180 protein-coding genes, 3 tRNA genes, 2 pseudogenes and 2 riboswitches (2 of these 187 cut by a window edge) are annotated in these 230,686 nt (G+C 72.4%); of the genes and pseudogenes, 122 read left to right on the forward strand and 63 right to left on the reverse strand.

Translation table 11 applies throughout. The annotated features are described in order from the left end of the window. The 8 genes from shc to G9272_RS37810 form a co-directional block, all read left to right on the forward strand. Positions 1-1,620 carry the 3' portion of a squalene--hopene cyclase gene (gene shc, locus G9272_RS37775; protein ID WP_171400712.1) on the forward strand. 402 nt of this gene lie to the left of the window's left edge, so 1,620 of the gene's 2,022 nt are visible here — the last part of the coding sequence; its start codon lies off the left edge, out of view; the stop codon is at positions 1,618-1,620. Next, positions 1,620-2,261 carry a phosphorylase family protein gene (locus G9272_RS37780; protein ID WP_171400713.1) on the forward strand — a complete coding sequence of 214 codons (642 nt, stop codon included), beginning with the start codon at positions 1,620-1,622 and terminating at the stop codon, positions 2,259-2,261. Before shc ends, G9272_RS37780 begins: the two co-directional genes overlap by 1 nt. 5 nt (positions 2,262-2,266) lie before the next feature. Further along, entirely contained in the window at positions 2,267-3,289 is a 1,023-nt protein-coding gene (hpnH, locus tag G9272_RS37785) for an adenosyl-hopene transferase HpnH (protein ID WP_171400714.1), read from the forward strand. A 4-nt stretch (positions 3,290-3,293) separates the two neighbouring features. Beyond that, on the forward strand, positions 3,294-4,451 hold the full coding sequence (gene ispG / locus G9272_RS37790; RefSeq protein ID WP_171400715.1) for a flavodoxin-dependent (E)-4-hydroxy-3-methylbut-2-enyl-diphosphate synthase: 1,158 nt from the start codon (positions 3,294-3,296) through the stop codon (positions 4,449-4,451). A 26-nt stretch (positions 4,452-4,477) separates the two neighbouring features. Beyond that, complete coding sequence (dxs, locus tag G9272_RS37795; protein WP_171400716.1) at positions 4,478-6,400, forward strand: 1-deoxy-D-xylulose-5-phosphate synthase; 1,923 nt, start codon at positions 4,478-4,480, stop codon at positions 6,398-6,400. Then, positions 6,397-7,782, forward strand: a complete 1,386-nt coding sequence (locus G9272_RS37800) for an aspartate aminotransferase family protein (RefSeq protein ID WP_171400717.1) — start codon at positions 6,397-6,399, stop codon at positions 7,780-7,782. Before dxs ends, G9272_RS37800 begins: the two co-directional genes overlap by 4 nt. A 137-nt stretch (positions 7,783-7,919) precedes the next feature. Then, positions 7,920-8,552, forward strand: coding sequence for a helix-turn-helix domain-containing protein (locus G9272_RS37805; RefSeq protein ID WP_171400718.1), 633 nt, complete (start codon positions 7,920-7,922; stop codon positions 8,550-8,552). Continuing rightward, positions 8,549-8,671 carry a DUF6126 family protein gene (locus tag G9272_RS37810; protein ID WP_020129477.1) on the forward strand — a complete coding sequence of 41 codons (123 nt, stop codon included), beginning with the start codon at positions 8,549-8,551 and terminating at the stop codon, positions 8,669-8,671. The genes G9272_RS37805 and G9272_RS37810 overlap by 4 nt, the downstream gene beginning before the upstream one ends. Positions 8,672-8,692: 21 nt before the next feature. Here the strand turns inward: G9272_RS37810 and G9272_RS37815 are convergent, their stop codons facing one another. Beyond that, on the reverse strand, positions 8,693-9,490 hold the full coding sequence (locus tag G9272_RS37815; RefSeq protein WP_171400719.1) for a tyrosine-protein phosphatase: 798 nt from the start codon (positions 9,488-9,490) through the stop codon (positions 8,693-8,695). 224 nt (positions 9,491-9,714) lie between these two features. On the opposite strand from G9272_RS37815, the gene G9272_RS37820 reads away from it, so the two are divergent. The 8 genes from G9272_RS37820 (at position 9,715) to G9272_RS37855 (ending at position 21,702) form a co-directional block, all read left to right on the forward strand. Then, a complete protein-coding gene (locus G9272_RS37820) occupies positions 9,715-11,790 on the forward strand; it encodes an alpha-galactosidase (protein WP_171400720.1) in 2,076 nt (691 codons plus the stop codon). Between the two features lie 304 nt (positions 11,791-12,094). Then, positions 12,095-12,254: riboswitch (cyclic di-AMP (ydaO/yuaA leader) on the forward strand. A 4-nt stretch (positions 12,255-12,258) separates the two neighbouring features. Beyond that, positions 12,259-13,224 carry a LysM peptidoglycan-binding domain-containing M23 family metallopeptidase gene (locus G9272_RS37825; protein WP_171400721.1) on the forward strand — a complete coding sequence of 322 codons (966 nt, stop codon included), beginning with the start codon at positions 12,259-12,261 and terminating at the stop codon, positions 13,222-13,224. 267 nt (positions 13,225-13,491) lie between these two features. Continuing rightward, positions 13,492-16,224 carry a Tat pathway signal sequence domain protein gene (locus G9272_RS37830; protein ID WP_171400722.1) on the forward strand — a complete coding sequence of 911 codons (2,733 nt, stop codon included), beginning with the start codon at positions 13,492-13,494 and terminating at the stop codon, positions 16,222-16,224. After that, on the forward strand, positions 16,221-17,270 hold the full coding sequence (locus G9272_RS37835; RefSeq protein ID WP_171400723.1) for a GDSL-type esterase/lipase family protein: 1,050 nt from the start codon (positions 16,221-16,223) through the stop codon (positions 17,268-17,270). The genes G9272_RS37830 and G9272_RS37835 overlap by 4 nt, the downstream gene beginning before the upstream one ends. Beyond that, complete coding sequence (locus tag G9272_RS37840; protein WP_171400724.1) at positions 17,267-19,141, forward strand: hypothetical protein; 1,875 nt, start codon at positions 17,267-17,269, stop codon at positions 19,139-19,141. Before G9272_RS37835 ends, G9272_RS37840 begins: the two co-directional genes overlap by 4 nt. Positions 19,142-19,155: 14 nt before the next feature. Then, complete coding sequence (locus G9272_RS37845) at positions 19,156-19,863, forward strand: DUF6250 domain-containing protein (protein ID WP_171400725.1); 708 nt, start codon at positions 19,156-19,158, stop codon at positions 19,861-19,863. Between the two features lie 126 nt (positions 19,864-19,989). After that, positions 19,990-20,775: an SGNH/GDSL hydrolase family protein gene (locus tag G9272_RS37850; protein WP_171402348.1), complete on the forward strand. Its 786-nt coding sequence runs from the start codon at positions 19,990-19,992 to the stop codon at positions 20,773-20,775. A 165-nt stretch (positions 20,776-20,940) separates the two neighbouring features. After that, entirely contained in the window at positions 20,941-21,702 is a 762-nt protein-coding gene (locus G9272_RS37855; RefSeq protein WP_171400726.1) for an SIMPL domain-containing protein, read from the forward strand. Positions 21,703-22,179: 477 nt separating this feature from the next. On the opposite strand, the gene G9272_RS37860 is transcribed toward G9272_RS37855, so the two are convergent. After that, on the reverse strand, positions 22,180-22,800 hold the full coding sequence (locus G9272_RS37860) for a TetR/AcrR family transcriptional regulator (RefSeq protein ID WP_171400727.1): 621 nt from the start codon (positions 22,798-22,800) through the stop codon (positions 22,180-22,182). 58 nt (positions 22,801-22,858) lie between these two features. Then, positions 22,859-24,046 (reverse strand): glutamate dehydrogenase, encoded by a 1,188-nt coding sequence (locus G9272_RS37865; RefSeq protein WP_171400728.1) that lies wholly within the window; start codon positions 24,044-24,046, stop codon positions 22,859-22,861. A gap of 189 nt (positions 24,047-24,235) precedes the next feature. On the opposite strand from G9272_RS37865, the gene G9272_RS37870 reads away from it, so the two are divergent. The 6 genes from G9272_RS37870 (at position 24,236) to G9272_RS37895 (ending at position 30,427) form a co-directional block, all read left to right on the forward strand. Then, complete coding sequence (locus G9272_RS37870; protein WP_171400729.1) at positions 24,236-25,465, forward strand: MBL fold metallo-hydrolase; 1,230 nt, start codon at positions 24,236-24,238, stop codon at positions 25,463-25,465. A 312-nt stretch (positions 25,466-25,777) separates the two neighbouring features. Further along, positions 25,778-28,279: a sensor histidine kinase gene (locus G9272_RS37875; RefSeq protein WP_171400730.1), complete on the forward strand. Its 2,502-nt coding sequence runs from the start codon at positions 25,778-25,780 to the stop codon at positions 28,277-28,279. 68 nt (positions 28,280-28,347) lie between these two features. Next, positions 28,348-28,782, forward strand: a complete 435-nt coding sequence (locus tag G9272_RS37880; RefSeq protein ID WP_171400731.1) for a roadblock/LC7 domain-containing protein — start codon at positions 28,348-28,350, stop codon at positions 28,780-28,782. A 2-nt stretch (positions 28,783-28,784) separates the two neighbouring features. Beyond that, positions 28,785-29,156 (forward strand): DUF742 domain-containing protein, encoded by a 372-nt coding sequence (locus tag G9272_RS37885; RefSeq protein WP_020129490.1) that lies wholly within the window; start codon positions 28,785-28,787, stop codon positions 29,154-29,156. Continuing rightward, positions 29,134-29,793, forward strand: a complete 660-nt coding sequence (locus G9272_RS37890) for a GTP-binding protein (RefSeq protein ID WP_171400732.1) — start codon at positions 29,134-29,136, stop codon at positions 29,791-29,793. Before G9272_RS37885 ends, G9272_RS37890 begins: the two co-directional genes overlap by 23 nt. A 61-nt stretch (positions 29,794-29,854) precedes the next feature. Continuing rightward, positions 29,855-30,427 carry a GAF domain-containing protein gene (locus G9272_RS37895; protein WP_171400733.1) on the forward strand — a complete coding sequence of 191 codons (573 nt, stop codon included), beginning with the start codon at positions 29,855-29,857 and terminating at the stop codon, positions 30,425-30,427. Between the two features lie 10 nt (positions 30,428-30,437). Here the strand turns inward: G9272_RS37895 and G9272_RS37900 are convergent, their stop codons facing one another. After that, complete coding sequence (locus G9272_RS37900) at positions 30,438-31,043, reverse strand: GOLPH3/VPS74 family protein (protein ID WP_171400734.1); 606 nt, start codon at positions 31,041-31,043, stop codon at positions 30,438-30,440. Between the two features lie 254 nt (positions 31,044-31,297). Between G9272_RS37900 and tdh the strand changes: the two genes are divergently transcribed. The 8 genes from tdh to G9272_RS37940 all read left to right on the forward strand — a co-directional run bounded on the left by tdh (position 31,298) and on the right by G9272_RS37940 (position 37,536). Continuing rightward, complete coding sequence (gene tdh / locus G9272_RS37905) at positions 31,298-32,326, forward strand: L-threonine 3-dehydrogenase (protein WP_171400735.1); 1,029 nt, start codon at positions 31,298-31,300, stop codon at positions 32,324-32,326. A gap of 28 nt (positions 32,327-32,354) precedes the next feature. Next, positions 32,355-33,566 (forward strand): glycine C-acetyltransferase, encoded by a 1,212-nt coding sequence (locus tag G9272_RS37910; protein ID WP_171400736.1) that lies wholly within the window; start codon positions 32,355-32,357, stop codon positions 33,564-33,566. Positions 33,567-33,960: 394 nt separating this feature from the next. Beyond that, on the forward strand, positions 33,961-34,863 hold the full coding sequence (locus G9272_RS37915; RefSeq protein ID WP_171400737.1) for a LysR family transcriptional regulator: 903 nt from the start codon (positions 33,961-33,963) through the stop codon (positions 34,861-34,863). A gap of 46 nt (positions 34,864-34,909) precedes the next feature. Next, the gene (locus G9272_RS37920) at positions 34,910-35,506 is read left to right on the forward strand and encodes a helix-turn-helix domain-containing protein (protein ID WP_171400738.1); all 597 of its coding nucleotides are present in this window, start codon (positions 34,910-34,912) and stop codon (positions 35,504-35,506) included. Further along, positions 35,503-36,024 (forward strand): GNAT family N-acetyltransferase, encoded by a 522-nt coding sequence (locus G9272_RS37925; protein WP_171400739.1) that lies wholly within the window; start codon positions 35,503-35,505, stop codon positions 36,022-36,024. Before G9272_RS37920 ends, G9272_RS37925 begins: the two co-directional genes overlap by 4 nt. A gap of 30 nt (positions 36,025-36,054) precedes the next feature. Continuing rightward, on the forward strand, positions 36,055-36,414 hold the full coding sequence (locus tag G9272_RS37930) for an MmcQ/YjbR family DNA-binding protein (protein WP_171400740.1): 360 nt from the start codon (positions 36,055-36,057) through the stop codon (positions 36,412-36,414). A gap of 108 nt (positions 36,415-36,522) precedes the next feature. Then, positions 36,523-36,599, forward strand: a tRNA-Pro gene (locus G9272_RS37935). A gap of 190 nt (positions 36,600-36,789) precedes the next feature. Continuing rightward, positions 36,790-37,536, forward strand: coding sequence for a sigma-70 family RNA polymerase sigma factor (locus G9272_RS37940; RefSeq protein WP_171400741.1), 747 nt, complete (start codon positions 36,790-36,792; stop codon positions 37,534-37,536). Here G9272_RS37940 and murJ read toward each other — a convergent pair. The 6 genes from murJ to G9272_RS37970 form a co-directional block, all read right to left on the reverse strand. Further along, complete coding sequence (gene murJ, locus G9272_RS37945; protein WP_171400742.1) at positions 37,460-39,097, reverse strand: murein biosynthesis integral membrane protein MurJ; 1,638 nt, start codon at positions 39,095-39,097, stop codon at positions 37,460-37,462. The genes G9272_RS37940 and murJ overlap by 77 nt on opposite strands. A gap of 74 nt (positions 39,098-39,171) precedes the next feature. Next, a complete protein-coding gene (locus tag G9272_RS37950) occupies positions 39,172-39,597 on the reverse strand; it encodes a (2Fe-2S) ferredoxin domain-containing protein (RefSeq protein ID WP_253268064.1) in 426 nt (141 codons plus the stop codon). Between the two features lie 2 nt (positions 39,598-39,599). Further along, positions 39,600-40,139: an NUDIX hydrolase family protein gene (locus tag G9272_RS37955; protein WP_107095599.1), complete on the reverse strand. Its 540-nt coding sequence runs from the start codon at positions 40,137-40,139 to the stop codon at positions 39,600-39,602. 15 nt (positions 40,140-40,154) lie between these two features. Further along, positions 40,155-41,300: an amidohydrolase family protein gene (locus G9272_RS37960; RefSeq protein WP_171400743.1), complete on the reverse strand. Its 1,146-nt coding sequence runs from the start codon at positions 41,298-41,300 to the stop codon at positions 40,155-40,157. 1 nt (position 41,301) lies between these two features. Then, positions 41,302-42,705 (reverse strand): glutamine synthetase family protein, encoded by a 1,404-nt coding sequence (locus G9272_RS37965; RefSeq protein WP_171400744.1) that lies wholly within the window; start codon positions 42,703-42,705, stop codon positions 41,302-41,304. Positions 42,706-42,748: 43 nt separating this feature from the next. After that, positions 42,749-43,540, reverse strand: a complete 792-nt coding sequence (locus tag G9272_RS37970) for an SAM-dependent methyltransferase (RefSeq protein WP_171400745.1) — start codon at positions 43,538-43,540, stop codon at positions 42,749-42,751. Positions 43,541-43,661: 121 nt separating this feature from the next. On the opposite strand from G9272_RS37970, the gene G9272_RS37975 reads away from it, so the two are divergent. Together G9272_RS37975 and G9272_RS37980 are read left to right on the forward strand one after the other, a co-directional pair. Further along, positions 43,662-44,516 (forward strand): Cof-type HAD-IIB family hydrolase, encoded by an 855-nt coding sequence (locus tag G9272_RS37975; protein WP_171400746.1) that lies wholly within the window; start codon positions 43,662-43,664, stop codon positions 44,514-44,516. A 339-nt stretch (positions 44,517-44,855) separates the two neighbouring features. Beyond that, positions 44,856-46,100, forward strand: coding sequence for an amidohydrolase (locus G9272_RS37980; protein ID WP_171400747.1), 1,245 nt, complete (start codon positions 44,856-44,858; stop codon positions 46,098-46,100). Positions 46,101-46,122: 22 nt separating this feature from the next. Here the strand turns inward: G9272_RS37980 and G9272_RS37985 are convergent, their stop codons facing one another. The 4 genes from G9272_RS37985 to G9272_RS38000 are packed head-to-tail and all read right to left on the reverse strand — an operon-like array spanning position 46,123 to position 48,074. Continuing rightward, the gene (locus tag G9272_RS37985; protein WP_171400748.1) at positions 46,123-46,455 is read right to left on the reverse strand and encodes a DUF3140 domain-containing protein; all 333 of its coding nucleotides are present in this window, start codon (positions 46,453-46,455) and stop codon (positions 46,123-46,125) included. Positions 46,456-46,481: 26 nt separating this feature from the next. Further along, positions 46,482-46,964: a Dps family protein gene (locus G9272_RS37990; RefSeq protein WP_171400749.1), complete on the reverse strand. Its 483-nt coding sequence runs from the start codon at positions 46,962-46,964 to the stop codon at positions 46,482-46,484. Continuing rightward, positions 46,961-47,218, reverse strand: coding sequence for a WhiB family transcriptional regulator (locus G9272_RS37995; RefSeq protein ID WP_171400750.1), 258 nt, complete (start codon positions 47,216-47,218; stop codon positions 46,961-46,963). Before G9272_RS37995 ends, G9272_RS37990 begins: the two co-directional genes overlap by 4 nt. 55 nt (positions 47,219-47,273) lie before the next feature. After that, a complete protein-coding gene (locus G9272_RS38000) occupies positions 47,274-48,074 on the reverse strand; it encodes an alpha/beta hydrolase (protein WP_171400751.1) in 801 nt (266 codons plus the stop codon). A 103-nt stretch (positions 48,075-48,177) separates the two neighbouring features. Here G9272_RS38000 and G9272_RS38005 point away from each other — a divergent pair, with 103 nt between their 5' ends. Together G9272_RS38005 and G9272_RS38010 are read left to right on the forward strand one after the other, a co-directional pair. Beyond that, entirely contained in the window at positions 48,178-49,365 is a 1,188-nt protein-coding gene (locus G9272_RS38005) for a thiolase family protein (protein ID WP_171400752.1), read from the forward strand. Positions 49,366-49,470: 105 nt separating this feature from the next. Beyond that, positions 49,471-50,244, forward strand: a complete 774-nt coding sequence (locus G9272_RS38010; RefSeq protein WP_171400753.1) for a sulfite exporter TauE/SafE family protein — start codon at positions 49,471-49,473, stop codon at positions 50,242-50,244. 23 nt (positions 50,245-50,267) lie between these two features. Here G9272_RS38010 and G9272_RS38015 read toward each other — a convergent pair whose 3' ends face one another. Genes G9272_RS38015 through G9272_RS38025 form a run of 3 tightly spaced genes read right to left on the reverse strand, consistent with a single transcriptional unit; the run spans position 50,268 to position 53,762 of the window. After that, positions 50,268-52,355 carry an MDR family MFS transporter gene (locus tag G9272_RS38015; protein WP_171400754.1) on the reverse strand — a complete coding sequence of 696 codons (2,088 nt, stop codon included), beginning with the start codon at positions 52,353-52,355 and terminating at the stop codon, positions 50,268-50,270. A gap of 60 nt (positions 52,356-52,415) precedes the next feature. Next, positions 52,416-53,189: a precorrin-6A synthase (deacetylating) gene (cobF, locus tag G9272_RS38020; RefSeq protein ID WP_171400755.1), complete on the reverse strand. Its 774-nt coding sequence runs from the start codon at positions 53,187-53,189 to the stop codon at positions 52,416-52,418. Between the two features lie 42 nt (positions 53,190-53,231). Continuing rightward, entirely contained in the window at positions 53,232-53,762 is a 531-nt protein-coding gene (locus G9272_RS38025) for a DUF309 domain-containing protein (RefSeq protein WP_171400756.1), read from the reverse strand. A gap of 100 nt (positions 53,763-53,862) precedes the next feature. On the opposite strand from G9272_RS38025, the gene G9272_RS38030 reads away from it, so the two are divergent. From G9272_RS38030 to G9272_RS38050, 5 genes are all read left to right on the forward strand, one after another. Then, positions 53,863-53,939 (forward strand) — tRNA-Pro (locus tag G9272_RS38030). Between the two features lie 181 nt (positions 53,940-54,120). After that, positions 54,121-55,107, forward strand: a complete 987-nt coding sequence (locus G9272_RS38035; RefSeq protein ID WP_171400757.1) for an aldo/keto reductase — start codon at positions 54,121-54,123, stop codon at positions 55,105-55,107. Positions 55,108-55,318: 211 nt separating this feature from the next. Then, entirely contained in the window at positions 55,319-55,891 is a 573-nt protein-coding gene (locus tag G9272_RS38040) for a TetR/AcrR family transcriptional regulator (RefSeq protein WP_171400758.1), read from the forward strand. Positions 55,892-56,016: 125 nt separating this feature from the next. Next, positions 56,017-57,195 (forward strand): acyl-CoA dehydrogenase family protein, encoded by a 1,179-nt coding sequence (locus tag G9272_RS38045; RefSeq protein ID WP_171400759.1) that lies wholly within the window; start codon positions 56,017-56,019, stop codon positions 57,193-57,195. A gap of 2 nt (positions 57,196-57,197) precedes the next feature. Next, complete coding sequence (locus G9272_RS38050; protein WP_171402350.1) at positions 57,198-57,956, forward strand: SDR family NAD(P)-dependent oxidoreductase; 759 nt, start codon at positions 57,198-57,200, stop codon at positions 57,954-57,956. A 46-nt stretch (positions 57,957-58,002) separates the two neighbouring features. Here the strand turns inward: G9272_RS38050 and G9272_RS38055 are convergent, their stop codons facing one another. Both G9272_RS38055 and G9272_RS46495 read right to left on the reverse strand, forming a co-directional pair. Beyond that, positions 58,003-58,788 (reverse strand): GntR family transcriptional regulator, encoded by a 786-nt coding sequence (locus G9272_RS38055; protein ID WP_171400760.1) that lies wholly within the window; start codon positions 58,786-58,788, stop codon positions 58,003-58,005. A 63-nt stretch (positions 58,789-58,851) separates the two neighbouring features. Then, on the reverse strand, positions 58,852-59,064 hold the full coding sequence (locus G9272_RS46495; protein WP_437184341.1) for a hypothetical protein: 213 nt from the start codon (positions 59,062-59,064) through the stop codon (positions 58,852-58,854). Positions 59,065-59,371: 307 nt separating this feature from the next. On the opposite strand from G9272_RS46495, the gene G9272_RS38065 reads away from it, so the two are divergent. The 6 genes from G9272_RS38065 to G9272_RS38090 all read left to right on the forward strand — a co-directional run bounded on the left by G9272_RS38065 (position 59,372) and on the right by G9272_RS38090 (position 64,924). Then, the gene (locus G9272_RS38065) at positions 59,372-60,391 is read left to right on the forward strand and encodes a sugar ABC transporter substrate-binding protein (protein ID WP_171400761.1); all 1,020 of its coding nucleotides are present in this window, start codon (positions 59,372-59,374) and stop codon (positions 60,389-60,391) included. Next, on the forward strand, positions 60,391-61,467 hold the full coding sequence (locus G9272_RS38070) for an ABC transporter permease (RefSeq protein WP_171400762.1): 1,077 nt from the start codon (positions 60,391-60,393) through the stop codon (positions 61,465-61,467). The genes G9272_RS38065 and G9272_RS38070 overlap by 1 nt, the downstream gene beginning before the upstream one ends. Before the next feature lie 5 nt (positions 61,468-61,472). Then, on the forward strand, positions 61,473-62,387 hold the full coding sequence (locus G9272_RS38075) for an ATP-binding cassette domain-containing protein (protein ID WP_171400763.1): 915 nt from the start codon (positions 61,473-61,475) through the stop codon (positions 62,385-62,387). Between the two features lies 1 nt (position 62,388). Continuing rightward, entirely contained in the window at positions 62,389-63,291 is a 903-nt protein-coding gene (locus G9272_RS38080) for a sugar phosphate isomerase/epimerase family protein (protein WP_171400764.1), read from the forward strand. A 154-nt stretch (positions 63,292-63,445) separates the two neighbouring features. Next, positions 63,446-64,699 carry a serine hydrolase domain-containing protein gene (locus G9272_RS38085; protein ID WP_171400765.1) on the forward strand — a complete coding sequence of 418 codons (1,254 nt, stop codon included), beginning with the start codon at positions 63,446-63,448 and terminating at the stop codon, positions 64,697-64,699. 51 nt (positions 64,700-64,750) lie between these two features. Next, complete coding sequence (locus G9272_RS38090) at positions 64,751-64,924, forward strand: hypothetical protein (RefSeq protein ID WP_171400766.1); 174 nt, start codon at positions 64,751-64,753, stop codon at positions 64,922-64,924. A 70-nt stretch (positions 64,925-64,994) separates the two neighbouring features. Here G9272_RS38090 and G9272_RS38095 read toward each other — a convergent pair whose 3' ends face one another. The 3 genes from G9272_RS38095 to G9272_RS38105 all read right to left on the reverse strand — a co-directional run bounded on the left by G9272_RS38095 (position 64,995) and on the right by G9272_RS38105 (position 68,101). Continuing rightward, positions 64,995-65,999: a Gfo/Idh/MocA family protein gene (locus tag G9272_RS38095; protein ID WP_171400767.1), complete on the reverse strand. Its 1,005-nt coding sequence runs from the start codon at positions 65,997-65,999 to the stop codon at positions 64,995-64,997. Between the two features lie 143 nt (positions 66,000-66,142). Beyond that, positions 66,143-66,919 carry an SDR family oxidoreductase gene (locus tag G9272_RS38100; protein WP_171400768.1) on the reverse strand — a complete coding sequence of 259 codons (777 nt, stop codon included), beginning with the start codon at positions 66,917-66,919 and terminating at the stop codon, positions 66,143-66,145. Between the two features lie 15 nt (positions 66,920-66,934). Beyond that, entirely contained in the window at positions 66,935-68,101 is a 1,167-nt protein-coding gene (locus G9272_RS38105; protein ID WP_171400769.1) for a phytanoyl-CoA dioxygenase family protein, read from the reverse strand. Between the two features lie 118 nt (positions 68,102-68,219). Between G9272_RS38105 and G9272_RS38110 the strand changes: the two genes are divergently transcribed. After that, entirely contained in the window at positions 68,220-69,254 is a 1,035-nt protein-coding gene (locus G9272_RS38110) for a LacI family DNA-binding transcriptional regulator (RefSeq protein ID WP_171400770.1), read from the forward strand. A 62-nt stretch (positions 69,255-69,316) separates the two neighbouring features. Here the strand turns inward: G9272_RS38110 and G9272_RS38115 are convergent, their stop codons facing one another. Both G9272_RS38115 and G9272_RS38120 read right to left on the reverse strand, forming a co-directional pair. Then, positions 69,317-69,985, reverse strand: a complete 669-nt coding sequence (locus G9272_RS38115) for a hypothetical protein (protein WP_171400771.1) — start codon at positions 69,983-69,985, stop codon at positions 69,317-69,319. Positions 69,986-70,133: 148 nt separating this feature from the next. Further along, entirely contained in the window at positions 70,134-71,291 is a 1,158-nt protein-coding gene (locus G9272_RS38120; RefSeq protein WP_171400772.1) for a Gfo/Idh/MocA family protein, read from the reverse strand. Positions 71,292-71,420: 129 nt separating this feature from the next. On the opposite strand from G9272_RS38120, the gene G9272_RS38125 reads away from it, so the two are divergent. Next, positions 71,421-72,467 carry a LacI family DNA-binding transcriptional regulator gene (locus G9272_RS38125; RefSeq protein ID WP_171400773.1) on the forward strand — a complete coding sequence of 349 codons (1,047 nt, stop codon included), beginning with the start codon at positions 71,421-71,423 and terminating at the stop codon, positions 72,465-72,467. On the opposite strand, the gene G9272_RS38130 is transcribed toward G9272_RS38125, so the two are convergent. Beyond that, a complete protein-coding gene (locus tag G9272_RS38130) occupies positions 72,457-72,831 on the reverse strand; it encodes a cupin domain-containing protein (RefSeq protein WP_171400774.1) in 375 nt (124 codons plus the stop codon). The two genes, G9272_RS38125 and G9272_RS38130, sit on opposite strands and share 11 nt — an antisense overlap. Positions 72,832-72,953: 122 nt before the next feature. Between G9272_RS38130 and G9272_RS38135 the strand changes: the two genes are divergently transcribed. The 8 genes from G9272_RS38135 (at position 72,954) to G9272_RS38170 (ending at position 80,415) form a co-directional block, all read left to right on the forward strand. Continuing rightward, complete coding sequence (locus G9272_RS38135; protein ID WP_171400775.1) at positions 72,954-73,466, forward strand: hypothetical protein; 513 nt, start codon at positions 72,954-72,956, stop codon at positions 73,464-73,466. Between the two features lie 139 nt (positions 73,467-73,605). Next, positions 73,606-74,256, forward strand: a complete 651-nt coding sequence (locus tag G9272_RS38140) for a GntR family transcriptional regulator (protein WP_171400776.1) — start codon at positions 73,606-73,608, stop codon at positions 74,254-74,256. A gap of 49 nt (positions 74,257-74,305) precedes the next feature. Next, positions 74,306-75,058 (forward strand): PIG-L deacetylase family protein, encoded by a 753-nt coding sequence (locus tag G9272_RS38145; protein ID WP_171400777.1) that lies wholly within the window; start codon positions 74,306-74,308, stop codon positions 75,056-75,058. Next, a complete protein-coding gene (locus tag G9272_RS38150) occupies positions 75,055-75,759 on the forward strand; it encodes a 4-carboxy-4-hydroxy-2-oxoadipate aldolase/oxaloacetate decarboxylase (RefSeq protein WP_171400778.1) in 705 nt (234 codons plus the stop codon). The genes G9272_RS38145 and G9272_RS38150 overlap by 4 nt, the downstream gene beginning before the upstream one ends. Next, on the forward strand, positions 75,756-76,868 hold the full coding sequence (locus tag G9272_RS38155) for a 4-oxalomesaconate tautomerase (RefSeq protein ID WP_253268065.1): 1,113 nt from the start codon (positions 75,756-75,758) through the stop codon (positions 76,866-76,868). The genes G9272_RS38150 and G9272_RS38155 overlap by 4 nt, the downstream gene beginning before the upstream one ends. After that, positions 76,865-77,815: a catechol 2,3-dioxygenase gene (locus tag G9272_RS38160; protein ID WP_171400779.1), complete on the forward strand. Its 951-nt coding sequence runs from the start codon at positions 76,865-76,867 to the stop codon at positions 77,813-77,815. The genes G9272_RS38155 and G9272_RS38160 overlap by 4 nt, the downstream gene beginning before the upstream one ends. A 193-nt stretch (positions 77,816-78,008) precedes the next feature. Then, positions 78,009-79,334, forward strand: a complete 1,326-nt coding sequence (locus tag G9272_RS38165; RefSeq protein WP_171400780.1) for an MFS transporter — start codon at positions 78,009-78,011, stop codon at positions 79,332-79,334. A 292-nt stretch (positions 79,335-79,626) separates the two neighbouring features. Beyond that, positions 79,627-80,415 (forward strand): alpha/beta fold hydrolase, encoded by a 789-nt coding sequence (locus tag G9272_RS38170; protein WP_171400781.1) that lies wholly within the window; start codon positions 79,627-79,629, stop codon positions 80,413-80,415. Positions 80,416-80,464: 49 nt separating this feature from the next. On the opposite strand, the gene G9272_RS38175 is transcribed toward G9272_RS38170, so the two are convergent. Beyond that, positions 80,465-80,878 (reverse strand): cupin domain-containing protein, encoded by a 414-nt coding sequence (locus tag G9272_RS38175; RefSeq protein ID WP_171400782.1) that lies wholly within the window; start codon positions 80,876-80,878, stop codon positions 80,465-80,467. A 201-nt stretch (positions 80,879-81,079) separates the two neighbouring features. Between G9272_RS38175 and G9272_RS38180 the strand changes: the two genes are divergently transcribed. The 12 genes from G9272_RS38180 (at position 81,080) to G9272_RS38235 (ending at position 92,143) form a co-directional block, all read left to right on the forward strand. Beyond that, positions 81,080-81,637, forward strand: coding sequence for a carboxymuconolactone decarboxylase family protein (locus G9272_RS38180; RefSeq protein WP_171402352.1), 558 nt, complete (start codon positions 81,080-81,082; stop codon positions 81,635-81,637). Next, positions 81,634-83,121, forward strand: coding sequence for a sugar ABC transporter ATP-binding protein (locus tag G9272_RS38185; protein WP_171400783.1), 1,488 nt, complete (start codon positions 81,634-81,636; stop codon positions 83,119-83,121). Before G9272_RS38180 ends, G9272_RS38185 begins: the two co-directional genes overlap by 4 nt. Beyond that, on the forward strand, positions 83,118-84,140 hold the full coding sequence (locus G9272_RS38190) for an ABC transporter permease (protein WP_253268066.1): 1,023 nt from the start codon (positions 83,118-83,120) through the stop codon (positions 84,138-84,140). The genes G9272_RS38185 and G9272_RS38190 overlap by 4 nt, the downstream gene beginning before the upstream one ends. A gap of 40 nt (positions 84,141-84,180) precedes the next feature. Continuing rightward, positions 84,181-85,134: a sugar ABC transporter substrate-binding protein gene (locus G9272_RS38195; RefSeq protein WP_171400784.1), complete on the forward strand. Its 954-nt coding sequence runs from the start codon at positions 84,181-84,183 to the stop codon at positions 85,132-85,134. Between the two features lie 102 nt (positions 85,135-85,236). After that, on the forward strand, positions 85,237-86,145 hold the full coding sequence (locus tag G9272_RS38200; protein WP_171400785.1) for a LysR family transcriptional regulator: 909 nt from the start codon (positions 85,237-85,239) through the stop codon (positions 86,143-86,145). Between the two features lie 109 nt (positions 86,146-86,254). Next, positions 86,255-87,175 (forward strand): VOC family protein, encoded by a 921-nt coding sequence (locus G9272_RS38205; RefSeq protein ID WP_171400786.1) that lies wholly within the window; start codon positions 86,255-86,257, stop codon positions 87,173-87,175. Positions 87,176-87,221: 46 nt separating this feature from the next. Then, on the forward strand, positions 87,222-88,670 hold the full coding sequence (locus tag G9272_RS38210) for an NAD-dependent succinate-semialdehyde dehydrogenase (RefSeq protein WP_171400787.1): 1,449 nt from the start codon (positions 87,222-87,224) through the stop codon (positions 88,668-88,670). Next, positions 88,667-89,458 carry a fumarylacetoacetate hydrolase family protein gene (locus G9272_RS38215; protein ID WP_171400788.1) on the forward strand — a complete coding sequence of 264 codons (792 nt, stop codon included), beginning with the start codon at positions 88,667-88,669 and terminating at the stop codon, positions 89,456-89,458. Before G9272_RS38210 ends, G9272_RS38215 begins: the two co-directional genes overlap by 4 nt. Continuing rightward, entirely contained in the window at positions 89,455-89,826 is a 372-nt protein-coding gene (locus G9272_RS38220; RefSeq protein ID WP_171400789.1) for a VOC family protein, read from the forward strand. The genes G9272_RS38215 and G9272_RS38220 overlap by 4 nt, the downstream gene beginning before the upstream one ends. A gap of 26 nt (positions 89,827-89,852) precedes the next feature. Then, positions 89,853-90,638, forward strand: coding sequence for an alpha/beta fold hydrolase (locus G9272_RS38225; RefSeq protein WP_171400790.1), 786 nt, complete (start codon positions 89,853-89,855; stop codon positions 90,636-90,638). Continuing rightward, positions 90,635-91,111, forward strand: a complete 477-nt coding sequence (locus G9272_RS38230; protein ID WP_171400791.1) for a GlcG/HbpS family heme-binding protein — start codon at positions 90,635-90,637, stop codon at positions 91,109-91,111. The genes G9272_RS38225 and G9272_RS38230 overlap by 4 nt, the downstream gene beginning before the upstream one ends. Positions 91,112-91,114: 3 nt before the next feature. After that, entirely contained in the window at positions 91,115-92,143 is a 1,029-nt protein-coding gene (locus G9272_RS38235; protein WP_171400792.1) for a methionine synthase II (cobalamin-independent)-like protein, read from the forward strand. Positions 92,144-92,244: 101 nt separating this feature from the next. Here the strand turns inward: G9272_RS38235 and G9272_RS38240 are convergent, their stop codons facing one another. After that, positions 92,245-92,532 carry a putative quinol monooxygenase gene (locus G9272_RS38240; protein WP_171400793.1) on the reverse strand — a complete coding sequence of 96 codons (288 nt, stop codon included), beginning with the start codon at positions 92,530-92,532 and terminating at the stop codon, positions 92,245-92,247. A 190-nt stretch (positions 92,533-92,722) separates the two neighbouring features. Between G9272_RS38240 and G9272_RS38245 the strand changes: the two genes are divergently transcribed. The 5 genes from G9272_RS38245 to G9272_RS38265 all read left to right on the forward strand — a co-directional run bounded on the left by G9272_RS38245 (position 92,723) and on the right by G9272_RS38265 (position 99,317). Beyond that, complete coding sequence (locus G9272_RS38245) at positions 92,723-94,171, forward strand: aldehyde dehydrogenase family protein (protein ID WP_171400794.1); 1,449 nt, start codon at positions 92,723-92,725, stop codon at positions 94,169-94,171. A 37-nt stretch (positions 94,172-94,208) separates the two neighbouring features. Next, complete coding sequence (gene lhgO / locus G9272_RS38250; protein WP_171400795.1) at positions 94,209-95,426, forward strand: L-2-hydroxyglutarate oxidase; 1,218 nt, start codon at positions 94,209-94,211, stop codon at positions 95,424-95,426. 208 nt (positions 95,427-95,634) lie between these two features. Then, on the forward strand, positions 95,635-96,495 hold the full coding sequence (locus G9272_RS38255; RefSeq protein ID WP_171400796.1) for an amidohydrolase family protein: 861 nt from the start codon (positions 95,635-95,637) through the stop codon (positions 96,493-96,495). A 13-nt stretch (positions 96,496-96,508) separates the two neighbouring features. Continuing rightward, positions 96,509-98,227, forward strand: coding sequence for a thiamine pyrophosphate-dependent enzyme (locus tag G9272_RS38260; RefSeq protein WP_171400797.1), 1,719 nt, complete (start codon positions 96,509-96,511; stop codon positions 98,225-98,227). Between the two features lie 19 nt (positions 98,228-98,246). After that, complete coding sequence (locus G9272_RS38265; RefSeq protein ID WP_171400798.1) at positions 98,247-99,317, forward strand: Ldh family oxidoreductase; 1,071 nt, start codon at positions 98,247-98,249, stop codon at positions 99,315-99,317. 158 nt (positions 99,318-99,475) lie between these two features. Here the strand turns inward: G9272_RS38265 and G9272_RS38270 are convergent, their stop codons facing one another. The 9 genes from G9272_RS38270 to G9272_RS38310 all read right to left on the reverse strand — a co-directional run bounded on the left by G9272_RS38270 (position 99,476) and on the right by G9272_RS38310 (position 117,142). Further along, positions 99,476-100,429 carry an alpha/beta hydrolase gene (locus tag G9272_RS38270; RefSeq protein ID WP_171400799.1) on the reverse strand — a complete coding sequence of 318 codons (954 nt, stop codon included), beginning with the start codon at positions 100,427-100,429 and terminating at the stop codon, positions 99,476-99,478. 98 nt (positions 100,430-100,527) lie between these two features. Then, positions 100,528-101,595 (reverse strand): class I SAM-dependent methyltransferase, encoded by a 1,068-nt coding sequence (locus G9272_RS38275; protein ID WP_171400800.1) that lies wholly within the window; start codon positions 101,593-101,595, stop codon positions 100,528-100,530. Next, positions 101,592-102,767, reverse strand: coding sequence for a glycosyltransferase (locus G9272_RS38280; RefSeq protein WP_171400801.1), 1,176 nt, complete (start codon positions 102,765-102,767; stop codon positions 101,592-101,594). Before G9272_RS38280 ends, G9272_RS38275 begins: the two co-directional genes overlap by 4 nt. Next, complete coding sequence (locus G9272_RS38285) at positions 102,764-103,579, reverse strand: alpha/beta fold hydrolase (RefSeq protein ID WP_171400802.1); 816 nt, start codon at positions 103,577-103,579, stop codon at positions 102,764-102,766. The genes G9272_RS38280 and G9272_RS38285 overlap by 4 nt, the downstream gene beginning before the upstream one ends. Positions 103,580-103,582: 3 nt before the next feature. After that, positions 103,583-103,909, reverse strand: a complete 327-nt coding sequence (locus G9272_RS38290) for an acyl carrier protein (RefSeq protein WP_171400803.1) — start codon at positions 103,907-103,909, stop codon at positions 103,583-103,585. Continuing rightward, on the reverse strand, positions 103,906-108,402 hold the full coding sequence (locus tag G9272_RS38295) for a beta-ketoacyl synthase N-terminal-like domain-containing protein (RefSeq protein WP_253268271.1): 4,497 nt from the start codon (positions 108,400-108,402) through the stop codon (positions 103,906-103,908). Before G9272_RS38295 ends, G9272_RS38290 begins: the two co-directional genes overlap by 4 nt. A gap of 44 nt (positions 108,403-108,446) precedes the next feature. Further along, the gene (locus tag G9272_RS38300; protein WP_171400805.1) at positions 108,447-115,463 is read right to left on the reverse strand and encodes a type I polyketide synthase; all 7,017 of its coding nucleotides are present in this window, start codon (positions 115,461-115,463) and stop codon (positions 108,447-108,449) included. A gap of 564 nt (positions 115,464-116,027) precedes the next feature. Next, positions 116,028-116,789: an SDR family NAD(P)-dependent oxidoreductase gene (locus G9272_RS38305; RefSeq protein ID WP_171402354.1), complete on the reverse strand. Its 762-nt coding sequence runs from the start codon at positions 116,787-116,789 to the stop codon at positions 116,028-116,030. An 80-nt stretch (positions 116,790-116,869) separates the two neighbouring features. After that, positions 116,870-117,142 (reverse strand): GntR family transcriptional regulator, encoded by a 273-nt coding sequence (locus G9272_RS38310; protein WP_171400806.1) that lies wholly within the window; start codon positions 117,140-117,142, stop codon positions 116,870-116,872. Positions 117,143-117,234: 92 nt separating this feature from the next. Between G9272_RS38310 and G9272_RS38315 the strand changes: the two genes are divergently transcribed. Further along, on the forward strand, positions 117,235-118,437 hold the full coding sequence (locus tag G9272_RS38315) for a serine hydrolase domain-containing protein (RefSeq protein ID WP_171400807.1): 1,203 nt from the start codon (positions 117,235-117,237) through the stop codon (positions 118,435-118,437). A 9-nt stretch (positions 118,438-118,446) separates the two neighbouring features. Here the strand turns inward: G9272_RS38315 and G9272_RS38320 are convergent, their stop codons facing one another. Next, positions 118,447-119,025, reverse strand: coding sequence for a TetR/AcrR family transcriptional regulator (locus G9272_RS38320; protein ID WP_171400808.1), 579 nt, complete (start codon positions 119,023-119,025; stop codon positions 118,447-118,449). 120 nt (positions 119,026-119,145) lie between these two features. Here G9272_RS38320 and G9272_RS38325 point away from each other — a divergent pair, with 120 nt between their 5' ends. Both G9272_RS38325 and G9272_RS38330 read left to right on the forward strand, forming a co-directional pair. Then, positions 119,146-120,576 carry an MFS transporter gene (locus G9272_RS38325; protein ID WP_171400809.1) on the forward strand — a complete coding sequence of 477 codons (1,431 nt, stop codon included), beginning with the start codon at positions 119,146-119,148 and terminating at the stop codon, positions 120,574-120,576. A gap of 44 nt (positions 120,577-120,620) precedes the next feature. Further along, positions 120,621-120,694, forward strand: a tRNA-Pro gene (locus G9272_RS38330). 129 nt (positions 120,695-120,823) lie between these two features. On the opposite strand, the gene G9272_RS38335 is transcribed toward G9272_RS38330, so the two are convergent. Together G9272_RS38335 and G9272_RS38340 are read right to left on the reverse strand one after the other, a co-directional pair. After that, positions 120,824-122,008 carry a hydroxymethylglutaryl-CoA synthase gene (locus G9272_RS38335; protein ID WP_171400810.1) on the reverse strand — a complete coding sequence of 395 codons (1,185 nt, stop codon included), beginning with the start codon at positions 122,006-122,008 and terminating at the stop codon, positions 120,824-120,826. Between the two features lie 38 nt (positions 122,009-122,046). After that, a complete protein-coding gene (locus G9272_RS38340) occupies positions 122,047-122,820 on the reverse strand; it encodes a thioesterase II family protein (RefSeq protein ID WP_171400811.1) in 774 nt (257 codons plus the stop codon). A 268-nt stretch (positions 122,821-123,088) separates the two neighbouring features. On the opposite strand from G9272_RS38340, the gene G9272_RS38345 reads away from it, so the two are divergent. Both G9272_RS38345 and G9272_RS38350 read left to right on the forward strand, forming a co-directional pair. Continuing rightward, positions 123,089-139,168, forward strand: coding sequence for a type I polyketide synthase (locus G9272_RS38345; protein WP_171400812.1), 16,080 nt, complete (start codon positions 123,089-123,091; stop codon positions 139,166-139,168). Positions 139,169-139,221: 53 nt separating this feature from the next. Further along, positions 139,222-140,271, forward strand: coding sequence for a 3-dehydroquinate synthase family protein (locus tag G9272_RS38350; RefSeq protein ID WP_171400813.1), 1,050 nt, complete (start codon positions 139,222-139,224; stop codon positions 140,269-140,271). 72 nt (positions 140,272-140,343) lie between these two features. On the opposite strand, the gene G9272_RS38355 is transcribed toward G9272_RS38350, so the two are convergent. After that, positions 140,344-140,964 (reverse strand): NADPH-dependent FMN reductase, encoded by a 621-nt coding sequence (locus tag G9272_RS38355; protein WP_216377852.1) that lies wholly within the window; start codon positions 140,962-140,964, stop codon positions 140,344-140,346. 207 nt (positions 140,965-141,171) lie between these two features. On the opposite strand from G9272_RS38355, the gene G9272_RS38360 reads away from it, so the two are divergent. Next, complete coding sequence (locus G9272_RS38360; protein WP_171400814.1) at positions 141,172-142,173, forward strand: acetamidase/formamidase family protein; 1,002 nt, start codon at positions 141,172-141,174, stop codon at positions 142,171-142,173. 68 nt (positions 142,174-142,241) lie between these two features. Here the strand turns inward: G9272_RS38360 and G9272_RS38365 are convergent, their stop codons facing one another. After that, entirely contained in the window at positions 142,242-143,264 is a 1,023-nt protein-coding gene (locus G9272_RS38365) for an NADPH:quinone reductase (RefSeq protein WP_171400815.1), read from the reverse strand. A gap of 187 nt (positions 143,265-143,451) precedes the next feature. On the opposite strand from G9272_RS38365, the gene G9272_RS38370 reads away from it, so the two are divergent. Then, positions 143,452-144,648 carry a cytochrome P450 gene (locus G9272_RS38370; protein WP_171400816.1) on the forward strand — a complete coding sequence of 399 codons (1,197 nt, stop codon included), beginning with the start codon at positions 143,452-143,454 and terminating at the stop codon, positions 144,646-144,648. A gap of 152 nt (positions 144,649-144,800) precedes the next feature. Here G9272_RS38370 and G9272_RS38375 read toward each other — a convergent pair whose 3' ends face one another. Beyond that, a complete protein-coding gene (locus G9272_RS38375) occupies positions 144,801-146,408 on the reverse strand; it encodes a bifunctional 3-(3-hydroxy-phenyl)propionate/3-hydroxycinnamic acid hydroxylase MhpA (protein ID WP_171400817.1) in 1,608 nt (535 codons plus the stop codon). Positions 146,409-147,040: 632 nt separating this feature from the next. Here G9272_RS38375 and G9272_RS38380 point away from each other — a divergent pair. Beyond that, positions 147,041-148,318 carry a helix-turn-helix transcriptional regulator gene (locus tag G9272_RS38380; protein ID WP_171400818.1) on the forward strand — a complete coding sequence of 426 codons (1,278 nt, stop codon included), beginning with the start codon at positions 147,041-147,043 and terminating at the stop codon, positions 148,316-148,318. 35 nt (positions 148,319-148,353) lie between these two features. On the opposite strand, the gene G9272_RS38385 is transcribed toward G9272_RS38380, so the two are convergent. The 4 genes from G9272_RS38385 to G9272_RS38400 are packed head-to-tail and all read right to left on the reverse strand — an operon-like array spanning position 148,354 to position 152,229. After that, the gene (locus G9272_RS38385; RefSeq protein WP_171400819.1) at positions 148,354-149,325 is read right to left on the reverse strand and encodes an ROK family protein; all 972 of its coding nucleotides are present in this window, start codon (positions 149,323-149,325) and stop codon (positions 148,354-148,356) included. Next, positions 149,322-149,987 (reverse strand): HAD-IA family hydrolase, encoded by a 666-nt coding sequence (locus tag G9272_RS38390; protein WP_171400820.1) that lies wholly within the window; start codon positions 149,985-149,987, stop codon positions 149,322-149,324. The genes G9272_RS38385 and G9272_RS38390 overlap by 4 nt, the downstream gene beginning before the upstream one ends. After that, on the reverse strand, positions 149,984-151,072 hold the full coding sequence (locus tag G9272_RS38395; protein ID WP_171400821.1) for a Gfo/Idh/MocA family protein: 1,089 nt from the start codon (positions 151,070-151,072) through the stop codon (positions 149,984-149,986). The genes G9272_RS38390 and G9272_RS38395 overlap by 4 nt, the downstream gene beginning before the upstream one ends. Then, complete coding sequence (locus tag G9272_RS38400) at positions 151,069-152,229, reverse strand: DegT/DnrJ/EryC1/StrS family aminotransferase (protein ID WP_171400822.1); 1,161 nt, start codon at positions 152,227-152,229, stop codon at positions 151,069-151,071. The genes G9272_RS38395 and G9272_RS38400 overlap by 4 nt, the downstream gene beginning before the upstream one ends. A gap of 417 nt (positions 152,230-152,646) precedes the next feature. On the opposite strand from G9272_RS38400, the gene G9272_RS38405 reads away from it, so the two are divergent. Beyond that, positions 152,647-153,876, forward strand: a complete 1,230-nt coding sequence (locus G9272_RS38405) for a cytochrome P450 (RefSeq protein ID WP_171400823.1) — start codon at positions 152,647-152,649, stop codon at positions 153,874-153,876. A 6-nt stretch (positions 153,877-153,882) separates the two neighbouring features. Continuing rightward, on the forward strand, positions 153,883-155,118 hold the full coding sequence (locus G9272_RS38410) for a CaiB/BaiF CoA transferase family protein (protein WP_171400824.1): 1,236 nt from the start codon (positions 153,883-153,885) through the stop codon (positions 155,116-155,118). Between the two features lie 122 nt (positions 155,119-155,240). On the opposite strand, the gene G9272_RS38415 is transcribed toward G9272_RS38410, so the two are convergent. Beyond that, positions 155,241-156,656, reverse strand: coding sequence for a helix-turn-helix transcriptional regulator (locus G9272_RS38415; RefSeq protein ID WP_171400825.1), 1,416 nt, complete (start codon positions 156,654-156,656; stop codon positions 155,241-155,243). A gap of 397 nt (positions 156,657-157,053) precedes the next feature. Here G9272_RS38415 and G9272_RS38420 point away from each other — a divergent pair, with 397 nt between their 5' ends. From G9272_RS38420 to G9272_RS38480, 13 genes are all read left to right on the forward strand, one after another. Continuing rightward, complete coding sequence (locus G9272_RS38420) at positions 157,054-157,506, forward strand: type II 3-dehydroquinate dehydratase (protein WP_171400826.1); 453 nt, start codon at positions 157,054-157,056, stop codon at positions 157,504-157,506. Positions 157,507-157,631: 125 nt separating this feature from the next. Then, on the forward strand, positions 157,632-158,936 hold the full coding sequence (locus tag G9272_RS38425) for a 3-deoxy-7-phosphoheptulonate synthase (RefSeq protein ID WP_171400827.1): 1,305 nt from the start codon (positions 157,632-157,634) through the stop codon (positions 158,934-158,936). Next, positions 158,881-159,903: an LLM class flavin-dependent oxidoreductase gene (locus G9272_RS38430; RefSeq protein WP_171400828.1), complete on the forward strand. Its 1,023-nt coding sequence runs from the start codon at positions 158,881-158,883 to the stop codon at positions 159,901-159,903. The genes G9272_RS38425 and G9272_RS38430 overlap by 56 nt, the downstream gene beginning before the upstream one ends. A gap of 104 nt (positions 159,904-160,007) precedes the next feature. Then, positions 160,008-160,685 (forward strand): SDR family NAD(P)-dependent oxidoreductase, encoded by a 678-nt coding sequence (locus tag G9272_RS38435; RefSeq protein ID WP_171400829.1) that lies wholly within the window; start codon positions 160,008-160,010, stop codon positions 160,683-160,685. Between the two features lie 205 nt (positions 160,686-160,890). Continuing rightward, entirely contained in the window at positions 160,891-162,456 is a 1,566-nt protein-coding gene (locus G9272_RS38440) for a class I adenylate-forming enzyme family protein (RefSeq protein WP_171400830.1), read from the forward strand. Position 162,457: 1 nt separating this feature from the next. After that, positions 162,458-165,382, forward strand: a complete 2,925-nt coding sequence (locus G9272_RS38445) for a non-ribosomal peptide synthetase (protein WP_171400831.1) — start codon at positions 162,458-162,460, stop codon at positions 165,380-165,382. After that, a complete protein-coding gene (locus tag G9272_RS38450; protein WP_171400832.1) occupies positions 165,379-166,620 on the forward strand; it encodes a cytochrome P450 in 1,242 nt (413 codons plus the stop codon). Before G9272_RS38445 ends, G9272_RS38450 begins: the two co-directional genes overlap by 4 nt. After that, positions 166,617-166,868: an MbtH family protein gene (locus G9272_RS38455; protein ID WP_171400833.1), complete on the forward strand. Its 252-nt coding sequence runs from the start codon at positions 166,617-166,619 to the stop codon at positions 166,866-166,868. The genes G9272_RS38450 and G9272_RS38455 overlap by 4 nt, the downstream gene beginning before the upstream one ends. Then, positions 166,865-167,575 (forward strand): O-methyltransferase, encoded by a 711-nt coding sequence (locus G9272_RS38460; RefSeq protein WP_171400834.1) that lies wholly within the window; start codon positions 166,865-166,867, stop codon positions 167,573-167,575. Before G9272_RS38455 ends, G9272_RS38460 begins: the two co-directional genes overlap by 4 nt. Before the next feature lie 40 nt (positions 167,576-167,615). Further along, entirely contained in the window at positions 167,616-168,884 is a 1,269-nt protein-coding gene (locus G9272_RS38465) for a cytochrome P450 (protein ID WP_171400835.1), read from the forward strand. Between the two features lie 198 nt (positions 168,885-169,082). Further along, on the forward strand, positions 169,083-184,676 hold the full coding sequence (locus G9272_RS38470; protein WP_171400836.1) for a type I polyketide synthase: 15,594 nt from the start codon (positions 169,083-169,085) through the stop codon (positions 184,674-184,676). Between the two features lie 60 nt (positions 184,677-184,736). After that, complete coding sequence (locus G9272_RS38475; RefSeq protein ID WP_171400837.1) at positions 184,737-185,555, forward strand: arylamine N-acetyltransferase family protein; 819 nt, start codon at positions 184,737-184,739, stop codon at positions 185,553-185,555. A 123-nt stretch (positions 185,556-185,678) separates the two neighbouring features. After that, positions 185,679-186,920 (forward strand): phthiocerol/phthiodiolone dimycocerosyl transferase family protein, encoded by a 1,242-nt coding sequence (locus G9272_RS38480; RefSeq protein WP_216377853.1) that lies wholly within the window; start codon positions 185,679-185,681, stop codon positions 186,918-186,920. Between the two features lie 12 nt (positions 186,921-186,932). Here the strand turns inward: G9272_RS38480 and G9272_RS38485 are convergent, their stop codons facing one another. Continuing rightward, on the reverse strand, positions 186,933-187,724 hold the full coding sequence (locus G9272_RS38485) for a putative protein N(5)-glutamine methyltransferase (protein WP_171400839.1): 792 nt from the start codon (positions 187,722-187,724) through the stop codon (positions 186,933-186,935). A 231-nt stretch (positions 187,725-187,955) separates the two neighbouring features. Here G9272_RS38485 and G9272_RS38490 point away from each other — a divergent pair, with 231 nt between their 5' ends. The 3 genes from G9272_RS38490 to G9272_RS38500 all read left to right on the forward strand — a co-directional run bounded on the left by G9272_RS38490 (position 187,956) and on the right by G9272_RS38500 (position 192,009). After that, complete coding sequence (locus G9272_RS38490; protein ID WP_171400840.1) at positions 187,956-189,590, forward strand: acyl-CoA carboxylase subunit beta; 1,635 nt, start codon at positions 187,956-187,958, stop codon at positions 189,588-189,590. A 96-nt stretch (positions 189,591-189,686) separates the two neighbouring features. After that, positions 189,687-190,889, forward strand: coding sequence for an acyl-CoA dehydrogenase family protein (locus tag G9272_RS38495; protein WP_171400841.1), 1,203 nt, complete (start codon positions 189,687-189,689; stop codon positions 190,887-190,889). A gap of 151 nt (positions 190,890-191,040) precedes the next feature. Next, entirely contained in the window at positions 191,041-192,009 is a 969-nt protein-coding gene (locus tag G9272_RS38500; protein WP_171400842.1) for a zinc-binding dehydrogenase, read from the forward strand. 68 nt (positions 192,010-192,077) lie between these two features. On the opposite strand, the gene G9272_RS38505 is transcribed toward G9272_RS38500, so the two are convergent. Continuing rightward, positions 192,078-192,359 carry an SHOCT domain-containing protein gene (locus tag G9272_RS38505; protein ID WP_171400843.1) on the reverse strand — a complete coding sequence of 94 codons (282 nt, stop codon included), beginning with the start codon at positions 192,357-192,359 and terminating at the stop codon, positions 192,078-192,080. A 239-nt stretch (positions 192,360-192,598) separates the two neighbouring features. Between G9272_RS38505 and G9272_RS38510 the strand changes: the two genes are divergently transcribed. The 5 genes from G9272_RS38510 (at position 192,599) to G9272_RS38530 (ending at position 197,244) form a co-directional block, all read left to right on the forward strand. Next, positions 192,599-193,027 (forward strand): DUF7144 family membrane protein, encoded by a 429-nt coding sequence (locus tag G9272_RS38510; protein WP_171400844.1) that lies wholly within the window; start codon positions 192,599-192,601, stop codon positions 193,025-193,027. 271 nt (positions 193,028-193,298) lie between these two features. After that, positions 193,299-194,138, forward strand: a complete 840-nt coding sequence (locus tag G9272_RS38515) for an SDR family oxidoreductase (RefSeq protein WP_171400845.1) — start codon at positions 193,299-193,301, stop codon at positions 194,136-194,138. 45 nt (positions 194,139-194,183) lie between these two features. Continuing rightward, complete coding sequence (locus G9272_RS38520) at positions 194,184-195,638, forward strand: cytochrome ubiquinol oxidase subunit I (RefSeq protein ID WP_171400846.1); 1,455 nt, start codon at positions 194,184-194,186, stop codon at positions 195,636-195,638. Beyond that, positions 195,635-196,684, forward strand: coding sequence for a cytochrome d ubiquinol oxidase subunit II (locus G9272_RS38525; protein WP_171400847.1), 1,050 nt, complete (start codon positions 195,635-195,637; stop codon positions 196,682-196,684). The genes G9272_RS38520 and G9272_RS38525 overlap by 4 nt, the downstream gene beginning before the upstream one ends. Continuing rightward, a complete protein-coding gene (locus G9272_RS38530) occupies positions 196,681-197,244 on the forward strand; it encodes a gluconokinase (RefSeq protein WP_171400848.1) in 564 nt (187 codons plus the stop codon). The genes G9272_RS38525 and G9272_RS38530 overlap by 4 nt, the downstream gene beginning before the upstream one ends. Positions 197,245-197,248: 4 nt before the next feature. On the opposite strand, the gene G9272_RS38535 is transcribed toward G9272_RS38530, so the two are convergent. The 3 genes from G9272_RS38535 to G9272_RS38545 form a co-directional block, all read right to left on the reverse strand. After that, positions 197,249-198,997 (reverse strand): cation:proton antiporter, encoded by a 1,749-nt coding sequence (locus G9272_RS38535; RefSeq protein ID WP_171400849.1) that lies wholly within the window; start codon positions 198,995-198,997, stop codon positions 197,249-197,251. A gap of 9 nt (positions 198,998-199,006) precedes the next feature. Beyond that, positions 199,007-199,441 (reverse strand): DUF6325 family protein, encoded by a 435-nt coding sequence (locus G9272_RS38540; RefSeq protein WP_171402356.1) that lies wholly within the window; start codon positions 199,439-199,441, stop codon positions 199,007-199,009. Positions 199,442-199,581: 140 nt separating this feature from the next. Then, complete coding sequence (locus tag G9272_RS38545; protein ID WP_171400850.1) at positions 199,582-200,544, reverse strand: DUF389 domain-containing protein; 963 nt, start codon at positions 200,542-200,544, stop codon at positions 199,582-199,584. Positions 200,545-200,644: 100 nt separating this feature from the next. On the opposite strand from G9272_RS38545, the gene G9272_RS38550 reads away from it, so the two are divergent. The 3 genes and pseudogenes from G9272_RS38550 (at position 200,645) to G9272_RS38560 (ending at position 204,421) form a co-directional block, all read left to right on the forward strand. Beyond that, positions 200,645-201,577, forward strand: a complete 933-nt coding sequence (locus G9272_RS38550; RefSeq protein ID WP_171400851.1) for a cyclase family protein — start codon at positions 200,645-200,647, stop codon at positions 201,575-201,577. A gap of 171 nt (positions 201,578-201,748) precedes the next feature. Then, positions 201,749-203,344, forward strand: a complete 1,596-nt coding sequence (locus tag G9272_RS38555; protein ID WP_171400852.1) for a GMC oxidoreductase — start codon at positions 201,749-201,751, stop codon at positions 203,342-203,344. 52 nt (positions 203,345-203,396) lie between these two features. Then, positions 203,397-204,421, forward strand: a pseudogene (locus G9272_RS38560) (glycoside hydrolase family 15 protein). A 54-nt stretch (positions 204,422-204,475) separates the two neighbouring features. Here G9272_RS38560 and G9272_RS38565 read toward each other — a convergent pair. The 3 genes from G9272_RS38565 to G9272_RS38575 all read right to left on the reverse strand — a co-directional run bounded on the left by G9272_RS38565 (position 204,476) and on the right by G9272_RS38575 (position 208,464). After that, positions 204,476-204,946: a hypothetical protein gene (locus tag G9272_RS38565; protein ID WP_253268067.1), complete on the reverse strand. Its 471-nt coding sequence runs from the start codon at positions 204,944-204,946 to the stop codon at positions 204,476-204,478. A 97-nt stretch (positions 204,947-205,043) separates the two neighbouring features. Continuing rightward, positions 205,044-205,181 carry a hypothetical protein gene (locus tag G9272_RS38570; protein ID WP_171400854.1) on the reverse strand — a complete coding sequence of 46 codons (138 nt, stop codon included), beginning with the start codon at positions 205,179-205,181 and terminating at the stop codon, positions 205,044-205,046. Positions 205,182-205,278: 97 nt separating this feature from the next. Beyond that, the gene (locus tag G9272_RS38575; protein WP_171400855.1) at positions 205,279-208,464 is read right to left on the reverse strand and encodes an AfsR/SARP family transcriptional regulator; all 3,186 of its coding nucleotides are present in this window, start codon (positions 208,462-208,464) and stop codon (positions 205,279-205,281) included. A gap of 178 nt (positions 208,465-208,642) precedes the next feature. Here G9272_RS38575 and G9272_RS38580 point away from each other — a divergent pair, with 178 nt between their 5' ends. Further along, positions 208,643-210,766 carry an ATP-binding protein gene (locus G9272_RS38580; protein ID WP_171400856.1) on the forward strand — a complete coding sequence of 708 codons (2,124 nt, stop codon included), beginning with the start codon at positions 208,643-208,645 and terminating at the stop codon, positions 210,764-210,766. Positions 210,767-210,791: 25 nt separating this feature from the next. Here G9272_RS38580 and G9272_RS38585 read toward each other — a convergent pair whose 3' ends face one another. The 3 genes and pseudogenes from G9272_RS38585 to G9272_RS45585 form a co-directional block, all read right to left on the reverse strand. Next, a complete protein-coding gene (locus G9272_RS38585) occupies positions 210,792-211,307 on the reverse strand; it encodes a hypothetical protein (RefSeq protein ID WP_171400857.1) in 516 nt (171 codons plus the stop codon). Beyond that, the gene (locus G9272_RS38590; RefSeq protein WP_171400858.1) at positions 211,307-212,530 is read right to left on the reverse strand and encodes a hypothetical protein; all 1,224 of its coding nucleotides are present in this window, start codon (positions 212,528-212,530) and stop codon (positions 211,307-211,309) included. The genes G9272_RS38585 and G9272_RS38590 overlap by 1 nt, the downstream gene beginning before the upstream one ends. Positions 212,531-212,640: 110 nt before the next feature. Beyond that, positions 212,641-212,865, reverse strand: a pseudogene (locus G9272_RS45585) (hypothetical protein); the annotation flags it as partial. A 222-nt stretch (positions 212,866-213,087) separates the two neighbouring features. On the opposite strand from G9272_RS45585, the gene G9272_RS38595 reads away from it, so the two are divergent. Next, the gene (locus tag G9272_RS38595; RefSeq protein ID WP_171400859.1) at positions 213,088-213,846 is read left to right on the forward strand and encodes a GNAT family N-acetyltransferase; all 759 of its coding nucleotides are present in this window, start codon (positions 213,088-213,090) and stop codon (positions 213,844-213,846) included. Positions 213,847-213,862: 16 nt separating this feature from the next. Here the strand turns inward: G9272_RS38595 and G9272_RS38600 are convergent, their stop codons facing one another. The 5 genes from G9272_RS38600 to G9272_RS38620 all read right to left on the reverse strand — a co-directional run bounded on the left by G9272_RS38600 (position 213,863) and on the right by G9272_RS38620 (position 219,258). Next, positions 213,863-214,447 (reverse strand): DUF6262 family protein, encoded by a 585-nt coding sequence (locus G9272_RS38600; protein ID WP_171400860.1) that lies wholly within the window; start codon positions 214,445-214,447, stop codon positions 213,863-213,865. After that, positions 214,444-216,849 (reverse strand): tyrosine-type recombinase/integrase, encoded by a 2,406-nt coding sequence (locus tag G9272_RS45590; RefSeq protein WP_253268068.1) that lies wholly within the window; start codon positions 216,847-216,849, stop codon positions 214,444-214,446. Before G9272_RS45590 ends, G9272_RS38600 begins: the two co-directional genes overlap by 4 nt. A gap of 215 nt (positions 216,850-217,064) precedes the next feature. Then, the gene (locus tag G9272_RS38610) at positions 217,065-218,249 is read right to left on the reverse strand and encodes a tyrosine-type recombinase/integrase (protein WP_253268069.1); all 1,185 of its coding nucleotides are present in this window, start codon (positions 218,247-218,249) and stop codon (positions 217,065-217,067) included. Positions 218,250-218,354: 105 nt separating this feature from the next. Further along, the gene (locus tag G9272_RS38615; RefSeq protein ID WP_171394575.1) at positions 218,355-218,513 is read right to left on the reverse strand and encodes a hypothetical protein; all 159 of its coding nucleotides are present in this window, start codon (positions 218,511-218,513) and stop codon (positions 218,355-218,357) included. A 94-nt stretch (positions 218,514-218,607) separates the two neighbouring features. After that, entirely contained in the window at positions 218,608-219,258 is a 651-nt protein-coding gene (locus tag G9272_RS38620) for a TetR/AcrR family transcriptional regulator (protein ID WP_171400863.1), read from the reverse strand. 57 nt (positions 219,259-219,315) lie between these two features. Between G9272_RS38620 and G9272_RS38625 the strand changes: the two genes are divergently transcribed. The 14 genes from G9272_RS38625 to G9272_RS38685 all read left to right on the forward strand — a co-directional run. Continuing rightward, positions 219,316-220,002 (forward strand): class II aldolase/adducin family protein, encoded by a 687-nt coding sequence (locus tag G9272_RS38625; protein WP_171400864.1) that lies wholly within the window; start codon positions 219,316-219,318, stop codon positions 220,000-220,002. A gap of 31 nt (positions 220,003-220,033) precedes the next feature. Further along, positions 220,034-220,963 carry a carbohydrate kinase family protein gene (locus tag G9272_RS38630; RefSeq protein ID WP_171400865.1) on the forward strand — a complete coding sequence of 310 codons (930 nt, stop codon included), beginning with the start codon at positions 220,034-220,036 and terminating at the stop codon, positions 220,961-220,963. Positions 220,964-221,009: 46 nt separating this feature from the next. Continuing rightward, a complete protein-coding gene (locus G9272_RS38635) occupies positions 221,010-221,177 on the forward strand; it encodes a hypothetical protein (RefSeq protein WP_171400866.1) in 168 nt (55 codons plus the stop codon). Beyond that, positions 221,174-221,674, forward strand: coding sequence for a DoxX family protein (locus tag G9272_RS38640; RefSeq protein WP_253268070.1), 501 nt, complete (start codon positions 221,174-221,176; stop codon positions 221,672-221,674). The genes G9272_RS38635 and G9272_RS38640 overlap by 4 nt, the downstream gene beginning before the upstream one ends. Before the next feature lie 11 nt (positions 221,675-221,685). Beyond that, positions 221,686-222,492: an NAD(P)-dependent oxidoreductase gene (locus G9272_RS38645; RefSeq protein WP_171400868.1), complete on the forward strand. Its 807-nt coding sequence runs from the start codon at positions 221,686-221,688 to the stop codon at positions 222,490-222,492. A gap of 112 nt (positions 222,493-222,604) precedes the next feature. Then, the gene (locus G9272_RS38650) at positions 222,605-222,757 is read left to right on the forward strand and encodes a TetR family transcriptional regulator (RefSeq protein WP_171400869.1); all 153 of its coding nucleotides are present in this window, start codon (positions 222,605-222,607) and stop codon (positions 222,755-222,757) included. 467 nt (positions 222,758-223,224) lie between these two features. Further along, the gene (locus G9272_RS38655) at positions 223,225-224,121 is read left to right on the forward strand and encodes a glutathione S-transferase C-terminal domain-containing protein (RefSeq protein WP_171400870.1); all 897 of its coding nucleotides are present in this window, start codon (positions 223,225-223,227) and stop codon (positions 224,119-224,121) included. Between the two features lie 66 nt (positions 224,122-224,187). Next, positions 224,188-224,307, forward strand: a riboswitch (SAM riboswitch). Positions 224,308-224,703: 396 nt separating this feature from the next. Continuing rightward, on the forward strand, positions 224,704-225,684 hold the full coding sequence (locus tag G9272_RS38660; RefSeq protein ID WP_171400871.1) for an amino acid ABC transporter permease: 981 nt from the start codon (positions 224,704-224,706) through the stop codon (positions 225,682-225,684). Continuing rightward, positions 225,681-226,484, forward strand: coding sequence for an amino acid ABC transporter ATP-binding protein (locus tag G9272_RS38665; RefSeq protein ID WP_171400872.1), 804 nt, complete (start codon positions 225,681-225,683; stop codon positions 226,482-226,484). Before G9272_RS38660 ends, G9272_RS38665 begins: the two co-directional genes overlap by 4 nt. A 72-nt stretch (positions 226,485-226,556) precedes the next feature. Beyond that, positions 226,557-227,579 carry a transporter substrate-binding domain-containing protein gene (locus G9272_RS38670; protein WP_171400873.1) on the forward strand — a complete coding sequence of 341 codons (1,023 nt, stop codon included), beginning with the start codon at positions 226,557-226,559 and terminating at the stop codon, positions 227,577-227,579. A gap of 76 nt (positions 227,580-227,655) precedes the next feature. Next, positions 227,656-228,438, forward strand: a complete 783-nt coding sequence (locus G9272_RS38675) for a GNAT family N-acetyltransferase (protein WP_253268071.1) — start codon at positions 227,656-227,658, stop codon at positions 228,436-228,438. An 11-nt stretch (positions 228,439-228,449) separates the two neighbouring features. Beyond that, positions 228,450-228,581, forward strand: coding sequence for a putative leader peptide (locus tag G9272_RS46270; protein ID WP_367398571.1), 132 nt, complete (start codon positions 228,450-228,452; stop codon positions 228,579-228,581). A gap of 120 nt (positions 228,582-228,701) precedes the next feature. Beyond that, entirely contained in the window at positions 228,702-229,904 is a 1,203-nt protein-coding gene (locus G9272_RS38680; RefSeq protein WP_171400875.1) for an LLM class flavin-dependent oxidoreductase, read from the forward strand. Between the two features lie 19 nt (positions 229,905-229,923). After that, positions 229,924-230,686, forward strand: partial view of an NtaA/DmoA family FMN-dependent monooxygenase gene (locus tag G9272_RS38685; RefSeq protein ID WP_253268072.1) — the 5' portion only. It continues 650 nt past the right edge of the window; 763 of the gene's 1,413 nt are visible here — the first part of the coding sequence; its start codon is at positions 229,924-229,926; the stop codon falls past the right edge of the window.

Here is a 230,686-nt window from a genome sequence, read left to right on the forward strand (position 1 = left end):
ATGAGCCGGGCCTCCGGGTGGATCCGCGAGCAGGGGGGCATCGCCGCCGCCCGGGTCTTCACCCGGATCTGGCTGGCCCTGTTCGGCTGGTGGAAGTGGGAGGACCTGCCCGAACTCCCGCCGGAGCTCTTGTTCTTCCCCAAGTGGTTCCCGCTGAGCATCTACAACTTCGGCTGCTGGGCGCGGCAGACGATCGTGCCGCTCACCGTCGTGTCGGCGAAGCGCCCGGTGCGTCCGGCCCCGTTCCCGCTCGACGAGCTGCACGCCGACCCCGCGAACCCCAACCCGGCCAAGCCCCTCGCTCCGGTGAACAGTTGGGACGGGCTGTTCCAGCGGCTCGACAAGGTGGTGCGCGGCTACCGGTCGGTCGCGGTGCGCAGGCTGCGCAAGGCGGCCCTGAACTCCGCCGCCCGCTGGATCATCGAGCGGCAGGAGAACGACGGCGCCTGGGGCGGCATCCAGCCGCCCGCCGTGTACTCGGTGATCGCCCTGCACCTGCTCGGCTACGACCTCCAACACCCGGTGATGCGGGCGGGACTCGAGTCGCTGGATCGATACGCCGTGTGGCGCGAGGACGGCGCGCGGATGATCGAGGCCTGTCAGTCGCCGGTGTGGGACACCTGCCTGGCGACCATCGCGCTCGCCGACGCGGGACTTCCCGCCGACCACCCGCAACTGGTCAAGGCCGCCGACTGGATGCTCGGCGAGCAGGTCGTCCGACCGGGCGACTGGTCGGTGAGCAGGCCCCAACTTCCGCCGGGCGGATGGGCGTTCGAGTTCCACAACGACAACTACCCCGACATCGACGACACCGCGGAGGTCGTCCTCGCGCTGCGCCGGGTCAAGCACCACGACCCGGAGCGGATGGACCGGGCCATCGCGCGCGGGGTGCGCTGGAACCTCGGCATGCAGTCGAAGAACGGGGGCTGGGGCGCCTTCGACGTCGACAACACCAGCCCGTTCCCCAACCGGATGCCCTTCTGCGACTTCGGCGAGGTCATCGACCCGCCGTCCGCCGACGTCACCGCGCACGTCGTCGAGATGCTGGCGGTCGAGGGGCTCTCGCACGACCCGCGCACCCGGCGCGGCATCGAGTGGCTGCTGGCCGAACAGGAGCCGGACGGCTCGTGGTTCGGGCGCTGGGGCGTCAACTACGTCTACGGCACGGGGTCGGTGGTGCCCGCCCTCACCGCGGCGGGCCTGCCCGCGCAGCACCCTGCGATCCGTCGGGCGGTCGGCTGGCTGGAGCGGGTACAGAACGACGACGGCGGCTGGGGCGAGGACCTGCGCTCCTACCAGGACGCCACCCGCTGGAGTGCCCGGGGCGCCTCGACGGCCTCGCAGACGGCCTGGGCGCTGATGGCGCTGCTGGCGGCCGGGGAGAAGGACTCCAAGGCCGTCGAGCGGGGCGTCGCCTGGCTGGCGCAGACCCAGCGGGAGGACGGCTCCTGGGACGAGCCCTACTTCACCGGCACCGGCTTCCCCTGGGACTTCTCGATCAACTACCACCTCTACCGGCAGGTCTTCCCGCTGACCGCGCTCGGCCGGTACGTCCACGGGGAGCCGTTCAGCAAGCAGCCCGCCACGCACGCGGCTTCCACCGAGGCCAAGGGGGGCTGATGAGCACGCAGTCCGTCCCGTCGCCGCTGCTGATCGCCTGCGCCCTCGGCATCGAGCACCTCGCCCTGCGCATGGGCGACCGCGGCGGAGCCGACGGGCCGGTCACCGTCCTGCGGACGGGCATGGGGCCGAAGGCGGCGGAGCGTTCCGTCACCCGCGTCCTGGCCGACCCGGTGTTCGCCGGGGCGGCCGTGCTGGCCACGGGGTTCTGCGCGGGCCTCGCCCCCGGTATGCACCCCGGTGATCTGGTCGTCGCCGAGGAGACCCGCGACCCGCGGGGCAGTGTCCCCTGCGTCGGCACCGAGCTGCTCGTCAAGGAACTCGCCCGCACCCTGCCCGGGCGCACCGTCCACACCGGCCCCCTCACCGGCTCCGACCACGTCGTTCGCGGTCATGAGCGGGCCGATCTGCTGGCGACCGGCGCAATCGCCCTGGACATGGAGTCGGCGGCCACGCTGCTGAGCGCCGTGCGCGCGGAGCCGCGCCCGGTTGCGGCCGTCCGGGTGGTCGTGGACGCTCCTGAACATGAACTTGTCCGGATCGGCACGGTACGCGGTGGAATATCTGCCTTCCGCGTCCTTCGCTCAGTCCTGCCTGCTTTTTTCGAATGGCACCGTAATGTTCTGCTCCCCCGGAGGTGAGCCACATGGCCATGCCACTGCGCCAGTCCATCAAGGTCGCTACATACCTGGCTGAACAGAAGCTCCGCAAGCGGGAGAAGTTTCCGCTCATCGTCGAGCTGGAACCGCTCTTCGCCTGCAATCTCAAGTGCGAGGGCTGCGGCAAGATCCAGCACCCGGCGGGAGTGCTCAAGCAGCGCATGCCGGTCGCCCAGGCCGTGGGCGCGGTGCTGGAGTCGGGTGCGCCGATGGTGTCCATCGCGGGCGGTGAGCCCCTGATGCATCCTCAGATCGACGAGATCGTGCGGCAGTTGGTGGCCAAGAGGAAGTACGTCTTCCTCTGCACCAACGCCATGCTGCTGCGCAAGAAGCTGGACAAGTTCACGCCCTCTCCCTACTTCGCCTTCGCCGTGCACATCGACGGGCTGCGGGAGCGGCACGACGAGTCGGTGGCCAAGGAGGGGGTGTTCGACGAGGCCGTGGCGGCCATCAAGGAGGCCAAGCGGGCGGGCTTCCGGGTGACCACCAACTCGACCTTCTTCAACACCGACACCCCGCAGACCATCATCGAGGTGCTCAACTACCTCAACGACGACCTCAAGGTCGACGAGATGATGATCTCGCCCGCCTACGCCTACGAGAAGGCTCCCGACCAGGAGCACTTCCTCGGCGTGGAGCAGACCCGAGAGCTGTTCAAGAAGGCCTTCTCGGGCGGCAACCGGCGCCGCTGGCGGCTCAACCACTCACCCCTGTTCCTCGACTTCCTCGAGGGCAAGGCCGACTTCCCGTGCACGGCATGGGCGATCCCCAACTACTCGCTGTTCGGCTGGCAGCGGCCCTGCTACCTGATGAGCGACGGGTACGTGCCGACGTACCGCGAGCTGATCGAGGAGACGGACTGGGACAAGTACGGCCGGGGCAAGGACCCGCGCTGCGCCAACTGCATGGCGCACTGCGGCTACGAGCCGACCGCCGTCCTCGCCACCATGGGCTCGCTGAAGGAGTCCCTGCGCGCCCTGCGTGAGACCGTCAACGGAAACCGGGAGTGACGGCGTGACCGCCGTTTCCCTGGGCGTCCCCGGGATGCCGGTCCGGCCGGTGGCGTCGCGACGCGAGTCGCGGCGGATCCAGGTCGGTCCGGTGGCGGTCGGGGGCGGGGCCCCGGTGTCGGTGCAGTCGATGACGACGACGCGTACGTCGGACATCGGCGCCACCCTCCAGCAGATCGCCGAGCTCACCGCGTCCGGCTGCCAGATCGTCCGCGTCGCCTGCCCCACGCAGGACGACGCGGACGCCCTCGCGACGATCGCGCGCAAGTCGCAGATCCCGGTGATCGCGGACATCCACTTCCAGCCGAAGTACGTGTTCGCCGCGATCGAGGCGGGCTGCGCGGCGGTCCGGGTGAACCCCGGCAACATCAAGCAGTTCGACGACAAGGTCAAGGAGATCGCCAAGGCGGCGAGGGAGCACGGCACCCCGATCCGGATCGGGGTGAACGCCGGCTCGCTGGACCGGCGGCTGCTCCAGAAGTACGGCAAGGCGACTCCCGAGGCTCTCGTCGAGTCCGCCCTCTGGGAGGCGTCGCTCTTCGAGGAGCACGGCTTCCGCGACATCAAGATCTCGGTCAAGCACAACGACCCGGTGGTCATGATCGAGGCGTACCGGCAGCTCGCCGCGCAGAGCGACTATCCGCTGCACCTCGGGGTGACCGAGGCGGGTCCGGCGTTCCAGGGCACGATCAAGTCGGCGGTGGCGTTCGGCGCGCTGCTCTCGCAGGGCATCGGCGACACGATCCGGGTGTCGCTGAGCGCGCCGCCGGTCGAGGAGGTGAAGGTCGGCATCCAGATCCTGGAGTCCCTGAACCTCAAGCAGCGTCGGCTGGAGATCGTCTCCTGTCCGTCCTGCGGGCGGGCCCAGGTCGATGTGTACAAGCTGGCCGACGAGGTCACGGAGGGCCTCACGGGCATGGAGGTCCCGTTGCGCGTCGCCGTCATGGGGTGCGTCGTCAACGGCCCCGGCGAGGCGCGGGAGGCGGATCTGGGGGTCGCCTCCGGCAACGGCAAGGGGCAGATCTTCGTGAAGGGCGAGGTCATCAAGACCGTCCCCGAGTCGAAGATCGTGGAGACCCTCATCGAGGAGGCGATGAAGATCGCCGAGCAGATGGAACAGGACGGCGTCGCGGCGGGGGAGCCGGCCGTCACCGTGAGTTGAACAGCACGGACCGAAGGGGGCCCGACGTGACGATCCTGGAGAACATCCGGCAACCACGCGACCTGAAGGCGCTGTCCGAGGCGGAACTCGGTGAACTGTCAGAAGAGATCAGGGAGTTCCTGGTGCACGCGGTCGCCAGGACCGGCGGACACCTGGGGCCCAACCTGGGTGTGGTCGAACTGACCGTCGCGCTCCACCGGGTCTTCGAGTCGCCGGTCGACCGCGTCCTGTGGGACACCGGACACCAGAGCTATGTGCACAAGCTTCTGACCGGGCGTCAGGACTTCTCCAAACTGCGCGGCAAGGGCGGCCTGTCCGGCTACCCCTCCCGTGAGGAGTCCGAGCACGACGTCATCGAGAACAGCCACGCCTCCACCGTCCTCGGCTGGGCCGACGGTCTCGCCAAGGCCCGCCAGGTGCAGGGCGAGAAGGGCCATGTGGTCGCGGTCATCGGCGACGGCGCGCTCACCGGCGGCATGGCCTGGGAGGCGCTGAACAACATCGCGGCCGCCAAGGACCGGCCGCTGATCATCGTCGTCAACGACAACGAGCGCTCGTACGCGCCGACCATCGGCGGACTCGCCAACCACCTGGCGGCCCTGCGCACGACCGACGGCTACGAGAAGGTGCTGGCCTGGGGGAAGGACGTACTGCTGCGCACCCCGGTCGTCGGCCACACGGTCTACGAGTCGCTGCACGGCGCGAAGAAGGGCTTCAAGGACGCGTTCGCGCCGCAGGGCATGTTCGAGGACCTCGGCCTGAAGTACCTCGGCCCCATCGACGGGCACGACATCAAGGCCGTCGAGTCCGCGCTGCGGCGGGCCAAGCGCTTCCACGGGCCGGTGCTGGTGCACTGCCTGACCGAGAAGGGCCGCGGGTACGAGCCCGCCCTCGCGCACGAGGAGGACCACTTCCACACCGTCGGAGCGATGGACCCCCTCACCTGCGAGCCGCTCGCGCCCGCCGGCGGCCCGTCCTGGACGTCCGTCTTCGGCGACGAGATCGTGCGGATCGGCGAGGAACGCGACGACGTGGTGGCGATCACCGCGGCGATGCTGCATCCGGTGGGACTCGGCAGGTTCGCCGAGCGCTTCCCGGACCGCGTGTGGGACGTCGGCATAGCCGAACAGCACGCGGCCGTGAGCGCGGCCGGCCTGGCGACCGGTGGCCTGCACCCCGTCGTCGCCGTCTACGCCACCTTCCTCAACCGGGCCTTCGACCAGCTGCTGATGGACGTGGCCCTGCACCGCTGCGGGGTCACGTTCGTGCTGGACCGGGCCGGCGTCACCGGCGTGGACGGGGCCTCCCACAACGGCATGTGGGACATGTCCGTGCTCCAGGTCGTCCCGGGACTGCGCATCGCGGCCCCCCGCGACGCCGAGCAGCTGCGCGCGCAACTGCGGGAGGCGGTCGCGGTGGACGACGCGCCGACCCTGGTCCGCTTCCCGAAGGAGTCGGTCGGACCGGAGGTGCCGGCCGTCGGCCGGGTGGGCGGCATGGACGTGCTGCACCACGGCGACCGCGCGGAGGTGCTTCTGGTGGCCGTCGGCGTCATGGCGCCGGTGTGCCTCCAGGCCGCCGAGCTGCTGGAGGCCCGGGGCGTCGCCTGCACGGTCGTCGACCCCCGTTGGGTGAAGCCCGTCGACCCGGCCCTGCCCGGCCTCGCCGCCGAGCACCGGCTGGTGGCCGTCGTCGAGGACAACAGCCGTGCCGCCGGTGTCGGATCGGCGGTGGCGCTGGCCCTGGGCGACGCCGACGTCGACGTGCCCGTACGGCGGTTCGGGATCCCGGAGCAGTTCCTCGCGCACGCCAAGCGCGGCGAGGTGCTCGCCGACATCGGCCTCACCCCCGTCGAGGTGGCCGGCCGGATCAGCGCGAGCCTGGCGGCCAGGGATGTCCGGTCCGTCGACGCTCCGGTGACCGGCCCAGTCAAGGAGAAAGCTGAATGACCACGGAGTTCGACCTCGGCGCCCTGCTGGCCGAGCGCGGAGCCGAGCGCTACGAGCTGCACGGCAGATACCTCAACCACCAACTGCCGCGCATGCTGCACACCATCGGCTTCGACAAGGTCTACGAGCGCGGTGAGGGCGCGTACTTCTGGGACGCGGACGGGAACGACTACCTGGACATGCTGGCCGGGTTCGGGGTGATGGGGCTGGGCCGGCACCACCCCGTCGTCCGCAAGGCGCTGCACGACGTCCTCGACGCCCAGCTCGCCGACCTGACCCGCTTCGACTGCCAGCCGCTGCCCGGGCTGCTGGCCGAGAAGCTGCTCGCCCACAGTCCGCACCTGGACCGGGTGTTCTTCGGCAACAGCGGCACCGAGGCGGTGGAGACGGCGCTGAAGTTCGCCCGGTACGCCACCGGCAGGCCGAGGGTCCTGTACTGCGACCACGCCTTCCACGGGCTCACCACGGGCTCGCTGTCGGTGAACGGCGAGTCGGGATTCCGGGACGGGTTCGCGCCCCTGCTGGCCGACACGGCGGTCCCGCTCGGCGATCTCGACGCACTGGCCGGTGAGCTGAGGAAGGGAGACGTCGCCGCCCTGATCGTCGAGCCGATCCAGGGCAAGGGGGTGCACGAGGCGCCGCCCGGCTGTCTGCGGGCCGCGCAGGAGCTGCTGCACCGGCACAAGGCGCTGCTGATCGCGGACGAGGTGCAGACGGGTCTCGGCCGGACCGGCGACTTCTATGCCTACCAGCACGAGGACGGCGTCGAGCCGGACCTGGTGTGCGTGGCCAAGGCGCTGTCCGGGGGCTATGTGCCGGTCGGCGCCACGCTCGGCAAGGACTGGATCTTCAAGAAGGTCTACTCGTCGATGGACCGGGTGCTCGTGCACTCGGCGAGCTTCGGGTCCAACGCGCAGGCCATGGCGGCCGGGCTCGCGGTGCTGTCCGTGCTGGAGAACGAGCAGATCGTGGCCAACGCGCGGGCCACGGGCGACCTGCTCAGGTCCCGGCTGGCGGCGCTGGTCGACAAGTACGAGCTGCTGGCCGACGTCCGCGGCCGGGGTCTGATGATCGGTATCGAGTTCGGCAAGCCCAGGTCGCTGAAGCTGCGCAGCCGGTGGGCCATGCTCCAGGCGGCCCGCAAGGGACTCTTCGCGCAGATGGTGGTGGTACCGCTGCTCCAACGGCACCGGATCCTCACCCAGGTCTCCGGTGACCACCTGGAGGTGATCAAGCTGATCCCGCCGTTGACCGTCGGCGAGCGGGAGGTGGACCGGTTCGTCGACGCCTTCACCGCCGTGATGGACGACGCGCACAGCGGCGGCGGGCTGATGTGGGACTTCGGCAGGACGCTGGTGAAGCAGGCGGTGGCCAACCGCTGAGCGGCCCGGGAGCGCGGGTGGCCAGAAGGGCTGCCCGGGCCTCCGAAGCTAAGCTTTCGCCGCCCCGTTTTCGTCTGCCCTTTTGCCTCTGAGGCAACAAATTTGCCGCAGAGGCAATTCCGGCGTGCAATGGAGCCATGAGCTCGCCCGAGTCCGAGGACCCGGCGGAACAAGCCGGGGCTCTTCCCGCCGTCGCCCCCCAGCTGCGCGCCCTGCGCCGCCGGGCCGCCCTCACCCTGGAGGCCGCGGCCCGCGCCGCCGGGCTGTCGCCCGCCCATCTCTCCCGTCTGGAGACCGGGCAGCGCCAGCCCTCGCTGCCGATGCTGCTCGCGCTCGCCCGCATCTACGGTACGACGGTCTCGGAACTGCTCGGCGAGAGGTCCGCCGACCGGGACGCCGTCGTCCGCGCCGCCGGCATGGAGCCGACCCGCGCGGGCGGCTGGACGTACTGGCAGGCGGGCGCCTCCGGGCGCGGGATGCAGGCCCTGCGGGTCCACGTGCCGTACGGCTCCCAGGGAGACGTCGTGCGCGTGCACCCCGGGGAGGAGTGGCTGCACGTCCTGCGTGGGCGGCTGCGGCTGCGCCTCGGGGACACCACCGAGCTGCTCGGGCCCGGTGACAGCGCGCACTTCGACTCGCTGACCCCGCACCGCATCGCGGCGCAGGACGCCGACGGGGTCGAGCTGCTCTTCGTCCACACCCTGCTTCAGAGCCCCACGGCCACGCTGTGTCTGGGCCCGACCCCTTCGCACATCGGAGAGACGCCATGAAGGACATCGAGGAGAAGTTTCCCCGCACCCTATGGATCCGGCTGATCATCTACATCGCGGTGGGACACGTCTTCGCGGCGTTCCTCTGGCTGCTGTTCGAGGTGGGCGCCAACCAGTAGAGCCCTCGGCGGGCGGTGCGGTCAGTCGAGCAGTCGGTCCCGCAGCCGCTCACGGGTCTCGGGGGAGAGGCCCAGGCCCTCCTCCAGGTAGGCGTCGACGCCGCCCCAGGTCTCCTCGATGGTCTCCACGGCCGCCGCGAGGTACTCCGCGCGCGCGTCGAAGAGGGGACTGAGCAGCTCCATGACCTCGGGGGAGTAGGCCTCGGCGGAGGTGGCGCTGCGGCGCACCCGGTAGCGGCGGTGCTTGGCGTTGGACTCCAGGTAGTCGGCGAGGATCGCCTCGCGCTCCACGCCCAGGGCGAGCAGCGTCACCGCGATGGACAGGCCCGCGCGGTCCTTGCCCGCCGCGCAGTGCATCAGGGCCGGGACGCTGTCCTCGGCGAGGGAGTGCAGCACCCGCGCGTGCTCGGCCGTCCGCTCCTTGATGATCGAGCGGTAGGAGGCGATCATCCGGCCGGCGGCCTTGCCGTCGCCGAGGATCCCGCGCAGCTGGTCGATCTCGCCGTCGCGGACCATCTTCCAGAACTCGGAGCCGTCCGCCGGGTCCGACAGGGGCAGGTTCACATTGCGCACGCCCGGCAGTTCGACGTCCGGGCCCTCCAGCTTCTGGTCCGCGGCGTTGCGGAAGTCGAAGATCGTGTGCAGGCCCAGGTCGGAGAGGAACGCTGCGTCCTCGTCGGTCGCGTGCGCGAGATGGCCGCTGCGGAACAGCACGCCGTGCCGCACCCGCCGGCCGTCGACGGTCGGCAGACCGCCCACGTCCCGAAAGTTGCGCACACCGGCCAGCTCGGGCTCGGTCGACGGGATCTGCTGCGTCACGGGGGCTCCCCTCCCTGTCGGTCTCCGTCGGCGCGGCTCGTGGTGGCCGACGGGACATCTCCACGACGATACGACATGGATTCCCCGGGCAACGGGTTGTCCACAGGGCGGTGCTCCGGACGTCTGCCCAGGTGAAGAGTTGTCCACGGAAAGTTGCCCGGCAGGCCGACCGCATTCGATGATGTTGGTGCTTGATCGCACCTGTTCGAATTAGTGGGGGTTTGATGCCCGAGATCGCCGACAACGGCCGCACCTGGCTCCTTTCGGGGCCGACGAGCAGCTACGCCCTCCACCTCACCGAGGCCGACGAGCTGGTCCACCTGCACTGGGGTCCGGGCATCGCGCTCGCGGACGCCGAGGCGCTCGCCATCCTCCCGCCGTCGGAACGGGGGGCCTCCTTCGAGTCCCCGCTCGACGGCCGGGAGGAGTACCCGGTCGAGGGCGGCCCCCGCTTCGTCCGGCCCGCCCTGTCCGTGCGCACCGACGAGCGGCGCGGCACCGAGTGGTCCTTCGAGGACTTCGAGGCCGACGGCGACGAGCTGCGGCTGCGGTTCCGGGACGCCGGGCTGGCCGTCACCCTGCACTACCGGATGCGGGGCGATGTCGTAGAGCGCTGGACGACCCTGCGCAACGACGGTGAGCGGCCGCTGGAGCTGCTGCGCGCCGACTCCGCCACCTGGACCCTGCCCGAGCGCGACGACTGGCGGCTGTCGCAGCTGCACGGCCGCTGGGCCGCCGAGTCCCGGCTCACCCGGGCCCCCCTCACCTACGGCGAGAAGGTCATCGGCAGCCGCCGCGGCCACACCGGGCACCAGCACCTGCCCTGGGTCGCCCTGGACACCGACGCGACCGAGGAGCGTGGCGAGGTCTACGGCTGCGCCCTCGGCTGGTCGGGTTCCTGGCGGATCGCCGTCGCCCAACTCCCGGACGCGCGCGTGCAGATCACCGGAGGTGCCGGGTACGACGACTCGGGTCTGCTGCGGCTGGCCGCGGGGGAGTCCTTCACCACACCCGTCTTCGCCGGCCTGTGGAGCGACGCCGGCTTCGGCGGGGCGAGCCGCACCTGGCACGCCTACCAGCGCGCGTACGTCGTCCCGGACGCCGAACAGCACCGGCCGGTGCTGTTCAACTCCTGGGAGGCCACCTACTTCGACATCTCCGAGGAGCAGCAGGGCGCGCTCGCCCGGCGGGCCGCCGCGATCGGCGTGGAACTCTTCGTCGTCGACGACGGCTGGTTCGGGGCGCGCACCGGCGACCACGCCGGGCTCGGCGACTGGCGGCCCAACCCCGACCGGTTCCCCAACGGGCTGAAGCCGCTCGCCGACCAGGTGCACGCCCTCGGCATGCAGTTCGGCATCTGGGTCGAACCCGAGATGGTCAACCCGGACAGCGAGCTGTACCGGGCCCACCCCGACTGGGTGCAGTTCCAATCCGGACGAAAGCGGACGGAGTTCCGCAATCAGCTCATGTTGAACCTGGCGCGCGAGGACGTCCAGGAGTACCTCTGGGAGCAGCTCCACGGGCTCCTCTCCAGTGCGCCCGTCGACTATGTGAAGTGGGACTTCAACCGCTGCTTCACCGACGCCGGCTGGCCGGACGACCCCTACCCGCAGCGCCTCTGGGTCGACCACGTCCGGGCCCTGTACGCGCTCCTGGACCGGCTGCGGGCGGCCCACCCCGAAGTCGCCTTCGAGTCCTGCTCCGGCGGTGGCGGGCGCATCGACCTCGGGATCATGAGTCGCACCGACCAGGTGTGGACCTCCGACAACACCGATCCGCTCGACCGGCTCGACATCCAGCACGGCTTCAGCCAGATCCACCCCGCCCGGGTCATGGCGGCCTGGGTCACCGACAGTCCCAACGCCCAGCTCAACGGCCGGGTCAGCTCGCTGCGCTTCCGGTTCGTCAGTGCGATGGCCGGCGTGCTCGGCGTCGGCGGGGACCTCTCCGAGTGGAGCGAGGAGGAGCTCGCCGAGGCGCGTCGGTGGGTGGACCTCTACAAGGAGATCCGGCCCCTCGTGCAGCAGGGCGACCTCTACCGGCTGCGGCCCCCGGCGGGCGGCCTGAGCGCCGTCCAGTATGTGCGCGGTGACGAGAGCGTCGTCCTCGCCTGGCTCCAGGCGCAGCGGTTCGGCGAGCCCGTTCCGGCGCTGCGGCTGCGCGGGCTCGACCCGACAGCATCGTACGAATGCCGCGAAACGGGCGAAGTTCACCGGGGGGCGGTGCTGCTCCACCATGGACTGCGCACCGGACTGCGGGGCGACCTTGATGCGACGGTTATCCGGCTGCGTCGCATCTGAGGTTTCTGTCCGAATTGGATCCTTCGTTCCAACTCGCTCTGGAATAAAGGAACCTGGAGAGCTGTCACGTGAGCAGCGTCATATCCGTGACCGTACGTCGTCCGTCATGTTCACGTAATTCGCATGCTTTTCCAGGGTGCTTGGCGGCAAATGGGCCCCCTGTCTCACGGAGTGTGACCGGGGATTCTCACAGCGGATCAAGAGAAAGGCGTTAACAGCGCAACCTCTGCTTGTCCCTGTGCGTCCTGGTCGCTTACGTTCCACACCAATCCGGACGGACGCCGAATCCTGCCACCGCCCGGAATCCGCACACTCACCCGTATCTGGCAGGAGCGGGGGACCCACAGGTACAACCGCCTGTTCCGGTCTCCGGAACAGGCTTTGGGGTAAAGCCGCGCCTCGGCGCGGCCGGGCATCTCCAGCCCGCACCCGACAGCTCACCTCGCAGGCGCCGGAGAGGAATTCGCCATGCCCGCGAAGGGTAAGCACCGCCGTCCGAAGGCCCACCGCTTCACTCGTTCCATAGCCGTCGCCGGAACGGGCGGCGCCGCGCTCGCCCTTCCGCTCATAGGTGCCGCCGGCGCTCACGCGGCCCCCGCGCAGTCCGTCGCACAGTCGGCTTCCCAGGCCGTTCCGGAAAAGGCCGTGCAGTCCGTCCCGGTGGCGCAGAAGACGGCCACCGCCACGACGGCCAAGACGTACACCGTGCAGTCCGGCGACTACCTGTCGAAGATCGCCGACGAGCAGAACGTCAACGGCGGCTGGCAGAAGCTGTACCAGGACAACCGCCAGGCCGTCGGCAGCGACCCGTCGCTGATCCACCCCGGACTGAAGCTCTCGATCGGCAAGAAGGCCGCGACCGGCAGCACCGGTTCGTCGTTCGGTTCCTCCTCGTCCTCCTCGTCGAAGTCGAAGGCGTCCGGAGCCAAGTCGTCGTCCCCTTCGTCCTCTTCATCCTCGTCGTCCGGTTCGTCCTCCTCGAAGGCGGTCACCCAGGCCGCCGAGAGCGGCACCGGTACCTCCGGCGGTTACACGCTGCCGGTGGCGGGCGCCACCGTCGGCACCGCGTACCACACGGCCGGCAGCATGTGGTCCAGCGGCTACCACACCGGTACCGACTTCGTCGTCCCGACCGGCACCTCCCTCAAGGCCGTGGGCGCGGGCACCGTCGTCTCCGCGGGCTGGGGCGGCGCGTACGGCAACCAGGTCGTCATCAAGCTCGCCGACGGCTACTACGCCCAGTACGCCCACCTGTCCCAGCTCTCCGTCTCGGCCGGCCAGACCGTGACCGCGGGCCAGCAGCTCGGGCTCTCCGGTGCGACCGGCAATGTGACCGGCCCGCACCTGCACTTCGAGATCCGCACCACGCCGGACTACGGCTCCGACGTGGACCCGATCGCCTACCTCCGCTCGCACGGCGTCTCTGTCGGCTGACCCCCTCCGACTCCGACGACCTCCCGCCTGACACGCGGCCGAAGGCCGGACCCCGATCCCCGGGTCCGGCCTTCGGCATGTCCGGGGGGAGCCGGTGGGCCGGTGGGTCGGTGAGTACGGCGAGCCGGTGTTGGAGTTTGCGCGTTCATGATCGTTCTATTGCGTTCTTGTGGCAGCCCTTCTTGTCCCATCGACAGGCGGGACAGAGTGGGGACACAGTGATCTCCGTCAGTGAGCAAGCGCTTTCTATCGCTCCTCGGAGGTCCTGTGTCCGGCGTCGACCGACGCACCGTCATCAAGGGCGCCGCCGCCGCGGCCGCCGCCGCCCCGTTCTCCTGGGCCCTGTCCCGCACCGCCGCTGCGGCCGACGGCGCCGCCGCCGACACCGAGCTGCACTGGCTGGAAGGCGCCGCGCCCGACGTCCACGCCGGTGCCACCTGGGGCGTGCCGTGGGCGCGCGGCGCCTACCGCCCCGAGCAGAAGTTCAGGCTCGCCACGGCCGACGGCGACGACATCCCCGTCCAGAGCTGGGCCACCGCGTACTGGCCCGACGGCTCGGTGAAGTGGACCGGGCACGCCGTCGCGCCGGGCACGCCGAAGGCCGACCGGTTCGTGCTGGGCGCGGGCACGCCGGCCGCCCCCGCCCAGCGGGTGACCGTCACCCGCGGCAGCGGCGGCCGGGTCGAGGTGTCGACCGGAGCGATCACGGCGGTCTTCGCCGCCAAGGGTTCCGACACCGTCGTGCGCGCTGTCAGGCGCGGGTCGACCGAGATCGCCCGCGACGGGCGGCTGGTCGCGCTGCGCCAGGAGTCCGTGCGCGAGGGTGCGGAGGTGCAGAGCTTCGCGGGCCGGGTGGAGAAGGTCGAGGTCGAGCAGGACGGCCCCGTGCGCGCCGTGATCCGGGTCGAGGGCCGGCACCGGCACGGCGGCCGCGGCTGGCTGCCCTTCGTGCTGCGCTTCGCCTTCTTCGCCGGCGCCGAATCCTTCCGCCTGGTGCACACCTTCGTCTGGGACGGCACCCAGGAACCAGGCTCCGACCAGGGGGACTTCCTGCGCGGCCTCGGCGTCCGGTTCACCGTGCCGCTGACCGACCGGCCCTACGACCGGCATGTGCGGTTCGCCGACTCCGGCGGCGGGCTGTTCGCCGAAGCCGTGCAGGGCATCACCGGACTGCGCCGCGACCCGGGCGCCGCGGTGCGCGCCGCGCAGATCGCCGGCGAACGGCTGCCCGACACCACCACCTGGGACACCCGGGTCGCCGACCGGCTGGCGTACCTCCCGCAGTGGGGCGACTTCACCCTCACCCAGCCGACCGCCGACGGGTACCTCGTCCGCAAGCGCACCAAGGCCGGTCACGGCTGGATCCAGGCGGCGGCGGGCGGGCGCGCCGGCGGCTTCGGCTACGTCGGCGGAGCGAGCGGCGGACTCTCCTTCGGCCTCAGGGACTTCTGGCAGCGCCACCCCACCCAGCTGGACGTGCGCGGGGCCGCGACCGCCGCCGCCGAGGTCACCCTGTGGCTCTACGCGCCCGAAGCCCAGCCCCTCGACCTGCGCTTCTACCACGACGGCCTCGGCCAGGACACGTACGACAAGCAGTCCGACGGCGGCCTGGAGATCACCTACGAGGACTACGAACCCGGCTTCGGAACGCCGTACGGTATCGCCCGCACCAGCGAACTCACCTTCTGGGCCCTGGAGAAGACCCCGACGGCCGCCCGCCTGGCCGCCCAGGCCGCGGCGGTGGCCGCCCCGCCGCTGCTCACCGCGGCGCCCGAACGCCTCCACGCCGCGGGTGTCTTCGGGGACTGGGCGCCCGTCGACCGCTCGTCCAAGGCCCGCGCGGTCGTCGAGGACCGCCTCGACGACCTCTTCGCCTACTACCGCGACCAGCGCGAGGACCGCCGCTGGTACGGCTTCCTGGACTACGGCGACGTCCAGCACACCTACGACAACGACCGGCACGTCTGGCGCTACGACGTCGGCGGATACGCCTGGGACAACTCGGAGCTGGGGACCGACCTCTGGCTCTGGTACCACTTCCTGCGCACCGGCTCGGCGGAGGTCTTCCGGTTCGCGGAGGCGATGACCCGGCACACCGGCGAGGTCGACGTCTACCACCTGGGCGAGTGGGCGGGCCTCGGCACCCGCCACGGCGTGCAGCACTACGCCGACAGTGCCAAACAGGTCCGCATCTCCACGGCCGCCAACCGCCGCTTCTACTACTACCTCACCGCCGACGAGCGCACCGGCGACCTGCTGCGCGAACTCGTCGACGTGGAGCTGACGTTCCTCGAGGTGGACCCGCAGCGCAAGGTCCGCACCGACGGCTACACGCCCGGCGACCGGCACGCGCTGTCGGTCGGGTTCGGCACCGACTGGGGCGGTCTTTCGGCGGCGTGGCTCACCGAATGGGAGCGGCGGGGCCCGAACGCCGAGAAGGCCAGGGCCAAACTGGTCAACTCGCTGCGGACGATCGCGGCCCAGCCCAACGGCTTCTTCACGGGCACCGGTCTTCTCGACGCGGACACCGGCAAGTTCGCCGTCACCACCGACACGGCCGTCAGCGTCTCCCACCTCAGCGCCGTCTTCGGACTCGTCGAGTCCAACAGCGAGATCGTGTCGCTGCTCGGCGACGAAGAGCCGGAATTCCGCACCGCCTGGCTGAACTACGCGCAGTACTACAACGCCACCGACGCCCAGAAGAGGCAACTCACGGGCAGCACATGGAAGTCGGCGCTGCCCGCGGCCCACTCGCGCATCACCGCGTACGCGGCGAACCGCAAGGACGACGCCGCGCTGGCCACCCGCGCGTGGAACGAGTTCTTCACCGGCAGCGACACCTACTTCCCGTCCAACGACTGGTCCCGGGTCACGGTCAAGGCTCCCGCGGTGCTGCGCACGACCGAGGAGATCCCGTGGGTCTCCACCAACTCCTCGGCCCAGTGGGCGCTCGCGGCGATCCAGAACCTGGCCCTCGTCGGGGATCGGATCCCGTCGTGAGACGCCTCCTGGTGAGTGCGGCGGCGGCCGTGGGGCTCCTGGCCGGTGCCACTCCGCCCGCTGTCGCGTCCGCCGGCCCGGACCTCGTCCACCCCGACGACCGGCGCATCGCCTACGAGGGGCACTGGAGCCGTACGGCCGAGGCCGCCGCCACCGTCAACTCCGGTTCCCGGCTACGGTTCCGGTTCGCGGGGGACGCCGTCCACGCCCTGTTCGACGTCTCCTCGGTCATCGTGCCCGCACAGATCTACGTGTCCGTCGACGGCGGCCCGAAGCAGCTGTACGCCGTCGACCGCGGCGACCTCCTGATCACGGCGTCCGGACGGGGACCGCATACGGCCGAGCTGTCCGTGAAGGACGTCTTCTCGCGGGTGAACCGGTGGACGCCGCCGTGGGAGACGGGCGTCGTGCTCACCGGGCTCCGGGGCCGCCTGTTGAACCAACGCCCCTTGAAGGTCAAGGAGTTGGCGTTCTACGGCGACTCCATCACCCAGGGCGTCCTGGCGCTCTGCGAGGTCAACACCTCCGACTGCGCCGACGGAACGGCGGCCTACCCCACTCTCGTGGCCGACGCCCTGCACGCCTCGCTCACCCAGGTCGGTTTCGGCCGCCAGGGCGTGATCCAGACGGGGAACGGAGGAGTGCCGGCCGCCGGTGACGCGTACGGCTGGAACCACGCGGACTCCCCGGCGCGGCCGGACCGGAACGCCGCGGTGATCGTCGTCAACCAGGGCACCAACGACACCGCGTACGGTTCGGCCGAGTTCCGTACCGCCTACCGGGCCTACCTCGAACGCCTGCGGGCGGCCGCTCCGCACGCCCGCATCCTCGCCCTGCGCCCCTTCGACGGGTCGCACGCCGCCGACATCTCCGCAGTGGTCGGTGAACTCGCCGACCCACGCGCGGAGTTCGTGGACACGACCGGGTGGCTCTCGGCGGTGGACGGAGACCTCCACGGCGCCGTCCACCCGAGCGTCCAGGGTCACCGCAAGGTGGCCGACCGCCTCATCGCCCTCATCGCCGACCCTGCCGAGGAGCACCAGTGAACGCCGTCCGACGCCGAAGAACCGTCGCCGTCACCGCCGCCGCCCTGCTGGCCGGACTCGTCTCCGCGCCCGCGGGACACGCCACCGAGACCCCGCGCCGGATCGTCGAGAACCTCGACCGCGGCCTGGTCGCCACCCCGTCCGGTGAAGGGACCTTCCTCAGCTGGCGGCTGCTCGGCACCGAATACGCGAGGTACGGCGACGCCATCGCCTTCAACGTCTACAAGAACGGACGCCGGCTCAACCGGGAGCCGATACGCAGGTCGACGACCTATCAGGACAACACCCGAGGGACGGGGACGTACACCGTCCGCGCCGTCGTCGACGGGCATGTGCAGAAGCCGAGTCCGGCGGCTCTGCGCTTCACCGACGGCTACGCCGAGATCCCGCTGGCCGGCGCCGACGGCTACACCGTCCAGCACGCCTGGCCGGGTGACCTCGACGGCGACGGACGCTACGAGCTCGTCGTCAGCCGGCTGTCCGGGACCCGCGACAGGCCCGACCTGCTGGAGGCCTACACGCTCACCGGCGAGCGCCTGTGGCGGGTCGACCTCGGCCCCGGCTCCTACACCCAGGTCGGCGGGAACGGCGCCAACGACCCGGCGCCCGCCGCGATCAGCGGTTCCACGGCGATCGGCGGCTACCGCAACGACGACAACGTCACCGTCTACGACCTCGACTCCGACGGCCGCGCCGAGGTGCTGGCGCACACCGCCGCCGGGACCACCTTCGCCGACGGCGCACAGGTCACCGCCGCCTCGCCCGCGAACCAGTTCGTGTCGGTGATCGACGGAGCGACCGGCACCGAGCGGACCCGGCAGCCCGTCCCCGAAGACTTCGTGGCCGACGGCACCTCCGGCGGCCACTTCGGCATCGCCTACCTCGACGGCGAACACCCCAGCCTGGTCACCAAGTTGGTCACCAGGGCCGGAGCCAAGCGCGGCTCGTTCCGGGTCCTGTTCCAGACCTGGGACTTCAACGGCACGGACCTCACCCGCCGTTGGAAGTACGTGGTGGATCCGACGACCGGCGCGACCGGCTTCCACCAGATCCGCACCGTCGACGTCGACGGGGACGGCAGGGACGAGATCGCCGACGGCAACTACGTCGTGAACAGCGACGGCACGCTGCGCTACGTCGTCGACCGGGCCATCCACGGCGACCGCTTCGACATCGCCGACCTCGACCCCGACCGGCCCGGCCTGGAGGGCTTCGCCATCCAGCAGTCCGAGCTGGGCATCGTCTCCGCCTTCCCCTGGTACTACTACGACGCCGACACCGGCGAGCGGCTGGTGACCGGCTCGCACCCGACGAGCCCGGTGAGCGACGCCGACCTCGACACCGGCCGCGGGAACGCCGCGGACATCGACCCGGACCACCGCGGCTACGAGTACTGGACGTCCACCGCCGACGTGACCCGGCCCGGCGCGGGCGTCTTCAACGTCCGGAACGGCAAGGTCTCCACCACCACCCCCAGCGTCAACTTCCGTATCTGGTGGGACGGTGACAAGGCGTCGGAACTGCTCGACTTCACCCGCGTCGAGAAGTGGGACCCGGCGACCGAGAGCAGCGCGACGGTCTTCGACCCGGCGGGTGTCGTCTCCGGTGCCCGCAACGCCACCCCGTTCTACGGCGACCTCGTCGGCGACTGGCGCGAGGAGATCCTCGCCGAGACCGCCGACCACACCGCCCTGCGCCTCTGCACCACCACCGTGCCGACCGGCACCCGCGTCTACACCCTCGCCCAGAACCCCGCGTACCGCCTCGGCTGGACCGTACGCGGCTACCTCCAGTCCACGTACACCGACTACTACCTCGGCACCGAGACCCGCCGCGTCCCCGAGCCGCACCTCACCACCCCCGCCCACTGAAGGAGCCGACCGACATGACGACCACCCGCAGGGCATTCGGAGCCCTCGCCGCCGGCGCCGCGCTGGCCGCCCTCGCCCCGGCGACCACCGCGAGCGCCCGGCCCCGCCACCGCCGCCTGATCGCCCACGACGACTTCCGCCACGGCCTGCGCCAGTGGGCCGTCGAACTGGAGAACGGCGGGACGGTCACCGCCTCCCGCGGGACCCTGGAGGTCGACGTGCCCGCCGGGGCGACGATCTGGTTCAAGCGGCCGCTCGAAGGGCCGTACGTCCTCGAGTACGTCGCCACGCCCGTCTCCGCGGGCGGGGTCAACGACCGCGTCTCCGACCTCAACAACTTCTGGAACGCCGTCGACGTCCGCTCCCCGGAGAATCTCTTCGCCACCCCGCGCGGCGGCGCCCTCGCCGAGTACGACTACCTGAAGACGTACTACGTCGGCTACGGCGCCAACACCAACACCACGACCCGGCTGCGCCGCTATGTCGGCGAGGCGGGGGTGCGTCCGCTGATCTACGACTACACCGAGCCGCTGCTCGTCGCGAACGAGCCGAACCACGTCCGTATCGTCTCCGACGGTTCGGTCGTCCGCTGGTGGAACAACGGCCGGCTCGTCTTCGACCACACCGACCCGGAGCCCTACACGGGCGGGCACTTCGCCTTCCGCACCACGTGGAGCCATTTCCGGATCAACGACTTCCGGGCGTGGTCCCTTATTCCCTGATTGGCAAACTCTTTAAGGGTGTCTTATCTCACCGCCCGTCAACCCCTTCCTACGATCGCGTAGGTCACATTCGAAGGTGAATGATGAACTGCTGTGGCAGACGATTCGAAGAGTGACGACAGATCAGTGATCGGGTCGTACGTGGCGGTGGGGGACAGCTTCACCGAGGGCGTCGGCGACCCAGGCCCCGACGGGGCGTTCGTCGGCTGGGCGGACCGCTTCGCGGTGCTCCTCGCGGACCGGCGGCCCGAGGGCGACTTCAACTACACCAACCTCGCGGTCCGCGGAAAGCTGCTCGACCAGATCATGGAGGACCAACTCCCCAGGGCGGTGGAACTCGCCCCGGACCTGGTCTCCTTCTGTGCGGGCGGCAACGACATCCTCCGTCCCGGTACCGACCCGGACGAGGTCGCCGAGCGTTTCGAACGCGCGATCTCGGCCCTGACCGCCGCAGCCGGCACCGTCATGGTGACCACCGGCTTCGACACCCGTGGCATCCCCGTGCTCAAGCATCTGCGCGGCAAGATCGCCACCTACAACGGCCATGTGCGTGCCGTGGCCGACCGCTACGGCTGTCCGGTCCTCGACCTGTGGTCCCTGAAGTCCATTCAGGACCGCAGGGCCTGGGACGGCGACCGGCTCCACCTCTCCCCGGAGGGGCACACGCGCGTGGCGCTGCGCGGTGGGCAGGCCCTCGGCCTCGAGGTACCGGCCGACCCGGAGCAGCCGTGGCCGCTGCTCCCGCCGCGCGGCACCCTGGACGTGCGGCGCGACGACGTCCACTGGGCGCGCGAGTACCTGGTGCCGTGGATCGGGCGCCGGCTGCGCGGGGAGTCCTCCGGCGACCATGTGACCGCCAAGGGCACGCTGTCGCCGGACGACATCAGGATGCGGATAGCGGCCGTGGCCTGAACCGCCGACCGGGTGGCTCGCGGCCGGCCGCGGACGACGCACGGCCGGCCGCTCCACCAGTGAGGTGATCACACCGGAGTGGTGCCCGGGCGGGGCCGGGCACGGGTGCTGGGATGACCGCACCCGCACCTGGCACCGCCCGACACCTCCAAGGACCGGTCCCGCATGCCCTTTCCCCGTACGCCCGTCGCCGCGGCCCTCGTCTCCCTGCTCGCCCTGGGCGTCCCCGCACTCACCGGGCCCACGGCGGCCGCGCTGCCCGCCCACCCCGCCGTGGCGGCCCGTCCGCTCGCACCGGACAGCCCCGCCACCGTCACGGTGACCGGCGAGGGCAGCGCGAGCGCACCGCCCGACCTCGCGGTCGTGGGCGCCGGCGTCGAGGCCTCCGCCAAGACCTCGCAGTCCGCGCTGGACGCACAGAACAAGGCGGCCGCCGCCCTGCTGGCCGCCGTCCGCGCCCAGGGCGTCGCCGACCGGGACATCCGTACGGAGAGCATCTCCCTCGACGCCGTCTACGACCACACGGGCGGCACCGCCCGTCTGACGGGCTACCAGGCCGCGCAGTCCTTCTCCGTGAAGGTGCGTGAGGTGGCGAGGGTCGGCGCGGTCGTGCAGGCGGTCACCGACGCCGCCGGTGCCGCCGGCCGGATCGGTTTCGTGGCCTTCGACGTCTCCGACCCCGCCCCGATGCGGGCCGGTGCGCGCGAGGCCGCCCACGCCGACGCCCACGCCAAGGCCGAGCAGTACGCCCGCCTCAGCGGCCGCCACCTGGGCCGGCTCGTCTCGCTCAGCGAGGACGCGTCGAGCTCCCCGCGCCCGGCGCCGTCGTCCGCGGACACCCCCGGTGCCGGTCTCGGGGGTGTGCCCGTCGCACCCGGTGAGATCCGCGCGACGGCGACGGTGACGGCGGTGTACGAGCTGGACTGAGCCGCCGGCCGCAGCGGGTCACGGGTCGGGTCGAGGTGCCCGGCGCCGTCGTCCGCCGAGACCCTCGGCGCCGGTCTCGGGGGTGTGCCCGTCGCACCCGGTGAGATCCGCGCGACGGCGACGGTGACGGCGCTGTACGAGCTGGACTGAGCCGCCGGCCGCAGCGGGTCACGGGTCGGGTCGAGGTGCCCGGCGCCGTCGGCCGCGGACACCCCCGGTGCCGGTCTTGGGGGTGTGCCCGTCGCACCCGGTGAGATCCGCGCGACGGCGACGGTGACGGCGGTGTACGAACTGGACTGAGCCGCCGTGAACCCGGGGCCGGCCACGGGCCGGGTCGAGCGCCGGACCGCCGCGGAGGCGGCACGGGCGCAGTAGGTCTCATGTACGGCGGGGTGGCGCGGTTCCGAGGGCCTGCTCCCGGCCGCCGGCCGGGCGGCAGCTGTGGTGGCCTCCGGGTTCGCGGCGGCAGCCGGTCTCTCAGCGCTCCTGGGCGCTCAACGTCTCGGGGCCCAGCCCGAGTTCCCGGGCCAGCGCCTCGTCGACCCACTCCTGGGCCCGGGCCCGGGACACCGTGCCCGCGTAGGACGTCAGCTGTACGGCGAGTCCGTCGAGCAGGGCGGTCAGGCGCAGGGCCGTGCCGGCCGGGTCCGGGCACCGGAACTCGCCCGCGGCCACGCCCTCCGCGATCACCTCGGCGAGCGCCGCCTTCCACTCCCGGTCGAGATCCCGCGCGACCTCCCGCAGCGCGGGCTCGCGCAGCGACACCGCCCAGCCCTCGATCCACAGCCGCCAGCCCTTGGCCTGTCCCGTGGGCGCGTACCAGCGCACCGCCGACCGCAGCCGGCGCAGTGCCGTGGTACGGCGGCCGACCAGCTTGCGCAGCAGCGCCAGGTCGCCCTCGGCCGCGTAGGCGAACGCGTCGGCGACGAGCTTCTCCTTCGTCGAGAAGTGGTAGAGCACCAGGGCGTTGCTCACACCGAGGGCCGCGGCCACGTCGGCGATCCTGACCGCCGCCACGCCCCGCGCCTCGATCTGCTCGATGGCCGCCCGCAGCAGCTCCTCGCGCCGCTCGGCCACACTCAACCGGACCCTCACCACGCCGTCACCCTATTCCGTCGGCGTGCGCGACGCCGGACCGGTCCGTGGCTGCGGCCGCTCACGGACCGGGCCGGTACCGCCCGAAGCGTTCCGCGATCACCGGCAGCCGCTGCTCGGCGATCGTGTGCGCGGCGGCCCGGGGTGTCGTGCCGTCCGCCTCGGCGCGGGCCAGCACCAGTTCCACCAGGGCACGCATCGAGCGGCGCGTGTACGCGAAGGCCTCCGCCGCGTCCGCGCCGATGTCGCCGAACAGCGTCCACCACCACCAGGCGTTCGTCCCGGAGTTGACGACGACGTCCGGCAGCACGCTCACCCCGCGCGCGTGCAGCAGCTTCTCCGCTTCCGGCAGGACGGGCATGTTGGCCGCCTCGGCGATCCACCGGGCGCCGATCCGCTCCTGCTCCTCGACCCCGATGGCGTACGACACGGCGGCCGGCACCAGCACCTCCGCCTCCACCGACAGCCAGGCGTCCCCCGGCAGCTCGAGGTCGCCGGGCCGCAGTACGGCGCGGTCCACGGTGCCGTGGGCGTCCCGCGCGGCGAGCAGCGCCTCCACGTCGAGACCGGCCGGGTGGGCGATCGTGCCCTTCACGTCGGCGACGGCCACGACCGTCAGCCCCGCGCGCGTGAGAAAGCGCGCCGTGGCCCCGCCCATGGTGCCGAACCCCTGGAGGGCGACCCGCGTCCCGGCGTAGGCCACCCCGGCCCGGTCCAGGGCGGTCAGCACGGACTCGGCGACCCCGCAGCCGCCGACCAGCTCGTCCAGGCCGATGCCGTCCACCTCGACGGCGAAGGCGGCGGCGAGCCGCTCGCGCGCGGCGGACTCGTCGTCCAGCAGCGGGTAGACCGCCTGCACGGACGAGACCAGCCCCGCCTCGGCGGCCGCCCGGTCCACCAGGTCCTGGGTCAGCCCCAGGTCCTCGCCGGTGGTCCAGCAGCTCTCCACGTACGGCCGCACCGCCCGCAGATAGCGCACCAGCAGTCCGTACGCCGCCGGGTCCCGCGGATCGCAGTCGATGCCGCCCTTGGCTCCGCCCAGGGGGACGTAGCGGGCCTCGGGGTCGTAGTGCAGCGCCTCCTTGAGGCTCATGCCGCGGGCGAGCCCGGTCACCTCCTCCAGGGTGCAGCCCGCCCGCATCCGCAGCCCGCCGCTGCACACGCCGCGCACGAGCCGGTCGACGACCAGGTGGCCCTGGCGCCCGGTGACGTGGTCGGTCCAGGTGAGCGACAGGAAGGGGGCGGTCATACGGACTCCTCGACCGGCGGGCCGGTACGGCTGAGACGGCTGAAACGGCTGGTACTGAACAGTGGGTCAGTATCGGAACGCGGGGACGCCGTGTCAAAGCACGCTCGCGGTGGAATGACCGGGCTGACCCCGGCGTTGTCGGAGCGGGCGACCATAATGGAATGCCTCAGCGACTCCCCTGGAGGTACCGTGTCCGGTTTCCGTTCCCTGAGCTCCGGGCTCCGCGCTCTACAGCCCGCGGCCTTCGGCGCGGATCCGAGCGGTGAGCGCCTGGCGCGCATCCGCAGATCGCCCCACTTCAAGGACGGGGTCTTCCAGAACCCCGGCGGCCTGGCGAGTACCCGGCCCTCGGGCTCGATGCTCGAGTTCGCCAAGGTCTTCTTCGACAAGGACCAGCGTCCCCGCCGCGCGCCCGCGGGCACCGTACCGGTGCACCCCACCACCCTCGCCGACCTCGCCAAGCCGCCGGCGACAGGTCTGCGGCTGACCTGGATGGGGCACTCCAGCGTGCTCGCGGAGATCGACGGGCAGCGCGTGCTGTTCGACCCCGTCTGGGGCGAGCGCTGCTCCCCCTTCCCCTTCGCGGGGCCCAAGCGGCTGCACCCGGTCCCGCTGCCGCTGGCCGCGCTGGGCCCGGTCGACGTCGTCGTCATCTCCCACGACCACTACGACCATCTGGACCTGCCCACGATCAAGGCGCTCGCGGACACGGACACCCTGTTCGCCGTGCCGCTCGGCGTCGGCGCCCACCTCGAACACTGGGGCGTGTCCGCCGACCGGCTGCGCGAGCTGGACTGGCACGAGGCGACGAAGGTCGGCGGACTCACCCTGACCGCCACCCCGGCCCGGCACTTCTGCGGCCGCGGTCTGCGCAACACCCAGCACACCCTGTGGGCCTCCTGGGTGGTCGCGGGCGAGGAGCACCGGATCTACCACAGTGGTGACACGGGCTACTTCGAGGGCTTCAAGGACATCGGCGCCGAGCACGGCCCGTTCGACGCGACGATGATCCAGATCGGCGCCTACTCGGACTTCTGGCCCGACATCCACATGACCCCCGAGGAGGGCATGCGCGCCCACCTGGACCTCCAGAGCGGTCCCGGCGGAGTGATGCTGCCGATCCACTGGGGCACGTTCAACCTCGCCACCCACGCGTGGACCGACCCGGGGGAGGGCACCCTGGCCGCCGCGCGGGCCGTCGGGGCACGGGCCGCCCTGCCCCGGCCCGGCGAGCCCTTCGAGCCCGCCGCCGAGACCGTCCCGGGCGAGCCGTGGTGGCGGGAGGCGGCACTCGCGCCGGCCGCCGGATGGCAGCCGCTGATCGCGACGGCAATCAAGGCCAAAGCCGATACCGAGAGTGACGAAAGTCGGGACGCCGTCGAGGGTGGCGAGGCGTCGGAGGCGGTCCCGGCGGGCTGATCGGGAGCCGTGGACGTTCGACTGTGCGGGCCGGGGAGCGAAAAGCTCCCCGGCCCGCACAGTTATTTCCGGACCATCTCTGACCAGGTCTGATCGGCTCCTTTCCGAGTTGCCCCTTGGTCGGTGCGCCTTTATCGGTCTGTCGTGCGAAGCCTCATACCAGAGCGGGACGCTCGCTGGGTGACTTTGTCAACTGCCCACCGCACCTGACACGTTGCCGACTACTGTGAGTGGCCGTCGGGCGACACCGGGCCGAATTCTTGGGCTCTCCCGACCGACAGCCAGGCTCGACGGACCAGTACGAGGACACCGATGTCTCACCTCCGCGCACCCGCCACACGTGCCGACCGCCGTGAGGGCGGACGGCACGGGCGGCCGGTCGCCCGCCCCGCACCGGCGTCGGCCGAGACACACATACGGCCCCAGTTGCTGCGGCTCGCCGTGCTCCCGCCGACCGCCGTCGCCCTCAGCGCCTGCGCGGTCGTCCTGTTCACCGTGCGCTCCACCGGCGTCCGGCCCGGCGTGACCCTGTGGGCGGTCCTCGCCGGCGCGGTCGCGGTGACCGGCGTCGGCATCGTGATCGCCGCCGTGGCCGCGGACCGCGCCGCACGCTCGGTCAGCGACCGCGTCGCGGCCCTGCGCCGCGGCAGCGCGCGCGGCGAGGCCGACCTGCGTGCCGTCATCGAGGCGCTGCGCCGCGGCGAGGTCCCGCCCCGACGCACGTCGCGCGGCGGACCGCCCGGCGACGCCGACGACTTCGAGCTGCTCGCCGCCGACCTGGCCCGGGCCCACGACGGGGCCGTCACCGCCGTCGTACAGGCCGCGCAGCTGTCCAGCCAGGCCGGCAGCGAACAGAAGCTGGAGGTCTTCGTCAACCTCGCGCGGCGCCTTCAGTCCCTGGTGCACCGCGAGATCTCGATCCTCGACGAGCTGGAGAACGCGATCGAGGACCCCGACCTCCTCAAGGGCCTCTTCCACGTCGACCACCTCGCCACCCGCATCCGCCGACACGCCGAGAACCTCGCCGTCCTCGGCGGGGCCGTCTCCCGGCGGCAGTGGAGCAACCCGGTCCCCATGACCGAGGTGCTGCGCTCCGCCATCGCCGAGGTCGAGCAGTACGCGCGGGTCAAACTCGTCCCGCCCATCGACGGCGAACTGCGCGGCCACGCCGTCGCCGACGTCATCCACCTGCTCGCCGAACTCGTCGAGAACGCCACGGTGTTCTCCGCCCCGCACACCCAGGTGCTGCTGCGCGCCAACCTCGTCACCTCCGGACTCGCCGTCGAGGTCGAGGACCGCGGCCTCGGTATGCCCGTCGAGGAGCAGAGCAGGATGAACGCCCTGCTCGCCGACCCCGACCAGGTCAACGTCGGCCGTCTGCTCGCCGACGGCCGCATCGGCCTGTTCGTCGTCTCCCAGCTCGCCCGGCGGCACGGCATCCGGGTCCGTCTCCAGAACAACATCTACGGCGGCGTCCAGGCCGTCCTCGTCGTGCCGCAGGCGCTGCTGGGCTCCGCGCCGGGCGTCCCCGGGGCGGTACCGCGTGAACCGGACACCGACGGCGGCGGCCTGCCCCTCGTGCCCGCCGCACCCCCCGCCCCGGCCGACCCGGTCCGGCCGCCCCTGCCGCCCGCCCCGCAGCCCCGCGCCGCCCGGAACCCCGACCCCGCACAGCCGCACGACCCACGGCACACCCCGGACGTGGGCCGGCCGACGGGCTTCGCGCACCCGCAGGACGTACCGGGTGCGGGCGGGCCCTCTGTGCCGTCCCCGGGGCGGGACACCGACGGCGCCGGGCGGTCGTTCGGCCCGGCGCGGGCGCAGGGCGGCGCCACGGCCCCCGGCCTGTCGGCCGGGTCGCCGCAAGCGTGGGACGGCTCGGGTACGGGCGGGCCCTCTGTGTCGTCCCCGGGGCGGGACACCGACGGCGCCGGGCGGTCGTTCGGCCCGGCGCGGGTGCAGGGGGGTGTCGCGGCCTCCGGCTCGCCGGAAGCGTGGGACATGGCGGGTGCGGGTCGGACACCGGCCCCGGTCCCGGCCCCGACGCAGGACACGCCCGGGTCCGGGGTGCCCCTGGTCGCCTCGCCTCCGCAGGGGCACCCGGGTGGCTCCGGCCCGGCCCGGGTCGCGGCGCCGCCCCCGCACCTCGGCCCCGCCGTCGCCGAGCCGATCCCGCAGCGGCCGGGCGCACCCGCGCCCCTGCCCGTCCGGGGCGCCCGCGCGGCACGGCCCAACCCGGCGGAGGCCGTGCCCGGCATCCGGCGCGGCGACCGGCCCGTCGTCGAGGAGCACGCGGGCATCGCGCCCACCCCGCGCGTCGGCACGGTGCGCGGCACCATGGGCAAGCCCCAACTGCCCCGCCGCCGTGCCCAGGAGCACATCGTGCCCCAGCTGCGCGGCGGCCCGGCCCCGCGCCAGGACTCAGAGCAGCCCGTCGGCCACGACCCCAACCTGATGGCGGCCTTCCAGCGCGGCATCGGCCTGGCCGAGGCCCAGCAGAGCCTGGAGGCGAACGTCCTGGACCCGGCGCCGTTCCGCCCGCCCGCCCCCCTCGAAGTCCTGCTCGACCCGGCCGCCCACCCGGCGCCGGACCACGACCGGAGACCCGGAGGCGGCGAGGGCGCGGAAGAGGGCGGGCCTGTGCCGCTCCCCGCCGACGCCGACGTACGGCCGCCGCATCCGTCCCGCATACCGCAGGCGCGCCCCACGCCCGCCGCCGCGCCGCCCGAGGCGTACGGCGCGCGTGACGGGCTGGACCTGCCCGGTCCCGACCGATCCACCGCCCGGCACGACGGGAGCGCACCAGCCGGATGAGCACTGTCACCCCCACCCCTACCCCCAGCGCTCCCGCAGACCTTCGTACCCCAAGGAGTCGATCCACCATGGCGAGCGATGCGCCGACCGTCCATGTATCCGATCTCGACTGGCTGATGAGCGGCCTCGTGCAGCGCGTACCGCACACCACGAGCGCGGTGCTGCTCTCCTGCGACGGGCTGGTCAAGTCGGTCCACGGCCTCGACCCCGACAGCGCCGACCACATGGCCGCCCTGGCCTCCGGCCTGTACTCCCTCGGCCGTAGCGCCGGTGTCCGGTTCGGCGACGGCGGGGACGTGCGGCAGGTCGTCGTCGAACTCGACTCGACGCTGCTGTTCGTCACCACCGCCGGCTCGGGCGCGTGTCTCGCGGTGCTCGCCGGCCGGGAGGCCGACGCGGCCGTGCTCGGCTACGAGATGTCGATGCTCGTCAAGAGCGTCCGGCCGTATCTGATGACCGCGCCCCGGCAGCACGCCGTCGAACCGTCGGTGATGGGGCCTTGAACGTGGCGGCGGCCGGTGACGGGCCCTGGCTCGACGACGCGGCCGGACGGCTGGTGCGCCCGTTCACGGTCAGCGGCGGCCGGACCAAGCCCAGCGTCGCCCTCGACCTCATGTCGCAGGTGATGGCCACCGGGGCGACCCCCCTCGGCTACCTCGGTCCCGAACACGCGACCGCGCTCCACCTGACCCGCGCGCCCGTGTCGGTGGCCGAGATCGCGGCCCATCTGAAGCTGCCGGCCGCGGTCACCAAGGTGCTGCTCTCCGACCTCCTCGACTGCGGGGCGCTGACCACCAAGCCCCCCGAGTACCACCACATCCCCACCGACCGGGCCCTTCTGGAGGCAGTGCTCGATGGACTACGACGACAGCTCTGAGTACGACGAGTACGACGAGCACCGCGAGTACGGCGCCCCCGACGGCGGCGGCTCGGACCCCTTTCCCACGGCGCTGAAGATCCTGGTCGCGGGCGGTTTCGGGGTCGGCAAGACGACCTTCGTCGGCGCCGTGAGCGAGATCGCGCCGCTCAGCACCGAGGAGCTGCTCACCACGGTCAGTGCCGCGACCGACAATCTCGACGGCATCGAGAACAAGGTCGAGACGACCGTGGCCATGGACTTCGGCCGCATCACCCTCGACCCGAGCCACGTCCTCTACCTGTTCGGCACGCCCGGTCAGGAGAGGTTCTGGTTCATGTGGGACGAACTGTCCGAGGGCGCCCTCGGCGCGGTCATCCTCGCCGACACCCGCCGCCTCGAGGAGTGCTTCGCGGCCGTCGACTTCTTCGAGGAACGCGGACTCGCCTTCATCATCGCCATCAACGAGTTCGACGGCTCCCACCGCTACAACCCCGAGGAGGTGCGTGCCGCCATCGATCTCGCCCCGGACGTCCCCGTCGTGCGCTGCGACGCCCGTATCTCCGCGTCCGGTGTCCAGACCCTGCTCACCCTCGTCAAACACCTCATCGCCCACGCACCGGCCGCACCCCAGCCGAGCCGCGGCGCCCACATGTGATCCCCGCACCCAACGCCCCGGAGCCGCATATGACGTACGTCCACAGCGACGGAACCCGGCCATGAGCTACGAGCCGCCGCGCCCGGCCGGTCGTCTGCTGCTCACCCCGGAGGACAGGGAAGCTCCCGCCCGTGCCCGCAGACTGCGCCGACTCGGCCTCGGGGCGCAGCCGGAGCCCGCCCTGGACGCCTTCGCGGACCGCCTGGCCGAGGTGGCCGGAGCGCCGTACGCCATGGTCAACTTCCTCGACGAGGAACGGCAGTTCTTCGCCGGACTGCACACCCCGCAGGGCGGCCGCGCCGCGCGTGGCGGCAAGCCCGAGGTGGGCCGCCGGCTGCCCCGCGACTACGGCTACTGCCCGCATGTCGTCGTGCGGCGCAAGGCGCTGGTCCTGGAGGACGTGGGCGACTACCCGCGCTTCGCGGGCAACCCGGTCGTCGACGAGTACGGAATCCGCTCCTACCTGGGAGCCCCGCTCATCGACACGAGCGGCATGGTGCTGGGCACGGTGTGCGTCGCCGACCTCACGCCCCGGCCCTGGGGGAAGGCCGGTCTGGAGACCATCAAGTCGACGGCCGCCGAACTCGCCGGACACCTTCAGCGGCGGGAGATCGACGGGTTCCCGGCGCCGTGAGGTGCGCCGGTCAGGGTGCCCGCCAGATGTTGTCGAAGGCCGCGTCCTCGATGGACCGCCGCTGTCGCACGGCCTCGAGTTCCGCCACCGCGTCGCCGACCGATGCCAGGACCGTCACGACCGTGTCGCCGGGAAGGTCCGGGAAGCCGTCGGCGGGCTCCTCACGCAGACCCACGGCGGCGGCCAGCGCGGCGAGGACCGGCTCGTCCGCCCCCCAGCGCGCGGTGGCGTGGCGCCGGGCCGGTGAGTCGAGCGGCTCCGTCCCCGCGGACCGGAAGGGGAGCCGGCCGTGACGTGGCCGGCCGAGCAGCCCGTCCGCCTCGAGCCGGCCGGAATAGGCCGCGGCCAGGCCGCTGCCGCGCCGCCACAGCCAGTCCTCGACCGACTCGTACGGCGCCGCCCGTACGAGTGACGCCGCGGCCTCGGCCAGGAGGCGGTCGTCCGGTGCCGACGCCGGGCCGGGCACGAGAAGATCGCCGTCGAGGACGACGTCTCCGGTCTCGAGCAGATCGATCACCTCGGCGCCCGCGAGGGCGAGCGACAGTTCGCCCTGCCCGACGGGGCGCACGGGCGCCACGTCCATCGCGACGAGCAACAGATCCCGTGCTGTGGTCATCGAAGACTCCACGTCAGTCGGCCGGCCTTGTGAGGGTTGCGGTCCAGGGTGGCACGCCCCACCGTGGTGTGCGGGAAGCCGGTCCGGGCGAGCGGGGCCACCCGTGTGAAGCAGAGCTGTGGCGGCGCTTAAGAAAAGCTCGATGGACCGGGCCGGGTGAAGTGCGGCAGATTGCTGGGCGAATCCACATGTCTTCCCGGATGCGGGGCCCTTCGGGCTGCTCGCGCCCGGGCCCTCACCACAGGAGCCGTAGCGTGAAGGCGCTGGTCAAGGAGAAGGCGGAGCCCGGGCTGTGGCTCGCGGACGTCCCCGAGCCGGCCGTCGGGCCCGGCGACGTGCTGATCAGGGTGCTGCGCACCGGTATCTGCGGCACCGATCTGCACATCCGGTCCTGGGACGGCTGGGCGCAGCAGACGATCCGCACCCCGCTCGTGCTCGGGCACGAGTTCGTCGGCGAGGTCGCCGGCATCGGCCGCGATGTCGCCGACATCCAGGTGGGGGACCGGGTCAGCGGCGAGGGGCACCTCGTCTGCGGCAAGTGCCGCAACTGTCTCGCCGGGCGACGCCATCTGTGCCGGGCCACCGTGGGGCTCGGCGTCGGCCGTGACGGCGCCTTCGCGGAGTACGTCGCCCTGCCCGCAGCCAACGTGTGGGTGCACCGGGTGCCGGTGGACCTCGACGTGGCGGCGATCTTCGACCCGTTCGGCAACGCCGTGCACACCGCGCTGTCCTTCCCGCTCGTCGGCGAGGACGTCCTGATCACCGGCGCCGGACCGATCGGGCTGATGGCCGCCGCGGTCGCCCGGCACGCGGGTGCCCGCAACGTCGTCGTCACCGACGTCAGCGAGGAGCGGCTGGAGCTGGCCCGCAAGATCGGTGCGAGCCTTGCGCTGAACGTGTCGCGGGCGTCCATCGCCGACGGGCAGCGTGAGCTGGGGCTGCGCGAGGGCTTCGACATCGGTCTGGAGATGTCCGGCCGGCCCGCGGCGCTGCGCGACATGATCGCCAACATGACGCACGGCGGCCGGATCGCAATGCTGGGGCTGCCCGCCGAGGAGTTCCCCGTCGACTGGGCCCGGATCGTCACCTCGATGATCACGATCAAGGGCATCTACGGCCGCGAGATGTTCGAGACCTGGTACGCGATGTCGGTGCTGCTGGAGGGCGGCCTCGACCTCGCCCCCGTGATCACCGGCCGGTACGGCTACCGCGACTTCGAGTCGGCCTTCGCCGACGCGGCGAGCGGCCGCGGCGGCAAGGTCATCCTCGACTGGACCGCGTAAGTCACCCGCATTTCTTAGGAGCTTCCCCATGTTCGACTCCGTGCGCGACGACGTGCGCGCCACCCTCGACGAGATCCGCGCCGCCGGTCTGCACAAGCCCGAGCGGGTCATCGGCAGCCCGCAGTCGGCGACGGTCGCCGTCACCGCGGGCGGCCGGCCCGGCGAGGTCCTCAACTTCTGCGCCAACAACTACCTCGGCCTCGCCGACCACCCCGAGGTCGTCGCCGCCGCCCACGAGGCCCTCGACCGCTGGGGCTACGGCATGGCGTCGGTGCGCTTCATCTGCGGGACGCAGGAGGTGCACAAGGAGCTGGAGGCCAGGCTGTCGGCCTTCCTCGGCCAGGAGGACACGATCCTGTACTCCTCCTGCTTCGACGCCAACGGTGGGGTCTTCGAGACGCTCCTCGGCCCCGAGGACGCGGTGATCTCCGACGCTCTCAACCACGCCTCGATCATCGACGGCATCCGGCTGTCCAAGGCCCGCCGGTTCCGCTACGCCAACCGTGATCTGGCGGACCTGGAGCGGCAGTTGAAGGACGCCTCCGACGCGCGGCGCCGGCTGGTCGTCACCGACGGCGTCTTCTCGATGGACGGCTATGTGGCGCCCCTCGCCGAGATCTGCGACCTCGCCGAGCGCTACGACGCCATGGTCATGGTCGACGACTCGCACGCGGTCGGCTTCGTCGGTCCCGGCGGCCGCGGCACGCCCGAGCTGCACGGGGTGATGGACCGCGTCGACATCATCACCGGCACCCTGGGCAAGGCGCTGGGCGGCGCGTCCGGCGGCTATGTGGCGGCCCGGGCGGAGATCGTCGCCCTGCTCCGCCAGCGCTCCCGCCCGTACCTCTTCTCCAACACCCTCGCCCCGGTCATCGCCGCCGCCTCGCTGAAGGTCCTCGACCTGCTGGAGTCGGCCGACGACCTGCGGGTGCGGCTCGCCGAGAACACCGCCCTGTTCCGCCGCCGGATGACCGACGAGGGCTTCGACATCCTGCCCGGCGACCACGCCATCGCGCCCGTGATGATCGGCGACGCGGCGAAGGCGGGCCGGATGGCCGAACTGCTGCTGGAGCGCGGGGTGTACGTGATCGGTTTCTCCTACCCGGTGGTCCCGCAGGACCGGGCCCGTATCCGGGTCCAGCTGTCCGCCGCGCACTCCACGGACGACGTCCACCGCGCGGTCGACGCCTTCGTCGCGGCGCGGTCGGAACTGGAAGCGTCCGAGCCGCAGGCGGTCTGAACACAGCGGGACCGGGGCCGACGGCGGTCTCGGCCAGTGGCCGCCCGGGTCGGTGGCCGCCCGGGTCGGTGGTGGCCCGGGTCGGTGGTGGCCCGGGCCGAGTGGCCGTCCCGGTCGTCCTGGCGGTGGCCGTCCTGGCGGTGGCCGTCCTGGCCGGTGGCCGTCCTGCGTCCTGGCCGGTGGCCGTCCTGGCCGGTGGCCGTCCTGCGTCCTGGCCGGTGGCCGTCCTGGCTGGAGGCTGTCTGTGCCGGTGCCGGTGCCGGTCTCGGATGGTGGCCGTCCGGGTCGGTGGTGGCCCGAGCCGGTGGCTGTCCAACCTTGTGACGGTCTCGGACGGTGGCCGCCGGGCCGGGAGGCGGTCTGAGCGGCCCGGACATATTGCGATAATCGATCCATGATCGAAGCGCGGCGGCTCCATATCCTCCGTGCGGTGGCCGACCACCGCACGGTGACCGCGGCAGCCGCCGCGCTGTATCTCACCCCGTCCGCCGTCTCCCAGCAGCTGACGGCCCTGGAGCAGGAGACCGGCCACCGGCTGGTCGAGCGGAGCGCCAAGGGCGTACGGCTCACCCCGGCCGGCGAGATCCTGCTCGCCCACACCAACGCCGTCCTCGCCCAGCTGGAGCGGGCCGAGGCGGAACTGGCCGCCTACAGCTCCGGAGCGGCCGGCACGGTCACGGTCGCCGCCTTCGCGACGGGCATCGCCCTGGTCGTGGCGCCCGCGGTGGCCCGGCTGGCCGGTACCGCCCCGGGGATCCGGATCCGGGTCCAGGACGCCGAGGGCGACGCCAGTCTGCCGATGGTGCTCGACCGGCAGGTCGATGTCGCGGTGGCCGTCGAGTACCGCGGGGCCCCGGCCGCCGACGATCCGAGGCTCGCGCACGTCCCGCTCTACGCCGAGCCCTTCGACGCGGTCGTCCCGGTCAGCCACCGTCTCGCCGACGCCCCCGAGGTTCCGCTCGCCGAACTGGCCAAGGACCCGTGGATCGGCCCCTACCCGGGCAACCCCTGCCATGACGTGGTCGTCCTGGCCTGCGAGAACGCCGGCTTCCAGCCTCGTCTGGAGCACTCCTCGGACGACTTCCGCGCGGTCGTCGCACTGGCCTCGGCCGACGCGGGCGTGGCGCTCGTCCCGCGTTCGGCGCTGCGCGGCATGGACCTCACGGGGGTGGTCGTACGGCCCGTCGACGGGGTGGCGCCGACCCGGAGGGTCTTCGCGGCCGTCCGCCGGGGAGCGGAGGGGCATCCGCTGATCCGGCCGGTGCTGGAGGCGCTGGGCGAGGCCGCCCGGGTGTGAGCCTTCCGTAACAGCGCCGTCTCATATCCGGGATAGCGTCCCGGATATGAGACATGAGACAGGCGGAGCGGAGACGGTCGGGTCGCCGGACCCCGTCGACGTGCGGATCGCCGGCCGGCTGGCCGAGTTGCGGGCCGAACGCGGTTGGTCGCTGGGGGAGTTGGCGGAACGCAGCGGGGTGAGCCGGTCCACCCTGTCACGGGCCGAGCGGGCGGAGACCAGTCCGACCGCCGCGCTGCTCAACCGTCTCTGCCATGTCTACGGGCGGACCATGTCCCGGCTGCTGAGCGAGGTGGAGGCGGAGCCCGCGCCGCTGGTGCGCGCCGACGAGCAGTCCGTCTGGGAGGACCGGGCCTCCGGGTTCGTCCGGCGGTCCGTGTCGCCGCCGCACCCCGCGCTGCGCGGCGAACTGGTCGAGGGCCGGCTCGCCGTGGGCGCCGACCTCGCCTACGACCGGCCGCCCGTGGCGGGCCTGGAACAGCACATCTGGGTGCTGGAGGGCGCCCTCGAGGTGACGGCCGAGGGCACCGCGCATCACCTCGGTGCCGGGGACTGTCTGCGCCTGCGGGTGTGGGGGCCGACCCGGTTCCGGTGCGCGGGCGACGAGGACGTGCGGTACGTGCTCGCGGTGGTGCTGCCATGACCGTGACCCGGCTCGACGCCCCCCGACTGCGCGCCCGCGCGGCGGAGTTGGCCGACCTGCTGATCGACGCGGTGGACGACGGCGCCTCGCTCGGCTTCCTCGCCCCGCTCGACCGGACGGTGGCCGAGCACTGGTGGAAGGACCGCGCCGAGGGTGTCGCCGCCGGGCGGCTCGCGGTCTGGGCGGCGCAGGACGGGGACCGTGTCGTCGGCACCGTCGGCCTGGCCTTCCCCGACAAGCCCAACAGCCGCCACCGCGCCGAACTCGTCAAGCTGATGGTCCACCGGGACGCCCGCGGGAAGGGCCTCGGCCGCACCCTGCTGACCGCCGCCGAGGAGAGCGCCGTCGCGGCCGGTGTCACCCTGCTGCACCTGGACACCGAGACCGACAGCCCCGCCGAGCACCTGTACCGCACCGCCGGGTGGACCAGGGCCGGGGTGATCCCGGACTACGCGGCGAGCCCGGCCGGGGTTCTCCGCCCGACCACCCTGTACTACAAGCACGTCGCCGTCGGGTGACTGTCAGTGGCAGCGGCTACGGTGCGGAGCATGCCGGACGCCGAAGACGTACGCCGTATCGCCCTGTCCCTGCCGGACACCACGGAGAAGATCTCCTGGAGCATGCCCACCTTCCGGGTCGCGGGGAAGATGTTCGCCACACTGCCCGAGGAGGAGACCTCCCTCGCCGTGCGCTGCCCCAAGGAGGAGCGCGACGAACTGGTGCTCGCCGAACCCGGGAAGTTCTGGATCGCCGACCACGAGGCCCAGTTCGCCTGGGTACGGGCCCGCCTCGCCGCGCTGGAGGACGAGGACGAGCTGCGGGACATCCTCGCCGACTCATGGCGCCAGGCGGCCCCGACGCGACTGCTCGAGGCGTACCCGGAACTGGGGGCGGCCCCGGGGGACTGACGGTGCCCGACGGCCGGGGCGCGGGAAACGGGTGCGCGACCACCGACCCGAGTGCGGTATGGTTTCCATGCGTGTTCGGCCAGGGGAAACCCCAGGTCAGGCAGGCAACGGGACGTGGCGCAGCTTGGTAGCGCACTTGACTGGGGGTCAAGGGGTCGCAGGTTCAAATCCTGTCGTCCCGACCAGCTTCATCGCAGGTCGGAAGGTCGTTTCCACGAAAGTGTGGAAGCGGCCTTCGTTGTTTTCCACGCGGTGAAGCGCGGCGGGACGCGGTGACGTGTCCGCGCCGTCCCGTGCTGTGAGTCGGCCGGACTACCTGTGGATTCGCCCAACCCCGAGTGACGCCCCGCGGCCCCGCTGCCAGGATGAGGCGCCATGACCGCAGGGCACGGCAAGGCCGACAAGCACCGCAGGCTCCACGACACCGCCAAGGCCGAGAAGCACGAGAGGCACCGGACACCGCACGGCCCGGGACGCGCGAAGCGGGCCGGCAAGGCGGCACCGGCCGACGAGTCGACGACCGCGCTGGCGCTGGCCGCGCGGGCCGGGGACGCGGCGGCCGTCGAGGGGTTCGTGCGGGCCCTGCACCACGACGTGGTGCGGTACGTGGCCCATCTGAGCGCCGACCCGCAGGCGGCGGACGATCTGGCGCAGGACACGTTCCTGCGGGCGCTGAGCGGTCTGCACCGGTTCGAGGGACGCTCCTCGGCGCGGGCGTGGCTGCTGTCCATCGCGCGCCGGGCGGTGATGGACAGCTTCCGGTCCGCCGCCGTCCGGCCGCGCCTGTCGGACCAGGCCGACTGGCAGACGGCCGTCGAGCTGGCCCAGCCGCGCGGACTGCCCGGCTTCGACGACGGTGTCGTCCTGCTGGATCTGCTGGCCGCGCTGCCGGAGGACCGGCGGGAGGCGTTCGTGCTGACCCAGCTGCTGGGACTGCCCTACGCGGAGGCGGCCGAGGTGAGCGACTGCCCGGTCGGCACCGTCCGCTCGCGGGTGGCCCGCGCCCGTGCCACACTGGCCGGCCTGCTCACCGAGGCGGGCGAGCCTACCGCCGGCGCAGCCCCCGCAGCTCATCGACCTTCGTCAGCCGGGCCAGAGCGAGGTAGACCAGGACGAGGGTGAGGGAGCCGGCCGCGAGGGCGGTCGCGGTCGACAGGGTGCCGCCGCCCAGCGAGGCCGCGCACGCGGCGGCGGCCCGGCCCGCGGCGGCGGCGAGGCCCGCCGCCACCAGCAGCTTGGTGTACGTGCGCCGCAGCGCGCCGTCGTCCAGGCGACCGCCGGTCCGGCCGCGCAGCCGGCGCGCCGTGAGGGCCAGCCCCGCCAGGTAGGACAGCGTGCAGGCCCCGGCCATGCCGGTCACCGCCCAGCGGTCGGGCAGCAGCAGATGGCAGGCGGTGGCCAGCGCGATGTTCACCGCCGCGATCCACAGCGCCATGAAGAACGGCGTACGGGTGTCCTCGAACGCGTAGAAGCCACGCAGGAGGACGTACTGCGCGGAGAACGGGATCAGGCCGAGACCGAACGCCTGGAGCATGTGGCCGAGCGGCTGCGCGGAGGCCGCGTCGGCCGCGCCGTGCGCGAACAGCAGGGTGGCGATCCGCGGGCCGAGGGCCAGGAACAGGAACGCGGCCGGGACGATGACGACCCCGCTCACCCGCAGCCCGCGCGACAGATCGGCGCGCACGTCCGCGATCCGGCCCTGCGCCACGGCCCGGCTCATACGGGGCAGCAGCGCGGTCACCAGGGAGACGGTGACCACCGACTGCGGCAGCATCCAGATGGTCTGCGCGTACGTGTACGCCGTGTAGCCCGCGCCGGCGTCCGGCAGCCTCTGATCGACGGTGTTGGCGTAGTTGGTCACCACCGTCAGCGAGACGAGGTTCGTCAGGACGAGCAGCAGCGTCCACTTGGCGGCGTGCACACCGGAACCCAGGCCGGAGCCGCGCCAGTCGAACCGCGGGCGGAAGCGGAACCCGGCGGCCCGCGCGAACGGGACCAGCGCGAGGGCCTGCACCGCGATGCCGACGGTCGTCCCGACGCCCAGCAGCCGGACCTGGGCGTCGGTGATGTCCGCGACCTCCGTCGGCACGGTCATGAGGCCGAGGTAGGCGCCGAACATGCCCAGCAGGACGACGTTGTTGAGGACCGGCGTCCACATCATCGCGCCGAACCGCTCCCGGGCGTTGAGGACTTGGCCGTAGATGTTGAACAGGCCGTAGAAGAAGATCTGCGGGAGCAGGAACCGGGCGAAGACCACGGTGAGCCGGTAGGCCTCGTGGTTGTCCGGGCTGTCGCGCATGTACAGCGAGACGATCTGCGGGGCCGCCCACACCGCCAGCGCCGTCCCCACGGCGAGGACCGACACGACCAGGGTGACGAGCCGCTGCTCGTAGGCCCGCCCGCCGTCCGGGTGGGTCGCCCTCGCCCGCACCAGCTGCGGCACCAGCACGGCGTTCAGCGCGCCGCCGATCAGCAGGGTGTAGAGGCTGGTCGGCACCGTGTTCGCGGTGTTGTACGTACTGGCCAGCAGACCGGTGCCCAGGGCGGCGGCCTGGAGGACCTGGCGGATCAGCCCGGTCGCCCGGGACGCGATGGTGCCCAGCGCCATCAGCAGCGACGAACGGGCCGCCCCGCCCTTGCGGACCTCGTGTTCCTCGACCTGCCGCCGTGCCGTCGCCCCCATCCGGCCAACCTACGCCATCAAGATCCGAGAGCCCCAACCGCCTTGCTCACAGCGGCGGTTGGTCCACAGCGGAGTCAGCGGCGACTGCGCACCCGCCCCGCGCGCGGTGGGCTGATGAACTGGAGCTCCAGCGTGACCGGCGGCGCCGCGACCCCCGGGCCGCCGGCCGCCGCCCAGGTCAGGATCTCCTCCGTGCAGTCGTCGTCCATGGCGAAGCCGACCCAGGTGGCCCGGCCGCCGGCCCGGCGTCCGCCGGCCGAGGGCTGGACCACGATCACGTTGGCCTGGTCGCAGGGGCCCAGGCACTCCGTCGTACGGACCTCGAAGGCGCCGGCGGAGTCGGCGGCGGCCGCCCGCAGCCGCTCCAGCTGCCAGTCGTGGTCGTAGCCGGGGTGTTTGCCGGCGTCGCCGCAGCAGCAGCCCCTGCACACCACGAGGGTGCAGGGACGACTGCGGGCGGCGCCCACCAGGGCGCGCGGGCCGGACGGCGCGGGGATCACGCTCAGGAGGCCGAGAGGCCGACGTGGGCCAGGGCCTGCCGCAGCAGGAACCCGTGCCCGCCCGGCATCTCGCTCTGCACCGCGAGCGACGCGGCCTCCTGCGGGCTGAACCACACCAGGTCCAGCGCGTCCTGGCGGGGACGGCAGTCGCCGGTCACCGGCACGATGTAGGCCAGCGACACCGCGTGCTGACGGGGGTCGTGGTACGGGGTGACGCCCTGCGTGGGGAAGTACTCGGCCACCGTGAACGGCTGGAGCGAGGTCGGTACCCGGGGCAGCGCCACCGGACCGAGGTCCTTCTCCAGGTGGCGCAGCAGGGCGTCGCGGACGCGCTCGTGGTGCAGGACCCGGCCGGAGACCAGGGTGCGGCTGACCGTGCCCTCCGGTCCCATCCGCAGCAGCAGGCCGACGCTGGTGACTTCGCCGCTGTCGTCGACGCGCACGGGCACGGCCTCGACGTACAGGATCGGCATACGGGCGCGTGCCATCTCGAGCTCGTCGGAGCTCAGCCAACCCGGCGTGGTTTCGGTCAAGTCAGACATTGCTTGATCATACTTTCAGTGTCCGTCGGGAAGCCGGTAGACCCGGCGGGCGTTGTCGGCTCCGGCCCAGCGTGCCAGGCGCAGCGCGTCGGGCAGGCCCAGTTCGTCGGCGTCCACCCGGTCCTGGAGCAGTTCCCCCAGTCCCCTGCGGAACGCCAGCGCGCCGAGCCCGTAGAACTCCGCCACACCATAGGCGTCCGAGCTGTACAGCAGTTTGCGGAACGGTGTGATCTCCAACGCCTCCTCCAGGACCGCCCGCGCTCGTGGGGGACCCACATGATGCAGGGTGAGCCCCACATCCAGGTAGACCTGCTCGAACACCGCGGCCAGATAGGCGGCCTGCCGCTGGTACGGCCAGCAGTGCAGCAGCAGTACCGGGATGGCGCCCGCCGTCAGGTGCAGCCAGTCCGTGAGACGGCTCGGGTCCACCCGGTGCAGCCGGATGTCGTTGTCGCCGAAGCCGGTGTGCAGTTGGAGGGGGAGCCCCAGGTCGACGGCCGTCCACAGCAGGTGCCGGACCAGCACCGGGTCCGCCAGCCGGCCGCCGCCCGCCAGCCAGCGCCGGGCGGCCCGGGTGACCTCGGCGTCCGGGGGCCGGGCCGGGTCGAGGTCGAAGCCGGTCCGGTAGGCGGCCACCGACTTGACCGCCACCACCCCCGGCCGGCGTACCGCGTCCAGGGCGGCCGCCCGGAACGCGTCGGCGTACCCGTCGGCCTCGACACCCCGCGTGGCCACGGCCTCCGCGACGGACTCCAGCCGGACGACCTCGTGGGCGACCGCCGGTCCACCGGCTCCGGCCGCCCCGGCCAGCTCGGCGGGCGTGGTGATGCGCTGCGGGGCGAACCCGGTGTCGACACAGAACACGCCGGTCCGGGCGGCGGCGAGGAACCGCCGGTTCACCTCCCGCGGACCCAGTTCGGCGCGCCGGGCCAGGTAGACGTCGGCCGGGGCGTGCCGCTCCAGGTCGAGCACCGGCGCGCAGTGGCGGCGTACGGCCACCCCGGCGGGTGTGTCGAAGGCCGAGTGGCCGGGCCACCGGTCGCCCTCGGTGAGCAACGCCTCGAAGCCCGGCCGGTCCAGGGGGTCGGTGACGACGCCGTGGCAGTGGTGGTCCACCAGCTCCAGCTCGGCGAGGGCCTCGTGGACCGGTCCGCCGGTCATGTCAGTACTTCCAGCGGTAGGCCGCGGCCACCCGCTCGTCGTCGAGCCCGTCGACGGCGTCGATCTCGCCCTGTCGTACGGCGCTCACCGCGTCGGCGAGGACCGGGCCGAGCGCGGTCCGCAGCACCTCGTCCCGGCGGAACTCGGCGAGCGCCTCGGCGAGCGAGGTCGGCAGCCGGCGCACGCCCCGGGCGGCGGCCTCCCCGGCGCCGAGCCGGGCCGGATCCCCGTCCGTCTCCTCGGGCAGGACGGCGCCCGACGCGAGCCCGGCCAGCCCGGCGGCGATCAGACAGCCGAGGGCGAGGTACGGGTTGGCGGCCAGATCGACCGGCTTGACCTCCAGATTCGCCTGCTCCGCGCGCCGGCCGGCGGTACCGCGCACCAGACGCAGCGCGCACTCGCGGGTCTCCAGGCCCCAGGCGGTGAACACCCCGGCCCACTGGGACGGCTTGAGGCGCAGATGGCTCGCCGGGCTGGGCGCGGTCACCGCCGTGAGGGCCGGGAGCCGGGCCAGCACTCCGGCCGCGAACGCCTCCGCGTCGGCCGTCATGCCGTGCCGCCGCACTCCGCCCGCGTGCAGGTTCGCGCCGTCCCGCCAGGCGGAGAGATGGACGTGCCCGCCGTTGCCGACGCCTTCCGCCCCGACGGCGGGGGAGAAGGACACCCGCAGGCCGTGGCGCCGGGCCAGCGCGCGGATCGTCTGGCGGACGAGGACGCTGCGGTCGGCCGCCGCCACCGGGTCGAGCGCGCCCACGGAGATCTCGAACTGACCGGGCGCGTACTCCGGATGGATCTGGTCGACGTCCACGCCCTGCGCCGCGCACGCGGCCAGCAGCTCGGCGGTGTACTCGCTCAGCTCGATCTGCCGGGTCGCGCCGTACGCCGGTCCCGTGGCCGCCGGGACGAACTCCCCCGCGGGCGCCGAGTCCAGGCCGACCGCCCACTCGATCTCGATGGCCGCCTTGAAGACGAGACCGTGCTCGCGGGCCGCGTCCGCGACGACGCGGCGGAGGAAGGTGCGGGAGCAGCCGGGGTGCCGCTCCCCGTCCTGGGTGACGCGGTCGACCGGCGCCCAGGCCCAGCCGGGCTGCCCTGCCAGGGCCACCAGCCGGTCGAGGTCCGGGTACAGACGCAGGTCGCCGTCCGGGCCGCCCAGCACATCGGTCGCGACGATGTGGTCGTTCGCCAGGAACGTGTCGAACACCGGCGACATCCCGACCCCCCAGGCCGCCGCCGAGGCCAGCCCGGCCGTGGGGATCGTCTTCACCCGGGCGACACCCGCCGTGTCGACGTAGGCCAGGACGATCCCGTGCACGCCTCTCGCCGAGAGTTCGCCGGCGAGCGCGCCGGCCCGCTCGACCTCTCCGGGACGCCCACCGGGGACGGGATCGGCAAGGGTGGTCATACGTCCTCCACGGTCGGTACGTCCGTTGCGTGCCGTACGTCCGTCAGGGTTTCACGGCCACCGCGCCGTACTGCGGCACCACCGCGAGGGAGTCGGCCTCGCCGCGCCAGCGCGAGCAGGAGACCAGGCCCGGCTCCAGCAGGTCCAGGCCCTCGAAGAACGCGGCGATCTCCTCGCCACCGCGTGCGGTGATCGGCGGGGTGGCGTTCTCGTTCCAGAACTTCATCGCCGGGATCTGGCCCTCACCGCCCACCGCGCTGTCGTGGGTGGGGTGCGTCAGCACCAGGAAGCTGCCGGAGGGGACGTCGGCCATGACCTCGCGGACGATGTCCCGGGCCGCCTCGAAGTCCAGGACGAAGTTCAGGATGCCCAGCATCATCACCGCGACCGGGCGGGTGAAGTCCAGGGTGCCCGCCGCGCGTTCGAGGATCCCGGCCGGGTCGTGCACATCGGCGTCGATGTAGTCGGTGACGCCCTCGGCGGTGCCGGTCAGCAGCGTACGGGCGTGCGCCAGCACGATGGGGTCGTTGTCGACGTACACGATCCGCGACTCGGGCGCGACGCGCTGCGCGATCTCGTGGGTGTTGTCGGCCGTCGGCAGTCCGGTGCCGATGTCGAGGAACTGCCGCACCCCGCGCTCCTCGGCCAGGAACCGCACCGCCTGCCCCAGGAACCAGCGGTCCGCGCGCGCGATCTCCCGGATGAGCGGGAACATCCCGGCGACATGCTCGCCGACCCGCTGGTCGACCTCGTAGTTGTCCTTGCCGCCGATCCAGTAGTTCCACACCCGCGCGTTGTGCGCCACGCTGGTGTTCAGCCGTGCCGACCCGCTCACCTGACCGCTCCTTCTCGCGTCCTGCCCGCGTCACGGGCCTCCGTCCGCCATTGTGCCGCCGGATGATCACCGTTGTCCCCGGTAGGGTGAAAATCCGGTGATCCCGTACAGGAAGCAGGCCATGCCCTACTCGCACGCCCCCCGCCCGTCCGCGTCCGCGTCCCCGGCGGGTCCCGTCGACATCCGGCTGGTCGTCACCGACATGGACGGGACGCTGCTCGACGACGACAAGAAGGTGCCCGAGGGCCTCTGGGAGACGCTGGCGCTGCTGCGGGAGCGCGGGGTGCTGTTCACCCCGGCGAGCGGGCGCCAGTACGCCACCCTGGCCGCGGAGTTCGCCGAGGTCGCCGACGGGATGGTGTTCATAGCGGAGAACGGCACCTACGTGGTGCGCGACGGGGAGGAGCTGAGCTCCGATCCGCTGGCGCCGGGCGTGGTCGCGCGGGTGACGGAGGCCGTACGCCGGCTCACGTCCGACGGCGTCGACGTGGGCGCCGTCGTCTGCGGGAAGCGGTCCGCCTACGTCGAGCGGGCCGACGAGGCGTTCCTGGCCGAGGTGGGCCGGTACTACGTGCGGCACCGGGTCGTCGAGGACGTCACCGCCGTCGACGACGACATCATCAAGGTCGCCCTCTTCGACTTCGGGTCCGCCGAGAAGACCACCGCACCGGCTCTCGCGCCCTTCGCGCGGACCCACCAGGTCGTCGTCTCCGGTGAGCACTGGGTCGACGTCATGAACCGCACGGCCAACAAGGGCGCCGCACTGCGCGCCCTCCAGCGGGAGCTGGGCATCACGCCCGCCCAGACCATGGTGTTCGGCGACTACCTCAACGACCTGGAGATGCTGGACGCCGCCGACTGGTCGTTCGCCATGGCCAACGCCCACCCGGAGGTCGTCCGCCGGGCCCGCCACCTCGCGCCCTCCAACAACGACAACGGCGTACTGCGTACCGTCACGCGCCTGCTGGACCTCTGACGCTCCGGGCGGTCCCGGGCCACGGGCGGGGCCGCGCGTGCCCGTGCTGCCAGGCCCAGGCCGCGATCTCGACGCGGTTGCGCGCGCCCAGCAACCGGAAGCCGGTGCGCCGGCCACGGTCTTCAGGCCGGTCGGGCAGGACACGGAAACCTTCTTCCCCACCCACGGCAGCGGGTGGTACTTGCTCTCGATGCGGCCCGTGACGATGTTCGGGGCGCCCGCCCGGGCCCGCGCGCACCTCGGCCGAACGGCCAGGCTTCACACGCCGGTTCCTCGACCGTTCGGCCGATCGCGCCCGTCGGCTGCGGCCGGCGGGACCGCTCTCCTAGGCTGCGCGGTATGACCGAACCGGCCGTTGTCGCCCGCCTGACCCGCGAGATCACCTCGGAACTCGAACCCGGCCGGTTGGCGGGTTTCTACCAGGACCTGCACCGCCACCCCGAGCTGTCCTTCCAGGAACACCGCACCGCCGCGAAGCTGGCCCTGCGGCTGCGCGCGGCCGGGTACGAGGTGACGGAGGGGGTGGCCCGCACCGGCGTCGTCGGGGTGCTCGCGAACGGTGACGGGCCGGTGGTGTGGCTGCGCGGCGACATGGACGCGCTGCCCGTGCGGGAGGCGACCGGGCTGCCGTACGCCTCGACCGTCGACGGGCTGATGCACGCCTGTGGCCACGACCTGCACGTCACCTGGCTGGCGGCCGCCGCCGAGGCTCTCGCCGCCGCCCGCGAGGCCTGGTCCGGGACTCTGGTCGTGGTCGGGCAGCCCGCGGAGGAGGCCGGGGGTGGCGCGCGGGCGATGGTCGCGGACGGGATCCACGCCCGTTTCCCGCGCCCGGACGTGCTGTTCGGCCAGCATGCGGCGCCGGGGCTCGCCGGGTTCTACCCGCACACGCCCGGCCTGACGCTGTCGGCCTCGGACGACGTCGACGTCGTCGTGCACGGTGTCGGCGGGCACGGTTCGCGGCCCGAGTCGACGGTCGACCCGGTCGTCACGGCCTCGTACATCGTGACCAGGCTCCAGACCGTGGTCGCGCGCGAGGTGGCGGCGAGCGAGTCGGTGGTGCTGACGGTGGGGAGTTTCCACGCCGGTACGAATGCCAACATCATCCCCGCCGAGGCACGGCTCGCGCTGAACGTGCGCACCCAGGACACCCGGGTGCGCGAACGGGTCTTCGCCGCGATCCGGCGGGTCGTCGAGGGGGAGTGCGCCGCCGCGGGCTGCCCGGTCCCGCCCGAGGTCACGGTCCACCCCGGCTGCCCGAACACCGTCAACGACGCCGCGCTGGACGGGGAGATCGCCGCCGTGCACCGTGAACTCTTCGGCGAGCACACGGTGTTCGACTTCGGGCAGGCGCTGGGCAGCGAGGACTTCTCGCTGCTCGCCCCGGCGGGCGTGCCGTACGACTTCTGGTACGTGACCTCGACCCCGGCGGCCGTGTGGGAGACGGCGCCGGGGGAGGAGTTGCGGGAGAAGTTCGCGGGCGTGCCGGGAAACCACAGCCCGTTGTTCGCGCCGGACCTGTCCGTGCTGGTGCCGGGAGTGCGCACGCTGGTGTCGGCGGCGCTCTCCCGGCTCACCGGCTGAGGCGCGGGCAGCCCCGCGGGGTCTACGGCTTGAGCGGATCGTGGCCGATCGTCATCAGACGGTGGCGTCCGCGGGTGTCCTCGGCCCTGGGTTCGTTCTCCAGGTCCGCCTGCGCGGTGACCGTGTCCACGACCCTGTACATCACGCGGACGTCGTCGTCGGTCAGGTCGGTGCGCCGCTTCTGGAGGATCGCCAGCACATGCTGCCCGGTGGGCGTTCCCGCCTCCTCGGGCAGGGGCTCGGCGTTCTCGTCGGCGTCGCGCACCCGGAGCCAGGCGGCCAGCTCCTGCGAGGTCATGTTCACCACGCGGTGGAAGTCCTCCCACAGCGCGTCGAGTTCGAGTGCGTCGGTCATGACGGGTTGTTCGCTCCTTCCGTGGATCAGTGCTCGCGCGGCCAGTTCTCCGCCTCGAACATCCACCGCTGCTTCTCCAGCTCGGCGGTGATGCCGATGAGCAGGTCCTGGGTGACCGGGTCCGCCTCCGCGGTCGTGGTGATCCGCTCCCGCAGTCGTGCGATGGCCGCCCCCAGCGTCTCCGCGATCACCTGGACGACGTCCTCGTCGCGCAGCCAGCCGTCCTTCGGCGACGGCAGGGTGAACGCCGAGGCGATCGTCTCCGGGCGCCCGTCGGGCGGCAGGCCCAGCGCCGCCGCGCGCTCCGCGACCGTGTCGGCGTACGAACGGGCCGTCGAGACCACCTCGTCGAGCTGGAGGTGGATCGAACGGAACCGGGGCCCCACGATGTTCCAGTGCGCCTGCTTCCCGATCAGGGACAGGCCCAGAAGATCCACGAGGGTGGTCTGCAACGCGTCGAAGGTGACCTGGCGGGCCGGTTCGGGCAGGGGGCTCTTCACGACAGTCATACGGTGCTCCTTGTCGTCGCGTCGGGTCTGGCGGTACGGAGCAGTTCCGCGCGTTCCTCCTCGCCGGTCCCGCCCCACACGCCCGAGGTCCGTCCGATCGCGAACGCGTAGGACAGACACTCGGCACACACCGTGCAGCGGGCGCAGACGCGTTTGGCCGCCGCGGCGTCGCGCAGGGCGGGTCCGCTCGTGCCCACGGGGAAGAACAGCTCAGGGTCCTCGCCCACACAGGCGGCACTGCGCAACCACTCCATGCAGGCGCGGGTGCCCCGGTCACACCACCGCAAACAGCCGCATCTCCGTTCCGTCTCAGGGAGCGAGCACACCGTCCAGGAAGCGCGTCACGTCCGCGAACACCTCGGCGCGGTTCGTCTCGTTGAAGACCTCGTGCCGGGCTCCCGGGTAGATCCGCTCGGCCGGCGCGCCGCCGCTCAGTCGCTCGACGCCGGTCCGGCTGCCGGGCAGCGGGACCAGCCGGTCGTCGTCCCCGTGCAGCCAGAGCAGGGGCAGCGGGCCGAGGTCGCCGCCCTCGGCCACGGTCTCCAGGGTCCGTACGAACGCCTCGAGCGTCGGCCGCTTCATCGGCCCGTGCCAGACCAGCTCGTCCGCCGCGTAGGCCGCGCCCACCGCGGGGTCGCGGGAGAGGGCGGCGGGCGAGACGGGGAGGTCGGGGATCTCCTCGTGCGCCAGCAGCCGGCCGGGCAGCTCCCAGCCGCCGATCACCGGGCCGGACAGCACCAGCGCGGCGAGTGTGTCGCCGTACCGCTGGGCGTACCGGGCCGCGATCAGGCCGCCCATGGAGTGCCCGATCACGATCAAGGGGAGGTCCGGGTGCGTGGCCCGGGCGAGCCGTGCCACGGCGTGCACATCGGTGACCACGTCCTCGAAGTCCTCGATCACCACGCGCTCGCCCGCCGACCTTCCGTGCCCCATGTGGTCGGGGGCGAAGACGGCCGCGCCGTGCCCGGTCAGGACGTCCGCGAGTTCCCCGTAGCGGCCGGCGTGCTCGCCGTAGCCGTGCACCAGAAGGGCGAGCCGGCGGGGCCGCGGTGGGGACCACTCGTGTACGGCGATCGTGCCGCGGGTCCCGGTGAGGACGTGTTCGGTCATCTCTCCTCCAGCTGCGTCGGTGAAGGCTTCCGGGGATCTTCCCAGGGGGTCGGACCGGGGTCTACAGTCGAAAAACTAGCAGTGCTAATCAAGGAGTCCTGACGTGCGTCCCGTCCACTTCGCGGCCGCCCGCCGCACCCCCGTCGGCAGACTGCGCGGAGCCCTGTCCTCCGTACGGCCCGACGATCTCGCCGCGACCGTCATCCGCGGTCTGGTCGCCGAGGTGCCCGCGCTCGACCCGGCCCGTATCGACGACGTCTACTGGGGCGCCGCCAACCAGGCGGGCGAGGACAACCGCAACGTCGCCCGGATGGCCGCCCTGCTCGCCGGCCTCCCCGAGACCGTGCCCGGCGCCACGGTGAACCGGCTGTGCGCCTCCGGGCTCGAGGCCGTCACGACCGCGGCCCGCACGATCGCCGCGGGCGAGGCCGACATCGTGCTGGCCGGCGGTTCCGAGTCGATGAGCCGCGCCCCCTTCGTGCTGGCCCGCCCCGACGAGGCCCTTCCGCACCGCGTCGAGACCGTCGACACCCGGCTCGGCTGGCGCCTGGTCAACCCCGCCATGAAGGACCTGCACGGCCTGCTCGCCATGGGAGAGACCGCCGAGGAGGTCGCCACGCGGTACGGCATCACGCGCGAGCGCCAGGACGCGTTCGCCCTGCGCAGCCACCGACTGGCGGCGCTGGCCCGGGGGGACGGCCACTTCGACGACGAACTCCTGCCCGTACGGCGCCCGGACGGCGTGGTCGTCGACGCCGACGAGGGCATCCGCGAGGACACCTCGCCGGAGAAGCTCGCGCAGCTGAAGCCCGTGTTCCGCGAGGGCGGCACGGTCACCGCGGGCAATGCCTCACCCATGAACGACGGCGCCGCCGCACTCCTCCTCGTCAGCGAGGAGGCACTCGACGAACTGGGGCTGGAGTCCCTCGGCCGGTATGTCGCCGGCGCCTCCGCCGGCGTCCACCCCGACGTGATGGGCATCGGCCCGGTCCCCGCCACCCGCAAGGCGCTGGCCCGGGCCGACTGGAGCGTCGACGACGTCCAGGAGGCCGAGTTCAACGAGGCGTTCGCCGCCCAGGTGCTCGCCTGCGTCGACCAGCTCGGCATCGACCCCGGCCTGGTCAACCCCAGCGGCGGTGCGATCGCCCTCGGCCACCCGCTCGGCTGCTCGGGCGCCCGCATCCTCACCACCCTGCTGCACCGCATGCGCCGCACGGGAGCGGAGCGCGGGCTGGCCACGATGTGCGTGGGCGTCGGACAGGGCAGCGCGGTACTGGTCGAGAGGCACTGACACCGCCGGCCCGGGCCGCCGGGCAGGAGGCCACCGGGCGGGAACAACCACCAGGCGAGACGGCTTTCAGGCCCTCCGGTAGGTGTGCGTAGCATCGGTCTCCGCATGAACACGATGAACTTGTGGCACATCACGGGCTGGGAGTTCGTGGCGCTGGCCCTCGCGGCCCTGCTCGTCGGCTTCTCCAAGACGGCCGTCAGCGGGGCCAACACGGTCAGCCTCGCGATCTTCGCGGCGATCCTGCCCGCCCGCGCCTCCACGGGCGTCCTGCTGCCGATCCTGATCGCCGGCGACGTCCTCGCCGTCCTCACCTACCGGCGGCACGCCCACTGGCCCACGCTGTGGCGGCTGTTCCCGGCGGTCGCGGCCGGCGTGGTCTTCGGGACGGTGTTCCTGGTGTGGGCCGACGACGGGACGGTGCGCACCTCGATCGGCGCGATCCTGCTGCTGATGGCGGGCGTCACGCTGTGGCGGCGCCGCACGGCCGACGCGGGCGACGAACCCGACGCCGTGGTCACCCGGTCCGGCCGCGTCAAGGCCCGCTCCTACGGTGTCCTCGGCGGCTTCACCACCATGGTCGCCAACGCCGGCGGCCCGGTGATGTCGATGTACCTGCTCTCGGCCGGCTTCCGTAAACTCGGCTTCCTCGGCACCTCCGCGTTCTTCTTCCTGATCGTCAACGTCTCTAAGGTGCCGTTCAGCGCGAGCCTCGGACTCATCGACGGCGAATCGCTTCTCCTGGACGCGGCACTCGTCGCGTTCGTCGTCCCCGGAGCGCTGCTCGGCAAGTGGGCCGTGCCCCGGATCAACCAGCGGCTCTTCGAGCGACTGGTGATCGCGGCGACCGTGGTGGGCGGCCTCCAACTCCTGCTGCGCTAGCCGTACGGTCCGGCGGCCGGTCCTCAAGGCGCCGCGACGGCCGCCGGCTCCGGCTCCGGCCGGTGTCGGGGCAGGCCCTCGTTGAGATCCTCGACCAGGAGCCGCTTGGCGATGGTGTCCACCGCCGCCCGCAGATCGCCGCCCGCCGGGCGGCCGATGTCCTGCGCCACCCGCTCCTCCAGCCACTCGCCCCACGCCTGGGTGATCACCCCGGCCTCGCGCGTGCCCGCCTCCGTGTGGGACAGCAGGGAACCGTGGCGGGTCAGATAGCCCTCGTCGACCATGCGGTCGAACACCGGCAGCAGCACCTCCGGCGGCAGATGCCGACGGGCGGCGACGAGCCCGAGGCTCGTGTGGCCGACCATCCGGGTGAACAGCTCGACCTGCATCACCGCCCAGGCCCCGGCGACGTCGAGGCGGGTGTCGGAGCCCTCGACGATCCGGCGCGCGGTGTCCGCGTCGGTACCGCCGATGATCTTCGCGACGGATGCCTCCAGCACCCGCCGGGAGTCCGCGCCGGACGGCTGGCCGAACCCCTCTCCCATGTCGGTGGAGCTCATGCGCGCGCTGTCGCGCAGCTCGACCTGCTTCAGGAACAGGGCGACGACGAAACCGACGGCCGCGACCGGCACCGTCCACAGGAACACCGTCTGGATGGTGTCCGCGTAGGCGTGGACGATCGGCTCGGCGACGGCCGAGGGCAGTCGGTGCAGGCCCTCCGGGCTGGTCGCCGCCCTGGCGATGGTCGCCGTGTCGACGCTGCCCCCCGCCGCCGACGTGGCGGCCCCGATGCCGTCCTTCAGGTTCGGGGTGAGGGAGTTGGTGTACAGGGTGCCGAAGACGGCCGTGCCGAAAGAGCTGCCGAGCGTGCGGAAGAAGGTGACACCGGAGGTGGCGGTGCCCAGGTCGGCGTACTCGACGGTGTTCTGCACGGCGATCGTGAGCACCTGCATGCACAGGCCGATGCCGGTGCCGAGCACGAACATGTACAGCGATTCCAGCCACGCGCCCGTGCCGGGGCCCATGCGGGACATCAGATACAGGCCGACGCCCATCACCAGCGAGCCGATGATCGGGAAGAGGCGGTACTGCCCGGTCTTGCTGACCACGTTGCCGCTGAAGACCGACGCGATGAGCAGCCCGAGCACCATGGGCAGCGTGCGTACCCCGGAGACGGTGGCCGAGTCGCCGTCGACGTACTGGAGGTAGGTCGGCAGGTAGGTCAACGCGCCGAGCATCGCGAAGCCGACGATGAAGCTGAGGATCGAGCACACGGAGAAGACCGGGTTGCCGAACAGCCGCATGGGAAGCATGGGTTGCTGCGCCCGCGTCTCGACCAGGCAGAACAGGGCGAGCGCGACGGCACCGCCGACGAACAGGCCGATGATGACGCCCGAACCCCACGCGTACTCGTTGCCGCCCCAGCTCGTCGCCAGGATCAGCGCGCTCGCGCCGACCGCGACCAGCGCGATGCCCAGGTAGTCGATGACCGGCCGGACCGCCGACTTCACCACCGGGATGGTGCGGGCGGCCGCGAAGACGACGACGATCGCGATGGGCACGTTGACGTAGAACGCCCACCGCCAGGACAGATGGTCGGTGAACAGCCCGCCCAGCAGCGGTCCGATGACGGTGGCCACGCCGAACACGGCCCCGATCGCGCCCTGGTACTTGCCCCGCTCCCGCAGCGGGATGACGTCGGCGATCAACGCCATCGCCGTCACCATCAGGCCGCCCGCGCCGACGCCCTGCATGGCCCGCCAGGCGATCAGCAGCGACATGTTGGTCGCCAGGCCGCACAGGAACGATCCGGTGATGAACACGATCGCCGAGACCTGGAAGACCACCTTGCGACCGAACAGGTCACCGAACTTGCCGACCAGCACGGTCGCGACGGTTTCCGCGAGGAGGTACGACGTGACCACCCACGACATGTGCGCGGCCCCGCCGAGGTCCGACACGATCGTCGGCAACGCCGTGCCCACGATCGTCTGGTCCAGGGCCGCCAGCAGCATCCCCAGCACGATCGTCCCGAAGACGATGTTCCGTCGGCGCGAGTCCAGGACGGGAGGCTGGGCGGCGGCCGGAGCGATTTCCTCGGAGACGGTCACGAGGTCACGATCACACCGGCACCCCCGCCACGCACGCGGGGACGGGCCGCCCGGGGGAGGCTACTCCCGCCCCGGGTTGCGGCGCAGCAGATAGGTGTCCATGATCCAGCCCTTGCGTTCGCGTGCCTCGGCGCGCAGCCGCTCGATACGGGGGCCGGCCTCGGCGATCGGACCGGAGACGAGGATCTCGTCCGGGGTCCCTATGTAGGCGCCCCAGTAGATGTCGACGTCCTCCTCGGCGTACTGCCGGAAGGCCTGGTGGGCGTCCAGCATCACCACCACGTCGTCGACCCCCTCCGGGAAGCCCTCGGCGAGCCGCCGGCCCGTCGTGATCTGCACCGGACGCGCCACCCGGTTCAGGCCCGTGCGGTGCCGGGCGACGAGCGCCGAGACGCTGCTGATGCCGGGGACGACGTCGTACTCGAAGGTCACCGCGCCCCGGGCCAGCACCTCCTGGAGGATGGCCAGCGTGCTGTCGTAGAGCGCCGGGTCGCCCCAGACCAGGAACGCGCCGCTCTGCTCCTCGCCGAGTTCCTCGGTGATCAACCGCTCGTAGATCTCGGCGCGGGCACTGCGCCAGTCGCCGACGGCGGGGGAGTAGGCCGCGCCCCCTGCCCCGCGGTCCCGCTCCGGATCGCGGGCCTCGACCACCCGGTACGCACCGTCCGGCAGGTGCGTGTCGAGCATGTCGTGGCGCAACCGCGTCAGGTCGCTCTTCACCTCGCCCTTGTCCAGGACGAAGAACACGTCCGTGCCGCGCAGCGCCCGGACCGCCTGGAGGGTCAGCTGGTCGGGGTCGCCCGCGCCGATACCGATGACATGAATCTTTCGCACATCACGAGTCTGCCGTACGCCACCGACAGTGACCGGGCCGGGTCAGCGCAGCCGGGGCGCCCGGGTGCTCGCGTCCACGGCGGTGCCGGTCCGCTCCACGGTGTCCGCCAGCTCCCGTGCCCAGCGGGCCAGGCCGGCGAGATCCATTCCGTACGGCCGGGCCTGCCCGGCGCCGGCCGCCCACTCCTGCACCGCTCCGGCACCGCGCCGCAGCAGCCGCGCCCCGCCCGTGAGGTTCCCCCGGGCGGCGTGCGTCAGACCCACCGCGAGCTGCGCGAGCCCGCGCCACAGGGTGCGCTCCGAATCGGGGCCCGCCTTCCAGGCGTCCTCGAAGACCTCGTGCGCGTGGAAGGGCTTCCCGGCGTCCAGCAGGGTCTGCGCCTCGGTGACGGTCGCCTCCGGGGTGCGGACGACCCCCTCGGCCTGCCGCTCCACACCGGGCGTGCCGTACGGCAGGGGCCTGCCGAGTCCGTCCCGCGGCCGGGCGTTGCGCGCCCGCCCCTCGCCGTCCCGGTCCCGGGGACCGGCGGGCCGGCCGCCGCTCGTACCTCCTGCGCTGTCCAAACCGTCCATACGACGATTGTCCCGCTCCCGGGCCTGCTACGGCGCACCGCCCGGTGTGGGGTAAAGTGCTGTTCGCGCGATCACACGGCGAACACCGTGCGAAGCGCACCGGGACGTGGCGCAGCTTGGTAGCGCACTTGACTGGGGGTCAAGGGGTCGCAGGTTCAAATCCTGTCGTCCCGACCAGCTTCACGGCAGGTCGGAAGCCGCTTTCTCGTCATCGAGAAGGCGGCTTCGGTGCGTTCGGGGCAGGTTGCCGGTCCCGCCGCCTCTCCCCGGCTCGGGGAAAGCCCTTGCCCTGAAGCGCACTTCAAGCGGAAGACTCCCGTTCGAGCCGGAGGACACCGGCCGAACGGGAGGATCCAGCATGAAGTACCGCACCATAGGCACCGACCCGGCCACCCGTCGCGAGGTCAGCGTGCTCGCGCTCGGGGCGATGCTCTTCGGGTCGGTGACGGACGAGGAGACGTCCTTCGCGATTCTCGACCGGTACGTGGAGGCCGGCGGGAACTTCGTCGACACCTCCGACAACTACGCCTTCTGGGTCGACGGCGGCCAGGGCGGCCAGAGCGAGGAACTGATCGGCCGGTGGCGGCGCAGCCGGGGCGTCGGCCACGAGATCGTCGTCGCGACCAAGCTCGGCGCCCGACCGCTGGCGCCCGGCACCGGCTACACGGACAACGCGGAGGGCCTCTCCGCGAAGGTGATCCGCGAGTCCGCCGAACGCAGCCGGGAGCGGCTCGGTGTCGAGAAGCTGGACCTGCTCTACGCCCACATCGACGACCACGCCGTCCCGCAGCGCGAGACCGTCGAGGGCTTCGCGGAACTCGTCGCGGAGGGCACGGTCGGCCTGCTCGGGGTGAGCAACCAGGCCATGTGGCGGGTGGAGCGGGCCCGCGCCCTCGCCGCCGCGGCGGGACTGCCCGGCTACGAGGTGCTCCAGTACCAGCACAGTCATCTGCGCCCGCGGTTCGACGTCCCCAGCGAGCTCTTCCCCGACGGCAGCCTCGGGCACGCCGGCGCCGAACTCCTCGGCTGTCTGCGGGCCGAGCCCGACCTCACCCTGGTCGCCTACTCGCCGCTGCTCGCCGGCGCCTACGTACGGCGGGACAAGCCCCTGCCGCCGGACTACGACCACCCGGGCACCCCGGCCCGGCTCGCCGTGCTGCGCGAGGTCGCCCGGGAGACCGACGCGAGTGTCAACCAGGTCGTGCTGGCTTGGCAGTTGGGCGGGGAACTGCCGATCGTCCCGCTGGCCGGGGCGTCGTCGGTGGCGCAACTGGAGGAGAATCTCGCAGCCGTCGACCTGGAGCTGACCGTGGACCAGCGCTCCCGGCTGGACGCCGCGCACTGACGACCGGGCGCCGTCCGGGCGCCGGCGGGGCACCGACCGGGCACCGACCGGGCGCCGGCGGGGCATCGACCGGGCGCCGGCGGGGCATCGACCGGGCATCGACCGGGCACCGACCGGGCACCGACCGGGCACCGACCGGGCACCGACCGGGCGCCGGCGGGGCGCCGTCCGGGGACAACCCGGGAGCAACCGGGGAGGCTACGCTGGGATCATGCCGTCCACCCGCCGCACCGCCAGACAGGCCGACCTGCTGGAACGCCTCGTCGCGCTACTGACGGCGGAGGGGTTCTCGGACCTCACCCTGGACGACCTCGCCGAGCGGCTGCGCTGCTCCAAGACGACCCTGTACCAGCTCGCCCGCAGCAAGCAGGGGCTGGTGGTGGAGGCGGTCAAGCACTACTTCCGCGGGGCCACCGAGGCGGTCGAGAAGCGGGTGGCGCAGACCGTCGACCCCTCGGACCGCGTCCGCGCGTACCTGACCGCCGTGGCCGAACAGTTGCGCCCGCTCTCACGCCGGTTCCTCGACGACGTGGCGGACTTCCCGCCCGCCCGCGAGGTGTACGAGGCGAACACGCGGATGGCCGCGGAGCGGGTGCGCCGGCTGATCGCCGAGGGCGTCTCGGACGGCGCCTTCCGCGAGGTGCACACCGCGTTCGTCGGCGAGGTCGCCGCCGCGACCATGCGCCAGATCCAGCAGGGTGAGCTCAAGACCCGCACCGGGCTGACCGACGCGGAGGCGTACGAACAGCTCGCGTCGCTCATCGTGCACGCCGTCTCCTCCTGAAGCGGACACTTTCCGACCGCGGTCGGATGCCACGGACCGCCCCCGTGCCGTACTGTGAATGATACGTTCGTACGCACTCCAGTATCACTTCCAGTACTCACCGGTACTCCTACGTGGAGGTCACCATGCCTGCCACTCGTGCCCTGCCGACCGAGGAAGCCGTCGAGCTCATCCAGCTCACGCGCACCCTCGCCGCCAAGGAACTCGCCCCCCGGGTCGCCGACGCGGAGGCGGACGGGGCGTTCCCCCGGGACGTCTTCCGCACCCTCGGGCGCAGCGGCCTGCTCGGGCTGCCCTTCGCCGAGGAGGACGGCGGGGCGGACCAGCCGTACGAGGTCTACCTCCAGGTGCTGGAGGAGGTCGCCGCGGTCTGGTCGAGCGTCGCCGTGGGCATCTCCGTGCACGCCCTGTCCTGCTTCCCGCTGGCCCGCTTCGGTACCGAGGAGCAGCGGCGCAGGTGGCTGCCGGACATGCTGGGCGGTGAGCTGCTCGGCGCGTACTGCCTGTCGGAGCCGCACGCCGGCTCCGACCCGGCGGCCATGCTCACCAGCGCGGTCCGCGACGGCGACCACTATGTGCTCAACGGCACCAAAGCCTGGACCACGCACGGCGGATACGCGGACTTCTACACGGTCATGGCCCGCACCTCCGACGACCGCGCGCGCGGCATCTCCTGCTTCCTGATCCCGGCCGGCACCCCGGGGCTCAGTGCCGACCCGCCGGAGCGGAAGATGGGCCTGACGGGCTCGGCGACCGCGACCATGCGGCTGGAGAACGTCCGGGTGCCCGTCGAACGCCGGATCGGGCAGGAGGGGCAGGGGCTGAAGATCGCGCTCGCCTCCCTCGACTGCGGCCGGCTGGGCATCTCGGCCGTCGCCACCGGCCTCGCCCAGGGAGCCCTCGACCACGCGGTGCGCTACGCGCGGGAGCGGGAGACCTTCGGCAAGCCGATCATCGAGCACCAGGGACTGGCGTTCGTGCTCGCCGACATGGGCGCCGCGATCGAGTCGGCACGGGCCACCGCGCTGTCCGCCGCCCGGTTGAAGGATCTCGGCCTGCCCTTCACACGGGAGGCGTCGATCGCCAAACTCGTGGCCACGGACAACGCCATGAAGGTGACCACGGACGCCGTGCAGGTCCTCGGGGGGTACGGATACACCCGCGACTTCCCCGTGGAGCGCTATATGCGCGAGGCCAAGGTCATGCAGATCTTCGAAGGAACCAACCAGATCCAGCGCATGATCATCTCCCGTGCGCTGGACCGTGACGAGGGCGGTGTGCTCACCGTCCTCGGCAAGGAGTGATGATGCAGCTCGAGAACACCGCCGCCCTTGTCACCGGCGGTGCGTCCGGCCTCGGCGCGGCCACCGCGAAGGCCCTCGCCGAGGGCGGCGCCCAGGTCTTCGCCCTCGACCTCAAGGACGGCATCGACAAGGCACCCGAGGTGCCCGGTGTGACCTATGTGCCCACCGACGTCACCGACCCCGAGCAGGTCGGCGCCGCCGTCGCCACCGCGGCGGGCTCCGGTGTCCCGCTGCGCACGGTCGTCAACTGCGCCGGTATCGGCCCGTCCGCGCGGATCCTCGGCAAGAAGGGCGTCCACGACCTCGGCCTGTACGCCAAGGTGATCCAGATCAACCTGATCGGCACCTTCAACGTGCTCGCGCTCGCCTCGGAGGCCATCGCCGCGACCGAGGCCGACGAGAACGGCCAGCGGGGCGTCATCGTCAACACCGCCTCCATCGCCGCGTACGACGGGCAGATCGGCCAGGCCGCCTACGCGTCCTCCAAGGGCGGGGTAGTCGGTCTGACCCTGCCCGCCGCCCGCGACCTCGCGCAGTACGGGATCCGGGTGTGCACCATCGCCCCGGGGATCGTGGAGACGCCGATGCTGGCCACGGTGTCGGAGGAGTTCCGCGCCTCGCTCGCCGAGGGCGTGCCCTTCCCGCGCCGCCTGGCCCGGCCCGAGGAGTACGCCCGGCTGGCCCTGGCGATCGTCGACCACGACTACCTCAACGGCGAGACCATCCGCATGGACGGCGCGCTGCGGATGGCCCCGAGGTAGGTCGGAGGCAGGTCGGAGGCAGGCCACCGGGAGTTCTCGGCGGCCCTCAGGGTCTGACCAGCAGCTGGAAGTCGAACGCGTACCGGGACGCGCGGTAGATGTGCGTCCCGTACTCGACCGGCCGGCCGGTGTCGTCGTACGCCGTGCGCTGCATGGTCAGCAGGGCCGCCCCCTCCTTCTCGGCGAGGAGGTCGGCCTCCTCGGCGGTGGCGGAGCGGGCGCCGATGGTCTGGCGGGCGCTGTGCAGGGTGATGCCCGCCGAACGCAGCAGCCGGTACAGGCCCGTCGACTCCAGGCGTTCCGTGTCGAGGTCCAGGAGGGCCGGGGGCAGGTAGTTGCACAGGAACGCCACCGGCTGTCCGTGCGTGGCGCGCAGCCGCTCCAGAAGGGTGACCTCGCTGCCCTCCGGGACACCGAGCGCGGCGGCCACGTCGGCGGTCGCCGGCACGTGTTCGTTGCGTACGACATGGGTGGTGGGTCCCTGTCCGGCCGCCTCCAGGTCGTCGTAGAGGCTGCTCAGTTCCAGCGGCCGCTTCACCTGGCTGTGCACGACCTGGGTGCCGACTCCCCGCCGTCGCACCAGGAGTCCCTTGTCGACCAGGGACTGGATGGCCTGGCGGACCGTAGGGCGGGACAGCCCGAGGCGGGTCGACAGGTCGATCTCGTTGCCGAGGAGGTTGCCCGGGGCGAGCGCTCCCTGTTCGATCGCCGCCTCCAACTGCTGGGCGAGCTGGTAGTAGAGCGGCACGGGGCTGGTGCGGTCCAGGGCGAAATGCAGCAGGTCGAGCGCGGAGCCGGGCACGGCACGGGATCGGTCGCCGGTCTTCGCCATCGGGGCACCTCCTCGGGTCGATGGGGTCGGGTGGGAGAGCGGCTGGGGAGCGGGCGGACCGGATCAGCCGGATGCGAGGAGCCTCCCGGTCTCGGTTTCGGCCTCGGTTTCGGCCTCGGCCTCGTCCAGCAGGGTCAACTCCCGCCGGGCGAGGGCGACACGGTCCTTTTCGAACGTCTCCGGCCGTGTGAGGGGTACGTCCGGTCGCAAGGGGTAGAGATCGATCCCGGTACGACCCATCGTGATCACGTCCCGTGGCTGGGCCGACTCGGCCATGTGCGACGCTCCTCACGGTGATCGGGAGCCTGGCGTCTCCCAGGTGTAGGTCCCGGGGACCCGCACTGTCAAGAGTTTGTGCTTACATTCGGACCTGCTTGTGAAATGATGTCTTAACAAAGTATTGACAGTGAGCCCGTCAAGGGATTGGATCCGGTCCCAAGCAGCGCACGCCGGGTCCGAGACACCTGAACAGTCGCGGACCCGGCCCCATGGCCCCAATCTGAGTAGAAACGGGCCCCGGATCCTCGCGATCGCCTCCCCTTTTCCCGTCGTTTTCTCCGTCGCACAGTGAGGTGCAGGAAAGATGGACAGCTCTTCTCCCTTCCGCTCGAGCAGAATCGCCCCGGTCGTGGCCATGGCCGCGGCGGTGGCCCTGACCCTCGCAGGCTGCTCCAGCAGCTCCGGCGGCAAGAAGTCCGAGGAGAGCGCGGACGGCGCTTCCGCGGGCAAGGCGAGCACTCCGCAGATGACGGTCGCCCTGGTGACCCACCAGTCGCCCGGCGACACCTTCTGGGACATCGTCCGCAAGGGCGCCGAGGCCGCCGCCGCCAAGGACAACGTCAAGCTGGTCTACTCCGCCGACCCGAACGCCGGAAACCAGGCCAACCTGATCCAGAACGCGATCGACCAGAAGGTCGACGGCATCGCGGTCACCCTCGCCAAGCCGGACGCGCTGAAGGACGTCATAGCCAAGGCGAAGACCGCGAAGATACCCGTGGTCGGCCTCAACTCCGGTGTCAGCGAGTGGAAGAACCTCGGCCTGATGGAGTTCTTCGGCCAGGACGAGACCGTGGCCGGTGAGGCGCTCGGCAACAGGCTCAACTCCGAGGGCGCCAAGAAGGCCGTCTGTGTCATCCAGGAACAGGGCAACATCGGCCTCACCCAGCGCTGTGCCGGTGTGAAGAAGACGTTCTCGGGCACGACGGAGACCCTGTACGTCAACGGCACGGACATGCCGTCCGTGAAGTCGACGATCACCGCCAAGCTGAGCCAGGACAAGGCCATCGACTACGTCGTCACCCTCGGCGCCCCGTTCGCGCTGACGGCGGTGCAGTCGAAGTCCGACGCGGGCAGCAAGGCCAAGATCGCCACCTTCGACCTCAACAAGGACCTGACGAGCGCCATCGACAAGGGCACGATCGAGTTCGCCGTCGACCAGCAGCCCTACCTCCAGGGCTACCTGGCGATCGACTCGCTGTGGCTCTACAAGAACAACGGCAACTACATGGGCGGCGGCGAGCAGCCGGTGCTGACCGGTCCGGCCTTCGTGGACAAGACCAACGTCGACGCGGTCGCCTCGTTCGCCGCGAAGGGCACCCGGTGATGAGCATGACCCATCACGCCGAGCCGGCGGTGTCCACACCGCCGGCCCCCGGCCGTAAGGAGAGCGACGGCCGGACCAAGCAACGCCCCCTGGCTCTGCGGCTGTTGGCGCGTCCCGAGGTGGGTGTGTTCCTCGGCGCGGTCGCGGTGTACGTGTTCTTCCTGATCGCGGCGCCGCCGGTGCGTGACGGCAGTTCGATGGCCAACATCCTGTACCAGTCGTCGACGATCGGGATCATGGCGCTGCCGGTGGCGCTGCTGATGATCGGCGGCGAGTTCGACCTGTCGGCGGGTGTCGCCGTCATCACCTCGGCGCTCACCGCGTCCATGCTGAGCTACCAACTCACCATGAACGTGTGGCTCGGTGTGATCGTCGCCCTCCTGGTGTCCCTCGGGATCGGCTTCCTCAACGGCTGGATGGTGGTCAGGACCGGGCTGCCGAGCTTCCTGATCACCCTGGGCACGTTCCTGATCCTCCAGGGTGTCAACCTCGCGGTGACCAAGCTGGTCACCACGAACGTGGCCACCGACGACATCAGTGACATGGACGGCTTCGGCCAGGCGAAGAAGATCTTCGCCTCGTCCTTCGACGTCGGCGGCGTCCAGGTCAAGATCACTATCGTGTACTGGCTGGTCTTCGCGGCCATCGCCACCTGGGTGCTGCTGCGGACGAAGTACGGCAACTGGATCTTTGCGGTGGGCGGTAACAAGGAGAGCGCCCGGGCGGTCGGCGTGCCCGTGACGTTCACGAAGATCTCGCTGTTCATGCTGGTCGGTTTCGGTGCCTGGTTCGTCGGGATGCACCAGCTGTTCACGTTCAACACGGTGCAGTCGGGCGAGGGTGTCGGGCAGGAGCTGATCTACATCTCCGCGGCCGTCATCGGCGGCTGTCTGCTGACCGGCGGCGCCGGCTCGGCGATCGGCCCGGTCTTCGGGGCGTTCATGTTCGGGATGGTGCAGCAGGGCATCGTCTACGCGGGCTGGAACCCCGACTGGTTCAAGGCCTTCCTCGGCGTCATGCTCCTGGGCGCCGTCCTGATCAATCTGTGGGTCCAGCGCACGGCCACCCGGAGGTGACCCGAATGACCACCAACGGAACCGGCACGCACGGCGCCATCCTCGCGGACACCGCCCCCGAGAGCGGTGACAGTCCACTCGTCGAACTGCGCAACGCGGGCAAGTCCTACGGCAACATCCGTGCCCTGCACGGCGTCGACCTCGCCGTCCGTCCCGGCCAGGTGACCTGTGTCCTCGGCGACAACGGCGCCGGCAAGTCGACGCTCATCAAGATCGTCTCGGGACTGCACCAGCACACCGAGGGCGAGTTCCTCGTCGACGGCACCCCGGTGCGCTTCAGCACCCCGCGCGAGGCTCTCGACAAGGGCATCGCCACCGTCTACCAGGACCTGGCGACGGTCCCGCTGATGCCGGTGTGGCGCAACTTCTTCCTCGGCTCCGAACTCACCAAGGGCCCCTGGCCCGTGCGCCGGCTCGACATCGAGAAGATGAAGAAGACCGCCGACGAGGAACTGCGCAACATGGGCATCGTCCTCGACGACCTCGAACAGCCCATCGGCACCCTCTCCGGCGGCCAGCGCCAGTGCGTCGCCATCGCCCGCGCCGTCCACTTCGGCGCCCGCGTCCTCATCCTGGACGAGCCCACCGCCGCCCTCGGCGTCAAGCAGTCCGGCGTGGTCCTGAAGTACATCGCCGCCGCCCGCGACCGCGGCCTCGGCGTCATCTTCATCACCCACAACCCCCACCACGCCTACATGGTCGGCGACCACTTCAGCGTCCTGCGCCTGGGCACCATGGAACTCAGCGCCGAACGCAGTCAGGTCAGCCTCGAAGAACTCACCAACCACATGGCCGGCGGCACCGAACTCGCCGCCCTCAAACACGAGTTGGCCCAGGTGCGTGGCGTGGACGTCGAGGAGCTCCCGGAGGAGAAGGACCTCACCGCGCCCGTGGCGGGTCCCGGGGAGAGGACGCCCTGACATGGTGAACGCCCTCGACCGCATCCGGGTCGGCTCGGCCCCCGACTCCTGGGGCGTGTGGTTCCCGGACGACCCCGGGCAGGTGCCCTGGGAGCGGTTCCTGGACGAGGTCGCCGAGGCCGGCTACTCCTGGATCGAACTCGGTCCCTACGGCTATCTGCCGACCGACCCGGCCCGTCTCACCGACGAGGTGGCCCGGCGGGGGCTGCGGGTCTCGGCCGGGACGGTCTTCACGGGCATGCACCGCGGCCCGTCGATCTGGGAGTCCACCTGGGCGCACGTGAGCCAAGTGGCCGCGCTCACCCAGGCGATGGGCGCACGGCACCTCGTCGTCATCCCGTCCTTCTGGCGGGACGACAAGACGGCCGAGATCCTGGAGCCGCCGGAGCTGACGGGCGAACAGTGGGCCCATCTCACCAAGGGCATGGAGCGGCTGGGCCACGAGGTGAAGGAGACGTACGGCCTGGACCTCGTCGTCCATCCGCACGCCGACACGCACATCGACACCGAGGACCACGTCGAGCGCTTCCTGGACTCCACCGACGGCGAACTGGTCAACCTCTGCCTGGACACCGGTCACTACGCCTACTGCGGTGGCGACAGCGTCGAGCTGATCGAGGGCTACGGCGAACGCATCGGCTACCTCCACCTCAAGCAGGTCGACCCGGCGGTCCTCGCCGACGTGGTCAAGAACGAGGTGCCGTTCGGCCCGGCCGTGCAGCGCGGGGTGATGTGCGAACCACCTTCCGGTGTACCGGAGTTGGAGCCGATCCTGATCGCGGCGCAGCGGCTCGGCGTCGAGCTGTTCGCGATCGTGGAGCAGGACATGTACCCGTGCGAGCCGGACCGGCCGTTGCCCATCGCGGTGCGCACCCGGAAGTTCCTGCGCTCCTGCGGGGCCTGAACCGGGGACCGGGTCACCAGGCGCGTCGCGCCGTCGCCGACAGGCGGCGGCGCGCCCGCGCTCTTATGGTGGTGGTGATGGGCCGCATGCGGCCCGTGCCCCCTGGTGCGGCTGTGGCCTGCGGCGGAAAACCTCCTCATACGGGAGCGAGCCCATGACACACCCGTGTATTCGACTGCGCAGGGGGATCGTCGTCGCCGCCACGGTGGGGGCGCTGGTGGTGCCGACCGCGGGCGGGGCGGCGATGGCCATGCCGCCCTCGGCCGCCACGGCCGCGACCGGCACCGAACCACCTTCGCCGTCCTCGTCCGGGGACGGCGTCGTCGAACTCACCCCGGCCGTACGCCAGCAGGTCGACGACGCCGTACAGAAGGTCATGAAGCAGGCGAGCATCCCCGGCGTGTCCGTCGGCATCTGGACGCCCGGCAAGGGCGAGTACGTGAAGTCCTTCGGCGTCGCCGACAAGAGCACGGGCCGGGAGATGGACCCCGGCCTCTACATGCGCATCGGCAGCGAGACCAAGACGTTCACCGTCACCGCGGTCCTCCAGCTGGTCGACGAGGGGAAGATCGGCCTCGACGACACCATCGGCGAGTACATCGACGGCGTACCGAACGGCGACAAGATCACCCTGCGTCAGCTGGCCGGGATGCGCAGCGGACTGTTCAACTACTCGGCGGACGAGGACTTCTTCAAGGCGCTGACCTCCGATCCGCAGCGGCCGTTCACCCCGCAGCAGCTGCTCGACTACGCGTTCAAGCACCCCGTGCTGTTCCCGCCGGGTGAGCAGTTCTACTACTGCAACACCAACCTGATTCTGCTCGGCCTGGTCGTCGAGCAGATGAGCGGGCAGCATCTCAACGACTACATCCAGGACCACATCCTGGACCCGGCAGACCTGGACCACACCCTGTTCCCGACCGGCAACGAGTTCCCGACCCCGCACTCCCAGGGCTACACGAACCAGACCGCGACCGGGAAGGTCGAGGACTCCGCCGACTGGAACCCGTCCTGGGGCTGGGCGGCCGGCGCGATGATCTCCCAGCTGGAGGACCTGCGGGTCTGGGCACGCACCGTGGCCACGGGCGTGCTGCCCGACGGCGAGCGGATGGTCGGCCCCGCCACCCAGAAGCAGCGCCTGATCACCCCGCCGACCCCCATTCCGGGTGCCGGCTACGGTCTCGGCATCTTCAATGTGCAGGGCTGGATCGGCCACAACGGCTCGCTGCCCGGCTACGAGTCCCTGACCATCTATCTGCCGTCGGCCCGGACGACCCTCGTCGTCGTGCTCAACACCGACATCAACTACAAGAACGAGGAGCCCAGCACCCTGTTCGGCGACGCGATCACCACGATCATCTCCCCGGACCACGTCTTCAACCTGCCGGCGGAACCAGCGGCGAGGTGAGGACGTTCAGACAGGTACCAGGTGTGTGCAGTCGAGGACGGGGAGGGTGAGATGCAGGAGGAAGAGCAGGCCGGCACCGCGGAGGTCCGGCGCCAGGACCGGTTCGGCGCGCTGCCCGAGCGAGTGCGCCCGCAGGACATGGTCGAGGAGCGGCCGGCCACCCCGCGTGACCCGGACCGGGACGCCTACGACCCGGACGAGTTCGCGGTCCGCTACGGCCTGTGAGCAGGTGAGGGCGGCCGGGGAACACCTCTCCCCGGCCGCCCTCACACGCGGGACGCGTCAGGCCGCAGACTCAGGAGCCGCGGACCTCCGCGATCGTCACCGGCCGGTGCTCGTGCAGGGACAGCGTGCACGCCTCCGCGATCCAGCCCGCCTCCAGGGCGTCCTCGATCGTGCAGGGCGAGGTACGGGTGCCGGCCACGACCTCGGTGAACGCGGTGAGTTCGGCGCGGTAGGCGGCGGTGAAGCGGTCCATGAAGAAGTCGTGCGGGGTACCGGCCGGGAAGGTGACCCCGGGCTCCACCGACCGCAGCGGCAGCTTGTCCTCCAGTCCGACGGCGATGGAGTCCGTGAAGCCGTGGATCTCCATCCGGACGTCGTAACCCCGGGCGTTGTGACGGGAGTTGGAGACCACCGCGATCGTGCCGTCGTCGAGGGTGAGGATCGCGCCGGTGGTGTCGGCGTCGCCCGCCGCCTTGATGTAGTCGGCGCCCCGGTTGCCGCCCACCGCGTACACCTCCGTCACCTCGCGGCCGGTGACCCAGCGGATGATGTCGAAGTCGTGCACGGAACAGTCACGGAAGATGCCCCCGGAGGCGGCGACGTACGCGGCCGGCGGCGGGGCCGGGTCGAGCGTGGTCGAGCGGACCGTGTGCAGCTTGCCCAGCTCGCCCGCCGTCACGGCCGCCCGCGCGGCGACGAAGCCCGCGTCGAAGCGGCGGTTGTAGCCGATCTGGATGGGGACGGCACTGCCCCGGACGGCCTCGAGCACCTCGACGCCCTCGCTCATGGTCCTGGCGACGGGCTTCTCGCAGAAGACCGGGATGCCCGCCTCGACGGCGGCCAGGATCAGGCCCGGGTGGGCGTCCGTCGCCGCCGCGACCACGACACCGTCCACCCCGGCGGCCAGCACGGCCTCGGGGGAGTCCGCGACCTCGGCGCCGAACCGCTCGGCGGCGTTCTTGGCGGCCTCCGCGAACGGGTCGGCCACGACGAGCGACGCGACGGCGTCGAGTCCGGAGAGGGTTTCGGCGTGGAAGGCGCCGATGCGGCCGAGGCCGAGGATTCCGATGCGCATGCGCTCCGCTGCTTTCCTGGTGGTGGGTGGTTGCTGTCTGTCGCTGGGGCTCTGCCCCAGGCCCCGTCGCCCTTCGGGCTCGTCCTCAATCGCCGGACGGGCTCAAAACGCGGGCTCCAGATGCCTGGGTGGGGTTGATGTGTTCAGTCCAGGCCGCCCAGGACGTTCTGGTCCCAGTCGATCACTGATCCGGTGACCACGCCCGACCGCTCGGACAGCAGGAACACCACGAAGTCGGCGATCTCGTCCGGCTGGCCCAGCTTGCCCATCGGCAGTCGTGCGGCGGCCTGCTCGCGCCAGTCGTCCCCGGCGTCGTGGAAGGCCTTCTGCGTCGCGTCCTCGCCCTCCGTGGCCGTCCAGCCGATGTTGAGGCCGTTGATCCGGACCCGGTCGAAGCGGTGCGCGTGCGCCGCGTTGCGGGTCAGGCCGACCAGGCCGGCCTTCGCGGCGACGTACGGCGCGAGAAACGGCTGACCGCCGTGGGCCGAAGAGGTGATGATGTTGACGACCGTGCCGGACGCCTCGCGGGCCAGCATGTCCGCGACGGCCGCCTGCATGGCGAAGAACGGCGCCTTGAGGTTGATCGCGATGTGCTGGTCGAACAGCTCGGGCGTGGTGTCGAGCAGCGTGCCCCGGGAGGTCAGCCCCGCCGAGTTCACCAGGCAGTCGACGCGGCCGTAGGAGGCCACCGTCTCGGCCACCGCCCCCTTCGCCTGCCCGGCGTCGGAGAGGTCGGCCCGGACGAAGAGCGCCTTGCCGCCCGCGGCGGTCAGCTCCGCCACCAGCGCCTCGCCCGGCTCCGGCCGCCGCCCGGTGACGGCGACCAGGGCGCCCTCGCGGACCGCGGCCCGTGCGATGGCCGCGCCGACGCCCTGGCTTCCGCCGTTGACGAGGACGACCTTGTCGTCGAGAAGTCCCATGGAGGGGAGGTCCTTTCAGCTCGTGCGCCGCATGGCGCCGGCCCGCAGCTCGTCCCGGAGTGCCTGCGGGGTCCACTCCTCGTGCAGCGCCCGCCGTACGACGTCCGCCTGCGCGGGCGGGGCGAGGCCGTCGACGGGCGGGTCGCTGTCGAGGTTGGTGGGGAAGGGGTAGCCCTCGGCGCTCGCGGCGACGACACGCTCCAGCCACTCCTCGCCCACGCCCTGCGCCCGGCGCTTCAGCAGCACGGGGTAGACCGCGTTCGCCACCGCCTCCCGGTCCACGGTCTCCATCGCGCGCCCGAAGGCCGAGGACACCTGGAGCAGGTTGGCCGTCCGGCGGACGCCGGTGGTGCGGTTGGTGCCGGCGGCGTGGAAGACGGCCGGGTTGAAGAACGCGGCGTCGCCCTTCGCCAGCGGCAGTTGGACCCGGTGCTTCTCGAAGTACTCCTGGAACTCGGGCCGTCGCCACGCCAGGTAGCCGGGCTCGTACGTCTGCGAGTACGGCAGGTACAGCGTGGGCCCGGACTCCACGGGCATGTCGCAGTGCGCGACCGCGCCCTGGAGCGTGAGCACGGGGGAGAGCCGGTGGACGTGCGCCGGGTACGCGGCGGCCCTCTCGTCGGAGAGGAAACCGAGGTGGTAGTCGCGGTGCACGCGCTGTGCCTGGCCGCCCGGGTTGACCACGTTGACCTGGGACGTCATCTGGTAGCCCGGGCCGAGCCAGGCCCGCGAGACCAGCGCGAGGATGTCGTTGGCGTAGTAGTCGGCGAACGCCTCCGGGTCACGCAGGGCGGCCTTCTCCAGGGCGTTCCAGACGCGGTCGTTGGCGCCGGGCCTCGCGAAGTGGTCACCGGCGCTCGCGCCCGAGGCGTGCTGCTCGGCGATGAGCGCGTCGAAGACGGCGGTGGCCCGGTCGACGACCGTCGGATCGGGGAAGGCGTCCCGGAAGACGACGACTCCGGGGCCGTCGCTCAGGGCCCGCACCAGCTCGGCGCGGACCGCGCGGCCGGTTCCGGGGGCCCGCAGGCGCTCACTGTCGTAGACGAGGACGTTCCCCTGCACCGCCGAGGCGTGCGGGAAGTCGGCGAGGTCGGTGGTGCGCTCGACGAGCGGGCGGAAGGTGCCGAGGTCGCAGTCCTGCTCGGTCAGCCAGGTGTGGCCTCGCTCGGAGGTGAAGGACATCGTCGTCCCTTCGATGGCAATGGCGGCTCAGTGCTGCCATTCTTGTCATGACAAACCCGTCGAACAACCAGCAGGTGGCCATCAAAAACCCCTCAAGCAGATCCCCTGGGAGCGTTCCGTGGGCCACCCCTTCCCCATCCGGGAGATCGCACGTCAGGCGGGTCTGAGCGAGGCCACCGTCGACCGGGTGCTCAACGGCAGGGGAGGGGTGCGGGAGTCCACCGTGCAGGAGGTCCAGCGGGCCATCGCCGATCTGGACCGCCAGCGCACCCAGGTCAGGCTCGTCGGGCGCACCTTCATGGTCGACATCGTGATGCAGGCGCCGGAACGGTTCAGCACCGCCGTCCGGGCCGCCCTGGAGGCCGAGCTGCCGTCCCTGCACCCGGCCGTGCTGCGCTCCCGCTTCCACTTCCGGGAGACCGGACCGGTCCAGGAGCAGGTCGCCACCCTCGACCGGATAGCCCGGCGCGGCTCGCAGGGGGTCATCCTCAAGGCGCCGGACGTCCCCGAGATCAATGCCGCAGTCGGCCGGCTGGTCGCCGCCGGGATCCCGGTCGTCACCCTGGTCACGGATCTGCCGGCCAGCGCCCGCCTCGCCTACGTCGGTATCGACGACCGGGCCGCCGGCGCCACCGCCGCCTACCTCATGGGCCAGTGGCTCGGCGACCGCCCGGGCAATGTGCTCACCAGCCTGAGCAGCGGCTTCTTCCGCAACGAGGAGGAGCGCGAGATGGGTTTCCGCAGTGTGATGCGGGCCCGCCATCCCGAGCGCACGCTGGTCGAGATCGCCGAGGGGCAGGGGCTGGACGCCACGCAGTACGAGCTCGTCCGGGCCGCGCTGGAACGCGACCCGGACATCCACGCCGTCTACTCCATCGGCGGCGGCAACGACGCCACCCTGCGCGCCTTCGCCGACCTCGGCCGTGAGTGCGCCGTGTTCGTCGCGCACGACCTCGACCACGACAACACCCGGCTGCTGCGCGGGCACCGGCTGTCCGCCGTCCTCCACCACGACCTGCGCCACGACGTGCGCGAGGCCTGCCACACCGTGATGCGGGCGCACGGCGCGCTGCCGCCGGCCGGTCCCACGCTGCCGTCGGCGATCCAGGTGGTCACCCCGTACAACATGCCGCCCCCGCCTGCGGCCGGCTGACACCGGCCGCAGGCGGGGGCGGGGGCGGGGGCTGGGGCTGGGGCGCGGGCTTCGCGGGCCGCTCAGTGCCGCAGTGCCGGAGTCCCGGCCGCCGGGGCGAGGCGCGCCGCGCTGCGGTACGTGCAGACGCCCAGGGCCAGCAGCCAGTAGCTGAGGACGGCGCCCATCAGGGCGGTCGTTCCCCAGCCGTTCGCCGCGTAGAAGAACGCGGGGTCGTTGCCGAAGAACAGCGACGGCACGAAGGCCAGGTTGATCCCGGCCAGGACGTACGCCGAGCGGCCGGTCCAGCGCGGCAGCAGACGGGTGCGGGTGACGGCGTGGCCGAGCGCGGTCAGGAAGAGCGCCAGCATCAGACGGGAGATCGACCCGTAGAGGATGTAGGTGCCACTGACGTCGATGGTCGGGTCGATCGGGTGGTCGACGGCGATGACCGCGCCGGCCTCGAGGCCCATCGAGACCAGGGTGACCGTGGCGTAGACGAGGCCCGCGGCGAAGGCGATCGAGCCGACCCACCTGCTTTCCGGGGCGACGCGTTCGACCAGCTCCCGGAACGCCGTCACGAACACGACCAGGGAGGCGAGTGCGACGATCCCGACGAGCAGCCGGGACAGCACGTTGGCGTCCGGCGGCGGGCCCGAGTAGAGGAAGTACAGCGGCACTTGGACGATGAGGGCGAGCGCGGCGACGACGGCGGCGAGGCCGGTCAGGCGACGGGCGACGGCTTCGGACATGGGGATCCCCCGAGTTCTCCGTGTGGCGGGTTCGGTGCCGGCGGCCGCGTGCTCGTGCACGTGCTCGCCGACACCTGAAGCCTGCCGTTCCCGGGGCGCGCGGTCGCTGGGCCTGAGAACCGGATCGGGGGTGGTCCTGTCGCCACCCCTACGGGTGCACCTCCACCCAGGAGCCGCTCTCCGCGGAGCGGGTCATCGCCTCCAGCACGGTCGCGCTGTGCACCGCGTCCGCGAGTGTCGCCCCGTAGGGAGTGCCCTCGGCGACCGAGCGCAGGAAGCGGTAGGCCTCCACCACCTTCAGGTCGTCGTACCCCATGGCGTTCGCCGCGCCCGGCTGGAAGGCGGCGAACTCGCCGTCGCCCGGGCCGACGTACACCGTGCTGACGGGCTGGTCCTGATACGTGGTGCCGCGGCTGACGCCGAGCTCGTTCATCCGCCGGAAGTCCCAGAACACGGCGCCCTTGGTGCCGTGCACCTCGAAGCCGTAGTTGTTCTGCTCGCCGACGGAGACCCGGCAGGCCTCCAGCACGCCCCGGGCGCCGGAGGCGAAGCGCAGCAGGCAGTTGACGTAGTCCTCGTTCTCGACCGGGCCGAGTTCACCGCCGACGGCAAGGCTGTGGCCGGCCGTCGCTCCCGTCGGGCGGGCCCGCTCGGGGACGAAGACCGCCGTGTCGGCCGTCAGGGACGTGATGTCGCCGAGCAGGAAACGGGCCAGGTCGACGCCGTGCGAGGCCAGGTCGCCCAGCACGCCGCTGCCGCCCCGCTCCCGCTCGTACCGCCAGGTCAGGGCGCCGTCGGGGTGGGCCGCGTAGTCGCTGAAGAGGCGGATGCGGACGTGGGTGACCGTGCCGAGCTCACCCGAGGCGATCAGGTCGCGGGCGGCTTCCACGGCGGGCGCGTTGCGGTAGTTGAAGCCGACCGCGCCCTGCACGCCCGCCTTGGCCACCGCGTCCGCCACCGCCCGGGCGTCCTGGGGAGCGAGGCCCACCGGCTTCTCGATCCAGATGTGCTTGCCGGCCTCGGCCATCGCGACACCGATCTCGCGGTGCAGGAAGTTCGGCGCGGTGATGCTGACGGCCCGCACGCGCGGGTCGGCGGCCACCTCGCGCCAGTCCCGCGTGGCGGAGGCGAAGCCGAACTGCTCCGCGGCCTCGTCGGCCCGGCCGGGCACCTCCTCGGCGACGGCCACCAGCTCCGGCCGCAGGGCCAGCCGCGGGTAGTGGTGCCGTACGCGCGCGTACGCCTGGGTGTGCACCCGGCCCATCCAGCCGAACCCGACGACGGCCACTCCCAGTGCATCCACCATGGCAGTCACCACAGCCCTTCCTTGGACCGCTCCATCCACTGACCAGGCCACCCTGCGGGCCGTTTCCCCAGGGTGTCAAGGGTTTCAAGGCCCTTTGACAACCGGTGCGCCACATGGAACGGTCCAATCATGAGACCACCGACCATCCGTGACGTCGCCGACCGGGCCGGAGTGTCCAAGTCACTGGTCTCCCTGGTGCTGCGCGGCTCCGACCAGGTGCGGGCCGAGAAGCGGGAGGCCGTCCTGCGGGCCGTGCGCGAGCTGGGCTACCGGCCCAACGCGGCCGCGCGCAGCCTCAGCGAGCAGCGCACCCTGTCCGACTCCCGGCCGGGCCCGGGCGGCGGGACCCCCATGGTCGGCGTCCTGCTGCACGACCTGCGCAACCCCTGGTACGTGGACCTCCTGGACGGCCTCAACTCCCTGCTGCACGCGAGCGGACTGCACATGCTGCTGGCCGACGCCCGGCTGCACCGGCGCGTCGGCCAGGACCCGGCCGGGCCCTTCCTGGACCTGGGGGCGGACGGGCTGGTCGTGGTCGGCACGCTGCCCGACCCGGCGGCGCTCGAGACCTTCGCCGCCCGGATGCCCGTCGTCGTCGCGGCGGCCCGCGAGCCGGTGCCGGCCGGAGTGGACCTGGTGGCGAACGACGACGAGCGCGGCGCCCGCCTGGTCACCGAGCACCTCGTCGGACTCGGCCACCGCCGCATCGCCCACCTGACGGGCTACGGTGCCGTCGCCGACCTGCGCCGGCGGGGCTTCGAGGCCACCATGCGGGCGGCGGGACCGGACCATGTGGCGCTGGTCGAGGCGGGGGACATGACCGAGGAGGGCGGCTACCGGGCCACGGTGCGGCTGCTCGCCCGCGCCGACCGGCCCACGGCCGTGTTCGCCGTCAACGACATGACGGCGGTGGGGGCGCTGTCGGCGGCCGAGGAACTGGGCCTGCGCGTGCCGCGCGACCTGTCCGTGGTGGGCTACGACAACACCGGCATCTCCCGGCTGCGCCATGTGTGGCTCACGACCGTCGACGGCGCCGGCCACGAGGTCGGCCGCCGAGCCGCCCGCTGTCTGCTCGACCGCCTCGAACGGCCGGGAGGAGCGGGGCGGCTGCATCTGGCCCCGCCGGTCCTGGAGGTCCGGGGGACGACGGCGCGCCCGCCCGCGGTCACAGTGTGATCGCGTAGGCCTTCCGCAGCGTCTCGTGAACCGTCCAGGTCGTCCGGTCGCCCTCGCGCAGCACCGCCATGTCCCCGGGGCCGACCGTCAGCGTGGGGCCGCCCTCGACCTGGATGGTCGCCGACCCGCTGATCACCACGAACAGCTCGTCCGCCTCGGTGTCGGTGACGACGCCCGGGGTGATCTGCCAGATCCCCCTGACCTGCCGGCCGTCCGCCGACTCCCACACCACCTTGCCGGTCACCTCGGGGGTCCCGGCGACGATCTGCCGCGGATCGAGCGGCTCCGGCTCGAGGCCGGCGTCGGGGATGTGGACGACGAAGCTGTGGGGCGGGGGGCTGTCGGGGCTGCTGTCGGTGCTCATGGGGCGACCCTAGCGAGGCCGTACGTCCGCCGGGCGTGGACACTGTGTGGGCTGTCGGCCCAGGTGGGAGGACACTTCGTCACGACTGGCGGCCCGTGCGGGACGGGGTGATCGTGGTGCCCATGGCGGACGACACCGCGGCGGGGCGCGAGCCGCACCGGCACGACACGCGTGAGGCTCTCCTCTTCGGCGGTGTCTACGGCGCGGTACTGGCGAGTTCGATGGTCGCCGCGCTCAGCCAGTACGGGCACACCTCCCAGGACAGCCGCCGCTACGACGCCGCCTGGCTGCTGGTGACCGCGTTCGCCTCGGCGCTCGCGCACGGTTACGCCCACTACATCGCCGAGCGGGGCCCGCACAGCCGAGGGGACGCGCTGCGCACCCTGGTCGAGGAGTGGCCCCTGGTCGCGGCCGTGCTGCCCACCGTCCTGATCCTCGCGGGCGCCGGCTGGGGCTGGTGGCCGGCGAGCGGGGTGGAGTACGCCGCGTTCACCCTGAACATCGCCCTGCTGTTCGCCCTCGGCCTGGTCACGGCCCGCTGGTCGCGCCGCCCGTGGGCCGTCGCGGTGCTGATCGGCGCGGTGGACGCGCTGCTCGGCGTGATCGTGGTCGTGGCGAACGCGTTGATCAAGTAACCCGCACCGTCCCGCGCCGTACCCGTCCAGTGGGAACATGGCGCGGCGGTAGCACGCGCGCAATACGGCGGACAAAATTGTTGACAATCTTGTTTCGCTAGATTTAGGTTCGACAGGCACTCACTCAGGGAGGGCAACCATGCCGAAAGAAGCCCGTCCGAGCACCGGGGAGCAGGCCAAACAGCATGCGCTCGCGCAACTGCGGCAGGCGATCCTGCACGGCGAGATGGCACCGGCCCAGCGGCTGGTGGAGAACGAGCTCGCCGAGCAGTTCGGTGTGACGCGGGCCAGCATCCGCGCGGCACTCATCGATCTGGAGTCCCAGGGACTCGTCGAACGGATCCGCAACCGCGGTTCGCGGGTGCGGGTGGTGACCGTGGACGAAGCGGTCGCCATCACCGAGTGCCGCATGGTCCTCGAAGGACTGTGCGCGGCGAAGGCGGCCGTCGCGGCCAGCGACGACCAGCTGATCGAGCTGACCGACCTCGGCACGGCCATGACCAAGGCCGTGGCCGACGGCGAGCCGGTCACCTACTCCGACCTGAACCACGAACTGCACGTCCGCATCCGGGAGTTCTCCGGACAGCAGACCGCGCAGGAGCTGCTGGAGCGGCTCAACGCCCAACTGGTGCGCCACCGCTTCCAGTTGGCGCTGAGGCCGGGGAGGCCGCAGCAATCCCTGAACGAGCACCTGACCATGATCGAAGCGATCCGGGCCAGGGACCCCCAGGCGGCCGAGACGGCCGTCCGCGCCCACCTCACCAGCGTGATCGAGGCGCTGCGCGACTGATCACGACTGCGCGGGGCGGGCGCCCACCTGTCATCAAGGAGATCTGAGAATGACCCAGGCCAACGCGCCCGCCAGCCCACCACGATCGACCCTCGTCGTCACCGCGCACGCCGGCGACTTCGTGTGGCGGGCGGGGGGCGCCATCGCCCTGGCCGCCTCCCGCGGGGAGAAGGTCACCATCGCGTGCCTGACCTTCGGCGAGCGCGGTGAGTCCGCCAAGGCGTGGCGCGAGGGCAAGAAGCTCGACGAGATCAAGGCGATACGCAGGGACGAGGCCGAGCGCGCCGCCGCCACCCTGGGCGCCGAGGTCCGCTTCTTCGACGCCGGCGACTATCCGCTCGTGGTCACCGCCGAGCTGACCGACCGGCTCGTCGCCGTCTACCGGGACACCCAGCCGGACGTGGTGCTGACCCACCCCACCGAGGACCCGTACAACGGCGACCACCCGGCCGCCAACCGCATGGCGCTGGAGGCCAGGGTCCTCGCGCAGGCCATCGGCTACCCGGGCGAGGGCGAGATCATCGGCGCGCCGCCGGTCTTCTACTTCGAGCCGCACCAGCCGGAGATGAGCGGCTTCAGGCCCGAGGTCCTGCTCGACATCACCGAGGTGTGGGAGACCAAGCGCAAGGCCATGGAGTGCCTCGGCGCCCAGCGGCACCTGTGGGACTACTACACCGACCTCGCCGTGCGCCGGGGCGTCCAGCTCAAGCGCAACGCCGGCCCGAACCTGGGCCTGGCGCACAAGACCATGGCCGAGGCGTACATGCGTCCCTACCCGCAGATCGCGAAGGAGCTGTCATGAGCGGTGTGATCGTCACCGACCCGCCGAAGGCGGAGCTGAAGGACGTCGACGCGCTGGCCGGCTTCGGCGTGGCCACGGTCGGCGAGGCGCTGGGCCGGACCGGCCTGCTGAGCCCGGAGATCCGCCCGATCCAGCAGGGCGTACGGGTCGCCGGCACCGCCGTGACCGTACTCAGCTGGCCCGGCGACAACCTCATGATCCACGCGGCCGTCGAGCAGTGCGGCGAGGGCGACATCCTGGTCGTCACCACCACCTCCCCGTCCACCGACGGCATGTTCGGCGAGCTGTTCGCGACCGCGCTCCAGCGGCGCGGAGTGCGGGGCGTGATCACCAACGCGGGCATCCGCGACACCCAGGAGCTGCGGGACATGGGCTTCGCGGCCTGGTCGCGGGCCGTCTCCTCGCAGGGCACCGTGAAGGCAACCGGCGGCTCGGTCAATGTACCGATCGCGATCGACGGCCAGGTGATCCGTCCGGGCGATGTGATCCTCGCCGACGACGACGGTGTCGTGGTCGTCCCGCGCGAGCGTGCCCGCGCCACCGCGGAGGCGTCCGAGGCCCGCGAGGCCAAGGAGGCCCGCTCCCGCGCCGCCTTCCTCGACGGCGAACTCGGCCTGGACCGCTACGGGTTGAGGGAGACCCTGAAGCGGCTCGGCGTCGAGTACAAGACGTACGACGCGTACGCGGGGGAGTCGTCGTGAGCTCCGGGCCCGAGGAGCTGCCCTGCCTGCTGATGCGGGGCGGCACCTCCAAGGGCGCGTACTTCCTCGCCGAGGATCTCCCCGCCGAACCGGCCCTGCGCGACGAGCTGTTGCTGCGTGTCATGGGCAGTCCGGACGCACGCCAGATCGACGGCCTGGGTGGCGCGCACCCGCTCGCCAGCAAGGTGGCCGTGGTGTCGCCGTCGGCCGACCCGCACGCCGACGTCGACTACCTCTTCCTCCAAGTCGCCGTGGAACGGCCGGAGGTGAGTGATCGTCAGAACTGCGGCAACATCCTCGCCGGTGTCGGCCCGTTCGCCGTGGAGCGCGGACTCGTCGCCGCGGGGGAGGAGGAGACCGCCGTCCGTATCCGCATGGTGAACTCCGACGACTACGCGACGGCGACCTTCCCGACGCCGGGCGGTCGCGTGGACTACACCGGCGCCGCCGAGATCTCCGGGGTGCCGGGGACGGCCGCGCCCGTGGTGATCGAGTTCCCGCCGGGCACCGGCGCGCTGCTGCCCACGGGCAACGTCCGGGACGAGATCGACGGTGTGGCGGTGACCTGCGTGGACAACGGGATGCCGACGGTGCTCATCGCGGCCACCTCGCTCAAGGTCACCGGCTACGAGCTGCCCAGGGACCTGGAGGAGGACGTGGCGCTCGCCGACCGCCTCCGGACGATCCGCCTGGCGGCGGGCCGGCTGATGGGCCTCGGCGACGTCTCGGACGCCACCGTGCCCAAGCTCACGCTGCTCGCCGCGCCCCGTGGCGACGGCGCGGTCACCACCCGCACCTTCATTCCTGTGCGCTGCCACCCCTCGATCGGGGTGCTCGGCGCGGCCAGCGTCGCGGCAGGCCTTCGGATAGAAGGCAGTGTCGGGGCCGAGCTGGCGAGGATCGACGCCGACAGTGACCGAATTCGCATAGAACATCCCACCGGATTCCTGGATATCGAAAGTAGCCTCGGGTCGACCCCCGACGGTCTGCCCTCCGCCCGCCGCACCGCCGTGGTGCGCACGGCCCGAAAGATCTTCGACGGCACCGTCTTCCCCAGGTCCGCCGAGACGGCTCCCCTCTCTCCCCGCTCCCTTGGAGGTCAACGATGACTCCGCCGCTCGGCGACATCGCCCACATCGGCCATGCCCAGCTCTTCACCCCGGACCTGGACGCCAGTGTCGGCTTCTTCACGGACTACCTGGGGCTCACCGTCAACGGGCAGGACGGCGACACGGTCTACTTGCGGACCTTCGACGACTACGAGCACCACAGCCTGGTGCTCACCGCCCGCGAGCAGCCCGGTCTCGGCCGGCTGGCCCTGCGCACCTCCAGCGAGGAGGCGCTACAGCGCCGGGTCGCGGCGGTCGAGGCGGCGGGCGGCGCCGGCCACTGGGTCGAGGACGAACCCGGCCTCGGCAAGTTGTACGTCACCACCGACCCGGACGGCCACGAGCACGCCCTGTACTGGGAGAGCGAGCACTACCGGGCCCCCGACGAGCTGAAGCCGGCCCTGAAGAACCAGCCGCAGGCCAAGCCCAACCGGGGGGTGGGCGTACGGCGCCTGGACCACATCAACTTCCTCGCCGCCGACGTGCTGGCCAACTCCGAGTTCCAGCAGAACCTGCTGGGCGCCCGCCCCACCGAGCAGATCCGTCTCGACACGGGGAAGATCGCGGCGCGCTGGCTGACGTACACGAACAAGTCGTACGACGTCGTCTACACCTCGGACTGGACCGGCAGCTCCGGGCGGCTGCACCACATCGCGTTCGCGACGGACACCCGTGAGGACATCCTGCGCGCCGCCGATCTCGCGATCGACTCGGGCGTGTTCATCGAGACGGGCCCGCACAAGCACGCCATCCAGCAGACGTTCTTCCTGTACGTCTACGAGCCCGGCGGCAACCGCATCGAGCTGTGCAACCCGCTCACGCGCCTCGTCCTGGCCCCCGACTGGCCGCTCGTCACCTGGACCGAGGAAGAGCGCAAGAAGGGGCAGGCCTGGGGTCTGCGGACGATCGAGTCGTTCCACACGCACGGCACACCGCCCGTGAGCTGAGCCTGTTTTTCGGGTGCGCAGGGCGTCGGACCAGCGGATCTCTGGATTGTCGATGAGATTGTTGACAAAACTGTTGACTCTCCCCGGGCTGATCCTTAGCGTCTTGCGCACACCGGGTCAGCCGCACGAGCCGCGCCGGCCCTCTTCACTCGTCCCCTCCAGGGATTGCCTCCTGGACGAGAGGAAAACAACGATGTCCTCCTCCCCCGCGCTGTCCGCCCGCGGCAGCAGACTGGCCCTCCTGGTCGTCGGTCTGTGCTGGCTGGCCGTGCTCTTCGACGGCCTCGACATGTTCATCTACGGCTCGGTGCTGCCGCACCTGCTGGAGACGAAGACCTTCGGCCTCACCCCGGACACGGCCGGTGACCTCGGCAGCTACGCCACCTTCGGCATGCTGATCGGCGCCCTGACGGCGGGCACCGTCGCCGACCGGATCGGGCGCAAGAAGCTGATGGTCGGCTGCGTGACCCTCTTCTCGCTGGCCTCCGGCGTGTGCGCGATGGCGGGCAGCGTCGAGGTCTTCGGCCTCGGCCGGACCCTGGCGGGCGTCGGCCTCGGCGGCCTGCTGCCCACCGCGATCAGCATGGTCTCCGACTACGCCCCGCGCGGCCGCGGCGCCCTCGTCATCGGCCTGCTGATGACCGCCCACCACGCCGGCGGCATCCTCTCCGCCTACGTCGCCAAGTGGCTCATCGACCCGGTCGGCTGGCGCGCCGCGTTCTGGGTGTGCGTGCTCCCGCTGCTCTTCGCCCCGGTGCTCGCCAAGCTGCTGCCCGAGTCGCTGAGCTTCCTCGTCGCCAAGGGCCGTGCCGACGAGGCCCGCGAGCTGGCCACCCGCTACGACGTCGAGCTGCCCGCCGACAAGTCCGGCAAGCAGGGCGCGGCCGACCGCTGGAACGCGCTGAAGAACCTCTTCCGCGGCGGCGAGTGGACCCAGACGCTGCTGTACTGGCTGGCCTCCTTCGGCGGTCTCCTCCTCGTCTACGGCGTCGCCACCTGGCTGCCCACCCTGATGCGCGCCGAGGGCTACGAGCTGGGCTCGGCCCTGTCCTTCGTGGTCGTCTTCAACCTCGGCGGCATCGTGGGCATGCTGGTCGCCGGACGCGCCGCCGACCGGTTCGGCGCCCCGCGCATCTCCGCGATCTGGTTCGGGCTGACCGCCGCCGGCGTGTTCCTGCTCAGCGTCCACATGCCGATGAGCGTGACGATGATCGTCGTCTTCTTCACCGGAGTCTTCCTCAACAGCGCCCAAACGATGATCTACGCGACGGTCTCCATCCGCTCCCACGCGGACAACCGGGCCACCGCCGTCGGCTGGACCTCCGGCATGGGCCGCTTCGGCGCCGTCTTCGGCCCGTGGCTGGGCGGCCAGCTGCTCGCCTCGAACCAGGGCGACCGGGGCTTCACCGCGTTCGCGATCGCCGGCCTGTCGTCCATGGTCTTCATCGGCATCGCCGCGCTGCGCAGCTCCCGGCAGACTCCGCGCGGCGCCGACCAGGAGCTGGTGGGCGCCCACTGAGCGAGCGCACGGCGCACGGCTGACACCGGGGGCGACGCGGGCGCCGGCCACCGCACGGGGTGCGGGGGCCGGCGCCCTGCGCGTTCGGCGCCCTGCGCGTTCGGCGCCCTGCGCGTTCGGCGCCCTGCGCGTTCGGCGCCCGCCCCTGCCGGTGGCGCGGGAGTTCGTCGGCCGCGGGCGGGTGGGGGCTGGTCGCGCAGTTCCCCGCGCCCCTGGGGGTTGTGGTCACCTGTGCCTGCGGGCGCCGTTCGTCCGGGGTGCGGAGAGGGGCGTCGGGCCGCACGCTCGAGGTATGGGTGAGCGGTGGGAGGTCCGCCGGGCGGGCGCGACGAACGCCCCGCACCGGGTGCTGATGATTCCGGGCGGGCTGTGCACGACCGAGTTCTACGCGGACGTCATGGCCGAGCCGGCGGTGGCGGGGCTGGGCATGGTCGCGGCGACCCAGCCGGGCTTCGGCCGCACCGAGGCGCCCGAGGACGTGTCCATGGAGCACTACGCCCGGCTGATGGCCGACTTCGCCGCCGACGCCGGCTGCGACGCGGTCGTCGGGCACAGCCTCGGCGCGAACGTGGCGCTGGAGATGGCCGCGCAGGGCCTGTTCAAGGGCCCGTTGGTGCTGCTGTCGCCGACCTTCTCCCGGGGCGACGAGGCGAGGTTCCTGACCGTGCTGAACGCTCTGGGCCGGGTGCCCGGGATCGGTGCAGCGGCCTGGACTGCCATGATCGCGCTGCTGCCGCGGTCCGTGAAACGCGAAATGCCGCCGCACCGTGCCGAAGCGCTGGCGGCGGTCATGGGCGGCAACGATCCGGCGGTCTGTCGCCGGATCGTCCGGGGCTACTACGCGTACCTGGACCGGTATCCGTCGCTCGTACCGAGACTGTGCGGGTCCGGGGTGCCCGCCTGGGTGGTGCGCGGCGACCGTGACGGGATCGGCCTGACGGCCGAGGAGCGGCAGGGCCTCGGGGCCTGCCCGCGCGTGCGCATGGTCACCGTGCCCGACGCGGGGCACCTCCTCCTCGTCGAGCAGCCGGCCGCGGTCGCCGAGATCATCGCGGAGGCGGCCACGGCGTCGGTGCGCTGACGGCCGTCCTCGGCCGTTCTCGGTCGTTCTCGGCCGTTCTCGGTCGTCCTCAGTCGTCGGAGCCCATCTGGTCCTGTGCCGACAGGTGTTCCACCGTCCGGCCGGTCTCGGTGAACGTGCGCGTCACATGGCCCGAGGAGTACACCCACAGGATCCGCAGCGGGCGGTCGCCGATGTTGCGGAACAGGTGGGGGATCGGGGACGGCACGTACGTGGTGTCGAACCGCTCCAGCTTCGTCACCTCGCCGTCCACCCACACCTCCGCCTCGCCCTCGAGGATCGTCACGTGCTCGTCGCAGTTGTGCGAGTGCAGCGGGGCCCCGGAGCCGACGGGGTAGACGCTCATCCCGCTGGTGATCCGGTTCTCCCCGTTCGCCGCCGCGGTGGTGACGAGCGGTGTCGTCACGACCGCGCCGCCGCGGTCGAGCAGCGGGACGGACGCGGCCTTGATGATGGTGGTCATGTCGGACGACGTTAGGTCGCCGCCCGGCGAATGGGGGGCCTCCGGCGTGCAGTTTTACGTTGCGCTCCGAGGTGGGTGAGCTTCTCGGACACGGCTGTACCTTCACCTGGCACCGCACGGATTCACGACCCGTGCCCGTAATGCGCCGGAAAGAAAAGGCAGGTAACGGCCGTGAGGCTCCCCGTTCTCGACGAAGAGGAAATGGATGCGCGGCAGCAGGAGCTGGCCGCGCGGATCGCCGGCCGCCGTGGCGCGGTGCGCGGTCCCTTCCGGGTCTGGCTGCACAGCCCGGAGATGTGCGAACGGGCCGAGTCGCTCGGCGCGTTCGCCCGCTTCGACTGCTCGCTGCCGAAGCACCTGCGCGAGCTGACCCTGCTGATGGCCGCCCGCAACTGGGACGCCCAGTACTCCTGGAACGCCCATGTGCACCAGGCGATCGAGGCCGGCATTCCGGAGGCCGCCGTGAAGGCGATCGCCGAGAAGCGCGAGGCGGTCTTCGACAACGAGGCGGACCAGGTCTTCTACCGGTTCTGCCGGGAGATCCTCGACGAGCACTTCGTCACCGACGCCACCTTCGCGGCGGCACTGGCGCACTTCGGCTCCAAGGGCCTGGTGGACACCATCGGCGCGCTCGGCAACTTCACCATGCTCGGCATGTGCCTGAACACCTTCCAGGTGGACCTCCAGGCCGACAAGGAGCCCCCCTTCCCGGACATCCGCGGCTACGGACGTGTGGCCCCCGAGGGCGACCGGCCATGACCGCCGTACTGCGCGCCCGGGGCGTCACCAAGAGCTTCGGCGGGGCGGCCGCGCTGAAAGGCGTCGACCTCGACCTGTACCCCGGCGAGGTCCACGCCCTGATGGGCATGAACGGCGCCGGCAAGTCGACCCTCGTGCAGGTGCTGTCCGGCGTGCACCAGGCAGACGCCGGCACGATCGAGGTCGACGGGCAGGAGCAGCACGGGCTGAGTGTGCGCAGGGCGCGCAGGCTGGGCATCTCCTCGGTGCCGCAGCGCCGCGAGCTGGCGATGGGCCTGAGCGTCGCCGAGAACATCCTGCTCGGCGACCTGCCCACACGAGGGCGCGCCGTGCGGTGGAGGGCCGTCAGGGAAGAGGCCCGCACGGCCCTCGCCGCCCTGGGGATCGCCATCGACGTGGAACGCGCCGCCGGTTCGCTCACCGTCGCCGAGCAGACCATGGTGGAGGTGGCCCGCGAGGTCCGGCGCGGCGGCCGCGTGCTGATCCTGGACGAGCCGACCGCGTGTCTGAGCGCCAAGGACGCCCACCGGATCCGCGCCCTGGTGCGCACCCTGCGCGACGAGGGCGTCGCCGTCGTCTACATCTCGCACTACATCGACGAGGTCATGGCCGTCGCCGACCGCCTCACGGTGCTGCGGGACGGGGCCGTCGTGACGAGCGCGCCCGCCGCCGAGCTGGACGACGCGGGACTGGTGCGCGCCATGGTCGGCCGGGACGTCGTCTCCACCCGCCCCGAACGTCCCACGCCGAAGGACGAAGTCGGCCTCGCGGTAAGGGGGTTGAGTCAGGGGCGGGCCATCCGGGACTTCACCGTCGAGGTGCGCAGGGGCGAGATCGTCGCCGTCCTCGGGCCCGCCGGGGACGCCCAGTCCCGGCTGTTCGACCTGCTGTCCGGACGGCAGCGCCCGGAGAGCGGCGATCTGCATGTCGACGGCAGGGCCGTGCCCTTCGGCCGGGTCCCGGCCTCGCTCGCCAGCGGGCTGCGCTGTGTCACCGGCGACCGCCGCGCCCTGGGTCTGGTCCCGGGCATGTCGCTGGACGAGAACCTGATGCTCGCCGACGACCGGTTCGCGCGCCGGCGTCTGCACCGGCGCGGCCAACTGGCCCGCCGGGCCGCCCCGTTGCGCCACAGCTACGGAGTCAGGGCGCTGGCCGGGAACCCGCCGGTGAGCGCGCTGTCGGGCGGCAACCAGCAGAAGGTGCTGCTCGGGAAGTGGCTGGAGACCTCACCGGCCGCGTGCTTCCTGGAGGACCCCACCAACGGCGTGGACATCGCGGCCATGGCCGACATCCACACCCTCCTCGACGACCTCGCCTCCCGGGGAGTGGCCGTACTGCTCGCCTCCTCCTCCGCCGAGGAGGTCATGCGGCTGGCCGACCGGGTCGTCGTCGTGAGCGCCGGCCGCACGGTCGCCGAACACGACATCACCGCCATCACCCGCGACGAACTCGTCGCCACGGCCCTCGGAGGACAAGCGCAGTGAGCGTCAAGACACTTTCCGATGCCCCTGGTGTGTCCGTCCCGCCCGAGGCGCCCAAGTCCCGTTTCACCCTGGGCAAGGTGCGCGATGTGCCGCACGCCGGGCTGATCGCCGTGCTCGTCCTCGTCGTGGTGTTCACCGCCGCGCAGAGCGAGACGTTCGCCACCGACCGCAACATCGTCAACATCCTCAGCCAGGTGAGCGTCAACGCCGTACTCGCCGCGGGGCTCACCCTGTTGATGACCGCGGGCGGCATGGACTTCTCCATGGGCAGCAACGTCGCCGTCACGGCAGCCGTGTCGGCGAAACTGCTCGCCGACGGCCAGCCCACCGGCTACGCCGTCGTCGTCGCGCTGCTGCTCGGCACCGCCATCGGACTCGTCAACGGGCTGGTGGTGACCTTCACCAATGTGGCGCCGTTCGTCGTGACGCTGGCCTCGGCCACCCTGCTCGACGGCGTCGCGCTCCTGGTCCACGACGGCTCCACCATCTCCATCGGCACCCGGATGTCCGCCCTCGGCAACGACAAGGTGCTCGGCGTGCCGTATCTGCTGATCGTCGCCGTCCTGGTGCTGATCGTGACGGCGCTCGTCATGCGGTTCACGGTGTTCGGCCGGGACGCCTTCGCCATCGGCGGCAACGAGCACGTGGCCCGCCTCAGCGGCATCAACGTCACCGCCCGCAAGCTCACCCTGTACGGCCTCACCGGCACCCTCTCCGGACTCGCCGGCCTGATGCTGCTGTCCCGCCTCGGCTCCTCCAGCCCCGGCGGCACCGCCGGCCTCTCGCTTCAACTGGCCGTGGTCGCCGCGGTGGTGATCGGCGGCACCTCGCTGGCCGGCGGGCACGGCACCGTCATCGGCACCGCTCTCGGCCTGGTGCTGCTCGGTGTGGTGGCCAACGCGCTGAACCTCCTGGACTTCTCCAGCAACTACCAGCCGGTCTCCGTCGGCGCCGTGCTGCTCGTCGCGGCCATCGCCAACGAGATGCACAAGGCCCGCTCGGGCTCGGCGCGTCACTGACCTTCCCTCTCGTTCCTGCCTCGTCCTGAAAGGCGTCACCATGAGACTCTCCGCCCGTTCGCGCAGGGCACTGTTCGCCACCGTCACCGGCTCCACCCTGGTGCTGACCGGCTGCGGCAACGGCGACAGCGGCAGCGGCAGTGCCGACAGCGTCTCCCTCGGCTTCGTCAACGGTGGCGACACCAACTTCCACAGCTGTCTCCAGAAAGCCGTCGAGGGCCAGGCGAAGACCGCGGGAGCGAAGGTCTACACGGCCAACTCCCACCAGAACGCCGGGACCGAGCTGTCCAACATCGAGGACATGATCTCCCGCAACGTGAGCGCGCTGATCGTGCAGACGGTCAACGTCGACGCGCTCAAGGGTGACATCGCCAAGGCGAAGGCCTCGGGCATACCGATCTATCTGACCTCCGTGTCCACCGGTGACGCCGACGACATCCTCGGCGCGGCCGTCGTCGACCTCAAGAAGGTCGGCAGCCTCGACGCGGGCTGGATCGCCCAGGACGCGGGCACCGAGCAGGTGCAGGTCGGCATCGTGGCCGGGGCTCCGGGCGCGGCCTCGGACCTGCTGGTGGGCGGCTTCAAGAGCGCCCTCCCGGCCACGGCGAAGGTCGTCGCCAACCAGCCGGGCATGTTCAATCCCGCGAAGGCCCAGGACGTGGCGGAGAACATGATCCAGGCCCATCCCGACCTGGACTACGCGTTCGTCGCCAACGAGGAGATGGCCTTCGCCGTGCGCAAGGCGTTCGACGCCGCCGGCGCGAAGGACGTCAAGATCGTCACCGCGAACGGGACCGACGAGGGCCTGGCCGCCGTCAAGAACGGCGAGTTCTCGGCCACCGTCGCGAACTCGGCGAAGACGATCGGCGAGACGGCCGTGAAGAACGCCGTCGGGCTCCTGAACAAAGAAAAGGTTGACAAGATTGCCAACATTCCTCTTCTGTTGGTGACCGAGGACAACCTGAGCGAGGCACCCCAGTACTGCCCGAAGTGAGGGCCCCACCGGGAAGCGGTGCCTGCCGGCGCCCGGTTGTCCCGAGCCGCAGGAATGCTCCCGTTCTCGACGCCGCGGGCGGGAGCCGCAATCGGAGGAAACATGGACCGCTTGCTGCTGATGCACAGTTTCGTCACTGTCGCTCAGGCCGGAAGCTTCAACGGAGCCGCCAAGAAACTGGGCTCCTCCGGGTCACTGGTCTCACGGCATGTGGCCGAGCTGGAACGACAGGTGGGGGTCCGCCTGGTCAACCGCACCGCCCGCTCGGTGAGCCTCACCGAGCCGGGGCTGAGGTACGCGGAATTCGCCGCCCGCATCCTCGACGAGATCGACGCGCAGGACGCGGCACTCGCCGACTCGCACGACCGGGCCGAAGGCACCCTCAGCATCATCTGTCCGAAATGGATAGGCAGCCTGGACCTGGGCGACGCGATCGCCGCATTTTCAGCGGCCCATCCGAAGATTCAGGTCCGTTTCGAACTCGGCGGCATGTCCGACCGTACCTACGATTTCCTGGACAGTGGATTCGACGTCGCTTTCCACACCCGCGATCTCCGCGATTCCAGCGTCCGCCTGAAGAAGATCTCCTCCCTGCCGTTCGTGCTGTGCGGCTCGGCGGAATACATCGAACGCCGGGGCGGTCTCGCGCATCCCAACGACATCGCGGGCCACGACTGCCTGGTGCACGTCAACGACCCGGTCTGGCGCATCGGCCACGGCCACGCGAGCACCCTGCACAAGATCCGCAACATCGCCTTCTCGTCCAACTCCTACCTGGCCCTTCAGAAGGCCGCCGTGCACGGCCGGGGCATCGCCCTGCTCCCGCAGCGCCCGGCCTACGACGACCTCGTCTCCGGTGCCCTGAAGGTGCTGCTGCCGGAACTCGCCGTACCCGACCGTCCGCTGTACGCCATCTACGGCCCCGGACAGGACACCCCGCGCAAGATCAGCGTGTTCCTGGACTTTCTCTCCGAATGGTTCTCGCAGAACCCGATTCCCGCGATCCGGTAGCCCCAACGGCAGGCGCAACCAAGAGTTGCGCATTTGGTGGAGGCGGGGCCATTGAGACCCCGGCCACCCCAAACCTACGCTCACCAGGCGACCCGGAAACGAGGAATCCATGGGAATCCAGAGAATCGAATCGGTCACCTACGGCATCGACGACCTCGACGAATGCGTCAGGTTCTTCGAGGACTTCGGCCTGTTCCTGGTGGAGCGGACCGAAGAACACGCCGTGTTCGAGACCCTCACCGGGCAGACACTCCACCTCGACACCGCCCCGAGCCCCCTGCTGCCCCCGCCCGTGGAGGACGGACCCACCCTGCGCGAGGTCGTCTGGGGCGTCGACACCCGGGAGGAGCTGACCCGCCTGGCCGCGGCCGCCGGCCGACGGCGCACGGTGCGCGAGAGCGCCGACGGCGTCTTCCACACCGTCGACCTCAGCGGCTTCGGCGTGGGCCTCACCCTCGCCCGGCCGAAGCCGGTCACCGTCGATCCCCGTCCCGTCAACGTGACGGGCGGCGTCAACCGGTGGAACACCGCTCTGGAGCCGCTCACGCGCGCGTACCCGCTGCGCATGTGCCATGTGGCGCTGAACATCGCCAAGGCGGGCAAGGACGAGGCCGTCGCCTTCTACACCGACGTCCTCGAATTCCGGCCGACCGACATCGTGGAGCCGATGGGCGTCTTCATGCAGGCCCCGGGCGACGACGACCAGCACACCATGCTGCTGTGCCATCGCCCGGACCGGGCGGGCGTCAACCACATCGCCTACGAGGTGCCCGGCTTCGACGACGTCATCGAGGGCGGCAACCACATGATCGAGAGGGGCTGGCGGGAGGCCCGCCGGCTCGGCCGCCACACCGTCGGCTCGAACGTCTTCCGCTTCCTGCACGCCCCGTGCGGGGGCCGCGTCGAGTACGCCGCCGACATGGACCGCGTCGACGACACCTACGAGACCCGCGTCCACGAGACCACCCCGCCGCACCACATCTGGGCGCTGCGCACGAACCGCGACCAGGACGCCACCACCGCTTCCTGAGCCGTTCCCGCCTCATCGACTCTCCAGCCTGAGAGGGCACCCACCCATGACCACCGACCACGGCTACCCCGCCGTCCGCCTCCACATCGCGGGCGAGTGGTGCCAGGGCGGCACCGGACGTACCGCCCCGATCGTGAACCCGGCCACCGAGGAGGTGATCGGGGAAGTTCCCCTGGCCGCCCCCGCCGACCTGGACCGCGCGCTCGAAGCCGCCGCGGCGGGCTTCAAGGTGTGGCGCGCGACGCCCGTGGCCGAGCGCACCGACATCCTGCACACCGCCGCCGACCTGCTGACCGAGCGGGCCGCCGAGGTCGGGCGGATCATGACCCTGGAGCAGGGCAAGCCGCTCGCGGAGGCGACCGGCGAGGCCCGCCGGGTGGCCGGCACCCTGCGCTGGCACGCCGACGACGCCCGCCGCGCCTACGGCCGGATCATCCCGGCCGAGCCCGGCACGGTGCTGACCGTCCGCCGTGAGCCGATCGGCCCGGTCGCCGCCTTCGTGCCGTGGAACTTCCCGGCGGGCGGCCCGATGCGCAAGATCTCCGCCGCGCTCGCCGCCGGCTGCTCGATCGTCATCAAGGCCTCCGAGGAGACCCCGGCGACCGCCATGGAACTGGTGCGCTGCTTCACCGACGCGGGGCTCCCGGCCGGAGCGCTGAACCTCGTCTTCGGTGAGCCCGCCGAGGTCTCCGCCCACCTGATCGCCTCCCCGGTGGTCCGGCTGGTCGCCTTCACCGGCTCGGTGCCGGTCGGCAAGCTGCTGGCCGCGCAGGCGGGCCAGGTCATGAAGCCGTCGCTGATGGAACTCGGCGGCCATGCCCCGGTGATCGTCTGCGCGGACGCCGACCCGGTGCGGGCGGCCCGCAAGGCCGCCCGGGCGAAGTTCGTCAACGCCGGCCAGGTCTGCACCTCGCCGAGCCGCTTCCTCGTCCACGAGAGCCTCGTGGCGGAGTTCACCGCCGAGTTCGTGAAGGCCGCCGAGGCGGTGGTCGTCGGTGACGGTCTCGAGCCGGGCACCACCATGGGCCCGCTGGCCAACGAACGCCGGCTGAAGTCCCTGGAGCGGCTCACCGCCGACGCCGTCGCGCGCGGCGCCAAGGTCCTCACCGGCGGTGAGCGGCCCGACCGGCCCGGCTGGTTCTTCGCGCCGACCGTCCTGACCGACGTACCCGAGGACGCGGAACTGCTGCACGAGGAGCCGTTCGGGCCGATCGCGCCGATCGTGCCGTTCAGCGACCTCGACGAGGCGCTCGGAGCCGCGAACGCGCTGCCGTACGGCCTCGCCGCCTACGGGTTCACCGACTCCGCCGCGACCGCCGAGAAGCTGTCCGCCGAGCTGGAGGCCGGGATCCTCTCCCTCAACCACTGCGGCGGCTCCGTCCACGAGGCGCCCTCCGGCGGCGTCAAGGACAGCGGTTACGGCCGGGAGGGCGGGCCCGAGGCGCTGGACGCCTACCTGGTCACCAAGCGCGTCTCCCACCAGCTGGCGCCATGAGGTACGCACGGCTCTCGGTCGATGGACGGGTGCGGTGGGGCCGGGTGGGGGAGACGGACGTCGAGCTGCTGTCCGGCTCCCCCCTGGAAGGCGATCCCGAGGTCGTCGCAACCGTCCGCCGCGACACGGCCGACTGGCTGCCGCCCGTCGTCCCGCCCGTGTTCTACGCGGTCGGCCTGAACTACCCCCGGCACATCGAGCACGCCGCCCGGCTCGGCAACCCGGCCGCCGTCCTGCCGGACCGCCCGGAGGTCGGCTACCGCGCCAACAACGCGCTCACCGGTCACCGTTCGCCGATCGTGAAGCCGTTGGAGGTCGAGGGGCGGTTCGAGGCCGAGCCCGAACTGGTCGCCGTCATCGGCCGCACGATCCGGCACGCCTCCTACGAGGAGGCCCGCGAGTCGGTCTTCGGCTGGACCATCGGCAACGACGTCAGCGCCCGCACCTGGCAGCACCGGGACCGCACCTTCTGGCGCAGCAAGAACAGCGACACCTTCAAGCCGATGGGGCCCTGGATCGAGACCGACGTCGACGCCCTGGCACAGACGACCACCCTGCGGGTCAACGGCGCGGAGCGGGCCTCGTTCCCCACCGGCGACATGGTCTTCGACCCCTTCGACTTCATCGTCGAGATCACCAAGCACATCACCATGCGGCCCGGGGACGTGCTGTGGATGGGCGCCGAGTCGACCTGCCGGATCGAGCCCGGGGACACCGTGGAGATCGAGATCAGCGGCATCGGTGTGCTGTCCAACCCCGTTCACCTCGAAGGGAACCACCAGTCATGAGCGCGGAACCCCGCTACATCCACCACGTCAACTTCCCCACCACCGACCCCGACCGCACCGCCGAGTGGTACACGAAGGTCTTCGGCATGAAGCGGATCATGCCCAAGTCCAACACCCGGGTCGTGCTGATGACCCGCGGCAACTTCGACCTGCACTTCACCCCGGTCGAGGAGATGGAGCGCATGGCGCCCTATCACTTCGCCGTCGAGGTCGACGACTGGGACGACTTCCTGGCGCACCTCGGTGAGCTGGGCATCCGGCACACCCGGCCCGTCCAGCGCCCCGAGAACCAGTCGAGGTTCTGCTACATCCACGACCCCGACCACACCATGATCGAGCTCGTGTACCACGCCAAGCGCCCCAACTGATCGCCCACGCTGAGGAGTTCCCTCCCATGCCCCTCGCCGACTCCGACGGCACCTCCCTCTACTACGAACGCCACGGCAGCGGTCCGGCGATCCTGTTCGTGCACGGCAGCGGCGGCCACCACGCCGCCTGGTGGCAGCAGGTCGCCGCGCTGCGCGACGAGTTCACCGTGGTCACCCTCGACCTGCGCGGCTTCGGCAAGTCCGACTCGTCCATGGCGGAGTTCGACGGCCAGGACTTCCCCGGTGACGTCGTCGCCGTCCTCGACCAGGAGGACCTGACCGACGTCATGCTGGTCGGCCAGTCCATCGGCTCCGTCGCCGCCCTGCGCGCCGGCCTGCTGCGCCCCGAGCGCGTCTCCTCCGTGGTCCTCGGCCACTCGCTGGGCGGGATCAGCCACCCGGAGCTGACGGAGCTGGCCGCCGCCGACCGCGCCGAGGCCGTCAAACTCCCGGTCATCGACCGGCTGTTGACCAAGCCCTTCCAGCGCGAGCGCGCCGATCTCACCTTCCTGTTCCAGCAGATGGGCACCTTCAACGTCGCCAGGATGCAGGACCTGCGCAACCTCGACACCGACGGCCCCTCCCTGGAGGAGATCGATGCCTCGGGCGTCAAGGTCGCCTTCCTCGCGGGCGAGAAGGACGCCGTGCTGAGCGTCAAGACGGTGACCCGCGCCCACGAACTGCTCGCCGGATCGCACCTGGAGATCGTCCCGGGCGCCCCGCACTCCATGTACTGGGAGACGCCCCAGGCCTACAACGAGGCCGTCGCCCGTCTGCGCCGCACTCTCACCGCACCGAAGGAAGCAGCATGAGCAGCCTGACCCTGGCCGCCGCCGAGGAGATCATCGAGGCCGCCACCCAGCGGGCCCGGGCCGTGGGCAAGGCGGTGAGCGTCGCCGTCGTGGACGCCGGCGGCTTCCCCATCGCCATCCGCCGTCCGGACGGGGCCCGCCCCCTCACCCCGGACATCGCCCGCGCCAAGGCGTACACCGCGGCCGTCATGCAACGGCCCGGCAAGATGCTGAAGAAGTGGCAGGAGAGCCAGCCCGTCTTCTTCGCCCAGCTCTCCCAGCTGCCGGGCGCGGCGCTGCCGATCATGGCCGCCGAGGGCAGCGTCACCATCAAGAAGGACGGCGAGATCATCGGCGGCCTCGGCATCGCCGGCGGCACCGCGGACGAGGACCAGACCATCGCCGACGAGGTACTCGCCTCCCTCGGCTACGAGCTGGAGTTCGCCGCCTGGGGCGTCGCGGGCGGCCCGGCCGGGCCCGGAAAGGACGCGTGACCCATGGCGGACACGTTCAACTACCGCATCGACCACCACGGCAGCCTGGTCCGCCCCGCCGAGCTGGTCGCCGCCCGCGCGGCCGGCGACCCGGAGGCACGGGAGGCCGCCGAACGCAAGGCGGTCGAGGAGGCGGTCGTCCTCCAGCGCCGGCTCCGCTCGACCGTCGTCACCGACGGCGACTTCCCCCGCGAGGACTTCCGCGGCGCCGTCCTCGACGCCGTGACCGGTTTCCGTCGTACCGACGAGGTCGGCGCGGACGGTCTGGTCGGCTGGGTCGCCGAGTCCCTGCCCAAGGCGAACGGCCCGCTGCTCGCCGACCGGGTCGACCGGCTCACCGCGCTGACGGTGATCGCGCCGAAGGCCTCGCTGCCCTCTCCGGCGTACCTCGCCGCGACCACCTACCGCCCCGGCCTCGGGGTGTCCTCCGCGCGCGAACTGGGCGAGGCCCTCGCGGAGATCATCCAGGCGGAGATCGAGTTGCTGGTGGCGAAGGGCGTACGCCTGATCCAGCTCAACAATCCTTTGCTGCTGGGCCAGTTGGCGACTGACCCGGCCGACCCGGGCGCCCTGTCCTTCGAGGACGCCCTCGCCGTCGAGGCCCTCGCCGTACGCCTCGACGAGCGTCCCGAGGGCGTACGGATCGGGGTCGCCCCCGGCTTCGCCGCCCCCGGGGCCGTGGACCGGGCGCGCGCCGAGCGGCTGTACGGCGCGGTACCGGCCGACCGCTGGATCCTGCCCTTCGACCAGGGCACCGACGCCGAGCTGGACCTCGTCCGGGCGCTGCCGGAGGACCGGGACGTCTGCCTGGGCGTGGTCGACGCGACGGTGCCCGAACTCGAGGACATCGACACGGTGATGGCCCGCATCGACGCCGTCGGCGAGTTCAAGGACCTCGAGGACGCGGCCGTGTCGCCGTCCCGGGGCTTCGCCGACGTGGCGAGCCGGCCGCTGCTGACCACGGAGGAGCAGCGCAGGAAGATCGTGCTGGTGGAGACGGTCGCCCGCTACGTGTGGGGCAACGAGTTCTGACCGCGGCGGACAAGGGCCGGACAACTCACGGGAGTTGCCCGGCCCACGCCGTACGGCACCACGCCTCACGGCACGGCACCATGCCCGTACAGCGCCTTGCCCTACAGCGCCTCGGCGAAGGTGACCGTCCGGTCCGTCAGCAGCGGCCACACGGTCGTCACGATCAGCTTCCGGAAGTGCTCGGCCGCCTTGTGCGCCTCGAACCCGGCCCGGTCGGCGTACCGCTCGTACAGCAGGAAGCCGCCGGGCTGCCCCTCGACCGCGTGCACCTCGTACCCCTCGTTCGCCGGCTCGGCACGGGTGTGCTCGCGCACCTGGAGCAGCGCGGCGCGGACGGCGCTCTCGTCGGCGGGGTCGCAGCGGTAGTGGGCGACGACGGCGTAGGACATGTCCGGTTCTCCTCGGCGGGTCGGCGGAGACCGCTGTCAGGCCTCCGGCCCGCCGATTCCAGCATGGATCAGGCTCGCGCCCACCCGCGCGCGACGCAACCAATGCCTGCTGCCACGGGGCTGGCGGCACCGCCCTGACGTGGTGTGTTGTCACAGTCCGCACCCTGGCCGACAAAGGAAGTGACCCGACATGCGTACCCTGGAAACCCTCGTGGGCGGGGAGTGGGTGGCGAGCGCCGACTGGATCGACGTCCTCGACCCCGCCGACGTCCGTACCCCCGTCGCCCGCGTTCCGGCCCTCACGGCCAAGGACGTCACCCGTGCCTTCGACCACGCCGAGCGCGGGTTCGCCGTCTGGAAGCGCACCAGCCCCTTCGAGCGGGCCCGGATCTTCACCGACGCGGCCCGGCTGATCCGCGAACGGGTCGAGGAGATCGCCGCCGACGTGACGGCGGAGAACGGCAAGACCCTGACCGAGGCGACCGGCGAGACCCTCAAGGCCGCCGACTTCCTGGAGTACTACGCCGGTCTCGCCCGTCAGGGGTACGGCACCCTCCTGCACGACGTACGGCCCCACCACCGCACCCACACCCAGCGCGAGCCGATCGGCGTGATCCTGGTGATCAGCCCGTGGAACGACCCGCTGATCACGCCCGCCCGCAAGCTCGCCCCGCTGCTCGCGACCGGCAACGCGGCCGTGTTCAAGCCGGCCACCGAGACCCCGGTCTCCGGCCTGCACTTCGCCCGCGCCCTGCACGACGCCGGACTGCCCGCGGGCGTGCTGAACGTGGTGACCGGCCGGACCGCCGAGATCGAGGAGGCCCTCCTCGACGACCCGCGGATCGTCGGTATCACCTTCACCGGATCCAACGCCGTCGGTAACCGCATTCGACGCCGTCTCGCCGACCGTAACGTGCGCTTCCAGGGCGAGTTGGGCGGCAAGAACGCCTCGGTGGTGCTGAAGGACGCCGACCTGCCGGCCGCCGCGAAGGCCGTCGTGGCGGCTGCGTTCGGGCAGGCGGGCCAGCGCTGCACCGCAACCAGCCGGGTCGTCGTCGAGCGGCCGGTGTACGAGGAGTTCACCCGGCTGCTGGTCGCCGAGGTCGAGCGGCTGAAGGTCGGCCCGGGCAGCGACCCGGCGACCACGCTGTGCCCGCTGTCCAGCGCCAAGCAGCGCGACAGCGTCCTCGCCGACCTGGCCGGGGCGGTCGAGCAGGGCGCAACGGTCCTCACCGGCGGCCACGCGGACACCGAGGGCGAGCGCGCCCACGGTTGCTATGTGCAGCCGACCGTGCTCGGGGACGTCACCCCCGAGACGGCGATCTGGCGCGAGGAGGTCTTCGGGCCGGTCCTCGTCCTGCGGGCGGTCGCCGGCTTCGACGCGGCCGTCGAGGCGGTCAACGACTCCGGCTTCGGTCTCGCCGCCGCCGTCTTCACCCGCGACCTGGCCTGCGCCCACCGCTTCGTCGACGAGGCCGAGTGCGGACAGGTCGCGGTCAATTCGACCACCACCGGCTGGGACGTCCACCTGCCCTTCGGCGGGTTCCACGACTCCGGCACGGCCTACAAGGAGCAGGGCGAGGAAGTCCTGCGCTTCTCCACGCGCGTCAAGACGGTCGCCGTGCACTTCGGCGGCTGACGATCGGGAGCAGCGGACAAGAGAGAGGAGGCGTTCGATGGCTGACGAGACGATCGGCATCGTCGGCGCCGGCATCGTGGGTCTGGCCACGGCCCGCGAGATCGCCCTGAGCAGGCCAGGCACCCGGGTCGTGGTCCTCGAGAAGGAGCGCGAGGTCGCGCTCCACCAGACCGGCCACAACTCGGGTGTCGTGCACGCCGGCATCTACTACACGCCCGGCAGTCTCAAGGCCGAGCTGACGGTGCGGGGCGTGGCCCTGCTGCGTGCGTACTGCCAGGACCGCGAGTTGCCGTACCGCGAGATCGGCAAACTGGTCGTGGCGGTCCGCGAGGACGAGCTCGGCCGGATGAACGCCCTCTACGACCGGGCCAGGAACAACCATGTGCCCGACCTGCGGAAGGTCTCCCGCGAGGAGATCCGGGAGATCGAGCCGAACGCCGGGGGTGTCGCGGCCCTGTACTCCCCGCGCACCGCGATCACCGACTACCCGGCGATCGCCCGTGCCTTCGCCGACGACGTGGTCGGCTCCGGGGGAGAGGTGCGGACGGGCTTCCCGGTCACCTCCCTCACCGAGGTGCCCGGCGGCATCGAGGTGGCTTCCGGACCGCGGCGCGAGCGGGTGCGTGTGGACCGGCTGATCCTGTGCGCGGGCCTGCACTCCGACGCCGTGGCCGGCCTCGCACAGGACCGGCGGGAACCACGGATCGTCCCGTTCCGGGGCGAGTACATGCTGCTCAGGCCGGAGCGGACGGACCTGGTGCGGGGCCTGATCTACCCGGTGCCGGACCCCCGCTACCCGTTCCTCGGCGTCCACTTCACGCCCCGCGTCGACGGCTCGGTGGAGGTCGGCCCCAACGCGGTCCTGGCCCTGGCCAGGGAGGGGTACACCCGCACTCGGATCTCCCCGAAGGACCTGCTCGGCCTCGCCGCCTACCCCGGCGCCTGGAAGATGGCGGCCCAGCACTGGCGTACGGGCATCAAGGAGTACCGCGGGTCGTTCTCGGCGGCGGCCTTCATGAAGGACGCGGGTCTGTACGTCCCCGCGGTCGGTGTCCACGACGTCGTACGCGGCGGGGCGGGCGTGCGCGCCCAGGCCCTGGACCGGGACGGCACCCTCGTGGACGACTTCCGTATCCATCGGGTGGGCCGGGTCACCGCCGTCCGCAACGCGCCCTCGCCGGCCGCCACGGCCTCCATGGCGATCGCCGAGCACATCGTCGAAGCCGTTTTCGACCGCGCTTCCGGCAGCGGCTGAGAAACACGTTGCGAAGCCGGCTGCGAAAAACAGGCTCGGAAACCGCTTTCGACGACCGCTCGCGCAACCTGAAAGTGCCCTGCGAACAGCGCACTTTCACGCAACAACAGCTTGCGCTCCCAGGGGCTCCGCAAGGCCGTTGCGGCCCCCTAGCGTTCCCTCCGCAACGCCTCACCACGTGCCCTACCGAGAGAAAGAAGTACGGGACATGTTCGTCGTCGACACGCAGATCCACATCTGGCTGGAAGAGACCCCGGACCGCCCCTGGGTCCCGGGCGCCCGGGAGCGGATCCGCCTCAACGGCCACCGCGAGGACCCCTTCTCCTACGAGGAGGCCCTCGAGCTGATGGACGAGGCCGGCGTGAACCGCGCGCTGATCCTGCCGCCGTCCTGGGAGGGCGACCGCATCGACTACGCCCTGGAAGCCTGTGAGGCGCACCCGGACCGTTTCGGCATCATGGCCCGCATCCCGCAGAACAAGCCCGAAGAGGGCAAGGCCATGCTGACGGACTTCGCGCAGAACCCGCACATCAAGGGCACGCGGCTGACCTTCCACCGGCCCCAGGACCGCAACTGGATGATCGACGGCACCAACGACTGGTACTGGCCCGTCGCAGCGGAGCTCGGCATTCCCACCATGGTCCACGCCCCGATCTGGAAGCGTGAGCTCGGCGAGATCGCCGCCAAGCACCCCGAGCTGAAGATCATCATCGACCACATGGGCATCATGGCCCGCTGCGTCGACGACGCGATCGGATACTGGGTCGCGGAGACCGCGGACCTCGCGGCCCACCCGAACATCTACGTCAAGGTGTCCGCGCTGCCCGGCTACTCGACGCAGCCGTTCCCGAACAACAACATCCAGAAGTACGTGCGCGAGATGGTCGACAGGATGGGCCCGCAGCGCTGCTTCTACGGCACCGACATCACCCGCCTGCTGGGCCACGGCATCACCTACACCGACACCATCGAGCAGTTCACCAAGCACTGGGACTTCACGCCCGAGGAGCTGGAGTGGATCATGGGCCGCGGTATCTCCGAGGTCCTGAACTGGCCGATCGAGGGCTGAGGAACCACGCGAGATGACCGACACCACCAGCTCACCGGGCGCCGACGGCGGAGACGCTCTCGTCACCGCCTTCAACGCCGTCGGCGCCGACTACCTGTTCTGCTCGTCCGGGTCCGAGTGGGCCCCGGTATGGGAGTCCCTCGCCCGGCGCCACCGGGACGGACTGCCCTGCCCGCGGTACCTGGACCTGACCCACGAGACCGTCGCCGTGGGCATGGCCACCGGCTACGGCCTGGTCAGCCGCCGGCCGCAGGGCGTGCTGCTGCACGCGGCCCCCGGCCTGCTCCAGGGCTCGATGGCCGTCCACGGGGCGCTGCTCGCCGGCGTCCCGATGGTGGTCAGCTCCTCGGAGTCGACCACCTACGGCGACGGCCCCGGGCAGGATCCGGGCGGCCAGTGGTACCGGAACCTGTCCATCGTGGGCGGCCCGCACGGCGTCGCGACCCCGTTCACCAAGTGGTCCACCGAGGCCGCCAGCGTCCACACCCTGCCCACCATGGTCACGCGGGCGGCAGAGCTGGCCTGGCGGGCCCCGGCGGGCCCGGCGTACCTCAACGTCCCGCTGGAGATCCTGCTGGAGGAGTGGGACGGCCGCGAGGCCAAGCCCCTCGTGCCGCCGGGCTCCACGCACAGCTCGCCCGAGGAGGTCGACCCGGTCGCCCAGCTGATCCGCGAGGCGAGGAACCCGGTCGTCGTCACCGAGACCGCCGGCCGTGAGGCGGGCGGCTTCGAGGCCCTCGTCGCCTTCGCCGAGGCCTGGAACATCCCGGTCGTCGAGCCGGACTCCGCGGTGTGCGGCAACTTCCCGCGCACCCACCCGCTGCACGCGGGCAGCGACATCGGTCCGTGGATGGACGAGGCGGACCTCATCCTCCTCGTCAACTGCCGCGCCCCGTTCTACCCGCCGTCGCGCCGCCCCTCGAAGGCACAGGTCGTCGTCATCGACGAGGTGCCGCAGCGCCCGCACGTCGTCTACCAGGTCCTGTTCGCCGACAGGTACTTGGAAGGCAACGTCGCCAACACCCTGCGCCAGCTCGCCAAGCGGGCGAAGGATCTCGACGAGGCCGCCGTCGCCGTACGGCGCACCGCGCAGGACGAGCGGCACGCCGCCGAGCAGGCCGCCGTCGCCGACGCCGAGGCCAGGGCCAGGGCTCAGCAGCGGACCGAGGGCGTCGACCCGGTGCTGGTCGCCGCCACCCTGCGCGAGCTGCTCGACGGCGCGGACGGCATCGTCGTCGACGAGACCATCACCCACAGCCGCGTCGTCAAGCGGCACCTGCGCACGGCCGACCCCGACTCGTACTTCTACGTACAGGGTGGCCTCGGCCAGGGCATCGCGGTCGCGCTCGGCGTCAAACTCGCCGCCGGGGAACGGCCGGTGGTCCTCACCATCGGCGACGGCGCGTTCACCTACAACCCGGTCGTCCCGTCGTACGACGCGAGCAAGGCGTACGAACTCCCGCTGCTGATCGTGGTGTTCAACAACCGCGTCTACAAGTCGATGAACCTCAACCACCGCAGGTTCTATCCCGACGGAGCGGCCGCCGAGACCGGCGAATGGCTCGGCACCGACCTGCACCGTCTGCCCCGACTGGCCCAGTTCGCCGAGCCGTTCGGCATGCACACCGAGACCGTCGACACCTCACAGGCGCTCGGGCCCGCCCTCGAGCGCGCCCTCAAGGCCGTGGCGGAGGGCACCACCGCCGTCGTCGACGTCCTCGTCACCCGCTGAACCAGGAGGCACCGCCACCATGTCCACCCCACCCACGAAGATCCTGGTGCCCGCGGAGGACCTGCGCACCTTCTCCGCGGCCCTCCTCGAGAAGGGCGGCCTGAGCGCCGAACACGCCCGCACCACCGCCGACGTGTTCGTCTGGGCCGCACTGCGCGGGGTCGACTCGCACGGCATCGCCCGGGTCCCCGCCTACCTGGACCTGCTGGAGAAGGGCGTCGCCAACGCCGACGCCCGGATCACGCTCGAGTCCGGCACCCCGGCCGCGGCCGTCCTGGACGCCGACCGCGCCCCCGGCCCGGTGGCCCTCAGCGCTGCCGCCGACGAGGCCGTGACCAGGGCGAGGACGACCGGCATCGCCGCGGTGGGCGTACGCCGCACGGTGCACACCGGCGCGATCGGCTACTACGTGTCGAAGATCGCCGAGCAGGGCCTGGTCGGCATCGGCTTCGTCGCCGGGATGCCGAACATGGGCTACACCGGCGTCAGGGGAGCGGCGGTCGCCACCAGCCCGCTCGCCATCGCCGTCCCGACCGACTCCTCGTCGGCGCACGCGCCGCTGCTCCTGGACATGGCCACCGCCACCATCGCCCTCGGCAGGATCCGGCAGGCGAAGGCGAGCGGCACCCCGCTGCCCGAGGGCGCGGCCGCCACCGAGGACGGCACCCCGACCACCGACCCGGAGCAGGCGGTCATGCCGCTCCCGCTCGGCGGGGCGAAGGGCTCCGGCATGTCCCTCGCCTTCGAGCTGCTGACCAGCGTGCTCGTGGGGGCGCCGATCTTCGCGTCGTTCCACTCGGACGACCCGGCCGGTCGCAAGCACCGCCAGAACGCCCTGCTCATCGCCGTCGACCCGGCCGCCTTCGGGGGCGCGGACGCCTTCACCGAGTCCGTGGACGCCACGCTGGACACGCTCAAGGGGCTCCCGGCCGCGGACGGCGCGCAGGGCGTGTTCTACCCCGGCGAGCGCAGTGCCGCCGTGGCCGCCGGCCGCGGGGAGAAGGGCGTTCCGGTGGCGCCCAAGGTGTGGCGCGACCTGACCGAGCGCGCCGAGAAGCTGGGCGTCGCCCTGCCGGAAGCCGCTGGGTAGGGGACAGTGGCTGCCCGGGGCGACGACCGGGGGAGGGGCGGGTGGCCGGGCACGCCGGTGCGGCGGACGACGTCTGCGGGCCACCCGGGTGGCGTCCGGTGCGGCGGATGCGCCCTTCCGTCCTCGCCTCGTCCCTGCCTCGCGGCGTCCCGGTCCTCTCAAGAGGCCTGGGAAGTACCGGAGCCGGTCGCCTGCCTGAGGTGGCGGGCGATCAGGGCGTAGGTGGCACGGGCCCTCTCGTCGTCCTTGGTGTCGTAGCCGTGGTCGGCTCCGGTGACGTCGTGGTGCTCGACGAGGGCCCCGGCCGCGCTCAGCCGCTCGGCGTAGCGCGTCGCCTCGTTCCTGAGCAGGTCGTACTCGGCCGTGATGACCAGCGCCGGGGCGATGCCCGTCAGGTCGGCGGTGTCGGAGGCATGGGCGGGCGAAACGAACCGGTGGGCGCGCTCGCGCGGATCCGGCACGTACGACGTGTCGAAGATCTCGGCCATCCAGGGCCGCAGCATGGGCTTGGCGACAGCCGCCTTCTTGTCCTTCGCGCCGGTCGCGAGGTCCAGCGGCGGGTAGTGCAGCACCTGGAGGGCGATCGCGGGTCCGCCCTGTTCCAGGGCCTGGCGGGCCACGGCCGCCGTGAGTCCGCCGCCCGCGCTCTGTCCGCCCACGGTGAGCCGCCCGCCGTCCCAGCCGTGCTCCGCGCCGTGCTCGGCGACCCAGCGCACCACCTCGAAGGCCTGCGTCGGCGGGGCCGGGAACGGGTGCTGCGGGGCGACGACGTACTTCACGTTGACCACGACCACCCCCGCTTCGGCGGCCAGCCACCGGCAGAGCCCGTCGTCGAGCTCCGGCATCGACACGACGTAGCCGCCACCGTGGAAGTTGACGTGGACGGGCGCGGGCGTCGCCGTCCCGGCCGGGGGCGCGTACACCGTGACCGGCGCCGGGGCGACGGAGGTCGGCACCGTCAGCTCACGCACCGCGCGCGGGTACTCCGGGAACCGGGTCTGCCCGTCGGCGGCGGAGCCGGGGCCGCCGGAGCGGCGGCTCGCCAGCCGGGTGAGACCCTGCATCGTCTTGGCGGCGCGGGTGGCCACCGCCGGTCTGGCCAGGAGGGACATGCGGGTTCCGTTCGTCGGGCGGCACCGTCCATCGTCAGGATTCCTGATGATGGGGACAGGCGCGAAAGCTAGCACGGCGGCCCCCGCGCACGCACGCGTCAGTCGCGCCGGGCCACGATCCGGTACGCGTTGGACACGCCCAGCCGGTGCGACAGCGGACGCACCGCGAACCGGTCGAGCAGGGTGCCCACGATCAGCGCCGGAATCCCGGCGACCAGCAGCGCCCCGCGCAGCGTGCGGCGCAGCGCGCCCGGCGGCTCGGGCAGCCACGGCGCGTCGTCGCGCGGCGCCGCGTGGTCCAGCGCCAGCCATACGGCGGCCAGCAGGTCGACCGGGTCGTGCGGCTCGGCGTGCTGCTCCGCCACCACCGTGAAGCCCAGCCGGGTGAGCCGCTCCCGCAGATTGGCCACCGGCACGAAGTGGAGATGCTGCGGCTGGAGCCAGGGCAGCCACCAGCGGCCCAGCAGCCGCGCGTAGCGGCTCTCGGGGTCCGGCACCTCGACGAGGAGATGCCCGCCGGGGCGCACCGTCTCGTGCGCGGCGCGCAGTTCGCGGTCCGGGTCGGTGCTGTGCTCCAGGTAGTGGAACATGCTCACCACGTCGTAACGGGCGGCGAGTTCGGGCGCCAGCTCGGGGAACGCGCCCCGGTAGCCGTGTTCCACCCGGCCCTCCCGCTCGGCGAGTTCGACACCGTCGGTGAAGTCCAGCCCGTCGAACGTCGTCCCGGGCAGCACCTCCCGGGCGGCCGCGCAGAAGTGACCGTGCCCGGTGCCGACGTCCAGCCAGGTCTTCGGCGCGGGGTCGTGCGGCAGCATCGACCCGGCCCGCCCCCGGTACATCCTCGTCCGGCCCCCGAAGGTGTCCCCGAGCTTCTTCTCGCCCAGCCCGTCGTAGAAGTCCCGGTAGTAGAACTCCAGGCCCTCGGCGCTCAGCCGCGGGTTCTGGAAGGTGTGCCCGCAGCCCTCGCAGCGGTCCAGGACGAAGCGGCCCGGCTTGTGCTGGAGCAGGTCGGTGGTGCGCAGCCGGGTGGTCAGCGCTGCCGAGCCGCACCACGGGCAGGTGGTGCGGCGGGGCTCGAAGAAGCGGGCCAGGCCGGCGGCGATGTCCGCCCGGTAGGCGGGACGCGCCTCGGCGATCCGCTCGGCGGGCTTGCTCTCTTCGCTCATCTGAACTCCCTGGCGAGGTCTTCGAGATGGGCCGCGGCGGCGGACGGACCGCCCGCGGCGCGGAACGCCGTACGGATCCGGCCGGCGGCGGCGCGGTATCCGGGTTCGTCCAGGACGGAGTCGACCGCCGCGCCCAGCTGCCGCGCGGTGACCCGGCCGAACCGCACCCGCACCCCGGCCCCCGCGTCGGTGACCTGTCCGGACACGACCGGCTGGTCGTCGCGGATCGGGGCCACGACCAGGGGAACCCCGTGCCAGAGGGCCTCGCACACGCTGTTGTGCCCGGCATGGCAGACCACCGCGCCGGATCCCCTCTCCAACCGTTCCAGCAGGGCGAGTTGAGGCACCGACGGCAGGATCAGCACGTCCTTGTCGTCGCCCCGTGGCTCCAGCGTGCCGCCCGGATCGACGAGCACGCCCTGCACCCGGTCGGCCCGCTCCCGCAGCACATCCCGGCAGACCTCGAGGAACCGTCCGCCGACGTCGGTGTTCGCGGTGCCGAGCGTGACCAGCACGGTGGCCCGGCCGCCGTCGAGCCACTCCCAGGGGAAGTCGGCGGACGCGGGCCGGGCCGTGATCGACGGGCCCACCCAGCGGACACCCCCGTGCGCGTCGCCCGCCAACTCCGGTGTGCTGAAGGCCAGGACGAGATGCGGCGAGAAGCGGGGGTCGGCCTCGCCCGCCGGATCGCCGATCGCGGACCGCAGTCCGGCCAGCCGCCGGTCGAGCCACTCCCTGACCTTGGGCAGCCCGGCGAGGGGATCCGTGAACTCGGCCGAGGTGGTCGCCGAGGTCGCCCACGGCAGGCCCAGCCGCTCCGCGACCAGCGCGCCGGCGAAGGCCTGCTGGTCGGCGACGACGACATCCGGCCGGAACGCCTCGACGGCCGCCCGCACGCCCGGCGCCATCGCCTCGGCGAGCGGCAGCAGGTACCACTCCCACAGGAACCTCAGCGCCTCCGGACCGCGCAGGTCGGCGGGCCGCTCACCGGGCGGTGCCCCGCCGCAGGCGAACACCGCCCCGGCTTTTGGGCCCGCCAGCCGGCCGACCAGCTCCGGATCGGCGCAGGCCCACGCCACCTGGTGGCCCCGCGCGGTGAGTTCGGCGGCGACGCCGACGGCCGGGTTGAGATGCCCCACCAACGGCGGCACGACGAACAGGAACCGGCTCATCCCGCCGCCTCCGCCGCCACCCGCCCGGCCTCGTCGACGAGGGACAGGATGTGCCCGCCGACCGTCCCCGAGGCCTCCACGAGGACCGAGTGCTCATGTCCCGGGATCACCACGGTCCGGCAGTCCGGCAGCACCGCCCGGAGCCAGGGCGCGAGTTCGGCCAGATCGGAGTCGGCGCCGTACAGACCGAGCACCGGGCAACGCACCGCGGCTATCTGCTCGTCCGTCAGCACCCGGCTGGCCGGGATGTCCCGTCCGAGGGAGGTCTCCCGGGCGAGCCGGGCCGCGCCCTTGGCCAAGCGGGCGGTGTTGTGCCCGCGGTGGGCGGTGATCCAGGCGATCGCGTCGGACTCGTTGTGGGCGAGCTGGGTCACGACCCGGTCCAGGATCCCGCCGAGCTTCACCGCCCAGGCGGCGGTGGCCGGTTCGGACTCGACGAGGCTGACGCTCGCCGCCCGCTCGGGGTGCCGGGCCGCGTACCCGAAGGCGATCGTGCCGCCGTAGGAGTTGCCGACCAGGTGCACCGGTCCGGTCACCGCCAGCCGGTCGAGCAGCGCCTCCAGGTCGTCGACGTTGTCGTCCAGCGTGTAGCCCCTGGTGGGGCGCTCGCTGCGGCCGTGGCCCCGCAGGTCGTACATGACCACGTCGAGGCCCGCGGCCGCGAACGCCGGAGCGACGGTGAAGTAGTAGCTGGCCAGGCTGTCGGTGAGCAGACCGTGCACCAGCACCACGGTGGCGGTGGCCGGCCGGCCCTGCCGGGGGCCGATCCGCTGTACGTGCAACCGGACGGAGCCGGTGTCGACCATCGCCATGACTCAGCTCGCCTCCGCGGCCTTCAGACTCGTCACGACGTACTCGACGAGCCGTCCGACGGTCAGTTCGATGATCTCGTCGAACTCCATGCCGGCCAGGAACTCGGCGAAGTTGACCCGGTCGCCGTACCGCTCCTGGAGCAGGCCGGCCAGGGTGACCAGGTCGATGCTCTCCAGCTCCAGGTCACGGTTGAAGGTGGTCTGCATGTCGATCTCGATGTCGTCGAGGCCGTACTCGTCCTGGAGGAGTCGCGTGAGCATGCCGGTGAGATCGGCCAGGACGGACCTCTCGTCGGCGGTGACGGGGGTGCGGGGGGTGGGGGGTGTCATCGGGCGTCGTACTCCTTCGCGGTCGGGTGTCCCGTCGTCCAGGCCACCACGTACGAACGGTCGGGCAGCCGGGGCGGGTTGGCGGCCGGTGCGCAGTGCACGGTGTAGCTGCGTTCGAGGCGGCCGGCGACGGTCAGCCGGTCGCCGGCCGGTGTCGCGTCGAGCACCGTGAAGTCCCTTGGCCTGCCGCCGAATCCGGTGCCCTCCGCCTTGGCGACGGCCTCCTTCGCCGCCCAGAAACGGGTGAACCACAGGGCCTTGGCGCCGCCGGAGCCGGCCGACAGGCCGCGCAGCAGCCGTAGTTCGCCCTCGCCGAGGGCGGCGGCGAGGGTCTCGGGGGTGCGGTCGGTGACCTCCTCGATGTCGATCCCCGGGCCGGGGCCCGGCGTGTGCGGCCGGACGATCGCGACGCCCGCCTCCGCGCAGTGGGCCAGCGAGACGTCCAGCGGAGGCAGGACGCGCCCGTGCACGCCGGTGACATGGGGCCGGCCGGCCTCGTCGTTGCGCACCCGCAGCTCCGCCGGGAAGACCGGGCCCTCGCCCTGGTCCCACAGCCACTGGCGTACCGCGTCCTTCACCGCGATCCGGCCCAGCAGCCACTGCCGGCGCCCGCGCGGCGCGTGCTCCGCGTACTGCGAACGCTCCGCTCCACCGAGGGAGTTGCGCATGATCAGCTCGCGGGACGCCAGGTCAGGCCACCGCTCGTGCAGCAGCTGCCAGCCGCCCGGACGGGTCTCGGACAGGGTGTGGTGCTCAGGGAAGCGCTCGACGGGCCGGGTCTTCGGGTCGTTGTCGAACCGGCGGTCCTGCCAGCCGTACAGCTCGGCCCACACCGCGCCCCCGGCCGTGAGTTGCACGTCGGCCTCCAGGAAGGCGTCGGTGAGCGAGGTGATCCGCACCAGGCACCCCACCTCGGTCCCCGGCGCCGGATGCGGTCCGTAAAAGCGCATCTCCCGCATCCCGACCGGGAACACGACGGTCCGCTCGGTACGGGTCGCCATGATCCAGTAGCCGAGGATCTGGCCGACGTTGTCCAGCAGCGCGCCGGGTGCGGGCGGGGTGGTGATCACCCCGCGTACGTGGCGGTCGCCGATCGCGGTGAGTTCGGTGACGCCCTGGAACGCCGGGCCGTGGAACATCCAGCGCTCGTCGTAGAGCTGGGCGGCGGTGTGGTCCGGGGCGCGCTCGGCGCCGGGGTCGGTGGGCCAGGGGGCGGGGGGCGGTGGGTGGGCGGCGGCCAGTTCGACGGTGGCGCGGGCCCGGGGGCCGAAGGAGACGGCCAGCCGGTCGGGGCCTTCGGGTGTCACGGTCACCGGCACGTCGACGGCGGGGGTGGCGGTGAGCCACTCCTCGAACCGCGCGCCGTGCACGGCGACCGGCACCGTGCCGGGGGTCGACTCCCGGGCCGCGTCCACCGCCGCGTCCACGATGTGCTGCACGATCGTCGTCGCCGGGACGACCGGCCACCGGTCGGCGACCTCGGGCCAGCCGGGCCGCTGGGGGAAGAAGCAGTGGTCCAGCAGGTAGGGCATGGCGTCGGGGGAGACGCGGACGCTGCTGTGCCACGGGCCGGCCCGCCGTGCGGCCGCGGGAGCGGCGGCCCTCGCGGTCATGAGGGCGGCCGCCGTGTCCGCCGTCTCGTGGAGCAGGGCGGACAGTTCGGCGGCCATCGGCGAACCCTCGACCAGGGCGTCCAGCGGTGACGGACCGACGGGGCCCGCCGCACGGACCGGCGCGCGCAGCTCGGCCCGCAGGGCGGCGAGCCGCTGCGGCGCGAGGGACACCAGGGCGCCGCCCAGGTCCAGCCGCACCGGCGGCCGTGCTGCCCGCGCGGCGGCGACGGGCGCCGGGGAGGGACCAGGGGAGGACGCGAGGGAGGGCTCGGGCGAGGGCTCAAGGGAGGGCGCCACCGCCGCCCCCGCCGTCCACAGCGCGGTGGCCACCCGGCGGAGCTGGGCGAGGCCCGTGCGGTGGGGGGAGTTGGCGGCGACGACCAGGTGGTCCCGGCCGCCCAGGGTGTCCCCGACGAGGGAGCCGAGCTGACCCGGGCCGACCTGGACGTACACCCGGTGTCCGGCCGCGTACAGCGCCTCGGTCAGCTGCCGGAAGCGGACGGGTTCCAGCAGATGGCGGACGAACAGGGACCGTATCCCCGCCTCGTCCTCGGGGAAGGGCGCGGCGGTCGTCCCCGACCAGACGGGGGTGTGCGGCGGATACAGCCGGAACCGGTCGGCGGCCTCCTTGATCGGGGCGAGATGCGGTTCCAGCATCGGCGTGTGGAAGCCCGACCGGAACGGCAGCACCTGGCTGAGGACACCCTGGGCGCGGAAGGCCCGTACGAAGTCCTCCACCGCCGCTTCCGGTCCGCACACCATCGACTGGCCGGGCGCGTTGTCGTGGGAGAGCACCAGGCCCGCCGTGGCCCGGCCCCCGTCCCGCAGGGCGGCCAGGACCCGCTCGGCGGACGCGCCGATGGCACCGAAGGCCAGCCCCGCAACCGTCACCGAGTCGGGGTCGAAGCCCGCCATGAACGCGTCGACCTCGTCCCCGGAGTACAGCCCGGCCGTCGCCATCGCCGTCCACTCGCCCACGCTGTGCCCGGCGACCGCGTCCGGCACGATCCCGCAGCGGCGCAGCGCGGCGTCGAGCAGCCGGCCGACGGCGACGACACCGAAACCGTGGCGGCCCACGTCACCGGTCCGGTCCCCGGCGACGGACACGGTGGGCAGACCGAAGTGGGCGGCCACGTCGTCGACCTGCGGAGTGAAGTCGCCCTCCAGACCGGGGAACAGGAACGCGGGTCCGCCCCGGTCGGCGCCCAGCAGGGGGCTCGGCCGGAACCAGACGTCACTGCGACCGTGCCAGGCACGCCGCTTGCCGACCGCGCGGCGGGCCAGGGCGAGCCGCTTCGCGGTCGGGTCGACGATGCCGAGGCGGGCCGGTCCCGCGGCCGGGTGCGGATGCGAGGGGGTGAGTCCGGCGGCCCGTACGGTGTCGTCGTCGGCGTCCAGGAGGGCGGCGAGGCGCGCGGGGGAGTCGGCGGCGAGCAGCAGGACACGCTCGGGTTCGGTGACCGCAAGGACCGGACGGGGCGGCGCGGTCGCGCGGGGTCCGCGTGTCCCCGGCGCCTCCTCCAGCACCACGTGCGCGTTGATCCCGCCGAACCCGAACGCGTTGACGGCGGCCCGGCGCACGGGCTGCCGCTCGGTGGTCTCCCAGTCGGCCGCCTTCTCCAGGGTGCGGAACCGGGTGCGGGCCAGGGCGGGGTGCGGGTCGTCGCAGTGCAGCGTCGGGAGCAGCGTGCCGTGGTGGACGGCGAGCGCGGCCTTGACGAGACCGGCGACACCGGCGGCGGGCATGGTGTGCCCGATCATCGACTTGACCGACCCCAGTACTGCTTCACCGTCACCGGGGCCGAACACCTCGGCGAGGGTGGTGAGTTCGGCCTCGTCGCCCGCCGGGGTCGCGGTGCCGTGCGCTTCCAGCAGGCCGATCGAACCGGGCTCGGCCGGGTCGAGTCCGGCGGCCCGCCACGCCTGCCGGACGGCCTGCGCCTGACCGCCCGGATCGGGGTTGACCAGCCCCGCGGCCCGGCCGTCACTGGCCACCCCGGTGCCCCGGATCACCGCGTAGATCCGGTCGCCGTCGCGCTCGGCGTCGGCCAGCCGCTTGAGGACGACGACGCCCGTCCCCTCGCCGATCAGGATGCCGTCGGCGTCCCGGTGGAAGGGGCGGCTGCGCTGACTGGGGGAGAGCGCGCGGAGCTGGGAGAAGACGCTCCACAGCGTGATGTCGTGGCAGTGGTGGACGCCTCCCGCGAGCATCAGGTCGCAGCGCCCGGAGCCGAGTTCGGCCACCGCCTGGTCCACGGCGACCAGCGAGGACGCACAGGCCGCGTCCACGGTGTACGCGGGACCGCGCAGGTCCAGCCGGTTGGCGATCCGGGAGGCGGCGAGATTGGGCACCAGGCCGATCGCCGACTCGGGACTGTCCGGACCGAGCCGCTCGGTGAACGCCGCGCGCACGCGGCCGAGTTGGTCGGACGTCAGGTCGGGCAGCAACTCGCCGAGGGTGCGCACGAGTTGGCCGGCCGTCCGGACGCGTTGGTCGAGCCGGACCAGGCCGGGACCGAGATAGCCGCCCCGGCCGAGGACGACGCCGACGCGCCCTCGGTCGGGGAGCCGGTCCGGGCCGCCCGCGTCGTCGAGGGCGGCCGAGGCCACATGCAGGGCGATCAGCTGGTCCGGCTCGGTCCCGGCCACCGAGTGGGGCATGATCCCGAACCGGGTGACCTCCACCTCCGCCAGCCCGTCCACGAACCCGCCCCGCCGCGCGTACACCCGGTCCGCGACGGCCGGGTCGGACGCGGTGCCGGGACGGTAGTACTCGGCGTCCCAGCGCCCCTCGGGCACCTCGCCGATCGCGTCCACGCCGTCCCGCAGGTTCCGCCAGTACGCGTCCAGGTCGGAGGCGCCCGGCAGCAGCACCGCCATGCCGACGATGGCGACGGGCTGATGACGTGCAGCCACGGCCGCCGTCACCAGCCCGAGGCGGTGTGGACGACGGCCGTGGCGGACTCCTCGCCCCACGCCAGCTCCCGCAGCAGCGCCGCGGTTCCCTCCTCGGGATCGATCAGCCGGATGCCGCGCCGGGCGTACTCCCGGGCCAGCTCCGCCCCCACCATGCCGGTGTGCCCGGCCGCGGGCGCCCACGGCCCCCAGTGCACGGTCACCGCGCGGCGCCCGGTACGGGCGGCGAAGGCCGCGCCGAGGGTCTCCAGCGCGTCGTTGGCGGCCGCGTAGTCCACCTGGCCCCGGTTGCCCAGGACGGCCGAGATCGAGCCGAACAGCACGGTGAACGCCGGCGCGGCGGGCAGTTCCTCCAGCGCGGTGAGCAGGGCGTCCGCGCCGGTCGCCTTGGTGCCGTAGACACGTTGGAAGGACTCGGCGGTCTTCTCCGCCACGAGCCGGTCCTCGATCACCCCGGCCGCGTGCACCACGCCGTCCAGCCTGCCGTGCTCGGCGTGGATCTCCTTCACCGCCTGGAGCACCGCCCCGGGTTCCCGGAAGTCGACGGAGCGGTAGCGGGGCCGGCTGCCGAGCGCCGTGAGTTCGGCGAGGGTGGCGGTGATCTCCCGCTGGGCCAGCAGGAGTTCGGCGGCGCGGTTGATCTCCGCCGGCTTCCTGCCGCCGCGAGCGGCGAGCGCGGCACGCAGCTCGGCCGGGGTGCGGGCGGCCGCGGTGTCCGCGTCCTCGGGACCGTCCGGCGCGGGGGTCCGGCCGAGCAGTTCCAGACGGCAGCGGGCGGCACGGGCGAGCGCGGCGGCGAACTGCGCGGTGATGCCCCGCGCCCCGCCCGCGAGCAGGACCACCGAGTCCCGGTCCAGTCCGAGCGCCGCCGCCTCGGCGGCCCCGTCCCCGGCCGGTCCGGCGCCCGTGCTGCCGAGCGCGCCGAGCGGCGCCTCGACCAGCTCGAAACCGTGCCGGCCGGCCGCCGTCCGCCACACGACCGGGGCACGGTCCGGTGCGACGGCCTCCGCGACCACGGCGTCCGCGACGGCTGACGGCGAGGCGTCGGAGAGGTCGACGACCCGGGCGACCAGCTCCGGATACTCGCGCGCCACCGTCCGGAACAGGCCGCGCAGCCCCGCGGTCCGGGGGTCGGGTGTCTCGCCGTCGGCGGTCCGCACGGCCAGCAGCCAGCGCGGGCCGCGCCCCAGGGCCGCCTTCAGGACGGGGAACGCGTCCGGCAGGACGGGGCTGTCGTCGGCGCCGTCGAGGGCGCCGAGGTACAGCACGCCGTCCACCGGCCCGTCCGCCTCGGTCAGGACGTGGTCCCGGGCCCGTACGGCGACGTCGGCGCCGTGGGACTCCAGCCGGGCCGCCACCTCGGGGGCCTCCCCGAGGAGGGTCCAGCGGGTGCCGGAGAGCGTGGTGGACGGGACGGCGGAGGCGTCGGTGCCGGCGTCGGTGCCGGCGCCGAGCAGGACCGGCCGCAGTACATGCCTCCTGGGCGGCTCGCCGGTCACCTCCTCGCCTGTCACCTCTTGTGGGGCCTGCACAGGCGTTCCGGGCTCCGTGGCCGCCACCGCCACCGGCACTGCCGCGTCGGGCTCGGCGGTGGCCACGGAGGCGGCCGGTCCGCCCAGCCTGGCGGTCAGCCAGTCGGTCACCGCGGCGGCCGTACGCGCCTTCGCCAGCTCCTCCAGCTCGTCGTCGTCCATCGACGCGAGGTCCGCACCCGCCCCGGCGCCCAGACGTCTGGCCAGCTCGCCCGCGATCTCGGCCCGCTTGATGGAGTCGATGCTGAGGTCCGCCTCGAGGTCGAGGTCGGGCTCGATCATGTCGACGGGGTAGCCGGTGCGCTCGCTGATGATCTCCAGGACGACCTGCTGGACATCGACGGGCCCGGTGGCCCGGGACGGAGCGGAATCCTGGACCGGTTCCGCCGTCGCGGCGGCCACCGCCGGTTGCGCCGTGGGAAGTTGGGGTACCGCCTGGATCACCTGCGGCACCGCCGCCACGGGCGCCGCGGGCTGCGCGCCCGCGGTGGCTCCGAAGTAGGTGAGCAGGACGTCCCGTTGGGCGGCGATCATCTCCCGGCTGGTGCGCAGGAATTCGGAGACGAGCGCGTCCCGGTCGGACGGGACGCCGTGCGGGGGGTTCGTCGGCACAGTCGCCACGGTCCTCTCGAGGGGTTCCACGACTCGTCGGGCCGGTGCGAGCGCACCGGGAAGGAGGGCGCCGGCGGCGGTGCGGACCAGCTGTCCGTCGACCGTCCAGCCGGGCCGCTTCGGCACGGGGGTCCGTACCGCGTCGACCGCGTCCCGGCCGCGCAGCAGCCACCCGGCGCGTACCGGCAGGCCCGCGACGGCGAGCCGGGCCAGGGCGTCGAGCCAGCCGTGCAGACCGCCGCCGGGGCGGGGCTCGCAGGCCACCGCGCGGTGCGGACGGTCGCCGAGGATCTGGCCGACGAGCCGGGTCAGCACCGACCCGGGACCGGCCTCGACGAAGACCCGCGCGCCCGCCGCGTACATCGCCTCGATCTGCTCGGCGAAGGCGACCGGGGCGCCGATCTGGGCGGCGAGTTCGGCCCGCACCCCGTCCGCGTCGGCGGGGTACGGCGCGGCCGTGCGGTTGGACCACACCGGGAACTCGGGCGGGTGCACCGGCCGGGCCGCGAGCGCCTCGGCGAACCGGTCGGCGGCACCGGCGACCAGCGGGCTGTGGAAGGCGCAGGCCACGGGGATCCGCTTGGCCCCGAGACCGGCCTCGCGCAGCAGCCGTACGGTCTCGGCGACGGCGTCCGAGGGGCCCGAGATCACGGTCTGCTGGGGCGAGTTGCGGTTGGCGACGACCACGGACTCCGGCGCCCGCGCCGCCTCGAGCGCCCGCGCCACCTCCTCGGCACCTGCCGCGACGGCGGCCATGGCGCCGGGATCGCCACCGGTGGATTCAGCGGATTCCGTCGATCCGGCTGCCCCGGCGGCTTCGAGGATCGCCGTCGCCCGTTCCGCGCTCAGGTCCAGCAGGGTCTCGGGGCCCAGCGCGCCGGCCGCGCAGAGGGCGACCAGCTCGCCGTAGCTGTGTCCGGCGGCCATGTCCGGCCGCACCCCGGCCGCGGTGAGCACGGCGTGCGCGGCGAGCCCGGCGACGCCGAGGGCGGGCTGTGCCACCCGGGTGTCGGTCAGCGCGGCCTGCTGACGGTCGCGTACCGCGTCGTCGAAGGCGGTCGGCGGATACAGGGTGTCGGCGTGGGCGCGTCCGAGCTCCAGGTAGGGCCGCAGCTCGGAGAAGGTGACGAACAGGTCGGCGAGCATGCCGGTGCGCTGGCTGCCCTGGCCGGGGAAGAGGAAGGCGACCTTGGAGTCCCCGGGGTGGTCCTGGGGGGCGTCCGGTCCGGCCCGGTGGATCCCCCGCGCCGGGTCGTGCCCGGCCGGATCGGCCGACACACGTCGCAACTTGCCGACCAGATCGTCCACGTCCGTCGCCACGACCGCGACCTGCGCCGGTTCACCGCTCGCGTCCGACCGCCGCGCGGCGCCGAGCGCCAGGTCCCGCAGACGCCAGGGCCGGCCCTCCGTCTCCGCGACCCCGAGGAGTTCGTCCACCGCACGGCCGGCCGCGGCGGCGTCCCGTCCACGGAAGACGAACAGTTCGGCCGGCCAGGCGTCCGCGCCCCGCACCGGTGGCACGCCGTCGGCGTAGGCGCTCAGCACCACATGGAAGTTGGTGCCACCGAAGCCGAACGCGCTGACGCCGGCGACGCGTTCCTCGGCGGGCGCCGCCCAGGGCCGGGCCTGTGCGTGGAAGGCGAAGGGGCTGCTCTGCGCGTCCCAGGCCGCGTTGGGGGCCTCGACGTGCAGCGTGGGCGGCCGGACGCCCGTGTGCAGGGCCAGCAGTGTCTTGATCAGGCCGGCGAGTCCGGCGGCGCACTTGGTGTGCCCGATCTGCGACTTCACCGAACCGATCGCACAGCCGCCCGGTTCCGCCCCGGCCTCGCCGAACACCTCGCTGAGGATGCGCAGTTCGGTGCGGTCGCCGACCACCGTCCCGGTGCCGTGCGCCTCGACGAGTCCGACGTCGGCCGGGGAGACGCCCGCGTTGCGGTAGGCGCGTTCCAGGGCCGAGCGCTGACCCTCGGGCCTGGGCGCCGTGAGGCCGAGCGAGCGGCCGTCGCTGGAGGAGCCGAGGCCCTTGATCACGCCGTAGATCCGGTCGCCGTCGCGTTCGGCGTCCGCGAGCCGCTTGAGGACGACGCAGGCCACGCCCTCGCCGAGTGCGATGCCGTCCGCCGAACCGTCGAAGGCGCGGGAGCGGCCGGTCGGGGACAGGGCGTGCACGGAGGAGAAGAGGACGTAGTCGTTGATGCCGTTGTGCAGGTCGGCGCCGCCGCAGAGCACCACGTCGGAGGTGCCGCCGACGAGTTCCTTGCAGGCGACGTCCACCGCGGCGAGCGAGGAGGCGCAGGCCGCGTCCACGGTGTAGTTGGCGCCGCCGAGGTCGAGCCGGTTGGCGATCCGCCCGGAGATGACGTTGGCGAGCATGCCGGGGAAGGAGTCCTCGGTGAGCTGCGGGAGCTGGTCGTCGAGGCCCGCCGGGACGCTGCCGTAGTAGGAGGGCAGGACCGCCCTCAGCGTGGCCGCGTTCGACAGGTCGCTGCCCGCCTCCGCGCCGAACACCACCGAGGTGCGGGAGCGGTCGAACTCCCGCTCCCCTTCGCCGTATCCGGCGTCCTCCAGGGCACGCCGGGCCGCCTCCAGGGACAGCAGCTGCACCGGCTCGACGCTGCCGAGCGACGTGGGCGGGATGCCGTACCGCAGGGGGTCGAAGGGGATGCGGGGCAGGAAGCCGCCCCACTTGGACGGGGTCGACTCGCCGTGGTGGACGGCCGGGTCCCAGCGGTCGGCCGGGACCTCGCCCACCGCGTCCACGCCCCCGACCACGTTCGCCCAGAAGGTGGGCAGGTCGGGTGCCTGCGGGAACATGCACGCCATGCCGACGACGGCGATGTCCAGCGGGGCCGGGGCGGCCGGCTCCCGGACCGTCTTCCCCTGTCCCAACTCGGCTGCTCGCAAGGTGAGATGCTCGATCGCGCCGGTGGTCACCGACTCGTGCAGCGCGGCGACCGTGGTGGTCGCCGAGCGCAGCACGGCCACCGCCCCGGCCATGAACATCCCTTCGGCGAGCTGGCGTTGCTCGTCGACCGGGGTGAGGGAGCCGTCGGTGTCGCGGGTCACGCCTTTGCTCGCGATGCGCAGCCGGCCGACGTTGAGCCGCTCCAGGGACTCCCAGATCCGCCGGTCCCCGGCGCCCTCGGCCCGCAGCCGGGCCTCCTCGTCGCGGTAGCCGGCGGCGAACGGGCTCGGCACGCAGCGGGTGGCGTGTCCCGGCGCCGACTCCAGGAGCGTGGTGCGCTCGGCGGCCATGACCTGCCGCTGGAAGAGCGGCCGGATCGCGCCGCAGGACACGGCCTCCTCGGTGAACAGGTACGCGGTGCCCATCAGCATGCCGACGGCCGCTCCGCGCGCGGTCAGCGGCGCGGCGAGCGCGGCGACCATCGCCGCCGACCGTTCGTCGTGGACTCCGCCCGCGAAGAACACTTCGACGTCCTCGGCCCCGTGTCCCTCCGACCAGTCCTCCAGGACCGCCAGTTGGGCCTCCCAGAGCGGGAAACTGCCGCGGGGTCCGACGTGTCCGCCGCACTCCGAGCCCTCGAACACGAACCGGCGCGCCCCGGCCTCCAGGAACTGCCGCAGCAGCCCCGGCGACGGCACGTGCAGGAAGGTCCGGATGCCGTCCCGCTCCAGCGCCTGCGCCTGGGACGGCCGGCCGCCCGCGATGATCGCGTGCGTCGGCCGCAGCTCCCGTACGGCCTCCAGCTGTGCGGCGCGCACGTCCTCCGGCGCGAAGCCGAGCACGCCCACGCCCCAGGGCCGGCCGGCCACCGCGTCCCGGGTCTCGGCGAGCATCGCCCGCGTCCGCGCGCCGTCCGCCAACGCCAGGGCGAGGAAGGGCAGCGCCCCGTCGGCCGCCACGGCGGCGGCGAACGCGGCGCCGTCGCTCACCCTTGTCATCGGTCCCTGGGCGAGGGGGAGTCGGGTGCCCAGCGCCCGGCTCATCGGTGACCCGGCCCGCAGCGCCCGTACGGCCGTGTCGTCGCGTGACGCGGCCAGGACCGCGTCCCGCAGCGCCCGCAGGGTCCGCCGCACGTCACCCCAGCGCTCGGCGAACCGGGCGGCGAGGAAGCCGTCCTGGCCCACCGGGAGCAGCTGTCCGCGCGGATCCTGCGCGCCCAGCAGCGCCGCCACCGCCTGCGGTCCCGCGCCCTCCGCGAGTCGCGGGGCGTCCGGGCCGCGCCGCAGCAGAACCCGGTGTCCGGCGAGGACGACGGTCTCCGAGCCGTCCAGGGTGCGCAGCGCCGCGGCGGCGGGTTCGGGCAGCGCCGACTCGGCGAGCAGCGCGAGCTGGCTGTCCAGGACGACGCCGGCCGCACCGCCGGCCACCGCGGCGGCGGCCGTGCGCGGTCCGATTCCGCCGCACGCCCACACCGGCGAGGTCACCTCGGGTGCGGCGAGGAGCTGCTGGAGGAGGACGAAGGTGCTCAGTTCGCCGATCCGGCCACCGCTCTCGGCGCCACGGGCGATCAGGCCGTGCGCCCCGGCGCGTAACGCGTCCCGGGCGCCCGCCAGGTCGGTGACCTCGACCAGCACGCGGTAGCGCGCCGAAAGGCCGGCGATCGGCCAGGGCGCCGCGTCGGTGTCCGCGGCCTCCGCTGCCTGTGCCGCCTCCGTGGTGAGGACCACCGTGTGCGGGCCGTCGGGCCCCAGGTCGGCGGGGGTGAGCCGGCAGTGCGCGCCGACCCGGACCCCGAAGGCGCCCGGGGAGGCGTGGCGCAGGCGGGACAGGGCCTCGCGGGTTCTTCGGTCACCGGCTCCCAGGTCGAGTACGCCGAGCCCGCCGGCCCGGTTGATCGCCAGGGCGAGCCCGGCATCGGGTTCGCCGAAAGGAGTGATGCCGATGATCATGTCCTCGGAACGCACAGCAGACGTCATGATTCTCCGAATCAAGGGTGAGACTGCACGGTGGGGGGTTCGGGACAGCAATGGCGGCTCACCGGATTCCCGCGGGCAGGAATCCACCGCGGAACGCCGTTCTAAAGCGCGTGCTCGAAACGCGTTGAAAGGTAGTGCGCTTATTACTCACTGGTCAACGTTCGAACGATCGGACGGTATCCAGCCGCAATGATTCGGTCAGTTGTGGGCGGAGGGCCAGGGCGTAGGAAATCGGATGAATTCCTTTCGGGGCCGGCCTCGTTCACCCTCCACTCACACTGTAGAAACATGAACGAACGCAGGAAATGGGTTACTATGGACCGCTTGTCCGAATCGACACGCACATTCCCGGCGTCGGTCGCGTGGCGGGGAAAATTCTGTGTGTCGGTCCTGGAGTGACCGGGAAAGGCTTGTGCTGATGACGGTGCTCGAGTCGCCCAGTGAGACGGGCCTTGACGCCGGCCGGACTGCCGCGAAGACTGGAATGACTACGGAGTCGAGCCGGTCCTCGGGAGGTCGTCGACCGGCTTGACTGCGTGGCCCCTCCCCGCGAGGCCGGGCGCTTCACACGCTGTAGCCCCCGTCCACCCCCAGGGCCTGGCCCGTGATGAACCCGGCCCGGTCCGAGGCGAGGAAGGACACCGCCTCCGCGATGTCCGCCGCCTCCCCGAACCGGCGCAGCGGGATGTTCCGCCGGGTGACGGCGAGCGCCTCGTCGTCCAGTTCGCCGGACTCGGTCAGCCGGCCCGCGATGCCGTCGGTGAGCATGCCGGGCGCGACGCAGTTGACGCGGACCCCGTAGCGCCCCTCCTCGGCGGCCAGGGCGCGGGCGACCGCCTCGACCGCTCCCTTCGCCCCCGAGGACAGTCCGTCGCGCACCGGGAAGCGCCGGGTGGCGACGGTGGTGACCGCGACGATGCTGCCTCGGCTCCGGCGCAGGACGGGCAGCGCCGGATGGGCGAGATTGAAGAACGCCACGGCGTCCGCCTCGAGTTGGGCCCGGTACTCGCCCGGGGTCACCCGGCTCAGATGCCGCATCGGCACATGCGGACCGGCCGCGTACACGAGCGTGTGGATGCCGCCGTACGCCTCGGCGGTCGCGGTCACCGCCCGGGCCGTCGCCGTCTCGTCGGTCAGGTCCAGGGGGAGCGGCACGAGTCCCTTCGTCTCGTCGGCGAGGGCCTCGGCCGCCTCCCGCCGGGCCCGGTAGGTGAACACCACCGCGCTGCCGCGTGCCGCCAGCGTCCGTACGGCCGCCGCGCCGATGCCGCCCGTGCCGCCCGCGACGAACGCCACCCCCGGCCGACCGGAGAAGTCCTCCTCCATGCCCCACCGTCCTCCCTGTCCCGGCGCCCCGGTGCTCCCGCCCCCGTCTCCCGGTCCCGGGGTCTTGGCGATGACCACCTTCATGACCTCCACCATGTAGCCGTATCCGCCGAAGAGTTGAAGACATCGGTCGACGGCACGTCCCGGCCGGATCTCCAGGCCTCCCGCACGGTCGCCCGGCTCGGTCCCGTCTGTTGGACCGGCTGCCGTTCCGGGGGCAGCGCCAGGCCCTCGCCGAAATCCCCCGACAGGATCCGCTCGCGCACCTCGGCGGTCGGCACGTCCGAGCCCTTCGGGGCGGTCGGCGTGCCGAGACGGGGGCGGGGTGCTCGGAGCGAACCGGGCGGCTTCACGGAGGTGTGCCGAGGGGCCGTATGGGTCCGGGGTGACGGCGTACGGAGTGTTGCCCCGGTGATCGATGTGACAATCAGCCCATAGTGCCCGTATGACGCGTACCCGTACGGCGCTGCTGTGTGCCGCCGCTCTCCTCGCCTCCACCCTCCAGACGGCGGCCGCGGCCGCGACCGCGTACCCCGATCACCAGGACCGGGCCTGCGCCGCCACCCGGAACCCCCGGGGCCAGGCGCGCGAGGTCCTCGCCCTCGTCCGCGCGGCCCGCAAGGAACTCGGTCTCAAGGCCGCCCTGGTCAAGGTCACGGTCGGCGGGCGTGAGCTCGTCACCGGCGCGGACGGCGAGTCCCTCACGGATGTGCCCGCCACGCCCGCCGCGCACTTCCGGACCGGCTCGGTCGGCATCGCCTTCATGGGCACGGTGCTGCTCCAGCTCGTCCAGGAGCACAAGGCGCGCCTCGACGACCCGGTCTCCCGCTGGCTGCCGGACCTGCCGCACGGCGACAAGATCACCCTGCGGATGCTCGGCGACTCGACGTCGGGCCTGCACGACTACGTCACCGACCCGCTCTTCCTGAAGAAGCTCTACGCCGACCCCTGGCAGCACTGGACCCCCGAGGAGGTCGTCGGGTTCTCCCTCAACCACCCCCTGTGGTACCGGCCGGGCACCAACTGGAGCTACTCGCACGCCAACTTCGTCCTCCTCGGCCGCGCTCTGGAGGAGATCTCCGACACCCCGCTCGACCGCCTCCTGCGGGAACGCGTCATGAAACCCCTCAAGCTGCGCAACACCCGCAACAACGACACCGCGCTCATCCAGCCGCCCGTGCTGCACGCCTACGACGACGAGCGCGGCACCTACGAGGAGTCCACCTACTGGAACCCCTCCTGGACCACCGCCCCGGGTGCCGTCCTGACCCAGGACATCTGCGACCTGGCCCGCTCCGGGCAGGCCATCGGCTCGGGCGAACTGCTCTCGAAGCGCGCGTTCCGCACCCAGCTGGACCCGGGCACCATCGGCCTCGGGCACCCCACCGCGAACTGCCCCGCCACGGTCTGCCTGCCCATGACCGAGGACTTCCACTTCGGCATCGGCGTCGTCGTCAAGAACGGCTGGGTCGTGCAGAACCCGTCCTTCTTCGGCTACGCGGCCGTGATGGCGTACGAGCCGCACCAGCGGCTGTCCATCGCGGTGTCCACGACGGTGGGCCCGGACGCCCCCGAGGGCAACACCGCCCAGACGATCACCGAGCGGATCGCGGACCTGCTCGCCCCGCAGCACCCGCTGTCCGGCTGACCCTCCCGGTCAACGCCCGGCGCGCACCCCGTCCAGGGCGATGGCCAGGACGCGGTCGCGCTGGGCGTCGTCCGTGAAGGCCGTCGCGGTGATGCCGGCGACCAGCCGCAGCAGATCGCCGAAGTCCATGTCCCTGCGGGCCACCCCGGCCCGCTGGGCCCGCTCGAACAGCGGGCCGCCCGCCGTGAACATCGACTCACGGCAGGCCTGGAAGATCTCCGACTCGCCCTCCAGCGCCTCGCGCACCGCCCGCTTGGTGACCATGTAGCCGGCGAACCGCTCGAGCCAGGCGGTGAGCGCCTCCCACGGCTCCAGACCGGCGAACTCCACGGCCGACCGGCACAGCGCGTTGACCTCGTCCGCGTACACGCTCTCGAACAGTGCCCGGCGGGTCGGGAAGTTCCGGTACAGCGTGCCGATGCCGACGCCCGCGCGCCGGGCGATGTCCTCCAGGGACGCCTCGGAGCCGTGCTCGGTGAACGCCTCGCGCGCGGCGGCCAGCAACGCGTCGTAGTTGCGGGCCGCGTCCTTACGGACGGGGCGCTGGGCCGCGACGATCTCGCTGACGGGGAACTGCTGAGCCGGCACTGCTGCCTCCTGGGCGGGACTCGGTTGAAACGGAGGTAGGCCTCCGCTACAGTGGAGGGGTGCCTCCACTTTAACAGTCCGAGGCCTCTTCTCCTTTCCGGGTCTTCCGAGAGGCTTGTCATGCCCCGCAAGTCCACCCGCCTCACCTTCGCGGTCCTCGCGACCGGTGCCGGCGTGTTCTCCATGCTCCAGTCGCTGATAGCGCCGGCCCTGCCGACCGTGCAGCACGCGCTGCACACCTCGCAGTCCACCGCGACCTGGGTGATGACCGCGTATCTGCTGTCCGCGTCCGTCTTCACGCCGATCCTCGGCCGGGTCGGCGACCTGATCGGCAAGAAGCGCACCCTCGTCGGGGTCCTGCTCGCCGTCCTGGCCGGCTGTCTGCTCGCCGCGCTCGCGCCGAACATCGGCGTCCTGATCCTCGCCCGGGTCGTCCAGGGCATCGGTGGCGCCCTGTTCCCGCTCTCCTTCGGCATCATCAGGGACGAGTTCGCCCCCTCCCGGGTGCCCGGCAGCATCAGCAACCTGTCCGCCGTGATCGCCGCCGGCGGTGGCGTCGGCATGGTCGCGGCCGGACCGATCGTCTCCGCGCTGGACTACCGCTGGCTGTTCTGGATCCCCGTCGGCATCGTCGCGGCCGCCACGCTGATCGCCCTGCGCTATGTGCCCGAGTCGCCCGACCGGGCGGAGGGCAAGGTCAGTTGGCTCGGCGCCGTGCTGCTGTCCGGCTGGCTGGTCGCCCTGCTGCTGCCGCTCAGTCGGGCGGGCAGCTGGGGCTGGGGCTCGGCCCGGGTGATCGGCCTGTTCGCCGTGGCCGTGGCGCTGTTCGCGCTCTGGCTGTTCACCGAGGCCCGCTCCCGCAGCCCGCTGATCGACCTGCGCATCATGCGACTGCCGGCCGTGTGGACCACCAACCTCGCCGCCCTGCTGTTCGGCGCGGGCATGTACGCCATCTGGTCCTTCCTGCCCGGGTTCGTCCAGACGCCGAGCACGGCCGGGTACGGCTTCGGCGCGAGCGTCACCGCCTCAGGGCTCCTCATGCTGCCGATGCTGCTCGCGATGTTCGTCTCCGGTGTGCTCAGCGGCCGCCTCGAGCCCCGCGTGGGCGCCAAGGCGCTGCTCACGACCGGCGCCGCACTCGGCGCGCTCGCGCTGGGCTTCCTGGCCCTCTGGCACGACGAGCAGTGGCAGGTCGCCTTCGTGGCAGGCGTGTTCGGCCTCGGCATCGGCCTGGCCTTCGCCTCGATGGCCAACCTGATCGTCGGCAGCGTGCCCGCCGGGCAGACCGGCGCCGCCACCGGTATGAACGCCAACATCCGTACCATCGGCGGGTCCATCGGCGCCGCCGTCACCAGCGTCCTGGTCACCGGCCGCCTCCAGCCGTCGGGTCTGCCCTACGGCTCCGGCTACACCCACGGATTCACCCTGCTCGCGGTGCTCTGCCTGGGTGCCGCCCTCGCCGCCCTGCTGGTCCCGGTCCGCCGCGCGAGCCGTCTGCCGGGGCCGGTCGCCCACCAGGAGCCGACCGCCGCACCCACCCCCGTACGGTAGGATCTACCTGCGCGTTCCCGCAGCTCACCGCCGCGGGAACGCCTCGGGACGTGGCGCAGCTTGGTAGCGCACTTGACTGGGGGTCAAGGGGTCGCAGGTTCAAATCCTGTCGTCCCGACTCGTGAGAGTCGCAGATGAGGGCCGGTTCTGGAGGCGTCCGAAACCGGCCCTTGCTCGATGCGGTCGACACCCGACGTGGCGAAGAAGGCGGCCGGCCACCGCACACCTGCGTGAACAACACCGCGGGTCAATGCGTCCAGCGCTTCTCGTAGATGCGCTTGTGGCCGCGGAGCGCCGCCAGTCGGAAGTGCCCGGTGGTCTGCGACGGAGTGGGGTGGTCGCCGCCGTCGGCCGGGAAGGACCGCCCGTGCAGTTCGCGGTAGGCGGTGTGGTCGAGCGGTCGGCGCCGGTCGATCGCCTCCTGGTGCGCCGCGGTCCGCAGGTGTTCCCGGTAGCCGGGAACGGTGGTCCCGGCGAAGAACTCGGCGACGCTGCCGGAGCCGTAGCTGAGAAAGCCGATGGGCCGGCCGGCCAGGTCGTCCGCCTGGTCGAGCAGCGCGGCGAGGCCGAGGTACGCCGACGCGGTGTAGCTGTTGCCGATGACCCTGTTGTAGGCCGTGGTTCGCCCGATGGCTCGCTCGAGCCAAGCCTCGTCGGTGTCGTACCCACAGGTGTTCAGCAGGTGGCGGTGGGCCTTGTAGGCCATCTTCGTGAACGGCTGGTGATAGCAGAACGCGGTGAACTCGTCGAGCGAACGGCCGCCCTGCTCCGTGTAGTCCTTCCAGGTGCTTTCCACCGCGTGCAGATATGCGGTGATGGACTCCTGTCCGTCGACCAGCGCGGCGTCACGGTAGTTCGGCCGCCAGAAGTCCATGACGTCGGCGGTGAACAGGCCCGACGGTTCCTCGATACGGACCAGCGACGGATCCGAGCCGACCAGCATGGCCACCGCCGCCGCGCCCTGGGTCGGCTCACCCGGGCTGTCCAGGTCGTACTTGGAGATGTCGCTCGCGATCACGAGGATCCGCTGTACGGGGTCGCGCAGCACGAGGCCGATGGCGAACTGGAGGGCGGCCGTCGCCCCGTAGCACGCTTGCTTCAGTTCGACGACCCTGGTGGCCGATGGCAGCCCGAGCAGCGAATGGACGTACACACCGGCCGACTTCGCCTGGTCGATCGACGATTCCGTCGCGAACACGACCGTACGGATCCGATCGGTGCCGTGCCGGGCGATGATCGGCGCGGCAGCGGCCGCGCCCATGGTCACGATGTCCTCGTCGGCGGCGGGCACGCTCATCGACTGCTGACCGATGCCCACATGGTATTTGCCGATCTCGGTGCCGTTGTGATCGGCGAGTGCCGTGTGCGGCAGGACGAACTCGGTCGTCGCGAAGGACAGATCGTGGATTCCTATGGCGCGGTCGCTGACCATGCTCTATACACCGACCTCTACTTGTTGAGTGGTCCTTGTCAGGGCCTCGACGACTCGGTGAGTCGGGACAGACGGTCGGTGAGCGCGGTCGTCACCTCTTCGTGCCGGTCCACGAGATAGAAGTGGCTGCCCGGGAAGGTGAGAGAGTCGAATGCGGCCGTCGTGTGGTTGCGCCAGGCTTCGACGCCCGGGGGCGAGACCTTGGGGTCGGTCAGGCCGTTGAGCGCGGTCACGGGGCATCCCAGGGGCGGGCCGGGCACGTAGTGGTAGTCCTCCACCATCTGGTAGTCCGCGCGCAGTACCGGCAGGGCGAGCCGCATCAGGTCCTCGTCGGCGAGGACGCGCGGGTCCGTGCCGCCCAGCCTGCGCATCTGCCGGAGCAGGGTGGCATCGTCCAGCTGTGAGCCGAACTCCCGCCTGTGCAGGGACGGCGCTCCGCGTCCTGACACGAACAGGGCGACCGGGGGACGGCCCGTGGCTTCCAGCCGGCGGGCCGTCTCGAAGGCCACCATGGCGCCCAGGCTGTGCCCGAAGAGGGCGAAGGTGCGGTCGGTCCAGGGTGTCAGCTCGGTGACGAGCGCTTCGGCGAGTGCGGTCAGATCCTTCATCGGGGGTTCCGCCCGGCGCTCCAGGCGTCCGGGGTACTGCACGGCGAGGACGTCGATGTCCGGGGCCAGCGTTCGGGCCAGGCCGCTCCAGAAGGTCGCCGACCCGCCCGCGTGCGGCAGGCACACCAGCCGGACCGGGGCCTCGGGCGCGGGCGCGTACCGCCGTATCCACGGTGAGGTGAGGGGGGGTTCGCGCGTGGGCATTCCGCTCCTTGGGTTGGTCGTCGCCGCCCACCGTAGAGACGGCCGGATCCGACGCGCATCCCCCGCCCTGGTAGCGGGCGGTCGGGGCCCGGCGATCTCCTACCAGACTGAGGGATGTTCGGTGGCGGGGGCCGTCCTAGCCTCCAGGAGGACGGAGCCGAAGGGCCGCGCCTGCGCATTTCCTTCGTGCGCCGCGACAACTCGTGAAGGTCGGCGGCACCGCCGCGCCGCCGGCGGACGAGCCGCTCCGTGAAAGGACGTGCGATCCGTGCGTGCTGACCTGATCGAAGTCCTGCCCGTCATCCTCAGGAGGAACGCGGCCCGCTTCGCGGGCAAGGTCGCCTTCTCGGACGTCCAACGGGCGGTCACCTACGATCAGTTGGAGGAGCGGACGGGGCGGCTGGCCGGCCATCTGGCCGGACTCGGCGTGCGGCGCGGTGATCGGGTGGCGATCTGCCTGCGCAACTGCGTCTCCATGGTGGAGAGTTACCTCGCCGTCGTCCGGGCCGGCGGCGTGGGTGTCCCGGTCAACCCGGCCTCCACCGCAGCCGAGCTGGACTGGCTGCTGGCGGACAGCGGTGCCGCCGTGGTCGTCACCGACGCCGTGCACGCGCCGGAATTCCTCCGCCTGTCTGCGCCGGCATCCGGCGTCACGGTGCTGGTGACGGGCACGAACCCGGCGCCGGAGGGCACCCGTTCCTTCGACGAACTGGCGGTCACCGAGCCCGCGACGCCCGCGCCGGACGATCTCGGCCTGGACCACCCGGCGTGGATGTTCTACACCTCGGGGACGACCGGAAAGCCGAAGGGGGTGCTGTCCACCCAGCGCAACTGCCTCTGGTCAGTCGCCTCTTCCTACGTCCCGATACCGGGACTCTCGCAGGAGGACCGGGTGCTGTGGCCGCTGCCGTTGTTCCACAGCCTCTCCCACATCGCGTGCGTGCTGTCGGTGACCGTGGTCGGGGCGAGCGCCCACCTCATGGACGGCGCGTCCGCGGAGGACGTCCTGGCGGCCCTGCGCGCCCACCGGTCGACTTTCCTGGCCGGCGTTCCCACCACCTACCACTACCTGGTCGAGGCGATCCGCCGGCAGCCGTTCTCGCTGCCCGACCTGCGGATCGGCCTGGTCGGCGGGGCGGTCGCCGACTCCGGGCTGTGCCGCGCGTTCCGCGAGAGCTTCGGCACGCCCCTGGTGGACGCCTACGGCAGCACGGAGACGTGCGGGGCGATCACCATGAACCCGCCCGACGGCATGAGGGTCGACGGTTCCTGCGGGCTGCCGGTGCCCGGAGTCGAGGTCCGCCTCGTCGATCCCGGCACCGGCACGGACGTCCCCACCGGGTGTGAGGGCGAGGTCTGGGTCAGTGGCCCGAACGTCATGCTCGGCTACCACGGCCGGCCCGAGGAGACGGCCGCGGCGATGCGGGACGGCTGGTACCGCACCGGCGACCTGGCCCGGCGCGACGAGCACGGCTACTTCACCGTCTGCGGCCGCATGTCGGACCTCGTGATCAGGGGCGGCGAGAACCTCCACCCCGAGGAGGTCGAGACGGTGCTGCGCGCGGCCCGGGGCGTGGCCGACGCCGGTGTGACCGGAAGGCCGCACGACACGCTCGGAGAAGTACCGGTCGCCTATGTCGTCCCGGCCTCCGACGACCTGGACGTCCCGGCGCTGGTCGAGCTGTGCCGCGCGCGGCTGGCCGCCTTCAAGGTGCCCGAGGAGATCTACGAGGTCGCCGCGATCCCGCGTACCGCCTCCGGCAAGATCACGCGGCGCGGGCTCGCCGAGCAGCCCGCCGTACTGCGGTACGCCGCGAGCGGTCACCACGACGACTTGTTCGAGGTCGACTGGGTGCGGACTTCCGCCCCGGTGTCCGGCGCAGGCCCCGCGTCCTGGGCGATCGTGGGCCCCGGTGCCGCCGCACTGGCCGCCGCCTGGCCGGGCGGCGCCGCCCACCACACCGACCTGGCCGGCGCCGACGGCACGGCGGACGTGACCGTGCTCCTGTCGGCCGAGGAATCCGGGCAGGATTCCGTGGCGGCGGCCCGCACCGGCGCCCGGCGGTTCGCCGAGCGGCTGGCCGACTGGCTTGCCCGGCCCGAACACGGCGGGGGCCGCCTGCTCGTCCTCACCCGCGGCGCCGTGGCGGCGCGCCCCGAGGACAGTGCGCCGGATCCGGCCCAGGCCGCACTGCGGGCCGCCGCGCGCGCTCTCCAGACGCGGTACCCGAACCGGCTGGTCGTCGCCGATCTGGCTGCGGACGGCGAGCCGGTTCCGGCCGAACTGACGTCGGCGCTCGGGGCGGACGAGCCGTGGCCGGCGCTGCGGTCCGGTGTGCCGTACGCGCCGAGGCTGGTGCGGGTGCCGGTGTCCGATCGACTGCGGCGGCCCTGGCCCGGCGCGAAGGGCACCGTCGTGGTGACCGGCGCCGGTTCGGCGCGCGGGGCGGCGGTTGTCCGCCACCTGGCCGCCGTCCATCAGGTCCAGCACCTGCTGTTGGTGGGCGAGGAGGGCACATCCGATCCGGATGTCGCCGGGGCGGAGGTGCGGTGGTCGTCCGGTGACGAACGGTCCTTGCGGGCCGCGATCGCCGGCGTGGCCGCTCCGGTGACCGCTGTGATCCATGCGGACGGCGACCTGGCTCCGGCAGCCTTCCTGGCCGCCGCCACGTCCGGGCAGCCCCATCGACAGACGTTCCTGGTGATCGCCGATCCGGCCGATCCAGTGGTCGCGCCCGGCGGCACCGGCGCGCCCGGCGGCACCGGCGCGCCGGACGGGACCGGTGAGACGGACGATCCGGACGTGCTCGTCTCCGCCGTCCTCGCCGAAGCCGTGGCCCGCCGCCACGGTGGGTCCTTCCTCGCCTGGCCGCGGGACGAGGCCGCTGATCCGCGCAGGGTCCGCGGCGGGCTGTCCGCCGTGGACACCCTGCTCGCCGGGGACCGTTCGTCCCTGCTCAGCCTGCACCTGCGTCGACCGGCCGGCGGCGCCGCGGTGCCGCCACTGCTGCGGGCCGTGTTCCCCGAAGTCTTTGCACCGAGCCGTCCCGACGACGCCGTGACGGCCGCCCTCCACGACGAGCTCGCCCGTCTCGACGAGCGGTCCCGGCGCGCCCGGTTGGAACAGCTGGTCATGGAGCTGACCGCGGTCGTGCTGCCCGGGTCCGCTCCGCAGGCCCCCACGGCCGACCGCGCCTTCCGTGACCTCGGCCTCACCTCCGTCGCCGTGGTGGAACTGCGCAACCGGCTGACCGAGCGCACCGGACTGTGGCTGCCCACCACCGTCACCTTCGACCACCCCACCCCGCGTGCCTTGGCCGAGCACCTGCGTGCCGAGGTGTTCGGCGGCCCCCGGCCGGTCGCGGAGGCCGTTCCGGCCGTCGAGGCGGACGACCCGGTGGTGATCATCGGCATGGCCTGCCGCCTGCCCGGTGGCGTCAGCAGCCCCGACGAGCTGTGGCGCCTGGTCTGCGAGGGGCGCGACGCGCTGTCCCGGTTCCCCACCGACCGCGGCTGGAACATCGAAAGCCTGTTCGACGCTGATCCCGGCCGCTTCGGCACCTCGTACGTCGACCGGGGCGGATTCCTGCCCGATGCCGGGGAGTTCGACGCCGGCTTCTTCGGGATCTCGCCACGGGAGGCACTGGCCATGGATCCCCAGCAGCGACTGCTGCTGGAGACCTCGTGGGAAGCGCTGGAGCACTCCGGCATCGACGCGTCGACCCTGAAGGGTGCCGACGTGGGCGTCTTCTCCGGGGTGATGGAGCAGGAGTACGCCCCCTCCGGCTCCGTACCGGAGGCGGCCGAGGCGTTCGCCACCGCGGGCCGGGCGGCCAGCGTGGCGTCCGGGCGCGTCAGTTACGTGCTGGGGTTCACCGGGCCTGCGGTCACGGTGGACACGGCGTGCTCCTCCTCCCTGGTCGCCCTCCATCTGGCAGCCCAGGCCCTGCGTACGGGGGAGTGCGCCATGGCGCTGGCCGGAGGCGTCACGGTCATGGCCACCCCCCGGACCTTCGTCGAGTTCTCCCGGCAGCGGGCGCTGGCGAGCGACGGCCGCTGCAAGTCGTTCGCCTCGGCCGCGGACGGCACCGGATGGGCCGAAGGCGCCGGCGTGCTGGTGCTGGAACGCCTCTCCGACGCCCGGCGCCACGGACACCGTGTGCTCGCGGTGGTGCGCGGCTCCGCGGTGAACCAGGACGGCGCGTCCAACGGCCTGACCGCGCCGAACGGGCTCGCCCAGCAGCGGGTCATCAACCGGGCCCTGGCCGCGGCCGGCCTGTCCGCCGCCGACGTCGACGCCGTCGAGGGCCATGGCACGGGAACGGTGCTGGGGGACCCCATCGAAGCCGGGGCGCTGCTGGCCACGTACGGCCAGGGGCGCGACCCGGGACTTCCGCTGTGGCTGGCGTCGTTGAAGTCGAACATCGGCCACACCCAGGCCGCGGCCGGGGCGGCCGGTGTGATCAAGATGGTGCAGGCGCTGCGGCACGCGGTGCTGCCGGCCACCCGCCATGTCGACGGGCCGACGACGAAGGTCGACTGGTCGGCGGGCGCGGTGTCCCTGCTGACCGAGAACCGGCCCTGGCCGGACACCGGACGGCCGCGCCGTGCCGGAGTCTCCAGCTTCGGGCTCAGCGGCACCAACGCCCACGTGATCCTGGAGGAAGCACCGGCCGTCCCCGAGGAGGCTCCGGCAGCCGGTGCGGAGGCGTCGGCGGCACACGAGGAGGCACCGTCGGCAAGGGAGGAGACGTCGGCGGCGCCCGCCGTGCTGCCGCTGGTGCTCTCCGCCCGCAGCGAGGGCGCGCTGCGCGGCCAGGCCCGACGGCTGGCCTCCCTCCTCGAAAGCACCGGCGACTCCTGGGCGGACGTGGCCACGGCTCTCGTGTCCCGCAGGGCCGCCATGGAGGAGCGGGCCGTCGTCCTGGCCCGCAGCCGGGCGGAGGCACTGGCCGCGCTGGCGGCACTGGCCGCGGGGGAGAGCAGCCCCGCTGTGGTGCGCGGGACCGCCGCCGCGCCCGACACGCATCGCCGGGTCGTCATGGTGTTTCCCGGCCAGGGCTCGCAGTGGACCGGCATGGGGCGAGAACTGCTCGCCCACTCACCGGTGTTCGCCGAGCGGGTCGGCGTCTGCGCGCGACTGCTCGCACGCTGGGCCGACTGGTCGCTGCTCGACGTCCTGCGCGGCGACGCCGATCCGGAACTGCTTCAGCGGGTGGACGTCGTGCAGCCCGCCAGTTTCGCCGTCATGGTCGGGCTGGCGGCGGTGTGGGAGTCGGTGGGAGTGCGCCCGGACGTGGTCGTCGGGCACTCGCAGGGCGAGATGGCCGCGGCCTGTGTGGCCGGCGCCCTGTCGCTGGAGGATGCGCTGCGGGTGGTTGCGCTGCGCAGCCGGGCCATCGCCGCGCGGCTGTCCGGCCGTGGCGGGATGGCCTGGGTCGCGCTGGACGCCGACGCCGCGACGGAACGCATCCGGCCCTGGGGCGGCCGGCTGGCGGTCGCGGCGGTGAACGGTACCGCCTCCGTCGTCGTGTCCGGTGCGGCCGACGCGCTGGACGAGGCGCTGGCGGAGCTGGCCGACGAGGGCGTACGGGTGCGCCGGGTCGCGGTGGACTACGCCTCGCACAGCGAGCAGGTGGAGGACATCCGCGATGCGCTGGAGGAGGCGCTGGGCGGGCTCGACGCCAAGGCTCCGGTGGTGCCCTTCCACTCGACCGTCACCGGTGAGCCGGTCGTCGACGCAGGCGTTCTCGACGGCGAGTACTGGTGGCGGAACCTGCGTCAACAGGTCCGGTTCGGGCCCGTCGTCGGTCGGTTGCTGGACCAGGGCCATGACGTCTTCCTGGAGGTCAGCGCCCATCCGGTGCTGGTGCAGGCGGTCACGGAGATCCTGGACGAGGCCGCCGTGCCCGCGTTGGTCACCGGGTCGCTTCGCCGGGACGACGGCGGCCCGCTCAGGCTGGCGGCCTCGATGGCGGAACTGTTCGTGCGCGGGGTGGCGGTGGACTGGACCGGCCTGCTGCCCGCCCCGGGCGCGGACTGGGTGGAGCTGCCGACGTACGCCTTCGACCGGCGGCACTACTGGCTTCGGGCGGCACCCGCGGGAGACCTGGCGTCGCTGGGGCTCACCGACGCCGGGCACCCGCTGCTGGGCGCGGTGGTCCGGACGCCCCATCCGGGCGGCGCGGTCGCCACCGCCCGGTGGTCGGCCGCGCCGCACCCCTGGCTGTCCGCGACCGGCGACCCGGTCGTCGTACCCGACGCCGCCCTCGTCGAACTGGTCGTACGCCTCGGCGACGAGACCGGCACACCCGTCGCCGACGAGCTGACCGTCGACCGTCCGGTGGCCCTGCCGCGCCACGGCGGCCGCGTCGTCCAGGTCGTCGTCGGCGAGGCCGGTGCGGACGGGCGCAGGTCCGTCGAAGTGCACTCCCGTGCCGAGGCGGCCGCGCCGGACGGGCCGTGGACACGGCACGCGCACGGCGTCCTGGCCCCCGCCTCCGAGGCCGCGGACCTTCCCGGCCTCGGCGCTCCCGCCGAGGCCGCGCTGCCCGAATCCGCGCTGGGCGACGTTCCTCGCTACGGCATCCACCCCGCGTTGCTGGATGCCGCCGTCCGCACCGCTCTGCCCGAGAACACCCGGGCCGTGCGGTGGACCGGGGTGCGGCTGCTGGCCTCCGGCGCGTCCGCGCTGCGGGTGCGGTCGGGCAGCACGACGCCGGCCGGAGACGGCCATCGGGTAGCGGGCCTGGAACTCGTCACCGCGGAGGGCCGGCCGGTCATGACCGTCGACGGCCTCGAAGCGGAGCCGGTCACCGAGGACGAGGGCGGACCGGCGGACCATCTCTTCGCCGTCGAGTGGGGAGAATGGAGCCCCGAGGAGCCGGCCGTCGTCGGCGTCCGGCACGTCGTGACGGCCGCCGACGTCACCGCGGCGACCGGCGTGGATCTGCTGGTGTACGAGGCGGAACCCGGGGAGCCCCGGGTGGCGGTCGCCTCGGCGCTGGCCGTGCTCCAGGCGTTCGTCGCGGCTCCGGGCGCCGATACGACCCGGTTCGCCGTCGTGGTCCCCGACGGCACCGATCTCGGCGCGGCCGCCGTCGGCGGCCTGGTGCGCTCGGCCCAGTCGGAACATCCGGGCCGGATCGTGCTGGTCGAGGCCGACGAGGCGGGCCGGGCACAGGCGCCCGCCGTGGCGACGGGCGCCGAACCCTGGCTGCGGATCAGGGGCGGGCGCACCGAGGTGCCCCGGCTGGCCAGGCCGGCCACCACGGGTGCCGCTCGCCCGCTGGACCCGGCGGGCACGGTGCTGATCACCGGAGGCACCGGCACCCTCGGCGCCCTGACCGCGCGGCACCTGGTCACCCGCCACGGCGTACGGCACCTCGTGCTCGCCGGGCGGCGGGGTCCCGCGGCGGAGGGGGCCGGCGAACTGGCGGCCGAACTGACCGCGCTCGGCGCGAACGTCACGGTCACCGCCGTCGACGTCGCCGACCGCACCCAACTGGCCGCACTCATCGACGCGGTCCCGGCGGAGCACCCGCTCACCGCGGTCGTGCACAGCGCCGGCGTCCTCGACGACGGCGTGCTCACCGCGCTGACCCCGAGCCGCCTCGACGCCGTGTTCCGTCCCAAGCTGGACGCGGCGCTGCACCTCGACGAACTGACGCGGGATCTGGACCTCGCCGCCTTCGTGCTCTTCTCGTCGGCCGTCGGAGTGCTCGGCAATCCCGGGCAGGGCAACTACGCCGCCGCCAACGCCGCGCTGGACGCGCTGGCCGCGCGGCGGAACGACCTCGGGCTGCCTGCGGTGTCCGTCGCCTGGGGCTACTGGAGCCGGTCCAGCGGACTGACCCGGCACCTGGGCCACGCCGACCTGCGGCGCAACGAGTCCGTCGGCATGTCCGGTCTCTCCGACGCCGAGGGCATGGCCCAGTTCGATGCCGCGCTGCGGACCGGGCCGCAGTGCGTCGCGGCGAAGCTCGCCCCGGCCGCCCTCGCGGCCGCCGACGTCCCGGTCCCCGCCCTGCTGCGCGGCCTGGTCCCGCAGCGCCGCCCGGTCGCCCGCGCCGTGGTCACGGACGTACGGCCGACCGCGACCGGGCGACTCACCGGGTTGCCGCCCGCCGAGCAGACCGCCGCACTCCTCGCATCGGTACGCCGGCACGCCGCGGCGGTCCTCGGCCACACCGGGCCCGGTTCCGTCGGCGCCGACCGGACGTTCAAGGACGCCGGGTTCGACTCGCTGACCGCGCTGGAACTGCGCAACCGGCTGGCCTCGGAGACCGGGCTCACCCTGTCACCGGCGATGATCTTCGACTATCCGACGCCCGTCGCGCTCGCCGAGCACCTGCGGGCCGAACTCCTGGGAGAGCCGACAAGCCCTCCGGCCCCGGCGCGACAGGAGACATCGCCCGCGGCGGATCCGATCGCCGTCGTGTCGATGGCGTGCCGCTTCCCGGCCGGGGTGCGGAGTCCGGAGGACCTGTGGCGGGTGGTGTCCGAGGGAATCGACGCGGTCGGATCGTTCCCCGAGGACCGTGGCTGGGACACCGACGGACTCTTCCACCCCGACCCCGACCACCCCGGCACCACCTACGTCCGCCACGGCGCCTTCCTGGACGACGCCGCCGGGTTCGACGCGGCCTTCTTCGGCATCTCGCCGAACGAGGCGCTGGCGATGGACCCGCAGCAGCGGCTGCTCCTCGAAACGGCGTGGGAGACGTTCGAGCGGGCCGGCATCGACCCCACCGGACTGGCCGGCCAGGACATCGGGGTGTTCGCGGGCATCAACAGCCACGACTGGTCGGTACGGCTGCACCGGGCCGCCGAGGTCGAGGGGTTCCGCCTGACCGGCAGCTCCGGCGGTGTCCTCTCCGGCCGGATCGCCTACCACCTCGGCCTGGTCGGCCCCGCCCTCACCGTGGACACCGCGTGCTCCTCCTCGCTGGTGGCGCTGCACCTGGCGACGCAGGCGATGCGGCTCGGCGAGTGCTCCATGGCGCTCGTCGGCGGTGTGATGGTGATGGGCAGCGTCGAGACCTTCGTGGAGTTCTCCCGGCAGCGCGGCCTCGCACCCGACGGGCGCTGCAAGGCGTTCGCCGACGCCGCCGACGGCACCGGCTGGTCCGAGGGCGCCGGGCTCCTCCTCCTCGAACCCCTCTCCCAGGCCCGGCGACGCGGGCATCCGGTGCTCGCCGTCGTTCGCGGCAGCGCGGTGAACTCGGACGGTGCCTCGAACGGGCTGACGGCGCCGAACGGTCCTTCGCAGCAGCGGGTGATCCGGCAGGCGCTGGCCGTCTCGGGTCTGGAGCCGGCGGATGTGGACGTGGTGGAGGCCCATGGGACGGGTACCACCCTCGGAGACCCGATCGAGGCCCAGGCGTTGCTGGCGACGTACGGGCAGGAGCGTGAACGGCCGTTGTGGCTGGGCTCCGTGAAGTCGAACATCGGGCACACCCAGGCCGCGGCCGGCGTCGCGGGCGTGATCAAGATGGTGCAGGCGCTGCGCCACGGCGTACTGCCGCCCACACTGCACGTCGACCGTCCTTCGACCCACGTCGACTGGGCGGCGGGTAGCGTCCGGCTGCTGACGGAGACCCGTGACTGGCCGGAGACCGGACGCCCGCGCCGGGCCGGTGTGTCGTCCTTCGGCATCGGCGGCACCAACGCCCACATCATCCTCGAACAGGCCCCTGAACCGGACGCGCCCGCGCCCGATCCGGGCTCCGTGTCCGCGGAGTCCGGCGCCGAGCCGGGCCGCGCATCCAGCCGGTCCGCCCCGCTGCCGGCGCACCGACCGGCCGAGTCCGCCCTCGAAGCGCCGGACCCCGCCCGGGTGCCGGTGCCGTTGTCGGCGCGTACCCCTGCCGCGCTGCGTGGTCAGGCCGCCCTGCTCGCCGACTTCCTGGCCGGCCGCCCGGACGTGACCCTCCCGGACACGGCTCTGGCCCTCGCCACCGGCCGTGCCCAACTCGACCGCCGTGCCGTGCTGCTGGCCCGTGACCGGGACCAGCTGCTCGTCGGCCTGCGCGCGCTGGCGGACGGCTCGGCCGCAGACGTCATGGGGAGCCCGGCCGATGGCAAGCTGGCCTTCCTCTTCACCGGCCAGGGCAGCCAATGGGCCGGCATGGGCCGGGTCCTGGCCGAGACGTTTCCGGTGTTCGCCGAGGCGTTCACCGACGCCTGCGCGGCCGTGGAACGCCATCTGGGCGACCTCGGCGCGCGTCCTCTCGCCGAGGTGGCGTTCGGTGAGCCCGGCTCCGCCGAGAGCGAGCTGCTCGACCGGACCATGTACACCCAGGCGTGCGTGTTCGCGCTGGAAACCGCGCTGTTCCGGCTGTTCGCCTCCTGGGGTGTGCACCCCGATCTCGTCGCCGGACACTCCATCGGGGAGATCACCGCGGCCCATGTGAGCGGCGTGCTCGGCCTGGCCGAGGCCGGTGAACTGGTGGCGGCTCGCGGCCGGCTCATGCAGGGGCTGCCCCCGGGTGGCGCCATGGCCGCCGTCCAGGCCACCGAGGCCGAGACGGCCCCGCTGCTGGAGCGCGCACCGGGCACGGTGGCCGTCGCGGCCGTCAACAGTCCCGGCTCGCTGGTGCTGTCCGGCGAGGAGGATGCCGTGCTCCCCGTCGTCCGCGAGCTGGCCGCACGCGGGCGCAAGACCCGCCGGCTCCCGGTCGGTCACGCCTTCCACTCGCCGCTGATGGCGCCGATACGCGAGGAGTTCCGTACCGTCGTCGAACGGCTGACGTACCGGCCGGGCGAGCTGCCGGTCGTGTCCACCGTGACCGGCGCCCTCGTCACGGACGGCCGGCTGGCCACCCCGGACCACTGGGTCGAACAGGTCGAGGCCCCGGTGCGGTTCGGTGCTGCCGTCACCGCTCTGTGCGCGCAGGGCGCGGTCACCTTCGCCGAACTCGGCCCGGGCGGCGCCCTTGTCGCCATGGCTCTGGAATCGCCCGACGTGCCGGCCGAGGGCTGCTTCCCGACCCTGCGGGAGAACGGCACGACGACGGACGTACTGACCGCGCTGGCCGGGCTGCACACACGGGGCGTACCCGTCGACTGGCCGGCGGTCCTCGGCCGCCCGGCCACCGGCACGCTCGCCGCGGAGCTGCCCACCTACGCCTTCCAGCACCGGCGCTACTGGCTCGACGAGCTCGCGCCGGGCGAGAGCGGTGCGGTGCGGGCCCTTCCGGAGGCCGAGCCCGCCGGTGACGCGGTGATCGTCACCGGCCGTTCCGACGCGGACCGGCGCCGGACGTTCCTGGAGCTGATCCGGGAGAGCACCGCCGTCGTCCTCGGCTACCGCGGCGACGAGGTGTTCGACGAGGACCAGCCGTTCAAGAGCCTCGGCTTCGACTCCCTCACCGGGGTCCGGCTCAGCCGTCGGCTCCACGACCTCTCCGGCGTGCAGGTCCCCGCGACCGCGGTGTTCGACCACCCGACCCCGGCGGCGCTGGCCGCGTATCTGCTGGGGGAGAAGCCCTCGTCCGCCGTCGCCGTACCGTCGTACGCGAACGAGCCGATCGCGATCGTCGGCATGAGCACGCGGCTGCCCGGCGACGTGAACAGCCCGGAGGAACTGTGGCGACTGGTCGCCGACGGGCGCGACGCCGTCTCCGGGTTCCCGATCGACCGCGGCTGGGATCTCGAAGGGCTCTACCACCCGGACCCGGCCCACCCGGGGACCAGCTACACCCGCGCGGGCGGATTCCTGCACGACGCCGCGCAGTTCGACGCCGGGCTGTTCGGGATCTCCCCGCGCGAGGCGCTGGCGATGGACCCGCAGCAGCGGCTGCTGCTGGAGACCTCCTGGGAGGCGCTGGAGCACGCGGGCATCGACCCGCTCTCGGCCCGTGGCCGGGACGTCGGTGTCTTCACCGGGATCGTCCACCACGACTACGTCACCCGCCTGCGCAGCGTGCCCGAAGAAGCCCAGGGCTATGTGATGACCGGCACCTCCTCCAGCGTGGCCTCGGGGCGGGTCTCCTACGTGTTCGGCTTCGAGGGCCCGGCCGTCACCATCGACACCGCCTGCTCCTCGTCGCTCGTGGCGATCCATCTGGCCGCGCAGGCCCTGCGGCAGGGCGAGTGCTCCCTGGCGCTCGCCGGCGGCGCGACCGTGATGGCGAGCCCGGACGCCTTCCTGGAGTTCTCCCGGCAGCGCGGACTGTCCGCGGACGGCAGGTGCAAGGCCTTCTCGTCCACGGCCGACGGCACCGGCTGGTCCGAGGGCGTGGGCGTGGTGGTCCTGGAACGGCTGTCCGTCGCCCGGGAGAAGGGCCACCGTGTCCTCGCCGTCGTTCGCGGCAGCGCGGTGAACTCGGACGGTGCCTCGAACGGGCTGACGGCGCCGAACGGTCCTTCGCAGCAGCGGGTGATCCGGCAGGCGCTGGCCGTCTCGGGTCTGGAGCCGGCGGATGTGGACGTGGTGGAGGCCCATGGGACGGGTACCACCCTCGGAGACCCGATCGAGGCCCAGGCGTTGCTGGCGACGTACGGGCAGGAGCGTGAACGGCCGTTGTGGCTGGGCTCCTTGAAGTCGAACATCGGGCACACCCAGGCCGCGGCCGGCGTCGCGGGCGTGATCAAGATGGTGCAGGCGCTGCGCCACGGCGTACTGCCGCCCACACTGCACGTCGAAGAGCCCACCCGGCAGGTGGACTGGTCGTCCGGTGCGGTGCGGCTCCTCACCGAGGCGCAGGAGTGGCCGCGCGGCGACCGGCCGCGCCGCGCCGCCGTCTCCGCCTTCGGGGCGAGCGGTACGAACGCGCACGTGGTCCTCGAGGAGGCCGACCCCGTCCCCGAGGAGGCCCGGCCCGCCGCACCCGAGCCCCCGGAGGGCGCGGACACCCCGACCCCCGTGCTACCGCTGGTGCTGTCGGCCAGGACGCCCCGCTCGCTGGCCGCGCAGGCCGGCCGGATGGCCGCGTTCCTGGGGGACCCGGCTTGTCCGTCGCTCCCCGCTGTCGCCCGGACGCTGGTGACCGCGCGGGCGACGCTCCCCGAGCGGGCCGTCGTCGTGGCCGGGACGCGTACGGAGACCCTGGCCGGTCTGGGGGCCCTGGCCCGGGGCGAGAGCGCGTCCCACGTGGTCACCGGCAGCGCCGCGGTCGCACCGGGCAAGGTCGTCCTGGTCTTCCCGGGCCAGGGGGCCCAATGGGCCGGCATGGGGCGGGACCTGCTGGACGCCTCGCCGGTGTTCGCGCGGCGGATCGCCGAGTGCGCCCGTGCCCTCGCCCCCTGGATCGACTGGTCCCTGATCGACGTCCTGCGGGGCGACGCCGACGCCGAGACGCTGGAGCGCGTCGACGTCGTCCAGCCGGCGAGTTTCGCGATGATGGTCGGCCTGGCGGCAGTGTGGGCCGCGGCCGGCGTGCTGCCCGACGCCGTCGTGGGTCATTCGCAGGGCGAGATCGCGGCGGCCTGTGTGGCCGGGGCGCTGTCGTTGGAGACCGCCGCCCGGATCGTCGCGGTCCGCAGCCAGGCCATCGCGGTCACCCTGTCCGGGCGCGGCGGGATGGCCTCGGTGGCCCTGGACGCGGAAGAGGTGCGCCGCCGCCTGCTGCCCTGGGACGGGCGGGTGGAGATCGCCGCCGTCAACGGCCCCGCGTCGGCGGTGATCGCGGGGGACACGGAGGCGCTCGGCGAGGCCCTCGACGCACTGGCGGCGCAGGGGGTCCGGGTGCGACGGGTGCCGGTGGACTACGCCTCGCACACCCGGCACGTCGAAGACCTGGAGGAGGTGCTGGCGCAGGCGCTCGCGGGCATCGAGGCGAGCGCACCGCAGGTGCCGTTCTACTCCACGGTGACCGGCGACTGGGTCACCGACGACTCGGTCCTGGACGGCGCGTACTGGTACCGCAACCTGCGCCGACCGGTGGGGTTCGGGCCGGCCGTCGCGGAGCTGCTGCGGCTGCGGCACGGCGTCTTCGTCGAGGTCAGCGCCCACCCGGTGCTGGTCCAGCCGGTCACCGACCTGGCGGACGACGGCGCGGCCGGGCCCAACCGTCCGGTCGTCTGCGGCAGCCTCAGGCGCGACGACGGCGGCTTGGGGCGCCTGCTCGCCTCGGCCGCCCAGCTCTTCACCGGCGGTGTGCCGGTCGACTGGGCCGCGGTCCTGCCGACCGGCGTCACCCCCGCACCCGACCTGCCGACGTACGCCTTCGAGCGCCGGCACTACTGGCTGGGCGAAGGCCTGGAGCCCGACCACGACGCCGGGGCGGCCGGGGGCGCGGACGACGACTTCTGGACGGCGGTCGAACACACGGACATCGGCTCGCTCGGCGAGCTGCTGGCCCTCTCCACCGACCAGCGCGAGGCGCTGAGCACGCTCGTGCCCGTCCTCACCGACTGGCGCAAGGGCAGGCGTGAGCGCTCGACCGCGGAGAAACTGCGCTACACCGTCACCTGGAAACCACTGGAGCGGGAGTCCGTGGGAGTCCCCGGCGGCCGGTGGCTCGTCGTCGTACCGGACGGCGCGCAGCCGGACGAGCTACTGGACGCGCTGACCGGGTTCGGGTTCGACCACATGCTGCTGACGGCCGGGGAGGCGGACCGGTCCGCGCTCGCCGAGCGGCTCACCGGCGTTCTCGCCGGGTGCGAGGTGTCCGGTGTGCTGTCCCTGCTGGCCCTCGGCCGACGCCCGGGCACCGGCCCGCAGGACCCGACCGCGCTCACGGTGTCGACCCTCGCGCTCGTCCAGGCGCTCGGTGACGCGGGTGTCACCGTGCCCCTGTGGTGTGCGACCCGGGGCGCGGTGAACATCGGCATCCGCGACACCCTCGACGCGCCCGCCCAGGCGGCGTTGTGGGGACTCGGCCGGGTCGTCGCGCTGGAACGCCCCGACCGGTGGGGCGGTCTGATCGACCTGCCGGCGAGCATGGGGCCGCGGACGGCGCAGCACCTGCTGGGTGTGCTCGGCGGAACCTCGGGCGAGGACCAGCTGGCGATCCGGCGCTCCGGCGTCTACGTCCGCCGGCTCGTCCGCAAACCCGTGACCGGGTCCGCCGACGCCGGCTGGCGGCCGCGCGGCACGGTCCTGGTCACCGGCGGCGCGGAAGGGCTCGGCCGACACGCCTCGCTGTGGCTGGCGCGGGCCGGGGCCGCCAGGCTGGTCGTCACCACGACCATCGGTGCGCCCGAGTACTGCGTGGACCGTCTGCGTGCCGAACTCGGCGAGTCGGGAACGGCGTTGGAGTTCTGCGCCCAGCGGGACACGGAGCGGCTCGCCGAGCTGCTGTCCGCCGATCCGCAGCGGCCGCTCACCGCCGTGGTGCACGCCGCCGACATCACGCAGACCAGTCTTCTCGACGACACGGGAGCGGCGGACGTCGCGGCGGTCTTCGGGACCAAGGTGGAACCGGCGGTCTGGCTGGCCGAGCGGTTCGCCGGCACACCGCTCGACGCGTTCGTGGTGTTCTCCTCGATCGCCGGTGTCTGGGGCGGTGGCGGCCAGAGCCCGTCCGGCGCGGCCAACGCCGCTCTCGACGCCCTCGTCGAGTGGCGCCAGGGACAGGGCCTCGCGGCGACCTCCATCGCCTGGGGAGCGCTGGACGAGGTCGGGGTGGGCATGGACGAGGCGGCCCTGGCGCAGTTGCGGCGCCGCGGTGTACTGCCGATCGCCCCGGCGCCGGCGGTCACCGCGTTGGCGCAGGCGGTGGAGGCGGGTGAAAAGGCCGTCACCGTCGTCGACATGGACTGGGCCGCCTTCATCCCGGCGTTCACCTCGGTACGGCCCAGCCCCCTGTTCGCGGATCTGCCGGAAGCGGCGGACGTGCTGCGGGCGGCGGAGGCCGACGACGGCGGCGAGACCACCAACTCTCTGGTGGACTCCTTGCGTGCGGTCACGGAGGCCGAACAGGACCGCATCCTGCTGCGGCTCGTGCGCGGTCAGGCGGCGGCGGTCCTCGGGCACAGCGGCGCCGACGCCATCGGCCCCGCCCAGGCATTCCAGGAGGTCGGTTTCGACTCGTTGGCCGCGGTCAACTTCCGCAACGGGCTGCACACCGCGACGGGGCTCAAGCTGCCGTCCACGCTGGTCTTCGACTATCCGACCCCGGAGGCGCTCGTCGGCTACCTGCGGGAGGAACTGCTGCGCGACCCCGGGGACGACCTCGGCGTCCGGGACGAGGACCTCAGGCGCGTGCTCGCCACCGTCGCGCTGGAGCGGTTCCGGGAGGCCGGGGTGCTGGAGACACTGCTCGCCCTCGCCGACGACGGCGGGGCGGCCGGCGCGGATGCCGGGGCCGTCGCGGCGTCCGGGGACGACGACGAGGAAGACCTCATCGACGCGATGGACGTCAGCAGCCTGGTGCAGCGGGTCCTGGGCACCTCGGGCTGAGACGGCGTCGGTGCCGCCGCGGACGAGCCGCGATGAATCGGAGGGGGAACACCATGGTCGAGCGAGTTCCGGTGCGTCTCGGCGCCCGGTCGTACGACGTGCTCATCGGCCCCGGCGTGCGTACCCGGCTGGCGTCCGTGCTGCACGGACTGGGCGTGGCCCGGACCGTCGTGGTCTCGGCCCGGCCGCGCGAGTGGGTGCCCGAGACGGGCGTCGAGACGCTGGTGCTCGCGGCCCGGGACGGGGAGCCGGACAAGACCCTGGCCACCGTGGAGATGCTCTGCCGGGAGTTCACCGCGTTCGGGCTGACCCGGCGGGACGCGGTCGTCTCCTGCGGCGGGGGCACCACCACGGACGTGGTGGGGCTCGCCGCGGCGCTCTACCACCGGGGTGTGCCGGTGGTGCACCTGCCGACGTCCCTGCTCGCCCAGGTCGATGCGAGCGTCGGCGGGAAGACCGCGGTGAACCTGCCCGGGGGAAAGAACCTCGTGGGTGCCTACTGGCAGCCCAGCGCCGTGCTGTGCGACACCGACTACCTCACCACGCTGCCCCGGCGGGAGCTGCGCAACGGGCTCGGCGAGATCGCCCGGTGCCACTTCATCGGCGCCGACGACCTGCGCGGCCTGCCGCTCGCCGAGCAGATCGCCGCGAGCGTGACCCTGAAGGCGAGGATCGTCGAGCAGGACGAGCGCGACAGCGGCCTCCGGCACATCCTCAACTACGGCCACACCCTGGGGCACGCGCTGGAGGTGACCAACGGTTTCGCCCTGCGGCACGGTGAAGCCGTGGCCGTCGGCACGGTGTTCGTGGGCATGCTCGCCGGAGAACTGGGCCGGATCACCCCGGACCGGGTGGCCGAGCACCAGGCCGTGGTGGAGCACTACGGCCTGCCCACCGCCCTGCCGGCCGGGCTCGCCACCGAGGAACTGATCCGGGTGATGCGCCGGGACAAGAAGGCGGTGAACGGGCTGTCCTTCGTCCTGGACGGCCCGGCGGGAGCGGAGCGGGTCGCCGACGTCGCCGAGGACGTCGTGGCGCGGGTTCTGGAGCGTATGCCGCGGCGGCCGCTCGCGGAGCTGCTGCGCGAGACCGCGCGGGCCTGACACACCGAAGGGGGCTCCCGGCACATCGGGAGCCCCCTTCGGGCGGATACGGCGGTCAGCCGTGCGGACCGCTCACTGCCGGGGCTGGATGAACGACATCAACGGGGTGACCGCGTGCCGCCCGGCCTCCTCCTTGATGGCCTGCTGGAGGGAGGTGAGCTGGATGTCCACGAGTCGGCGGGTCCTCGGATCCGTGAGAACGGTCGTGACCTCGCCGTCCTCGTCCTGGACGTCCTCCATCTTCGCCGGGGCCTCGCTGAGGTGCACCCACGGGCCGCTGACCACGAACGCGTGGCAGTCGTGCAGCACACGGCCCAGATCGCTGAGGGCGTTGCGGCCGAGGCCGACGCCGGGCGTGGCCACCATGGTGACGACGCATTTCGCCAGCAGAGCGGACCTGACCATTGGACGAGAGGCCCAGTCGATGGCGTTCTTGAGCACCCCCGGAATGGATCCGTTGTACTCCGGACTTGCGATGATCAGGCCGTCCGCCTCGGCGATCGCCGTGCGCAGTCGGTGTACCGGCTTCGGGGGGTCCGCGACGTCGAGGTCCTGGTCGTAGAGGGGCACCTCACCCAGGCCGTCGAAGAGTTCGATCTCCATTCCCTCGGGTGCCAGCGGGGGCAGTGCACGCAGTAGCCGCGTGTTGAACGAGTCCTGACGCAGTGACCCGGAAATGGCGAGAATACGCAACGAAAAAGCTCCCTGTTGTGTTTTTCGAATCGCGTCACCGTAACAGCCCGCCTGCCCGGTAGTGGATCCTTTTTGGCCTTAATGGTGAGCCCTTTACATGGTCCGTCCGGCGCCCCTCGCGCGGCCATCCGTCAGGTTGGTAGTTCTTGGCTCCATGGGCCACGAGGCCTTGCTGGGGCGGCAGTTCGCTGTCTACCTTCAGTCGGCATGACGACGTATACGGTGGAATCCACGCACAAAACGGTGCGTTCTGGAGTCCTCGACCCAAAGGCGCCGCCCGCCGCCACGATCGAATCCGGTGACGAGGTCGACTACCCGAATACTTGGACGAATTGGCAGAACGAGATGAAATTCGGCATGTCGTTCGCCGAGCGCGCACGCCTGCGGGAGCAGTATCCGGGTTGCCCCTTCCAGCTGATCGGGCCGGTGGAAATGGCCGGTTCTCAGCCCGGAGACGTGATCGAATGCCGGCCGGTGCGGCTGCGGCTCGCGGACTGGGGGTGCAACGTCTTCCCGACCGGTGCGGGGGCGCTCCCGCACGACTTCGACGAGCCGTACACGCACTACTTCCGCTTCGACGAGACGCGGACCCGCGCCGACTACGTGCACGGGATCTCCTTCGCCCTGGCGCCGTTCCTCGGCATCGTCGCGGTCGAGCCCGCCGGTGACGACCCGGTCAGCGCGCTTCCGGCCGGCGCCTACGGCGGGAACCTGTCGCTGCGCGAACTCACGGTCGGCTCCTCGCTGTTCCTGCCGGTGGTCAAGCCCGGCGGCCGGATCTGGGTGGGCGACGTGCACGCCCTCCAGGGGGACGGCCTCGTGGACCAGACGGCGATCAAATCCACTGCGGAGGAGCTGCGGATGCGCTACGACCTGCACCGGGGCGTCGGACTGACCCGACCGTTGGCCGAGACCGACACCCACTGGATCGGCTTCGGCTTCGCCGACAACCTCGACGACGCCCTGATCGACTGCGTCCGCGGCATGATCAGCTGGGTCGGCGTCGCGACCGGCGTCGGTGCCGCCGAGGCGTACGCGCTGTGCAGCATCTCGGCGAGCTTCCGCGTCACCCAGTACGCCGACCAGCGCGGCGCCCCGCACGTCGGCCTCGACGGACCGCCGAAGGGCGTGCACGGCCTGCTGCCGAAGGACATCTTCCCGGCGGAGCTGCGGGCGCGTGTCGACCGGTGGCTGCGCCCGGACAGCTGACGGGCCCGTAGGGCTGCCGGTGGGCGGGGCCGCCGACCGGCAGCCGCCCGGGCGATGAGGGTCGCCTCTCAGCCGAGGTCGATCAGAACCTTGCCGGTCACCCCGCCCTCGACCGCGTCATGGGCGTCGCCGGTGCGGTCGAGCGGGTAGCGGTGGAGCGGCAGCCCCGCGTCCTCGCCCACGGTCAGGGCTCCGTCCGCGACCGCCGCGGCGACGTCCGCCACGGCGGCGTCCTTCTCCTCGGGCGACAGCGTCAGCGCCAGCACGAACTGGTAGCGCAGGTTCCGGCCCATCAGCAGCCGGGTGGGCAGTCGGACTTCGCCGTCGCCCTCCGTCCCGTAGGCGGCGACCGTGCCGCCCGGGGCGAGTACCTCGACATCGAGATCGAGGTTCGCGGACGGCGCCACCTCGGTGATCAGGCTCACCCCCGCGGGCGCGATCGCGCGGATGTCCGCCGCGGCGCTGTCCGACCGGTGGTGCACCACATGCCCGGCGCCCGCGGCGCGCGCCAGCTTCTCCTTCTCCGGGGTGCCGACCGTCGCGATCACCGTCGCGCCGCTCCACGTCGCGAGCTGGATCGCCGCGTGGCCGACGACGCCCGCGCCGCCCGCCACCAGTACGGTGTGCCCGGCCAGCGCGTCCGGCCCGAGCCGGGCCGGCGCCTGCTGCGCCGAGGTCAGACACCGGTGCGCCGCCAGCGCGGGCAGCCCGATGCTCGCTCCCAGTTCCAGCGAGGCGCCCGGCGGCAGTTGCACCGCCTGACGGGACGGCAGCACCACGAACTCGGCGGCGGTGCCCTGCGGACGCCGCCAGGCCGACTCCCACATCCACACCCGCTGCCCCACGCGCTCCGCGGCGACGTCGGGGCCGACGGCCTCGATCACGCCGCTGCCGTCGTGATGGGGGATCACCTCGGGGTACATCAGGCGTCCGTCGACATGACCGAACCGACGGCACTTCCAGTCGGTGGCATTCACCCCCGAGATCGCCACCCGGACCCGGACCTCGCCGGGACCCGGCTCCGGCACCGGCCGGTCGACCAGTCGGAGGACATCCCGGTTACCGACCGACGAATAGAGGATCGCCTTCACTGGCACTCCTTCGACAGCGAGCCGCTGTGGAACCGGAAGCCGTCCCACGGCCGCGAGGCTAACCGCCGCAGCTCCGGCGGCACAGCGCTTCCCGTGATGCCTGTCAAGGTGAGGGATGGCGGGACGCCCGGGGATCACTAACGTCGTTCCGGTCCGCCGGTTCTGCCCGGCTCGAGGAGGATGTCGTATGGCAGCGCCCATCACCCACCAGCAACTCGTGGACCGGACCGACCACTTCGCCCCGCCGACGGTCCTGACCGCGGCGGCGCCGTTGTCCCGCATGCTCTACCCGGACGGGCACGTCGGCTGGCTGGCCACCGGGCTGGAGGTGGCCAAGGAGGTGCTGAGCAGCCCCGCGTTCAGCCACAACTTCCATTCGGCGCACTTCCCGATGCTGAAGAAGGGGGAGCCGTTCTCCTCCATGCCGATCATCCCGGGCATGTTCATCCACATGGACCCGCCCGAGCACACGCGCTACCGCGGCATGCTCACCGCCGAGTTCGGCACGCGCCGGATGGCCGAACTCGCCCCGCGCATCGAGGAGATCGCGGCCGGACAACTCGACGCCCTGCGCGCCCAGGGCTCGCCCGCCGACCTGCTGCCCGCCTACATCCGGCCGCTGGTGCTGCGGGTGCTCTCCGAGGTCGTCGGCGTTCCCTACGAGGACACCCCCACGCTGGCCGCGCTGGCAGACACCGCCAATGACGACGACGTCCCGCTGGAGGACGAGTTCGCCGCCGAGAAGCGGGCGTTCTTCCTCACCCGTGACCTGGTCGAGCGGGCCAGGACCTCGCCCGGGGACGACGTCCTGGGACGGCTGACGGCGGTCGACGGACTCTCCGACCGTGAGATCACCAACATGCTGCTGGTGGTGTTCGTTGCCGGTTTCGCCACCTGTGAGGGAGCCGTGGCGGCCGCGGCACTTGCTCTGCTCCACCACGGCGAGCAGCTCGCGGCCTTCCGCGCTGCGGCGGAATCGGGCAAGGGCACCGGCCCGGCGGTCGAAGAACTGCTGCGCCACACCACCGTGAACCAGTATCAGATCTTCCGCACGGCGCTGGAGGACACGCGCCTGCACGGCGAACTGGTCCGCAAGGGAGACACGGTGACCGTCTCGCTGCCGGCGGCGAACCGCGACCCGGCTCAGTTCGGCTGCCCCGCGCACCTGGACCTGGGCAGGGAGGACGCCTCCGGACACATCGCGTTCGGCTACGGCGCCCACGCGTGCGTCGGCCAGCGCCTCGGGCGCGCCGTGCTGGGCACCGCGCTGGAGACGCTCGTACGGGGGCTGCCGGGGCTGGCCCTGGACGCGCCGCTGGAGGACATCCCGCTGCGGGCCCGTACACCCGTGCTGAGCGTGCAGAGGCTGCCCGTGCGCTGGTAGTCCGACGTCCGACCCGCACAACGCCCGGCCGGTGGACCCGAGCCGGGCGTTCGGCGTGCCTGGTCCCGCACCGTGATGCCCCCGGGCCGTGAACACGGCCGTCACGGGTTCTCGGGCAGGGACCCCGTCCGTTCACTGCCGGCCGGGCCCGGTCACTGAGCTCGCGCGACCGGGGCGCCCAGCAGCTGTGCGCGCAGTTCGTCGACGAGAGCGGTGGCACCACCCGGCCCGGCAGTGCCGAACACGTGGTGGTCGGGGCGGACCAGGACGTTCGCCGCGCCGAGTCGTTCGAGACACGCGTGGTAGACGCCGTCGACGTCCCGTACCTCGCCGGGCCCGGCCGGTGAGCCGGGCGGCGCCAGACGTACCACGCGGGTCCCGAGACCGGCCAGGAACGCCCCGTGTGCGTCGCTCAGCCCGGCCGGGTCCTCCGTGGTGATCAGGACGAAGCCGGTGCCGATGAGTTGATCGAAACGGCCACGCACGCCGTCGGCCTCCACCGTGCCGGCGATCAGGACTTCGCCCGCGCCACCGCACCCGCCCGCGGCCGGCCGCAGCAGCCCCTTCGTCAGAGGCTCGGCGGCGGGTGGGCCTTGTTGCCTGCGGCCACCGCCGTTGGCCAGGATCGCAGCGTCCCGGTCGGCGGCCGCCGCCGGGTCGGTCACACAGATCACCCGGCCCAGCTTGACCGAAGCGGTGATCGACGCCTTGGCCTGGAGGCGGCGTTCCAGCGTGTAGGTGTCGAGCAGCCGGTCCGGCGCCCGGTCCGTCAGCACCAGGTCGAGCTTCCAGGCGAGGTTGACGACGTCCCGGATGCCGGCGCACATGCCCTGTCCGGCGAACGGAGGCATCAGGTGGGCGGCGTCCCCGGCGAGGAAGACCCGGCCCGAACGCCACTGGTCGGCCCACATGGCGCGGAACTGGTAGGTGGTGTTGCGCAACAGCGTGGCCGTGGCCGGAGTGACCCCGTGCGGGGCGAGCAGGCGCCATGCGGCCTCCGTGGTGTCCAGCTCCGCGGCGCTCTCGCCCGGCAGGCGCATGAACTCCCAGCGGCGGCGCCCCGGCCCGCTGCCGACCATCGTCGTGGGGCGTGCCGGGTCGCACAACTGCACGTTCGTCGGGACGAACTCGCGGGGCGTGTCGAGCCGGACGTCACAGAGCAGCCACTCGTAGGAGAAGCCGAGGTCGGTGACCGACACGCCGATGTGTTCGCGCACGAAGCTGTTGGCGCCGTCGCAGCCCACCAGGTACCGGGCGGTGAACGTGCGCGTCGCGCCGTCCTCGGTGACCGCGGTCGCCGTGACGCCCGAGGGCGTCCGGGTGATGTCCACCACGCGGTGGCCCACGTGCGTCCGGACGCGCGGGAGCGTCGCCAGCCGTTTCGCGAGCAGCTCTTCGAGCGCCGGCTGGTGCATCGTGTTGGCGTCCGGCCAGCCGTACCGGCCGGTGCGGCTGAACGCGATGTCGAGCAGGGGCCGGTCACTCGCGCCACGCCACTGGTAGCCGGTCGCCGGCTCGGAGATTCGGGCCAGGTCGTCGCCGATACCGGTGGCCGCGAGCAGGCGTGCGGTCTCCCCGTCGAAACTCGTCGCGCGGGGCAGCGGATAGGGTTCCGGCCGGCGCTCGATGACGCACACCCGATGGCCGCGGTCGGCCAGCAGGAGGGCGAGTACGGCGCCCACCGGGCCCTGGCCGACGACGATGACGTCTGTGCCGGGGGTGTCCGGAAGGGGTTCGGGCTGATGCGGGGTGCCGGGCATGTCCAGAGGCCTCCGTACCGCGACAGGTGATGCGGCGGGCAACGGCTTCGGAACGCTACCGGCGGCCTGCGTGGCGTTGTCAAGGCCCGACGAGGGAGGTGATCGTACGACTGTCAGGCTGGGGGATGCTGGTGCTGCCGCGGTCGGCGTAGCCTGACGGCGGCGCACGAGGTCGGTGCGCGCACCGACAACGGGGGGGATGACGTCGAGAAGCCATGGAAGCCGCTCCTGCCCCCGACGCGGTGCGCAGTGAAGCCCTTCGGGGCCTGCCGCTGTGAGCGGTGACACAGACCGGGCGGTCGCCGAGCCCTGACCCGGGCGCAGCCGCACGGGGAAATGTGCCCGACCTGCTGTCCCGCTCCGGCGTTCAGGCCACAGCCGCTGCGGGTCGGCCGGCCGAATCGATTCACCACACCTTTGTGTGCGCATGCGACGGAGCGCTGCGCACAGCACCTCACCGGTGGCTCCGCAGGGTCTTCCCACAAGGAACCGATCGCGGTCCGGCCGGTCTTGACGCGGCGTCGACAGCGGGCGCCGGTCCCACCGCATCGTTCGTCGAACTGGGGGAATCCATGGTCGGGCAAGCACGTGAACTGGATGCCTGTGAAGAATCGACACTGCCGGCCTGCGTCGTGCCCGACTGCGTCACCGCCGGAATCCTGACCCGCGCCCACGAGCGCTGGCAGCTCGGCAGCCTCAGGGGTGCCATAGCCCTTGCCGAAGAGGCGGTCGAGGCGGACTGCGACCGCTGCGACAGGTGCTGTTCCGTCTACGCGGGTCTGCTGCTGACACTGTTCCTGGTGGGCATCCGCCACGTGGAAGAGGCAGCGGACCTCCAGAGCCGGCTCCTCGCGTCGCCGGAAGTGCAGGACGACCCCCAACTCGTCGCGAGTTCCATGCTCGTGGGGGCGAAGGTGGCGCTTGCCGCCGGTGACTACGCGGACGCCGCCGCGCTCGCCGAACAGGGCCTGCGCCTCGCGGCCGAGACCGGCCAGACCGCCTGGACCCCGATCGGGAACCTGGTGCTTGCCACGACGACTCTGCGCCGGGGCGACATCTCCGCCGCGCTGCACTACAGCGGCAAGCTCGAGGAGGACGCGATGTTCGCCCGGGAGATGTTCCCGATCGGACAGTCCGCGTGGGCCGTCGTGCAGGTCGGCGAGGCGGGCAAGGGGCGTGACAAGGCCGCGGCCCTCGCCCGGGAACTGCTCGAGTCCGAGACCTTCACCCGCCGCCTGCTGGTGGCGGAACCCGCGGCGGTGCCCTGGCTGGTCCGGCTGCTGCTCCGGGTCGGCGAGCTCGGTCCTGCGCGTGCGGGAGTCGGTTTCGCCGAGCGGCTCGCCGCCGAGAACCCGGACGTCGCCTCGGTCGGCGCCGCCGTCCTGCACGCCGCCGCACTGCTGGAGGGCGACCTCGACAAGCTGCGGCGTGCCGCGGAGTCCCACACCGATCCATGGGCACGCGCCTCGGTGCTGGAGGACATCGGCGTCCGGCTCTGCGAAGGTCGGGAGGAATCTCCTGAGGCGGCGGGGCACTTCGAGCGCGCGATGCACGCCTACACCCGGATGGGATCGCTGCGCGACTCGTCGCGGGTCATGAGCCGGTTGCGGAGCATCAACGCCAGCCCACGCTCCCGTGAACGGTGCCGGCCGCGCAGCGGCGTCCGGGGACTGACCGACACGGAGTACGCCGTGGCGAAGCTGGTCTCCCAAGGACTGACCAACGGCGAGACGGCGGAACAGCTGTTCCTGTCCCGGCACACCGTCGCCTTCCACCTGCGCAAGGTGTTCCAGAAGGTCGGGATCAAGTCCCGGCTCGAACTGGCCGTCAGCTGGAACGAACTCGACACCGGCCCCGTCGGCCCGGCGGCCGTCGACGTCACGCCCGTACCGAGCTACAGCCGGACCTGACGGGCGCTCGCTCCGCGCTCGCGCGCCCGCCCTGCTCAGCCCGGTGGAACACGGCTCGCCAGGGCGGCGGTACGCGCCGGATCCCGCCCCAGGACGCGGGCGAGGGCCACGGCTCCGTACAGCGACGTGAGCCCGCCCCGGCACGATGCCCGGACCGGTGGCGCGGGCACACCCGGTCGGGCCAGGGCGTGCACATGGTGCGCCACCATGTCGACGAAGCCGGGCAGCCCGGCGGCGAATCCGCCTCCCACGACCACCAGTCCAGGGTGCATCAGCTCCCGGACGCCGGTGACTGCGAGCGCGATCCGGTGACAGGTGCGGTCCACGGCCTGTACGGCCCACGGCTCCTGGTGCTCGAGGCCCTCCCGCAACCGCCGGTACGTCACGTCGGCGCCGTGCAGCAGGCTCGCCCGGGCCAGTGTGGCAGGGCCGGAAGCGGTGGACTGGAGACAGCCCTGCCGGCCGCACCGGCAGGGCGGACCGTCCGGGTCGGTCACCACATGACCGAGTTCGAAGGAGCCGCGGCCGAGGCCGGGGAGCGGGCCGGCGCCGGAGGCGAGGCCCCCTCCGATGCCGGTCCCGACCCCGACGTACAGCACGTCGGCGCAGCCGGTCGCCTCCGCCTCCGCCAGCGCGGCCAGGTCTCCGTCGTCGGCCCAGCCGAGAGGCGTGTCCGGGAACAGCTCTGCCATCGCGCAGCGGACGTCCAGGCCGATCCACTCGGGTCGGCTCGGCCAGACCATCACGCGGTCGTCCGGGCCGACGGTGGCGGGCAGCGCGATGCCCACGGCGGCGAACCCGCCCGGAACCTCCCGGTGCAACAGGCCGACCTCGGTGGCCAGCCGGGCCATGTCAGCGGCGACACCGCGGCCGTGCCAGCGCGCGACGCGCTCACGGACCTCCCCGCCCGGGGTCTCCGCACGCAGGGCCACCTTGGTGCCGCCGATGTCCATACCGAGCCAGGCCGCCGGCCTCCGGGAGCCGGCAGCCGCGGAAGGCGGGTTCATCCCAGGCCGCCGACCGGACCCGGAGGACACCAGGCCAGCAGATCCGCGGGAGACTTCAGGACCAGGTCGGGCCCGGCATCCAGCAGACCGTCCTCGTCGACCGTCGCCCATGTTGCCCCGGCGGAGGTGACGCCCGCGCCCCGGGCGCTGTGGACGTCCGCGGGAGCGTCCCCCACCATGATCGTCTCCTCGGCCCGGGCGTCGAGCAGCCGCAGGGCCCGGAGCACGATGTCCGGCGCCGGTTTGGGGCGCGCGACCTCGTCGGATCCGATCACATGGTCGAAGAACGTGACGAGGTGCAGGGTCTCCAGCAGCGAGCGGGCCCGCACCCCGGCCTTCCCGGTGGCCACGGCGAGCCTCAGCCCGCGGGCCCGCAAGGTCTCCAGCAGGTCCACGATCCCGTCGATCACCGGGACCTGGTCGGCCAGCCGGTAGCTCTCGCGGACGAACGGCTCCTCCATCTCCGGCGGGAGGCCCATGATGCGCATGATCTCCGGAAAGTACAGGCCCTGGTACCGCTGGTACTCCGCGAACGGAGCGGGGCCGTCACCGACCACCTCGGCGTACGCGGCGGTGAAGGCCCTGCCCATCACCTCGTGGCTGTCGACCAGGACGCCGTCGAGGTCGAAGATCACCGCGCTGCGTGGTGCGACGGTCGTCATCTCTCACCTGCCTTGAACTCGGCCGGCCCGGCCGGCACCAGGGACGTGGCCGCGGCAGCGTAGATCGCTTCGATGGCCATGACGATTCGGTGGGCGCCCTCGATCGCCCGGCCCCGGTACGAGGGCAGCGTGCTCAGCGTGGAGAGCTGACGGTCGTACTCGGCGCCGATCGGTTCGACGGGCACCGGGATGTCGCTGCTCTCTCCCGCCCGGACAAGGGTGATCCCGGGCCGCTGTACGCGATGGGGGCTGAACCCGAAGGTGCAGCGCAGGGTCGCGGTTCCGGCGGTGCCCTCGACCCGGATCGTGGTGACGTCGTGCGTCGCGCCGTGCGAGGCCCAGCTGGCCCGGAGCCCGACGGAAAGGCCGCCCTCGGCCGCCAGGAAGGCGCGCACGGTGTCCTCGACGTCGGCGGTGACGTCCGGGGCCGGCGGGTCGTGGCGCCAGGCCGCCGCCCAGCCGGCGTCGTTCACATGGTCGTCCGTGGTGACCGCCGCGATCTGATCGAACGTCAACGGGCCGACCACCGCGTCGAGTACGTCGAGGAGGTGCCAGCCCAGGTCGAACAGGACCCCGCCGCCCGCCTGCGAGCGGTTGGTGAACCAGCCCTTGGCCTGCGGCACCCCGCGGGCCCGGATCCAGGACAGGTCGACATTGCGGACACGGCCGAGTGCCGGGACCAGCCGGGCCAGTTCGGCGACGTCGGCCCGGTGCCGGAAGGCGCTGCCCGCCAGCAGGGGTGCGCCGCCCCGCCGTTCCGCGTCGGCGAGGAGTTCGGCCTCGCCGGCGGAGAGACACACCGGCTTCTCCACGAACGTGGCCAGCCCGCGCAGCAGGAGGTCCCGGGCTACCGGGGCATGGGCGTGGTTGGGGACGGCGACGACGGCGAGGTCGGCCTGCCCGGTGTCGAACGCGCCGGGATCCGCGAACGCCGGGCGTCCGGTCGTGGCGGTGAACGCGGCGCGGCGCGCCGGATCGGGGTCGGCGCCGGCCACGACGTCGTAGCCGGCGTGGGCCAGCAGCCGGGGAAGCCAGATCTCCTGACCGGACCAGCCGAGTCCGACCAGGAACGTACGTACGGTCATCCGGCGCGCACCAGCTCGGCCACGATGGCGGCGGCGTCCGTCAGCGCCGGTACGGAGCCGAGCAGCGTCCGGTGGTGCAGCCAGACGCAGTCCGCGCTGATGGCCTCGGCGTTCGGGCACCGCGCGGCCACCTCGTCCACCGTTTCGTCCGGGGCGTTGGCCTCCCAGAAGGCGTCGGTCCGGTAGACCGCGCGGAACGCCGCGAACGCCGGGAGCCCCGCCTCCACCAGCCGGTCCACCAGGGCGTTGCGCCGCTCCTCGGACCAGCCGGGCAGCCGGAACATGGCCATGTAGTGGGGGTTGCGGTCGGTGCGGTCGTCGTCGGCCTGCGGCTGGACGCCGGGAATGTCGGCCAGCAGCGCGGACAGCACCGGCCACCGCTCCTCACGGACCGTGATCTGACCGTCCAGCCGGGCGAGTTGGGCGCGCAGCACCGCGGCCGAGAACTCGTTGAGCCGCATGTTGGTGCCGGCCACCTGGTGCAGGTAGTGGCGGTCGGTGCGGGGGCGGCCGCAGGAGTGCCGCAGGAACGCCCTTTCGTACGTCTCCTCGTCGGGGAAGACGAGGGCGCCGCCTTCGCCGGCGGTCATCAGCTTGCCGTTCTGGAAGCTGAACGCGGCGATCGACCCCAGTTCCCCGACCCGCCGGCCACGCCACCGCGCTCCGTGCGCGTGCGCCGCGTCCTGGAGCAGCGCCACGCCGGCGTCGGCGGCCAGCTTCTCCAGCCCGTCCATGTCCGCCATCAGCCCGGCCATGTGCACGGGCATGATCACCTTGGTGCGCGGGGTGATGGCCGCGGCCGCCGCGGCGACGTCGATGCAGTACGTCCCGGGGTCCACGTCCACGGGCACGCTGACCGCGCCGAGCCGCTGTACCGCCTGCGAGGACGAGATGAAGGTGAACGCGGGCACGATCACCTCGTCGCCCGGGCCGACGCCCATGGTCTGGAGGGCGAGCTCCAGCGCATGCGTTCCGTTGGTGACGGCCAGCGTGTATCGGGCACCGTGGTACTCGGCGAACTCCTCCTCGAAGGAGGTCACTTCACCGCCTCCCATGCGCCACCACTGGCCCTGTGCCAGCGCACGTTCGAGAGCCTCGCGTTCGGTGTCGTCGAACTGGGGCCAGGCCGGGAAGGTCGGTGCGGGCCGGGGCTTCATGCTGGCTACTCTCCTCTTGTCTCCCGCCCGCAACGGTGGGTTCCCTCCGAGCAGCCTCGGCCGTCCACCGTGGAGAGGGTCCATGTCCTGCGCCGTCTCGCGGACCGCCCCGGAGCATTCGGCAGGGCATCCATAGGCGAGGTGATCGAGTGTCGCTTCACGGTAGGCAGCCGGTCGCGGCCGTCGCATCGCACGACCTGGTAGTACCCGGCCGGGGGACCACCGCGGCGGGGCGCGGACCACCCGTACTGCGGCCTCGAGGGGGAGCGCGCACTACCCGTGTGAAGGATGCCGGGGCGTCCGCCGCGAGCCTACGGTGGCGGGCGGGCAGCGGAATCCCGCGCCGGGACGGGCCACCGGCCCGGCGGCGCGCGGAGGCTGCCGATCTCTCACCCCCGTCGCGGAAGGGCCCGGATCATGACCCGCCCCGTCGTCAGCCCCGATGAGCTCGACTCCCTGGACTTCGCCGACCCCCGGCTGCATGCCGAGCGGGACCTCACCGAGGTGTGGCGTCATCTGCGCGCGCAGCGGCCGTTCCACTGGCAGCCCCCGCGGGAGGACCGTCCAGGCTTCTGGGTGCTCAGCCGCTACGCCGACGCGATGGCCGTCTACCGTGACAAGGAGCACTTCACCACCGAGCGCGGGAACGCCCTGGAGAACCTCCTGATCGGAGGGGACCCGGCGGCAGGATCCATGCTCGCGGTCACCGACGGCCCGAAGCACACCCGGCTGCGCAACGTCCTCAACTCCGCGTTCGCGCCGAAGACGCTCGCACGCATCCGCCACAGCCTGCGCCGCAGTATCGACGACCTCCTCGCCGTCGCCCTGGAGAAGGGCGAGTGCGACTTCGTCCGCGAGGTGTCGGCGAGCATCCCGCTGGGCGCCATCTGTGACCTCCTGGGCGTGCCGGAGAACGACCACCGGTACCTGCTGGACCGCACCTCGCACGCCTGGAGCTCCGACGAGGCCGACGCCTCCCCGGAGGCGACCTGGCAGGCGAAGAGCGAACTCCTGCTGTACTTCTCCGATGTGGCAGCGGCGCGGCGCGGCGACGACGGCGACGACGTGATCAGCCTGCTGGCCAACTGCCGTATCGACGGTGACCCGATCAGCGACCGCGACCTGATGGCCAACTGCTACGGGTTGATCATCGGCGGCGACGAGACCGGACGGCACGCGATCTCCAGCGGCCTGAAGGCGCTGATCGAGCACCCGGAGCAGTGGCGGGCGCTCAAGGACGGCACGGCCGACCTCACGACCGCCGCCGACGAGGTACTGCGCTGGACCGTGCCGTCGCTGCACAGCGGCCGGACGGCCACCGCCGACACCGAGGTGAACGGCCGGCTGATCAAGGAGGGCGACATCGTCACCGTGTGGACCTCCTCGGCCAACCGCGACGCCGAGGTGTTCCCGGACCCGGACCGTTTCACCCTGGACCGCTCCCCGAACAAGCATCTGACGTTCGCCTTCGGCTCGCACATCTGCCTGGGACACAACCTGGCGCGGATCGAGGTGGAGGAGGTGCTCGGCGCCCTGCGCACCCTGGTGTCCTCGGCCGAGCAGACCGGCCCCGAGGAGTGGATCTACTCGAGCATCCTGCACGGCATGAGTTCCCTGCCGGTGGCGCTCACGCCCCAGGGGCGGTGACGCGGGATGCCCCGGACGCGACCGCTCGCGGGCACCGGCCTGCCGCTCGCGGGCATCACCGTGGTCGCCGTGGAGCAGGCGGTGGCTGCGCCGCTGGCCACCCGTCACATGGCCGACCTCGGCGCCCGCGTGATCAAGGTGGAACGCCCGGACGGCGGTGACTTCGCGCGGAGCTACGACACCAGCGTGGGCGGACTGGCCAGTCATTTCGTCTGGCTCAACCGGGGCAAGGAATCGGTGACGCTCGACCTGAAGTCGCCCGGCGGGCGCCAGGTCCTGGCCGAGCTCGTCGCCACCGCCGACGTTTTCGTGCAGAACCTCGCCCCGGGCGCGGCCGTGCGCCTGGGCTTCGGGGCCACCGAGCTGAGGGCCCGGCACCCGCGACTGGTGACCGTCGACATGTCGGGGTACGGAAGCACCGGCCCCTACCGGGACAAGCGGGCCTACGACATGCTCATCCAGTGCGAGGCGGCCCTGGTCTCGGTGACCGGGGCGGCCGACCACCCGGCGAAGGCGGGCATCCCCGCCGCCGACATCGCGGCGGGCATGTACGCCCTGTCCGCGACCCTCGCCGCCCTGGTGGGGCGGGGGGTGGGGGGTGAGGGCGCCGCGCTGGAGATCTCGATGCTGGAGGCGACGAGCGAGTGGATGGGTTACCAGATCTACCACGCCCAGGGGACCGGACGTTCGCCCGGTCGCATGGGCCTGTCGCATCCCAGCGTGGCGCCCTACGACGCGTTTCCCACGGCCGACGGCGCGGACGTGGTCATCGGAGTGCAGAACGACCGGGAGTGGGCGAGGTTCGCCGCGGAGTTCCTGGGCCGGCCCGACCTCGCGACCGACCCGGCCTGGGCGACGAACGTGGCCCGGGTGCAGCACCGTGAGGCGGTGGACGCGCTGGTCGCCGAGCACACCTCGGCGACGTCCGCGGACCGGCTCGTGGCCTGCCTGGACGCCATCGGCATCGCGTCGGCCCGCGTCAACGGGGTCGGTGACCTGCTGGATCATCCGCAGCTGGCCGCGCGCCGCCGCTGGCGTCCGGTGGAGACCCCCGGCGGCACCGTACTCGGACTGCTGCCGCCGTTCACCGTCGAAGGCGTGGAGCTGCCGATGGGGCCGGTCCCGGCACTCGGCGAGCACACCGCGCCGGTGCTGCGCGAGCTGGGCTACTCCGCCGCTGACATCGTCGGCCTGCGGCGCTGCGGTGCCGTCTCCTGTGTGCCGGAGACCTCCCTGGCCTGAGCCGGGGACCGGTCCGGGTGCGCACGGTCGGCGTGGCGGAGCGCCTCACCGGCGACGCGGCCGCCCGCCGGCCCGGGGGACCTGCCGTTCGCCCCGGTCACCGGGAGCGGCGCCACCCGGGATCATCTGTGCGCGGTGCGCTGCGCCGCCGCCACCCAGGGCAGCGGCGCTGTCTCTCCCCGTCGCAGGGATGCCTCTGCCACGAGCACGGCCGGGGCCGGCCCGTCGTGACGGCGCTCGTCGTTGTGCTCGCGTGTTCCCGTCTGCCGGACGGCCAGGTCGTTCCACGCGCTGGCCAGTTGCACGCGGGACTCCACGCCCAGCTTGCGGAAGATCTTGCGCAGGTGGAACGCGATGGTGTGCGGCGACAGGAAGAGCCGGCCCGCGGTCTGCCCGTTGGTGAAGCCCTGGGCGACCAGATGCGCGACGGCGTACTCGGTGTCGGTCAGTTCCGGGATCTCCCGCCTTCGCTGATGCCGGCCCACCACTGCGGCGTCCGCGGTGCTGTGGTGCAGCTGGGACTCGACGCGTGAGGCGTCCCGCCACGCTCCGGTCTGCGTGTAGGTGGCCAGCGCCTGCCGGAGGTCGCGCGCCGGGGCGGTCCGGTCGTCGGCACCGCGGGCGAGCATGAAAGCGATGTCTTCGTTGGCCGACGCCTTCGCCCAGGGGTCGACGTGCGACTCGGCGGCGAGCCGGAGCTTGCCGAGGTCCTCGTCGTGCAGTCCGGCGGCGTGGGCTGCTGCTGCCTGCAACGAGCTGAAGTGCGGATTCTCGGCGGCCAGTTGCTGACAGATCCGAACGCCGTGTGCCGCCAGCTGTCTGCGGCCGCAGTTCATCATGAGCCGAACGAGCCAGGGCAGCGCCGCGGGTTCGGCGATCGAGAGTTGGCGTACGGCCGTGTCCGCGGCGAGCAACTCGGCTCCCAGCGGCACGGCGTTGCGTCGGCCCGTCTTGGCCTCGGCGATCTGGATCACGGCCCAGGCGGCCTGGCCGACAGGGAGCATCTCCCGTTGGAAGACGGTGTCTTCCTTCAGCTTCTGCGCGTAGCGGACGGCCGTGGACAGATGCCCCTGGCGCAGTGCGGACTGCGCCAGCACGAAGTGTCCGAGCGGTGTCCAGGCCTTGAGGCCGGACCGCTTGGCCTCCCCGAGTCCGGCGGTGGCGAGTTTGGCCGCGTTCCCGAAGTCACCGGTGGCGAGGACGACTTCGGACCGGACGAGGGTCGCGGTCGCGGTCAACTGGTCGTCGCCGCGCGCCCGGACGAGTTCGTCGACGGTTCCCAGTACGGCCTGTGCCTGGTCCGTCCTTCGCACCTGCGCCAGCAGGAGGCCCAGGACGAACGCGGCTTCCGCGCGGCAGGGACTGGCCGCCGTGCAGCCGTCGTGCAGCGCCTGTTCGGCGCCACCGATGCCGTCGTCCAGTCGGCCGTCGCGCCAGGAGCGCCGGGCCGACGAGACGAAGGGGGCGGTACGGCACGAGGATGTCGTGCATTTCAGTGGAGATACCGTCGTGTGGGGAGTGTGGCACTCGGCTAACATGCTGTTTTGCAAAGCAGACCCCCGCCTATGCAATACGAAATCCGACATGCTCGAGTGAGCGTATGGTCGGCTTCTTGCGGTTGTCAACGGTGGCCATTTTTGGGCAGTAATTCGATCCCAGAAGAGTGATTTCATGCCACAGGAGAGTTGACGAATCTTTTGCCGGCTCTTGTTTGACTTGCGGCCCGTGAGGGGTTCGGTGAGATGTGCGACTGTCGCATGTTTGCGCGAGGTGCGGCCTGGGCAGGCCATTGAACTGGGCTGATTCGGAGATCCGTTCGCCGGTGTTCAGGACTGTCAAGTCGTGCGGTTGTGGTGTGAGTGGGGGTGGACGAGCCTGGCGGACCGGGTCGTGATGGTGTCCGACGGCCGGATTCCGCCGCACGGAGGGGTGGGTATGAGCGCCATTCTTTTGCTGAACGGACCGAATCTTGGAATTCTTGGCGAACGTGAGCCGGAATTGTATGGCCGGGAAACCCTCGGTGATATTGAGAAAATGGTTGCGGTCGAAGTGGCGGAAGTGGGCTGGGAAGTGATTTCGGTCCAGCGGGAGGGGGAGGGCGAGCTGGTGCGGGCCGTGCACGAGCACCGTTCCACGACCGTCGGCGCCATCGTGAACCCCGGTGCCCTGATGATCGCCGGCTGGAGCCTCAGGGATGCGCTGGCGGCCTACGATCCCCCGTGGATCGAGGTGCACCTGACGAACGTCTGGGCCCGGGAACAGTTCCGGCACGAATCCGTTCTCGCACCGCTCGCCTCCGGCGTCGTCGTCGGCCTCGGTGCATTCGGCTACCGGCTGGCCGCACGGGCGCTCGTGCAGCTGTGCGAAGCCGGCGCCGGGCAGTCGTGAACCCGGCGGACCGTGATGACCGCCGAACGGGCCACGGCCGGCTTCCCGCCGCCGGGCGCCCGGAATCCCCGCCACGGACGACCGACGACCGTGACACCGCACGACGTCCTGCCCCCGCAGCGCCGATGATGCACCTGGGTCTGTCGGGTACCGGCCCGGCCCCGCTGCCGGTCGCGGACGCGGTCGCCCGGCCCACGGCGCAACAGCCCGACTGGCCGGATCCGGCCGGCGTACGGGCCGTGCGCGAGGTGCTGCGTACGGCGCCGCCGCTGGTCCTGCCCGCCGAGGCCGACCGCCTCACGGCCCGGCTCGCGGAGGTGGCGCGCGGTGAGGCCTTCGTTCTCCAGGGCGGGGACTGCGCCGAGACCTTCGCCGGCAACACCGAGTCGCATCTGCGCGGGAACCTCGACCTGTTGGCCCGGATGGCCGCCGTGCTCACCCGCGCGGGCGGCCTGCCCGTGGTCCGGCTGGCCCGGATGGCCGGGCAGTACGCCAAGCCCCGCTCCGCCGCGGTGGACGCCCACGGGCTGCCCGTCTACCGCGGTGACATGGTCAACGGCCTCGCCGCGACCTCGGCGGAGCGGATGCCCGACCCGGACCGGATGCTCCGGGCCCATGCCGCCGCGGGGGTCGCGATGAACTTCGTGCGGGCCTGGACCGGCGGCGAGGTCTTCACCGGCCACGAGGCGCTGGTGCTCGACTACGAGTGCGCGCTGCTGCGGCCGGGGCCGCCCGGAGACCGCCGTCCCTACAGCGGCTCGGGGCACTTCCTGTGGATCGGCGAGCGGACGCGCCGGCTCGACGGCGCCCACATCGGGTTCGCCGAGGTGCTGGCCAACCCCGTCGGAGTGAAGCTGGGTCCCACGACCACTCCGGAGGAAGCGGTCGAGTACGTACGGCGGTTGGACCCGGACGGAGTGCCGGGCCGGCTGACGTTGGTGAGCCGGATGGGGCACCGGCGGGTGCGCGACGTGCTCCCCCCGATCGTCGAGAAGGTGACCACGCAGGGACACCAGGTGGTCTGGCAGTGCGACCCCATGCACGGCAACACCTTCGTCGCGCCGACCGGTCACAAGACCCGGCGCGTCGACCACGTCCTCGACGAACTCGCCGGGTACTTCGAGGTGCACCGGCGGCTCGGCACCCACCCCGGCGGCGCCCACCTGGAGCTGACCGGGGACGACGTCACCGAGTGCCTGGGCGCGGGCGTCGGCGAGGCGGACCTGCCGCACCGTTACGAGACCGCGTGCGAACCCCGGCTGAACACCCGTCAGGCGATGGAAGTGGCCACGCTCCTGGCGGAACTGATCCGCTCCGCACCACGCGCCGATGAGCGGCCTGCCACTGCCACGGGCGTCCTGACAGGATGTCCGCATGGAACTTGGACTGATCAGCCTCGCCGACCTCACCCCGGATCCGGCGACCGGTGACGTCGCGCCCGTCGGCAGGCGGATCTCCGACATCGTGCGCGCCGCCGTGCTCGCCGACGAGGCGGGCCTGGACGTCTTCGCCGTCGGAGAGCACCACCATCCGAACTACGCGGTGTCCTCACCCGCCGTCGTGCTCGCCGCGATCGCCCAGGCCACCACGCGCATCAAGCTCACCAGCGCGACGACGCTGATCGGGGTCCTCGACCCGGTGAGGGTGTACGAGGACTTCGCCACCGTGGACCTGATCTCCGGGGGCCGGACCGAGATCACCGTGGGCCGCGGCGCGTTCCCCGAGCCCTTCGAGCTGTTCGGCTACGAACTCGACGACTACGACAGCCTGTTCACCGACCACTTCGAGCTGCTGCGCAAGATCGTCGCCCAGCCCTGGGTCAGCTGGTCGGGCAGCCACCGTGCGCCGCTCACCAGCGCCGGGGTCGTGCCCCGCGCCAACCGCTACCCGCTGCCCGTCTGGGTCGGCGTCGGCGGAAACCGGGGGAGCGCGACGCGGGCCGGATCGCTCGGCGTGCCCATCCTCGTCGGCGCCACCGGCGGTGCCCTCTCCCGCTTCACGGAGACGTTCACCGTGTACCGGGCCGCGGCGGAGAAGGCGGGGCACGACCCGGCGGAACTGCCGGTGGCCACCACGAACTACCTCCACGTCGCGAACAACCCCGCCGAGGTGGACCGCTTCTACGCCCACTGGGCCGCGTACGCCGCGCACCACTCGCGGGGCCGGCTCCAGGGGCAGCGCGAGATGTTCGACCTCCAGCGGGGCGAGGACGGCGCGCTGCTGCTCGGCAGCCCGCAGCAGATCGTGGACCGGATCGGCCGGCAGCACGAGCTGTTCGGCCACGACCGGCTGCTCGCCCAGATCGACCTCGGTGGGATGTCCTTCGCGCGGGTCGCCGAGATCATCGAGATCCTCGGCGCCGAAGTGCTCCCCGCCGTACGCAAGTTGACCCGCTGACCCACCCGACGACTACCAACCCGACCGATGTCGGCCGGGCTCGGACCGCCCTACCCTTCGGCGCATGCGGGCGAATCGGCCCGCGCCGGATGAAAGGTGGGGAAATGTCGCAGGTGGCGATCATCGCCGGAGCCGGTACCGACACCGTGGCCGCCGCGGCGCTCGCGCTGGCCGCGGACGGATTCGACGTGGCACTGCTCGACGCCGACGGATCCGTCGGCACGACCACGGTGGCCCAGGTCAGGGACCTGGGCCACCGGGCGATGGCGGTGCGCACCGACTGGACCGACGCCGAGTCGGCCGACGCCGCGATCGGGCAGGTGTGCGCCGGCCTCGGCGATCCGTCGGTCCTGCTCACCGTCGTCCCCGTGGCCGGCCCCGGGCAACTGCACGCGCTCTCCCAGGAGCAGTGGACCGATACGACCGCCGTACCGCTGCGCGCGGTCTTCCTGGCCTGCCAGGCCGTACTCGACCCCATGATCAAGAACGGTGGCGGCCGGATCATCACGGTCGCGGACGCCGCGGGCGCGGAGACCGAGAACGCCACCGTACGCACCGCGCTCGAGGGCCTCACCCGGACCATGGCGCTCGAACTGGCGCCGCTGGGCATCACCGCCCATCTCCTCACCGCGCCCCTCCCCGTCGACCAACTCGGTACCCGGGCGGGCCGGATCCCCACCGCGGCGGAGTTCTCCGCGCAGGCGGCCCGGACCGTCGCGATGCTCACCGGAACCGCCGCCGACCCCCTCACGGGGCAAGCCCTGCGGGTGGGCACCCCCTGACAGCCGTCGACAGTGACCGCACGGTGGCCGTGCCGGGCTACCAGCCCGAGGGATGTGAGCCCCCCCGGCCGGAACCTACGGTGGTCGGGATCAGGGCGCAGGTCGATGCACCCCGCCGGAAGGTCCCTGCACACCCGGCCCGGACATGCCGACACGCCATGCCCGAACGTGCCTGTTGACCACCGAGTCGCATTGGAGAACGTACGTGCAAGGCCATGAGCACTACGTGCGCCAGATCCTCGCGAAGCTGAGCGCCGAACCCGGTGGCGTCCCGCTCGTTCACCGGGACACGCCGACCACCGCCCGCCGGCTGGCGGACTCCGTCATCTCCGCCGCGGCCCGGATGCGCGAGCACGGCGTCGGCCCCGGCAGCGCAGTGGCCGTACTGACGAACCCGAACACGCCCGAGACTCTGATACTGCGCTACGCGGCGAACCTGGTGGGCGCCACCGCCGTGCACATCCGCGGTGTCAACGCGGTCGACCCCTCCGACGAGCTGTCCGCCGAGGCGCAACTCGGCATCCTCATGGACGTGAGGCCGGCCATGCTCGCCATCGACCGGGACAACATCGCCCGGGCACTGGAACTCTGCGGTTCTCTGCCCGAGCGTCCGCCGGTCGCGGTGCTCGGTGGTGGTGGCGCCCTCCCGAGCGCGATCGACCTGTCCGCCCCCGGCGACATCGACCTCACCACCGCCGAGCAGGGCACGATCGCCGTCGTGACCTACACCAGCGGCTCCACGGGCAAGCCCAAAGGCGTCAGCTGGCCCTACGCGGTCAAGAACGAGATGGTCGCGACGTCCGCAGTCCGCGGTGACCGCGCCCGGTGCCTGGTCACCGCGCCCCTCACCCACTCGAGCGGCGCCACCGCGGACGACACGATCGTCGCCGGCGGCGTCGTCGTACTGCACCCCGGCTTCGACACCGCCGAGGTGCTGCGCGCCGTCCCTCGCCACGGGATCACCCGCCTCGTGCTCGGCGCACCGCAGGTGAACGCACTGGCCGAACACCCCGATGCGGCGAATACCGACCTGACGAGCCTGCGCGAGCTGTTCTACACCGGCAGCCCCGCCGCGCCCGAGCGGCTCGCCCACGCGGTCAAGGCGCTCGGCCCCGTGCTCTTCCAGGTCTACGGCACCAGCGAGACCGGACTGATCAGTCTGTTGACGCCGCAGGACCACCTGGACCCGGAGCTGCGCGCCACCGTCGGCCGCCCGCCGGAGGCCGTCCGGGTGAGCATCCGTTCTGTCGCCGACGGTCGGGAACTGCCCGTCGGCGAGGCCGGCGAGGTGTGCGTGATCGGCCGGTGGCAGATGGCCGGCTACTGGAACGAGCCCGCACTGACGGCGCGTGCGGTGCGCGACGGCTGGGTGCACACCGGGGACATCGGACACCTCGACGAGGCGGGCTGGCTGCACCTGCACGGCCGGATCGCGGACGTCATCAAGGTCAAGGGCATCAAGGTCCATCCGAGCGCGGTCGAGCGGGTGCTCCTGGAGCATCCGGGTGTGGAAGCCGCCGCGGTCTTCGGTGTCGAGGACGAGCAGCGCGTCGAGCGGATCTGCGCCGCCGTGGTGCCGCGCGACGGCGTGACCCTGGACCGCGCGGTGCTGGAACGGCACATCACCGCCGCGCTGTCGGCGAACCACGTGCCCGCCGAGATCGAACTGCGGGAGACGTTGCCGCTGGTGGGTCCCGGCAAGCCGGACCGAATGCGGCTGCGCACCGAGGCCGTGGCACGGGCCGCGCAGGCCGAGGGGACGGCGAGCTGACATGGCGCGAGCGACACTCCCCGCCCACGTGGTCACGCTGGTCGACGTCGACGGCCCCCTGGACGGCGCCGCCCTGCGGCAGGCCGTCGCCGAACTGGCGCGGCGCCACCCGCACCTGCGGTCGGCGCCGGACGCCGAACTGCCCTGGCGCGACATCGACCTGGGCACCGTGGACGGGCCCCGGCGCGACGCCGAACTGGACCGGCTCGACGCCGAGGAGGACGAGGGCCCGGCGGTCCCGCTGCGCCTGCTGCTTGCCCGCCTCGGCCCCGAACGGCACCGGCTCCGGCTGAGCAGCGCCCCGGCGGCCGTCGACACGCAGTCGCACCGCGTGCTCATCGACGAACTGCTCACCGTGTACGGCGGCAGGAACGGTGACCTGCCGCGGGTGCCGAGCCACGCCGACTACGCCGGCTGGCTGGCCGTTCAGGACCGCGAAGCGGCCGACCTGGTCTGGTCGACCCACCTCGCCGAGGCCGAGCCGACCCTGGTGGGCGGCCGGGCGACCCCCGTACGGCCGGGCCCGGTCGAACGGGTCTCCGGTGAGCTGCCCGCGGACGTCGGCAGCGGCCTTCTGCGGATGGCCCACGAGCACGGGCTGGCGTTCGAGACGGTCGCGCAGGGCGTGTTCGGCATCCTGCTGGGCTGGCTGACCGGCCGGGACGACGTCGTGGTCGGGGTCGCGGCCCGGCCGCGCTTCCTCGGGATCGACATCATGGCCGGCCGTTTGGCCGAGCCGAGGCCGGTGGTGGTGCGGGCCCCCGCGGGGGACGCGCTGCTCGACGTGTTCTTCCGGCTGGCCGATGAACAGGCCCGGCTCACCGGCGTCCTGGCGCCCCGCGCGGTCGACGGCATCTTCGACACGCTGGTGTCGGTCGACTGCGGCGAGCCGGCGTCGGTGGCCGACATCCGGGTGGTGGCCGTGGAGCAACGGCCGCAGGTGCCCGGTGCGCTCGCCTTCCGGGTACGCGGGACGGGCGAGCGGCTGCGACTGGACCTGGACTTCCGGCCGGACCTGCTGGAGCGCACCGATGTCGAACGGATGCTGGAGGCGCTGACCCGGTTGTTCGGTGCCGTGGAGAAGGACCCGACCCAGCGCGTCGGCGGGGTGGACCTGCTGTCTCCGGCGGAGCGACGGCTCATGCTCCGGGAGTGGAACGACACCGGCACAGCGGCACCACCGCGCACGCTCTCCGAACTGCTGCGCCGCCCGGTCGTCCGGACCCCGGACGCGACCGCGCTCAGGTCGGCGGACGAGACGCTCTCCTTCGCCGAACTCGGCCGCCGTGCGGACCGGCTCGCCCGGCTGCTCGCCGACCGAGGCGCGGAGCCCGGACGGCTGGTGGCGCTGGCGCTGCCCCGGTCGGTCGACCTCGTCGTCGCCGTGCTGGCCGTGGCCCGGACCGGAGCCGCGTTCGTGCCGATCGACCCCGGCTACCCCGCCGAGCGGGTCGCGTTCATGCTCGAGGACGCCGCGCCGTCGCTCGTCTGCGCGTACTCCACCACCGCTCTCGCGGACCTGCCGCAATCCCTGCTCCTGGACCGGCCGGAGGTACGGGACGCGGTGTGCGGCGGCGCCGAGACGGACCTGACGGAGTACCCGTACCCGGTCCCCGCGCAGGCCGAAGCCGCCTACGTCATCTACACCTCCGGCACCACAGGACGGCCCAAGGGCGTCGTCGTGCCCCATGCCGGGCTCGTCGATCTGGCCACCACCATGGCCGAGGGCATGGGGCTGGACGGTGACAGCAGGCTCCTTCAGTTCGCGTCGCCGAGCTTCGACGCGTTCGTCGCGGAACTGCTCGGCGCGTACCACGTGGGTGCCGCGCTGGTCATACCGCCGGACGTCCCGCTCGCCGGTGACGCCCTCGCCGAGGTGATCACCGAGTACGGCGTGACGCGTCTGCTGCTGCCGCCGGTGGCCGCCGCGAGCGTGGAGCCGGAGCAACTGGCCGGGGTCCAGGGCCTGATGACCGCCGGTGAGGCCTGCTCGGCCGACCTGGTCGCGCGCTGGTCCCCGGGGCGCCGGATGGTCAACGCGTACGGCCCGACCGAGGTCACCGTCTGCGCCACGTGCAGCGAACCGCTGACCGGTGCCGGCACGCCTTCGATCGGACGGCCGATCGCCGGTGCCTCGGTCTACGTGCTCGGCAAGGGACTTCAGCCGCTGCCGCCGGGTGTGCCCGGCGAGCTGTACGTGGCGGGCGACGGACTGGCGCGGGGATACCTCGGGCGTCCGGGGCTCACCGCGGAGCGATTCGTGGCCGACCCGTTCGGGCCGCCCGGTTCCCGCATGTACCGGACCGGTGACATGGTCTCCTGGCGGCCGGACGGGACGCTGGCCTTCCACGGCCGCGTCGACGACCAGGTGAAGCTGCGCGGCTTTCGGATCGAACTCGGCGAGGTCGAGACGGTCCTGGCCGACTGCCCGGGCGTCGTACACGCGGCGGCCGTGGTCCACGGCGAGGACGGGGAGCGCGACGTGCTCGTCGGGTACGTCACGCCGCAGGACGGAGTGACGCTCGACGTGGCCGACGTGCGGGAGCACGCATCCCGGTTCCTGCCCGACTACATGGTGCCCGCCGCCGTTGTCGTGCTGGACGCCTTCCCGGTCACCCCGGGCGGCAAGCTCGACCGGTCGGCGCTCCCGGCGCCCCGGCCCGCCGTGTCGACGAGCGGCGGCCGTGCGCCGCGCACCCCGGCGGAAGAGGTGTTCTGCACGATCTTCGGGGAGCTGCTCGGTGTCGCCCCGGTGGACGTCGACGGCAACTTCTTTGCCCTCGGCGGCGACAGCATGCTGGCCATCAGCGTGATCCAGAGGGCCCGCGCCGCCGGTTTCGCCGTCTCGCCCAAGGAGATCATCAACAACCCGACGGTCCGCGCGCTCGCCGCGGTCGCCACCCCCACGCAAGGCGGCGGCCGATGACGGCGCTGCCCCTGGTCTCCCCCGACGAGCTGGATGAACTGGACTTCGCCGACTCCCGGTTGCACGCGGAGCACGACCTGACCGAGGTGTGGCGCCGGCTGCGGGCCGAGCGCCCCTTCCACCGCCAGCCGGCGCGCGGCTCGCAGCCGGCGTTCTGGGTGATCACCCGGTACGCCGACGCGGTGGAGGTCTACCGCAGCCGGGAGTTCACCACCGAGCACGGCAACGGACTGCCGACCCTGCTCACCGGAGGGGACGCGGCCGCGGGGACGATGCTCGCGGTGACCGACGGACTGCGCCACCAGCAGATCCGCACGATCCTGACGAGGGCGTTCTCCCCGCGGGTACTCGCCGCCATCCAGGACGGCGTCCGCCGCACGGTGGACGAACTCATGGCGGCGGCCGTCGCCAAGGGCGAATCCGACTTCGTCCGGGACGTCTCCGCGAACATCCCGCTCGGCGCGGTGTGCGACCTGCTCGACGTGCCGCGGGGTGACCGGCAGTACCTGCTCGGCCTCACCTCGCAGGCTTGGAGTTCCGAACACGCGGACGCCCCGCCGGAGGACTCCTGGACCGCGAAGAGCGAGATCCTGCTCTATTTCGCCGACCTGGCGCGGACCCGGCGCGGCGGTGACGGCAACGACGTGGTGAGCCTGCTCGCCAACTGCCGCATCGACGGGGAGCCGCTCAGCGACGCCGAGCTGATGGCCAACTGCTACGGCCTGATGATCGGCGGCGACGAGACCGGCCGGCACGCCATCTCCGGCGGCCTGCTGGCGCTGATCGAGAACCCGGAGCAGTGGGACGCCCTCAAGAGCGGCACCGTGAACCTCCAGAAGGCCGCCGACGAGGTCCTGCGCTGGACCGTGCCCTCGCTGCACGGCGGCCGGATGGCCACCGCCGACGTCGAGGTGAACGGACAGTCGATCCGGGCGGGCGAGATCGTCAGTGCTTGGATCGCCTCGGCCAACCGGGACGGCGACGCCTTCCCGGACCCCGACCGCTTCGACCTCACCCGCACGCCGAACAAGCACCTGACCTTCGCCTTCGGCGCGCACTACTGCCTCGGTCACTACCTTGCCCGGGCCGAGATCGAGGCCGTGCTCGACAGCCTGCGCCGGATGGTGTCCGGCGTGCGGCAGACCGCGCCCGAGACCTGGATCTATTCCAGCGTCCTGCACGGCATGAACACCCTGCCCGTCGCGTTCGAAGCCGATCCGGCGGGTCTGTCCCCATGACCGAGGAGCACGGCGTGTCCCCTGTGTTCGAAGACGACGACGCGGACTATCTGGTGTTGCGCAATGCGGAGCGGCAGTACTCCCTCTGGCCGGAGTATCTCGCCGTACCCGGGGGCTGGCAGGTCGTGTCCGGACCCGCCGCCCGCACCGACTGTCTCCTCCACGTCGAGCAGAACTGGCGTGACCTGCGGCCGGCTTCGCTCAACGCGACCGGCGACCGGACCCAGCAGAACGGAATACATTCGTGATCAACACATCGTTGCCCATCGTTCCGCAGGACAGCACCGACCAGCGGGAGATCTTCGCCACGGCTCTGGTCCGCCAGGCGCCGCTGCCCGAGCGGCTGAACACCGTCATGCTGGAGATGGAGAAGGTCGCGAGGGACGAGGGCATCCCGGTCATCGGGCGGCTCGAAGGCGCGATCGTCCGGACGCTCACCGCACTGCGCGGCGAAGCCGTGACGCGCGTGCTCGACATCGGCACCGCGATCGGCTATTCGGCCCTGTGGCTGGCGTACGCGCTGCCCGAGGGCGGCAAGGTCACCAGCATCGAACTCGACCCCGAACGAGCAGCACGTGCCGCGGACTTCATCGATCGGGCAGGCATGGCCGACCGTGTCGAGATCCTCGTCGGCGACGCCTTCGAGCTGATCCCGGAACTCGGTTCCTACGACCTGATCTTCCAGGACATCATGAAGCACCGGTACTTCGGAAGCGACCCCTCGCTCGCCACCGAGCTGCTCAAGCTGTCGAAGGAGCATCTCGAGGTGAACGGCTTCTTCATGATCGACAACGCCTTCTGCGGTGGCGGCGTCGTCGCCGGGGAGGCGGCCGAGCTCTCCAACGAGCTGATCGGCGTGCGGAACATGAACAGGGCGCTCGCCGAGGACCCCGACTTCGACGGCGTGATCCTGCCGGTGCGCGACGGGCTCTGGATCGCGCGGCGCACGGCCTGAGGACCGCGCGACAGCCCGACGACACCGACGAGGGAGCGTCATGACGACAGGGCAGGACATCGAGGAGCTGGTGCGGTTCGTGCTGGCGCCGGGCACGAGCGACGACCCGTTCGCCCACTACCTCCGGCTCCGTGAACTCGCCGACGTCCACCGCAGCGAACGGACGGGCATGACGCTCCTGTCGCGGTACGCGGACTGCCGGCAGGTCCTGGGCGACCAGGAGACCTTCCGGGTCGTCGACACCGACTGGATGGCGGCCAACGTCCCCGGATGGCGGCCGTCGCCGGGCCAGGAGCAGTTCCTCTCGTCGCTGTTCTTCCGCAACCCGCCGGACCACACCAGGCTGCGGCGGCAGCTGTCGCGGGGGTTCACCGCACGCCGGCTCCAGACGCTGCGCCCGTTGGTGGAGAAGGAGGTGCTGCGCGCGCTCGACCGGCTCGCCGCCGTCCCGTCCGGCCACGTCGCCGACTTCCAGGAACTCGTCTCCGTTCCGCTGAGCCTGGCGGTCCTCGGCGGCCTGCTGGGCATCCCCGTGAGTGAACGCCCCCGCTGCTGGACGCTGCTGAACGAAGCGGTCCCGGCGCCCGACCCCGCCGCGGACGAGGCGGCCCGGGCGGCCATGAGCAGACGGGCGGACGAGGCCGCCGCCGAACTCGCCGTCTTCTTCACCGAGTTGATCGCCCGCAAGCGCACCGAGCCCGGCGACGACCTCGTCAGCGCCTGCTTGGTGGAACAGGCGGGCGACCCGGAGCAGCTGACCGACCGTGAGCTGGCGCTCGCGGTGCTCCCGGTCTTCGGGGCCGGCGTGACGACCCTGAGCGACACCCTCGGCAACATCATGCACACCCTGCTGACCAACCCCGACCAGCTGGAGCGGCTCTCGGCCGACCCGGCGCAGGCCGAACGGGCGGCCGCCGAGGCGTTCCGTCACTGCGGCGGCTACCACATCACCCGCCGCTACGCGACGCGCGACACCGAGATCCGCGGGGTACCGGTCGCCGCGGGCTCGGTCGTGGTGCTCCTCCTGGCCGGGGCGAACCGTGACCCCGAGGCCTTCGGCCGGCCGGAGGAGTTCGACATCGAGCGCCCCGAAACCGCATCCCTGGCGTTCGGCTCCGGAATCCACCACTGCCTCGGCGCGGCGCTGGCGAAGCTGCTGGTCGAAACCGTGTGCGGGGCGCTGCACCGGGGACCGGCGCTGCGCCCCGCCGGAGCGCCGCGGTGGCGGCCGTCCGTGCTGTTCTTCGGACCGGTGCACCTGCCGGTCACGGTCGTGGCGGATCCCCGCACGGTGCGGTCGGCGCCGTAGCGGCCGACCGTCGCCACGGCGCCGGCAGCGCCCGCACACCGACCTGCTCGCTCCCGGACCGGCGGTAACCATCCCCGCCGGCCGGGGACTTCGGCCGAACCGCCGTATCCGCGGCACCGGCGGCACGGGGCGCCGTCGATCGGCGTGCACCGCACCAACGCCCCGACGCGTTCGATTCGACAAGCCTGGAGGACGGACTTGAGCACGCCGGAACAGGATCTCGTAAAGGCTCTGCGCGCATCGGTGAAAGAGACCGCGCGCCTCCGGCAGAAGAACTCCCAGTTGCTCGCCGCCGCCTCCGAGCCGATCGCCGTCGTGTCGATCGGCTGCCGCTTCGCGGGTGGGATCGCCGGTCCGGAGGACTTCTGGAAGGTCGTGTCCGAGGGCGCGGACGTGTACACGCCGTTCCCCGACGACCGTGGCTGGGATCTCGAAGGGCTCTACGACCCCGACCCGGACACCCCCGGCACGACCTATGTGAACCGGGGCGCCTTCCTCCACGACGCGGCTCAGTTCGACGCGCGGTTCTTCGGGATCTCCCCGCAAGAGGCCATGGCGATGGACCCCCAGCAGCGGCAACTCCTCGAGGTGTGCTGGGAGACCCTGGAGCGGTCGGGAATCGACCCGCAGAGCCTGCGCGGCTCCGACACCGGCGTCTACGCCGGCATCGTGCACCAGGACTACGCGCCCGACCTCCCCGGGGTGGAGGACTTCCTCAGCCTGGAGCGCGCGCTCGGCAGCGCCGGCGGCATCACCTCCGGCAGGGTGGCCTACTGCCTCGGGCTGGAGGGCCCGGCCGTCACCGTCGACACCATGTGCTCCTCGTCGCTGGTCGCCATCCACCTGGCGACCCAGGCGCTGCGTCGCGGCGAGTGCTCGCTGGCCCTCGCCGGCGGGGCCACCGTGATGGCCACCCCGGGCGGCTTCGTCGGTTTCGCGCGCCAGCGCGGCCTCGCCTTCGACGGACGGTGCAAGTCCTTCGCCGCCGCCGCGGACGGCAGCAGCTGGGCCGAGGGTGTCGGCGTCGTTCTGCTGGAACGGCTCTCCGACGCGGAGCGCAACGGACATCGGGTCCTCGCCGTGATCCGCGGCTCGGCCGTGAACTCCGACGGCGCCTCCAACGGGCTGACCGCTCCCAACGGGCCCTCGCAGCAACGCGTCATCCGCAGCGCACTGGCGGCCGCGGGTCTGTCCACCGACGACGTCGACGCCGTCGAGGCCCACGGCACCGGTACCACCCTGGGCGACCCGATCGAGGCGCAGGCGCTCATCGCCACGTACGGGCAGGGCCGCGATCCGAAACGACCGCTGCTCCTCGGCTCGGTCAAGTCCGTCCTCGGCCACACCCAGGCCGCCTCCGGTGTGGCCGCCGTGATCAAGACCGTGCTCGCGCTGCGCCACCGCCACCTGCCGGCGACCCTGCATGTGGACGCCCCGACCCCGCAGGTCGACTGGTCCTCCGGAACCGTCGAGCTGCTCACCGAGGGGCGCGAGTGGCCGGAGAGCGGCCGGCCACGCCGGTGCGGCATCTCCTCGTTCGGCGCGAGCGGGACCAACGTCCACATGCTCCTGGAGGAGGCTCCCGACACCCCGGGGACCGAGGCGCCCGTCCCCGCTCCGACAGAGCCGGAGCAGAAGATTCCGTTCATCGTCTCGGCCCGTACTCCGACGGCGCTGGCCAACCAGGCCCGGCTGCTCGGCGGTTCCGTCGACGACGGCGTCGCCCTCGGTGACCTCGCCTCCGCCCTGGTGACCGGCCGCGCGCTGATGAGCCATCGGGCCGTGCTCCTCGCCCGCACCCGGGACGAGCTGCGCTCCGGACTCGCGCTGCTGGCCGAAGGCCGCACCGGCACCGGTGTGGTCACCGGTGCCGCGGGCCAGACCGGGCCCGGCAAGACCGTCTTCGCGTTCCCGGGGCAGGGAACCCAGTGGGCGGGCATGGGGCGCGAGCTGCTCGACGCCTCCCCGGTCTTCGCCGCCCGTATCGCCGAATGCCAGGAGGCGTTCGAGCCGTGGGTCGACTGGTCGCTGACCGATGTGCTCCGCGGCGACGGCACCGAGCTGGAGCGCGTCGATGTCGTCCAGCCCGTGTGCTTCGCGGTGATGGTCGCCCTGGCCGAGGTCTGGAAGTCCGTGGGCGTCGTCCCGGACGCGGTGATCGGCCACTCGCAGGGCGAGATCGCGGCGGCCTGCGTGGCCGGCGCGCTGTCCCTCGCCGACGCCGCTCGGGTCGTGACCCTGCGCAGCCAGGCCATCGCCGAAGTGCTGCCGCGCGGCGGCGGGATGGCCTCCGTCGGGCTGCCGGTGCACGAGGTGCGCGCACTGATCGAGCCGTGGGCCGAGCGGCTTCAGGTCGCCGCGGTCAACGGGCCGTCCACGGTGGTCGTGGCCGGTGAGGGCGCCGCCCTGGACGAACTGACCGCTCACGCGGCCGAACAGGACTTCCGGTTCCGTCGGATTCCCGTCGACTACGCCTCGCACAGCCACTACGTCGAGAGCATCAGGCCCAGCCTGGAGGCCGACCTCGGCGGGCTGGCGTCGTCGGCGCCGCGTATCCCCTTCTACTCCACGGTCGAGAGCCGATGGCTCGGCGAGGAAGACCGGCTCGACGCCGACTACTGGTACCGCAATCTGCGGCAGCCGGTCCTGTTCGATCCGGCCGTCCGGGAGCTGATCGCTCAGGACCACCGGGTCTTCGTCGAACTCGGGGCGCACCCCGTCCTGGTGCCGGCCGTCACCGACATCGCCGAGGAACTGGACGCGGACGTCCTCGCGGTCGGCTCGACGCGCCGGGACGAGGGCGGCACGGACCGGATGCTCGCCTCGCTGGCCGAGGTGTTCGTGCGCGGCGTGACGGTCGACTGGAACACGGCCGTCCCCGAACCCGGGCCCGCCCCGGTGGAGCTGCCCACCTACCCGTTCGACCACCAGCGGTACTGGATCAGCATGCCCGGCACCGGGACCAGCGCCGAGTCACTGGGTCAGGTGAGCAGCGACCACCCGCTCCTCGGTGCGGTGGTGGAACTGCCGCAGACCGACGGCCTGGTCTTCACCTCGCGGCTGTCGCTCGCCACCCATCCCTGGCTGGCCGGCCACCGCATCCAGAACACCGTGCTGGTGCCCGGAACCGCCTACGTCGACCTGGCGATCCGGGCCGGCGACCAGTTCGGCCACGGAATCCTCGACGAACTCGTGATCGAGGCACCCCTTGTGCTCCCCGCCGAAGGCGCCGTCCGGGTCCAGGTCGCGGTCGGCGGCACGGACGTGACAGGACGCCGTCCGGTCGAGGTGTACGGCTCACGGGACGGGGAGGGCTGGACCCGCCACGCGGCGGGCATGCTGGCCGACTCCTACGCCGGCACCGGCGGCAGCGGATTCGACTTCGGCCAGTGGCCGCCGCCCGGCGCACGCCCGGAGGACACCGACGATTTCTACGCCCGCCTCGCCGACCGCGGATACGACTACGGGCCGGCCTTCGCCGGACTGACCGCCGTCTGGCGGCGCGGCGAGGAGATCTTCGCAGAAGCCGTGCTGCCCGCCGAGCACCGCGAGGACATCGAGAAGTTCGGTATCCATCCCGCGCTCCTGGACGCCGCGCTGCACGCGAACGCCTTCCACCGGCGCGACGACGACCGTAACGTCCTTCCCTTCGCCTGGAACGGCGTCCAACTGCACGCGGCGGGCGCCGGCGCACTGCGCGTCAGGGTCGCGCCGTGCGGTCCGGACGCCCTCGCCTTCGACGCCGCGGACGAGACCGGGTCGCTGGTCCTGACCATGCAGTCCCTGGTCTCCCTGCCCATGTCCGACCTGAGCGCAGAGCCCGCCCGTCAGGCCCCCGACACGCTCTGGCAGCTCGACTGGGAGCGCGTGCCGTCGGTGGCCGGGCAGCCGACAGGCAACCGGGCCGTCGTCGCCACCTCCGGTGACGTGGCGCGGATGGCGCTCGCCGAGGATCTGGGCGAGCCGGTGCCCGACCTCGCCGTGCTCGACCTCACCGCACACACCGACGCCGGTACCCGCGCCGGGGACGATCCGCTGCCGCTGCTGGGCCGGGTGCTCGGAGTGCTCCAGGCCTGGCTCGACGAGCCGGTCCTCGCCTCGGTGACGTTGGTCGTGGCGACCCGGGGCGCGGTACCGGCACCCGGCCCCGTCACCGACCTCGACGGCGCCGCGGTGTGGGGACTGCTGCGCGCGGCGCAGGCCGAGAACCCCGGCCGGTTCGTCCTGGTCGACATCGAGTCCGGCGCCGACCGGGACCGGGCGATCGCGGCGGCCCTCGCGACCGGCGAGCCGCAGACCGCCGTACGCGACGACGCCGTACTCGCTCCGCGGCTCGGCCGCGCCCGGCTCACCGAACCCGACGCGCCCATGGAGTTCGCCGAGGACGGCACCGTACTGATCACCGGCGGTACCGGAGTGCTCGGCGCGCTGCTGGCCCGGCACTTGGTGAACGAGCACGGGGTGCGCCGACTGGTGCTGGCGAGCCGGCGCGGCACGGACGCCGAGGGCGTGACCGCGCTCGTGGACGAACTGACCGAGCGGGGCACGTCCGTCGTCGTCGCCTCGTGCGACGTGTCGGACCGTGACGCGCTCGCCGCGCTGCTCGCCTCCATCCCGTCCGAGCACCCGCTGACCGGCGTCGTCCACGCCGCCGGCGTCCTGGACGACGGCGTCGTCGCCGGCCTGGACCCGCACCGCATGGCCGGCGTGTTCGCGCCGAAGGCCGGCGCGCTGCGCCTGCTGGACGAGCTGACCCGAGAGCGGCCGCCCCAGGTCTTCGCCGCGTTCTCCTCGGCCGCGAGCGTCTTCGGCTCGGCGGGCCAGGGCAACTACGCGGCGGCCAACGCCTACGTCGACGCGGTCGTCTCGGCCCGGCGAGCGGAGGGACTGCCCGCCGTGTCCCTGGCCTGGGGCCTGTGGACCCCGGTCACCGGGATGACGGGACAGCTCGCCGAGGTCGACCGCACCCGGATGAGCCGGGGCGGCGTCCGTCCGATGTCGACGGCCGAGGCACTCACCCTCTTCGACCTCGGCATCCGTTCGGGCAACCCGCTCCTCGTACCGATCCGGCTCGATCTCGGAGCGGTACGCGCCGAGGCAGCCGCGGACGGGACCGTCCCCCCGCTGTTCCGCGCCCTCGTGCGTCCGGCGCGGCGGACGGCCCAGGCCGGTGCCGGCGCCGCGGGTGCGCTGGCTCGCCGGCTCGCCGGGCTCTCCGACCAGGAGCAGACCGAGCTGGTGCTCGACCTCATCCGCACCGAGGTGTCGGTCGTCCTCGGTCTGGGCGGGGCTGACCCCGCCATGGACTCCGAGCGGTTCGGCGACATCGGCTTCGACTCGCTGACCGCCGTCGAACTGCGCAACCGGCTGTCCGCGGCCACCGCCGTCAAGCTGCCCGCCACGCTCGTCTTCGACTACCCCACGCCTCGTGCGCTCGCCCGGCACCTGCTCGAACAGGTGGGCGGCACGGTCGACGCCGTCGCACCCGTGCGCCCGGCCGCACCGGCCGAAGCCACGGACGACGACCCCGTCGTGATCGTCGGCATGGCGTGCCGACTGCCCGGCGGGGTCACCTCGCCCGCCGAGCTGTGGCAGCTGGTCGCCGACGGCCGGGACGGCATCTCGGAGTTCCCGGACGACCGCGGATGGAACCTCGACGGTCTTTTCGACTCCGACCCCGACCGCGCCGGCACGGCCTACACCCAGCGGGGCGGATTCCTCCAGGACGCCGGGTACTTCGACGCCGCCCTGTTCGGGATCTCCCCGCGTGAGGCGCTGGCCATGGACCCGCAGCAGCGGCTGCTGCTGGAAACGACCTGGCAGGTGCTGGAGGGCACGGGCATCGCCCCGTCGTCGCTGCGCGGGGAACGCGTCGGCGTCTACACCGGCATGTCGATCCACGACTACCTCGGCTCCTTGACCGACGTACCCGCCGAACTCGAGGGCTTCACCACGACCGCCACCGCGGGCAGCGTCGCCTCCGGCCGGGTGTCCTACGTGTTCGGGCTGGAGGGCCCGGCCATGACAGTGGACACAGCCTGCTCCTCGTCCCTCGTGGCGATCCACCTCGCGGCACAGGCGCTGCGCCAGGGCGAGTGTGAACTGGCCCTCGCCGGCGGCGTCGCCGTCATGGGCTCCCCGGTCGGCGTGACCGGCTTCTCGCGCGCCCGCGGACTGGCCGCGGACGGCCGGTGCAAGGCCTTCGCCGCGGCGGCCGACGGCACCGTGCTGTCCGAGGGCGTGGGCCTCGTACTCCTGGAACGGCTGTCCGACGCGCGGCGCAACGGCCACCGCGTCCTCGCGAAGATCCGCGGCTCCGCCGTGAACCAGGACGGCGCTTCCAACGGCCTCACCGCGCCGAACGGCCCGTCGCAGCAGCGGGTGATCCGCGCGGCGCTGGCAGCCGCCGGGGTCGCACCGGACGAGGTCGACGCGCTGGAGGCGCACGGCACCGGCACCACGCTGGGGGATCCGAGCGAGGCCGAGGCGATCATCGCCACCTACGGGCGCGACCGCTCGCCCGACCGGCCGCTGTGGCTGGGCTCGGTCAAGTCCAACCTCGGCCACACCCAGGCCGCGGCCGGTGTGACCTCGGTGATCAAGATGGTCGGGGCCCTGACCCGCGGCGTCCTGCCCGCGACCCTCTTCGTGGACGAGCCGACGCCGCACGTCGACTGGTCCGCGGGCACCGTCGCCCTGCTCACCGAGGAACGCCCCTGGCCCGAGACCGGCAGGCCCCGCCGGGCCGGCATCTCCTCCTTCGGCATCAGCGGCACCAACGCGCACCTGATCCTCGAGCAGGCCCCGGTCGAACCGGCCGCGCCCGACACCGTGGCCACCGCACCCGAGCCACCCGACGACGAAGCCGACGCCGTACTGCCCTTCGTCGTCTCGGCGCACAACCCGGTCGCCCTGGCAGGCCAGGTGAAGCGGCTGCGCGCGGCCGTCGCGACCGGGCTGTCCCTGCCGGGCACCGCGCGGACCCTGCTCGACGGCCGTGCCCTGCTCGCCCATCGGGCCGTCGTCGCCGCGGCGGACCGGGAGACCCTCGTCGAGCGGCTCGACGCGATCACCGCCGGTGAGTCCGTCCCCGGCGCCACCCTCGGGACGGCGGCGGCCGGCGCCGCCACGTCGGTGGTGTTCGTGTTCCCGGGGCAGGGATCGCAGCGGCCCGGCATGGGACGCGAGCTGTACGCCCGCTTCCCGGTGTACGCGGCGGCCTTCGACGAGGTCTGTGCCCGCCTGGACGACCGGCTCCTCGGCGCGGTCGGTACATCCGTACGGGACGTCGTCCTCGCCGAACCGGACAGCCCACGGTCGGCGCTGCTGGACCAGACCGTCTACACCCAGGCGGCGCTGTTCGCGGTCGAGACCGCGCTGTTCCGCCTGGCCGAGTCGTGGGGCGTCCGCCCTCGGCTGCTGCTCGGCCACTCCATCGGCGAGCTCACGGCGGCGCACGTCGCCGGAATGCTCTCGCTGGACGACGCGGCGACCGTGGTCGTCGCCCGCGGCCGACTCATGCAGGCGCTGCCCGCCGGCGGTGCCATGGCCGCCGTGGCCGCCGGCGAGGACGAGGTCCGCCCGTTCCTCGGCTCCGGTGTCGATATCGCCGCCGTGAACCAGCCCTCCTCGGTGGTGCTGTCCGGCGACGAGGACGCGGTGCTCGCCGCCGCCGACGCGCTGCGCGCACAGGGCCGCAAGGTCAAGCGACTCCCGGTCTCCCACGCCTTCCACTCCGCCCGGATGGACCCGATGCTCGCCGAGTTCCGCGCGGCGATCGCCGACGTCACCTGGCGGCCGGCGCGGATCCGCATCGTCGCCCACCAGGACGGCGACATGACCAGCACCGACTACTGGGTCGAGCACGTACGCCGCACGGTGCGCTTCGCCGACGGCGTGGCCGCCGCGCTCGGCCAGGGCGGAAAACTGTTCGTGGAGATCGGGCCGGGTGCGGCGTTGACCGCGCCGGTGCTGGAGACGGCCGCCGCCTCGGGTGCCGAGCCGGTGTGCACGCCGATGCTGCGCGACGGACACGAGGAGGCACAGACCGCGATCGGCGCGCTCGCCGAGCTGTTCGTACGGGGCGTGCCGGCCGACTGGCAGACACTGCTCCCGGCCGGCGCGCCCGCCGTCGAACTGCCGACGTACGCCTTCGACCGCACGCACTACTGGCTGAAGACGGCAGGCGGACGCACCGACGCGACCGGCCTCGGGCAGGTGGCCGCCGACCACCCGCTGCTGTCCGCCGTCGTCCCCGTGCCGGACACCGGCGGGCTCGTCGGCACCGCCCGGCTGTCGTCGGCCACTCACCCGTGGCTGGAGGAGCACCGGGTGCACGGGGCCACTGTGGTGAGCACCGCGGCGCTCCTGGATCTGGCGGTCCGGGCCGGCGACGAGGTCGGCTGCGGGGTGGTGGCGCGCCTCGCCGTCGAGACCCCGCTCGTCGTTCCGCCGAACGCCGATGTGCGGGTGGAGATCACCGTGGGTGCGGCCGACGGGCAGGGCTGCCGTCCGGTCACGATCCACGGCGCCCGGAACGGTTCCGGCACCTGGGTCAGGCACGCGAGCGGTGAGCTGTCCGCGCGCACGCCGGCCGCCCCCGAACCGGAGCCGCAGGCATGGCCGCCGGCCGGGGCCGAGCCGGTCGAGACGCACACGGAGAGCACCTGCCTGCTGGGCGTGTGGCGCCGTGGCGAGGACACGTACGCCGAAGTCGCGCTCCCCGACGACGGCACCGACCCGCGTGGCGCTGCGGAGTTCGGCCTCGATCCGGCCCTGCTGGACGCGGTGACGCGGGCGGTGACGGCGGGCGCCACGGCCGCCACGGTGTGGGAGGAGGTCGTGCTGCACGCGAGCGGCGCGCGCTGCCTGCGTGCCCGGCTGGCCCCGCTCGGCGACCACCGCTGGACCCTCGAGGCGACCGACGAGGCAGGGATCCCGGTCCTGTCCGCCCGGTCCTGGACGGCGGCGCCGATCCGGCCGGAGGACGTGGGCACGAGCGCCGCCGCGGACGCGACGTACCGAGTCGTCTGGACGGCCACGGAACCGTCCGCGGCGCCGCCCGAGCGCACGGCGACGGCTACGGTGGCGAGCCCCGCGGACGTGACGGCGTTCGCCGGGCGGATCACCGCACCGGCCGACGGACCCACGCAGACCGCCGCGGAGGAGACCGGGCACGACGAACGGCGGCACAGCCTGCCGGCCACCGCTGTGTTCGAGGTCGCCGCCGGCCGCGACGCGCAGCCGCTGCTCGCGGACGTGCTCGCCGTGCTCCAGGCCTGGCAGCACGAGGCTCCTGCCGACACCCGGCTCGTCGTCGTGACCCGCGGCGCCGTGCCCGCCGGCCCGACCACCGTCACCGACGTCCCCTCGGCCGCCGTCTGGGGCCTGGTCCGCGCCGCCCAGGCCGAGATGCCGGAACGGATGCTGCTGCTCGACCTCGATCCCGGGGCGGACACCGAGGCGGCGGTCGCGACGGCCCTGGCCACCGGCGAACCGCAGGTGGCGGTGCGCGGCACCACTCTCCTGGTGCCCCGCCTGGCGCCCGCCGGGCCGCTCGCGCAGCAGAGTGCCGAGCAGCCCGTCGTGAACCCCGACGGCACCGTCCTGGTCACCGGTGGCACCGGCTCCCTCGGCGCCCTCGTGGCCCGCCACATGGTCCGCGCCCGGGGCGCCCGGCACCTGCTGCTGGCCGGCCGACGCGGACCTGCGGCCGAAGGCGCCGAGGAACTCGTGGCCGAACTGTCCGCACTGGGCGCCACGGTGACCGTGGCCGTCTGCGACGTCTCGGACCGCGACGCCGTGGCCGCGCTCCTCGCCGGCATTCCGGCAGCCCATCCGCTCACCGCCGTCGTGCACACCGCCGGAGTCCTCGACGACGGGCTGCTCGGCGCCATGGATCCGGCCCGCCTCGCCGCGGTCCTCGGACCGAAGGCCGAGGGCGGGCGGCACCTGGACGAACTGACCCGGGACTGCGATCTCGCCGCGTTCGTGGCGTTCTCCTCGGCCGCCGGCCTGCTCGGCTCCGCCGGACAGGCCAACTACTCCGCCGCCAACGCCTATCTGGACGGGCTCATGACGGCGCGCCGCGCGGCCGGCCGGCCGGGTGTGGCCCTCTCCTGGGGCCTGTGGGACCAGGCCGGCGGCATGACCGGGCACCTGGACGCCGCGGACCGGGCGCGGATGAGCCGCGGCGGCGTGCTGCCGCTGAGCCCGGAGGAAGGACTGGTTCTGCTCGACGCCGCCCTCGACAGCGGCGAGGCCCACCTGGTGCCGATCAAACTGGATCTCGCCGCAGCCCGCGCCGACGCGGCCTCCGGCGGCCCGGTCCAGCCGCTGCTGCGACAGCTCGTCAGGGCGCGCCGGCGCGCCGGCGGCACGGCTGTCGCGGGCGATCTGCTCGCCGCGCTCGCCGGCCGGTCCCCGGCCGAGCAGGAGTCGAGGTTGCTGACCCTGGTCCGTTCCCGGGCCGCCCTGGTCCTGGGACACAGGTCCGCCGACGACATCGAGCCGGACACCGCCTTCCAGGCCGTCGGCATGGATTCGCTCGGCGGGGTGGAACTGCGCAACCGCCTGGCCACCGCGACCGGGCTGACCCTGCCCGCCACCCTGGTCTACGACTACCCGACCCCCCGGCAGCTGGCGGGGTTCCTGCGCGACGAGCTGGTCGGCACCGCCGCGCCCGCCGAGGCGACACCGGTGGTGGCCGGCGGAACGCACGACGACATCGCCGTCGTGGGACTCGGCTGCCGACTGGCGGGCGGGGTGCGGGGAGTGGACGACTTCTGGGACCTGCTGGTCCGCCGCGGCGAGGGACGAGCGCCGTTCCCGACCGACCGTGGCTGGGACCTGTCCACACTCCCGGTGGAGGCCGGCAGCTTCCTGACGGACGCCGCGGAGTTCGACGCCGGCTTCTTCGGCATCTCCCCGCGCGAGGCGGTGGCCATGGACCCGCAGCAGCGTCTGCTGCTGGAGGTGGTGTGGGAGGCGCTGGAGGACGGTGGCCTCGACCCTGCCACCCTGCGCGGCACCGACGTGGGCGTGTTCGTCGGCGTGATGGGCCAGGGCTACGGCATGTTCGGCGGCGACGCGCAGTCCGACGGCTTGCGCGGCACCGGCGGCGCGGTCTCCGTGGTCTCCGGCCGGGTGTCCTACGCGTACGGCTTCACCGGCCCGGCCGTGTCCGTGGACACCGCCTGCTCCTCCTCCCTGGTCGCGATGCACCTGGCCATCCAGTCGTTGCGCAACGGGGAGTGCTCGCTGGCCGTGGTCGGCGGCGTCACCGTGATGGCCACGCCGGGCGCGTACGTCGAGTTCGCCAAGAACGGTGGGTTCGCGACCGACGGCCGCTGCAAGGCGTTCGCCGCCTCGGCCGACGGCACCGGCAACGGCGAGGGCGTCGGCGTGGTGCTGCTGGAACGCCTGGCCGACGCCCACGTCAACGCCCACTCCGTCAGCGCCGTCGTCCGCGGTTCCGCGATCAGCCAGGACGGCGCCTCCAACGGGCTCACCGCGCCCAACGGACCGGCGCAGCAACGGGTGATCCGGCGCGCCCTCGCGGTCGCCGGGGTGGCGCCCGCCGACGTGGACGTCGTGGAAGCGCACGGAACGGGCACCCGGCTGGGCGACCCGATCGAGGCCCAGGCACTGTTGGCCACCTACGGCCGACGCGACCCCGAGCAGCCGCTGTGGCTCGGCTCGGTGAAGTCCAACATCGGGCACACCCAGGCCGCCGCGGGCGTGGCGAGCGTGATCAAGATGGTGCTGGCCCTGCGTCATCAGGCCCTGCCGGCCACCTTGCACGTGGACGCCCCGACGCCCGAGGTGGACTGGTCCAGCGGCACGATCCAGCTGCTGACCGACGCCCGGCCGTGGCCGTCCCGGCCCGGCCGGACCCGCCGCGCAGGCGTGTCCGCGTTCGGCCTCAGCGGCACCAACGCCCACCTCATCCTGGAGGAGCCGCCGCAGCGCCCGGGTGAGCCGGCGCGGCGCCCCGCCGAGGGCGCCCCCCTGCCGTTCGTCCTGACGGCCGTGAACCCGGCCCGGCTGGCCGCGCTCGCGGCCCGGCTGGCCGACTTCGCCGAGCGCGGCACCGTGCCGCTGCCGACGCTGGCCGCCGCCCTGGCCCACGGCCGGACGCGCCACGGGACGCGAGCCACCGTGATCGCGGCCGACCGCACCGAACTCGTCGACGAGCTGCGGGCGTTGGGCACGGGCGGCACCGACCGTGCGCCGGTCGGCGAACCGTCCGGACCGGGCACCGAGGTGGTCTTCGTCTTCCCGGGCCAGGGCGGCCACTGGGTCGGCATGGGCCGCGAACTGATGGACCACTCACCCGAGTTCCGGGGATGGGTGCGGCGATGCGACGCGCTGCTCGCCGAGTACGACCTCGACTGGACGCTGGAGCAGGCGCTCGGCGGCGAGAACGATCTGTCCCGGGTGGACGTGATCCAGCCCGCCTCGTTCGTCATGACGACCGGCCTGGCCCAGCTCTGGGCATCCACCGGCGTGGTGCCGGACGTGGTGCTCGGCGCGTCGCAGGGCGAGATCGCCGCGGCGTGCGTCGCGGGTCTGCTGTCGGTGGAGGACGGGCTGCGCGCGATCGTGCTGCGCTCCCGCATGGCCGCGCAGCTGCCGTCCACCGGTGCGATGCTCGTGGTCGGCGTGAGCCGCGCCCGGATGACGGAGATGCTCGCCGACTACCAGGGCCGGGTGGAGATCGGTGCGGTGAACGGTCCGGCGACCGTGGCCGTCTCCGGCGAACGCGCCGCCATCGAGGAGCTGGCCGCCGCCATGGCCGACCAGCAACTCTGGTTCCGCAGGATCCGGGCGGACTACGCCTCCCACTCGTTCCTCGTCGACGAACTCCAGGAGCCGATGCTGGCCGCCCTGGACGGGATCGGGGAACGACCGGCGCAGGGCCTCGTCCCGGGCTGCCGGTTCTACTCCACCGTCGACGGCCGCTGGATCGGCCCGGACGAACTCCTGGACGCCGCCTACTGGTTCCGCAACCTGCGCCGACCGGTCGAACTGGACGCGGCCGTCCGCGCCGTGAGCGCCGACGCGCGGGCCGTGGTCGAGGTCTCCGCCCACCCCGGCCTGGTCCCGTCCCTCCTCGACATCATCCAGGACACCGGTCGCACCACGCCGGTGCTCGCCACCCTGCGGCGCCACGAGGGCGGCCGGGAGCGGCTGACGACAGCCTTCGCGGAGGCCTTCGCCGCCGGGCTGCCGGTCTCCTGGGAGACCACGGTGCCGGCCGAACCGGCCGACTGGCGGGAACTCTGCCGCGAACTGCCGACCTATCCGTTCGACCACCGGCGCTACTGGTTGCGCAGCGCGCCGACCACCGACACCGGTGCCCTCGGGCTGGCCCGCACCGAGCATCCGCTGCTCGCCACGATGGTCGAACTGCCGCAGTCGGACGGGCTGATGGCCGTCTCACGGCTCTCGGCGCACGACCAGCCCTGGCTCACCGCCGGCACCGAGGGCACTCCGGTCGAGGTGCCCGGCTCGGTCTGGGTCGAGCTGGCCATCCGGGTCGGGGACGAGGTCGACTGCGGCAACCTGGACGAGCTGGAGCTGCGGGCGCCCCTGATGCTGGGACCCGGCGACGCGGTGCGGCTCCAGATCTGCGTCGACGGCGTCGACGCCGCCGGCCGCCGCCCGGTGACGGTACGGTCGGCGCCCGCGACGACGGACCGGCGACGCCCGGTGTGGACCCTGCACGCACAAGGCGTGCTGTCACCCACGACCACTGCCGCGGTGTTCGAGCCGGACCCGGCCCCCTGGCCGCCGACGGGCGCCGAACCGGTCGGTCTCGACGAACTGCCCGTGGCGACCGGCGCCACCGTGCCGCCGGCCCTGCACGCGGTGTGGCGGCGCGGCGAGGACACCTACGCCGAGGTGGCCGTACCCGCCGACCGGAGCGACGAGGCCGCCCGCTTCGGCGTCCACCCGCTGCTGCTGGAAGCTGCGGCGCACGCGGCGGGCTTCCCCGCGGGGCACACCCCGTCGGTCTGGCGGCAGGTCGTGCTGCACGCGTCCGGAGCCTCGGCGCTGCGTGTCCGGCTGCGGCGGACCGGCGACGGCGTGAGCCTCGAAGCGGCCGACCAGGCCGGCCTGCCGGTCCTCACCGCGGCCCGCGTCACGGCCGGGCCGGCGACCGTCGCCCCGGCCGACCGGCGGTGCCGTGCGCTGCGGACCGAATGGGTCCCGCTCGGCAACGGGCGGGCGAGCACCGCCGTCGAGGTCGTCACCGTCGACAGCGACAGCGCCGTGTTCGAACTCGCCGCCGAGCCGTCGACCGTGGGGGCCGTGGCCGCCGTGTTCGACGTGGGCGTCGGCCGGGAGCCCGAGGACGCCTGCCGTCGTGCGCTCGCCGTCGCACAGGCGTGGCTGGACGAGCCGGACCTGGAGGGCTGCCACCTGGTGGTGCGCACCCGCGCTGCGGTGCCGGCCGGTCCCCGGGACACCGGTCCCGCGGCGCTCGACCCGGCCGCGGCGGCGGTGTGGGAGATGCTCGCCGCGATCCAGGCCGAGTACCCGGGACGGTTCGTGCTGCTCGACGCCCCGCCCGAGGACGCCGACGCCTCGCCCGAGAACTCCGGTGAGACGAGCCTCGGCCATGTCCTGGCCGCGGACGTACCGCAGGCCGCCGTGCGGGCCGGCCGGGTGTACGTTCCGCGGTTGGTACCCGTCGAAGCGACGGAGGCGACGGCCCCGACCGTGGACCCGGACGGCACCGTCGTGATCGTCGGCGGCACCGGCACGGCCGGCGCCCGGGTGGCCCGGCACCTGGTCGCCGAGCACGGGGTGCGCCACCTCGTCCTCGTCGGCCGGGGCGACCCCGACACCGGGAGCGCCGAGGCGCTTGCCGCCGACCTCACCGTACTCGGTGCGTCGGTGGCCGTCCGGGCCTGCGATGCCGGCGACCGGGACGCGCTGCGACGGTTGCTGGACGGCATCCCGGACGATCACCCGCTCACCGGCGTGGTGCACGCCGCGGGGCTGCCGGACGACACCCGGCCGGCCGAACTGGACGCGTACCGGCTCACCGAGGTGCTCGCCGCGCGCACCGAGTCGCTGCGGCACCTCGCCGACCTCACCGCTGACGACCGCCTCGCCCTGTTCCTGGTGATCACATCGGCAGCGGCCCTGCTGGGACCGGCGCACCATCCGGCGAACGCCGCGGCCGACGGCTTTGCGCGGGCGATCGTCGCCCGCCGCCGTGCTGCCGGGCTCGCCGGCTGCGCCCCGGTGCTGCTGCCCGCCGCTGCCGTGACCGGGGCCGACGGCGCGACGGACCAGGACGTGACGCTGTCGGCGGTGTCCGAGGCGCTGCGCTCCGGCGAGCCGTTCCCGGTGCCCGGCCGGCCCGAACAGTGGGCCGCCCCGGCGGCGGGCCGTCCCGTGCCGCCGCTGCTGCGCGGGCTGGTCCCCTCGCGCCGCCGGTCGGCCGCCCACACGGCGGAGTCGGGTGTGGGTGCCGAGAACGGGTGGACGGACCTGCTGCACGGGCAGAGCCTCCAGGAGCGGGAGCGGACCGTACTGGACCTGGTGCGAGCGCAGTTGACCGAGGTGCTCGAACTGGATCCGGCCGAGCCGGTCGACGCGCAGCGCGGGTTCTTCGAGCTGGGCCTCGACTCGCTGCTGGCGATCGAGCTGTCCCGGCGGATCGGCGGCCGCACCGGCACCGCGCTGGCTCCCGCGGCCGTCTTCGGCCACCCGACCCCGGCGGCGCTCACCGGGTACCTGCTGACACGCCTGGAGGACACGAAGGCCGATGCCTGACAGATCCTCACCCGCGGCAGCGACCGGACGCACAGCGCGACTCCCCGGAGCAGAGAGGCAGTGACCGTGTTCGACACCGACAGCTACCTGCGGCGGCTGGGCCACGACAGTGAGCGGGCCGGGCGTCCCGCGCCCGACCTGGCCACCCTCGTCCGGCTGCACAAGCGGCACATGGAGACCGTGCCGTTCAGCAGCACCGGCTCCCTGGCCGTGCCGACCGCGAGCGGCGAGGTGGTCGATCTGGTCGACTTCGACCAGGACGCCACCTTCGACGCCGTCGTCGCGGCGGGCCACGGCGGCGGCTGCGTCCAGATGACCCGGCTGTTCCTGCGCCTGCTGCGCGACCTCGGCTACGACGTCGACCTGATCGCCGGCACCACGGCCGAGGGGAAGGCGGACTATGGCGTCGATGTCGAGCACATGCTGATGGTGGCCCACGTCGACGGCGAGCGCCGGCTCGTCGACGTCGGATATGCCGGGCCGTCGTTCCTCGCACCGCTGCGTCTCGACGGCGCCACGGACGGGCGGGAGCAGGTGCAGTACGGCTGCCGGTACCGCCTGGTCGAGGACGGCGACGGTGTGCTCCTTCAGCGCAGGCCGCGGCTGGGGCGCTGGAGCGTGGTCTTCCGCTTCACCCCGAAGGTCCGCGAGCCGGCCGAGTGGTGCGCCTTCCAGGACCTGGCCAACGTGAAGCTGGCCGCGGTGACCCCGGAGAGCGCGCCCCAGCTCTACAGCCGGGCTGTCGCCGACGGTCAGGTGGTGCTCAAGGGCCGGCGCCTCCTGACGGTGCGGGCCGGCATCGAGAAGTCCCGAACCATCACCGACGACGAGGAACTGCGCACGGTCCGGGACGCGATCCTCGGCGGCACGCTCGACTGAAGCGCGGCACGCCGTTCCCCTCGCTCGATGCGGGTCCCACGCCCCTCGTCCCATCACCGTCGACAGAACAGGATGGACATGCGTCGCAACCTATCCCGCTCGGAGAACCTCTACGCCGGGGAGATGAGAACGCAGGCTGTGCGCATGTGCATGGTGCGCGGCGGCGTCGACCCCGACGTGCTCGACGCGGCGTTCGCAGCGGTGCTCGCCGACCACCCCTCGCTGCGCAGCCGCCTCGAGCAGGACGCCGAGGGTGCTTTTCTCAGCCTGCTGAAGCCTGACGAGCTGCCGCGCCTGGTCGTGCGTCCCGACGGCCCGGACGTGCTGGTCCAGGAGTGGAACACGCCGCTGCCGCTGGGCGGCCCGCTGGTCCGCGCGGTGCTGCTGACCGGCGAGCAGGAGGACACACTGCTCCTCGGGGCCGACCATGCGATCTGTGACGGCCGCAGCGCGACCGCCCTGTGCTTCCGCCTGTGGCGGTACTACGCCGATATCAAGGCCGGCACGCACCCGGCCGGCCGACCCGTCCGGGAGGACTGGCCGGCGGCGATCGACGACCGCCTGGCACCCGTCACCGAGGCCGACGTGGCTGCCTACGTCCGGGCGCGGCTCGACCGGGCCGAGGGCGCCCCCGTCGCCGCCCTTCCGTACCTCGCGGCCCGGTCCGGCGACGTGGCGCCCCAGCAGGGCCGGACCCAGTCACGCCGGCTCCGGCTGACCGCCTCCGAGACCACGGCGCTCCTGGGGTTCGCCAAGAGCGCCGACGTGTCGGTGCACGGGCTGGTCGGCGCGACGATCCTGGCAGCCGTACGGTCCGGTCTTCCCGCGGAGTATGCCGACCACCGGCTGGCCTGCGTCTCCACGGTGGACCTGCGCGAGCGTGTGGAGCCCGCGCTGAACCATGAGGTGATGGTCCCCGCGGCCTCGTGGTACCAGGATCTGGTCGACGTACCGGCGGGGGCCGACCTCGTCGCACTCGGCCGTCGTCTCGGCGCGGGCCTGGGCGCCGCGGTCGACCGGGGTGACCCTGCCCTCGAACTTCAGTCACTGGACAGGCTGCTGGCCACCCCGCAGCTGCTGGCGGCGAGCATGGTGATGACCAACATCGGACGCGTCACCCTCCCGCCGCCCCCGCCCGGACTGGAGATCGTCGACATGCGAGGGTTCGCGGTGTCCAGCAAGGCGCCGTCGTTCCTCCAGCACGGCCCGGTGCTCGCCTCGCTGACGACGGTCCGCGACCGCTTCCGCATCGAGATGCCCTACAGCACCGAGTGCTTCACGGAAGGACAGATGGACGCGGTCCACGACCATGTCCGGGCGACCTTGCGCGAGTTCACCGACCGTGCGCCGGTTCCGGTCGGGTGAGGACCCGGCGCGCTAATCGCCCGCGCGGGTTCCGACGACGACCGTGCAGTACATCTCGTCGTTCGTCGACACGCGCGGGACGAGGCCGTGGTCGGCCATCGCCCGTGCGGTGAGCGGCGCCTGCTCCTCGCTGGTCTCGATCAGCAGGCTGCCGCCCGGCGCCAGCCACGCCGGTGCGCCGACGGCGACCCGCCGGTGCACCTCGACACCGTCGGCGCCGCCGTCGAGCGCGTGCCTCGGTTCGTGGTCGCGTGCCTCGGGCGGCATCATCGCGATCTCGTCCGTCGGCACGTACGGGGCATTGACGACCAGGACGTCCACGCGGCCGCGCAGCGAGTCGGGCAGCGCGTCGTACAGGTCCCCCTCGTACACATGGGCGTCGGGGCCTGCGTTCAGCCGGGCGCAGCGGACCGCGTGCGGGTCGACATCGGCGCAGGACAGGTCGATCCCGGGGACCCGCGCGGCGACGGCGGCGCCGATCGCTCCGGTTCCGCAGCACAGATCGACGACGACCGAGCCCGGCCGGGCCAGCTCCGCCGCGAGGTCGACCAGGAACCGGGTGCGCTGACGCGGGACGAACACACCGGCGTCCACCCGGACCCGCAGGCCGCAGAACTCGGCCCAGCCGAGGATGACTTCGAGCGGTTCGCCGACGACGCGGCGGTGCACCAGCACGTCCAGCTCGGCGGGTGTCGCGGCAGCGTCGAGGAGCAACTCCGCCTCCTCCTCGGCGAACACGCATCCAGCGCCGCGCAGGGTGCTCACCGTGCGTAACAGCACCTCAACGGCGGGAGTGATCGACATCGAAGCCTTTCGAGGAAGAATCCGGCCGGCCGGGCCGATCCGCAGGCCGCGGATGCGTCACGTGCCGTCAGACCGGGGGATGTGGCGTGAGGGGATATCAACTTACGGTGACCAGCGGACGGTTCGCGCAGCTTAGCAGGAGAGGCCAATGGAGTTCGTGACCAAGGAAGTTGGCATCGAACGTGGGTCAGCGGCCATGAGGGCCGCACGGTGGCGGGCGGCTGGGCGATCATGAGTACGGTCACCGGTCCCGCGGAAGTCTCCGCGGTCGCCGCCCCCGATGCCCCCGACCCGCGCACGACGGCGGGCAAGCTGGCCGACCTTCGACAGCGCACCGACGCCGCGTTGCACGCCGGCAGCGCCGCCGGGGTGGAACGCCAGCGGGCGAAGGGGCGCGGAACGGCCCGCGAGCGCATCGATGCCCTGCTCGACCCCGGCTCCTTCGTCGAACTCGACGCGCTGGCCCGGCACTCGCCGGCTCCCGGCGCGCAGGAGCGTCACGCGATGGGGGACGGCGTCGTCACCGGCACCGGCACCATCGACGGCCGCCCCGTGGCCATCTACAGCCAGGACGCCACCGTGTTCGGCGGAACACTCGGTGAGGTGCACGGTGACAAGATCGTCAAGCTGATGCGCCTGGCGGCCAAGGTCGGCTGCCCGCTCGTGGGCATCAACGACGGCGGAGGTGCGCGCATCCAGGAGGGTGTCGGCACACTCGGCCGCTACGGCGAGATTTTCTACCACAACGTGCGCTGCTCCGGCGTCGTCCCGCAGATCTCGCTGATCATGGGCGCGTGCGCCGGGGGCGCGGTGTATTCGCCGGCGCTCACCGACTTCACCGTCATGGTCGACCGGACCAGCCACATGTTCATCACCGGGCCCGAGGTCATCAGGACCGTCACCGGCGAGGAGGTCGACTTCGAGACCCTCGGGGGCGGCCGTCCGCACAACGCCCGGTCGGGCGTGGCGCACTACCTGGCCTCCGACGAGGACGACGCGCTGGCCTACGTCAAGGACCTGCTCAGCTATCTGCCGAGCAACAACCTCTCCGTGCCGCCGGTCTTCTCCCCACCGGAGCCGGCGGGTTCGAGCGCCGACGGGCCGACCGCCACCGATCTCGAACTCGACACGATCGTCCCGGACTCGCCCCACCAGGCCTACGACATGCTCGAGGTCGTCACCAGGGTGCTCGACGACGGCGAATTCCTCGAGGTGCAGCGGATGTTCGCGCCCAACATCCTCGTCGGCTTCGGCCGGGTGGACGGGCGCAGCGTCGGCGTCGTCGCCAACCAGCCCACGCATGTCGCGGGTTGCCTGGACATCAACGCCTCGGAGAAGGCGGCGCGGTTCGTGCGCACCTGCGACGCGTTCAACGTGCCCGTCCTGACGTTCGTGGACGTGCCGGGTTTCCTGCCCGGCGTCGACCAGGAGTGGGACGGGATCATCCGGCGGGGCGCCAAGCTGATCTACGCGTACGCGGAGGCGGTCGTCCCCAAGATCACGGTGATCACGCGCAAGGCGTATGGCGGTGCCTACGGTGCCATGGGCTCCAAGCACCTCGGCGCCGACGTCAACCTGTCCTGGCCGACCGCGCAGATCGCCGTGACGGGCGCGGCGGGAGCCGTCGGCATCCTCTACCGCAAGGAACTGGCGGCGCTCGAGGGCGATGAACTGGCCGAACGACGCGCCCGGTTGGTGCGGGAGTACGAGGACCAGGCCACGCCCTACGCCGCGGCCGACCTCGGTTACGTCGACGCGGTCATCCAGCCGTCGCGCACCCGTGCGCAGATCGGGTGGGCGCTGCGGCTCCTGGAGACCAAGCGCGCGGAAGGGCCACCCCGCAGGCACGGGAACATCCCGCTCTGAGGGGACCCGCCCCCCGGGGCGGGGACGCGACGGAACGACCGGAAACACAGCGGGACCCGGATCTGACAGTTGACGGACCGAAAAGGGCGTACACACATGAGTCTCCCCGGAAGCGATACGCATTCCGAGTCGCTGAAGACACCCGATCCCCATGACTTCCTGGCCCTGGACGACGAACTGGACGCCGCCGAGCGGGACGTGCGCGACACCGTGCGCGCCTACGCGACGACCGAGCTCCTGCCGCACGTCGCCGACTGGTACGAGCGCGCGGAGCTGCCCCGGTCGATCGCCAAGGAACTCGGCGCGCTCGGGCTGCTCGGGATGCAGTTGGACGGCTACGGCTGCGCCGGGCTCTCGGCCACCGCCTACGGCCTCGCCTGCCGCGAACTGGAAGCGGTGGACTCCGGACTGCGCAGTTTCGTGTCCGTGCAGGGCTGCCTCGCCATGTGTGCCATCCACCGCTGGGGCAGCGAGGAGCAGCGGCAGGAATGGCTGCCCCGCATGGCCGCGGGCGAGGCGCTCGGGTGCTTCGGCCTGACCGAACCGGAGTCGGGTTCCGACCCCGGTTCGATGCGTACGTTCGCCCGTCGCGACGGTGACGACTGGGTGCTCAACGGCACCAAGGCCTGGATCAACAACGGCGCCCTCGCGGACGTCGCCGTGATCTGGGCGCACGCGGAGGACGAGGTGCGCGCCTTCCTCGTGCCCACCGACACGCCGGGATTCACCGCCGAGGAGATCACCCGCAAGCTCGCTCTGCGGGCCTCGAACACCGCCGGGCTCACCCTGGACGAGGTGCGGGTCCCCGCTTCGGCCGCCCTTCCCGGGGCCCGCGGTGTGAAGACGGCGTTCTCGTGCCTGAACGAGGCCCGCTTCGGCATCGTCTGGGGTGTCGTCGGCGCCGCTCGCACCTGCTACGCCAGCGCGCTCGACTACGCCGTCGGTCGTGAGCAGTTCGGCCGCTCGCTCGCCTCCTTCCAGCTCTCCCAGCGCAAGCTCGCGGACATGGTGGTGCACGTCACGCACGCCGGGATGACCGCGCTGCGGCTGGCCCGGTTGAAGGAGGCCGGCCGGCTGGCGCCCACGCAGCTCAGCCTCGGCAAGCTCGCCAACGTGCGCGCCGCGACCGAGGTCGCCCGTACGGCCCGCAGCATCCTCGGCGCCAACGGCATCACCCTCGAATACCCGGTGATGCGGCACATGTCCAACTTGGAGGCCGTGCTCACCGTCGAGGGGACCGAAGAGGTCCACACCCTCAGCATCGGCCGTGCGGTCACCGGCGTTCAGGCATTCCGCTGACGGTCCCGAGCATGACGCTGCCGCCCGGCAGCGCGTGACAGCCGCCCCCCGCACAACGAGGAGTTGCCATGCAGCGGCGCGACATTCCACCACCCCTTCGAGCCATGGGCGATTGCCCGCGGCGCATGAGCCGGGGCAGGAGGGCGGGAAGGTGAAGGCTGTCTACGCGGCACGTCCCGATGCCGAGGACCCGCTGGCCGCCCTGGTCGTCGGCGAGCGACCCGACCCCGAGGTGCCCGATGGGTGGGTGCGCGTCCGGGTCAGGTCCGTCTCCCTCAACCACAAGGATCTGTGGACCCTGAGGGGCGTCGGCCTGAACCACGACAAGTATCCGCGGATCCTGGGCTGCGAGGCGGCGGGGGAGGACCCCGACGGCCGGCGCGTGGCGCTCTATCCCGTACTGGAGTCCCCGCCGGGCACTGCGGACGAGACCCTGATCCTGCCGGCCGCGCAACTCGTCGGCGCCCGGCCGGGCACGCTGGCCGAGTACATCGCCGTGCCCGCGGCCAGCCTGCTGCCGGTCCCGGACCAGCTGGCCTGGGAAGAGGCGGCCTGCCTGATCTGCACCTGGCTGCCGGCGTACCGCATGCTGTTCACCAAGGCCGGGCTCCAGCCCGGCGATTCGGTGCTCGTGCAGGGCGCCGCCGGCGGACTCTCCACCGCGCTGATAGCGCTGGGGGTGGCCGGCGGACTCCGGGTGTACGCCACCAGCCGTACCGCCGACAAGCGAGAGCTGGCCAGGCGCCTGGGTGCCCACCAGGTGTTCGAACCCAAGGCGCAACTGCCCGAACAGGTGGACGCCGTCATCGACAGCGTCGGCCGGGCGACGTGGACGCACTCCCTGCACAGTGTGCGCCCCGGTGGCACGGTCGTCGTCGCCGGCGCCACGTCCGGCGATGTCTCGCCGGCCCGGCTGCACCGGGTCTACTTCCACCAGGTCAACATCGTCGGGTCGTTCAGCGGCACACGGGACGAATACGCGCGGATGCTGAGGCTGATGCACACCACGGGAATCCGGCCCCTCGTGGACGACGTGATGCCGCCCCAGGACGCGCGAGCGGCGTTCAAGCGCCTGCTGGACGGCGACGTCCGGGGCAACCTCGTACTGAGCTGGCCGTAGGGTGCGCGGCGCGGCTGCCCGGCGACCGGCTCGCCGCTGGGCAGCCATCCGGGGACCGGACCGAGGTTTCAGGACTCGAGGATCCTGCGCTTCTGGTCCTCGAACTCGGCCTCGGTGAGGACGCCCTGGGTCTTGAGCTCCCCGAGTTGCTTCAGCTGGTCGATCTTGCTGCTCATGTCGGCCGGCTGGGCGGGTGGGGGAGCGGCGGACGGCGCCGGCTGCGGCGCGGCCTGCTGGGAGTCCTGCTGGGCCCAGCGCCCTTGCTGGCGGCGTGACACGCGGTTCGACACGGCGGTCGCGGTACCGGCCACTACGGCTGTGCGGGCGACCCCGCGGAGGAGACCTGGCACGGCGGTTTCCTTTCTCGCCGGAGACCTGCGAAAGAGACGGCTTCTCCGGCCGACGCGCGACGGACGGCGCACCGGATACCTCCATTGGACCACCGCCGGATTTCCCTCGCACCTCGGCCACGGCGCTGAACTGCGTGAATACCGGTGTTCTGCCGGTTGGTGCTTCTCATGGCAAGCTGATATGTGGGCGACCGAACGGCCACCTGTCAGTGGCGAGATGTGTGTGGGAGGAGCCCGAAATGACCGCGACCGGAATGCATCACGGACACGGAACGGCAAGCAGCGGAGCGTGGGTGTCCGGCTGGACCGGATTCGCCGGGGTCATGATGATCTTCGGCGGGCTGATGGCGATATTCCAGGGAATTGCCGCGATCGCCCAGGACGACGTCTTTGTCGTCACCCGCGATTACGCGTACAACTTCAACCTGACGAGTTGGGGCTGGATCCATCTCGTCCTCGGCGTTCTGGTCGCGCTCGCGGGCGCCGCTCTGTTCCGTGGCGCGGTGTGGGCACGCGTCGTCGGCGTCGCCGTGGCCGGCCTGTCGATGATCGCCAATTTCATGTGGCTGCCGTACCAGCCCGTCTGGGCCATCGTGCTGATCGCCGTGGACGCCTTCGTCATCTGGGCGCTGTGCATCGGAACGGGCCGGGACGCTCGCACCGAGTAGCCCGTCAGCGCTGAACTGCGACGCGACCCGTCCGAACAGCCCGTCCCACCAGCCCGTTCCTCCAGCCCGCCCGACCGGCCCGCCCGAGCGGTTCGCGCCGCCCCGTGCGACCCGTCCGGCGGGTATGGGGCCGTTCGAGCGGGCGGAGACCCCGGGCGGCTGACGGGAGACGCCCCATCGTGCCGTATCGATCCACGCGTGTTTTCGTTGTCGAGCGGATTCCTCTGAATATCCGCCGGATGTCCGCGCCGGCACGCACAGGGAGACACGAGTGGAAACCAGCGGCAGTGACGGTCGCCAGCCCCTTGCCCCGCTTCTCCTCAAAGGGCAGAAGGCGCTGGTGACGGGCGCGAATTCCGGTATCGGAAAGGCCACCGCGATCAGCCTCGGGCGGGCGGGCGCCGATGTGGTCGTGAACTATGTGGCGGGGCGGGAAGCCGCGGAAGAAGTGGTGCGCGAGATCGAGGGTTTCGGTGTCCGCGCCTATGCGCACGAGGCCGATGTGTCGCAGGAGGACCAGGTCGTCGACATGGTGTCCCGTATGGTCGAGGAGTTCGGGACCATCGACATCATGGTCGCCAACGCGGGCCTCCAGCGAGATGCCCCCGTCACCGACATGACCATGGCCCAGTGGCACAAGGTGCTGGACGTGAATCTGACCGGCCAGTTCCTGTGCGCACGCGAAGCGACCAAGGAATTCATGCGGCGCGGTGTCGTCCCGGAGATCTCCCGGTCCGCCGGGAAAATCATCTGCATGAGTTCGGTCCACCAGATCATTCCCTGGACGGGCCATGTGAACTACGCGGCGTCCAAGGGCGGGGTGCAGATGCTCATGGCGACCCTCGCGCAGGAGCTCGCGCCGCACCGGATCCGGGTCAACGCCGTCGCTCCGGGAGCGATCCGCACGCCCATCAACCGCAGTGCCTGGGACACCCCCGAGGCGGAGGCCGACCTGCTCCGGCTCGTCCCCTACCACCGCGTCGGCGACCCGGACGACATCGCGAACGTGGTGGCCGCGCTGGCCTCCGACCTCTTCGACTACGTGGTGGGGACCACGATCTATGTCGACGGCGGCATGACGCTGTTCCCCGGATTCGCCACGGGTGGCTGAGACCCGCCACACCTCCGCCATCCGGGACGAGCCACCGAGGATCATGTGAACAGCGCGATCGACCACTTTCTGGCGGACGGCCCCGCACAGCTGCTGCCGGCCCGGGAGCTGATGGCCTTCACCCTGGGCTCCCACATCCTGCTCGTGCCCTTCGGCGTGGCCCTGCCCGCCATCACCCTCCTGATGCACTACCGCGGGCTGCGCAAGGGCGACGCCGTCGCCCTGCTGCTCGCGCGGCGCTGGTCGGCGGTCATGGCCGTCCAGTTCGCCATCGGCATCGTGACGGGCACCGTCCTCTCCTTCGAACTCGGCCTGCTGTGGCCGGGGATGATGGGCCGGTGGGGTGATGTCTTCGGCCTCGGCTTCGGGGTCGAGGCCTGGGCGTTCTTCCTCGAGGCGATCCTCATCGCCATCTACCTGTACGGCTGGCGCCGGCTCAAGCCGTGGACGCACTTCTGGCTCGGCCTGCCCCTGCCGCTGGCCGCCCTGATGGGGGCGTTCGGCATCGTGGCCGCGAACTCCTGGATGAACACCCCGCGCGGTTTCACACTCGACGGGTCCGGCAACCCCGTGGACGTCGACGTACGAAGGGCGATCTTCACACCGATGTTCGGCCCGGAGTACTGGCACTTCGTGGTCGGAGTGGTGCTGACGGCCGGCTATGTCGTCGCCGGGGTGTACGCGGTCGGCTGGCTGCGGGGGCGCCGGGACCGCTACCACCGGCTCGGCTTCACCGTGCCGTTCTCCGTCGCCGCGATCCTGACCCCCGTGCAGTTCATGCTCGGGGACTCGATCGCCCGGTCCGTCTTCCACAAGCAGCCGGTGAAGTTCGCGGCCACCGAGATCGTCTGGAAGACCGACACCCATGTGCCGGAGTACATGTTCGGGCGTCTGCATCCCGATGGGACGATCTCCGGCGGGATCAAGATCCCCCAACTGGACTCGATCCTCGCCGGTTTCAGCCCGGACACCAAGGTGACGGGCCTGTCCTCGGTCCCGGCGGGCGACCGCCCGACGGCGACTCAGGCCACGATCGCGCACTGGGCGTTCGACATCATGGTGACCATCGGAAGCCTGCTCCTCCTGCTCGCGCTCTGGTACGGCTGGTGCTGGCTCCGCCGCCGTGACCTGCCCAGGTCACCGTGGTTCTTCCGGTGCGCGGCGCTGGCCGGCGGCGCCTGTCTGCTGACCGTGGAGTGCGGCTGGATCACCACCGAGGTGGGCCGGCAACCCTGGATCGTCTACCAGAACATGCGGGTCGCGGAGGCGGTGACGGACACCCGTGCCTCGACCCTGTGGACGATGCTCGGCCTCGTCGTGGTGCTCTACGTCCTGGTGTTCGGCTCCTTCCTGACCGTCCTGCTGAAGATGAGCAGACGGTGGCGGCTGGCCGACGAGGGCGCCGTCACGGCAGCCGCCACCGGGGACGTGGAGGGCGACACCCCCTACGGGCCCCGGCCGTTGTCCACGACCGGCGGCAGGGACGGGGGCGGCGCATGACCGAGGACGCCGTCGCCTGGGTGCTGCTGGCCGTGGTGGCCGCCTACGCGTGTGCCGGCGGCACGGACTACGGCGCCGGATTCTGGGACCTGTTCGCGGGCGGCGCCGAGCGGGGCAAGCGCCCCAGGTGGCTCATCGACCACGCCATGGAACCGGTGTGGGAGACCAACAACGTCTGGCTCATCTTCGTCCTGGTCATCATGTGGACCGGCTTCCCGGTCCTGTTCCAGACGGTCTTCACGGCCATGTGGCTGCCGCTGGCGCTGGCCGCCGTGGGACTCGTCCTGCGCGGCGCCGGCTTCGCCCTGCGCAAGCCCACGCAGCGTCTGGCCGGGCGCAGGGTCTACGGCGCCGTCTTCGCCGTCTCCTCGCTGCTGACGCCCTTCTTCCTCGGCGCGGCGGTCGGCGGGCTGGCCACGGGCCGGGTGGCTCCCGGCACCGAGGCGTCGGCCGACGCGTGGTCCAACGGGACGTCCGTGATCGCCGGCCTGCTGACCGTCGCCGCGACCGCCTTCCTCGGGGCGGTGTTCCTGACCGCCGACGCCCGCCGCTTCGACGCCGCCGACCTGGTCGGGTACTTCCGGCTGCGGGCCTGGTGCAGCCTGGGCGCCCTCGCCGTCCTGGCGGTCGTCGGCCTCGTCGTCACCCGCGAGGACGCGCGCCATGTCCACGACGGGCTGACCAGCGGCATCGGTCTCACCCTCGTCCTGGTCGCGGTTGTCAGCGCGCTGGCCACCGCCGGTCTGCTGTACCGCTCCGCCACGGGATGGGCGAGGATCACCGCCGTCGGCAGCGTGGCCCTCGTCGTCGTGGCGTGGGGGCTGGCCCAGCGGCCCTATCTCATCCCCACCTCGCTGACCGTGTCCGAGGCGGCCGGCGCGACGACGACGCTGCGCTGGCTGCTGCTGGTCACGGCCATCGCCGTGGTGCTCGTCGGACCGCCCCTCGTCCTGCTCTACCGGCTGGACACCGCCGGGGCCCTCCAGCCCCTCACCGAGGCGGACCTGCGGCGGACGGCCGCCGGACGGGAGCCCGAGGACCCGTGACCGGCGGCGGGGAGTCGGTGCGCGGGGCCGGGCAGGGGCCGCCGATCGTGCTGGTCCTCGGTGTGTCCGGTTCCGGGAAGACCACCGTCGGCAAGGCGGTCGCCGAGCGGCTCGGAGTGACGTTCGTCGAGGGCGACGGCTTCCACAGCGCCGCCAACGTCGCCAAGATGACCGCCGGCCACGCCCTGGACGACGCCGACCGCGAGCCCTGGCTGCGTGCCCTCGCCGACCGCGTCCGGCGCTCCGCCGAGGCCGGGGAGGGGCTGGTCCTCGCCTGCTCGGCCCTCAAGCGGGCGTACCGCGACGAGCTCCGGGCGGCCGCGGGCGCCCGGCTCTGGTGCCTCTACCTCGCCCTGGACCGGGACACCGCACGGGACCGCGTGTCCCGGCGCACCGGTCACTTCATGCCCGCCCGGCTGGTCGACTCGCAGTTCGCGACGCTGGAGCCACTGGAACCGGACGAGCCGGGCCTGACCCTGGACGCCACAGTCGGCCTTCCGGCCGCTCTCGCCCGGGTGCGGGCCGCCGTCGCCGACTTCGGGCCGTCCACGGGCCGCTGACGGGTCACGCGCTCAGGAGTACGGCGACGTCTCCCGGCTGCGGTGTCAGGCCGCCGGTACGGGTGACGGGGAGGAGCCGGCCGTCACTCCGCACCAGGAACAGCATCCGGTGTCCGGCCGGAAGGGTGCCGTCGAAGCGATGCGTCACGACCCGGGCGCCCCGGGCGTGACGACGTGCCAGTTCGGGTCCGGTCAGATCCGGATCGAAGAGCACCTCGCCGCCCGCGTAGGGCGTGATGACGCCCTGGCTCTCCGCGGGCGGCCGCAGCCGGTGGACCGTGCCCTCGACGCTCCCCCCGAGATGTGTGGCCGCCAGCGCGTTGAAGTCGTCCTCGCCGGTGAGCAGCAGGACCCCGGTGAGGCCCTCGAGCTCCGCGCCCTCGCCCGTGGCCGCGGCGAACAGCTCCCCGGGGGCGAGTTCGATCCCGGCGGCCCTGATGCTGTCCCGCTCCGCCTCGCGCCCCGCCCACATCACCACGTCCAGCCCGGCCGACCGCAGGGCCCGCCCCAGATCCACCACCCATGGATCCCCGCCCACGAGCAACGGCCGGGAACGCGTCGAGCGCACCACGCCCAGCCGCCCGGCCACCGCCGCCGCGCTCAGCCCGTACAGCGTGACGGTGGCGACGATCACCACGAAGGTGGTCGGCAGGATCTTCGCCGCGCCCCCGACGCCCTGGTCCACGAGCGTGGCCGAGAACGTCGAGGCGGTGGCGGCGGCCACGATCCCGCGCGGCGCCATCCACCCGAGGAAGCCCCGTTCCCCGGCCGTCAGATCGGTTCTCCACGTCGACACCGCCGCCACCAGGGGGCGGGCCACGAACACCAGGACCGCCACGAGCCCCAGCGTCGGCAGCACCACATGCCGTAGGGACTGGGGGCTGACGGTGGCCGAGATGGAGACGAACAGCAGTCCGATGACCAGATCCACGAGGGTCTCGAAGAACGGCCTTCGGGCGGTGACGCCCCCGCCGGACAGGTTCGCCACCGCCAGCCCCATCAGGACGGCGGCGATGAGTCCGGTGTCGTCCCGGACGATGTCGCAGGCGGCCGCCACGCCGACCACCGCGGCGAGCTGCACCGTGGTGGCGAGCACCTCCCCGAGCCGGAGCCTGCGCAGCGCCACCGTCAGTACGGCCGCTCCGACGACGCCTCCCGCCACCCCCACCGCCGTGCTGACGGCGAAGGCGCCGAGCCGGCTGCCGAAGCCGCCGGGGCCGCCGGCCGTGACGGCGTGGAAGACCAGCGCACCCAGGATGCCGCCCACGGGATCGATCAGCGACCCCTCCCAGACGAGGATCCGCCGCAGTCGCTCCGTGGGGCGGACGAAGGCGAGCAGCGGCCCGACGACCGTCGGCCCGGACACGACCAGGATCGCTCCGAGCATCACGGCCGCGCCCCAGGACATCCCGAGGAACGGCATGGCCACCAGTGCCGCCGAAGCGCCGGTGACCAGCGCGCCGAACCAGATCAGCCGCACCACGACCCGGCGGGTGTGGGCTCGCAGACTCCTCAGGTCCAGGCCGAGTCCGGCGTCGTAGAGGATCACCGCGACGGCCAGCGAGACCAGCGGGGAGAAGGCGCTGCCCAGAAGCCGCTCGGGGTCGACGTCGTCGGTCAGCGCGCCCGCGGTGAATCCGACGGGCAGCAGAACGATCAGTGCGGGGATGCGCAGACGGTTCGCCAGCACCTGGGAGCCGACGGCCAGCACGACGATCAGGCCGAGGCCCAGGAAGACCTGGTCTTCCGACACCGCGACGGTCTACATCCTCGGCGGCCGCACGTCGTCCGTCTCGTCCAGCGCGGCCAGGACGGCCGGTACCGGGATCCGCCCGGAGGCGACCAGCTGCGCACCGCCGCGTCGCAGGGCGGTGGCGAAGGGCGCGGCCCACAGGTTCTCGTAGACCAGGATCGCCGCGGAGTTGCCGGGCCCCAGAGCGCCGCCGGCCTCCTCGACGTCGTCCTGGCCCAGCAGGCCGGAGGAGGCGCCCTCGAACACGGCCAGGTCCAGAGCTCCGTCGCCGGTGAGGTCGGCGATCTCCAGGCCGACCACGGATCCGTCCTCCTCCTTGCGGACGAACAGCAGATCGAGGATCCGAATCAGGCCGCGGTCCACCAGATCGACCAGCAGGGGAAAGCCCTCGCCGGTCATGCGGTTTCCGGGAAACTCGACGACGACATAGTCGATCGGTCCCATTTCGACGAATTCATCGCTCACGGCTTCACCCCTGGGTGGTCACGGCGTTGAGCATCCCGAGCATCCCCCTGTCCTCGGATCTCATTGCAGCATCGGACGGAGGCAGCCGCACCTCGGTGCGCCGCGCACCCGCACCGCTCCTACGGGGTCCGCCCGACCGCGCGCCCGTGCCGGCGTGCGCTCACCCGGCGCCAGATGGCCCGCTGGCACCTGAGTGTGAGGGTCCCGACCACGATCAGGACGACGATGTTGAGCAGCAGCTGGAGCAGGGACCCCCAGGCCTCGTCCCAGCTGCCGAACGCCGTGGACACCCCGATGTCCGCCCCCGCCGGAATCGTGGTCACCGAGATGAAGACGCCGAGCAGCGCGCTCGTCCGGGCCTCCGTCAGCGAGACGATGCCGACGACCCCGGCCAGCACCGCCACCACGGCCGAGAAGAAGTTGGGGGTGTTGATCAGATTGGAGACGGGCCGCACCCCCAGCTCGAAGGCCTCCGGCTGGAGCCCGAAGCCGCGGACGAGGAGGGAGAAGAGGAAGGTCGCGGCGACGGCCAGCAGGAAGCCCACCAACAGCGCCAGGAGACCCTGCTCGATTCTCGGCCGGGAGCGGTTGTCGATACCGAGGGCGACGCTGGTGATGGCCCCGTACTCGGGGCCGACCACCATCGCCGCGACGATGAGGATCTGGGAGTTGGTGATGATGCCCACCGCGCCGATGAGCCCGGCGATGACCAGGAACAGGTAGAAACTCGGGGGGTAGCGGCCCTGGGCCCGGATCCGGGCCTCCACCTGCTCCCACACCGGCGCACGCGGCCCCGCCCCGAGCTCCTTGGCCCAGATCCTGGTCGCACGGTCCGAGAACGCCGTGTCCACCGGATCGAGGACGATGGAGCCACGCTGCTCCAGCCCGAGGTCCCGCAGCCCGTGCAGCACCTCGTTCGCGGCTCCGGTCAGGACGTCGCACTGGATGGCGTCACCGTCGGGGTTGCGTACGCGGCCCGTCTGAAGGTGCAGGTTCAGGACACACGGCTCGGCGCCGAGCAGGGCCATGGCGCGTTCCGTGAGGTCCGGCGGGCACACCGCTCGGACATGGATCATGTCCATCCGGACCTCCGCGGATCGGTTCGCTCATTTATTAACGCGGCGGTCCCCGAGCCCGGCAACTCGGCGTGCGGAGACCCGGGACCTGCCGGAGGGTGGGGGCATGCGGACGACCGGCGAGCTGAGCGAGGCCGACTTCCGGCGTCTGTACCGGCACCTGCGCGACACGTCCCCCGGCGGCGCAGCACGCCGGGGCGCCCTGGACACGATCACCGGGGACCACGTACTGGCCGCCGTACGCGAGGTGCGGTCGGGGCGTACGGTGTCGCTCGCCGCCCCCGTGAACACCCGTACCGGACCTGACGACGCCGACCCGGCCGAACACCGGCTCATCGCCCCGGCCGACGGCGAACCCGGTTCGAACGGCCTGGAGTTCGCCCGGGACCGCTTCGCCATGAACATTCACGGCGACGTGGACAGCCACCTCGACGCGCTGTGCCACGTCATCTACGACGGCACCCTGCACGGCGGCGTACCGGCGGGGGACGTGCTGTCGCCGGAGGGGGCGAGCGCCCTGTCCGTCGACCTCGCCCGCGACGGCATCGTCGGACGCGGGGTCCTCCTCGACATCCCCCGGCTGCACGGCGTCCCCTGGCTCGAACCCGGAGCGCAGGTGGGGGCCGAGGACCTGGCCGCCGCCGAGGCACGGCAGGGCGTCCGGGTCGGCCGCGGCGACATCCTGCTCGTACGGGTCGGACACCGCCGACGCCGCGAGGAGCTCGGCCCCTGGGACGTGGCCGGCGCTCGTGCCGGTCTCCATCCGACGGCCATGGAGTTCCTGGCCGAGCGGGAGGTGGCCGTCCTCGGCGGTGACGGCAACAACGACAGCGCGCCCAGCGCGGCCCAGGGGGTCGCGTTCCCGGTCCATGTGCTGGGCATCCACGCGATGGGACTGCACCTGCTGGACTATCTGCGGTTCGAGGACCTCACGCCGATCTGCGCGCGGGAGGGCCGCTGGTCGTTCCTCTGCGTCATCGCCCCGCTCCGGCTGCCCGCGGCCACCGGCTCTCCCGTCAATCCGCTCGCGATCCTGTGACACGGCTCGATCCGCTCACGCGCGCGTACGAGACGGCGTCGTGTCCCGGCGCCTCGTTTCACCCGATCGGCCCAACTCGCCGGAAACATCGCCCGGAGATACGTTGGTGGTCGGGTCCGACGGCCCTTTCACCCGGCAGGACCGGCGCATTCTCCGAGGACGGTGGCCGGCATGACCGACGCGCAGTACTACGACGTCATCATCATCGGGACAGGTGCGGGCGGTGGCACCCTCGCCCATCGGCTGGCACCCACCGGAAAACGGATCCTCCTTCTCGAACGCGGCGGCTACCTTCCCCGTGAACGGGACAACTGGGACTCCACCGCGGTCTTCGTCAAGGGGAAGTACCGTGCCCCGGAGTTCTGGTACGACAAGGACGGGAAGGAGTTCCCGCCCGAGGTCAACTACTACGTGGGAGGCAACACCAAGTTCTACGGCGCGGCGCTCTTCCGGCTGCGCCCCGAGGACTTCGGCGAACTCCGCCATCACGACGGCGTGTCCCCCGCCTGGCCGCTGAGCTACGAGGAGTTCGAGCCGTACTACACGCAGGCCGAACACCTCTATCTCGTGCACGGCCGGCACGGCGAGGACCCCACCGAGGGCCCCACCAGCGCCCAGTACGCCCACCCGCCGGTCCAGCACGAGCCGCGCATCCAGCAACTCAGCCACGACCTGGAGAAGCAGGGACTGCATCCCTTCCACCTCCCGATCGGGGTGAACCTCACCCAGGACGACCGGGGTCGGGCCACCCACACCAGCGCCTGCATCCGCTGCGACCGCGTCGACGGATTCCCCTGCCTGGTCGGCGCGAAGTCCGACGCACAGGTCATCTGCGTCGACCCCGCGCTCCAACACGCCAACGTCGAGATGGTCACCCACGCGGACGTGCGGCGGCTGGAGACGGACGCGACCGGCCGGAGTGTCACCTCGGTCGTCGCCACCGTGGGGGAGCCGGGAGACCGGGACGCATCCACCGTGGAGTTCCGCGCCGACGTCGTGGTGGTCGCCTGTGGCGCCGTCAACTCCGCCGTCCTGCTGCTGCGTTCGGCCAACGACCGGCATCCGCGGGGACTGGCCAACAGCTCGGACGTGGTGGGCCGGCACTACATGCGGCACAACAACCTGGCCCTGATGGCCGTGTCCAGGGAGCCGAACGACACCAGGTTCCAGAAGACCCTGGCGCTGCACGACTGGTACCTGGGATCCGACGACTGGGACTACCCCCTCGGCGGCATCCAGATGCTCGGCAAGTCCGACTCCGACCAGATCCACGGCGAGGCGCCCCGCTGGGCCGGGGCCGTGGCCCCCGACATGCCCTTCGAGGTACTCGCCCACCACGCGGTCGACTTCTGGCTGTGCGGAGAGGATCTGCCCGCCGCCGGCAACCGCGTCACCCTGGACCGGGACGGCGGTATCCACCTGGCGCTCGACGAGAAGAACAACATCGCCGGGCTGAACCGCCTGCGGCACAAACTCCAGGGCATGCTCGGTCACCTGGGCATGAACGAACACCATCTCCTGTCGCACAGCATCTATCTGCACAAGGGCATGCCCATCGGCGCCACCGCGCACCAGGCGGGCACGGTCCGCTTCGGCGACGATCCCGGCAGCTCCGCCCTCGACGTCCACTGCAAGGCCCACGACCTGGACAACCTCTACGTCGTCGACACGAGCTTCTTCCCGAGCATCGGGGCGGTCAACCCCTCGCTGACCGCCATCGCCAACGCCCTGCGCGTCGGCGACCACCTCGCGGAGCGGTTGCGATGACCTTCGGCCACCCGTGCGACGGCAGAGGCTGAAGCCGCCCGAGGAGAACGCCATGGACCGCTACCCGTCCATCGCCGACCACGGGCTCGTCGGGGACCTCCAGACCGCCGCGCTGGTCTCGTCCCAGGGCGTGATCGACTGGTTCGCCGCACCGCGCTTCGACTCGCCAGTGTCTTCGCCGCGCTGCTCGACCACGACGGCGGCGGGTACTTCCGCCTCGCGCCCGACCCTCCCGAGGGGTCCTGGAAGCAGCTCTACCACCCGGACACCGCCGTCGTGGTGACCCGGTTCATGTCACCCGACGGGGTCGGCGAGATCATCGACCACATGCCGGTCCAGCCGGTCCAGCCGGTCCAGCCGGGCCCGACGGCCACCGACCGGCACCGGCTGGTGCGCGTCGTACGGACCGTGCGCGGCACCGTGCGCTTCAGCCTCGAATGCCGCCCGCGGTTCGCCTACGCGCGGGCAGACCCGGGGCGGCCGCAAGGACTTCACCTGTAGCCGGGTGATGTGCTGGGCCGCCTTCGACCGCGGTCTGAAGCTGGCCGCCGAGTTCAGCAGGCCCGCGGACACCGCGCTCTGGACCCGGGCCCGGGACGCGATCCTCGAACAGGTCATGGAACAGGGCTGGGACGACAAGCAGCAGGCTCTCGTCCAGCACCACGGCGGTGACGTACTGGACGCCTCCCTGCTGCTGGTCCCCCGGGTCGGATTCATGTCGCCGCGCAGCCCCGGCTGGCTCAACACCCTCGACGCGATGGACCGCGTCCTCGTCTCCGACAGCCTCGTCCACCGCTACGACCCCGAGGCGTCCCCCGACGGACTGCGCGGCTCCGAAGGCACGTTCAGCCTCTGCACGTTCCTCTACGTCGACGCCCTCGCCCGCGCCGGGCGCCTGCCCCAGCCCGCTACACCGTCGAGAAGATGCAGACGTACGCCGACCATGTCGGCCAGTTCGCCGAGGAGATCGGCCCCAGCGGGGAGCAACTCGGCGACTTCCCGCAGGCCTTCACCCATCTCTCCCTCATCATGGCGGCGACGACGCTGGACGAGGCCCTCGACGCGATCCCGCGCTGAAGGCGGGGAGCCAGGCCGTTGCGGCAGCAGTCCGGCGGTCGCGCGGCGGCGATCTCAGTCCGGCGTGGGCGGGGTGTCCGTGTCGGGGTCCACCCGCGGTGGGGCCGGGGTCGTGAAGGAGAGGCCGGAGAAGTCGCGGCCCTGGAGGACCGGGCCGGCGAAGGTGCCGCCGGTGATCTCGCTGTGCACATCGCCGGTGTGCACCTCGTCGGCGTGCAGTGTGCCGGCCAGCTCGTGCCACCGCCGCAGACCCGCCTGGAAGTCCGCGTCCCGCGCCGCCCGCACCGCGAGTGCCGTGCTCAGCGCGCGGGCCAGTGTCGCGTCGTCCGGGGCCGCGGCCAGCCGGACCAGTTCCGGTTCCGCCGAACCCGCCGCCGGGGCACCGGTGTTCCCGTCACCGTCACCGTCGCCGTCCCGGTCGCCGTCCCGCCGGAACGGGCGCCGGACGAGTTCGCTCAGCGCCGCCCAGGCCTGTCGACCGGCCTCGCCGCCGGCTCCCCCTGCCAGCGCCGCCAACAGCGCCACCGATATAGGCTCCAACCCCGCACCACCCTCTCGTGTCCGATGGGTGGGGTGGCGGCGTGCGCTGCCACCCCCGGTGCGTCGATCGACCCTCAGGGGGTCACATCATGATGCACCTGTTCGTGCCGACCGCCGCGGTCGAGGCGAGCTCGGCCGCCGAGGCATTTGGCGCGGTCACGCCAAAAATGGCGACAGTGGCGAGACCGGTGACGACGGCCAGTCGGCGCATTGTGCTCACGTGACGGGATCCCTCCTTGATCGATTACTTGGCGGAGGTGACCGTATATGACCGTCAGCTTGTAGTCCTAATTGAACGAGATTCACTTGTTGCGCGTTTAATTACCGCCAGGTTCGAACGTGTGTCGCGGTAAGGTCCGTGCTGTCGAGGTGCCACCTACCGCACGCCGTACCTCCGTCAGAACGCTTTCCGTCCGGTCTTTCTCGTCGACGTCGTGCGTGCGTTCGGCCAGCGAAAGGGCCGCCTCCAGATGTTCCCCGGCCGAGTCGAGCCGGCCGGCTGCGAAATGTGCCTGCCCGAGGTGGCGCAGTGCCTGGATCTCCTGGTGGGCGGCGCCGATCAGGCGGGCGATGTCGAGGGCGTCCAGGAAGTGCCGTACGGCCTTCTCGGCGTCCCCCGCTTTCCGGTGCGCCTCGCCCAGACCGATCAGTGTGTCGGCCTGGCTCTTCCGATCGCCGAGCGCGCGGAATTCCGCGAGAGTCTCCTGGTAAAGGGGGAGGGCCGCGGTGGTGTCGCCCGATTCCGTGAGGACATCGGCCAGGCTGCCGCGCACGGTGGCGCGGTCGTAACGGTTCCCGGAATGCTCGAGAAATGTCAGCGATTCCTCGAAGGACCGGCGCGAGGACTGAAGGTCTCCGCGACGCAGGTACAAGTCACCGATGTTGTTGAGCGTCTTTCCGAGCGCCGCGTGATCACCCGCCTCGGTGAATCCGCTGAGCGTCTTCTCGAAGTGTTCCAGCGCGCGGTCGTGTTCCCCGAGAAAGAGCAGGGTGACCGCCATGTTGTTGTGCAGACGCGCGCGGTCCAGGGAGTCTCCGGATATCGCGGTGATGGCGAAGGACTTCTGGAAGAGGACGAGCGCCGCCTGATGGTCGCCCACATGCCAGTTCAGGGTGCCGAGCGTGCGCAGCACCTCGGCCTCCGCCTCCTCGTCCCCCGTCGCGCGGGCGATCCGCAGGGCCCGGCCGCCGCTCTCGGCGGCCTCCGGGTAGCGCGCGGTGTGCGCGTGCACGGCGCTGAGGTGCAGCAGGGCACGGCACAGCGCGGCCTGCTCGCCGGTCCGGGTCCAGTGCTCGACGGCCGTTTCCAGGACGGCCTCGGCGTCGAGCCAGTGGCACTCCTCGTCGAGGAAACCGGCCATGGCGTAGGCGAGTCGGGCGGCGGCCCCGGGGCGGCCCTGGCCACGCGCCCGGCGCTCGGTGGCCAGCAGGTTCGCGCGCTCGGCGGCCAGCCAGGACCGCGCCGCCCCGGCGTCGGGCCAGTCGGGCAGCCGTGCGCCGGGGCCGCGCTCCCGCGGCGGCGCGGGCCTCGTACGGCGGGGGTACGCGAGCCGGTCGGCGCGGTCGGCGGCGTCGACGTGGAAGTCCGTCAGGCGCCGCAGGACGCCGGCCCGGTCCTCTTCGGTGTCGTCGGCGAGGGACCTGGAGTGGCCGTACTCGCGCAGCAGGTCGTGGAACCGGTACCGGTCCGGGGTCGGCTCGCGGAGCAGATGGCAGGCCAGCAGCGACTCCAGCACGCGTTCCGCGGCGGCCGGGCGCAGGTCCAGCGAGGCGGCCGCCGAGTCCACCGTGACGTCCGGGCCGGAGTGCAGACTGAGCCGGCGGAACGCGGCGCGCTGCTCCGGCGTGAGGGTCCGGTACGTCAGGTCGAAGGCCCGCAGCAACTCCTGCTCGGCATCCCTGATCTCGCCCAGTCGGCCCTCGGCACGGGTCAGACGGTCGGCCAGCGTGTCGAGCGTCCAGGCCGGATGGGCGCGGAAGCGGCTCCCGACCAGCTCGATCGCGAGCGGGAGATGGCCGCATAATCGGATGATCCGGGTGATCTCCCGGATGTCCAGGGTGCGTTCCTCGCCCGCGCACGCGCGGAACAGGGCGATGGCGTCGTCGGTCGGCAGCACGTCGAGCGGGATGTGCCGGGCCTGCGGCAGGCCCGTCAGCCGGCGCCGGCTCGTGATGATCGTCAGGGAGGGCGAGCCGCTCGGCAGCAGCGGGCGGATCTGGTCGGCGCTCACCGCGTCGTCCAGGACGATCACCGCCCGCCGCTCGGCCAGCATGGTCTGCCACAGCGCGGTACGGCCCTCCAGTTCGACCGGGATGGTCTCCGCCGGCGTGCCCAGCAGACGCAGCAGGGTGGCCAGGGCCGCGCCGGGACCGAGCGGTTCGCCGACGGGGGAGTGGCCGCGCAGGTCCACATACAGCTGGGCGTCGGGGAACCGCTCGGCGAGTCGGTGCGCGCCGTGCACGGCCACGGTGGTCTTGCCCACCCCGGCCATGCCGCTGACGGTGCTGACGGACTCCAGGCTGATCACCCGGTCGTGCTCCGTCGCCGCGTCGACGGCGGCGCTCAGGGCCCGCAGTTCGGCGCGACGGCCGATCAGGGGCGGCTGGTGCGGCAGGTTCCTCGGCGGCCGCGGGCGGGCCGGCGGCGCGGCCGCGGCCGGGCGGGGCGTGGCCCCGCGGCCCCGGACGAGATCGGCGGCCGGCACGCGATCGAGGATCCCGCGGTGGACGCGGTCCAACTCGGCGCCAGGGCGGGAGCCGTACTGCGTCATCAGCAGCCGACGGGTCTCCTGGTGCACCCGCAGCGCGTCGGTGTACCGGTCGCCGCCGTAGTACGCCAGCATCAGCTGACCCGCCAGCGTCTCGTCGCCCGGATACCGGTCGACCAGCGCGGACACCTCGGCGGTCACCTCCGCGTACCGGCCCAGCCGGAGGGAGGCGGCGATCCGGGAGACGGCGGCGCCCAGCCGCCGCTCCGCCAGCATCCGGCGTGTGGTCTCGGCCCACAGACCGGGCAGCCCGGCCAGCGCCTCGCCCCGCCAGAGGCCTTCCGCGCGGTCGAGGAGGGCGGCCGTCCGCTCGTCGTCGCCGTCCGCCGCGACGGCCCCGGCCCGCGCCACGAGCTGTTGGAACCGGTGCCAGTCGACGGATTCGCGGGCGGCCTCCAGCGTGTAGGTGTGGGCCCGGCTGACGATGCGCGGCGCACCCGCGGACGACGGGTCGGCCAGCCGGAGCCGCCTGCGCAGCCGCGAGACATAGCTGTGCGCGTTCTCCCGGGCGTGCGGCGGCGGTTCACCGTCCCAGAGCCGGTCCATGAGCACGCCCAGCGCGACCGGCCGGCCCACGTCCAGTGCCAGCAGGCCCAACAAGGTCCGCTCCTTGTCCGAACCGAGCTCCACCCGCCGGCCGTTCGCGCGCAGCCCCACCGGGCCCAGTACCTGGAATTCCACCAGCGCCTCCCGCTGGTCCGGCCGTTCGACGACCATGGCACTGGGGACGGTCATGCCATGGGGCGAAGAGCATGACAGGGAGCGGAGGGGGTTCCAAGAGGGGCCGGTGTGCTGGCCGAATCGCTTCCTTGCCGGGGCCCCGACGTCCGTGGCCTGCATCGTCGGGGGCCCGGCGGGGGTAGGACCCTCTTGATCGATGTAGCGGGCAACCGGTCGGAGGGGGACGAGCGGTATGAGTGCGGCGCGGGAGGACGACCAGGGGAGAGCGAGCAGCAACACCATCGGTGGATCGGCCCGGTTCTACGGACCGACCGTCCAGGCCCGTGACGTCCACGGCGGCATCCAGGTCCGGACCGCCCCGCCGCAGCCGCCGCCGACACCCCGTCAACTACTGCCGGTACCCGCGCACTTCACCGACCGGCGGGACGAGCTGGAAGCCCTGGACCGGCTGCTCACGCGGCATGCGGACGCCGGGTCCCGGCAGCCGCTGATCGTGGTCAACGGTCCGGCCGGCATCGGGAAGACCACCCTGGTCTCCCGCTGGCTGCGCCGACACGAATCAGCCGCCCCCGACGGGCAGTTGCACGCCGATCTGCGCGGCCACGCGGCGGGCGGACCGGCGGACCCGGGCGAGATCCTCGGCCGGTTCCTGCGGGCGCTCGGCGCCTGGGCGGTCCCCGTCGACCTGGCGGAACAGGCGTCCCTGTGGCGGTCCGTCACCGCGGACCTCCGCATCGCGGTGGTGCTGGACAACGCCTTCTCCGCGGCACAGATCCGGCCGTTGTTGCCGGGCGGGCCCGGCAGCCTCGTCGTCGTGACCAGCCGGCACCGGCTGACCGGACTGCGGCTGGACGGCGCGGAGTTCCACCGGCTGCGGGCGCTCGGCCCCGCCGCCGGGGTGGAGCTGTTCCTGCGCGGCGTCGGCGAGCGCCACGTCGCCGGGGAACTGCCCGCGGTCCGCCAGGTCGTGGACCTCTGCGCGGGACTGCCCCTCGCGGTGTGCCTCGCCTCCGCACGGCTCGCCGCCCGCCCCAGGCAGCCGGTCGCCGCACTGGCGGACGCGCTCACCCCGGACGTCGGCCGGCTGGCCGCGCTGGAAGTCGAAGGGGAGGCGACCGTGCGCAAGGCCCTGGACGCGTCGTACGTGGTGCTGGGACCGGAGGCCGCCCGGATGTACCGGGCCCTCGGGCTGCTGCCGCTGCCCGACTTCGACGTCCGGACGGCCGCCGCGGCCTGCGCGGAGCCCCTCGACTGGGCGGAACGCCGACTGGACGAACTCGTCGAGGCCAACATGCTGGAGGAGGTCGGCCCGGACGCGCTCCGCTTCCACGACCTCGTCCGCGTCCACGCCCGCGACCGCGCGGTCCTGTCCGACTCCGAGGCGGACCGGGAACGCACCCTGCGGCGCGTCGCCGACTGGCACCTGCTGACCGCGACCGAGGCCCAACGCCTCATCACCCCCATCCAGTTCACCCTGCCACGGAGCTACGCGCATCCCTTCCCGTTGCCCCCGCCCTTCACCGACGACCGCGACGCCCTCGGCTGGCTGCACGAGCGCCGCGGCCACCTCATGGCGATCCTCCGTCTGGCCGTCGAGCGCGGCTGGCACACCACGGCCTGGCAACTCGTCGACGCCATGTGGCCGTTGTTCCTGAGGCTGCGCCACTACGACCTGTGGATCGAGGCCCACCGCATCGGTCTGGAGGCCGCCCGCCGCGACGGACACCGGGAGGCCGAACGCCAGATGCTCAACTCCGGGGCCATCGGTCTGAGCGCCGCCCGTCGGCTCGACGAGGCCGTGGAGTGGTACACGGCCGCCCTGTACGCGGCACGCGACGGCGAGGACCCCCGCGACGAGGGACAGGCGCTGCTCGGCCTCGGCAACTGCCACTACGAGGCGGGGCGGCTCGCCGAGGCCGTGTCGCATCTGGACCGCGCGGTGGCGACCTGGGAGGAATGCGGCTACCCGCGCGGGGTGGCGCTCGCCCGGATCACGCTCGGCGAGGTCGCCCTCGCCGCACACGACCCCGAACGGGCCGTCGCCTGCTTCGCCCGGGCCCGGCAGGGACTCCTGGAGGTGGCCGACCCGCACGACACGGCCCGGGCCCTCGCCTTCCTCGGCCGGGCCCGCGCCCGGACCGGCGACCACGCCCTGGGTACCGCCCAGTTGACGGAGGCGCTCGCGGTGTTCACCGCCTCCGGCGCCGTCCACTGGCAGGCCCGCACCCTGGAGATGCTCGGCGACACCGCACGCGAGCGGGGCGAGGACACGGCCGGCGAGGAGTTCCACGCCCGCGCCCTCGCCCTGTACGAGACCACCAGCCCGGCGGACGCCCGCCGGCTCCGGCGCACATAGGCGCCGGAGCGCTCACCCGCCGTGCTCACCCGCCGGGCACCACGCGGATGTCCTCGATGTCCCGCAAGGCGTGTCCCGCCACCAGCCAGGCGTGCAGACAGGACGCCAGCAGGGGCTGGTCCGGGGGAACCCGGCGCGCCAGCGGCACGACCGTGCGGCTCGTCCCGTCGACGACCGCCCAACCGCCCCCGGTCAGCGGCGCCGCGGCCAGCCGGCACCCCGGATGGGCGGCCGTGAGGTCGTCCAGTCGGCGCACCGCGTCGGCGTACGGGCGCGGAAGCCGTTCGTACAGCACATCGGCGCAGACCGGCCACCGGACCCCGGGGCACGGTCCGGCCTCCGCGGCGACGTGCTCGTCCGCACCGGCCACCGGCCCGCCCGCACCGGGCCGGCCCCCGGGCTCCAGGAGACCGACCCGGGCCAGCACGTCGTGGTCGCCCCCGGTCGAGCGGACGCGGAGCGACAGGTCCGCCGCCGGGGCGCTTCGCGGGTCCCGGGGGCACGGCAGCGACGCCCGCAGCCGGACGGAGACGAAGCGCATCACGCCGGCACCTCCCGCCGCCCGCGCGCCCACGTGTCCAGCGGTGGCGGCTCGGGCAGGGGGACCGTCACCGGTTCGTGGGCGGGCTGGCCCAGACCCAGCAGGCGGTACATGAGCCGCCGCATGTTGCGGTTGAAGCGGCCGGGTTCCGAGGTGATGCGCGAGGCGATCGCCGCGTACTCCTCCCGGCGGTACTCGGCGGCCGTGTACTGGAGCTGCCCGACGAGCGGGTGGGCGGGCGAGAGCGCCGGCGCGGTCACGGCGAGGGTGGCCGCGGGCGAGGCGGGATTGATCTCCCGGTCCGGTGAACCGGCCAGCAGGATCGGCGCACCGGTGAGTGTGCCGTACAGCGTCACCGAACCGTGGTCGCCGATGATCCAGTCCGCGGCGATCAGGACACTGCGCCAGTCCGCCTCCGGTGGCACGAGGGCGATGCCCGGCTCGGCGCAGCGCGCCAGCCAGGCCCTGACCTGCCAGGAACCGTGCCCCGACCACACGTTGGGGTGGACCAGGATGACGGACCGGAACCGTCCCGCGGGCAGCTCGGCGATCAGCCGGGGCAGCAGCGCCTCGAACCGGCCGAAGGACGAGAGCGCCCCCCAGGTCGAGACGACCACCACCAGCTTCTCGCCGTCCGCGAGGCCGAGGGCCCGGCGGTAGCGGGCGCGCAGCGGCAGGCTCGCCGCGATGCGGTCGTGCGCCGGATCGCCGACCACATGGGTGAGCGGGAGCACCTCCGGGCAGTGCCGTTCCAGGTCGGCCAGTTCGGCGTGATGGGGCACCGCCACGGCGGCGGGCAGCCGGCCGCCGGGGACGAGATCCGCTCTGCGCAGCCCCGCCACACCCGGCTGCTCCACCGAGACCAGCCGCTTGAGGTAGCCGGCCCCGTGCGACATCGCGATCACGGGCCCGGAGATCTTCTCGACGCCCCTCGGCCCGGCGGCGAGAGCCAGGTCGAACCGCATCCGCACCGCCTCGTCCCACGGCAGCACCGCGCCTCCCAGTCCCTCGAGGAAGCGCGGGACCTCGTCGCCGAAGACGTGCGGCGGAGCCGTGAACACCACCTGCACCCTGAAGTCGGCCTCCAGCAGCAACAGGACCTCGACCAGCCGCTTGCCGTAGGTCAGGGTGTGCACCACGACCAGCACCAGCTTGCGCTCGACGAGCGTCAGCCACTCACGCTCCTCGACCGACGACTCCGCACTCTTCCGCAACGCCGACATGAAGACCCCCGTCGTCCGTGCGGGACCGGCTCGGCCCCGTCTGCCGGGCATTTGCCCCTCCCGACGGACGGAAGGCCTGCGGGGACCTTGCGGAAACCTTGCAGCGGGCGTCACGAGAACACGTGCACCACCTCGATCTCGCCCACGACATGGGCGTTGAACTCGTCCAGCTCCTCGGCCGGCACCCACAGTTCCAGGATCGTCCGGCCGCCCGCCTGCTGGACCGGATACCTGCGCAGGAACGCGGAGTCGACCTCGAACCGGGTGACATAGCCGGCGCCGTCGTGCTTGACGTTCCAGTCGCGGGCGATCCTGATGGCGTAGTCCTCGTCGAGTTTACCGACCGCAGGAGCTCAAACACCGGCTCTGAACTGCGACGATTCATAGACTACATGTCCGCGACAGCGAGTTGGGGGCGTTGTTGTCGCTCGTTCGTGTGGTCGTCGTGCTGCGAGCGGAAGCGTGGTGCGCGAGGCGTCGCAGCGCGAGGGCGCCTGGAGCCTCTGGCCCGTTGTAAATCAGTCGTTCAGGGGCGCGGGGCCCGACACGATATGGCCATGACTAGCGATCTCTTGCTTGACCGGGCCCGGGAGCTATGGACCGAGCTGGCGGTGGAGCCGGTGGAGTTCTCCTCCTCGGGCGGGGCGAACGTTGTGGTCTCTCCTGGCTCGCGGTTGTGTCCGCCGTTGTGGACAGGGATCGTGGTCCTCGGCGGCGTCGGCATCGTCACCGTGCCGAGCGCGCAGGTCGTCCAGCTGATGGCGGGCGCTTCAGGCAAATTGTCCGATGAGGAGCTCGTCGACGAGGACCGCTTGCGTGAGGTGTTGCCCGTCCTCGACGTACTTGGTCCTGCGTCCCTCTTCTATCTCGAACGCGCCGCTTTCCTGCCTGTGCAAGAAGGCGCCGCTCTCGAGGAGGCGGTGTGCGGCGACGATGAGCTGGTCGCACTCCTGGCCCGTGCTGGTGAAGAGGACGCCGGTGAAAGCGGCTTGGAGGACATCACCTCTCCCGCATTCGTCCTCCGCGAGAGTGACGAGGTGGTTGCCGCGGCCAGCTATCAAGATTGGCCGCGGTCGGTGGCTCACCTGAGTGTGCTGGTTGCGCCGGGTCATCGAGGCCGGGGGCTGGCGCGGCTCGTGGCGTCTGCGGCGGTGGCGCATGCACTTGACGCCGGGCTGCTTCCGCAATGGAGAGCACGGCCTCATCCATCAAAGCGTGTGGCACTTGCGCTGGGCTTCCGGGAGCTGGGCTCCCAGCTCAGCGTCCGCCTCGGCGACGCGGTCTCACCGGCCTTGGCCGGTGACACCGCCGTCTGAACTCGGCCGGGGTGATTCAGTGCACCGTCGAGTCGGCGATCTGGGCTTCGAGGTCGGCGACGCGTCGATCTTGGAAGCGGAGGTTGGAACGGGCAGCCTTCAGCCGCTCGTCGAGAGTGCGGTTGTCAGTGGTGAGTTGTCGGACGCGCTGCTTGAGGGTGGTGTTCTCGGTGGTGATTCGCTGGATGGCTTCCTCGGTCCACTCGGCTTCCAAGTCGCGTACTTGGCCGATGAGTTCACCGATGCGGGTCCGCTGGGCGACGATCTCGGTGTGGGCGGCTTTGAGGGCGTCCTCGGCGTTCAGGGCCCGTTCGCGCCAGGTTGCCTCACGCTCGTCTGCCTGGTCGGCGAGCAGTTGGCCGCGCCGCTCGCCGATTTCGGCCATGGCGGTGGCGACTGCGGTCCTGGCCTCGGGGTTGTCGTAGAGAAAGGTGCGGGAGACGTCGGCGCGGCGGGCGACGGCGGCGACACTGACCTGGGCCTTCTCGCGCCGGAGCCGGGCGATGGCGTCGTGGACCCGTTGGAGGGCGGCCTCGGTTCTGCGGCGGCGGGCCGTCAGGGCAGCTGCCGTGCGGGGTTCGGGAACGGTGGCGGTGCTCATGTCTGTGCTTCTCCGTCGGTGGCGTCAAACTCGGCGTCGTACTCGTCTTCCTGGGCGTCTCCTGCCTCGGTTGCCTCGGCGAGGTCGCTGGCACGGAAAGCTGTGGACCAGACGCGGTGGAAGTAGTCCTGGGGTTTGCGCAGGTCCAGGGCGAGGGCGTCGTCGAGGAGACCCAGACCGGCCAACGCCTTCTCCAGGCCGTCGATGGCGCGGGCGGTGGGCTCGAAGTAGCGGTGGAGGTAGTCGGCGGTGGCGTCGTCGGGTGCGCCTTCGGCCAACAGCCACCACTGCTCGCGCTTGCGGCGCCAGTAGAGGAGGTCGGCGCCGGACAGGACGAACTTGTCGCAGTTGTGGCAGTCCAGGTTCCAGGGGCAGGCGCCGCCGTCGACGACGGGCTGGAAGGTGCAGAACCCGCCCTCGGCCGGGGCGCTGCGGCGGGACAGGTCGATCGCGAGGGCCTGTGCCTGCTCGCGGGTGAGCGGGGTGGCGTCCCCCGCCAGGAACTCGCCGGGCTGTGCGGTGCCGGGTCCGGCGACCCAGACGTGCTGGAGGACGTTATCCAGGTCGGAGCTGGTCAGGTGGACGTAGTGCTCGGCCATGCGGTCGGAGACCTGGCCGAGGTAGCGGCGGATGTGCGTCAGGGTCGCGCCGTGCCGCAGGAGGTTAGTGGCCAGTGTGTGCCGTGCCTGGTGCGGGACGAGGCGGCCGAGGTCGAGTTCGTCCACCCACAGCCGGAAACCCCGGATGAACCAGGTGTAGGACAGCGAGGTCGTCATCTGCGAGTTGCGTGTGGTCCGGGGGAAGAGGACCATCGCCGCGCGTTGCTGTGGCGAAGGGGCGTGGCCGTGCCGGGCTGTGAACTTCTCCAGGGTTTTGCGCTGCCGCTCGGCGAGGAGATCGTAAAGACTCTCGGGGATGCGGATCGCGGCGTCGTAGTTGCCGACTTTGGTCTGGTCGTGCCAGAACATGGGCAGGCCGCCGTAGCGGCCGATGCAGTCCCACCGCAGCTTCAGGACCTCGCTGGTGCGGCGCCCGGTCGTGACGATCGCTTCCCAGATGTCGCGCAGGCCGTGGTCGCTGGGATCGTAGGCGTCAGCGAGCCGTTGAAGGTTCGCCCCGTCGGCCAGTGCGCGGGCCGCCTCGTCCGGGAACGGCCGCCGGGCTCGAAGCGGCGCTCCGCCTCCGGCGGGCATGGACGTGATGAACTCCCGGTCCAGACCGAGCCGTTGGGCGGTGCCGTCCTCCAGAGCGTCCCGCAGGACCCGCCGGACGCTGTTGAAGACCGTCCGGCGCGTATGCGTGGTCACCGTCGGCGGTTTCCCGGTCGAGCTGGTCAGCGCGATCGACGTCAGGCCGTCACGTTCCCGACGCCGCTGGTCGGCCACGAAGCGCTGCATGTGCTCGCCGCGCAACGCACCGGGATCGTGGCCTCCACCTGGCGCGTCGACCTCCAGGAACGCGCCCAGCTCGGTGCATGCCCGGCGGAGCGAGTCGACTGCGGTGGCGGTCCTCGGGCAGCGTGGAGACCGCAGCAGATCGGCGAGGTGGTCCCAGAGCAGGTCCCGCAGCCAGCGCTGCGGGACGGCGGTGAGGTCGATGTGGCTGGCCCGCTTGTCGAACCGGATGCCGAAGTGGTCCGTCTCCAAGAAGCCTGCCTCGCGGCAGTCGTCTGGGGTGAAGTAGATCAACTGCAGCTCTCGCCGCATCTCCCTGACGATGCTGGACGAGAAGCCACCCAGGGCGCCCAGGTCGAGATCGACCAGCGAGTCGACGCGGCTCTCCCGGCAGGCGTTGACCATGCGCTGAATCCACTCAAGGTCCCAGCGGCCGGGCTCGGGCTGCTCAGCGTGGCGGAACATTCCCCACTGGATCTCGGCCCGCAGCAGCGGTCTGAGCCCGCGCAGGTTGATCTGCCCCGGCCAGGTCACCGCCGCCACCGAGGTGCACCAGGCCCGGAACTCCTCCCGGTTCTCCATCACCACCGGGACGGGTTGCCCGATGCGCTCGTAGGAATGCCACCAGTGGTCCGGGAGCGAAGCGCCGCCAGGACGTCCGTGCAGCCGGTAGCGATGGCGGTGTCCCGAGCACAGCCCCAGCGGGGAGTAGGCCAGGCTGGCGCAGACCGCCGCCTGGCACTCTCCATAGCCCGTCAGTGGTTCCTGTTCTCCCAGCCACTGGGCGAAGTCTGACTCCTCAACGGCTGCGGACCTGCACAGATAGAGCCAGCGAGTCTGGTGCCGGACGCACAGCCGTGTCGCGGTGTGCGCCGCGGGCCGTTGGGGGCAGATACGGCAGGATTCCTCGCGGATCCACTCCGACGGACCGAGCGGTTCTGCCGCCGTGACAAAGGCCGCCTTGCCGACCCCACGCTCCTTGGCCTCGTTCCACTCCCGGCGGTGCACCGAGCACAGATCCGTTCCGCCGTCACGGACGCGTTCGCACTGGCTGATGAGGCATTCCCACCGATAAACAGCGTGGCCGCGAGGGATCCGGATGATCGGTTCCCGAAAAACCGGGTCGAATGACGGGCTGTGGATCAGGGCCGTGAGGATCTCCAACCTGTCCCGGCCCTGACGGTCGGGCCGGTCGGTATGGACCGGCAACAGGGACCTCGCGCTCACTTCGGCTCACCCCAGACCGTACGGAGTGCCGCGTCGAACGCCGGATCGTGGACGTCGACGTGCCCGTAGACCTCGTCCACCATCGTCGCCGAGGCCCAGCCGCCCGCGTCCCGGGCGATCAGCAGGTTGCCGTCCGACGCGTCGAGGACCGCCGAGGTGAAGGAATGGCGGAAGGCATGGGGTTTCACAAGCCCCAGGCCGGCGCGTTTCCCTGCCCGACCCAGCATCCTGCGGGCTCCGACCGGGGCCCACGGCTCCCCGGCACCCGCGCCGTGCAGTTGGACCAGCAGCATCCCGTGCCCGGACCGGCCGCGTGGATACTCGCCGCCGGTGACGTACTCGAAGTAGGTGTGCACCATCGCCGGGCTGACCCGCTTGATCAGCCCACCGGTGACCGTGCCGTTCTCGAGCCGCCACGGGTGCTTGGTCTTCGCCTCCGCCCGATTCGGGTTGCCGGGCCGGTGGCAGACGTGCAGGTGAGGGCTGCGGCACTCGCCGCAGGCCGCGTTCTCGCGCAGGTGCAAGTCGACCATATGCAGCCCGCAGAGCTCGCCGATCCGAAGCCCGCCGTCAGCGAGCCAGGTCACCACCAGCCGGTCCCGGGCCGAGTTAACCGTCGCCAGCAGCTTCTCGCGAGCGCCGTCCGGGAGCATCTTCGGGTGTCGCCGCTGTGGCCCGCTCGGCGCGAGCGGGTTGGCGGGCATCGCACTCTTTACGTGCCCGAGGAACGAGCGGCGGCGATCCGCCTGGGACGGCAGCCGAGTCACGCCGAGCTTCTTGCCGAGCTCGCCGTTGATGCCGAGCGAGGCCTGATGCAGGTAGAAGCCCTTCAGGCAGGCTGCGGCGGTCGACAGCGCCGCCCGGCCGTAGGGGCGCTTGCCGACCCGCCACGGCTCACCGAGCGGCATGCGGACCTCGGCGCCGACGATCCCCATGTACCGCTCAAGATCCCGCAACACCACCGTGTCGAAGCCCAGGCACTCGCGCTCCAGCCACCGCAGATGGTTCACCAGGTAATACGCGTACGTCTTCTGCGTCCCCGAACCGTCGTGCGTGCGAAGGAATCGGTCCGCCTCCGCGTGCACCGCCCCTTCGGGCCAGACGATCGTCCATGACCGCCGTCCGTCCTTCCGCTCGATCTGCTGGACCCGCAGGTCCCCGACCACTACTCGTCGTGCCACTCGCCCTCCGTAGCGACTCCGGAACATGACAGACGTCCCGGTCCCGGTCGGTAAACGAGCCCATGACGCCTTGGTCACAGGCCCAGACGGACATCACGGGCAGCGCTACCCCCGGTCGGTAAAGTCGAGGACCGGGTAGAAGATCGGCTGCTCGGGCAGCCGGGGTGGCCAGGCCCGCCAGCCGAGCTCACGCACCAGCTCCAGCTCCTTGGGGCCGGTGGGACGCCAAAGGGTCGTGGTGGCTCGGGGGTGCTGCGGGGTCATGGGATTCGCTCTCCGGGTGCGGCGACCGCCGGCGCGGTCGGTTGCGGGCCCCGACGCTATCGACCGATGCACAGCGGCGGCCACAGACTTTCGGCTACCGCTGCTCGTAGCGCGCGACGACCTCGGTGAGATAGCAGCGCAGCATCGCCTTCGCCTCGTCGAGGAGGTCGGTGTCGCCCTCCGGGGCGCGGCGGAAGGCCTCCTGGGCGAGGGCGTCGGCGGCGAGGATCGCGGCGTGGCAGGCCCTCGCGAGCGCCTCGTCGTCGGGGGCGACGCCCAGCGCGAGCAGCACCCGGCGGATCCCGTCGGCCATCCGCCGCTTGTGCTCACGGTCCGCGGCCCGCGTCCGCTCGGTCAGCCCGCTGCCGAACCACAGGGCACGGAAGCCGTGTTCGGTGCGGTAGACCCGGGCGAAGGTGTCGATGAGCATGCCCACTGGATCGTCCCACCGCTCCCGCGCCGCCGTCCGGACCAGATCGTCCATGACGTCTTCGAGGCGGGCGAAGTAGCCCGTGGCGAGGGCGTCGATGATCGCGTCACGGTCGGGGAGGTACTGGTACAGCGAGCCGACCGACACCTTCGCCTCGGCCGCGACCCGCGTCGTGGTGAGCGCCTCGACGCCGTCGCCGACCAGGATGCGCTCGGCGGCCTCCAGCATCAGGGCCAGCCGTGCCTTGCTGCGCGCCTGCCGCGGCGTGCGGCGCAGGGGGGCGCCACCGCCCGGACCCGCGGTCGCCTGGACCAAGGACTGCCTCCAAACATGAACGTGACTTTGTTTCACGTTTACGGTACCTTCGCGCCCATGACCGCCTCAAGCTCGGCGCTGAGTCAGGAGCGGGCCGCCGTCGCGGACGTCTGCCGGCGCCTGGGGGCCGAAGGCCTCCTCATCGGCACGGCCGGCAACGTGAGCGTACGCGTCGAGGACCGGGTCGCGGTCACCGCGACCGGAGCGGTCCTCGCCGAACTCACCCCGGACCAGGTGACCGTGGTCGACCTCGACGGCGAGGTCGTGGCCGGAAGCCTGCGGCCGACCTCGGAACTGGAGCTGCACCTCGGGGTCTACCGCCGCTACGGAACCGGCGCGGTCGTCCACACCCACGCTCCGATGGCCACCGCGGTCTCCTGCGTGCTGGACGAACTTCCCTGCATCCATTACCAGTTGCTGGCCCTCGGCGGCACGGTGCGGGTCGCGCCCTACGCCACCTTCGGCACCCCCGAACTCGCCGAGTCGGTACTCACCGCGCTCGACGGGCGCAGCGCCGCCCTGCTGGCGAACCACGGCGCGGTCACCCACGGGACGACCCTCGACAAGGCCGTCGAGAACGCGCTGCTCCTCGAATGGGCCTGCGGCGTCTACCAGCGCGCGGCCGCCATGGGCCGGCCCCGCTTCCTCGACGAACAGCAGCAACTCGCCGTGATCGAGGCCGCGATCGCCCGCGACTACGGCACCACCCACCCCGTACCACCCGCGCAGGAACAGAGCCGATGAGGCCGATGAGGCCGATGAAGGGGGAAAGCCGATGAAGGTCTTCACCATGGGCGTGCACGTGCTGGACGTACTGGTGCGGCCGGTGCAGGAGATACCCGAGGGCCAGGGCGCGACGCTGGTCGAGGACATCCGGATGACCGCCGCCGGGACCGCGGGCGGCACCGCGCTCACCCTCGCCAAGCTGGGCGCGCGGGTGCGCAGCGCCGGCGCCATCGGCTCCGACCCGACCGGCGACCTGCTGGTGCGGTTGCTGGACCGGGCGGGCATCGACACCGAGTTCCTCGTCCGCCGCACGGACACCGCCACCTCCGCGAGCGTGCTGCCGATCCGGCCCAACGGCGACCGCCCCTCGCTGCACCTGCTCGGCGCCAACATCACCTACGGCCTCGACGACGTCCCCTGGGACGCCCTCGCCGAGGCCGACCATCTGCACCTGGGCGGACCGGAGTTGATCGGCGTCGAGGTCGCCACGCGCATCCTGTCGTACGCCAGGGAACACGGCGTCGTCACCTCCGTGGACCTGCTCGCCCCCGGTGTCCTCGGCAGCTTCGAGCAGATCGAGGCGGCCCTGCCCTACATCGACCATCTGCTGCCCAACGAGGACCAGGTTCTCGGCTTCACCGGCGAGAGCGACCTGCTGACGGGTGCGCGCAAGCTCCTCGGCGCCGGTGCGGGCGTCGTCGCCGTCACGCGCGGCGGCGACGGCGCGCTCGTGGTGACCGCGGACGGCGCGGAACCGGTGCCCGCCTTCGTGGTCGACGTCGTCGACACCACCGGGTGCGGCGACGCGTTCTCGGCCGGCTATCTGCGGGGCGTGAGCCTGGGCCGTACGCCGAGCGACGCCGCCGTCCTCGGCAGCGCGGCCGCCGCGCTCGTCGCGCAGGGGCTCGGCAGCGACCACGGCGACTTCGACCTCACCGCCGCCGACGCCTTCGCCGCGACGACCAAGTCCCGCACCTGAGGGGGATCGGGGCGAGGGAGGCCGGTGGACGGCGGACCTCGCTTCCATGTTCACCGGAGCCCCACGGGTGGTACGCCACGAGCAGGCGGGCGCGGGCCACCACACCGGCGTCGGCCGTACCGCTCTCGTCTGCCACCCGCATGTGCTCGCCTTCGTCGAGGAGTGCACGCGGGGTGTGCGGGCGCTGCCGACGGAGAAGGGGACATGGCGATGAGTGAGGCTTCGGACACCGCACTGCTGCTCGTACGGGTCGTGCTCGGCGTGGTGATGCTGGCGCACGGCTGGAACCACTGGCGCGGCGGAGGCGGCATATCCGGCACCGCCGGCTGGTTCGGCGGGCTCGGACTCACCCGCCCGAGACTCCAGGCATGGCTCAGCGTCCTCACCGAACTCGGCGCGGGCATCCTGCTGTTGGCGGGCTTCCTCACCTCACTGGCCTGCGCGGCGGTGCTGTCCGTGATGCTGGTGGCGGGCCTGCTCGCACACCGCCGCAACGGCTTCTTCGTGTTCAAGGAGGGCTACGAGTACGTCCTCGTGCTGGGCGTCCTCGCGGTGGCGCTGGGGGCATGGGGGCCGGGGGAGTACGCGGTGGACGAGGCCGCGGACATCGGTGTGACCGGATGGACGGGCGCCGGTGTGGTGCTCGGGGTGGGTGTCGTCGCGACGGCCGGTCTGCTGGCCGTGTTCTGGCGCCCCCGGAAGGAGAGTTGAGGAGGCGTCCCATGCGTGTCGGCTTCATCGGACTGGGCGGCCAGGGAGCGCCCATGGCCCACCGGATCGTCGAGGCGGGCTTCGGGACCACCCTGTGGGCCAGACGGCCCGCCGCCCTCGACCCCTTCGCCGGCACCGCCGCCGAGAGCGCCGCCTCACCGGCCGAACTGGCCGCCGCCAGTGACCTGGTGTGCCTGTGCGTGGTCGCCGACGGGGATGTGGAGCAGGTCGCCTCCGGCGTACTGGAAGGACTGCGGCCCGGCGGGGTGATCGCCGTGCACTCCACCGTCCACCCCGACACATGCCGCCGCCTCGCGCAACGGGCCGCGGCACAGGACGTGTCCGTGCTGGACGCCCCTGTCAGCGGCGGCGGACGGGCCGCCGAGCAGGGCACCCTGCTCGTCATGGCGGGCGGGGACCCGGAGGTGTTCGCCTCCTGTCGCCCGGTGTTCGCCACCTACGGCGACCCGGTCGTCCACCTGGGCCCCGTCGGCGCGGGACAGGTCGCCAAGCTGCTCAACAACACGCTGTTCACCGCCCAGTTGGCCCTGGCGGCCGACACCCTCGCGCTCGGCGAGGCCCTGGGGCTGGATCCGGCGGCCCTCGGCCGTGTCCTGCCGAGCGGCAGCGCCGCCAGTTTCGCGCTGGAGCGGGTCGCCGCCGCGGGCGGCACCCTCGACCGCATCGGCGCCCACGCGGGCGGGCTGCTCGCCAAGGACGTACGCCTGTTGGGCGAGGTCGCGGACGCGGCGGGCCGGACCGGTACGGGCCCGGTCCGGGACGCCGCCCGCGCGGCCCTGGACGCCATGGGGAGGTGAGGAAGAACCTCGCACCCGGCCGGGTACGACCCCTAGCCCTGCCGGGCCGGCCGTACTGTGCGCGGGCACCCGCCCAGCGGCGGAAGGGGGCGCACCGTGGTGTCGGCACGACGTGAGGAGATCCCTCGAAGCGGCGCTGGAGGTGTTCGCCGCCCGCGGCTTCAAGGGCACCTCGATCGACACGGTCGCCGGGCACGCCGGGCTCGGTCATCAGGGTGCGCCCGCGGGCCCCGTCACCCGAACCGAGACCGGCGCGTCCACATGACCCGGGTCCATCGCGGGCCGGCGCGCGGTCGACGCGCCCACCGCTGCCCGCCTCCGACCGAGCGCCCCCGGGCCGCACACCCACCCCGGGACTCCCCGAGGTTCCGCCGGTACTCACCTGGTGGACGCCCCCTTGACGGGGGCTCGAGGCGGATCGACACTCGATTCGGGAATCCTAGTGAACGGGTAGGGAAACGATGGGGCGACTGGAGCCGACCACCGGCCGAGCGGGCCGCACGGCGTGGTCGTCACCCCTTCTCACCTCCCGCCGTCACATCGACCTGAAGCGCGTGTGCAGCGCCATCAGGTTCCAGGACTGAGCCGGGCCCGTTCCCGCGCCGAACCGCGCCGGCGGTGTCCCACGGACGCGGCCGCACCCGGCACGCGCGCACGAGTTCCGCACCTCCCTCATCGACGTCGCATCCGCCGCGCGCACGTCCTTCGTGCGTCCCGCCCCCGGGGAGAGTCATGTCCGTCACACCACTGGCCGCCCACCTGTCCACCCGACCCACCGCCGCCTTCCGGGGCCGGATCGGCCGGGACGCGCGCAGCGGCCACTACGCGGTGCCGCGCCGCTACCGCCTCCATCTGGCGGCGGCCGACCCCGACTGTCTGCGCATCGCCGTCACCCACAGCCTCCTCGGCCTGGACAAGGCCTGCCCGGTCACCTTCCTGCCCGCCGTCCCGGACTGCCCCGACGGAGGTCACTCCGCGCTGCGTCCGCTGTACGACGCCAGTGCGCACCGGTACACCGGACCCGCCCTCGCGCCGGTGCTCAGCGACGACTGGTCGGGGCGCATCGTCAGCAGCCACGGCCCCGACATCGCCCGCGACCTCGCCCGGCACTTCGGCGGCGGCCGGCCCACCCTGTACCCGTGCGGCGCGCAGTCGCAGATCGAGGCCGTCGAGCGGATGTGCGCCCTGGGCATCGAGGAGGCCGCCCAGCGCGCCGGAGCGGCCGACACCGAGGAGGCGGAGCGCACCGCCGCCCTCGACACGCTGGTCACCACGCTCGGGGTGCTGGAGCGGGGGCTCGGTGCCCACGAGCACCTGATCAGCGATCAGATCACGGCAGCCGACGTCGAGTTGTGGGTCGCCCTGGTCCAGCTCGACACCGTGCACCGCCACCACCTCGACGCGGCCGCCGTGCACCGCATCGCCGACCATCCCGCGCTGTGGGCCTACGCCCGCCGGCTGGCCGCTCACCCGGCCTTCGGCGCCCACCTCGACCTGGATGCCATCGCCCGCCGTCACCACGCCCGTTGCCAGGGCCTGGAGGCCGCCGGCGCCGCCGTCCAGATCCTGGACTGGGAGACCCACGCGGCGGACGGTTCGGCGGTCCGACCGCAGGTCAACCGGCCCTGACCCGGTCCATCCACCGGACCGCCGTTGACATTCGTTCGGGCAACTGTCTTACTTACGGCCCAGAACGGTCATGAGCGTCAGCGACAAGCCCTGGCTAGCTGACCGGCAACCCTCGCTCCGCGGTGGGGTGCCCCAGGTGACGACCGGACCGACGTTTCGGTAATGACGTATCGGTAAGCGCGAGGGCCCTCCAGGGGCCGGAACAGTGATGGTGACGGACATGTACGCAGCTCATCGGACGGCGCCCCGTCGCCCCCGGGGCTGCGTACGGCCGTACCTCGACATCCTCGTCGCCAACCGCGCCGTCGACCTCCTGCGCGTGAACAGCGCACTGTGTACCGCACCGGGCCGTGCCCGCTGTCGGGGCTGAACGAACCCCTCACACCGCAGCCCCGCCTCCGCGTTCCTGACGAACACCGCCCGAGCGGTGTGCCGTTGTCCGCCCCACCCCGGTCTCCTGTACGCATCCGTGCGCCATGCCCTGTTCGCGCCCGCGGAGCGGTCCCCGCCGCCCCGCCGAAGCGCGTCCGGCCACGCACGTCCGCCGTGACCCGGGGTGTCCGACTCCCGCCGGAGCCCCTCATGAGTGAACCCCCAGGCGCCGTGACCCTCGCCGAGGCCGCACCCGCCATCGACGTCCCGTCAGAGAAGCTCACCGCCCAGCGCGTCCAGCCGCTGCGCAAGCCCGGACGATGGATCGCCACCGCCGTGGCCCTGGTCCTGGTGGCGCAGTTCACGCACGGACTGATCTCCAACCCCTTCTACCAGTGGGACCGCTTCGGCTACTGGTTCCTGCGGCCGGTCATCCTCGACGGACTGCTGATCACCCTGGAAGTGGCCGCCTGGAGTGCGGTGCTGGGCCTCCTCGGCGGCATCCTGCTCGCCCTCGCCCGGCTCTCGAAGAGCCCGGTGCTGCGCGCGGTCAGCTGGACCTACGTGTGGGCGCTGCGCTCCATCCCGCTGATCGTGGTGCTGCTCTTCCTCTACAACTTCAGCGCCCTGTACCAGACCCTGAGCGTGGGGGTTCCGTTCGGCCCGGCGTTCTTCCGCTTCGACGAGTCCCGGCTGGCCACCGACATGGTGATCGCCGTCGTCGGTCTCAGCCTCAACGAGGCGGCCTACGCCGCCGAGGTGGTCCGCGGCGGCATCCTCTCCGTCGACCAGGGCCAGCACGAGGCGGCCGCCGCGCTCGGCCTGCCCAAGCGCTACCAGTTCTGGAAGATCGTCTTCCCGCAGGCCCTGCGGTCGATCACGCCGAACTACGTCAACCAGCTGATCGGCCTGGTCAAGTCCACCTCGCTGGTCTTCTACGTCTCGTTGCTCGACCTGTTCGGCACCGCGCAGACCATGGGCGCCACCTACCCCGGCGACATCGTGCCGCTGCTGCTGGTCGTCACCGTCTGGTACCTGATCCTGACCAGCGTCGTCTCCGTCGTCCAGTTCTACGTCGAGCGGTACTACGCCCGGGGCGCCACGCGTTCCCTGCCGCCGACGCCGCTCCAGAAACTGCGGACCGGTCTCACCGACCTGCGGGCCCGCATCCGCCGGGAGGCCGCCGTATGACCACCGAGACCGTGCAGAGCGCCGACACCGCCGGGATCGTGCCCGCCGCCGTCGAGGTGCACGACGTGCACAAGTGGTACGGCGCCCACCGGGTCCTGGACGGTGTGAGCCTGACCGTGCGGCCCGGCGAGGTCACCGTGATCCTCGGCCCGTCCGGCTCCGGCAAGTCCACCCTGCTGCGGGTCATCAACCACCTCGAGAAGCCCGAGATCGGCTATGTCAGCGTCAACGGCGAGCTGATCGGCGTCCGCCGGCACGGCGACCGGCTGCGCGAGCTGAGTGAACGGGCCATCCTGACCCAGCGCGGCCGGATCGGCTTCGTCTTCCAGAACTTCAACCTCTTCCCGCACCTGACCGTGCTGGACAACGTCGCCGCCGCGCCCACCGCCACCGGGCGACTCGCCAAGCCCGCCGCCCTGGAACTGGCCCGCGAACTCCTGGACCGGGTGGGCCTCGCCGACAAGGCCGGCGCCTATCCCCGGCAGCTGTCCGGCGGCCAGCAGCAGCGCGTCGCCATCGCCCGCGCCCTCGCGCTGCGCCCCGGCGTCATCCTCTTCGACGAGCCCACCTCCGCCCTCGACCCCGAGCTCGTGGGCGAGGTCCTCGCCGTCATCAAGGACCTGGCGACCAGCGGCACCACGCTCGTCATCGTCACCCACGAGGTCGGCTTCGCCCGCGAGGTCGCCGACCGGGTCGTCTTCATCGACGACGGGAAGATCGTCGAGCAGGGCCCGCCCGGCGAGGTCCTAGACGCACCGCAGCACGAGCGGACGCGGGACTTCCTCAGCAAGGTGCTCTGACACCGAAGCACCCCACGACTTCCCCCCACGCCACCATCCTCTCGCCCGGTCACACAGTCACAAAGGACGGCCATGTCTGCCCACTTCACCCGACGCAGCCTGATTCGCGGCATCACCGCGGCGACCGCGGTCGCCACCCTCGCCACCGGGCTCGCCGCCTGCGGTGGTGACAGCGAGGCCGCCACCACGACCGACAGCGCGGCCGGCAGCGTGACCATCGGCCGGGTGTCCAACGGCGCCGCCGAGGAGACCGCCCTGAAGGTCTCCGAGGTCAAGTCCATCAGCGCCGAACTGCCCGACGCGATCAAGAAGAGCGGCAAGCTGAACATCGGCATCGGCGCCCTGCCCTCCGGCTTCGCCCCGCTCGCCTACGTCGGCGACGACCAGAAGACCCTCACCGGTGCCGAGCCCGACCTCGGCCGCCTGGTGGCCGCGGTCCTCGGCCTGAAGTCGGAGACGAAGAACTTCACCTGGGAGAACCTCTTCGTCGGCATCGACAGCGGCAAGGTCGACGTCGGCTTCTCGAACATCACCGACACCGAGGAGCGCAAGAAGAAGTACGAGTTCGCCTCCTACCGCCAGGACAACCTCGGCTGGGAGGTCAAGAAGGCCAGCAAGTGGAACTTCGACGGCAACTACGAGAACCTCGCCGGTCTGACCGTCACCGTGGGCTCCGGCACCAACCAGGAGAAGATCCTCCTGGAGTGGAAGAAGAAGCTGGAGTCCGAGGGCAAGAAGCTCACCGTCAAGTACTACCCGGACCGCAACGGCATCTACCTGGCGCTCGCCAGCGGCAAGATCGACGCGTACTTCGGCCCCAACCCCGGCATCGCCTACAACGTCTCGCAGACCGCGGGCAAGGCCAACGCCACCCGCAACGCGGGCACCTTCTCCGGCGCCGGTGAGACGCTCCAGGGCCTGATCGCCGCCACCGCAAAGAAGGACAGCGGTCTCGCCAAGCCGGTCGCGGACGCCATCAACTACCTGATCGAGCACGGGCAGTACGCCAAGTGGCTGGCCGCCTACAACCTCTCCAACGAGGCCGTCGCCAAGTCCGAGATCAACCCGCCCGGACTGCCGCTGGACAACTCCTGATCGGCCGTCATCAAGGCGATGACACATGGAAGTTGAATTAGGCGCGACAGGAACGACAGGAAGGGACTCCGCCTCCGTGGCCACCCCGATCGACCTCCGCGGAGGCGGAGCTCCGACCGTCACCCACCCGCACCCCCTCGACAACGCCGTGTGGGCCGCGCTCGACGGCCCGCACGCCCTCCCCCATAGCCTCAAGGGCATGGGCGGTACCCCCACCGCCGACCGGGTCGGCCGCGCCGCGCGCTACCCGGCCGACGTCTACGACTTCGCCGCCCTCGCCGACCCCGGGGACCCCGCCGCCTGGGCCGACCTGCGCACCCTCGTCGGCCCCGGAACGGCCGTACGCATCAAGCCCGTTCAACGGGTTCCGGACGGCTGGGAGGTCGTCGGCGGGGGAGAGGGCGTCCAGCTCGTCGCCACCGAGGTGTTCCGCACCGAACCGGCGCCCGAGGCCGTACGCCTCGGCCCCGACGACGTGCCGGAGATCCTCGACCTCGTCGCCCGCACCCGCCCCGGCCCCTTCCGGCAGCGGACCATCGCCCTCGGCACCTACCTCGGCATCCGGCACCAGGGCCGTCTGATCGCCATGGCCGGCGAACGGCTGCGGCTGCCCGGCTGGACCGAGATCAGCGCCGTCTGCACCGACCCCGACCACCGTGGCAAGGGCCTTGCCACCCGGCTGATCCGCGCGGTGGGCGCCGGTGTCCGCGAGCGCGGCGACACCCCGTTCCTGCACGCCGCCGCCGGCAACGCCCCCGCGATCCGACTGTACGAGTCCCTCGGCTTCGCCGTGCGCCGCCGCTCGACCATCGCGTCGGTCCGCACCCGGGGAACATCCGGCGAGGTCGGGGCGTTCTGAGTCATGACGCGATGTGTGAGGCGCCGCCCGGCGCCCGGAAAGAGGGAGGCGCGGACGTGACCCACATACGCCACGCCGTGCACCTCCACTCCCGGCCCCACATCGACCTTCAGCGCGTGGCCGGCGCGCTCTGTTGCTCCTGACCCTCCCTCAGCCCTCGGCCGGGGGACCCCCGTCTCGCTGCGCTCGCAGCCCGCCGTGTGCCCGCGCCGTCGCCGCCCGCAGGCCGGCGCTCCCGTACGGACCTCCAGGAAGGCACCCTCGTGTCCTCGACCTCCTCCTCCCCGCTGCATCTCGCCGTCGCTCTGGACGGCACCGGCTGGCACCCCGCCTCCTGGCGCGAGCCCGTCGCCCGACCCCGTGAGCTGTTCACCGCCGGATACTGGGCCGACCTGGTCGCCGAGGCCGAGCGCGGACTGCTCGACTTCGTGACGATCGAGGACGGCCTCGGCCCGCAGTCCTCCCACTTCCTCGACCCGGACGACCGCACCGACCAGGTGCGCGGCCGACTCGACGCCGTCCTCGTCGCCTCCCGCGTCGCACCGCTCACCAGCCACATAGGCCTGGTGCCGACCGTGGTGGCCACGCACACCGAGCCGTTCCACCTCTCCAAGGCGATCGCCACCCTCGACTACGTGAGCACCGGCCGCGCCGGCCTGCGCGTGCAGATCACCGCCCGTCCCACCGAGGCCGCCCACTTCGGCCGGCGCACGATCCCCCGGATCGAGGCCTACGACGCCCCGGCCACCCAGGACCTGGTGACCGAGCTGTTCGACGAGGCAGCCGACTACGTCGAGGTCGTGCGCCGCCTCTGGGACAGCTGGGAGGACGACGCGGAGATCCGGGACGTGACGACGGGCCGGTTCGTCGACCGCGACAAACTCCACTACATCGACTTCGAGGGCCGTCACTTCAGCGTCAAGGGGCCCTCCATCACCCCGCGCCCGCCGCAGGGCCAGCCCCTGGTCACCGCCCTCGCGCACGACACGGTCCCCTACCGTCTGGTGGCCCGCGCCACCGACGTCGGGTACGTCACCCCGCACGACACCGGCCAGGCCCGTGCGATCGTCGCCGAGATCCGCGCCGAACAGGAACGGGCAGGGCGGGCCGCCGAGCCGCTGCACGTCTTCGCAGACCTGGTGGTCTTCCTCGACGACGACCCGGCCGAGGCCGCCGCCCGGCGCGACCGCCTCGACGCCCTCGCCGGCGAGGAGTACCGCAGCGACGCCCGCGTCTTCGCCGGCTCGCCCGCCCAACTCGCCGATCTGCTCCAGGACTTCCAGGCTTCCGGGCTGACCGGGTTCCGACTGCGCCCCGCCGTCGCCGGCCACGACCTCCCGGCCGTCACCCGGGGACTCGTCCCCGAACTCCAGCGCCGCGGCGCCTTCCGCCGCGCCTACGAGGCCGACACCCTGCGCGGGCTGCTGGGCCTGTCCCGCCCCGCCAACCGCTACGCCGCCGTCTGAGCGGGAGGGAGACCCCACCATGAGCAAGCCCCAGAAGCAGATCCATCTCGCCGCGCACTTCCCCGGCGTCAACAACACCACCGTGTGGAGCGACCCGCGGGCCGGCAGCCACATCGAGTTCAGCTCCTTCGCCCACTTCGCGCGGACCGCGGAACGCGCCAAGTTCGACTTCCTCTTCCTCGCCGAGGGGCTGCGCCTGCGCGAACAGGGCGGCAAGATCTACGACCTGGACGTGGTCGGCCGCCCCGACACCTTCACGATCCTCGCCGCGCTCGCCGCCGTCACCGAGCGCCTCGGCCTGACCGGGACCATCAACTCCACCTTCAACGAGCCCTACGAGGTGGCCCGCCAGTTCGCCAGCCTCGACCACCTCTCCGACGGCCGCTCCGCGTGGAACGTCGTCACCTCCTGGGACGCCTTCACCGGCGAGAACTTCCGCCGTGGCGGCTACCTCCCGCAGGACGAGCGGTACGCCCGCGCCAAGGAGTTCCTCGCCACCACGGGCGAGCTCTTCGACTCCTGGCAGGGCGACGAGATCGTCGCCGACCAGAGCACCGGCACCTTCCTCCAGGACGCCAAGGCCGGGGCCTTCGTCCACGAGGGCCGGCAGTTCGACATCCAGGGCCGGTTCAACGTGCCGCGCAGCCCCCAGGGCCGCCCGGTGATCTTCCAGGCCGGGGACTCCGACGAGGGCCGCGAGTTCGCCGCCTCGTCCGCCGACGCGATCTTCAGCCGGTACGCGGCGCTCGACGCCGGCCAGGCCTTCTACACCGACGTCAAGT

It is taken from the genome of Streptomyces asoensis (assembly GCF_013085465.1).
Taxonomy (GTDB): domain Bacteria; phylum Actinomycetota; class Actinomycetes; order Streptomycetales; family Streptomycetaceae; genus Streptomyces; species Streptomyces cacaoi_A.

What these genes read in the sequence shown, in the direction of transcription:
- G9272_RS37780 (WP_171400713.1), top strand. Translation starts at nt 1,620, where the DNA reads ATGAGCACGCAGTCCGTCCCGTCGCCGCTGCTGATCGCCTGCGCCCTC.
- hpnH (WP_171400714.1), top strand. Translation starts at nt 2,267, where the DNA reads ATGGCCATGCCACTGCGCCAGTCCATCAAGGTCGCTACATACCTGGCT.
- G9272_RS37800 (WP_171400717.1), top strand. Translation starts at nt 6,397, where the DNA reads ATGACCACGGAGTTCGACCTCGGCGCCCTGCTGGCCGAGCGCGGAGCC.
- G9272_RS37805 (WP_171400718.1), top strand. Translation starts at nt 7,920, where the DNA reads ATGAGCTCGCCCGAGTCCGAGGACCCGGCGGAACAAGCCGGGGCTCTT.
- G9272_RS37810 (WP_020129477.1), top strand. Translation starts at nt 8,549, where the DNA reads ATGAAGGACATCGAGGAGAAGTTTCCCCGCACCCTATGGATCCGGCTG.
- G9272_RS37820 (WP_171400720.1), top strand. Translation starts at nt 9,715, where the DNA reads ATGCCCGAGATCGCCGACAACGGCCGCACCTGGCTCCTTTCGGGGCCG.
- G9272_RS37825 (WP_171400721.1), top strand. Translation starts at nt 12,259, where the DNA reads ATGCCCGCGAAGGGTAAGCACCGCCGTCCGAAGGCCCACCGCTTCACT.
- G9272_RS37845 (WP_171400725.1), top strand. Translation starts at nt 19,156, where the DNA reads ATGACGACCACCCGCAGGGCATTCGGAGCCCTCGCCGCCGGCGCCGCG.
- G9272_RS37855 (WP_171400726.1), top strand. Translation starts at nt 20,941, where the DNA reads ATGCCCTTTCCCCGTACGCCCGTCGCCGCGGCCCTCGTCTCCCTGCTC.
- G9272_RS37865 (WP_171400728.1), bottom strand. Translation starts at nt 24,046, where the DNA reads ATGACCGCCCCCTTCCTGTCGCTCACCTGGACCGACCACGTCACCGGG.
- G9272_RS37875 (WP_171400730.1), top strand. Translation starts at nt 25,778, where the DNA reads ATGTCTCACCTCCGCGCACCCGCCACACGTGCCGACCGCCGTGAGGGC.
- G9272_RS37880 (WP_171400731.1), top strand. Translation starts at nt 28,348, where the DNA reads ATGGCGAGCGATGCGCCGACCGTCCATGTATCCGATCTCGACTGGCTG.
- G9272_RS37890 (WP_171400732.1), top strand. Translation starts at nt 29,134, where the DNA reads ATGGACTACGACGACAGCTCTGAGTACGACGAGTACGACGAGCACCGC.
- G9272_RS37895 (WP_171400733.1), top strand. Translation starts at nt 29,855, where the DNA reads ATGAGCTACGAGCCGCCGCGCCCGGCCGGTCGTCTGCTGCTCACCCCG.
- G9272_RS37900 (WP_171400734.1), bottom strand. Translation starts at nt 31,043, where the DNA reads ATGACCACAGCACGGGATCTGTTGCTCGTCGCGATGGACGTGGCGCCC.
- G9272_RS37910 (WP_171400736.1), top strand. Translation starts at nt 32,355, where the DNA reads ATGTTCGACTCCGTGCGCGACGACGTGCGCGCCACCCTCGACGAGATC.
- G9272_RS37915 (WP_171400737.1), top strand. Translation starts at nt 33,961, where the DNA reads ATGATCGAAGCGCGGCGGCTCCATATCCTCCGTGCGGTGGCCGACCAC.
- G9272_RS37920 (WP_171400738.1), top strand. Translation starts at nt 34,910, where the DNA reads ATGAGACATGAGACAGGCGGAGCGGAGACGGTCGGGTCGCCGGACCCC.
- G9272_RS37925 (WP_171400739.1), top strand. Translation starts at nt 35,503, where the DNA reads ATGACCGTGACCCGGCTCGACGCCCCCCGACTGCGCGCCCGCGCGGCG.
- G9272_RS37930 (WP_171400740.1), top strand. Translation starts at nt 36,055, where the DNA reads ATGCCGGACGCCGAAGACGTACGCCGTATCGCCCTGTCCCTGCCGGAC.
- G9272_RS37940 (WP_171400741.1), top strand. Translation starts at nt 36,790, where the DNA reads ATGACCGCAGGGCACGGCAAGGCCGACAAGCACCGCAGGCTCCACGAC.
- murJ (WP_171400742.1), bottom strand. Translation starts at nt 39,097, where the DNA reads ATGGGGGCGACGGCACGGCGGCAGGTCGAGGAACACGAGGTCCGCAAG.
- G9272_RS37955 (WP_107095599.1), bottom strand. Translation starts at nt 40,139, where the DNA reads ATGTCTGACTTGACCGAAACCACGCCGGGTTGGCTGAGCTCCGACGAG.
- G9272_RS37960 (WP_171400743.1), bottom strand. Translation starts at nt 41,300, where the DNA reads ATGACCGGCGGACCGGTCCACGAGGCCCTCGCCGAGCTGGAGCTGGTG.
- G9272_RS37965 (WP_171400744.1), bottom strand. Translation starts at nt 42,705, where the DNA reads ATGACCACCCTTGCCGATCCCGTCCCCGGTGGGCGTCCCGGAGAGGTC.
- G9272_RS37975 (WP_171400746.1), top strand. Translation starts at nt 43,662, where the DNA reads ATGCCCTACTCGCACGCCCCCCGCCCGTCCGCGTCCGCGTCCCCGGCG.
- G9272_RS37980 (WP_171400747.1), top strand. Translation starts at nt 44,856, where the DNA reads ATGACCGAACCGGCCGTTGTCGCCCGCCTGACCCGCGAGATCACCTCG.
- G9272_RS37985 (WP_171400748.1), bottom strand. Translation starts at nt 46,455, where the DNA reads ATGACCGACGCACTCGAACTCGACGCGCTGTGGGAGGACTTCCACCGC.
- G9272_RS37990 (WP_171400749.1), bottom strand. Translation starts at nt 46,964, where the DNA reads ATGACTGTCGTGAAGAGCCCCCTGCCCGAACCGGCCCGCCAGGTCACC.
- G9272_RS37995 (WP_171400750.1), bottom strand. Translation starts at nt 47,218, where the DNA reads ATGGAGTGGTTGCGCAGTGCCGCCTGTGTGGGCGAGGACCCTGAGCTG.
- G9272_RS38000 (WP_171400751.1), bottom strand. Translation starts at nt 48,074, where the DNA reads ATGACCGAACACGTCCTCACCGGGACCCGCGGCACGATCGCCGTACAC.
- G9272_RS38010 (WP_171400753.1), top strand. Translation starts at nt 49,471, where the DNA reads ATGAACACGATGAACTTGTGGCACATCACGGGCTGGGAGTTCGTGGCG.
- G9272_RS38025 (WP_171400756.1), bottom strand. Translation starts at nt 53,762, where the DNA reads ATGGACGGTTTGGACAGCGCAGGAGGTACGAGCGGCGGCCGGCCCGCC.
- G9272_RS38035 (WP_171400757.1), top strand. Translation starts at nt 54,121, where the DNA reads ATGAAGTACCGCACCATAGGCACCGACCCGGCCACCCGTCGCGAGGTC.
- G9272_RS38040 (WP_171400758.1), top strand. Translation starts at nt 55,319, where the DNA reads ATGCCGTCCACCCGCCGCACCGCCAGACAGGCCGACCTGCTGGAACGC.
- G9272_RS38045 (WP_171400759.1), top strand. Translation starts at nt 56,017, where the DNA reads ATGCCTGCCACTCGTGCCCTGCCGACCGAGGAAGCCGTCGAGCTCATC.
- G9272_RS38050 (WP_171402350.1), top strand. Translation starts at nt 57,198, where the DNA reads ATGCAGCTCGAGAACACCGCCGCCCTTGTCACCGGCGGTGCGTCCGGC.
- G9272_RS38055 (WP_171400760.1), bottom strand. Translation starts at nt 58,788, where the DNA reads ATGGCGAAGACCGGCGACCGATCCCGTGCCGTGCCCGGCTCCGCGCTC.
- G9272_RS46495 (WP_437184341.1), bottom strand. Translation starts at nt 59,064, where the DNA reads ATGGCCGAGTCGGCCCAGCCACGGGACGTGATCACGATGGGTCGTACC.
- G9272_RS38065 (WP_171400761.1), top strand. Translation starts at nt 59,372, where the DNA reads ATGGACAGCTCTTCTCCCTTCCGCTCGAGCAGAATCGCCCCGGTCGTG.
- G9272_RS38070 (WP_171400762.1), top strand. Translation starts at nt 60,391, where the DNA reads ATGAGCATGACCCATCACGCCGAGCCGGCGGTGTCCACACCGCCGGCC.
- G9272_RS38075 (WP_171400763.1), top strand. Translation starts at nt 61,473, where the DNA reads ATGACCACCAACGGAACCGGCACGCACGGCGCCATCCTCGCGGACACC.
- G9272_RS38080 (WP_171400764.1), top strand. Translation starts at nt 62,389, where the DNA reads ATGGTGAACGCCCTCGACCGCATCCGGGTCGGCTCGGCCCCCGACTCC.
- G9272_RS38085 (WP_171400765.1), top strand. Translation starts at nt 63,446, where the DNA reads ATGACACACCCGTGTATTCGACTGCGCAGGGGGATCGTCGTCGCCGCC.
- G9272_RS38090 (WP_171400766.1), top strand. Translation starts at nt 64,751, where the DNA reads ATGCAGGAGGAAGAGCAGGCCGGCACCGCGGAGGTCCGGCGCCAGGAC.
- G9272_RS38095 (WP_171400767.1), bottom strand. Translation starts at nt 65,999, where the DNA reads ATGCGCATCGGAATCCTCGGCCTCGGCCGCATCGGCGCCTTCCACGCC.
- G9272_RS38100 (WP_171400768.1), bottom strand. Translation starts at nt 66,919, where the DNA reads ATGGGACTTCTCGACGACAAGGTCGTCCTCGTCAACGGCGGAAGCCAG.
- G9272_RS38105 (WP_171400769.1), bottom strand. Translation starts at nt 68,101, where the DNA reads ATGTCCTTCACCTCCGAGCGAGGCCACACCTGGCTGACCGAGCAGGAC.
- G9272_RS38115 (WP_171400771.1), bottom strand. Translation starts at nt 69,985, where the DNA reads ATGTCCGAAGCCGTCGCCCGTCGCCTGACCGGCCTCGCCGCCGTCGTC.
- G9272_RS38120 (WP_171400772.1), bottom strand. Translation starts at nt 71,291, where the DNA reads ATGGTGGATGCACTGGGAGTGGCCGTCGTCGGGTTCGGCTGGATGGGC.
- G9272_RS38125 (WP_171400773.1), top strand. Translation starts at nt 71,421, where the DNA reads ATGAGACCACCGACCATCCGTGACGTCGCCGACCGGGCCGGAGTGTCC.
- G9272_RS38130 (WP_171400774.1), bottom strand. Translation starts at nt 72,831, where the DNA reads ATGAGCACCGACAGCAGCCCCGACAGCCCCCCGCCCCACAGCTTCGTC.
- G9272_RS38135 (WP_171400775.1), top strand. Translation starts at nt 72,954, where the DNA reads ATGGCGGACGACACCGCGGCGGGGCGCGAGCCGCACCGGCACGACACG.
- G9272_RS38140 (WP_171400776.1), top strand. Translation starts at nt 73,606, where the DNA reads ATGCCGAAAGAAGCCCGTCCGAGCACCGGGGAGCAGGCCAAACAGCAT.
- G9272_RS38145 (WP_171400777.1), top strand. Translation starts at nt 74,306, where the DNA reads ATGACCCAGGCCAACGCGCCCGCCAGCCCACCACGATCGACCCTCGTC.
- G9272_RS38150 (WP_171400778.1), top strand. Translation starts at nt 75,055, where the DNA reads ATGAGCGGTGTGATCGTCACCGACCCGCCGAAGGCGGAGCTGAAGGAC.
- G9272_RS38160 (WP_171400779.1), top strand. Translation starts at nt 76,865, where the DNA reads ATGACTCCGCCGCTCGGCGACATCGCCCACATCGGCCATGCCCAGCTC.
- G9272_RS38165 (WP_171400780.1), top strand. Translation starts at nt 78,009, where the DNA reads ATGTCCTCCTCCCCCGCGCTGTCCGCCCGCGGCAGCAGACTGGCCCTC.
- G9272_RS38170 (WP_171400781.1), top strand. Translation starts at nt 79,627, where the DNA reads ATGGGTGAGCGGTGGGAGGTCCGCCGGGCGGGCGCGACGAACGCCCCG.
- G9272_RS38175 (WP_171400782.1), bottom strand. Translation starts at nt 80,878, where the DNA reads ATGACCACCATCATCAAGGCCGCGTCCGTCCCGCTGCTCGACCGCGGC.
- G9272_RS38180 (WP_171402352.1), top strand. Translation starts at nt 81,080, where the DNA reads ATGGATGCGCGGCAGCAGGAGCTGGCCGCGCGGATCGCCGGCCGCCGT.
- G9272_RS38185 (WP_171400783.1), top strand. Translation starts at nt 81,634, where the DNA reads ATGACCGCCGTACTGCGCGCCCGGGGCGTCACCAAGAGCTTCGGCGGG.
- G9272_RS38195 (WP_171400784.1), top strand. Translation starts at nt 84,181, where the DNA reads ATGAGACTCTCCGCCCGTTCGCGCAGGGCACTGTTCGCCACCGTCACC.
- G9272_RS38200 (WP_171400785.1), top strand. Translation starts at nt 85,237, where the DNA reads ATGGACCGCTTGCTGCTGATGCACAGTTTCGTCACTGTCGCTCAGGCC.
- G9272_RS38205 (WP_171400786.1), top strand. Translation starts at nt 86,255, where the DNA reads ATGGGAATCCAGAGAATCGAATCGGTCACCTACGGCATCGACGACCTC.
- G9272_RS38210 (WP_171400787.1), top strand. Translation starts at nt 87,222, where the DNA reads ATGACCACCGACCACGGCTACCCCGCCGTCCGCCTCCACATCGCGGGC.
- G9272_RS38215 (WP_171400788.1), top strand. Translation starts at nt 88,667, where the DNA reads ATGAGGTACGCACGGCTCTCGGTCGATGGACGGGTGCGGTGGGGCCGG.
- G9272_RS38220 (WP_171400789.1), top strand. Translation starts at nt 89,455, where the DNA reads ATGAGCGCGGAACCCCGCTACATCCACCACGTCAACTTCCCCACCACC.
- G9272_RS38225 (WP_171400790.1), top strand. Translation starts at nt 89,853, where the DNA reads ATGCCCCTCGCCGACTCCGACGGCACCTCCCTCTACTACGAACGCCAC.
- G9272_RS38230 (WP_171400791.1), top strand. Translation starts at nt 90,635, where the DNA reads ATGAGCAGCCTGACCCTGGCCGCCGCCGAGGAGATCATCGAGGCCGCC.
- G9272_RS38235 (WP_171400792.1), top strand. Translation starts at nt 91,115, where the DNA reads ATGGCGGACACGTTCAACTACCGCATCGACCACCACGGCAGCCTGGTC.
- G9272_RS38240 (WP_171400793.1), bottom strand. Translation starts at nt 92,532, where the DNA reads ATGTCCTACGCCGTCGTCGCCCACTACCGCTGCGACCCCGCCGACGAG.
- G9272_RS38245 (WP_171400794.1), top strand. Translation starts at nt 92,723, where the DNA reads ATGCGTACCCTGGAAACCCTCGTGGGCGGGGAGTGGGTGGCGAGCGCC.
- lhgO (WP_171400795.1), top strand. Translation starts at nt 94,209, where the DNA reads ATGGCTGACGAGACGATCGGCATCGTCGGCGCCGGCATCGTGGGTCTG.
- G9272_RS38255 (WP_171400796.1), top strand. Translation starts at nt 95,635, where the DNA reads ATGTTCGTCGTCGACACGCAGATCCACATCTGGCTGGAAGAGACCCCG.
- G9272_RS38260 (WP_171400797.1), top strand. Translation starts at nt 96,509, where the DNA reads ATGACCGACACCACCAGCTCACCGGGCGCCGACGGCGGAGACGCTCTC.
- G9272_RS38265 (WP_171400798.1), top strand. Translation starts at nt 98,247, where the DNA reads ATGTCCACCCCACCCACGAAGATCCTGGTGCCCGCGGAGGACCTGCGC.
- G9272_RS38270 (WP_171400799.1), bottom strand. Translation starts at nt 100,429, where the DNA reads ATGTCCCTCCTGGCCAGACCGGCGGTGGCCACCCGCGCCGCCAAGACG.
- G9272_RS38275 (WP_171400800.1), bottom strand. Translation starts at nt 101,595, where the DNA reads ATGAGCGAAGAGAGCAAGCCCGCCGAGCGGATCGCCGAGGCGCGTCCC.
- G9272_RS38280 (WP_171400801.1), bottom strand. Translation starts at nt 102,767, where the DNA reads ATGAGCCGGTTCCTGTTCGTCGTGCCGCCGTTGGTGGGGCATCTCAAC.
- G9272_RS38285 (WP_171400802.1), bottom strand. Translation starts at nt 103,579, where the DNA reads ATGGCGATGGTCGACACCGGCTCCGTCCGGTTGCACGTACAGCGGATC.
- G9272_RS38290 (WP_171400803.1), bottom strand. Translation starts at nt 103,909, where the DNA reads ATGACACCCCCCACCCCCCGCACCCCCGTCACCGCCGACGAGAGGTCC.
- G9272_RS38295 (WP_253268271.1), bottom strand. Translation starts at nt 108,402, where the DNA reads ATGGCGGTGCTGCTGCCGGGCGCCTCCGACCTGGACGCGTACTGGCGG.
- G9272_RS38300 (WP_171400805.1), bottom strand. Translation starts at nt 115,463, where the DNA reads ATGACGTCTGCTGTGCGTTCCGAGGACATGATCATCGGCATCACTCCT.
- G9272_RS38305 (WP_171402354.1), bottom strand. Translation starts at nt 116,789, where the DNA reads ATGGAGGAGGACTTCTCCGGTCGGCCGGGGGTGGCGTTCGTCGCGGGC.
- G9272_RS38315 (WP_171400807.1), top strand. Translation starts at nt 117,235, where the DNA reads ATGACGCGTACCCGTACGGCGCTGCTGTGTGCCGCCGCTCTCCTCGCC.
- G9272_RS38325 (WP_171400809.1), top strand. Translation starts at nt 119,146, where the DNA reads ATGCCCCGCAAGTCCACCCGCCTCACCTTCGCGGTCCTCGCGACCGGT.
- G9272_RS38335 (WP_171400810.1), bottom strand. Translation starts at nt 122,008, where the DNA reads ATGGTCAGCGACCGCGCCATAGGAATCCACGATCTGTCCTTCGCGACG.
- G9272_RS38340 (WP_171400811.1), bottom strand. Translation starts at nt 122,820, where the DNA reads ATGCCCACGCGCGAACCCCCCCTCACCTCACCGTGGATACGGCGGTAC.
- G9272_RS38350 (WP_171400813.1), top strand. Translation starts at nt 139,222, where the DNA reads ATGGTCGAGCGAGTTCCGGTGCGTCTCGGCGCCCGGTCGTACGACGTG.
- G9272_RS38360 (WP_171400814.1), top strand. Translation starts at nt 141,172, where the DNA reads ATGACGACGTATACGGTGGAATCCACGCACAAAACGGTGCGTTCTGGA.
- G9272_RS38370 (WP_171400816.1), top strand. Translation starts at nt 143,452, where the DNA reads ATGGCAGCGCCCATCACCCACCAGCAACTCGTGGACCGGACCGACCAC.
- G9272_RS38375 (WP_171400817.1), bottom strand. Translation starts at nt 146,408, where the DNA reads ATGCCCGGCACCCCGCATCAGCCCGAACCCCTTCCGGACACCCCCGGC.
- G9272_RS38385 (WP_171400819.1), bottom strand. Translation starts at nt 149,325, where the DNA reads ATGAACCCGCCTTCCGCGGCTGCCGGCTCCCGGAGGCCGGCGGCCTGG.
- G9272_RS38390 (WP_171400820.1), bottom strand. Translation starts at nt 149,987, where the DNA reads ATGACGACCGTCGCACCACGCAGCGCGGTGATCTTCGACCTCGACGGC.
- G9272_RS38395 (WP_171400821.1), bottom strand. Translation starts at nt 151,072, where the DNA reads ATGACCGTACGTACGTTCCTGGTCGGACTCGGCTGGTCCGGTCAGGAG.
- G9272_RS38400 (WP_171400822.1), bottom strand. Translation starts at nt 152,229, where the DNA reads ATGAAGCCCCGGCCCGCACCGACCTTCCCGGCCTGGCCCCAGTTCGAC.
- G9272_RS38405 (WP_171400823.1), top strand. Translation starts at nt 152,647, where the DNA reads ATGACCCGCCCCGTCGTCAGCCCCGATGAGCTCGACTCCCTGGACTTC.
- G9272_RS38410 (WP_171400824.1), top strand. Translation starts at nt 153,883, where the DNA reads ATGCCCCGGACGCGACCGCTCGCGGGCACCGGCCTGCCGCTCGCGGGC.
- G9272_RS38415 (WP_171400825.1), bottom strand. Translation starts at nt 156,656, where the DNA reads ATGTTAGCCGAGTGCCACACTCCCCACACGACGGTATCTCCACTGAAA.
- G9272_RS38420 (WP_171400826.1), top strand. Translation starts at nt 157,054, where the DNA reads ATGAGCGCCATTCTTTTGCTGAACGGACCGAATCTTGGAATTCTTGGC.
- G9272_RS38425 (WP_171400827.1), top strand. Translation starts at nt 157,632, where the DNA reads ATGATGCACCTGGGTCTGTCGGGTACCGGCCCGGCCCCGCTGCCGGTC.
- G9272_RS38430 (WP_171400828.1), top strand. Translation starts at nt 158,881, where the DNA reads ATGGAACTTGGACTGATCAGCCTCGCCGACCTCACCCCGGATCCGGCG.
- G9272_RS38435 (WP_171400829.1), top strand. Translation starts at nt 160,008, where the DNA reads ATGTCGCAGGTGGCGATCATCGCCGGAGCCGGTACCGACACCGTGGCC.
- G9272_RS38445 (WP_171400831.1), top strand. Translation starts at nt 162,458, where the DNA reads ATGGCGCGAGCGACACTCCCCGCCCACGTGGTCACGCTGGTCGACGTC.
- G9272_RS38450 (WP_171400832.1), top strand. Translation starts at nt 165,379, where the DNA reads ATGACGGCGCTGCCCCTGGTCTCCCCCGACGAGCTGGATGAACTGGAC.
- G9272_RS38455 (WP_171400833.1), top strand. Translation starts at nt 166,617, where the DNA reads ATGACCGAGGAGCACGGCGTGTCCCCTGTGTTCGAAGACGACGACGCG.
- G9272_RS38465 (WP_171400835.1), top strand. Translation starts at nt 167,616, where the DNA reads ATGACGACAGGGCAGGACATCGAGGAGCTGGTGCGGTTCGTGCTGGCG.
- G9272_RS38480 (WP_216377853.1), top strand. Translation starts at nt 185,679, where the DNA reads ATGAGAACGCAGGCTGTGCGCATGTGCATGGTGCGCGGCGGCGTCGAC.
- G9272_RS38485 (WP_171400839.1), bottom strand. Translation starts at nt 187,724, where the DNA reads ATGTCGATCACTCCCGCCGTTGAGGTGCTGTTACGCACGGTGAGCACC.
- G9272_RS38490 (WP_171400840.1), top strand. Translation starts at nt 187,956, where the DNA reads ATGAGTACGGTCACCGGTCCCGCGGAAGTCTCCGCGGTCGCCGCCCCC.
- G9272_RS38495 (WP_171400841.1), top strand. Translation starts at nt 189,687, where the DNA reads ATGAGTCTCCCCGGAAGCGATACGCATTCCGAGTCGCTGAAGACACCC.
- G9272_RS38510 (WP_171400844.1), top strand. Translation starts at nt 192,599, where the DNA reads ATGACCGCGACCGGAATGCATCACGGACACGGAACGGCAAGCAGCGGA.
- G9272_RS38525 (WP_171400847.1), top strand. Translation starts at nt 195,635, where the DNA reads ATGACCGAGGACGCCGTCGCCTGGGTGCTGCTGGCCGTGGTGGCCGCC.
- G9272_RS38540 (WP_171402356.1), bottom strand. Translation starts at nt 199,441, where the DNA reads ATGGGACCGATCGACTATGTCGTCGTCGAGTTTCCCGGAAACCGCATG.
- G9272_RS38545 (WP_171400850.1), bottom strand. Translation starts at nt 200,544, where the DNA reads ATGGACATGATCCATGTCCGAGCGGTGTGCCCGCCGGACCTCACGGAA.
- G9272_RS38550 (WP_171400851.1), top strand. Translation starts at nt 200,645, where the DNA reads ATGCGGACGACCGGCGAGCTGAGCGAGGCCGACTTCCGGCGTCTGTAC.
- G9272_RS38555 (WP_171400852.1), top strand. Translation starts at nt 201,749, where the DNA reads ATGACCGACGCGCAGTACTACGACGTCATCATCATCGGGACAGGTGCG.
- G9272_RS38575 (WP_171400855.1), bottom strand. Translation starts at nt 208,464, where the DNA reads ATGACCGTCCCCAGTGCCATGGTCGTCGAACGGCCGGACCAGCGGGAG.
- G9272_RS38580 (WP_171400856.1), top strand. Translation starts at nt 208,643, where the DNA reads ATGAGTGCGGCGCGGGAGGACGACCAGGGGAGAGCGAGCAGCAACACC.
- G9272_RS38585 (WP_171400857.1), bottom strand. Translation starts at nt 211,307, where the DNA reads ATGCGCTTCGTCTCCGTCCGGCTGCGGGCGTCGCTGCCGTGCCCCCGG.
- G9272_RS38590 (WP_171400858.1), bottom strand. Translation starts at nt 212,530, where the DNA reads ATGTCGGCGTTGCGGAAGAGTGCGGAGTCGTCGGTCGAGGAGCGTGAG.
- G9272_RS38595 (WP_171400859.1), top strand. Translation starts at nt 213,088, where the DNA reads ATGACTAGCGATCTCTTGCTTGACCGGGCCCGGGAGCTATGGACCGAG.
- G9272_RS38600 (WP_171400860.1), bottom strand. Translation starts at nt 214,447, where the DNA reads ATGAGCACCGCCACCGTTCCCGAACCCCGCACGGCAGCTGCCCTGACG.
- G9272_RS38615 (WP_171394575.1), bottom strand. Translation starts at nt 218,513, where the DNA reads ATGACCCCGCAGCACCCCCGAGCCACCACGACCCTTTGGCGTCCCACC.
- G9272_RS38625 (WP_171400864.1), top strand. Translation starts at nt 219,316, where the DNA reads ATGACCGCCTCAAGCTCGGCGCTGAGTCAGGAGCGGGCCGCCGTCGCG.
- G9272_RS38630 (WP_171400865.1), top strand. Translation starts at nt 220,034, where the DNA reads ATGAAGGTCTTCACCATGGGCGTGCACGTGCTGGACGTACTGGTGCGG.
- G9272_RS38635 (WP_171400866.1), top strand. Translation starts at nt 221,010, where the DNA reads ATGTTCACCGGAGCCCCACGGGTGGTACGCCACGAGCAGGCGGGCGCG.
- G9272_RS38640 (WP_253268070.1), top strand. Translation starts at nt 221,174, where the DNA reads ATGAGTGAGGCTTCGGACACCGCACTGCTGCTCGTACGGGTCGTGCTC.
- G9272_RS38645 (WP_171400868.1), top strand. Translation starts at nt 221,686, where the DNA reads ATGCGTGTCGGCTTCATCGGACTGGGCGGCCAGGGAGCGCCCATGGCC.
- G9272_RS38655 (WP_171400870.1), top strand. Translation starts at nt 223,225, where the DNA reads ATGTCCGTCACACCACTGGCCGCCCACCTGTCCACCCGACCCACCGCC.
- G9272_RS38660 (WP_171400871.1), top strand. Translation starts at nt 224,704, where the DNA reads ATGAGTGAACCCCCAGGCGCCGTGACCCTCGCCGAGGCCGCACCCGCC.
- G9272_RS38665 (WP_171400872.1), top strand. Translation starts at nt 225,681, where the DNA reads ATGACCACCGAGACCGTGCAGAGCGCCGACACCGCCGGGATCGTGCCC.
- G9272_RS38670 (WP_171400873.1), top strand. Translation starts at nt 226,557, where the DNA reads ATGTCTGCCCACTTCACCCGACGCAGCCTGATTCGCGGCATCACCGCG.
- G9272_RS46270 (WP_367398571.1), top strand. Translation starts at nt 228,450, where the DNA reads ATGTGTGAGGCGCCGCCCGGCGCCCGGAAAGAGGGAGGCGCGGACGTG.